The following is a 230,686-nucleotide window of genomic DNA, read 5'->3' on the forward strand; positions in this document are numbered from 1 at the left end:
GTCGCCGAGAACGACCGCGCCGGGCGCTCCGCCCCGGGCACGCAGCACCGCGAGATCCGACAGTGGATCGATGCCGACGACGTCGATCCGCGATTCCACTCCGTCGGCGAAGACCACCTCGCCATGGCCTGCCGAGCCGACGACGTGCGCGTTGGTCAAGAGGAAACCGTCGTCGGTGAACACCACCGCCGACCCGGACCCCCGCCGCGTCCGCACGCTCGCCACATGCGGTGTCACCGATGCCGCGACCGCGATCACGGTCCGCGAATAGGCGTCCATCGCAGCATCTTCCGCATGCTCGGCCGAGGACCGAATCGACTCGTCGTCCACGACGGCCCCCATCCTGCTGCCGGACTCATAACCTGTCCTCACCAGGATGCGCCTTTCGCAGCCGATTGCGCACCCTGTTCGCCCCCGGCGCAATCGGCGAAGGCCGGCAGGTCAACGCGCTGATCCGTGCAACACGCGGCGAAATCCCCGCCTGGACCGCGGCACGGGGATGCTCGGGCCGAGGTGCGGTCAGCGGCGGGCGATATGGCGTGGCCCCCACGAGAACCGAGCGGTGTCATGATGCCCGTCCACACCGCCGACCACCCGGAACTCGAAACCCGGGAACTGCTGCTGCACGCCCCCCGATAGCGGCGGCCAGGTCCAGCCCAGTGACATCGGCAAGTGGATCGGTATAGGACCCGTCCTCGGTCCATGCAGCGGCGACCGCCGCGGCGCGCTCCTGGTCGTCGGTCGCATTCCGCGCCGTGAAGTACCGGCCTACCGCGACATCATACTGCGACATGCTGAATCCTTCTCTGCCATAACGGTTTTGGTCGATCCGCTCGATCGTTCGAACCGGGATGCCTCCACCGTGCCCGTTCCGATCGGCGAGTCGATTACGCCAGTGGTAATGATTCATCGTGCGCTCGACCGGATGCGGCACATGACGGCGACACCACCACCGAGCACGACCTTGTCGATTCGATGGCGGTGTCGCGCAGGTGATCTCAGTGTTCGGCTATCAGCTCCGGGTCCGGGTCATGATCGTCGGACTCCGCCATCACCGCTTCGCCGCGGGCGACCATGCCCGCCTCGTCGGAGAGTTTCAGGTGCGGGATGAACAGCGCGAGCAGCACGGCGAGCAACGCGCCAGGAATCAGGTACCAGAAGCCGGGCACGAGCGCATCGACGTACGCGCCGACGATCGCGTCGTGCAGGTTCCCCGGCAAGTGCTTGACCACCGACGGGACCAGCGCGCTCGGATCGAGTCTCGCCGCCGCCGCCTCGGGCCCGTGCGCTACGAACACCTCGGTGAGGCCGTCGGTCAGCCGACTGGTGAAGATGGAGCCGAAGATCGCGACACCGAGCGCTGCGCCCATTTCCCGGAAGTAGTTGTTGGCACTGGTTGCGGTGCCGATCTGATTGGGCGCCACGGCATTCTGTACGACGAGCACGATGATCTGCATCAGCAAGCCGAGGCCCGCGCCCATCACGAACAGCATCGCCGAAACAACCCACATCGCGGTATTCCCGTCCAAGCGGGTCAACCACACCATGTCCAGGGTGATAAGCGCCGCACCCAGCGGCGGGTAGACCCGGTATCGGCCGGTCTTGGTGACCGCGGCCATCGATGTCATCAGCGTGAGCATCAGCCCGACCATCATCGGTATCAACAGCAGCCCGGAGACCGAGGCGGAGGCGCCGGTGGCCATCTGCAGGTAGGTCGGAATGAAGGCGAGCGCCGCGAACATCACGAGACCGACCAGGAACCCGATCACCGAGGTCAGCATGAAGGTCCGATTGCGGAAAAGCCATAGCGGCAGCATCGGCTCCTCGGCCCGGGCCTCCACCATCACGAACGCAGCGACTACGACCACGAACGCCGCCATCATCGTCACGATCACCGTCGAACCCCAGGCATACTGCTTGCCACCCCAATCAGTGATCAGGATCAGCAGTGTGGTCGCCGACGACATCAACACGACGCCGAGGTAGTCGGGCCGACTTTCGGGTCGGTGGGTGGGGATGCTCAGGTAGCGGAATGCGATGACCAGCGCCGCGATACCGATCGGTACGTTGATCCAGAAGCACCAGCGCCAGTCGAGATGATCGGCGAAGAAGCCGCCGAGCAGTGGGCCCGCGACCGAAGTGATGCCGAACACAGCGCCCATCGGAGCCATGTACTTGCCACGATCTTTGGCCGGCACGACATCCGCGACGATGGCCTGCGCCAGGATCATCAGGCCGCCACCACCGACACCCTGCAGCCCGCGGAAAACGATGAACTCCCAGAAGCCCGTCGAGGCGGCCGCACCGATCGACGCGGCGGTGAACACCGTGATGGCGAACAGGAAAAGCCAACGCCTGCCGAACATATCGCCGAATTTGCCGTAGATCGGCATCACGATCGTGGTGGCGAGTAGATATGAGGTGGCGGTCCAGGCCATGTGGGAGATGCCGCCCAGATCGCCGACGATGGTCGGCATCGCGGTGCCGACGATCATCTGATCGAGGCTGGCCAGGAACATCCCCGCGATCAGTGCGGAGAAGATCAGCCAGATCCGCTTCTGGGTCAGGACAATGGGGGTAGGCGGCGAATCAGCCGTGGTTGTCATCGACATGTCTCCTTTTCGAGCCAGCCGGCTTGTCGAAAAGCCGAGCGGCCATTGCACAGTGATCGCGTATTGCAGTCGCCAATGACCCGGTGGGGTCACCGGCCAAGGACATCACCGCCCTGGAGGTGATGGTTGTCACGAGTCCCGCTGTGAGCGCGGCGAATTCGGGTGTTGCCGCGGTGCCCATCCGCGCCGTCAGAAGTTCGCCGATGGCGGCCTCCAGCCGGACGCCGGAGGCGACGAAGGCCGCCAACACCCTCGGTTCGGTCTTGATGATCTCGGTCACCAACGAGATCCCTTCGCGCACTTCGCTTTCCGGCTCGAACCCCCAGGCGAACAGCCAGGTGAGATCCTCGACGAGGACGCCGGTCGGACCGCCTGCGATGAACTGCTCCCGCAGTTCCGGTGTACCGATCTCGCCGACCGGGCCGACCACCGCGTCCATCTTCGTCTCGTAGTAGTTGAAGAACGTGCGCGGGGAGACCCCGACCGCTTTCGCAATGTCCTCGACGGTCGTCGCGTCGAGCCCACGCTCGACCGCCGAACGCCGTGCCGCGAGGCTGAGGTCGAGGAGAGTCTTGCGCTTCTTCTGCGCGCGCAGACCCATCGGTGGCGCGTCGTCGCCCGCTCGAGACATGCCAGAGAATTTAGCACGATCTGCAATATTTCAGAAACTGCAATATTGCCCCACGCAGGAAACCGCCCGCGCCGTGCAGCGGCCATCGGCAGGTCCGAGCAGATACCGTGGCGTGAAAGGCAGTCCCGCGAGGATGTGGTGCGGTAATGAAACTGTTGCTCACCGGAGCGTTCGGCAATATCGGCTCGCATGTGCTCACCGAGCTGCTGCGGCGCAAACACGAGGTCCGTTGCGTGGCCGCACGTACACCCGCCGACGAGCGACGTGCGGCGCGATTCGCGTCTGTTGCCGATGTCCGCTGGGTGGACATCCGTGACGCGGCCGCGGTCGCCGACGCGGTCGCCGGCGTCGAGGTAGTGCTGCATTTCGCGGCGGTGATTCCACCGGCCAGCGACGACGATCCCGAGTACGCCAGGCAGGTCAATGTCGAGGGCACCGCGAACGTGATCGCCGCCTGCCGCGCACTGTCGAAGTCGCCCCGGCTGATCTTCGCGTCCACCTTCGACGTGCACGGTCGCACCCTGGACAAGCCGCCGCCGCGCCACGTCGAGGATCCACTGCGGGCCACCGATGCCTACAGCAGGCACAAGATCGAGGGCGAGGCGCTGGTGCGGCGCAGCGGACTGACATGGTTCATCCCGCGTTTCGCCGACGTGCCGATCATCGGCGCGCGCAAGGCAGAGTCGATCATGTTCGAGATCGGCCTCGACAACCGGATCGAGGTGCTCCACCCCGCGGACGCCGCGTTGGCCATGGCCAACGCATTGGAGACCGAACTGGTCTGGGGCACAACGATGTTCATCGGCGGCGGCGCCTCGTGCCAGGTCACCTACCGGCAGTTCGTCGCCGGTGTGCTCAACGCGATGGGGCTCCGGATGCTGCCGGAGTCGGCGTTCAGCGACAAGACCTACACCACGGACTGGCTCGACACCGAGGCGAGCCAGCGGATGCTCTGGTATCAGCGCTGCGACTTCGACGCCATTACCGCCGATATCGCCGCGACACTCGGCTGGAAGCGCCACTTGATGCCGCTGAGTCGCCCGTTCGCCGAACGGGCGATGCTCCGACTATCGCCGTACTACGCCGGGGCCTCGGACAGCTCGTGAGCGAGTCAACGGCTGGACTGTGCGGCCACGGCGGGTTTGCGCTGCAACCCCTTTCGATCGTAGAAGCGCGTGACCACCGCGCCCCCCAACAGCCCGATGGCCAAGCCGAGCACCGCCATCCCGGTGCCTCGGTACAACCCCGCCGCACCGTTGGCGTTGAAGTACAGAATCGACCGGACGCCGAGGAAGACCTGGTGCATCGGCTCGAAAGTAGCCAGCCAAGCGAAGTATTCCGGCGTGGCTTCAATGGGGACGGTGCCACCGGACGACGGCAGGCCCAGGACGATGAACAGGATGAGGTTGACCAGCAGGCCCGCGGTGCCGAAAGCGGCGAGCACCGACAGCGCGGTGACGCCGACGGCCATGATCGCGAGCACGCAGTAGAGGAACAGGGCCAGTGGGTGGTCCAGCGGCACATCCAGCAGTGTCGCGACGCCGAGAAAAAGCGCCGAGACGATGGGGGCGGTGATGGCCAGGATCGCCCACTTGAGCAGCAGGGTTCGGAACCGGGATATCGGGGCCGACGGATAGTGCACGTACCACGGCCCGTACTCGGTGGGCGCGAATCCCAGTGCAGAGTCGGTCATCGAGTGGATCGTCATTGCGCCGGTGAAGCCCGCGAGCAAAACCATCAGCGTGTAGAAGAACGCGGACAGACCTTGCCCGGTACCGTCGGGCAGCGGGCGATACGGCGCGACCACCACCTGGATCGGATGGGCGAGCATCAGTTGGCTGGCGCCCGCAAGCTCGGTCCCCGGCGTGCCGGGGCTCGGCTGCAACTTGGCGTGCACGGTATCTATGAGCTGCTTGCCGACCGTTTCGTCGACTCGGCTCAATGCTTCGTCGGCGATGCGCTGCATGACCGCGGTGGCGAAGCTGCCTGCGCGCGGGTTCGTGTGCACGGTGATCACGGGCTGCTCGACGGCTCCCGGTACGACACCGGCGGCGCCGAGAATTGCCAGCCGTTTGGTGAAATCGCTGGGTATGACAATGGCGCCGTATGCGTGCCCCTGCTTCAGCTGCCGCTGCGCTTCGGCGAATCCGACGACATGCAGGTCGATCTTGTCCGATGGCAGGTTCGCGACCAGGGCTTCGGTGATCTGGTTGCCCACGTTGGCGGACTTGTCACCGAGGACGTCGCCGTCGTCCTGATTGACGAGCGCGACCGGGAAATCATGCAGGTTCTTCGTGGGGTTGACCACATACGCGAGATACATCGTCGCCAACAGCGCCATGAGCAGCGTGACCACGGCGATCGGGGCGATCCAGCCCCGCAGCCGCAGGTGGCGGACCGGTCGATCGGCAATGTCGTCAGTCGTCATGGGCGAACCGTAATCCGTGCCGGCCGCCGGCGCCTGTCCACCCGGCAGTCCGCCACTCCGGTGCTGCACGACCAACAGCCTGTTGCCCTCGCAGTTGTTCAATCGTGAACGGAATATCCAAATTGTCTCGTCGACGGCGGGTATCCGCGTACGCTGCGAGGATGCTGACCGCTTCACAAGAGCGGCAGCGCAGACGCTGTCACAGCCTGGCAAGCACAATCGGCTCTCTTGGGTGTACACACTGATCAGCCCTGCTGGAGTCGCGGTCGGTACCGAACAGGTGCCGGCATCAGCGATACCGCTGCCGAGTGCGATGCACTCCCATCCCGGTGTCCTGCTACCCGGTCTGGTTTTTCCTCACCCGCAAGACAGGCGGTCGATTCGATGACCCCACTACACATTTCCCTGGTCACTGTCATGATGGCGTTCGCAGCCGTCATCGTGTGGCCCACGTCCCTGGTCCATCGACCGCTCAATTCCTCCCCTGTTTCGCCGCCACCTCGCCGACAAGCAAGTCCTCGACGTGACACCGAATCGCCGACTCCCGGGGCACGAGCGAATGCCCACACCGCCCCCGAAACCACCCTCACCGTCGACCAGGCGCACACGGTGATGCAGCAACACATGAATTGTCGGATTCGTAGCTGCGCCCGCAAAGCGGCCGCATTCTCCCTCCTCGTCGACGCCAATCACATCACGCCTGACCGCTCGTACTTCCGATCCCGATCGTGACGCCGAGCGGACGCCCGTCACCAGCGGTGAGCGGATAAAAATATTTCGAATACGCGACGACACCGCGCGCGAAATACACGCCGCTGCGTGCGCGGAAAGTAGCGTGTTGTCAGCGATCGAAATGTCCGCATGCATATCTGCCGTGGGAGTCCCTGGGAATGTCCATCCCGAACGCTTCAACTTCTTCCGAAGGGGTCGCCGTGCGCCACGCCTACGCCGCTCACGCTGTCCTCGGGATCGCGCTGATCCTGATCGCCACCTCGGCATGGTTCGGCGTGATCACGAGCTGAAGATTCAGCGCAATCATCCCTTGCGTGTGATGTAGACCAACGGAATCACCGCCGCCACCAGGGTTGTGACCGTGGTGGCCAGGAAGCCGTGCTGCCATTCCAGTTCCGGCATCCAGGTGAAATTCATACCGTAGAACGTCGCGATCGATGTCGGCGGCAGGAAGACGGCGGTAATGATCGTGAACACCTTGACGATCTGATTCTGCTTCACATCCAGCCAGGTCATCACGGACTGCTGTAGATATCGCACCTTGTCGTGCTCGAAACCCACGTGCTGCTTTACTCCGTCCATATCGGCGATCAGGATGGCGATCAACCCCTCGAGGTCGCCGCCGCGCGTGTCGGCCATCAGGTGACGGGCAGCGCGGGCCAGTTGCAGTTGGGTCTCCTGGACGCGGGAGACGATCTGCTCTGCCGCGTTCATCCGGGACATGGTGATGCGCATATCCGCGACACCGATCTCACGACCGCGGCGGTCGTAGCCGTTGGTGGCCATTTCGATGTCGTCGTTCATCGCTTCGAGTGCGTCACTCGCGTAGTGGATCACCCGCTCCGATTCCTCGTTCAGCGCCCATAACAGCGCGTACATCACGCCGTGCGGGGAGCGGTCAGCGCCGGATTGCGGCGCATCTTGGCGACGGCCGTGTCGAACAGGGTGAAGGGACCGTCCGGTTGTAACGTCACCAGGAAGTCACTGCCGAGCGCGAACATGATCGTGTCGCGTTCGATGATGTCACCACGCTTGTGATTGACGACGACCGGCAAGTAGATGAAATCGTCTGTCTCCCATACTCGATTCCTCGCCGTCGCGAAATCGACACCCAGCCGCACCCGCAGCACCGCCGCCGTGTCGGAGTCGGTGGCAGAGAGTGGAATCCAGTGCTGCTGCAGAACTTCGGTGTCGAATCGGTCGGTGAGCACGACCGCGGCGGTCACTGTCATCGACTACTGCCCGTAGGAGGAGTGTGCGGGTGTGACCGACGACGAGCCGACCGGCTGTTGCCCACGCACATAGTGCATCGTCAGCAGGGCCGCACCGATCAACAGATAGACGCCGATCGTGAACCAGATCGCCTGGCGTTCCAAATTCGGTGCGCAATGGGGCGATTCGATCTTGTCGAACAGGGTGGCCATGGTAGGGCTCCAATACTTGCCGTCGTCTTGATGTGCTGTGCGCAGCATCGAGCCACGCCCGGGTATCGGCCGACCACAGCGAGATTCGCGAGGCCGTACCGAACGCAAACGACCGGACGCTCGGTAGGTCCGAGGCACCAGTCTGTCGGGTCGAGAGGTTTGCTGGATGTGTGTCGCTGCCGACGACTATCGGCGGCGGACGACGCGCACAGGTCAACGACGACCGGGCACAACCCGTTTCGCGAGGGCAGCCCGACTGTAGACGTCGATACTGTCATCCGGCATCTGCCGCTCACCCCGCTTCGTGTGGTTGATCCCGGCGCACGAATTGCGCCACCATTCATTAGAAACCCGAACTTGCGCGTCCGTCGATCAGTTGCGCAAGTGTTCACCAACGCGACGGAATCCCCGGCCCCACCACACGCGTGGTGTACCGCTGGGTCTGATTTCGGTGTTCTCGGAGGATCAGTGGAACTTGCCTGTCAGCAGGCGATCTCGCTGACTTCGCTGTGCGGATGCAGTGTGCGGAATTTGCTGCCGTGGAAGACAAGTGGGTCTACTTCGCCGGGCGCGGCGAGGCGGTTGATGCGGAGCAGGACAACAGCATGGTCGCCCGCGGGCACCTGAACCTCGACCACGCCTTCGATCCACGCGGCGGCGCCGTCGACGAAGATCGCATCCGTGGCGCCACGGTAGAGGTCGACATTGTGGAAGCGATTGCCGCTGCGGGTGCTCAGCGCTCGGGCCGCGTCTTCCTGATGGGTGCCGAGCAGACTCAGACCGAGGTGGGTGGCGTTGCGCAGCTTCGGCCAGGTCGCCGAGCTGTTCTGCACGCAGAACGACACCAGGGGCGGGTCGAGCGAGACAGGGACGAACGTGCTCACGGCCAGGCCGTGCCGGACGCCATCGATCTCGGCGCATACCGCGACCACGCCGCTGGGAAAGCTGGCGAAGGCGTGGCGCAGGCCCGCGCCGTCGGCGGGAAACTCGAAGAGGTCATGCATGATTCGCGGTCCTTGTACCTAGTGCCTGCGCGACGGCACGCCACCGATCGGTGTATCGCTCGATCACACCGTCTTCCTGGAATGTGCGGTCCGAGAGGTAGAGGCCCGGCAGGGCCGCTGTCGCGCCGAGTTCGACCAGCACCGGCTTCAACAGTAGATCCGGCGCGAACGCGTGGACCGGGCCGGCGCCCAGCATGACCGGGACGGCGACGACATCGGCTAGTCCGGTGCCGCCGTCGAACTGTTCGAGGAACAGCTTCAGCAGGCCGGTGTAGGTGGCCTTGAAGGTGGGGCTGGCGAACACGACAAGCTCCGAGGCGGCGACGGCTTGCACCGCCGCGGCGACCGCGGGGTCGCCCCACGACAGCAGGCCCGCACCGAAGGAGACGAGGTCGATCACCCCGGGCTCGGCATCCGGGCGCAGCCCCTTCGCGACAAGGGTGGCCGCGGTCAGCGTTCGAGAGGCAAGCTTGGGGTTTCCGACAACGACCGTCACTGTCACTTTCGTATCCTTCTCTCGCTCTTGCGCTTTCGGCTGATGGTTGGGTCAGATGGCTCCATGCAGCGGTGGTGGCGTGTCGTGCAGCAATGCTCGGCCGATGTGCTGGCGGAGGGTGCGGCGCGCTTGCTTCTCGGTGTTGCGGGCACTGTTGTTCGCCGCTGTCTGCACCGGCTTGTTGCTGTGTTCGACATCCCAGCGGTGCGCTGCTCGACGTCGTCGGCGACCAGTTCCCCGCTGACATGGGGAACCCAGGAGACGAAACAGATCCGGTCGGCGATGTTGTCCGTGGTCATAGCTGATGCTCCAATGTTGTCGGAGAACCCCGTCGATCGGAGGCCGGGCACGGCCGTGCACCCGGCGCCCCTCTACTCCAGCACCGTTAGCCGGTCGGGCACGAGGGTTTGAATCTGCACGATCGGATCGGTGCCCGGCGGGAACGGTCCGGCGCAGGCGTGGCGGTGTTCGAGAAGGTCGACCTGCACGAGCAATTCGACACAGAAGTCACGATTCGTCCGGGTCGACCGTGACGGCCTGTGCCATTTTCACCAACGCACCATGCAGTGCTGTCGCCACCCCTCCTGCCCTTTCCCCGCGCAACACGACCTCGGTGAACCCCTCGATCAACGCCGTGCCTGGGTCGAGCAGCCCGTGACCGAAACTTCCTTTACCACGGAGACTCTCGGCGATCAGTGTCCGCTGCGCTTCTTGGTGGGCACGGAAATTGCCCGCGGTATCGAGTGCTCGACCGAATTCGCGAACGATCGTCACGTACACCGGCCGCTCGTCGTAGTCGTGCCGTTTGCCACGGGTCCGGGTTGCCGAGGCCACCGCCCCTGCCGCGCGAATCGGGTTCGAGACAGCGGCCCTGTCGAGGACAATCCAGTTCGCCGGGGCCCCGGGTTCCTCCCCATCGGAAACCTGCTCTCGCACCAGACGTGACGGCGAGCCGTCACGTATTTCGGCAATCTCGATGCCACGTAGGGGAATCGGATACTTCGCGAGCATGTCGTCGACAGCAATCGCAATTTCGCGAACGGTGGGTTCCGAGATGCCGGCCGTGTCGAACCCGATGATCTCCAAATCGTGTTTGGCCGCCATCTGGCGGGCGATTCGCATGGCTTCCTCATCGGTCCCGGCGCTGGTCGGTCGTCGCGATACCACGGAATCGTGGTGACGAGATCGCGCCCGCCAACGAAGTCGCGACGGGGGCACGACGGTCGCGCCAGTACTCGGCAGACGGGGAGCAGACACGTCTGTGGCACCAATAATCGGTAGCGGGAGCGCATGCTGGACCCCAGCATCCGGGCTCGGCACGCGCGGCACAGATGCGTCGGAACCACCCCTGGTCGGCACACCGAGCGCAGACACGGCACCGGCATCAGCACTCGGTCCGACAGACACAACACCGACACCCGGCACAGACACGTCTGTGGCACCAGCAATCGGTAGCGGGTGCTGGACCCCAGCATCCGGGCTCGGCACGCGCGGCACAGATGCGTCGGATCCACCCCTGGTCGGCACACCGAGCGCAGACACGGCATCAGCACTCGGTCCGACAGACACAACACCGACACCCGGCACAGACACGTCGGCAGCACCGCCTGGCACCGGAAGTGCAGACGAGGCGGTGCCGCTGACGCTCGGCGTGCGTGACGTGGACGGTCGTGAGGATGCGCTGGACGCGGGGCGGCAGGATGAGCTCGCGGGTGCGACTGGTGGCCTGTGTGACCACGGTGTGGGGCCTGGTTTGCGGGCGACGGCGGGGTTGCCCGCGGACGGACCAGCGACTTTCGAGACCACCACGCTCGTGTCACTGATGGGCGGCAGTCCTACCTCATGGGCACCCACATTCGGCGAGCCCCGGAGATGATCACGCCGGCCACTGTCCATGTGCGCTTCGGCGCTCGCAATGGCAGCCTTCAATTCGGTGACGGTTCGAGACGCCGACGAGATGAGGTGCTCCAGCGTCGACACCATCGCGCGAAGTTCGCCGGGGTCGATCGGCAACGACTGACTCACCGATGTCTCCTGCTGGTCGTTCCGGCGGTCAGGTCATGCCGAGTGGATGGGGCGCACCAGCCTTCCGATCTCACGTTGGCTCGTCAGCCGATTGTCGCCCAACCGAAGCCCGCTCAACTCCGTCGGGTACCTCCGATATTGGGAAGGCTCGACAATGTGAGGTCACTGACCGAACGAGTCGGCTCGAAGCACACCGTCTCGCGGGAACATCCTAGGATCCACCCATGTCGTTCACTGTTCCCGACCTCTCCGGCGACCGGTCCGAGCAGTACCGCCAGCTCGTCGAGCAGGCCGAAGCGCTGGTCACCGGTGAGCCCGACCGCATCGCCAATGCGGCCAACCTGTCGTCGCTGGTTTTTCACGCGCTACCCGATCTCAATTGGGTCGGGTTCTATTTCTATGACGGTCGGGAACTCGTAGTCGGGCCCTTCCAGGGCAAACCGGCATGCGTCCGAATAGCACTCGGCAAAGGCGTGTGCGGAACAGCCGCCGATACGCGGGAAACCCAACTCGTACCCGACGTGCATGCTTTTCCCGGCCATATCGCGTGCGACGGTGACACCCGATCGGAAATCGTCGTGCCACTCGTTCACAACGGCGAGCTCGTCGGAGTCTTCGATCTGGACAGCCCTCGTCCGGACCGCTTCGACGCGATCGATCAGCACGGACTCGAAGCCGTCGCACACGTCTTCCTGGCCGTCATCTAGACCGAGCGCACCGGCCCTGTACGGGATGCGCCGGTGCCAAATCGCGTGGGTAACCGCGGTCGATCAGTTGCGCAAGTATTCGCATCGTGCGACGCTACCCACACGGTGGAGGCGGAAGTGACCGAGCACGACGAATCTCCGGGTCCCATCCCGGCAGATCGATTACACGACGCGGCAGCAGTTTTCGGCATGCTCGCCGCTACCGCCCGCCTCCAGATCCTGTGGCTGCTCAGTCAGCACGAGCGCGATGTCGGAACCCTGGCCGCCGAAATCGGGCAATCCGTCCCCGCGGTGAGCCAGCACCTGGCAAAGCTCAAGCTGGCAGGTCTGGTTCACGCCCGAAAAGCAGGCCGCCACAACGTGTACGCCATCGCCCACCCGGACATCGCCGACATCGTCGGTCTCGCCTTCCGCCATCACCTCCGCGGCACTGCGAGGCCAGGAACGATCGAGCCTTGAGCAACCGCGACGACGGCAGTCCGCGGTGATTATTTGGGCTGCCGCAGGTTGTAAACGGTGGCGCTGCCTACCGACATCGGCGTAAAGGTAGCCCCGACCCATTCCGCGATGTCAGCGTGCCCGCTGCTCTGTGATCCGCCCCGACCCTGGCCCGATCCCGGCTGCCGGCCGGCTGTCGGTCCTGGGCCCGATGTTGTCTGCTGGTCGGAGACGGCGCTCTGGTCCCCCGTTTGCCCCGCACCGGGTGCGGAGCCGTGGCCTTGCGCTGGAGCTCGGTGGGCTGACGGCTGATCCGGTGCCGGTTGCTGCCCTGGCTCGCCGGTTCGGGAGTTCCGAGGCGGCATCGCGATGTAGTAGGTGACCTCGCCTTTCTGCACAAAATCCTGGAACTCGCCGAGCGTCGGTGTCGGGTCGTTCTTGAAACCACCGATGGCCATTACCGCAGTGTCGCTGGCCAATTCGAGCGCGGCCGCGGGCGAGGAGCGATCGATGGCGGCGGACCATCGTGTCGTGGTGGCTCGCAGCATCGCCGTCAATGCGGGGCTCGCCGTGTCCGTACCTGGGTAGCCGCCGGAACCCCGCCGTCCCGGCTCGGCAGGGCCGACGACGGGGCTGCCGCCGGTATGCGCCTGCCCCAGCGTTGCCGCCGCGTATGCCGAGGTGCCGCCGAGCCCCGCGAGGACACCGAGGACGATCAGCACGGTCGAGAAGCGGCGCAGCCCAGACCACGAGGTGGCGACCACGCCGACGGCGGTAACAATCGTGACGACGAGTATCGACCATCGCACAAACGGCAACCAATCCGAATTGCGCTGTAGCAGTATAAAACCCCAGCCACCACTGGCGACAATCAGCGCCGCGGAGCCGTACCGGCCGAGGCCGAGGCCGCGCAGCCGCCACATTTCGGCAACACCGAGCCCGAACAGTCCGGCGATCGCGGGCGCTATGGCGAGGGTGTAGTAGGCGTGCATGCCTCCGTTCATGTAGCTGAAGACGATGCCATCCACTACCAACCAAACGCCGAAGACAACCGCGCCAGCACGGACGAGATCGGTGCGCGGACGACGACCACGGGCTACCAACACCAATGCGCAGGCGAGCAGCGCCGCGGGGATGAGCCAGCTGATCTCGAATCCGATTTCACCGGTGAACAGTCGGGCGCCGCCCGCGTGGGAGCCGACGCCACCGAATCCGGAGCCCCCGCGTCCGGGATAGACCTCCTGTGGCTGGACACCAGCGGGCATACCCGCCCGCCCGGCGCCGTCGCGGCCCTGGATGCGCTGCAGCCCGTTGTAGCCGAACACCAGGTCCATGAAAGTGTCGTCCGTGGAACCGGCCATGTAGGGGCGAGAATACTTGGGCCACAGCATCGTCAAAACGACATACCACCCCGACGACGCAACGAGCGCGGCACCGGCACCGAGCAGGTGCAGTAGCCGCTTGCCGAGGGTGGACGGTGCGGCCACCAGATAGGCAATCCCCAACGCGGGCAACACCATCAGGCCCTCCAGCATCTTCGCGAGGAAAGCGAAGCCGAGCGTGACCCCTGCCAGGGCGAGCCACCCGGCGCCTGCCCGCGGCAAGGCCCGAATCGTGCAGTAGGCGCCCGCCGTCATCAGCAGCACCATGACGGCGTCCGGATTATTGAACCGAAACATCATGACGGCCACCGGCATCAACGCGAGCGCCCCTCCCGCGAGCAGTCCGGCCCCGCGCCCGCGTACCTCAGCAACCGCGCCGTAGAGCAGCGCTACCGCGGCTACCGCCATCAATCCCTGCGGCACCAACATGCTCGCACTGGAGAATCCGAACAGCTGCCCGGACAACCCCATCACCCACTGCGACACCGGCGGTTTGTCGACGGTGATGAAGTTGCCGCGGTCCAACGATCCGAACAGCAGCGCCTTCCAATTCTCGGCCCCGGCCTGCGCCGACGCGGCATAGAACCCATTTCCCATACCATTGACGGTGATGTTCCATAGGTAGGCGACGCCGGTCCCCACCAGTAGCGTCGCCAACCCGAGGCGTTCCCATACCCGATCGGACACCCCGAAGTGCTCGAGGTCCCCCGGCAACGATCTCAAGTCCGCGTTCTCCACCGAACTCGCACCATCGGCATTGATCGACCTCTCAGCGGCATTGGTCACAGCGGAATTCTCGGCGTCCCAGGATCACGTCCGCTGTGTACCGGCTGGCAGTTTCCTGTGAGTGTCACCGCCGCCACCTCAGCGAGCCTGCCGAATCGGCCACAAGGCGACGCCCGAAGTCCCGTTCGGAACTTCGGGTCGTCTCCTGCGCTGTCCGTCGCCCGCTAGATCGGCTGCACTACTTCGACTTTTCGTGCGGTGATCTGAATCCCCGGCTCGCCGGCGATGCGTTCGACCGTCGCACCGGCGACCGGCAGATCGACGACGAGCTGCCGTCCGTCCTCCAGATCCAGACCGTAACCAGCGATGTAGGTGCGGAAGAATGGCAGGCAGGCGCGCGCCATCGGACGCGGCAGTCGCCACCGATCGACAAACCCTTGGGCATCCTCGAAGGTGCAGCCACGGTCGGCCTCGATAATCAACAACAGACCGCCCGGACGCAGCACCCGGATCATTTCCGACAGGCCCTTGCGCTGATTCGGCCAATGCTTGATCGACCCGGAACTGAGCACGGCGTCGAAGCTGTTGTCCGCGAAGGGTAGATCCATCGCCGAACCCTGCCGGAACTGCACGCGGCCGCCGAGTGGCGCCCCGCGCTTCTGGGCGCGCCGGACCTGCTGCGGTGACAGATCGATGCCGCTGAGCTGCAAGTGTTTGCCCGCCGTGGCCAGGCCGACCGCAAGCTGTCCACCGCCGCAACCGACATCGAGAACCTGTGCCTTGTCCTTCAATTCGGCGGCGACGTCGTCGAACAATGTCGGGGTCATATCGCGGACTGCGTCGGAGATGAAGTTGTCGTAGAACCAGGAGTCGATCGGGTTGTAGCGCTTGGTCTTATCCAACAGAACAGTCATGGTTTTCTCCTAGACGCGGGTAGCGAACTTGATCTTCTTGGCAAGGGTGGGGAGTTCCTGCTGCGCGATGATCGCCTCCTGGACCCGCTCCCGGCTGGAGCGCACGATCTCCATCGCCTCCTTCACCGCGACATCGATATCCATCACGGTGGGGATGTCCAGCACCTTCATGATCGACTCCAACCGCTGCTCCGGGGTGCCACGCACGGTCACCACGGGCTGCCCGAGTTCACTGATCGCATGCAGCAGATTCTGATCGGAGAGGGCACGGTAGCGCTCGTCGACCGGGCGGTGGCCGTCCGGATCCATCGGCACCTCCACCGGGAGGTGGAAGAAGATGTCGTAGTTCTGCCTGGCGCGCTGCCTTGCCATGTCCCCGTAGGCATTCAGATAGCGGCGATAGAACGGTCGGCCGGGCAGGGTGATGGTGTTCTTCAGCACCTTGTGCCATCGCGCCGATCCAGGATTGGGACCGGTGATCAGCCGAGTGGTGCCATAGACCCACTCGTTGAGCACGGAGCCGTCGGCGATGAATCCGCCCTCGGCGTCCAGGATGGCCTCGGCCTGGATCCGCAGTTCCAGGCGGCGGAAGCCGAGCGCCATGAGTTCGGTCGTGCTCAGATCCTGGAACCGCATACCCGGATACAGTTCGGTGACCACCTCACGAGCCGACGAGGCGTCGACCCGGGGAATGCCGGTCAGCAGGGATAACGCGGTCGAGGTGGTGGTCTTCCCGGTGGAATAGGTTCCGGAGATCACAATGCGTCGATAATTGATTCCCGACATGGGATGCCTTTCTCGGAGAACAGGTTCCGCGGAACTACGCGGGAAGTCGATGGGCCAAGTCGTACCGGACCTCGCAACCGGCAAAATCCGCTTCCCAGGTGGATATTCGCCAATCGCCGCCACCGAAGGTGAGAATCATCGACCGCACCATCTGCGTCGATGCCGAGCCGGGTTCGTAAGGCGGTGGCGCAGTCGCGGCCCGGGCGGTCATCCTTCGCATCCACAGCGTTTCACTGTCCTTGCGGGCGATATTGTCCAGATCGTAGAGCAGGACCTGGGACAGCTGCGCGAGGATCACCGTCGCGTCGACCAACGTGACCGACGGCTGATAGGCATCGGCGACGCCGCACCCGGCTGCGGGCGAATCTTGCTCCACCAGTTCGAATTCGGCGTCGGCCCGGCTTTCCTGACTGGATATCACGACATTGCGTAGGTATTGACCGCGCTGATAGACCGCGCCGTTGAAGTATCCGTGTCCTTCCTCCCACACAGTGCGTGGCTCCATGGTGCGCAATCGGGGTGTGACCGGCAGCGCGACGGTCGCTTCCAACGCCATGGCGGCACCTAGCTCGCTGGTGACGGTGATCGAGGAGTCCCCGACCGCGGTGACGGTGGCGACGATCCGGAACTGGTCGAGCGATTCGGTCGCCGCCGTGCCGCTGCTGAATTGGATATAGGACAGCCACGACGACCGTATTTCGCCCGCTGTCAGGCCGCAGAACTCGCGCAGGATGACCTCGAGCAGTCGGTAGCCGAAGATCGAACAATCGATGCTGCTCAGATGCGGCTCCAGCACCCGGGAGCTCTTCTGCGACCAGTCGAGCGGATAGGTCACCCCGGCCGCGGCGGTGAGTCGTGGCCGGCCTGCCGGATCGTGATCCAGCGCGATATCGAAGATGTGGTGGGCAATTCGCTTGTAGCCCTCGCCGAAGAAGCGGCCCTCCCGGTGGCCCAATACGGCGTCGATGGTGTCGAATGCGATCAGTTCGGTGGACATGCCGCGTCCTTTCAGGCCGCGACCGGCTCGTCGCCGGGCGTCTCGAATTGGCTGACAATTTTGGTTCCGAGACCGCGCAGCGACAGGCCCCTGCTGATCTCGAGCGCGGAAATCTTGAGATCGAGCGCTTTTTCGGTACGGGCGCCGAACTCCATCGCCATCAACGAGTCCATCCCGAGGTCGGTGACCGGCTCGTCGATATTGATGGTGTCGGTCTCCACGCCGAGCACCACCGCGAGTTGATCGGCGAGCCGCTGCGCGACGAAATCGACTCGCTGCTCGACCGGCAAGGTGAGGATCTCGGCGCGCAGCGTGCCCCCCGATGCGCCACCGACGCCGACCTCGGCGAGCAGTTGGCGGAACCGATGGGTTTCGGCGGAAGGCCGCGCGCCGCGTGACCACACCTCCCAATCGATGTCGGCCACCACGGCCTGCGCGGTGTCGAGAGATAGACATTCACGCAGCAGAGTGGTCGCCCTGTCCATATCGATGGGAAGGAAGCCGAGCATCTTGACGTAATCGACCAAGGCCTCGGTGGTGTCGGCCATACCGCCGCCACTCATGAAACCCCAGTTCACCGACAGTGCGGCCGCGCCTCGGCCGCGCCGGTTGGCCGCAAGCGCGTCGAGCGCGGCATTGGCTGCGGCGTAACCGATCTGTGGAGTAATACAGCCCAGTGCGCTGATCGAGGAGTACAGCACGAACATGTCGAGCTCGACCCCGACCGCATCGGTGGCCCGATCGAGATTCTCGGCGCCGCGCACCTTGGCGAACAGGTCGTCGACGGACTCGCGCGTGATCTGCGGAATGGGCAGATTGTTGACCACCCCGGCGGCGTGGAAAATGCCGCGCAACGGTCCGGCCGCGCCGTCGATCCTGGCGATGAGACCGACTGTGGCGTCGTAGTCGGAAATGTCGAGGCGCTCCTCGACCACTTCGACTCCTGCCTCGGTGAATTCGGCGATCTGGGCGCGAGCCTGCGGGCTGGCCGCACCGCTGCGGCTCGCGAGCACCAGCCTGCGTGCCCCCTGTTGAACCAGCCAGCGGGCCGTGGCGAGACCGAAGCCGCCGAAACCTCCCGTCACGAGATAGCTTGCGGCAGGGTCGATCCGTGGATATTCCAGCTTCGGCCGCACCAGCGGTTGATCCTGGCGGAAGTCCACTACGACCCTGCCGACCTGATCGGCCCTTGCTACCGACTCGAACGCGGCGACGATTTCCGACAGCGGATAGGCGGTGTAGGGCAGGTATTGGTAGGTGCCCTCGCGCAGGGCCTGCTGGGTGATACGCATCGGCCTGCGCAGAATCTCCGGATCGTGCGCCAGCGCCCGATCCATGTCGACAGCGATGAACGTGAGGTTGCGGTCGAACGGCCCGAGATCGATAACGCCGCCGGTGTAGATATCGGCTTTGCCGATATCGATGATTCGACCGAATTCCGCTGCGACACGGAAGTTCTGCTGCAGGATCTCACCCGGCGCGGAGCTATAGACCACGTCCACACCACGCCCGCCGGTCAGTCGCGCGATGTCGTCGACGAAATCGACCGACCGCGAGTTCAGCACCTCGTGCGCACCCACCGACCGCACGTGCTCACGTCGTTCCGGCGTACCCGCGGTCGCGATCACCCGCGCGCCGATATTCAACGCGACCTGTACCGCGGCCATGCCCATGCCGCCGGCAGCGCCATGGATCAGCACGGTCTCACCCGGCTGCAGTTCGGCCAGCGTGCGCAGACCGAATTCCGCTGTCAGGAAGGGCAATCCAGAACCGCAGGTCAGCGGGTCGTAATACTCGCCGGGCGCGAGTGGATGCGGCAACGTCGCGCCTGCGTCGGCGGGCATCGTGACGTACTTGCGCAGGATATCGCGCGCACACACCATCATTCGGTCGCCCACGGCGATATCGGTGACGTCCGGTCCGATCCGTTCGACCAGACCGGAGCCCTCCATACCCACTGTCATTCCGAAATAGGTGTCGCCGAGCTCCTTTTCGGTGAGAACGCCGATGATTTTCATGGCGTCCTTGTAATTCAGTCCGACGGCGTCCATTCGGATCTCGATCTCGCCGGGTCCGGGCGCGGTCCGGTCGGTTTCGCGCAGCGCCAGATCCGACATCAGTCGCGACCTGGGGATCTCCACCTCGAAGGATTGGTCGGGCTTCGACAGTGGTCCGGTCTGCTCGCGCTGCTCCAGGTAGGACGCGAGATTCCGCTCGAGCCGCACGGCCCAGTACGCGTCACCGCGCACCGCGATCTCATCGACGATGTCCTCCACCAGAATCAGATTCGCGACAGGCGGCCCAGCGGTTGCGGCCAGGTCGATCAATCGCCACCTGGCGACCGGCTGCTCGTTGAGCAGGGCCCGGCGCGCGCCGATCAACGCGCCGTGGCGAATTCGGGCCGAGGCGTCCCCAGGCGTGCGCAGGGCCTGCTCGGTGACCAGGACACCGCGAATCTGCACCGCCTCGTCACCGATGCGCAGATCCTCTACGGCGTTCGCGATGCGGGCCAGCCAGTAGATATTCTGAGCGGCCGCGAATTCGGTGTCGAAGACGACGACCACCCGGATCCGTGGTCCGGCCGATGCTCCTTCGGTGCGCAGCGCGAGTCGCAGCCGTTCGTCGGCGCCGTCGTCGGCGGGGTCGGTGATCACCACGGTCCGATCGGACCGATCCCCGAGCAGCGCGACCGCGCGATCGGCGGCGTCGGGTCCGACACAGACGGTAACGACGACCTCATCGAATTCGGGTTGTTCGACCGGCAGCTGCGGTTCGATGGTCTCCCAGATCGACTGGTAGAAAACCTGTTCCAGTTGATGTGGAATATCGACCGCCGCGCTGACCGGACGGAACTCGACGCCGGTCATCCGCATCGCGACCTCGCCGTGCTCGCCGACGATCGCGATATCGGCGCGCAGCGGAACGCTGCCCCGCCTGGTCACCACCACCCTGGCGCTCTCGGGCAGCTCGTGGAGCCACCGCACGCCCGCGATCGAGGCAGGCACGATGGCGACATCGGAATCCGCTGCCGAACCGGCGGCCAGTGCAGCAACGCACTGCAATGCCGCATCGACGATGACCGGGTGGGCGAGATGTCGGTGGGCGACCTCGACGGGCGCCAGTGACGCGACGACAGCGTCTCGACCGACGACGGCCGACACAATGCGCTGGAAAGCGGGCCCGTAGTCGAGCCCGCGAGAAGCCAAGGCACGGTATAGATCCGGACCTGCGATGACCATAGCGTCCCCCGGTGCGGCGATGTTCTCGAACGCGGGCTCGAAGTCGGCCTCGATCAGTCGGCCGTGGGCGTTCAATGTCCAGTTCGCGGTGTCGGCCGAACGCGAGCGGATCATGAAGCGGCGCGTCGATTCCTCCACGGTCACGCGCAGCACCGGCACATCGTGCTCGTCGATCACCAGCGGCGCGACGAATTCCACCGACTCCAGTCCCGCGCTCGTGCGGCCGGTGCGCGCTATCACGGCACTCAGCGCGGCATCGAGATAGGCGGCGCCCGGCAACACGACGTAGCCGTCCACGACATGGTCGGCCAGCCAGGGCAGACGCGAAACCGAAAGCTGCACTTCCCATTCCGACGACACCGCCGAGGTAGGGTCGCCGAGCAGCGCACGACTGTCCGGTGTGCCGAGCCGGTCGAGCAACGTAACCGGCTCGTCGTGCCAGATGCGCTTGCGCTGCCACGGGTAGACGGGCAGATCGACGTGCCCAACCACCGAGGCGGGCCTGCCGGGGATCGACGAACTGTCCAGCGAGCCCGCGACATACAGGTCGGCCACCGCGCGCAGCACATGCTGGCGGTCGCGCCGGTCCCGCGCCAGCGTGGTCACCGAGGCGCCGACCACGCCGCGCTGGATCAGCAGCTCTCGGATGTTGCCGCTGAGCACCGGGTGCGGTCCGACCTCGAGAAACACCCGATGCCCAGCGTCGACCAACGCACCGATGGCGTCGGCGAACCGGACGGGCTCACGGACATTGCGGCACCAGTAATCGCCTGTCCAGGTGTCGCCCGTGATCTCGTCCGCCGTCACGGTGGAATAGGTGGTGACCTTCGCGTCCCGCGGAGCGAGCGAGGCCAATTCGGCACGCAACTCGTCGAGGATCGGGTCCATCAGGTGGCTGTGATAGGGCACCTCGACCCGCAAGGTGCGCGCGAAGACGCCGGTGGAGGCCAGCATGTCGCGCAGCATCTCCAGGTCCTGGCTGTCGCCGGCGAGGGTGATCGAACCGGGACTGTTGACCGCGGCGATCGAGATGCCCTCGGTGCGCGCGAGTAGCTCGCGCGCGTCGGCCTCGGACATGCCGACGGCGAGCATGCCACCGGTACCCGCCGTCGCGGCCTGCAAACGGGATCGGTGATAGCTGACGGTCACCGCGTCGCGCAGCGACAGCGCGCCGGAGATGTACGCAGCGGCGACTTCACCGACGCTGTGACCGACTACCACCGACGGATAGATGCCGTAGTCTGCGAGTTCGGCGGCCAGCGCCGCCTGCAACAGAAAGTTGGCGGGCTGGGCGTATGCGGTCTGCATTATGCGCGAATCGATCTCGGCGGCGAGCATCTCGTCGAGGATCGACCAGCCCGCGACCGCCACGAACTCACGGTCGATCTCGCGCGCCACCCTCGCGAAAGTGCATTCGGTGGTGAGCAATTCACGGCCCATTCCCCACCACTGCGGACCCATGCCGCTGAATACGAAGACCGGCTCGACCTCACCGTCACCGACGATCCGGCTCGGTGCGCGACCCTCGCCCGCGGCAAAAGCGACCAACTGGGCGCGCAGATCCTCGGCGTTCTCGTAGGCGAACCCGACGCGCAGTGGGTGGTGGGCGCGGCGGGTCCATGCCGCCGCCGTCACCGTCTCGATAGGCTGCTCGGCCAGCGCCGAAGCCATCTCGCCCGCGAGCGTCCGCACGGCGGCCTCGCCACGTCCGGAGACCGGCAGTACGCGCAGTACCGGACGCTCGTCCTCAGGTGCGGCCGTCGGCCGCGGCGCTTCACCCAGCACAACGTGTGCATTGGTGCCGCCGTACCCGAATCCGTTGACCGCGACGATGCCCTGTCCGGGTGCCGCGCGCAATGGCTCGGCAGCCAGTGGCACGCGCAGCCGTAGCTCGTCGAAGGGGATGTCCGGATTCGGCGTATCGAGCGAGCATTGTGGCGCCACGGTGCGATGGTGCAGTGTCAGTGCCGCCTTGATGAGGCTCGCGACACCGGCCGCCGCCTCGGTATGCCCGAAGTTGTTCTTCACCGAGCCGACCGGCACCGGTTCGCTGCGGCCGTCCACCGCGCCGTATACCGCTCCCAGCGCCGACAATTCGATCGGGTCGCCCACAGCGGTGCCGGTGCCGTGCGCTTCCAGATAGCTCACCTCGTGCCCCGCGATGCCGGCGTCCTGACGGACCTGCCGCGCAAGTTGTTCCTGGGCAATCGGATTCGGCACCGGGACAGCGATCGTGCGACCGTCCTGATTGACCCCACTCGCGCGGATGACCGCGTAGATGCGGTCATTGTCACGCTGGGCCGCCTCCAGTGACTTCAGCAGCACCGCGCCCGCGCCCTCCGCACGGCCGTACCCGTCGGCGGCCGCATCGAAGGTCTTGCAACGGCCGTCGACGGCGAGGAAGCGACCCTTGCACATGGAGATGAAGGTCTCTGGCTGCAGCATGGTGTTGGCGCCGCCGGCCAATGCCATCTCACATTCGCCGTTCGTGATCGCCTGGACCGCCAAGTGCGTGGCGACCAGCGACGAGGAGCACGCCGTGTCGACGGTCAGGCTGGGTCCGTGCAGGTCGAGCAGATAGGAGATGCGGTTCGACAGCAACGTGTGCGAGGCGCTCATCGCTGTGTGATTCGTGATGGCCTCCCGCACCAGCGGCCCACTGCGGCCGAGCACGTTGTCGAGAATGAATCCGCCGATGTAGACACCGACGGAGTGGCCGGACACCCGCCCGGCCATCCCCGCGTCGTCGAGCGCCTCCCAGGTCACCTCGAGCAACAGCCGCTGCTGCGGGTCCAGGATGGCAGCCTCCCGATGGGCGATGCCGAAGAAATCGGCATCGAAATCCCAGAGTGGTTGGCTGAGGAAGCCACCGCGCCTGGTGTACATACGGCCCGGTGCGTCCGGATCCGGGTCGTAGTACTTCTCGATGCTCCAGCGATCCACCGGAATATCGACGATGCCGTCACCCTTTGCGAGGAGAAAATTCCAGTAGCTCTCCGGGTCGAATACGCCGCCGGGAAATCGGCAGCCGATACCCACAATTGCAATGTCGACCATTATCACTCCTGGTCTACGGAAATTAAATATGCCGAGCCCACCCGCAGCATAAATATCGATCGAGCCTCTTCGCTCGCGATACCCATGATATTCACGGGGTGGATCAGACGTCAATCTTGTTGCACTAGAACCGTTTCAGCCTGCGCAAGATCGATACGAGCGGTGCATTCGACAACATTCCGCTTCTCATTTTTGGATGAATTGCACTCAGGTTCATGAGCACGGCATAACGCAGGCCGTTGTCGCGCCATTCGGCAAGCTGATCGATCACTTCGTCCGGTGTCCCGGTCAGACAGAATTCACGCACCAGCGACCGCGGGATTTTTTCGATGTATTCGAGCACGGTCGGTTCGTCCAAGGTCTGCGGAATGAGGTCCTGCAGACCGGCGAAATCCGCGCCCATCGGATGGGTGGCGCCGTGCCTTGTCCACATCTCGCCAGGGGCACACAGCGTGAGCGCCCGCGCCCCGACACTGTCGGTCAGCTCGTCGACATCGGACTGTCGCGCGCCGGTGAGCACGCTGAACACCGCGGCGGCGTCGACCGCCATCGGATCGCGGCCTGCGTCGGATGCCGCGCTGCGGACCTGCTCGAGCCGCTGCCGGTAGTCCTGCGGCTGTTGCGCGAAGCCAGGGAACCACACGTCGGCGTATCGTCCTGCGGCGCGCAACATTCGGGGGCCGCCCGCGGCCACCCAGATCTCGGGCCGGGTGCCCCGATACGGCGGAATATCGAAGACAGCGTTGCGCAACGGGAAGTGCGCCGACTCCCGAGTGACCAAGCCGCCGTGTGAGTCCCATAGCGCCCGGATGGTCGCCAGCGCTTCCTCGAAGCGCGCGACCGGCGCTTTCCAGTCCACACCGTAGGGCTCGTTGTTGTCGCGGATGCCGGTGCCGATGCCGAGAATCGCCCGGCCCCTGCTCAATTGGTGCAGCGTCGCCGCGGCTTGCGCGGTCACCGCCGGATTGCGCCTACCCGCATCGGTGACACCGACCCCGAGGCGCATCCGCGCCAGCCGGTTCTGCGCGGCGAGATACCCGAGCGCGGTCCATGGTTCATAGATCCCGTCCGCGTGCGGTGCGAGCCTGGTGATGCCGACATGCCTCGGGTTCCAGATCGAGGCGGGCAGAATAGAGGGCAGATGGTCGGTCACCCAGAGCGAGTCCGCGCCACCTGCCATCGCCAAAGAGCGGCTGCCGCGGAACTGCAAGTCGGGCGAAAACCGGGTGTAGACACCCGAATCCATGACGCCGGTGCGAAATTTCGCCATGTCGTGTCCTGTTCGATCATTTGGCTACTGGCTCGAGATCGACGCTGGTCTCGGAGATGTGGATATGTTCGTGCAGAGTCGCGAGGCGCCGCGGCGCCCACCAGTTGGCGGCGCCCATCAGCCGCATCAGCGCGGGTGCGAGGACGCCGCGGATCATGGTGGCGTCCGACAGCACCGCCAGCGTCAATCCGAGGCCGAACAATTGGATGAACGACACGCGCGAGGTCACCATCCCCGCGAAGGCGATGGCCATCAGGCACGCGGCGGCGGTGAAGATGCGCGCGGTCCGCGCCACGCCCATCGCCACGGCATGGGCGTTGTCGCCGAACAACAGCCACTCCTCACGGATGCGCGAAAGCAGGAACACCTCGTAGTCCATCGACACACCGAAAGCAATGCAGAACATCAGAATCGGCATGGTCGGCACGAGATAGCCGGTTGGAGCGAACCCGAAAAGTCCGGCCAGATGCCCGTCCTGGAAGATCCACACCATCGCACCGAAGGTCGCCGACAGCGACAGCGTATTGAGCACCAGAGCTTTGACCGGCAGCACAACGCTGCCGGTGAAGAGGAACAGCACCACGAACGTGGACAGCGCGATCAGCGCAATCGCCAGCGGGACCTTCGCACCGAGAGCATGCAGCGAATCGACGTTCTCCGCCGCGGCACCGCCGAAGCGGGCCGGACCGGGAGCGGCCACCACACGAATCCGGTCCAACTGGTCGGTGCCCGCAGGCGAATAGGGATCGAGCCGAGTACCGATTCGGAGATAGGTGCCCGCGTCATCGGCCATATCGGGCAGCGCGGAAGCCAGGCGGGTGCCGCCGATGTAGGTACCGGCGGCCGAGACCACCGAGGTGACACCGTCGACACGCGAGAGCTGAGCAGCGTAGGTGCCGAGCGATTCGCTCGGACCGTGGTAGTCGGGCAGCGCCACGAGCACACCCGCCATGGCATTTTCCCGGAAGTCGGTGCGCAGCGCATCGCCGACCTCATGGCTGGACGCCCCGGCGATCACTCGGTCGTCGGCAGACCCGAACCGGATCGACAGGAACGGCGCACCGAGCACCAGTAGCACGGCGATCACGGCCGCCGCGGCCACCACGGGATGACGCATCACCACGGTCACCGCGCGATACCAGCGACTCGCGGCCGGATCGACGGCAACCGGCAGCGGGCGACGCAACAGGCGACGCAACAGGCGACGCAACGGGATTCGCAGATCGAACAGATTCACCCGTGGTCCGAGCACTGCCAGCGCCGCGGGCACGAGCAGCAACGTGGTGAGCACAGCCGCCGCGAGCACAGCCAACCCCGCGTAGGCCAGCGAACGCAGGAAATACAGCGGGAACACCAGCAACGTGGACAGCGACAACGCCACCACGAGGCCGGAGAACAACACGGTGCGGCCCGCCGTCTGTGCGGTACGCAGCACCGCCGCCGTGGTGGCGCGGCCGCTGGCGAGTTCCTCACGGAATCTGCTGACCATGAACAGGCTCGAATCGATCGCGACGGCAAAACCCAGTGCGCTCATCATGTTCAACGCGAAGATCGACACATCGCCGATCTCGGAGAGCAGCCGCAGAATCGGCAGCGTCGCGAAGATAGTGAAGACACCGACAGCGAGCGGAATTATCGACGCGATCACGCTGCCGAACACCAGCATCAGCGCCAACCCGGTCAGCGGCACGGCAATTGCCTCGGTGACCAGGAGATCCCTAATGATCTGGTGGCTCATCTGGTCGAGTGCGACCGCCTGGCCGCCCGCTCGGACCGTGACGCCGTCGGTGTCACCTGCGAGCTGTTCGGCGATCCTGCCCGCCCGCTTCGGCGCGTCGGTGTCGTCGCCGGTGACGTGGGCCAGTATGAGGCCGCTGCGGTCATCGGTGCTGCGCAACGCCTGCCTCAGGTCGGCGGGCAGGTCCCAGTACGACTGCACGGCGTCGATGTCAGCGCGTCCGCGCAGGTCCTTCGACAGTCGTTCGCCGACCGACCGGGCGGCGGGGCTATCGATGCCCTCTGGTGCGCTGACCAAGAACACGAGATTCGGCGCGGCACCCGGAAAACTGCGATTCAGCAGTGCCGCGACTTGCGTCGACTCGGTGTCCGGCGGCATGAAGCCACCCGATTTCAAGTGCGCAGGCGCCGTCCAGCCGAGCGCGACACAGACAATTCCGATCAGCAAGGCCCCAGAGAGAATCGAACGCGGCCGACGTGACGCAAACCGTGCGACACCAACAAGCATGACGATTACCTCGTGAGATCTCGGGCGTTCGGGCGAATTGCGCTCGGGTGATTATTCGGTGGTAGCGGATGCGGAATCGATGTGGCTGGCCAGCGCACGCCATTCTTTGGCGTTCTTGCTGGCGAGCTCGGTGATGACCGGCACGGTGTGCGGTGGCACGGCGGCGATCAGGGTGGTCCAGACGTCGCGCTGGATCGAGTGGGTGTGCAGCCAGCGCAGCAGATCTCGGCCCTGTTGGTTCAGCCGCATGGCGGGATCGCGGGTGAGCTGTTGCAGCAGCAGCGAAGCGTCATCGGGTTGTTCGGAACTACCGACGCCGACCGGACAGTCCATCTCGCGCAGTCGCTTTCGGATAGCGTGGGCGGTACTGATCGACACCTCCGCGGCCGCGGCCAGTGCCCGCAACGGCATATCGGGCGAGCCGGCGAGCAACTCGGCCACCCGCCGCCTGCGCTGCGTCCGATCCAGTGACCTGCGGCGTCCGTCTGCGCCGACACGAACGTTCGACTGCGGAATTTCCGCACTCGAACGCTTTCGAATGGCGGCGACCGTCTTCCCCGACAGACCGGTACTGGCCGCGATCGCCCGGTCCGACAGCTCCGGCATCGAATCAATGATGCGCTCGGCCGCTGCCTTTCGATCCGCGAGCGTCAGCGGCAACCCGTGCGTCGTGTTCAGCTCGACGCCGCGAAGGAAGGCCTCGGCCTGATTGCCGTCGAAGAATTCGACCTCGATGTTGTCCTGCTGGCGCAATCGCGCCGCCCGCAGCCGGTGCATTCCGTCGATGACCCGCATTGTGCTGCGGTGCACCAGGATTGGTGGCAGTTCGGCCTCACTCTCGGCGAGGCGGGCGATATGCTTGCGGTCCTCGCCATTGGAACGGGGCGAGTCCGCAGGCAACAACTGATCGATCGAAACCAGATAGCGCGCGCTGGTCGAGATTGGAACTACATCACCGGCGGTAAAACTTCGCTCAGCGGACATTCGAAACCCCCAGGGGTGTCACCCAGAAACGGCACGGTCATCGATGACCCGACGGTCTCGAAACCGTCCAGGCTCCGACCGATCGGTCACAGCGTATGTGCGCGGGGTGTTCGATACTAGGCTTTCCAAGAAGAGTGGGGAGAGTGCGAAACTATGACAGTCATTGCCGACCCCGGTCGTACGGCACTGCTGATCGCGGGCACTGTGGTAGCGGAACGTGAGGGGCTACAACGCCTTTCGATCAATGCGGTGGTCGCGGAAGCCGGGATGGCGAAAGGCACCTTCTACCGCCACTTCGTTAATCGCCGCAGTTATGTCATCGCACTACACCGCCGATTCTTCGACTCTCTCTCGCAGAAGGTATTGGCCGCCCTGGTCGGCATCCCACCGGGGCTCGAGCGGGTCGGTCTGAGCCTCGACGCATTTCTCGACGCCTGCCTCGATGCGCGTGGCACCGAGGCGTTCATGGTGCAGGCACGCACCGATCCGGATCTGCGCGAGGAGATCCGCAGACGCCACGAAATCTTCGTCGCGGTGGGGCAACCGGATATGGTCGCGGTGGGCTGGCCGGACCCGAACGCCGCCTCTCAGCTGAAGGTGGCCATGGTCGCCGAGATCTGCATCGCCGAACTCGATGTCCGCCGTCCCCGCCGCGACCTGCGCCGCGCCGCGGTCCAGATGCTCACCGCGAACCTGCAGTCCGTCGGATAGTCCTCCTCCCGCGGGCGCGGCGGGGAGAATGCGCTCAGCGTTCTTCGTACCGAATGTCGTAGGCGGCGGCGATCGGATTGATCTTCGCCGGGTCGAGTTCGCCATCGGTCAGCACTGCGGGCCCAGCCTCGAAAAGGTCCTCGAGGTAGTGCTCCCAGCCGCCCGGCGAGGAGATCTGCAGGACCCGCGGCGGCGGCGTCGAGACACAACGCAGCGCATGCGGAATGCCGCGGGGCAACAACGTGAAGCTGCCTTTGCTCGCAATGTAGGTCCGGTCGTCGTAGTCGATGCCGAGTTCGCCTTCGAGGACGTAGATGCCTTCGTCGGCCGCGTGATGGATGTGGCGCGGAATGTCCCTGGCGACAATCACTTCGAGCAGGGAGAAGCGGCCGTCGGTGTCGGCGGTCATCGCCTTCACGGCGAAGGCCGGCGGCATCGGCACGCGTCCCGGTCGCACCTGGGTGGGTTCGAGAAAGATGAAACGGTCTTCTGACATGGAAAGCTGTCCTCCACTGTGAGACACTGGAATCGGAATCCTATTCCGTTTCAATTAAGACCGAGGAGTGCAGACGTTGTCAACCCCATCGACGTCCGGACGAAAAGACGCACAGCGCAACCGGTTACGCCTACTGGAGACCGCCAGGGCGTTGTTCGCCGAGCGCGGCGACGACGTACAGATGCCGGAGTTGGCGCGGGCAGCAGGGGTGGGGGTCGGCACCGTTTACCGACATTTCCCCACTCGGCAGGCCCTCGTCGAAGCCGCCGCCGAGCATCGTTTCGACGAGCTGGCCGAATACGCGCGCACCGAATGTCGCAGGCAGCCCGAGCTCGGCCGCGGGCTCGAGCTGTATCTGACCAAGGTCGGGGAGGTACTGGCAGGCGATCGCGGACTCTCGGCCGCCATCGAAACCGCCCGCGGGACACCGGAGACCGAACCGCGCGGCACCGCCCTGACCGAACTCGAGGCAGCCATACAGGTATTGATCGCCGACGGCCGGGCAGCGGGAACGCTGCGCACCGACGCCACGGTCGCCGATGTCTACATGCTGGTTGGCGCGTTGTCCGCGACCATCCGCACCGGCAGTGGCGACTGGCTCCGATTCATCGACCTCGCCATGAACGGCTTGCGTGTGTCGTGAATCATCGACCGTGACAACGAAAACCGCCCCGGTGTCCGGACGAACACCGGGGCGGTCGGTAGGCGCGGCTACTGCTGCGGGTTGCTACCCGGCTGCTGCCACGAACGACCATGGGGATCGTCGGGCCGGTATTGCTGCGGTGGCTGCGGCTGTTCCGGCGGGAACGCTTCGTGCACGGGAATCACCGGTTGATGCGGAGAAGGTTCATAAGAGCGTCTCGGTGTAGACGTAGCGCCTTCGACCGGGGTGCGGGCATCGGCCTCCGCAGCGCGGACGGCGCGTTCGATGGCCGGATCGCGTGCCGTGTCGAACCACCCCGCGACGTCGGAATCGTCCTCGGGCTTGCTCGCCACGTCATCGACAGGCGCGGGCTCGTACCGGAAGACGCCGTCCTCGCCTTTCGTGGCGAAGTTCTGCGCGAATCCTTCGAGTGCCTTTCCGAAATCACTCGGTACCAGCCACACCTTGTTCGCATCGCCGCGCGCGACCAGCGGCAGCGTCTGCATGTATTGGTAGGCAAGCAGTTCCGGTGTCGGCTTACCTGATTTGATAGCGGCAAAGACCTTTTCGATGGCCTTCGCCTGACCCTGCGCCTGCAGATAGGAGGCCGCACGTTCACCCTGGGCACGCAGAATACGGCTCTGCCGTTCGCCCTCGGCCGCCAGGATCGCCGACTGCTTGGCGCCCTCGGCGGAGAGAATCGCGGCCTGCTTGGTGCCCTCGGCCGTCTTGATCTGCGACTCCCGCGTGCCCTCCGCGGTGAGGATCATCGCGCGCTTCTCCCGGTCGGCCTTCATCTGCTTTTCCATCGACTCCTGGATCGACGGCGGCGGATCGATGCTCTTGAGCTCCACCCGCGCGACGCGCAGGCCCCAGCGCCCGGTCGCCTCGTCCAGCACACCGCGCAACTGCCCATTGATCTGGTCACGCGAGGTCAACGTCTGTTCCAGCGTCATACCACCGACCACATTGCGCAGCGTCGTCACGGTCAACTGCTCGACCGCCGCGATGTAGTTGCTGATCTCGTACACCGCCGCCTGTGGGCTGGTCACCTGGAAGTACACAACGGTGTCGATGTGCAGCGTCAGATTGTCTTCGGTGATCACCGGCTGCGGCGGGAACGACACGACCCGCTCGCGCAGGTCCACCTTCGCCCTGATCCGATCGGCGAAGGGCACCAGGAACGTCAGCTGGCCGGACACGGTCCGCGAGTACCGTCCGAGCCGCTCGATGACGGCCGCCTCGGCCTGCGGCACCAGCGCGATCGACTTGAAGACGACCACCACGACCAGCAGCACCAGAACGGCGGCAACGATCAGTACAGCCATTACGGCCCCTTCCAGACGACGGCAGTCGCGCCGTCGATCTTCATGACGAACACCTTGGTCCCTTCCGGATATTCTTCGGTCGGATCGAACGGCCGAGCGGTCCACACCTCACCGCCCAGTTTCACTTGCCCGCTGTGCTCGGTCACCGCGTCGAGCACCAGTGCCGACTTGCCGGGCAGCGCGTCCACATTGGTCGGCGTCAGCGGCGGCTTTCCGTAGTGCCGCAACAGAACCGGCCGCACCCCCAACATCAGAACGATCGAAACCACCGCGAAGACGATCGCGTCCACAACCACCGATGTGTCTGCGGCGAAGCTGATTCCGGCGGTCAGAAGCGCGCCGCTGCCCAACATCAGCAGAGTGAGGTCTCCGGTGAGCATCTCCGCCGCCGCGAGCAGAATCCCCGCGACCAGCCAAACAATTGCGGCCACAAAACCACTGTAGTGGTCCGGACCCCATCTGGGCCGGACAGACACAAGATCAGCCCTCCACCACCGGCCGGGCCGGGCACGGTAGCTTCGGGCGGGTGAGTTCGCGTGACATGTATGGCAACGACATCTTCGGCGGGCACTCGCGCAAGCAGCACCGGGCAGTGCCGCAGGTGACGGCGGAGCGAGACCTCGTCGTCGAAGACGCGGCCACCGGATTCTGCGGCGCCGTGGTCGGATTCGATCGCAGCTACGACGGCGAATTCGTCAAGCTGGAAGACGGACGCGGAGCGGTGCGGCTGTTCGCGCTGCGCGAGGCCGCGTTCCTGATCGACGGCCGACCGGTCACTCTGGTCCGGCCTGCCGCTGCCGCTGCGAAAAAGACCACCCGCTCGGCGTCGGGTTCCACACGGGTCGAAGGGCTACGCGCCCGCGTCGCCCGAACCAGCCGGATCTGGGTGGAGGGCGTGCACGACGCGGCCCTCGTCGAACGAGTCTGGGGCCACGACCTGCGCGTCGAGGGCGTGGTCGTGGAACATCTGGAGGGTCTGGACAACCTGGCCGAGCGACTCGTCGACTTCGACCCGGCCCCCGGCCGCAGAGTCGGCGTACTGGTCGACCACCTGGTCACCGGCTCGAAGGAAACCCAATTGACCACCGGCCTCGGCCCGCATGTCCTGGTCACCGGACACCCGTTCATCGATGTCTGGCAGGCGGTGCGCCCCGCCACCGTCGGAATCGAGGCGTGGCCGGAGGTGCCACGCGGCGAAGACTGGAAAACCGGCGTCTGCCGCCGCCTCGGCTGGGGTACTCCTCGAGAGGGCTGGCGGCGCGTCTACCACGCCGTCGAATCCTTCCGCGACCTCGAAGCCCCGCTCATCGGCGCGGTGGAGCGGCTCATTGATTTCGTCACCGAGCCCGAGTAGTAACCCGCTCGTCCGAAATATCCGGATTTACCGAACCTCACATGCTGGGCAGCCGATACGACCGGGACGTCGAACGAAGCCCGTCGCCGCATTCTGCAAGACTCGACGGGTGACCAACCATCGTGATGTGGACGCAACCCGGCTCGCTACCGACTCGCTCGCGCAAGGCGATCCGACCGGATGGTTCGAGCAGCTGTACGCCGCCGCGGAGTTGGGGTCGGCGATCGTGCCGTGGGATGCCGATGAACCGAATCCGCTGCTGGTCGACTGGGCCGAACGCCACGAGCCTGCCGGTGTCGGCGGGCGGGCGCTGGTGGTCGGCAGCGGGCTGGGCAGGGATGCGGAACATGTTGTGCGGCTGGGCTTCCGCACCACCGCCTTCGATATTTCCGAAACCGCGATTCGGACGACCCGCGAGCGCTTCCCGAACTCGCCGGTGGATTACGTCGTCGCTGATCTGCTCGATCCGCCCGCCGAGTGGAGCGGTGCGTTCGACCTCGTGGTGGAGTCCATCACCGTGCAGTCGATGCCACTGTCGGTCCGGGCCGAGGCGATCGCCCAGGTCGCGGACATGGTGGCGCCGGGTGGTGAACTGCTGGTGATCTCCGGCATCCGAGTGGAGGGCGAGCATGTGGACGGTCCGCCATGGCCGCTGACTCGGGCGGAAATCGAATCGTTCGCGGTAGACGGGCTGGAACCCATACGTATCGAGCAGGTATCCCTGCCGACCAGGCCGGAGGCATACCGGTGGCGCGCGGTGTTCCGGAGGGCCTGACACCAACGAGTTAACCATGCGCATTTCGAATCAGTCGGGCCATCCATGCACGCAGCTCACCGGGGCACCAGGGATGGATGCCCCCGGGTAGCGATCACCCTTTATGCTCGATGATTATGTGCTCTCCTAGTGCCACGCTGACGGTGTGGGCCGGCTCATGGCTGGCCGGCTGCAGCGCGCCCGACGACATACTGGAGGCCTTGTACGCCTGGGCGCCGCAGCACACCATCGCCGCAGGCGACCCGGAGACCGGCGGCCGCAACGACCTGCCATGGTCCTCGCGGGGCAACCTGCCCGGCACCGGAGTCATGGCCTTGCTCAAGGTGATTCGCGAAACCATGGCGCAGCCGGGTGCACAGCTGCGGCTGGTGCTTCCGGTGCCGGGGGACGTGCGTGGCCTGCCCGCGGGCACCGTGTTCGCCGCCGACGCGGTCGACACCGGTGAGGGCTTGCTCATCGGCGTCCCAGGAACCGATGGCACCGGTCTGATCCCACAGTGGGCCGACGACGACACCTTGCAATGGACCGTCTACAGCACCCCTATCCCGCCCGCACCCGGCCCCGACATGTCGCTGGGCGAGGCCGAATACGCAATGCGCGAAGCCGTCCGCGACGCTGCCGACGCGCTGATGCAGCTGCACACCACCTCCGTCAACGCCGCCGACTCCGACCCACGCGAACTCATCGAGGCCGAGCTCGCCGACTACTCCAAACACGACTACCCCGAGTCGATTCCGTTACGCGCCAGGCGAATCCTGAACAGCGCCGACCACGTAGCGGCCATCCTCACCGTGGCACAACGGGAACCGGCATCCTCCCCCACGTCGGCAACGGCCATCGGCGCGCAAGAAGACCTGCTGCGCCCACTCTGGGACGCCATCCGCGCCGCCCGCCTCGTCGCCGTGCACGCAGCGGCCCGCGCCACGTCCTGAGTCACGCGAACCCATCGGTCTGATTGCTCACCAGGTGGCGGCCTCTTCTGGTTGAATGGGGGCCGATCAACCCGGCTCTCCCACGCAGGGTGGTGCGCAATGCTCCTCACACAGCGCAGTTCCGCGGTCCTGGCCGCCGCGCTGATCGGTCTCGGTCTCCCCGCGGCGGTTCCCGCCTCGGCGATCGTGGGTGGCAGCCCCGCAACGGCGACGGCGTACCCATGGCTCGCCGCGATCGGCAGCCCACTCTTCCTTACCCGTGCGTCGGGACAGTTCTGCGCCGGTGCGCTCATCGCGCCGGATCAGGTGGTCACCGCAGCACATTGCGTCCAGCCGGCCCAGCTGATCCCACCGGCACTCACCGTCACCTTCGGCCGCACCGACCTGCGCTCGAATGACGGAGTCACCGTGCGAGTCCGAGACATTCGCATCGACCCCGACTTCCACGACACCGACTTCGACGGCGAAACCGTCCACCACAACAACGTCGCAATCCTCACCCTGGACCGTCCACAACCGGGACCGTTCGTAGAAATTGCTACCCAGCGAGCCGATTTCGGCACAATCCTCGGGTGGGGCGCGACCGCGGAGGGCAATTACTCCAATACCGTCCTGCGCGCCGCCGTCGTCCCTCTGGTCTCCGACAGTGCCTGTACCGCCGCATACGGCTCGGCCTTCGATCCACGCGACATGCTCTGTGCGGGTTCTACCGACGCAGACACCGGCCAACTCGATAGTGGTGGACCATTGCTCGTCGATGGCAGGCTTGCGGGGCTCACCTCATGGGGCAAAGGCAGCGCGCGCCCCGGCTTCCCGGGTGTCTACGCACTCCCACAGCTGGATCGATGATTGTCGGCAAACTTGATGCGCCCTGACCCTGCGGTCAGTAGGAGGGCGGCTGCTGCGGCGGGTATTGCTGGGGCTGTTGAGGATACGGCTGCTGCCCGTACGGTTGCGGATAGCCCGGTGCCGGCGCTTGCTGCGGATAGGGCTGCCCCGGCGTCTGCGGCGAGTAGGGCTGGCCCGCCTGCTGTTGGGGATACGGCTGGCCCGGCGTCTGCGGCGAGTACGGCTGCTGCGGATAGGGCTGGCCGGGGGTCTGCTGCGGATAGGGCTGCGGCGCGTACTGCTGTTGCGGGTATTGCTGCGGCGGGTACGGCGGTGGGCTCTGCGGCAACTGGTTCTGGTTCCTGCTGTTCGACGACGAGCGGACGACAATGACGATCGCGACGACGATGATGATCAAGCAGATGATGCCGACGACATAGGCCGAAGCACTCACGCCGCCGCCACTGCTGCTGCCACCACGACGCCGAGCGTCGTAGGCGTCCAACGCCGTCACCCATGTGGTGCTATCGGACCACACGTGCGTATCGAGCATGCCTGCGGTGGTCAGCAGGTCGACAGAGACCATCGGGTTCCCCCTTCGAGCGGCTCCGGTCCTCTACTGAAGCCGAAAGGGATGCTATCGCAACCTCGTTGAACCTCCCGAGGCTGGGCAGTCGAGGTGCACCACTGGGCAGCCGACCCCGATCCGCTGTCCGAGGGCCCGATTCACCGAACGGCCGGGGCGCTGCGCCGGGCAGGCGCGCAGCAGCCGACGGCACACGGATCCCCATTCCGGGTGCACCCGTATCCCGGCACCTCGCCGAGCCGGGGCGCCGCCGCATCCGTCAGGTGTTCGCCGATCAACTCGACGACCAACCGGGCGAATCGTGGATCGGTGCCCGCCGTCGCCGCCCTGGCGAATGCCATATCCAGCTCGGCGGCCTTCGCCTTCGCTTCGTTGTCCAGATCCCAGATCACCTCGAGGTGGTCGGAGACGAAGCCGACCGGGCAGACCACCACGGCGTCGACGGACTTGCTGGACAGGGCTTCGAGGTGATCGATGATGTCGGGATCGAGCCACGGGACCTGCGGCGGGCCCGAACGTGACTGCCACACCAGGTCGAAATCGGTGAATCCGGTTGCGGCTGCGCACAAACGTGCGGCCTCGGCGACCTGGCGACTATAGAGTCTGCCACCATCCGCGGGCGGGCCCGCAGTGGCATCGGCAGAGATCGGGATCGAGTGCGCGGTGAACACCAGGCGCGCCCGACCCCGCCGGTCGAGCGGAAGTTCGGCCACCGCGGCACGAATCGCGTCGGCGAAGGACTCGATCAGCAGGGGATGATCGAAATACTGGCGCAGCTTCACCAGTTCCGGCGCACCGGCGCCGAAAGCCGCGCGTGCCCTGGTGATGTCCTCGTGGTATTGCAGGCAACCGGAGTAGCCGCCCCACGCCGAGGTCGGGAACACCAGCGCGGAACGCACGCCGTCCGCGGCCATCCGCGCGACGGTGTCCTCGACCATGGGATGCCAGTTCCGGTTGCCGAAGTACACCGGGAGATCAATTCCGGCTGCGGCCAGTTCGGCTTCGACCGCGGCAATGATGTCGAGATTGAGCGCGTTGATCGGCGAGACGCCGCCGAAGTGCAGATAGTGCTTCGCGACCTCCTCGAGGCGTTCGCGTGGCACTCCCCTACCCCGCGTGACGTTCTCCAGAAACGGCATCACATCTTCCGGGCGTTCGGGACCCCCGAAGGAAAGCAGCAGCAGCGCGTCAAAACCCATGCTCAACACATCCTCATGCCGGCGCCTGCCGGAGTCCGGTTGCCAGTGTCTGCGCCCGTGCGACGGTTCCGACGCCGGGCCGACCGAAACACCGGTACCCGGACGACGGGGCCATCCCGAGCCCGGATACCGGGAGGTTCAGCCGCCCGGACGTCCGGGGCATCACGCGTTCGCGGGCTCGGATTCGGCCACCGGCGCGTCTTCGCCGAGCATGCTGGCCGGGATGGACCAGTTGTGGCTGGCGCCGCCGTCGACATAGACGATGGAGGCCGTGGTGCCCGGCAACCAGTCCGAGAGCAGCGCGCACACCGACTTGGCGACGGGGGTCGGGTCGTTGACGTCCCAGCCGAGCGGGGCGTTCTCGTCCCACACAGTGTTGAGCGCCTCGAGTTTCTTGGCCTCACCCGTCGCGGCACCCGCGATGGCCTTGGCGGCCAAGGTCTTGACCGGGCCCGCCGCCACCAGGTTGGAGCGGATGCCGCGGTGGCCGACCTCGCGGGCGACATAGCGGTTCACCGACTCCAGGGTCGCCTTGGCGACGCCCATCCAGTTGTAGAACGGCACCGCCTGGCGGGGGTCGAAGTCCATGCCGACGATGGAGGCGCCGTCGTTGAGCACGGGCAGCAGCGCCTTGGCGAGGCCCGCGTACGAGTAGGCCGAAACCTCCAGTGCCACGGCAACATCCGACCACGGCGCGTCAAGGAACTCGCCGCCGATGCCGAGGCAGGAGCGTGGTGCGAATCCGATGGAGTGCACGACGCCGTCGATGCCCTGCGGCGCGACCTCACGCACCCGGTCCGCCAGCGTGGCCAGGTGCTCGACGTTCTGCACGTCCAGCTCGATGGCCGGCGGCACCGGCTGCGGCAGCCGCTGCGCAACCCGGTCGATCAGCCGCAGCCGGTCGAACCCGGTGATGAGCACCTTCGCGCCCGCCTCCTGAGCCACCTTGGCGACGTGCCAAGCGATGGAAGCGTCGGTGATGATGCCGGTGACCAGGATTGTCTTGCCTTCGAGCAGTCCGCCCATGAGTTCTCGGTTCTCCTGAAAGTCGTGTGTAGGTTGCTTGCGGCCACCGACGGTGTCGGCGCCAGCCGGATTGCCGTCAGCTCAGTGGCCCATGCCCATGCCGCCGTCGACCGGGATGACCGCGCCGGACACGTAGCGCGAGTCTTCGGAGGCGAGGAAGCTGATCACGGCCGCGACCTCTTCGGGCTGGCCGAGCCGCTGCAGCGGAATGAACTTCTTCGCGGTGTCGCGCAGATCGTCGGGCAGCTCCGCCGTCATGTCCGTTTCGATGAATCCGGGCGCGACCACGTTGGCGGTGATCGAGCGCGAACCGAGCTCACGGGTGATGGAGCGCGCGAGGCCGATCACGCCCGCCTTCGAGGAGGCGTAGTTGATCTGGCCCGGGCCGCCGCCGAGGCCGACAACGGAACCGAGGAAGATCATCCGACCCCAGCGCGCCCGCAGCATGGCCCGATTGGCCCGCTTGGCGCAACGGAACGCACCGGTCAGGTTGGCATCGATGACCCGGGTGAACTGGTCCTCGGTCATCCGCATCAGCAGCGTGTCGTCGGTGATGCCCGCGTTGGCCACCAGCACCTCGACCGGTCCCTGATGCTGCTCCACCTCGGTGAAGGCCGCGTCGACCGATTCGCTGTCCGTCACATCGCATTTCACACCGAACAGTCCGTCCGGCACCCCCGACCCACGATGCGTGACGGCGACCTTGTGGCCGTCGGCGACCAGACGCTGAGCGACCGCGAGGCCGATGCCGCGGTTGCCGCCTGTCACCAGTACCGACCGGGATGTGATGTTCGACATGGATGCAAACCTACCTGGTCGGCCCCACCGATCACGACCGGCCCGCCTATATCGGCATAGCGCATTGGTCACATCGACAGGCACTCAATGAATGCCAACCCGGTTTCGAGCTCGACGAATCGGTCCGCAACATTCGGCCGCCGCGTTGAGGCTGTGGGAAACTCGCTGCCGGACAGTCGGGCGATTTCGCTCATCGCATCGTCGTCGAGCGGGATCGGGACCGCTTCGCGAGTCCCTTCCGCTCACGGGATTTCGACCTTCCCACTCGGTGCGATACGAAATCGTCGATACCAGAATTCGGTTACCGGCCTTCATGCCATTCCGAGCATCGGAATAGATTGGTGTACCCGATTAATGTCGGTCCAGCTACGAGCCGGACCGACCAAATCTGGACAATTACGGTCGCGCCCGAATCAGCTTCCGGTCGTCGCCCGAATCAGCATTCAGGGCACCAGGTCACCGAAAACGCGTCGAATCCCAGATCGGCAACTTGTTCACCAGGACTGACATATCGATATGTGGCATGCCCGCCACAGCCGGAACTCGCGTTGAACAGCAACTGTACGCGCGTGTTGTTGATGACAGAGCGAGTGCTCGGATCCCCAGCGGGACCGCAGTAATTGTGAAAGTTCGTGGTATTGAGCGTGACATTCTTTTGCGCTCCAGAGTAACCGGCGCCGGAGTACTGGCACAGATTATCCGCCGGACAGCCCGCCGCCGACGCCTCCGGAACCGGCGCCGTGACGACAGCAAAACAAGCGAATGCGATCGCAGAAATAATTGCCGATATGCGCATGATTTTCTCCCCGTATGGGGCGACACTCCCTAGCCGCCCGTCACGGGTACCGTACCACTGATCCTCGCACCTCGTCGGTCATTCCGCTTCGCTGAAACAGCAAATGCGCCACCACAATTCATGGAGCTCGACTACGGCAGACGCTGCCGATAGAGCAGGCCGGAGATGACACCGGCGGCGGTCAGCAAAAGCCCGAGCAGCAACCACGGGCGGCTCGCGTCGCCTCTGGTCAGCTCGAAACCGATCTGCTGCTCGAGGGTGTCATACACCTTGCTCAGCTCCTGAAGAGTTGAGGCAGTGTAGAACTCGCCGCCGGACAACCGCGCGAGCTCGCGCATCGCGTCGTCGTCGACCGCGACCCGCACCTGCTCACGAGTTCCATCGTCATGTGGAATCTCGACGACGCCCCACTTCGTCCCGTACGAGATCGTCGAGATCGGGATGTTCTTGTTCTTGGCGAGTCGAGCAGCGACGAATTCGTGTCGCGGATTATCGACATCCTCGAAGGCTGGGACGGTCTGCTTGCCGTCGGACATCAGCACGATACGGGCCGGCGGCGGATCCTGCCCTCCGCCGAGTACCGATGCCAGCGTGTCGATCGCCTGGAGCGCGGTAATGATGCCTTCACCGGTGGCGGTACGTTCGGCTAGCTTGGCATTGTCGATGGCCGCTTTGACCGACTCGTGGTTGGTCGTCGGCGACACCATCACCGAAGCTGTTCCCGCAAAGGTGACAAACCCGATATTCAGCCCGACCGGCAGTCCGTCGACAAACTCCTTACCAGCCTTCTTCGCGACCTGGATCCGGCTCGGTGGCACATCGGTCGCCTCCATCGACAGCGACACATCCATCACCAACATCACGGTGGCGCGGTTGCGGGCAACCTTCTTGACCGCTGTCGGCCCCGCCGCCGCGATCGTCAGGAACACCATGCCGACCAGCATGAGCGCGATGGGCACATGTCGAGCCAGGCTCGGCCGCGCCGGTGCGACCTTCTCCAGCAGTTCCATGTTGGTGAATCGCAGCATGTGCTTGTGCTTGCTGCGCTGCACGAGGATGTAGCCGAGCGCGATCAGCCCGATAACGGCAAGGAAGCCCAGCCAGACGATCGCGGTGAAATGCGAAATGCTCACTGGCGCGCCATCTTTCCGGTCGGTGCGCCGAAGGCATGGCGCCGGGTCGATACGAATCGGACCACGTCGGCGATCCAATCCCGATCGGTCTGCAGCGTCATGACCGGTGCGCCCGCACTGCGCAGCGCCTGCTCGACGCGCTCGCGATGTTGTTGCGCGGCCGCCGCGAAATCGGCGCGCAGTGTCGGCGTCACGCTGAATTCACGGGTACGTCCCGTCTCCGGGTCGTGCAGCACCACATCGCCCATATCGGGCAGCGACAGATCACGCGGGTCGAGCACCTCCACCGCGAGCAGATCGTGGCGCGCGGAGATCGCGCGCAGCGAACGCTGCCAGTCGATCTCGCCGAGGAAGTCGCTGATGACAATCGCCAGTCCGCGTTTCCGCTGCGGACGGCGCAGGGATTCGATGCCTGCACGCAGGTCACCGCGCACGCCGTCCGGTGCGTGCGGCGTCGTCGCGATGCTGCGCAGCAGCGACTGCGCGTGTACGCGACCGCTACGCGCCGGAATGCGGATCAGCTGCTCACCTGTGGCGACGACCGCACCGATCCGGTTGCCGCCGCCACTGGTCAAGTGGGTGATCGCGGCAGCAGCGGCGATCGCTAGATCGCGCTTCTGGCAGTAGGCGGTGCCGAAATCCAGACTGGCCGAGAGATCGACGACCATCCAGGTTTCCAGTTCCCGATCGGCGATCGACATCCGCACATGCGGATGGGTGGTGCGGGCGGTAACCGACCAATCCATTTGCCGCACATCGTCGCCCGGCTGATAGGTGCGTGCCTCGCCGGGCTCCGAGCCGGGGCCGGGAATCAGACCTTGGTAGTCACCGTGCAGCACGCCGTCGAGTCGGCGACGCACGGTGAGCTCGAGCGTCTTCAGCGCCGCCGACAACTTCGGATCGGTCAGCTCTCCTGCTCGGAACGAAGGCGGTGCGTGTGAGGACATCGTCACTTGTGGAACCGGGTCAGATGCTCGGGTCACTTGGGCTGGTTATTGCCGGCGGCCTGCGGAACCTGCACGACGGGCGGCTGAGGGGCCGCCTGCGGCTGCGGCATCGGAGGCTGCGGCATCGGCGGCTGCTGCGGCGGCGGCGCGGCGTGTGGACCCATAGCGGGCGGTGCGGCCGGCGCAGGCGCCGGTTGTGTACTCGGTCCCATCGCCTGTGGCGCGACCTGCGGCAAGCCGATCGTCTGCAGCACGCGCTTGATCACATCGTCCGGGCTGATCTCGTCGGCGAGCGCGTCGTAGGACAGCACCAGGCGGTGGCGCAGCACGTCCGGGATGACCTCGACGACGTCCTGCGGCACCACGTAGTCGCGGCCGCGAATCAGGGCGACAGCGCGGGCCGCGGCGATGATGCCGAGGCTGGCACGCGGCGAGGCGCCGTAGGAGATCCAGCTCGCCACATCCTGCATGCCGAAGTCGGCGGGTGTGCGGGTCGCCGCGATCACCCGGACCACATAGTCGACCAACGCGTGGTGCACGAAGGTGTTGGCGGCCAGCTTCTGCAGCCGGATCACATCGTCCGGTTGGAGAATCTGCTTGGCCTCCGGCGGGGTGACACCCATCCGGTAGATGATCTCGCGCTCTTCCTCGACCGACGGGTAGTCGACGACGACCTTGAACAGGAAACGGTCGCGCTGTGCCTCCGGCAGCGGGTACACGCCTTCGCTCTCGATCGGGTTCTGCGTCGCCATGACGAGGAACGGATCGGGCATCGGATAGGTCTTGCCACCGATCGACACGTGCCGCTCGGCCATCACCTCGAGCAGTGCCGACTGCACCTTGGCCGGTGCACGGTTGATTTCGTCGGCCAGCAGGAAGTTCGCGACCACCGGGCCGAGCTCGGTGTCGAACTGCTCGCGGCCCTGCCGATAGATCCGGGTCCCGATGAGGTCGGTGGGCACCAGGTCCGGAGTGAACTGCACCCGGGAGAACGAGCCGCCGACGACCTTGGCAAAGGTCTCCACCGCAAGCGTCTTCGCGATACCGGGTACACCCTCGAGCAGGACGTGGCCCCGCGCGAGCACGCCGACAAGCAACCGCTCCACCAGTCGATCCTGGCCCACGATAACCCGCTTGACCTCGTAGATCGCTTTTTCCAGGGTCTGGACGTCACGCTCCAGGGTGCTGGGTACGGGAGCAGGCGCCTCTTTCGCCAAGCTTGCCCCGCTCACACCGTCCGTCGAAGTCACCAACATCCCCGCTTTCGCTTTGGTCCTGTGCGTGCTGCCACAACTATTCCAGGTAATGGCCGCAAGCGCCGCAACCGGCTCCGACAGTACGGGAATCCGCGGGATTCGCCAGCCCGGTTACGCCGCAACGCCACAACCCTCAGGAGACGATACGCACCGCGTACGGCATGATGCCGCCCTCGCGGACCGCGGACACGCGGACGACCTCACCGGATTGCGGCGCTTCCACCATTTTTCCGTTGCCCAGATACAGCGCGACGTGCTGGCTACCGTTGGGGCCCCAGAACAACATGTCGCCGCGGGCACGCTCCCCGACGGGAACCCGGATGCCCGCGTTGTATTGATAGCCGCTGTAGTGCGGCAGCGAAACACCGATTCCGGCGAAGGCATAGATCATCAGTCCCGAGCAGTCGAATCCGACCTTGTTGTAGTCGCCGTGACTGTCGGCGACGCCGCCGTCGCGAATCCCGAGGGTCGGCCCGTCTTCGTCGCCGCCACCCCACGCATAGATGACGCCCAGCTGGGACATGGCCCGGTCGACGACGATTTCGACGGCGTCGGAACCGCCGACCGCCGGCATGCTCGGGCCCATACGCGGGGTACTCGATCGCGGCGGCGGCGAGTCCTCCAGCTGGGCGTGTGGACGCTTGCCCTCCCCCGCTCGAGCCGCGCGCTCCCTGGCGGCAGCGTCCTCGGCGGCGCGGGCCGCGGCGGCGGCCGCGGCGGCGCGGATCGCGGCCTCCTCGGCCCTACGCTGCTCGTCCCAGGCCAGGAATGCTTCGCGTTGCCCTTGCAGCCCAGCCACATTCGTGCGCGCGGAATCCAGCCGTCCCTGGGCCGCGGTGCGCTCGCGGATGATGTTGTCGCGTCGCACGGTCTGCTGATCCAGTTCGGACTTCGCGGCGGCGACGGCGTTCGCGGCGTCGGTCTTCCTCTGTTCGGCTACCGCGGCGGCGGCATCCGCCTCGGACTTCGCCCGGCGCGCACTCGAATTCTTGTTGGCCTGATCGATCTGGGCACGCCGAAGGCCGTCGAGGACCTGCCGCTGGTTCTTGGACACCAGGCTCAGCACCTGGGCGCGATCGAGGGCCAGGTCGGGGGTGGCGGAGGCGAGATAGGTGACCATCGAACCGGTGCCGGGGCGGGTGTATGCCTGGGTGGCGAACTGATCGAAATTGCGCCGCGCCACGTCGACTTTGGTTGCGGCATCGGCAAGTTCGTGCTGGGTCGCTACGACCACCGCGGCAGCGGTATCGGCAGCCGCGCGCGCGTTCTGCAGGTCGACGAGAGCTTTGTTGACCTCTTCGCGTTTGCGTGCAACAGCGTCATCGAGCTGCTGCAGCTGCTGGTCGGCCGCGGCGACCTGGTTGATCAGTCCACCGACCTCGGTCAGTCTGGCGTCGACTTGGGCGCCGGCATCGGCGATCTGGCCGTCGCTGGGGTTCGGCGGAGCGGGCGGCACCGCGGTGACGGGTCCCGCCGTCACCACCACGACGACCGAGACCAGCAACCCCACAGCGACCCACAGCGGGCGCCGAGAGCCGGCTTCGCCGTTGTTGCGCATCGCACCTCCCAAGGACCCGACGTCGGCTTCGCCTCACGAGCATCAGCCGCACCATCGAGCTCAGTAGTCGGCGAATAGCTCTCTCAACACTTCTTCCCCATCACTGATCATTCGAACCGTACGACACATCCTTCACCAAGGAAACGCCAGCAACAGAATCACAACCGCGTAATTTTCCTGTTGCCCAAAATTAGCCGGATGCGCGCAGAGCTTCGCCCGGCCAAAACAAACCGACCGTCAGGAAATATGAAGGAACGGCGCTCGCTAGTGCGCAGAGTCGCGATCGCCGTCTCGACCGGAATCCCCCACCGACACCGCGTCCGCCGACGCTCGCCGAGACTTGATCCAATACAGCCCGCCGACGACGATCGCGGTGCCTGCCAGCAGCACGCTGGTGATCGCGGTCCAGGAGACCATCTCCGGCCGCTCCAACTGATCCACGAAGAGCCGGGCCGCCTGCGCCGAATGCGCCTGCTGACTCTTCGAGAAATCCTCGGCCCTTTCCAGCTTGACCCGACTGATGGATTCGCTGTACGTGCCGACCCAGTCGTCGCTGAGCACCACGACAGTTCCGTGCTCGGTCTTGCCGACCACAGTGGCCAGGTCACGTAGATTGGAGTCGTGGCCTGGATTGCCGGGGATCACCACGATGCTGAGCTCGATTCCATGGGACCGAGCGTCGGCGACGACAGCCTCCAACGCCTTCTGATCCTTGCCCTTCGGGGTGGCCACATGGTTGTCGGCGACGTCGTTCATGATGGCGTCCACGGCTTTGTCATCGATCCCGGGCGGCAGTTCGGCGGCCATGGGTGTGAAAACCGAGGTGTGCGAGACGGTCATCTTCCATCCGGTCTGTCGAGCCGCACGCGAGGCGACGGGCATCCAACACTGCGGGGTGAGCACTGCTCGGAGCCGGTACATGCCCACCGGCCACCCCTGCAACTCGAAAGCACAGTACGCGACGGAGTGTCGGGCCTCCCGCACATGGCATGCCCAACGGCCCCCGCGCGTTTCACAGGACAAGCGTACTGTTAGGCTCGAAGGCGCGAGGAGCCAGCGCCTTCCAGCGCTGGAGCCCTCCGAAGACGTACGCAGGCGACTGTTCGCAGGTCGCCCGAAACAACCAGCCACTGGCACAGCCCCGCCGGTGGCCACCCTCACAGACGAGTGGAGCTGACGTGACGACAAGTATCGATACTTTCGGCGCCAAGGGCACCCTCGAGGTCGGAAGCAACTCCTACGAGATCTTCCGCCTCTCCGCCGTGCCCGGCACCGAAAAACTCCCCTACGCACTCAAGGTCCTCGCGGAGAACCTGCTCCGCACCGAGGACGGCGCCAACATCACCGCCGATCACATTCGCGCCATCGCGAACTGGGATCCGTCCGCCGATCCGAGTATCGAAATCCAGTTCACCCCGGCCCGCGTGATCATGCAGGACTTCACCGGCGTGCCCTGCATCGTCGACCTCGCCACCATGCGTGAGGCCGTTGCCACCCTCGGCGGCGACCCGAACAAGGTCAACCCGCTGGCACCCGCCGAGATGGTCATCGACCACTCGGTCATCATCGACGTGTTCGGCCGCGCGGACGCCTTCGAGCGCAATGTCGACATCGAATACTCCCGTAACGGCGAGCGCTACCAGTTCCTGCGCTGGGGCCAGGGCGCGTTCGACGACTTCAAGGTCGTCCCCCCCGGCACCGGCATCGTGCATCAGGTCAACATCGAGCACCTGGCCCGCACTGTCATGGTCCGCAACGGCCAGGCCTACCCCGACACCTGTGTCGGCACCGACTCGCACACCACGATGGTCAACGGCCTCGGCGTATTGGGCTGGGGCGTCGGCGGCATCGAGGCCGAGGCTGCCATGCTGGGCCAGCCCGTCTCCATGCTGATCCCGCGGGTGGTCGGCTTCAAGCTGACCGGTGAGATCAAGCCGGGCGTCACCGCCACCGATGTGGTGCTCACCGTCACCGACATGCTGCGCAAGCACGGCGTCGTCGGCAAGTTCGTCGAGTTCTACGGCAAGGGTGTTGCCGAGGTCCCGCTGGCCAACCGCGCCACCCTCGGCAACATGAGCCCCGAATTCGGTTCCACCGCAGCGATCTTCCCGATCGACAGCGTGACCATCGACTACCTGCGCCTGACCGGCCGCAGCGACGAGCAGCTCGCGCTCGTCGAGGCGTACGCCAAGGAGCAGGGCATGTGGCACGACGCCGAACACGAGCCCGCGTACTCGGAGTACCTGGAGCTCGACCTGGGCGATGTGGTGCCGTCCATCGCGGGCCCGAAGCGGCCGCAGGACCGAATCCTGCTGTCGGAGTCCAAGACTGCGTTCCGTAAGGACATCCACAACTACACCAACGACGCGGAAAGTGGCCCGGCCGCGGTCACCCCGCACACGCACCTGGACGAGGCCATCGAGGAGTCCTTCCCGGCCAGCGATCCCGCGGTGCTGTCCTTCGCCGACGACGATGCCGAGTTCGTGCCGTCCGCCGCGAACGGTGCGCTCGGCCGCCCGAGCAGGCCGGTCAAGGTCTCCTCGGAGGAGTACGGCGACTTCGTGCTCGATCACGGTGCCGTGGTGGTCGCCTCGATCACCTCCTGCACCAACACCTCCAACCCGTCGGTCATGCTCGGCGCCGCGCTGCTCGCGCGCAACGCCGTCGAGAAGGGCCTCACCTCCAAGCCGTGGGTGAAGACCTCCATGGCCCCGGGTTCACAGGTCGTCAACGACTACTACAACAAGGCCGGACTGTGGCCCTACCTGGAGAAGCTCGGCTTCTTCCTGGTCGGCTACGGCTGCGCCACCTGCATCGGCAACACCGGCCCGCTGCCGGACGCGGTGTCGAAGGCGATCAACGACAACGACCTGTCGGTCACCGCGGTGCTGTCGGGCAACCGCAACTTCGAAGGCCGCATCTCCCCCGACGTCAAGATGAACTACCTGGCCTCCCCGCCACTGGTCATCGCGTATGCGCTCGCGGGCACCATGGACTTCGACTTCGAGACCGACGCCCTCGGCCAGGACACCAACGGCAACGACGTCTTCCTGAAGGACATCTGGCCTTCGCCGAAGGAGATCGAGGAGACCATCGGCTCCGCGATCAGCCAGGACATGTTCATCAAGTCCTACGCCGACGTGTTCAAGGGCGACGAGCGCTGGCGCAGCCTGCCCACCCCGGAGGGCAAGACCTTCGAGTGGGATGCCAAGTCCACCTACGTGCGCAAGCCTCCGTACTTCGAGGGCATGCCGCAGACCCCGAACCCGGTCACCGACATCAACGGCGCGCGGGTGCTCGCCTACCTGGGAGATTCGGTCACCACCGACCACATCTCCCCGGCAGGCAACATCAAGCCGGGCACTCCGGCCGCGCAGTACCTGGAGGCCAACGGCGTCGAGCGCAAGGACTACAACTCCTACGGCTCGCGTCGCGGTAACCACGAGGTGATGATCCGCGGCACCTTCGCCAACATCCGGCTGCGCAACCAGCTCCTCGACGACGTCTCGGGTGGCTACACCCGCGACTTCACCCAGGACGGCGGCCCGCAGGCCTTCATCTACGACGCCTCGCAGAACTATCAGGCCGCGGGCATCCCGCTGGTTGTGCTCGGCGGCAAGGAGTACGGCTCGGGTTCCTCGCGGGACTGGGCCGCCAAGGGCACCAGCCTGCTGGGTGTCAAGGCCGTCATCACCGAGTCCTTCGAGCGCATCCACCGCTCGAACCTCATCGGCATGGGCGTCATCCCGCTGCAGTTCCCGGCAGGTGAATCGGCCGCGTCGCTCAAGCTGAACGGTACCGAGACCTTCGACATCGAGGGCATCACCCAGCTGAACGAGGGTGCCACTCCGAAGACCTTGAAGGTCACAGCCACCAAAGAAAGCGGCGAAAAGGTGACCTTCGACGCCGTGGTCCGGATCGACACCCCCGGTGAAGCCGATTACTACCGCAACGGCGGCATCCTGCAGTACGTGCTGCGCAACATGATCAAGGGATAACACCCGAACGATCACGGTGACTGTGCGTGAAAGTTCCTGCCCCGCTTGTGAAAGGCTAGGCTCGAGCTTTCACGCACAGTTCGTTGGCGGCATCGGCACCGAGCTTGCCGAGCGCCCGGAAGACTCCAGCGCCCGGAAGACTCTAGCCACGAAACGGAGACTGTGTGCCCAAGGTCAGTGACGATCACCTCGCCGCCCGGCGCAACCAGATCCTCGACGGCGCACGCAGCTGCTTCGCCGAATACGGTTACGACGGTGCCACGGTGCGCCGCCTCGAAGAGGCCACCGGCCTCTCGCGTGGCGCGATCTTCCATCACTTCCGCGACAAGGACGCCCTTTTCCTCGCGCTCGCGCAGGAGGACGCCGTGCGGATGGCTGATGTGGCGGCCCACCAGGGTCTGGTGCAGGTGATGCGGGACATGCTTGCCGACCCGAAGCAATTCAATTGGCTCGGAACACGTTTGGAGATCGCGCGCCGGTTGCGCACCGACGCCGAATTCCGGGCGAACTGGGAGCAACGCTCGGAAGAGCTGACCGCCGCCACCCTGGCCCGCCTGGAACGTCGCAAGGCGGAGGGCAGGCTGCGCGACGACGTCCCCACCGATGTCCTGCTCGGCTACCTGGACCTGGTCCTCGACGGCCTCATCGCCCGGATAGCCTCCGGCCACACCAACGAAAACCTTTCGGCGGTACTGGATCTCGTCGAAGCCTCGGTTCGTCGCAGGGAGTGACATCCCGAGCGGATGTCCCAGATCATCGATCAGCCGGGCGGTGGCCGGGCTACCAGCCACAATCACGACTTCAGGCGCCACCGACCGGGATTATGATCGGTAGGTCGGGGCTTCATTTCGCCTCCAGAGGTGGTGGACGCCATGAGCGGTTGCGATACGACGCGGGACGTGGCCGATTGCAAGCAATCGGCGAACATCGGCACGTGCCGTGGACCCGCTGCGGCCGACGAGAGAGTGCACGGTGTCCGATGACGATATCGGGGGGACGCAGCGCGACCTGAGGATCGGCATCGTCGCGGAATTGGCCGAGGCCGGCTTCGACGATGCCGGCGAGATCGGCCGCGGCGGCTTCGGGGTCGTGTATAGGTGCATCGAGCAGGCACTCGACCGCACGGTGGCGGTCAAGGTGCTGTCGACCGAGGTAGATGAGGACGGGCGGGCTCGCTTCCTTCGCGAACAACGGGCCCTCGGTCGGTTCTCCGGGCATCCGAACATCGTGCAGGTGTTGCGTGCCGACATCACCGCGACCGGTACCCCGTTCATCGTGATGCCATTTCATCGCCGTGGGTCCCTGGATGCCCGTATTCGGAACGACGGGCCGATCCGCTGGCAGGAGGTGCTCTCGATCGGTGTGAAGGTGGCGGGAGCGCTGGCCTCTGCCCATGCCTGTGGGGTGGTGCATCGCGACGTCAATCCGGCCAATGTCCTGGTGAACGACTACGGTGAGCCGCAGCTCGCGGACTTCGGAATCGCCCGCATCGGCGATCTGTTCGAGACCGCCACCGGGCTGGTTGCGGGCACGCCGGCCTACACCGCTCCCGAAATCCTGAAGGGCGCACCGCCCTCGGTGGCCGCGGACGTCTACGGCCTCGGAGCGACACTGTTCTGCCTGCTCACCGGTCACGCTGCCTTCGCGAGGCGAACCGGCGAGTCGATCGTTGCGCAGTTCGTGCGGATCACCTCCGATCCGGTGCCGGACCTACGGGCACAGGGCGTTCCGCCGCTGCTGCATGCCGCCATCGACAGCGCGATGGCGGCCGAGCCGGCCGACCGGCCTGCCTCCGCACAGGACTTCGGCGAGCAACTGCGCAACATCCAGTTCGCCTGTGGTCTTCCGGTCGACACGCAGGCTGTCCCGATCGGCGTCGACACCGCGCCCAGCGTGACGGCGCAAGCGGTGCCGCGCACACCGCCGACGCCACCGACCGCAGCGGCGACGCCGACGACGAGGTATCGGCCGCGTACGTCACCACATCAGCTTGTCGAACGCCCCGCGCTGCTGGAGCTGCTGCGGGCGGGCCAATCACGGCGGCTGGTGCTGATCCACGCTCCCCCGGGTTTCGGCAAGAGCACGCTGGCGACGCAATGGGCCGACGTCCTCGAGGCGGACGGGTCGAGCGTCGCGTGGCTCACGGTGGACACCGACGACGACAATGTCGTGTGGTTCCTGTCCCACCTCGTGGAGGCCGTGCGACTCGTGCGTCCCACGTTGGCCGCCGAGTTGGCCCAAATTCTCGAAGAACGCGCCAGCGATGCCACCAGGCACGTGATGACGATGCTCATCAATCAGATCCACGCCGGCGGTGAAACGGTCGCCGTGGTGATCGAGGATTGGCATCTGGTCACCAGCCCCGCGTCGATCGCGGCAATGGAGTTTCTGCTGGACCACGGCTGCCATCACCTGCGCATGATCGTCACCAGCCGCAATAGGACCGGACTCCCGCTCGGGCGGATGCGGGTGCAGGACGAACTTGTCGAGATCGACGAAAGTCAGCTCCGATTCGACGCTGCGGACACCGCGCGGCTACTCGCCGGTGTCGAGGGCGTCGAACTGGACGCCGACGACGTCGACAACCTGTGTCGATCGACCGAAGGGTGGGCTGCTGCACTGCAGTTGGCTGCGTTGTCACTGCGCGGAAAGGACCGGCCGGGTAGTCCTCTGGACGGGATTTCAGGTCAGCACTACGCCATCGGCGAATATCTGATGGAGAATGTAGTGGCGGATCTCGACCCCCCGGTCCTCGATTTCCTGATGCGGACCGCCGTCACCGCGACCATGTGCGGGGACCTCGCCGAGGCGCTCGCCGAGGTGACTTCGGGGCAACAGATGCTCGAAGATCTGTACAAGCAGGATCTGTTCCTGCGTAGCGTCGACGATGGGCTGCGCTGGTTCCGGTATCACGGGCTGTTCGCAGATTACCTGCGCCGCAGGCTGATTCGACAACATCCCGGCCTGCTCGAACAACTGCACGCGACCGCGTCGATCTGGTTCGCCGAGCACGACATGCTCACCGAAGCAGTCGATCACGCGCTCGCCGCGGGCAGACCGGAGCGCGCGATGCACCTGATCGCCGATCATGCCGACGAGTTGATCGAGAACGCCAGGATGGCCACGTTCCTCGGCCTCGTCGCGAAGTTGCCCACCGAACTCTGTCTCGGCAACCCCCGGCTGCAACTGTCGATCGCCTGGGCGACTATCGCACTGCAACGCACCGCCGCGACCCGCACCGCGCTGGAGCAGGTCGATGCCGCGACCGCCGCGCTGCCCGCCGACGATGAGCTCGGCGCCGATCTGCACGCCGAGGCCGCCGTGGCCCGCGCAGCCGAGTTGCTGGTGATCGACAGATGCACCGACCTGCCGGACTACGTCTCCGCGCGCCTGCAGGCTCCCGTCCGACCCTTCTTCGCCAACGCCCTCGCCACCACCGCGGCGGCAATTGCTGCGTGCCACTTCGACTTCGACGCCGCCACTCGATGGCACGCCTGGGACGAGCCCTATCGCACGCGCAGCACGGGCCCGTTCAATGCCGTCTACAGTCACTGCATCGTCGGACTCGCGGCCTTCGATCATCTCGACATCGCCGACGCCGAGACGAGCTTCCGCAAGGCGGTGTGCCTCGCGCTCGAGACCGGCACCCAATCCCACGCCACCCGCCAGTCGACCGCACTGTTGGGAGACCTGCTGTACGAGACCGGGCAGTTCGTAGAGGCCGAGGAACTTCTCACGCCTTGGCCCGGGATGGAAGGCGGCACCGTCGAGGTTCTGCTCGCCATCTACGGCACCGGAGCGCGTCTGGCGGCATTGCGCGGCGATCTCGACAGCGCGCGAGCTCGACTCGACGAAGGGCAGCACCTCGCCGAAATCCGGGGCCTGCCCCGGGTGGCAGCCCGGATCCTCAACGAACGGGTGCGCCACCGCCTGCCGATTACACCGACCGATCGTGAAACACTCGAGCACCTCCCGACCTATCGTCGACAACCGGACGCGATCCTGGCCATGACCTCGGAGCTCGCGCAGGACTCGGCCGTCCACCTGCTGCTCGCCGAGAATTCCTCGGACTCGATTCTGGCCGCCACCGCAAGAGCCGAGCGATTAGTGCAGGTAATCCAGCGCCAGACACGGCCACGGGCGCTACTGCACGCGCAACTGCGCTATGCCTGCTGCCTGTCGGCGGCCGGGAAGTCCGACCAGGCAGCGACGCTGCTGGCGCCGCTGCTGCGCCGCTGCGCCGAACTCGGCTTGGTTCGTACCGTTGTCGACAGCGGACCCGCCATAGCGCCGGTGCTGGAAACACTGGCCAAGACCACCGATGAAAAGATCCGGCCGCCGAACTCGTTCCTGCGACAGGTTTCGGCCGCCATCGATCAGTCGCTCCGGGCGTGAGCGCAGGCCCGCATCTCGGCGCATGCCGACGGTGCGGCTATGAACCGATGGTCGGCGTCGATTGCGCCGGATCGGTCAGTGACCCGTACAGCGCTTTCAAGGTGCGGATCGTGGCCTCGACATCGGCTCGGGGCAGGTCGCCGAACCCTTGTTGCTCGGACTGCACGATCAATGCCTTCGCGTCGGCGAGCAGTTGCTTGCCGAGGTCTGTGAGGGTGAGCGTGTGCTGCCTGCGCGACTGCGCCGAGACTTCGACCTGGATCAAACCGCGTTGTCTTGCGATATCGATCTGCCTGCTGACCGCGCTTTTCGCGATGCCGAGGCGTTCGGCGATGAGTTGTTGGGACGGCACCTCGTGGCCGAGGTCGAACAGTCGCAACAGCGTGAACTGCCGCAGGCTGATGCCGAGCTCGCGGCGGAACATCGCATCGCCGCGCTTGTCTATCAAGGCGACGACCTGATGAACGTAGTAGCCGAACTCGCTGTATAGATCCGACGGACGCGACATCTCAGCATCGTACCCACTGAGTTCATATCAGAACTGTTCACATTAGAACAATCTGAGTTACGCTGACCCGCGGACACCCCTCGGAAGGACAAAAATGATTCACGAAGTGACACGCGGCCAGGCGCGCAACGGCAAGGTCTCACTCGCCTACGAGATGTTCGGACCGAGCTCCGGCGAGCCGCTCCTGCTGATCATGGGCGTGGGGGCGCAAATGCTGCTCTGGCACGAAGACTTCTGTCTCGAATTGGTGCGACGCGGATTCCAGGTCGTGCGGATGGACAATCGCGACGCCGGACTCTCGACGCACCTCACCCACCACGGTGAGCCGAGGCTGTTCGACCTGATCGTGCGCCCGAAGGCCGCAGCCCGATATTCGCTCAGCGACATGGCCGACGACGCGATCGCGGTACTCGACGATCTCGGCTGGCCCTCGGCCAACGTGGTCGGCGGATCGCTCGGCGGCATGATCGCGCAGACGATGGCGATCGAGCATCCACAGCGGCTGCGTTCGCTGACCTCGATCATGTCGTCACCGTCGGCACGCATCGGACGCGCAACAATCAGGACGAGCATGAAAGTTGCTGCGTTACTGAAGCATCCGGTGACCACCGCGCAGGAAGCCGGAGAGTAACTCGTCGAGACGTACAAGATCATCGGCACACCGGCCGACAACTATCCGCTCGATGACAAGTGGCTCGAACAGATCGGCGCGTTGAGCTTCCAGCGAGCTCACGACCCCGCAGGCAAGCTCCGGCAGCAGGCGGCCATGCTTGCGGCCCCGGATCGAAGAAAGGCGCTGGCCGCGCTCCAGCTGCCGACACTGGTCATGCACGGCACTGTCGATCCGATGATTCGCCCCGCCGGCGCACGGGCGACCGCCGAAGCCGTCCCCGGGGCGAAACTCGTCATGATGCCGGGCGTCGGGCACGGCGCGTTCCCCCGAGAGGTCTGGCCGATCATGATCGACAATATCTGCGCGATCGCCGAGTAACCGGTCGCGGCAGCGTGCACCGAACCGGTCGCACCAGTGTGCGCCGGTCGGCGAACCTCGTTTCGGTAGGTATTGATTCAGTAGGTCCCATTGAGGTAATCGGCGGCGTGGGTGGTCCAGAGGACGTCGGTGCCCGGCATGTTGTGGCCCGAATACAGGACATGCTGACCGTCCGGCCACGGGGTCAGATATCCGATAACCCCGTTCACGGCCGTGGCATACCGGTCGAGGTTGGCGATCGGGTCGTTCATCAGGAAGCGCAGCAGTTCGGCGAAGATCAGCGGCGCCACGTTGCCGATGCGGGCTCCCTCGACGAACGAGAACGGCGATATCCCGACATCGATCACCCGCAGCGGCGAGTCCTGCGGCGACGAGGTGATGATGTCGCCGGGATTGGCGTATTCACGGACGTCGAGGGCGGGCCAGGCGCCGCGCTGGCCGTGCAGCCCGTAGGTCGTTGCGGGGCACAGATTTCCGACCGACTGACCGCGCTTGCGCAGCGGGTTCGCGATATTTACCGCGAAGGCGATCTCGAGGGGCGAGCCATCGGCGTTGGTGTACTTGCCCGAACGCACTCCTTCCAGAATCTTGCTCGCGCAGATGCCGCCGAGCGAATAACTCAGCAGCCCACAGACATTCGGTGAATCCTGGATGGCCCGCACGCCCGCCGCGACGCCGCGACGGATCGAGGTCTTCAGTGACGGACCCCAGAGCTCCGGCGTCGGTCCGATCGAGGCGGGCCAGTCCGGTTCGAAGCAGGTGAAGCGGTCGGTGTCGAGCAGCTTGGTGACGTCGTGGAGCATCCCCGTCGGCGTCCCGTTGGCATTCCGTGGCTCGCCCGTGCCACGGAGGGTGACGATATCGATCATCATGCTCTCCCTTGTGCACCGCACTTCGGCGCGATAACTCCAAGGATGACCTACCGATCGCCCGCACACGCGAGTAACGGGCCACCTTGTTTCCCGCAGGTCACGCGCCGCGTTCGAGGCTGCCGAGCAGGGTCCGAGCGATGCGGTCGAGTTCACGGCGGTCGGTGGCCGACAGCACAGACAGGATGCGAGTTTCGTTCTCGGTGTGTGCGGTGACCACGGTGTCGATGAGCTCGCGGCCCGAATCGGTGAGTGCGACGCGGACAGCACGACGATCCTCGGCGTCGGCGATGCGCCGGACGAACCCGGCCGACTCGAGACGATCGAGCCGTCCGGTCATCCCGGCGCGTGACAGCATCAGTGTGTCGGCGAGCACTGACGGATTGAGCTCGAAGGGCTCCCCCGAACGGCGTAGTGCGGCAAGCACATCGAACTCACCCCGCTGCAGTCCGTGCGCGGTGAAGACCGCTTCGATCGCTCGTTGCGCGACCACGAGCAGCCGCCCGAGACGACCGATCACGGCCATCGCGTCGAGCTCGAGGTCCGGTCGTTCCCTGCGCCACTGCTCGACGATCGTGTCGACGGGATCTTGCTTCATATCGGCCATAGACAAGATTCTATTCGTTGCGATATAGTTCGGTAGCGAATTATCAAGCACCGAACGAGTTGGAGGACATCATGAACGACACCACCACCCGCAGCTTCGCCATCCGCCGGCCGCAGGACGCCGAGGTCCTGCGCACGGACTCGGTCACCATGCGACTGCTCATCGACTCGAGCGAAGCGGGCGGCGCGGTAAGCCACCTGGAGGTCAGCATGGATCGGGGCGCCGACGGTGCGGCCCCGCACTACCACACCAAGTCCGACGAGCTCTTCTATGTCGCCGACGGCGAACTGCAAGTGCTGGCAGGCGACGAGATCGTCACCGTCGGCGCCGGCGGATCGATCGTTGTACCCAAGCTCATGCCGCACGCTTTCGGCGCTACCCCGGACAGCTCGGCACGAATTCTGATCGCTCTGATGCCCGCCGTCGAGCGCTTCGGATACTTCCGACTGCTCGACCGGCTCGTCAAAGGCGAGGCGACCTTCGAGGAACTCGCCGCGTCACAGGAAGAATTCGACAACCATTTCATCGATGCGCCGGCCTGGTGGGCCGAGCGCAACGCCAACCGGCAGTGATTTCGCAAGTCACCGAATGTGGACCACAACCGACAGGGCGATACCCGGATCACGCGAATGTGGCGAAGGCATCAGTCCGCACGGGAACAATCCGCACCGAAGCCTCGGTTTCTCTGCACATGACTTTCTCCGTTCCTGCTGTAGTGCGCGGCTATGAGCTCGATACACAAGGCCATCTGAATCAGGCCGTATATCTGCAATACGCCGAGCACGCCCGCTGGGAACTGCTGCGCGCCGCCGGAGTAGGCCAGGACAAGCTCCTGGCCACCGGCGTGGGGCCGGTCGTGCTGGAGACCACCATCAAGTACCGACGCGAACTGCGCGGCGGCGACGAGGTGAGCATCACCTGCGAATTCGATTGGCAGCAGGGCAAAACCTTCCGCATCCACCAGGAGATCCGCAAGCTCGATGGAACGGTCGCCGCTGAGGTTTCGGTGATCAGTGGCATCCTGGACCTCACCGCGCGCAAGCTCGTCGAGACTCCGGGCGAGCGTTTCCGCACCCTCGCCGAACGACCGGATCTGCTCGGCCTCTGAATGCGCTCACCGTCCAGCCCCGCCGGACGGGTCGAACCGAAACTGCACGTTCGCCTGCACAGCCGCCAACACTCGGCAATACCAGTAGGCATACCTAGGTATTCCGATAGCCTGCCGATTGCTGACCATTGTTCTCCGTCGCACCGAAAATCTTTCGGCTCAAGCGCATCCCACGCCGTATCCGGTTTGCCAGCTGCCGCGAAATCTTTCGATCCGAACCGATCGACGGCCTCTGCACGTTATGCTTCAGTTCACGCTCGGGGGCCCTGGCAAATCGCGAGCAGATCGGAGAACCCACTATGACCGACGCCATCCACCTTCCCGGTACCGCACCGACGGGAGATCGCGTTCCCGCGTTGCAGGGCCTACTGGTGGCCGAGTCGGAACGCGCTATCACCGTCCGGGTCAACGAAGGCACCTGGACGTTCCGCAGGGACGATGTACTGCGGGTGCTCCCCGATCAGCACGCCGCGAGTTCCGACGGTCGCCCGGTACTGGTCGACATCCGTCCCGGCGCCACCGCCGACTTCACCCGACGCCTGCGCGTCGACCTCGTCGATCGTCCGATGACCATCGCAGCCGAGCCGTCACTCGCACTGGGAGATGAACTGCTGCAACAACTCACAGCGTCGTGGGCCGATTCGCTCGAGCTCGTCGACTGCCCGGGCGCCGGCAGCGCGACCTTCACCTATTGCCAGACCAAATCGTTCGACAGTAGCGACGACGGCATCAACTGCGACAGTCTCGACTGAACGGGACCCCGCATGGCGGCGCGCCTTACAGGTTCGGTCCTGATCGTCACCGAATCCGATGATTTGCACAGCACCGCCATGGCGGCGACGTTGCGAGAACACCACGGGCTCAGCCCGATTCAACTCGACCTGCGCGACTTTCCGCGCGAATCCGGAAGTTTCCGGCTCGACCGGTTCGGCACTGCGCGATCACTGTCGCATCTGATCGGGATCGACGACGTGCGTTCGGTGTGGTGGCGACGACCACACCCGACGCGGGTTCCGGTCGGCGTGCGTGCCTCCGATGATGCCTACCGCCAAGCCGAGTGCGACGGGTTTATCCAGGGACTGTTGTGGTCGATCCCGGCGAACTGGGTCAACGACCCCGGCGCCGACCGCACCGCTACCCGCAAGATCGTGCAGCTGGAGACCGCGCAGCGAGCGGGATTCGTCATCCCGGAGACCCTCATCACCAACGATCCGGACGAGGCGCGCAGTTTTGTCGAATCCCGTTCCGGCGCTGTCGTTTACAAGCGCACCGGAACCGGGCGCGCAGAATTCGCCGAGACCAGAATCATCACCAGGGCAGACTTCGGCAAGCTCGCAAGCATCCGCTCGGCGCCCACCACATTCCAGGATTACGTCCAAGCCAAGTGCGATCTGCGTGTCGTCTGGGTCGACGGTGTCGAATGGACGGTCCGGATCGACTCACAAGCCGGTGTCGGCCGGGTGGACTCACGGTTGGATACCACCGTGGACTTCACCCGCGCCAATCTGCCCGCATCGGTCAGTAAGTCACTGGCCACCCTGATGGGCGCGCTCGGCCTCAGCTTCGGCGTCCTGGACCTGCGCCTCGGTGTCGACGGCGAGTACTACTTCCTCGAGGTCAACCCGCAGGGCCAGTTCGCCTACCTGGAGATCAAGACGGGGCTGCCGATCTTCCGCAGCCTCGGCAATCTCCTGGTGCACGGTGACGGCGCAGTGCCGGGGTACTGAGCACAGAGCGGTTCGAGACCGCTACGAGCTCTTCCGGCGGTTCGCGCCACCGCGGCTGCGGAGTTGCACATGCGACTCCACCAGCACGTTGTGGATGAAACCGTACGAACGTCCGGTAGACCGGGCCAGCGAACGAATACTTGCGCCCGCCTCGTATTGCTTCTTCAACTGGGTTTGTAGCCGATCGCGTGACTTACCGGTGACGCGTGTGCCCTTACTCAATGGGGCTTTGACATGTGTGGGCCTGTCGCTCATGGCTTCCTCCGAGTCGCCGAGCCGCGTCTATTCAGGCTATGCACTCAGCGGGCCGTGATCAACAGATCCTTGTGATGAAAATCACGCGAGCTGAATCAGTTCCAGATAATCCTGGGACCAATGGTCCTCGGTGCCGTCCGGAAGCAAGATCACACGCTCTGGATTCAGCGCCTCGGCGGCGCCGGGATCGTGCGTGACAAGCACGACAGCGCCCGCGTAGCTGCGCAACGCGTCCAGCACCTGCTCCCGTGAGACGGGATCGAGGTTGTTGGTCGGCTCGTCGAGCAGCAGTACATTCGCCGCCGAAGACACCAGCCCGGCGAGCGCGAGGCGCGTCTTCTCACCACCGGACAGCGTTCCCGCGGGCTGTTCCAGCTGGGGGCCGGTGAACATGAACGCACCCAACAGGCTGCGCAGCTCCTGCTCCCCCGCGTCCGGTGACGCGTGCCGGATGTTCTCCCACACTGATGCATTGTCGTCGAGCGTGTCGTGTTCCTGGGCAAAGTAGCCGATCTTCAGACCACGGCCCTCTTCGAGTCCACCCGAATCAGGGGTCTCCACGCCCGCGAGCAGGCGCAACAGCGTGGTCTTACCCGCACCGTTGAGCCCGAGCACCACAACCCGACTGCCCTTGTCGATCGCGAACTCCACACCGGTGAAGATTTCCAGCGATCCGTACACCTTGGTCAGGTTCTTCACCATCAGCGGTGTCTTGCCACAGGGCGCCGGCTCGGGGAACTTGATCCGTGCCACCTTGTCGGCGACCCGGATGTCATCGAGCTCCGCCATCAGCCGATCGGCACGCTTGGCCATGTTCTGCGCCGCGGTGGCCTTCGTGGCCTTTGCGCCGAGTTTCGCGGCCTGCACGCGTAGCGCGCTCGCCTTCTTCTCGGCATTCGCACGTTCTCGGCGCCTGCGCTGTTCGTCGGTGGCGCGGGCGTCGAGATACTTCTTCCAGCCCATGTTGTAGATGTCGGCCTCGCCGCGGACCGCGTCCAGGAACCACACCTTGTTGACCACGTCGCCGAGCAACTCGACATCGTGGCTGATCACGATCAATCCGCCATCGTGGTTCTGCAAAAAGCCACGCAACCAGGTGATGGAGTCGGCGTCGAGATGGTTGGTCGGCTCGTCGAGCAGCAGGATCGTATCGGAGCGACCGCCGCTGCCGTCGGAGGCGGCAAAAAGGATGCGCGCCAACTCGATGCGGCGGCGCTGGCCACCGGACAGGGTGCGCAGCGGCTGGCCGAGCACGCGGTCGGGCAGGCCGAGGCTGTTGCAGATGCGCGCGGCCTCACTCTCGGCGACGTAACCGCCGAGCGATGAGAAACGCTCCTCCAGCCGTCCGTACTTGCGCACGGCTTTGTCGCGCTCGGCCTCGTCGACCACTTCGGCCATCAGAGCCTGCTGTTTTTCCATGTCGCGCAGCAATGCGTCGAGTCCGCGGGCAGAAAGGACGCGATCGCGGGCGAGCACGTCGAGGTTGCCCTCGCGCGGGTCCTGCGGCAGGTAGCCGATATCGGTGGATCGCACGATTTTTCCGGCGTAGGGTTCCCCCTCACCTGCCAGAATGCGCAGCGTGGTGGTCTTGCCTGCGCCATTGCGCCCGACCAGTCCGATCCGGTCGCCGGCCTGCACCCGCAGTGCCGGCCCCGGGGCCGACAGCAAGGTGCGGACTCCGGCCCGGACCTCCAGGTCCGTCGCGGTGATCACAGGCTTCTCCTCACGGATACGTGGTACTGGTCGGTAGCTGCTCGATTGTGCGACGAGATCAGCGCAAGAACCACCGATTTTACCTGCCCCGGGAGACCCCCCTTGCACCCAGCAAGCCTGATGTGACCGTGGTAACGCTCTGGGACCTTCCGACGCTGGTCGTCCCCGTCGGCCTGCCCCTCTTTCCTCCGGCGCTGATATCGAAATATTCGACGGGCGGCGGCTGGACGTTATGGAAGCGCGCAGGCGTTTCGGCAGGTGCCCAACCGCTGGCCCCGTGATCCGCCGCGGTAGGTGGCCGCCGCGCCTGCCGTCGACGGTAGGACGTATGTGTTTGTCTGCCGCAGTGATGAATGGGAACTCTGTTCCCATAGATGAGGACGTGACCCATGGCCAGAAAGATCACAATCGCTAATGGAACAGTGGCGTCTAAGGAGCGAGTCGATGAAGCCTGAGACATTGGGAGGCCGTGGTGACCAGCAGTGAGCTGCCACAGCTGATCACGGACCTGAGCGCCGCTACCGACGACATGCCGACTACCGACCAGCCTGCTGCGCCGGGACAGACCCCGCCGGAACGACAGTCGGACGGCGTAGCGAAAATAGCTCTGGCACTGGCGAATCTGGGTCGAAATCTGTCCGGGACCCCGGCACCGCCGAATCCGTCCGGGGCCACGGCACCGCCGAGTTCCGCCCCATCGTGGCATGGGTTACCGTCCCTGCACCCCACCCCCGCCGTCCGCACCGGCGCGGCACCGACGGCGCCTGCCGCCACCACGACCACGCCCGCGGTGCCCGTGCAACCCTCGGTCACTCAGCCACCCCCAGCTGCCACCACCCCCGCCGCTGCGGCACCAGCATCGACGGGGCTCGATCCAGAGATGCTCGCGCAGCTCGCGCCGACCGTGGGCTCGGCAGCGCTGTCCGCACTGCCGATGCTGGCCTCCGCGCTCGCAGGGCTGTCCAAAAACGATTCCGGATCCGCCACCGCCGCGGCTCCCGCAGTCGACACCACCGATGCCGGCCTGACCCCCGAAGCTCGAGAAGCGCTCGCGGCGTTGGAGAAGCTGGCCGTCCTGTACGGCGAGGAAGACGGTGCCCCCGCCACGAACACAGGCAACCTGGCGACCCAGCCCGGCGCAGTCGACGGCTCAGGTGCCACCGCGGCAGCTCTCCAAGCGCGGTCCATGTTCCAGCAGAACGCGGCGACCGCGTTCAACACCCTCGACAACGGACTCGCGAATCACCTGTTGGGCCTAGCCGGATCCAATAAAGTCGACAGGACAGCGATACTTCGGATAATTCGCGAGGTCAATGTGAAATTGGCCGAGCTCGGTCCGAACGCCTACACCAAGGCCGGGCAGCAGCAAGTGCACCAAATACTCACCGCCGCACTGCACAAAGCCCAGACGATCGTCGGCAGCGGACAAGCGAACGCCTCCGAAACCGCCGCGGCGGTCAACCAGCTCACCAACCAGTACCTCAATGGAATAGTCGGTCAGCAGACAGCAATCGGCGGCACCGGGCCGCGGGGCGACGGACGTGCCCGGCTACCGCTGGACCCCGGAAACTACCGCGTCAGTTCCAGCTTCGGCCCCCGCCACGGCGACCACCACGGCGGTATCGATCTTGCGGCCGCTGCGGGCACCCCGATCTACGCCGCTACCGGTGGCACCGTGATTCAAGCAGGCAACTCTGGCAGCGGTTACGGATATCATGTGCGGGTTCGGTCCGCGGACGGCACCGAAACGATTTACGCCCACCAAACCGCAGGCAGCATTCGGGTACGAGTAGGCGATCAGATCCCCGCAGGCACAGTAATCGGCGCGGTCGGATCGACCGGCAATTCCACCGGCAACCACCTGCACTACGAGGTTCGCCAGAACGGCCGGGCGGTGGATCCCCGCGGCTATCTGGCCGCCAACGGGGTACAAGTATGAGTGCGGTGCTGTACCGACCACGACCATCGGCCGATATCGGTCCTGAACCTGGCGGTCAGCGGCGGGGCCGAGTTCACGCCTGCTCCGGCGGATCCGGGAAGCACGTATCTCGCGTACGCCGGCCACTCCAGCGTCGAATCGTTTGCCGACACCGGCGCATATGCCGATTTCGTGGCATGCCATCCGGAAGGCGCGTCGTCGTCGGCCGAGGGCGCGTCGGAGCCGATTGCCAACAGCCGCTCGCGACCGGCTCAGGCCGGGGCGACCTCCCACGCGAACCCGTCCGGGTCGGTGCATGGCGCTGTGTTACCACCGATGACGACCCGGTGCGACCCGGTGCCCTCCGGAGAGACGCCGGCATCCTTGGCGGCGGCCCGGCGCCCGTAAAGCGCCAGCTTGACCGAACCCGGTGGGGTGTCGAACTCGACGTACTTGCTGCCGAAGCTCTTTGCTACGGCCAGGCCGCGGTCGACGTAGAACTGCTTGACCGCCTTGACGTCCTCGACCCCGAGGAGCACCACGAAATCGTCGATCTCCCGGGTGGCCGGGCCGATGTTCTTCTTCGACGACGTCGCGACTTTCCAGATCGCCCCGTCCGGGGCCTGGACGACGCCTCCGTAGCCCCAGAAGCTCTTCTTTGCCGGCTTCAGCGTCGTCGCGCCTGCGTCGAGCGCGGTGCCGATGAGGCTGTCGACGCTGCTCGGCTGAGACACCACGAGCGACAGGATGAAGCCTCGAAAGCCGGTCGTCGGCGCCTCCGAGGCGCGGACACGCACCTTGTCGCCGAGACCGAACGCGGCGGCGTAGAAGGCTGCGGCGGCCGCGGGGTCGGGCACCTCGAGGATGACGGACTCGATAGCGGTTTGGTGAGTGGTGATATCCATGGCAGTCACGCTATTGCTGCTCAGTGACCGATGCTTCTCGATTCCTGATCGGTTTGATCATCGGTTTCGCCCTGTACGACAACATCCCCGCCATCGCGCCCGCCGCGTGGAGCCGGATAGGTGCCGGCAGGCATGTCGACCAACTCGGTGCACCGGGTGCCGGATGGTGCCTGATGTCGGAAGGTGGAGCCGACGGCGCCATCGCAGACCCGGCCGACGTGCTGGTTGCGTCCGCGGATGTAATCGCCGATCCACACGCCCAGCCCGAAACGCACTCCACAGCCGAAAATTGCGGTCGTTCCCCGGGTGCTCCGACGGCCGATCCGATACCACGCTCGCGAAGTATCGCGCCGGCCGATCATCACACGAATCATGCTGGAATGTAAGGTATTTCGCGCGTCCTGCCATAGCCGCTACCCAGCCTGACCGGTCGAGGTTTCAGCATGAGTGTGCAGAGCTCGACAACCGACCATTTGATCCAGTTCGATGCGAAGAGCTGCCGACCGCTGACGAACCCGTCACATCCGTCCGTTGCCACGCGCGCACGTGCATATCGCCCAGCATCGACACCGCCGCCGTCGGCAACCCAGTCAGGCCGTGCCGTCCCACGCCCCCGCTCGCGCCGACCCGACCAGCGATTTCGACCCGCTGGTTCGGCTATCGCGCGGCCTGTTTGCAGGCTGGACACAGACCGTGCAGAGTCAGTCCAGCGTTGGCGGCGAGTTCGAACCGACTGCCGCGACTGGCGTGATCCAGCGCGGTTGCCAGTCGTTCGGCGGGGACTTCGATCACCGCCGCGCACCGCGTGCAGACCGCATGGTGGTGGGGCCGCACGGTCAGTCCGTAGCTTGCCGCTCTTTCCCCGACGGTGAGCACGTGCAGGGCGCCGATCTCGACCATCCGCGCTAGCGTGCGGTACACCGTGGTCAGGTCGACGAGTTCCCTTCGCTCGGCAAGTCGTGCGACGATCTCCTGAGCATTGAGATGTCCTCCGGAGGGATCGCTGGTCAGCACCGACATCACCGCCAAACGCGGTGCGGTGCACCGTAACCCATGACTACGCAGGATCGATCGCGCATGCTCGACCGCTGTGTCGCTCGACGTACCCGAGGTGGACATCGGCTCTGTGTCGTTATCGACGTCGGTATCGCCCACGAGCGGCGTGGCAGTCGTCACCGAATGGTCGACCTCGTTCATGGTGTACCTCGTTCGCCACAGAACCGCATTCCTCTCACAACGCTACTATCTGCGTATGAATGCAGATGATCGGGTAATGCGGTTGCCCGATCATCAAGCTTGCCGGTCGTCGAGGTGTTCAGGATGCTCGCCGACTCGACGTCCGTTCAGATTCTGTGGGCTTCGGTCGATGCCGAACAATCGCTGAACGATCTCGCCGACCAAGTCGGTGAGCCGACACCGTCGCTGTGTCGAAGGCCGACCACACTACGGGTACGCGACCCGTGCGCACCCACCACGAGGGACTCAGGGTTTGCCGGTCCGAATCGTCCAGGTGCGTCGACTGGTACCCGACACGATCTCCATGCCGAACATGCCGGTCCGGCATTCCCGCACATCACCGCGGCGTGCTGGTAAGCATGCATTGCCGTAGAACCCACTCGATACCTCGATACAGACAAGGAACCGGGATATGACCGACGAACACTCCCACGTCGAGCCCCATGCCCACGCACACAGTCACGGCACACTGACACATACCCACGCCCATAACGCACATGAGCACAACCACCTCGAACACGAGCACACCCATACCCACGACGGAGTCGAGCACTCGCATCGCCACGTGCATCAAACCGATATGCCCGACGATCACTCACACACCCACGACTGAGGCGCAGGGCGGTCATCGGGGCTGCTGGAGCGGCAATCGGGAGTGCGCGTGGATGAGATTGGCTTCGAGCAGTAGTTCCCTGTCGGCGAGGGCGACGGCCGGTGTGGCCTCGGCAAGGATCGTGTGGTCCTCGCCGAAAACGACGCATCGATCGGCGAGTCGATCCAAGCTGTCGAGGTCATGGGTGGCGAGCACGATCGTTTTGCCCGCTTCGGCGAGGTCCCCGATCAGCTCGGTCAGCCACTCGCTGGTGCGTGGATCGAGCGCGGCGGTCGGCTCGTCGAACAGCAACACCTCCGGGTTCATGACCAGGACGGTGCCGATCGCGACACGTTTCTTCTGTCCTCCCGAGAGTTGGAACGGCGCACGGTCGGCGGTATCGGCGATGCCGAGCAGGTCGAGGACGTCCTCGACCCGGGCCGCGGCAGCACTGCGGTCCAGACCGAGCTGCAGTGGACCGAAGGCGAGCTCGTCGCGCACCGTCGGCGAGAAGACTTGCGCGTCACTGTTCTGGAACACGAAACCTATCCGCGACCGGAAGCCCATGTTCATCTGCTCGTCTTCCAGGGCGTCTTCGGTGACGGGTTCGCCGAACGCGGTGTAGGTCCCGCTCTCGGGAAAAACCAAGCCGTCCAATATCTTCAGCAGCGTGGACTTGCCGCAGCCGTTCGCACCGATCAGCGCGACCTTCTCCCCCGCCGCGACCGTCAGTGATACGCCGGAGAGAGCCTCGAACTTCCCGAGGTAGCGATATCGCACGTCTGTGCACTCCAGGACGAGCTCTCCTCCTGAGGGCACGTGACAGGATCGGGATTCCTCATCGGGTGATGACATGCTCACCCACCAACAGGGCCGCGCCGGACACCGCGACAGCGATGGCGTAAAGCAGGTCGATCCGCGACGGCCGCGGTTGGGCAAGAACTTTCGCATTACCGCGATAGCCGCGCGCCACCATCGCCTGGTGTACCTCTTCCGACATCGCCATCGACTTACCGATCATCGCGCCGGCGGTGGCGAAGACGAATCGACGCGCATGCTTGTCGTGCTTCTCGGCGCCGACCATGCGCGCTTTGCGCGCCTGATACATATCGGTGACCGTGGCGAGCAGTAGGAACAAGTAGCGATAGGCCATCCCGATGATCAGGATGAACATGCGCGGGACACCGAGAGTGCGCAGTGACGCGAGCAATCGTGTCCATGGCGTGGTCAGCGTCAGCAGCACGACCATACTGATCGAGGACGCTACGCGAGCCACGACCAGCAGCGCCGACATCAGACCTTGCCGGGTGACCCCTTCCGCTCGGCCGTGCCAATGCCACAGCGTCACGATCACCTCGCCGTCGATGACCACGCTCAGCGTCGCGGGGATCAGGACGATCCCGGTAAAGATCGGGACGAACAACCAGACCCGTTTGACAAATAATCCGACTGGCAGCGCACTGCACGCGGCCAGGACCAGCGTCGCGGCATACAACACCATCAGCGCAGCAACGGTGTGCAGGAACGCCCCGACCTGCAGCAACCCGAACACTGTGACGATCTTGACCCGAGCATCGATTCGCTGCAGTAGACCGTGCCGGGCGGAGGTGTCGTCGCTGAACATCACTTGCCGCAATAGATCGGCACCGCCGGTCAGCGTCTTCTCGACGTAGGACCCCTTGCGGCGCTTGCCGATACACCCGCACGGGCACAACGCGACATCGCGAGTGAACAACCAATCCGGGGCGGATGCCGGACGCGGATCGGTGGACGCGGTCGTGGTCATGAGCCGGTGTCGACCGAGCCGCGCGCGGGTTCGGTCCGACTGTCGGTCGAACCCCATAAGCCGAGCGCGCGCAGACCGAAAGCGATGAGGTAGACGGCCGCCCCGACGACGGCGATCCCGACCACGGCCGACACCAGGTAGCCGATGTCGGGGTGGGAACCATTCGAGAATCCGTAGTCGCCGAGCACTGTGCGGTTCCAGAAACCGGCGTATTTCGCGAGCCCCGTCGGGACCGTGTCGAGCCCGAGTTCGCCGAGATCCAGGTCCTCCGGCGAATCTTCGCCGAAGGCGCCTCCCGGCGCCAGCAGACCCAGTGGCGTCAACAGCACCAGCACCGCCATCACCGACAGCGCTACGGCGACCGGACGCAGTTTCGGTTTCGCCGCCGCGTTGTCTGCCGCGTCGACGGGCACTCCCGGATTACCGACTTGCAGCAGCGGGATATTGGCCCGCTGCAGATAGGCGACCACGCCACCGGCCAGCGCGGCCTCGGCGAACCCCGCGATCAGCAGATGGGCAAACAGCATCGCAGGCAGCGTTTGCGAGAGGTGGTACGGCGAATACAGCGGCGCGCCCGAGGCATCGTGGAACAGATCGGGCTGTATGCCGAGTTCGATGCCGACACAGATCGCGGCGGCGGTGAGGCCGGCGTAGCCGCCGATCGCGGCAGCGGCGACCCGCCGCCACGAGGTCAGCGTGCTCCCCCTGGCGAGCAGCCGATAGATCCCATAGGCGACGAACGGCAACACGACACCCATGTTGAACATGTTGACGCCGAAGGCAAGTACGCCGCCATCGCCGAACAACAGCGCTTGAAAGACCAATGCGACGGCCACGGCTATCAGCGCGGCCCACGGTCCCAACAGCACCGCGATCAGCGCACCGCCTACCGCGTGCGCGGTGGTGCCGTCCGGTATCGGAATGTTGAACATCATCGCCAGGAACGACACCGCCGACAGCATCGCCAGCGTGGGGACCTGCCTGGTCTTGACGACGTCCTCCACCCGCCGTGCTGCCACCGCGGCCATCGGAACAGCCACCACATAACCCACCGCGCAGGTCGCCGGCGATAGATACCCGTCAGGAATGTGCATCGAAACTCCTCGGGGAACCTATCTGCAAGTAACTGGCATCAACGGTAACCCTCGGACACAGCACAGACCAGCACATCGCACGAATCGTCGCCGAGCGGAGATACCTGACGTGAGCAGACCCGCTATCGACGGGTACGCCCTCGACCGAAACCCTCGGCTTCCGCTCCAGGACTATCGTTATCGGACAGCAGAATTCGATCCGCTATCCGGTCGCCAAAACTTGAATCCCGCTCCGGTCCCGAGTATGGGGTTTTGTACAGAAACGCCCGCCGCTTGGCTTCGAACCCGAGACTGTCGGAGAACAGGTTTCGCGCCATCTCGCCGAGTTCCTCGAACTCGTAGGCATCCAACGGCTTGTCGGCCAGATCGCGGGCCAGCCGCCCACGTGTGCGCTCCAATGTCGACAACCACCGCTGAGGCCGGACATACTCGCCGGCCAGTGCAGTGAGCCAGTCGTCGAACCCGATGTCGGGGCCGACGTGATCGACGAACCCGATATCGAGAGCCTCGAGGGCGTCGATCGGTTCGGCGGCCTCGAGTAACCGGTGCGCGGTGTCGGCGCCGACACGGCGCGGCAGGGTGTAGGAATGCAGCTCGGAGCCGCCCAAACCCATGGTGCGGTAATGCGCGTCGATGACCGAGTGGCCGGTAGCGACCACAACATCGGCAGACAGCGGCAGCATTGCTCCACCCGCCCCCGCCGACGTCATCGCCACCAGCGACAGCTGGGGGCAGAACAAGATTTCGCGGCACAGCGCGTTGATCGCGCGGATGGTCCGCCACGCCTGTTGCGCTGGTTCATGCGAGATCTCGATCTCGCCCAAATGTAGGCCGTTGCTGAACACCGCATGGTCGCGCCCGCGGACCACCAGTACCTTGGTGCCTTGGCGCGCCGCGGCCCGAATCGCGAAAGTCAGCCGACGACAGAGGCTTTCGGTCATACCGCCGTTGTATGAATCGAATTCCACCGCGCCGATTTCACCGACCGGGCCCAAGCGCCGATAGGTGATGTCGGCGAACTGGCCGGCATCGTCGACTGCAGCGGCAGTCGTGGTCGGGATCGCGCCGAGGGCGATCCCGGCCCGTGCGAGCGTGGCGGTGGACGGAGCCTTGCACGACCAGCGATCACCGAGGTCGATGCTCAGATGGCCGATCCAGATGCTGGCGCCCCCACCGCAGGCCACTTCGACCGCATGATGGCGACGACCGAGTAGGGTCCCCGGCGCCGCGTCGAGCCCGCTGCGTCCGGGGTGGGCGTCGTAGAGACGCACAGGGCGCTGCGCCAGTGTCGACACCACGCCCGGCGCGCCGTCGGCAGCGCGGATGTGGCGCAGAATCTGCTCGGGATCGGACGCCCAATCGAAGGCCCGGTCGCTCTGGCGCATCAACCGGCGCGCCCGCACATGCGGTATCGCGCGATGAGCTCTTTCCTGATCGAGTGGACGAAAATTCGGGTCAGCGGCCTTGTCGGCTACCTCTAAAATGCATTCGACGGCCGCACTCGTCACCTGCCCGTTGTAGATGAGCGACTTGCGGAGTCGCGGTAGTGCGAAAGTCCTTGTCGCCCAGATAGGTCCGCTGTCGAATGTACCCACCGCGGAGAGTGCCGTTACACCCCACAACGGCTCGTCCTCGCTGATAGCCCAGTCGAGGCTGCTACCTCCGCGATCACCCACTGGGCCCGGGTGAATAACGACGGTGGGTAATCGCGTATATACCGACTCCGGAATACGGATAGTTAAGAATGGACAGATCACCAGGTCGGATTCGCATGTTCCGACGGCTTCTTCGATATCGCTGCTGGTGGTCACCACGGCTGTGCGCGCCATACGTCCGGAGCGGCGCAACGCCAGTCCGGCGCGCCTGGTCAGGCCGTTGTCGGCACTGCTCACAAGGAGAATACGCTGCTGCACTCTCGACCCTCTCGCTACGCCCGCGACCGAACCAGCGGTGCCCAAATTCGAATCGAAACCACTTGTGCGAACTATCGAGTTCACTGCCCTCGGCGGGCAACGCACTTCCCCGATTCGTGTGCACACCCATATTGTGCATACCAATTGCGAGAAACCAGGCCATTGACGACCAACCAGTCGGACCGGCCGCCGTGAATACCGATGAACCTTTTCTCCGACAAAGGAGAAATATTCGGCGGCAACCCATCTCGCCGCAGCCGATGACGAGATTCGTCGAATCGGTCGAGGCGTTGAGCGCGACCACCGGACAACTCCATCCGCTGGCGCCATGCGACAGTCACCAGCGCCCGAGAACGGGAAGTCACACGGGTAACGTATGACGCTATGAGCGCGCAGCCAGCGCGAGATCGCTCAGACCCTGCGACTGAGGTAACCTGCCGTCACATGAGTACCGATCTGTTGGGCAAGAGTGCACTGGTCACCGGAGCCAGCCGAGGTATCGGCAAGGCGGTGGCTGCCGAATTGCTGAGTCGCGGCGCAAACGTGCTGATCACCGCGCGCAAACCGGAGCCGTTGGACGAGGCGGCCCTCGACCTGAGAGCGCTCGGCCATCAGGGTGCGGTGGTGGCGCTCGCGGGCAACTCCGGCGATGCGGAGAGCCGGGCAGCCGCGGTCGGACGGGCGGTCTCCGAGTTCGGCTCGCTGGACATCCTGATCAACAACACCGGCATCAATCCGGTGTACGGCTCGCTGATGGAGGCCGATCTCGACGCCGTACGCAAGATCTTCGACGTCAATGTCGTCGCCGCACTCGGCTACATCCAGGAGGCCTACAAGGCCTGGATGCGCGACAACGGCGGCGCGGTCGTCAATGTCGCCAGTGTCGCGGGCATCCGGTCCTCGGGCGTGATCGCCGCCTACGGCGCTTCCAAGGCGGCCTTGATTCACCTCACCGACGAACTGGCCTGGCAACTCGGGCCGAAGATCCGGGTGAACGCCGTCGCCCCCGGCGTCATCAAGACGAAGTTCGCCGACGCCCTCTACTCGGCGGACGAGGAAGCGGCCGCATCGGTGTATCCGCTCAAGCGTCTCGGCGCGCCGGAGGATGTAGCGAAACTGATCGGCTTCCTGGTCTCCGACGAGGCTGCCTGGATCACTGGTGAGACGGTCCGCGTCGACGGCGGCTTGCTCTCCACCGGTGGCATCTGACTCGTCCCGCTCGACGCGATGGCCGTTCGGTGCCGACCGAACGGCCATCGGCCATTCGGGTCAGACGCGTGCGGGCCTGCGGTGCTCGTCCTGACTGCGCACCGGTGGTGCGGAAGGGCCGTCATAGAAACCGAAACGAGCGTGCAACTGCTCCAGCGGACCCGGCGCCCACCAGTTCCAGTCGCCGAGCACCTTCATCACCGCGGGCAACAGGAATCCGCGCACCAGAGTCGCGTCGACGAGCACGGCCAATGGCAGACCGATGCCGAAGGCCTTCATGAAGGTGATGTCGGAGGCAAGGAAGCCCAGGAACACCAGTGAGATCAACACGGCCGCCGCCGTCACGATGCGGCCGATGCGTTCCAACCCGAACGCCACCGCCGACTCGTTCTTGCCGGTGCGCTCATATTCTTCGAGAATTCGGGACAGCAGGAACACCTGGTAGTCCATCGCCAGCCCGAAGGCGACGCCGAACAGCATGACCGGCACTGTCGGCGGTAGATCGCCGGTCACGGTGAAGCCGAGCAACCCGGACAGGTGGCCGTCCTGGAAGATCCAGACCAGTGCGCCGAAGGTCGCGGTGAGGCTGAGCACGCTCAGCACGATGGCGACCAGAGGCAGCACCACGCTGCCGGTCAGCAGGAACAGCACGATCAGCATCACGATCACCACGAAGCCGAGCGCGGTCGGCAGCACCGAGATCACCGAATCGATGGCGTCGGCATTGGCCGCGGCGATGCCGCCGACCAGCACCCGCGATGGCGCCGGTACCGCGCGCACGTCGCCGGCCACCCGCTCCAGTGTGTCCGGGTCGGTCGTATCAGGAAGCACCGCGAGATATGCGGCGTCGGTGGCGCCGAAGCGCTTGTGCTGCTCGGTCGGCTGTGCAAGGAAGCCGCCGTGGGAGTAACTACCGGTGACAGTGTCCACCCGCTGCACGTTCTCGACCTCCGAGAGCGTCCTGGCGTAGGCGTCGAGTCCCTGTGCGCTGTCGGGCAGTACGGCGAACAAGCTATTGGCGTCGGTCGCGGTGAACTCGCGCTGGATGATCTCGGTGACCTGTCGATTGTTCATCGATTCCGGCAGGGCCCGCTCGTCCGGGAAACCGAGCTTCACCCCGAGAAACGGCGTGCCGAGCAGTAACAGGAGCGCGGCGACCACCAGGCCGATGGGCACGGGACGACGCATCACGATAGTTGCGAGGCGATGCCAGAAACCCTCACCGGGCGCGGGTCGCGGCGCACGCAGGAACCAGCCCAGCCGGCCGCTATCGATGCGGGTGCCGATCAACAACAGGATCATCGGCAGCAGGGTCAGTGACACCGTTGCCGCGATCACCGCGACCGCGAGGCCCGCGTACCCCATCGAACGCACCGCGAGCAGCGGGAAGAACAGCAGCCCGGACAGTGCGACACCCACCGTGACGGCGGAGAAGGCAACTGTCCGACCTGCCGAACGCATGGTCGCGCGCACCGCCGCGGCCGGCTGCGCACCGATGGCGAGTTCGTCGCGGAAGCGGTTGATGATCAGCAGGCTGTAGTCGATCGCCAAGCCGAGCCCGAGCAGCGTAGCGACATTGGTCGCGGTCGCCGCCAGATCAGTGCACAGGGTGATCAACCACAGCGCGCCCATGGTGATCATGACGGTGACGAGGGCGACGACCAACGGCAGACTGGCCGCAACCAGGCCGCCGAACACGAACAACAGCGCGAGCAGAGTGACCGGGAAGGCAATGGATTCGCCGAGCACCGCGTCGCGCTCGCTCTGTTGCACCGTCTCGTGCAACAGCATCGCATAGCCACCGACCCGAACATCGAGAACGCCGTGCCGACCGCCGTATTTGTCGGCGAGACCGCCGACTTTTCTGTCGACGTCCGCTTCGTCGCCGAGAATGCTGGCGACGATCAACCCTGTGGCACCATCGGTGCCGACAAGCGCGGGCGGCCTGCCGTCGGTCCAATACGACACGACACTCGAGACATCGGACTCGTTCTTCAGCCGCTGTGCCAGCTCGGCTGCGGCGGTGGCCGATTCCGGGTCGTCGACGGACTCTCGGGTCTGGACGAGCAGCACGAAGTTCGGCGCCGCCTGACCGAATTCTTTGCGCACGATCTCGGTGGCGCGTGCAGATTCGGCGTCGGGGTCGGAGTATCCGCCGCCTTGGACCCGGTCGAACAGCGTCGAGCTGAGCATGCCCATCGCCAGCGCGAACACCGCGAATACGGCCAGGACCTGCCGGCTACGCCGCCTGGTCAGTTCGAACACTGCCTTACCCCTAACTCCTTATGCCGCAGCGCGTCCTGTGACGCGACAACTGCTCGCCCGGCTTCCCACCTGGTTTTCCCGCATCGGGCCACAGCCCAGGGTGAACCAGCGCGCCGATCACCGTTGACCACCGCGACACCGGGCATCGGAAGCGGCGTCGGCGCCCGGAGATCGTAACAACCGGACCGGCAAAACCGGTGAGCGAGAACACAATTCCCGCAACGGCCGAGCAAAGCATGCGAGCATCGCCTCGATATCCGCGAAAAGCAGCGACCACCTGGGCATTTCGATCGAACGAGCGGGTTTGGACACCAGGCATGCCCACCACAGGCCGGACAGGGATATGAAATGGATCACCGTCCGGTCGACGAATCATCACCACAGGCCTTCGGCGTCACACGCCCCCCACTAAGCTCGGCCCCGACGAAAGGACGCGCACGACCGATGCCCGCATTCGAATCCACCCCATACCGGCGAGTAGACCGCACGACAGGCGTGGCATGACGGCAGACATCATCGTGTGTGGCCTCGGCCCCGCAGGTCGCGCTTTGGTGCATCGCAGTCTCGCCCATGGCCTTTCGGTCACCGCGATCGATCCGTTTCCGGACCGGCTCTGGTCGGCGACCTATGCCGCCTGGGAAGACGAGCTGCCCCTGTGGCTGGACCCGGCAGCGGTCGGCGCGACGGTCGATGAGCCGACCGCGTGGGGCACACTCGGCCACCGCATAGCACGACGCTATGCGGTTCTCGATACCTCTCGACTACAGGACTCCCTCGAGCTGGCCGGCGCGGATGTGATCGCCGACCGGGTAGTCGGCCTCGGACGTCACTCGGTGTCGTTGGCCTCGGGGACGCAGCTGAAGGGCGCGCGCATCATCGACGCCCGCGGCATCGCCCGCTCTGCTGTCTTGGCCGAACAGACGGCATACGGGGTGATCGTCGCGGACGACCGCGTCGACCCGCTGTTCATGGATTGGCGCCCGGACAATGGCGCGCACCCGGAGGCGCCGCCGTCCTTCCTGTACGCGGTGCCGCTCGGTGGCGGTGCGATGCTGCTCGAAGAGACTTGCCTCGCCGGGCGGCCCGCACTCGACGGCGCGGTATTGCGCGACCGCCTCGAGCACCGATTACGTTCCCGCGGCATCGAACTCACCGGCCACGAACCGGTGGAGCGAGTGCGTTTCCCGGTCGAGGGCGGTCGGCTGGGACCGCGAAGGTTCGGTGCCGCAGGCGGTTTCATCCATCCCGCCACCGGCTACAGCGTCGCGGCCGCACTCACCGCAGCCGATGCAGTAGCGGCAGGAGACTCGCCGTGGCCCGCCGCGGCACGGGCGGTGCACCTGCTGCGGGGGGCCGGCCTGCGGGCTCTGCTCGCCCTGTCGCCCGACGAAATTCCGGTCTTCTTCGATGTCTTCTTCTCACTGCCACCCGAGTTGCAGCGGGCGTATTTGTCCGGCCGAACCGATCTCGGCGGCACGCTCGGGGCCATGCGGACGCTGTTCGCCGGATTACCCCCCCGATTGCGGCACCGAATCGCCGCTGCGACACTGCGGATTCCGGTTCGCTCGCGTATTCGAATTCATTCCGCCATCATGGGAGCATGAGGGCGATCTGGAAGGGCTCGATCGCATTCGGGCTGGTAAACGTCCCGGTCAAGGTCTACACCGCCACCGAGGACCACGACATACGGTTTCATCAGGTGCACGCCAAGGACGGCGGGCGAATCAAATATGACCGGGTGTGCACGGTCTGCGGAAAGTCCGTGCAATACGCCGATATCGATAAAGCCTACGAATCGCCAGAGGGCGACAAGATCATTCTCACCGACGAGGACTTCGCAAAACTCCCCGCGGCCGAAAAACATGAGATCCCCGTCCTACAATTCGTTCCGTCGGAGCAGATCGACCCGATCTTGTTCGACAAGAGCTACTACCTCGAACCCGACTCGAATACGCCGAAGGCGTATGTACTGCTCGCGGCAACGCTGGAGCGCATCGACCGCACCGCGCTCGTGCACTTCACGCTGCGGCAGAAGACCAGGCTTGCGGCGTTGCGGGTGCGCGAAGGGATGCTGGTGCTGCAGACGCTGCTGTGGCCCGATGAGGTGCGAGCGGCCGAATTCGAGTCGCTCGACGGCGTCGCCGAGCCCAAACCACAAGAGATCAAGATGGCCGAGACGCTCGTCGAGACCATGTCCGACGATTTCGATCCCGGTCAGTACACCGACGAGTATCAGCTCGAACTCCAGCGGGTGCTCGACGATGCCGTCGCCAGCGGCACCGGCAAGGTGGCCGGCAGGCCCGAGTCGGCCCCCGCGGTGATGGATGCCGAGGTGGTGGACCTGGTCGCCGCATTGCAGCGCAGCCTGGAAGCCAGCGGTCGCCGCGCCACGTCCGGCCGCGGCAGCAGCGAGACCGCCGGCAAGAAGGCCGCCCCTGCGAAGAAGGCGGCAGCCAAGAAGGCCGCCGACAAACCGACGAAGAAGCCCGTGAAGAAGGCAGCCGCCCGCAAGGGAGCATGAGTCGCGCGATCAGGCAGGGATGTCGCTCCGAGGCGCTGTTCGCGCGCGGCGCGCTGCGCGCATCGTCACCGACGTGGAGAACCCCAACGCCGCGTCGTCGGCCCTGATGACCCGCAGCGGCTTCACCCCCGCCGCGGCGGTCACTCCGTTCGTCCGGCCCGATCCACCGTGCCCGTGCCCGTGCCCTGCCCGGACCCGGGGACGCGCTGCCAGCAGTGGCACCGGGTACCCAGCCCGCCTCCTCCGTCGCGGCCGCCTCGCGGGTGAAGGTCGGGGCGCTCGCTGAACGCACCCCGACCCGGTCTGCTCAGAACATCCCGTGCGGAATCTCGGCGACGTCCGGCACCGGCTGCACGACGTCCCAGTGCTCGACAATGTGTCCGTCGACCAGCCGCCAGACGTCGATTACGGCGAGGCCGCGCTCGTCACCGGGAGGAATCATGTGGTAGTGCACCACCGCGAAGTCGGCATCGGTGACCACGCGTTTGATCTCCAACCGCCCGGCGGCGACCGGAGAGTTCGCGATGAAGGCGATGAAGGCGTCGCGACCGGAGGGGTTACCAGGACTGTGTTCGATGAAATTTTCGTGCAGCAGGTCGCGCAGGACCTCGATGTTGCCCTTCGCGAACTCGGCAAGGCCGTGCAGCACGAGTTGTTTGTTGTCGGCGGCCAGGGTGTTCTGTGTCATGGCGGTAACCGTCGCAGCGGCACCGTGCACGTGTCGATTACCAGGGATGTAATGGCGGCCGGTCCGGTCGCGCAGCGATACTTGCCGCATGGATGAGGATCGCCGGGTCGGTGCGCTGCTGCGAGAATGGCGCACTCGACGCAAGCTGAGTCAGCTCGAGCTGTCGATCCGGTCCGGGATCTCCGCCCGGCATATCAGTTTCGTCGAAACCGGACGGACGATCCCCAGCTCAGCAATGATCGAGCGATTCGCCGAGCATTTGAATATTCCACTGCGCGAACGCAATAGACTGCTGATTGCGGCCGGGCACGCGCCCACCTATCGACAGCGCCCGCTGGATGATCCGGACCTTGCCGAGGCCGAGGCCGCGGTACAGCGCGTGATGGACGCGCAGGAGCCCTACCCGGCACTGGCTCTCGATCGGCGCTGGAATCTCCTGTTCGCCAATACGGCCGCCGAGATCTTCTTCCACGATGTGCATGGGGCACTACTGGAGCCACCGATCAATATGATGCGACTCGGTGTGCACCCCGATGGATTCGCACCTCGGGTGCGCAATCTCGCTCAGGTTCGTGGCTTCCTGCTGCCGCGTCTCGCGCGCCAGGCCGCACATACCGGTGATCCCGAACTCGCGGCGTTGCACGAGGAATTGAGCCACTACGCCACCGGCCACGACCTGGTGCGCATCGACCCGGCCGAGGTCGCGCTGACCATCCAGCTGCGCCATCGCGGCATGGATCTCTCGCTGTTCAGCACCATCACGACGTTCGGCGCGGCCTTCGACGTCACGCTGGAGGAGATCACGGTCGAGTCCTTCTTTCCCGCAGATGCCGCGACCGCGGACTATCTGCATGCGCTCGCCCGCACGACCTCGGATCGTGCTGGCGCGCTGTCGGATTCGTCGGACTCCCACCGCTGATCAGATCGTCTCGGCCGCGCGAGCCCTACCTTCCTCGAAGAACGTGAGCAGGTCCGCCTCGGCGTTGACTTCCTCGCGCGGGAGCAGCGCACCGAACGGCGCGTTCCAGAATGCGCCACTGCGCGGTGTCCACGGCCCGACGTAGGCGTAGGGACCGGGATGGGCGTCGTCGCCGGGCGACACGCCATAGTTGACCTCGTTCAGGGTGCTGGAAAGATCGAAATGCTCCGGCCACAGCACCGCGGTGGCATCGGGAGCCAAGCAGCGCAGCGCAGCATTGCCGAGGGCGAACCAGTCGGCGATCATCGCTGCCGCCGCCGCGTCGACCATGATCGGGTCATCGGGGTCGACGCCGGTGGTGTCTTTGTACACACCCTGGGGCGCCTCCGGGTGAAAACCGGCTTTCGCGGCGACCTCGCGATATGTGCTCACCAGCGGGATACGACCCGCGGTGGTGACCAGCTCGGTGCCCACCACCGACACCGGCCAGCGCACACCGCCGAAACCGCCGAGCACCGACCGCAAACGAATGGTTCCGAACATCCGATATTGCGGGCCTGCGATCAGCAACTCCCCCGCGGCATGCAACGCCAGCCGGGTCTCCCGGTACTTTGCCTCGTCCACCCAACGAATCATTGCCGCTCAACAGATCGCCCGCAGGCGTTTCGGCACCGAAATCGTCCGAGCGCCGACCACACACCTGTTCAGCGGTGCGCCAACCGACCGAATACGGCACTTGCCCAGGCGAACCCGATCACGGCGAGACCGATACACCAGAACACGGCGACCGTGGCATCGTGCCCGGTGTCGGCGGAGTCGAGCAGCCCACGCACCGCGTCCACGACGGGTGTGGCCGGCTGATACTCGGCGAACCCGCGCAGCCATCCGGGCATGGTGGAGGTCTGCACGAAAGCGCTGCTGATGTACGGGATGAACATGATCGCGTAGGTGAGCCCACCGGCGGCCTCGGGGTTCTTCGCGACCAGTCCCAGCCCAACCGCGATCCAGGAGATCGCCAGGACGAACAGCGTGATCAGCGCGAACGCCGACAACCAGCCGACGACGCCGGTGTGAGGGCGATACCCCAGCACGAGCGCAACAGCGACCGCGATCGCGATGGCAGCCAGATTGCGCACGACGCCCTCGGCGACGTGCCCGGCCAGCACGGCCTGTTTGAACATCGGCAGGGTGCGGAACCGATCGATGCTGCCCCTGGTCATATCGGTCGACACGCTGGTGGCGGTGATCGACGAACCGAAACCCGTGCACAGCAACATGATTCCTGGCACCACATAGTCGAGGTAGGGTCCGCCGACATCGATCGCCCCACCGAAAACGTAGGTGAACAACATCATGACCAGGACCGGCATGAGCAGCGAGATGATCAGGGTATCGCGGCTGCGCAGGGTATGCCGCACGCAGCGCCGGAACATGACGGCGGTGTCGGTGGCAACGTGCGATATCACCGGGCGGTGGCCTCGATGATGTCGGCGGTGCGGGCGCTGGCGCCGTCTGCGCTCAGGGTCTCAGCGAATTCCATTGCGCGAGTTCTGCATTCTTTGTCGAGGAGGGTAGCAACGCCGTGCTCGAGGCGAGCCGTGGTGAGCTTCGTGAACTTCATGTGCGCACCGACGCCGAGTCGCTCGACCTGCCCGCCCCACATGGGCTGCTCGAACGACACCGAGCACACCAGCGTCGGCAGTCCGGCGCGCAAGCTTTCGAACAGCGTACCGATACCGCCGTGATGCACGGCAGCGGCGCAATGCGGAAAGACGATGTCGTGCGCGAACGATCCGACGACCTTCACATTCGGGTCGGCTTGCGCGGCAGCGACATCCAGATCGCTCCAGCCCGCGCTCACCAACGCACGCACGCCGAGCCGAGCCGACACCTCGGTGGCCATGCCCAACACGGCCGCGGTGTCCCGGATCGGCATGCTGCCGAAGCCGAAGAACACCGGCGGGTCCCCATCCTCGATCCAGGACAGAATGCCTGCATGGTCACCATCGAGGTCGCCGACCGCCGCACGGGCGGCGTCGTCGAGGGTCAGGAAACCAGTGAACGGCCTGCGCGCGTCCCATTGTTCGGGCAGCCCGGGGACGAGCGCTCGATCGTAGATCTGTACTTCCGGAACGCGCCTGCGCGCCAAGACCCCAGCGGTGCTCGCCATCGACTTCGGCAGGCCCAGTGTCGCTCGCAGATCGTTGAGGTAGCGCATGAACACCACGCGGCGCAGATTCTCCGCGAACACCCAGGTCGCGCGGTTCAGCGGCGCGGGGGGCCGCCACCGCGGTGGTAGCGCGCCAGGAAATGGATAGGCGCCATTGGCACGGCAGGGGAAGTAGTGCAGGCTGACAAGCGGCACGTCCATCGCTTCGGCGACCGAACTCGCCCGGTCCTCGGTGACGGTACTCGCGACGATCAGGTCGGCGCCCGCGCACACGTCGATGACCTCACGGTTCATCTGCTCGGCGTAGCCCGCCATCTGTCGAGCAACCAGTTGCATCAGGCGCAGGGTGTTGCCCGCTGCCAGCGCCTGCTGCCCCGCGTCGGAGCTGTAGAGCTGCTGCACATCCGGCCCGCACGAGCGCGCGGCGAGTCCCGTGCCGGTGACGAAATCGACCAGGTTGGGCGGCGCGCCGAGCAGCACGTCGTGTCCGCGCCGCTGCAACTCGAGTCCCAGTGCCACGACCGGCTGAACGTCACCTCGGGTTCCGGTCAGTGGAATCGCTATTCTCACGGCGCTACTTTCGGTGCTGTTGTGGTCCCGTCGGCACGGTGCTCTTATCGAGGTTCGCCGGGTAGTCGACAGAATTGTGGGCTCTCGGCGAACCTCGCGCGTCGGTACAGTGCCCATTGTGCACATCGCTATGTTCATGGATTACCACCCGGCCACGCTCGGTGGTGTCCAGACTGCGGTCGGCTCGCTGTGTCGCGGGCTGGAGCGTGCGGGCCACCATGTGACCCTCTTCGTCGCACCGCTGCCGGGCAAAACCGCCGATTCCCCGCCGAACGTGGTCGAGCTCGAAGCGGTCGCCGGGCTCGAGGTGAACGGCTTCCCGGTGGTGCTGCCGACCAAGCGCAATGCCGAGTTGATCGACGCCGCTTTCGCCGCACACGGCCCGATCGAGGTCGTACACACGCACACCACCTACGGTGTCGCCATCTCCGGGATGAAAGCGGCACAGCGACATCGGCTTCCGCTGGTGCACACCGCCCAGAGCCGGGACGACGCGTTCATCGAACACACCTCGCCCGCGCCTTACGCGGCAGCATTGGCGATGCGCGCGCTACACGGCCGGTTCGTACCCCACAGCCACCATATGCCGCACCGGTCCGAGAGCCGCGCCGCACGCCACGCCTGGTGGACGATCGTCGGCCAGGCCCAGGTTGCCGACACGGTGATCGCGCCGACGCAGCATTTCGCCGACCTGATGGTCGCGCACGGGCTGACCCGCCCGATTCAGGTGGTGTCCAACGGCGTCGACGATCTCCTGCTGGAAAACCACAGCAGTCCGGTTTCCGGACAGCCGGCCGACGGGCCACTGCGGCTGGTGTGGAGTGGCCGACTTTCCACCGAGAAGCGCCTGCTCGACGCGATCGACGCGGTACGGCGCATCGACAACTGCACCCTCGATATCTTTGGCGATGGGGATTTGCGCGACGCTGCGGCCACAGCGATCGCCGAGCACCGCCTCGATCATCGAATCCGATTGCACGGCAGGGTCACTCAGGCAGAATCCCTCGACGCCATGGCCGGTGGCGATGCGCTGCTGTTCCCCTCCTACGGCTTCGACACGCAGGGCATGGTCCTGCTCGAGGCCGTAGCGGTGGGACTTCCGATCATCTACTGCGATCCCGATCTCGACGAGTCGGTGCCCAGCGGTGGCGGTGTCCGCACGGCGGATGCTTCGGCCGCGGGGATCGCCGCGATTATTGCCGAGCTGGCCGCCGATCGCGATGCGCTCGCCGAAATGCGGGCCGTGCTCGGCAAATACAGCGACTCGGTGCGGCAATCACAGCACACCGGCGCGGTGCTGAACATCTATCGACAGGCCGGCGAGATGTCCGCGCTCAGCCGCGGACTGGTGATGCCACAAGCTCTTTCGGAGGTGCCGACCGCGCCGGGGCGCCTGCCGCTGGTAGGACACAGTCTGCGGGCGTTGCGCGACGCCCCCGCGTTTGTGACGTCACTGTCCGACCTCGGGCCGGTCGTGCGGATATTCTTCGGCAAGCAAACCGGATACCTCCTCACCACCCCGGATCTGGTTCGCGAGGCAGGCATCGGCGACGCCGAACTCAATCGTGAAGACCTGCGCGAGGCGATCGAGGATATCGCGGGGGGATCGGTCAACGTCCTGCGCGGCGACGAACACAAGCTGCGACGCAGGATGATCGCACCCGCATTGCGTCAGAGCCGTCTCGCCGAGTACACGAGGTCGGCGGCCGATATCGCCGAAAGCTGGTCGGCGGGACTGCCATCGGGCGAGCGCGTGAATCTGATGGACGAGGCGCACGGCCTGATTCTCGACACGGTCTCCTCGACGCTGTTCACCGCGGAGTTCAGCGACGAAGCAAGACGCGAGATTCGGGACAATGTGCCATGGCTGCTCGGCCAGGTCATCCTGCGAACGGCATTACCGGCGCAGGTGCGCCGGCTGCGGGTAGTCGCGAACTGGCGGTGGCGCATGAAGGCGCGCCACCTGCGTAGCGCCATCGGGGAGGTGGTGTCGGAATATCGCCGCCGCGACGAGGATTTCAACGACGTGGTGTCCGCGCTCATTCGGCACACCGACAGTGAGACCGGAGCAACGCTGTCCGACGAGCACATCATCGATGAAGCGATCCTGATGCTGGCAGGTGGCGTCGGTTCGATGGCCTCGCTGACCGGATGGCTGTGGCACGAGGTGATGCGCCGGCCCCACATCGCCGAACAGCTCTATGCCGAACTCGACGCCGTCGTCGGAACCGGCCCCGTTCGACCGGAGCATCTCGCCACGCTCCCCTATCTGAAACAGGTTGTGGCGGAAACACTTCGCTTCTGGGGTCCGTGGATCAGCGCGGGCACTGCCGACGGAGACGTCACCATCGGTGGTCTCACCATCCCGGACGGCGCGGCAATCATGTTCAGCCCCTATATGGTTCAGCACGACAAGCGCTATTACGCCAACCCGGAGGCCTTCGACCCGGCGCGTTGGTCACCGGAGCGCGCCGACGGCATCGACAAGAAGGCCAACCTATCCTTCGGCGTCGGCCGCCGCCGCTGTCTCGGCGACCACTTCGCCTTGCTCGAGATCACCCTGGCCTCGGCAGCGCTGCTCGTTCGCTGGCGGCCGGCGCCCGATCCGAAGTACGTCGTGCGGGCCTCCAACCGAGACTTCGTCTTGTCACCCTCGGCGCTGCCGGTCACGCTGACCCCGAGATAGCAGTCGGGAACCTCTGTCGCAACACCCACGCCGACTGCTCGGCGCAGCCCTGCGGGTCCCGGGCGTCCGAGTCGCCTCCAGCAAGAACGCCGTCACGGACCTCCGCCACCGAACAAACGTGTCACTCATACTCGCGCACGGCAGCTTCGCTGTCAGCGCAGCTGCGCGGAGATGGCTTGCCCGGTACGCGATCCGGCATCCCCAAGTATGGAGGTGGGTCGGGTGAACCGATGGGTAAGTTACCAAAGACCGGTCGACACCCGACCAGCCAACCGGATACGCATCAGATGACTTCGAACGGCGGTGAATCGCTTGGTCCCCAACCTTTCCGCGTACATGTGCTCGATAAGAAATCATCTGGATATCTTGGTAAAAACATCGGGCGAAACAGTGACACGGGTCAAACTGGGAATCGCGGACGACCTGCGAGACAGTATCGGAACCGGTATTGTCGCAACGGATTCAGAGGAAGCGCTACTCTTGGCCCGAGCGTTGAATGTGACGGAGACTATACCATCGCCGTACGAGTTCGTCGCTCTCGAGCGGCAGCGTTACACCGACGCTCTGATGCACAGGGGCGAGATACTCGTGAAAAAGGCCGATAAACTCGTTCCAGCTCGGCCCGCGACCGAAGGAGAAATCGTGAAGTGCATCCTCCAGAGCGGCCACAAAGAAACGGACTATATCGCCAAGGCCAACGATATGGTAGTCACTCAACCGCGAGGTGAATTTACCGTCCACGATCCGAAGAGCTTCACCGCAGGGTTCGAGGCGACCGACCAACCAGGGATGTACCGGCCAATTGGCGTGTCTCGAGTTATCAAGAACGATACCGGATACCCCATAGCGACCATGGCGCCGTGGGGAAGAATCCAAACCGGCGACACAAATTGCAGTATTGCGGAGCGAATCCATGATGGGGATGAACCACACCTCGACCGGTACTTGCTCGGGAACGAGGAACGAATCACGAACTACAACAGACCAACGTCAGAATTACGGGCACGATTGGAACAAAACGAATCTTGACAAGATCGCGACCTGTTCGCGGGCTCGGGCCACGGAGGTGGTGCGGGAGCGAACACCGAGTCCGGCATAGATGCGGACCCGAGGGGATGCGACGGTGGTTTCGCTGAGAAGAGCTAATTTGACGATCTCCGGTTGGAGCCGCCGTCGGCGACCCGCAGGGTGGATGTCGCAGTGCCGTTGAGCCGTGAACTGTTGTGGCCGCGCTCCGTCTGAGATCGAGGACGATCTCGGCGCATCACGTGGCCCCGTGATGTCGTGCAGCAGCCAGCAGCGAGTACTGCACGGCCAGCGCCGTTCCCCGCTGGTCCGCGGGGATCCCCTGCCCCACACCACAGTTGCCGGACTCCGTTAAGGTTCGCTCAGTCACTTCCACAACGTTCTGGAGTCCCGAGTGAGCGATGACCTTGCGATCGAGCTGCGCGACGATCATGTGGCAGTGGTGGAATTCTCGCGGCCACCGTACAACTACTTCGACACCGCGCTGATCAGATCCCTGGCAGATGCGTACGCGGCGCTGGACACAGACTCCGACTGCCGGGCAATTGTTCTGTGCTCCACCGGAAAACACTTCTGCGCCGGAGCCGACTTCGCTGGACCGGGGATCGGCGATCCGCGCGAGCTGTATGCGGAGGCCGCGCGGCTGTTCGAGGTCGGCACCCCGACGGTGGCGACCGTGCACGGCGCGGCGATCGGAGGTGGGCTCGGGCTGGCGCTGTCGGCCGACTTCCGGGTCGCCACTCGTGAGACGCGATTCATCGCCAATTTCGCCAGACTCGGCATCCACCACGGGTTCGGGCTCACCGTCACACTGCCCGCGGTCATCGGCGCACAGAAGTCTCTCGACCTACTGACCACCGGTCGGGCCGTCGACGGGGCCGAAGCCGAATCCATCGGCCTGTGCGATCGACTGACCACCGCGAGCACACTGCGCGACGAGGCCATCGCACTGGCCGCCCAGCTCGCGGCCAACGCGCCGCTGGCGGTGCGCTCGATCCGCACCACATTGCGCGGCGATCTAGCCGAAAAGATCCGCGCTGCAACCGATCACGAGGCCGCACAGCAGGCGGAGCTGATGCACAGCGCCGACTTCGCGGAAGGTGTCCGTGCGGTCAGCGAGCGCCGGGCGCCGAAGTTCACCGCCTCCTGAAGACTGCCTTTGGTCACCAGGCGCCGCCGACCGACAGTGAATTCGCACCGAGGGTCGCTGCCGAGGCGTTGTCGAGTGCCCATGGAAGTCAGCTGTGCTGGTTCTGCAATTGCCTTACCAATCCCAAACGTTCGGCGAATTCGGACATCTTGTCCAGCTGTTGGCCGGGAACGCCCGGTGGGAGTCCGACGACGATTCGGGTCACGCCGCGCGCGGCCGAAGCATCGATCTGTTCGGCGGTCAGGTCGACGGTCCCCCAACGGGTGTATTCGAGCGCCGCGGGATCGCGGCCTGCCTCCACAGCTGACGCCTTGGCCAGATCCCACTGAATGTCACGTTCGGGCTCGGGCAGCATCCCGCCGGCGAAATAGCCGTCACCGCACCGACCGGTCCGACGCGCCGCCGCTCGACTGCTGCCACCGATATGGATCGGAAGCTCGCTCCCCCCTATGGGTTTCGGGAAGCTGCACAGATTGTCGAAGTCGAAGAACTCGCCGTGATAGCCGACACCCTCCGGCCCGCCCGACCACAACAGGCGCATAACGTCGATCGCTTCGTCGGCGCGTCTGCCGCGGGTGGCGAAGTCCACCCCCGTCGCTTGCGCCTCGCCCGGCAGGAATCCGAGCCCGACGGTGAGCAGCCGCATTCGCCCGCCGGACAGCACATCGATCGTCGTGAGCCGCTTGGCCAGCACCACCGGGTGCCGATACGGCAGCAGCAATACACCCGTGCCCAGCAGAATCCGTCGGGTCGACGCGGCGACGAAGCTCAGGCTGTCGAGCGGGTCGAAATACGGCAGCGTCGGCGGCAGCTCGTTCCCGCCGTATGTGGCACCGGGGTACAGCGCGATGTGATCCGGCAGATACAGGCCCTCGAAACCACAGTTCTCGGCATGCACAGCAAACGCGGTGAGCCTGTCGGGGTCGATGCCGTTGAACGGCGTGCTGTAGCTGATCGCGAACTTCATGGGCGGTCCTCGGATGTTCGATTCGGACGAAGCGCGGCCCTTGCGTGCAGCCGGCGACCGCAACGCTAAACGTTGCCGCCGAGGTCAACGCAAACCTCGGACCAGCAAGCCAGAGACTTGTCGCTAGCACCGAACGGGTTATTTTCGCCTCCGTGTGCGAGCCCCACACCGGAGCGATATGCCGTTGTGCGGCTTTACGCGATCGTGACCCGAATGACCGAACACGGCATCCATCCGGCGACAAGCTGGATGGATCCCCCTCGGCCAGGAAAGGACATACATGATGGAGTTCCATGTTCCCGTCATCGACATCTCGTCCTACGTCGAGCGGGCAAGCGACGCCGAGCGGGCCGCGGTCGCCCGCCAGGTGGATACGGCCGCCGGCACGGTCGGGTGCATGCAGATTCGCGGGCACCGCATCGCCCGGTCGGTCCTCGACGATTTCGCCGCCGCGCTGGACGACTTCTTCGCCCTCGATCCGGCGGCCAAACAGCAGTACCGGACCGCCGTCGAGTTCAACCGCGGTTACACGCCGCCGAAAAGCGAGAACCTGAGCTCGAGTCTCGGGGTGAGGTCGGCGACACGGATGAACGATTACTTCGAAGCGTTCAATGTCGGCACCACCACGGCCGACTACCCGGGCCTGGACTTGCCCGCGGCGGCAGGCTATGCCGATAACGTCTGGCCCGCAGAGTTGTCCACATTTCGGCAGCCGGTCCGGGCGTACTTCGCCGAGGCCGCGCGCGTCGCGCGTACCCTCACCACCATTTTCGCCGACGCCCTCGACCTGCCCGCCGGATATTTCGACCGGTTCACCGATCACTCGCTGGAGGTGCTGCGGATGAACAACTACGCCCTCCCTCCGGGCACGGTCGACCTCGACGGCGAGCTCCAGGGCATGGGCGCGCACACCGATTACGGCATCGTCACCGTGCTGTGGGCCGACCGGGTTCCGGGCCTGCAGGTACTCGGTACGGACGGACGCTGGCACAATGTACAGCCTGCCGAGGACGCACTGCTGGTCAACCTCGGCGACTTGATGGCGCGCTGGACCAACGAACGCTGGCTGTCTACGCTGCACCGGGTCATGCCACCGATCGTCGACGGCACCATCGAACGCCGCCGCAGCGCCGCGTTCTTCCACGACGGCAATTTCGACGCGGTGATCGAGACGCTACCTTCGTGCATCGGTGCGGGCAGCAAATACGCGCCGATCACGGTTTCCGAGCATGTGCAGGCGAAGCTGGCCGGTTCGCGTGCGCTGCAACCGAATACGAACGCACAGCGCGAGGCTGCCCGAGTGCTGTCCGCGATGGACAGCTGAGACCTACCTGCGGAATTTCGCTTCGAGTTCTGTCAATGTGGCCTGCAGGTCCGCGGGATCGTTTGTCTTGAACACCCCCTCGTAGCCGGTCTCGGCGCGCACGGCCGCCTCCACCTCGGGGTCGTGGTACAACTTCGCGAGGGCTACCAGTTTCGGGTTGTCCTTGTCCGCCGCGCGGGCGGCGAAGATATTGATGTACTGCTTCAGCTCCGGCCGCTCGGGGTCGTCGGCGAAAATCACTTCTTTGGTGGTCAGACCGGCGGGGCGCGCGAAGGTGTCATCGACGAATGCCGCGTCTGCGCTATCGAGCGAGGGCGCGGTCAGCGTGGGGTCGATGGCGGTCAGGCGCACCGTGGACGCTGCGGTGTCGACGTCCTCGATCGTGGAGTCCCAGCTCGCGCCGCCCCGCAGCACGATCAAGCCCGCTGCCGACAGCGTCAGCAGCGGCCGCACCTGGTTGGCTGGATTATTGCTGAGCGTGATCTGACCCCCTTTCGGAATATCGTTGACCGACTTGTACTTCCGCGAGTAGAGGGTGAGCGGGAAGATCTCGGTGGCACCGATCGGCACCAGAGTGTCGTTGTTGCGGACATTGTAGTTGGCCAGATACCGCACGTGCTGGAACTTGTTGAGGTCCACCCGCTTCTGCGACAACGCGGGGTTCGGCTGGTTGTAGTCGGTGAAGTTGACGTACTCGACCGTAATGCCCTGTTCGGCGGCCTTCTTCTGGTAGACCGCCCAGTGCGGCAGCGCGATGTCGTTCACACCGACACGGACCACATCCGGACTGCGCTCGTCACCGCATGCGACCGCCCCGGCGGCAAGAGCGAACAGAATCGGGATCACCGCAACACGGCGCAGTACTCGCATTGTTCGCAAATTAGACGCCCGTCCAAGAGTTCGCGAGAGTTTTGCTCAACACAATTCAAACCGTTGCCGCACTTCCGGACACACCGCTTGGATTACCGGGTTCAGAAAGCGCTCGATCGGGCACGGGTCCGACGGGCGGATGTTGCGACAAGCATTCGGGAGCACGAGTGAAATTCCATCGGGTACTGGCGATCCCGGTCCTGGTTGCCACCGCGGCCTTCACCCTTACGGCGTGCGGCTCCGACGACCGAGCCTCCTCCGACACGGTAGTGCGCATCGGCACCACCGACAAGGACAAGGCCTGGGACGTCTTCGAGCAGAAGGCGAAGGAGCAGGGCATCGCCCTGAAGATCACCAACTTCTCGGACTACAAGCAGCCGAATCTCGCGCTGTCGCAGAAGCAGATCGATGTGAATCTGTTTCAGCACCTGCAGTTCCTCGGCGCATACAACGTCGCGAACAATGCGGATCTGACCCCGATCGGCTCCACCTATATCGTGCCGCTCGGCCTGTACTCCAAGAGGCACAAGACCGTCGCCGAACTGCCACAGGGCGCCGAAATCGCGATCCCGAACGACCCGACCAATCAGGCCCGGGCACTGTTCGTGCTGCAGGCCGCGGGTCTGTTGAAGCTGTCGTCGGACACCAGGGCGCCCTCGCCCGCCGATATCGACAAGGGCGCGTCCAAGGTCAAGGTGACCCCGGTCGACGCGGCGCAGACGGCGCTGTCGCTGGCCTCGGTCGACGGATCGATCATCAACAACACCTTTCTCGACCGCTCCGGCATCGACCCCAATTCGGCACTGTACAAGGATGATCCGAAGAATCCGTCCGCGGAGCCGTACATCAATGCGCTGGTGACAAGGGCCGAGGACAAGAACAACCCGAGGTACCAGAAACTCGTCGAGCTCTGGCACTCCCCCGAGGTCCAGCAGGCCCATTCCGAGGTGACCAAGGGCACGGCGGTCGAGGTGCGGCGCAACGGTCCCGAGCTGGAGCAGATCCTGCAGCGGGTGCAGCAGACCATCCGCGACGGCAAGTGAGCGAGCATCAGGTCCCCGCAGTCGAATTCCGTTCGGTCACCAAGGCTTTCGGTAAAGGCGCAGATCGGCATATCGCGCTCGACAGCATCGATCTACGGATCGGCAAGGGTGAGATCTTCGGCGTGATCGGCTATTCCGGGGCGGGCAAGAGCACGCTGGTACGACTGATCAACGCACTGGAGAAGCCGACGAGCGGCACCATCGAGGTCTCCGGCACTCCCATCACGGGGGTGCGGGAGGCCGATGTGCGGCGGATCCGCCGGGACATCGGCATGGTGTTCCAGCAGTTCAACCTGTTCCGATCGCGCACAGCTGCAGGGAATATCGAGTATCCGTTGAAGGTGGCCCGCTGGCCTCGGGTCGAGCGCAAGGCGCGCGTCGCTGAACTGCTCGAGTTCGCCGGCCTGTCCGAGAAGGCACGCAGCTACCCCGATCAGCTCTCCGGTGGACAGAAGCAGCGCGTCGGCATCGCGCGCGCCCTCGCCACCTCGCCGTCGTTGCTGCTCGCGGACGAATCGACCTCGGCGCTGGACCCGGAGACCACCCGGGAGGTGCTGCGGCTACTGAAGAAGATCAATCACGAGCTCGGCGTCACCATCGTGGTGATCACCCACGAGATGGATGTCATCCGCGCGGTGGCCGATCGTGTCGCAGTGCTCGCCGAGGGTCGAATCGTGGAGCTGGCCAGCACTTTCGACGTCTTCGCCGACCCGAAGGCGACGCCGACTCGATCGTTCGTGGACACCGTGCTGCACAACCGGCCCAGCGACGAGGAGCTCCGCAGACTCGGCGAACTGCACGGCGGCAGGCTGGTCACCGTCGACATCGACGACAAGCGCGGGATCGGCGCGGCACTGGCCACGGCGACCAACGCACAGGTCCGGTTCGAGGTGGTCTACGGCGGGGTGAGCACGTTGCAGGACAAGACATTCGGCAGCGTCACGCTGGCTTTGCACGGGCCCGACGATGCGGTCGACAAGGTGGTCGACGAGCTCGATCGCCGATCGGTCTGAAAGGAGCAAGCATGCATACCGATTGGGACAAACTGCGGCCGGTGCTACAGGAAGCGATCGGCACCACCGTCTATCTGGTACTGCTCACCTTCGTGATCGGCGGACTGATCGGGCTGGTCCTCGGGACCGCGCTGTACACCACCCGCAAGGGCGGACTGCTCGCGAACGCCCCGATCTACTTCCTGCTCAACGTGCTCGTTAACGTGGTGCGGCCGATTCCGTTCATCATTCTGCTCGCGGCCCTCGGGCCGGTGACCCTGGAAGTGGTCGGCACCACCATCGGCACCGAGGCTGCCGCCTTCGTCATGATCGTGGCCGCATCGTTCGGCATCGCGCGCATCGTGGAGCAGAACCTGGTCACCGTCGATCCCGGCGTCATCGAGGCGGCACGGGCCGTCGGCGCCGGACCGCTGCGGATCATTCTGACGCTGCTCATCCCGGAGGCACTCGGCCCGCTGGTGCTCGGCTACACCTTCGTGATCGTCGCGATCGTCGATATGTCGGCCATGGCGGGCACCGTCGGTGGCGGCGGACTCGGCGACTTCGCGCTGGTCTACGGCTATCAGCGGTTCGACTGGCAGGTCACGCTGGTTGCGACACTGATCATCATCGCGGGTGTTCAGGGAATCCAGTTCTTCGGCAATTTCCTGGCCAGGAAAGTATTGCGGCGCTGAAACATCGAGGCGCGCGGCGAGCTGTCGAGGCAGTCCACCGCGCGCCTCGGTGGAGGTCGGTTCGCGTCGGCGGTCAGCGCGCGTTGGCCGTGCACTCCGATGTGAGGATCTGCGCGCGGCTCGGCGCCGCACTGCCCAGTGCCGCACTACCTGGTGCGGCACTACCCGTCGCCGCACTTCCGAGTGCCGTTAGCAACGGTGACGGGTCGGGGCCGAGAGCAACGAGCGCACCCTGCTCGGCCTCTATCCGCGAGTTTCCCCATGCCCATTTGTAGCTGCCGTCGCGCACCGCGATCGCGCCGCAACCGTTGACGAAGCGCACGACGACCCTGCAGTCGCGCCTGCCGCATTCCAACATCGCCCGCTGATCGGACTTCTCGTAACTCGAATAGTTGGCTCCGGCGCCGACGACCGCGCTGCCCGAGCCGAACGAGATCGCCAGCGACCCGTAGAGGTCGCCCGCCGCGCCTGCGGTCGCTGATCCGAGAGCGACGAACGCGGTCGCGGATGACACGACCACGCCAAGGGCCGTCCTGCCCGACACAAACATGATGACTTCTCCTGTACACCGACGTAACTATCAACCAGATCATCATCCGGCCGTCATCGATTTTCCAAGCCTGGGACTATCGCGACATCATTCGGCTCCGCAGCGGGGCCACCGCTCGCCAGTCAGCGGGCCAGTCACCAGCGCGACGACGAACATGAGCGTCAGATGCAGTGGCGCGGAAACCTCTTCGTATATCGGGGCGTCATCGATGATGTGTGTAGTCACCGCTCCGGTCAATACCAGCACCAACATCGCGGCGCCGAGGAAGCGGGTCTGTCTGCGCGGAATCACCAGTAGCACTGCGGCAATCAGCTCCAACACGCCGAGACGTAGCGCATGTTCGGGTCGAAGCCCCAGCCAGCGAATTTCTCCGAATACGCCGGGCCGAATAAGGTCGGCCCCGGCCAGAATTTCGTCGCGAAGCCGACAAAGAACTCGAACCCGAGAAACCAGTAGGCGGCCGAACGCAGCAAGGCCGATGATGGGTGTCGCGACATGTCTTCCTCCAGCAAGTGCGCCGCCACCGGCGGCGGCGACGGGTGGATCCCGTCCTCGCTATGACCGTGTGCGGCGGAGGGATGCGACATGCCCTGTCAGAACCAGCGGGACAGCAGCGTGGCAAGACCGTCCTCCGCGACCGATGGACAGACTTCGTCGGCAACCACCCGGACCACCTCCGGCGCCTGGCCCATGGCGACGCCGTGCGCAGCCCACGCCAGCATCTCGAGATCGTTGGTGCCGTCGCCGACGGCGAGCGTGTCAGCTGCCGACACACCCACACGGACCCGAAGCGCTTCCAGCGCAGAACCTTTGGTGACACCGATCGGGCTGATATCCATCCACGCCCCGTCCACCTCGTACACGCAGTGCGCGCCCGGCACCTGCACACCCGCCAGCGCGGCCGCCAGATCGATACGCGTGCGGTCGGGCCAGTGCACTGTCAGCCTGGTACTCGGGGTGGCCACCAATTCGTCGACGTCCACCACGCGCACGGCCCCACCGAAATCCGGCAGTCCGGGAATATGCAGGGTGGTGCGCTCCCCGACCCCGACCTCCTCTACGGTGAACACCGCGCCGGGCAATACTTCCCGGAGCACAGAGACCGGCTCTACCAGATCGAACACGGCTTGGTCGAGCACCGCCCCGGTCGCCGCATCGATCGACACCGCGCCGTTCGAGCAGATCGCGGTGCCGGCCGACAGCCCGAGCTCGGCCAAGAAGGGCAGCGTGGCGATCGTCGAACGCCCCGTTGACAACACCACGTGGGCGTCGGAGCGCAACACCGCGCCGATGGCCGCCCGCACCGCGGGGGTCATCGTGGTGTGCGCGAGGATCGGACTCACGCCATATCCAGAACACAGCGTGCCATCGATATCCAAGGCCACCAGGCGAGGCCGCCAATCCGGCGCAGGCACCAGATCGGATGGTGCCGACGCTCCCATCGCGCTCCCCTTCCAGCCGCACCGTCGACCCGCGGCCTCAGCTCGGCACGGGGAGGTCGGACGCATTCGATCGTACGGGCGCCGCGCCTGCGGAACACTCGAATAGCCCGGGAACGGCGCTACCCGGCACCCGGCGTGGTCGTGGTCCGAATACAGAACGGCTGGCAGGGACCCGACGTGGACGGCACCGTGGTCGTCGGTCCGTCCTCGAAATCATCGGTGCTCACCAACACCATCACCAGCACGGCGAAAAACAGCACGGCGGCAAGAAGAATCACGACCCACCCCCAGCGTGGCTGACGGTCCCGCGAGAACTCGTGGATCTCCAACCAGAACATCGCCCGCTTCTTCCGACTCCTGCCCCATCATCGCAGGTCCACGATGCGACTTCACGCAAGTGGCACATGAATTCGGCAAACGCGAGCATGCTCCATGCACCGGACAATCCGCCCCGGAATGCACAAAACGCCCCGACCACCGGCCGGGGCGTTCGGGCGGGTAAACGGGTCAGACGGTAAAGCCGAGGGCGCGCAGCTGTTCGCGGCCGTCTTCGGTGATCTTGTCGGGGCCCCACGGGGGCATCCATACCCAGTTGATCTTGAGGTCCTCGACGAGACCGCTGCGGACCAATGCGTTGCGGGACTGGTCCTCGATGACGTCGGTCAGCGGGCAGGCCGCCGAGGTGAGGGTCATGTCCAGGATCGCGACTTCGTCCTGCACGGCCAGGCCGTAGACCAGGCCGAGGTCGACCACATTGATGCCGAGTTCGGGGTCGACGACATCGCGCATCGCTTCCTCGAGATCCTCGAGGCGTTTGATGTCCTCCGCAGACAACTCGACCTGTTCAGCCTGTTCGGCGGATTCGGTTACCGGTGTCTCGCTCATGCCGTTTCCCCATTCGTTGGCAATCCATTGCCCATCACACGCTTGGCTTCCTCGGCGGAGGTAATCCGGACCACCGCGTCCTTGAACGCCATCCAACCGAGCAAAGCGCATTTCACCCGAGCCGGATACTTCGCGACGCCCGCGAAGGCGATACCGTCGCCGATCATGTCCTCGTCGCCCTCGACCGTGCCGCGGCTGGCGACCATCTCGTTGAACGAGTCGACCACCTTCAGCGCCTGCTGCAACGGCAGGCCGATGACCTGATCGGTCAGCACCGAGGTCGACGCCTGCGAAATCGAACAGCCCTGACCGTCGTAGGAGACATCGGCGACGTCACCGTTGTCGTCGAGCTGGACGCGCAAGGTCACCTCGTCACCGCAGGTCGGGTTCACGTGGTGCACCTCGGCGCCGAACGGTTCCCGCAGCCCGCGGTGATGCGGGTGTTTGTAATGGTCCAGGATCACTTCCTGGTACATCTGCTCCATGCGCATGTCTTATCCAACCCCGAAGAAGCTCTGAGCCTTCCGCACTGCGGCTACCAGTGTGTCGACCTCGTCGAGGGTGTTGTACACCGCAAAGGAAGCGCGCGCCGTCGCAGGCACACCGAGGCGGCGCATCAACGGCCACGCGCAGTGGTGCCCCACCCGGATGGCGACACCTTCGTCGTCCAGGATCTGGCCGACATCGTGCGCGTGGATGCCGTCGACCACGAACGACACCGCGCCACCGCGGTCGACGTTCTCGGTCGGTCCGACGATCCGCACGCCGTCGATGGCGCCGAGTCCGGCCAGCGCCGCGTCGACGAGCGTGTGCTCGTGTGCGGCAACGGCTTCCATGCCGATCGCCTCGAGATACCGCACCGCGGCACCGAGCCCGACCACCTGCGAGGTCATCGGCACACCCGCCTCGAACCGCTGCGGCGGCGGGGCGAAGGTGCTCGCCTCCATGGTGACGGTCTCGATCATCGAGCCACCGGTGATGAACGGCGGGGTCTCCTCCAGCAGCGCGCGACGTCCGAAGAGCACACCGACACCGGAAGGTCCGAGCATCTTGTGACCGGAGAACGCGGCGAAATCGATGCCGAGCTCGCGGAAGTCCACCGGCATATGCGGCACGGACTGGCAGGCATCCAACACCGTGAGAGCGCCGACTTCTTTTGCCCTGCGCACCAATTCGGCCACCGGCGCGATCGAGCCGGTGACATTCGACTGATGGGTGAACGCGACAACCTTCGTGGCGGGCGACAATTCGAGCGAATCGAGATCGATCCGGCCGTCATCGGTGATGCCGTACCACTTCAGCGTCGCACCCGTGCGACGCGCGAGCTCCTGCCACGGAACGAGATTCGCGTGGTGCTCGAGCTCGGTGATGACGATCTCGTCGCCGGGGCCGACGTGGTACGGGAACCGGCTGTCGGCGAAGGAGTACGTCACCAGGTTCAGTGATTCGGTCGCATTCTTGGTGAAGACGATCTCACCGGCGTGCACACCGACGAACCTGGCGATATCGGCCCTGGCATCCTCGTAGGCGTCGGTCGCCTCCTCGGCCAGCTGGTGCGCGCCGCGGTGCACCGCCGAATTGTGCTGGACCAGGAATTCGCGTTCCGCGTCCAGGACCGCGACGGGCCGCTGCGAGGTCGCGCCGGAGTCCAGGTACACCAACGGCTTCCCGTCCCGAACCGTACGGCTCAGGATCGGGAAATCGGCCCGGATGCGGGCCACGTCGAGCGCGGGGACCGTGGCGGTCATATCAGGCTCCTGCGGTAGCAGACTGGGTGAAGCGGACGTAGCCGTTCGCGTCGAGTTCATCGGCCAGTTCCGAACCGCCCTCGGCGACGATGCGGCCACCGACGAAGACGTGCACGAACTCCGGCTTGATGTAGCGCAGGATCCGGGTGTAGTGCGTGATCAGCAGCACGCCGCCGTTCTCGCGCTCCTTGTAGCGGTTGACGCCCTCGGACACGATGCGCAGCGCGTCGACGTCCAGTCCGGAGTCGGTCTCGTCGAGGATGGCGATCTTCGGCTTGAGCAGGCCGAGCTGCAGGATCTCGTGACGCTTCTTCTCGCCACCGGAGAAGCCCTCGTTCACATTGCGCTCCGCGAAGGCGGCGTCGATCTCGAGCTCGCTCATCGATTCCTTGACTTCCTTCACCCAGTGCCGCAGCTTGGGCGCCTCACCGCGGACGGCGGTGACAGCGGTGCGCAGGAAGTTGGACGTGGACACACCTGGCACCTCGACCGGGTACTGCATGGCAAGGAACAGGCCCGCACGCGCACGCTCGTCGACGGACATCGCGAGGACGTCTTCGCCGTCGAGGGTGATCGAGCCGGCGGTCACCGTGTACTTGGGGTGGCCGGCGATCGCGTACGACAGCGTCGACTTGCCGGAACCGTTGGGGCCCATGATGGCGTGCGTCTCACCGGAATTGATGGTGAGGTTCACGCCCTTCAGGATCTTGATGGGCTCGCCGGACTCGTCCGGGTTGGCAACCTCGACGTGCAGGTCCTTGATTTCCAGGGTGGTCATCGAATTCGAGTTCCTTTGTGGGGGTATATGGCTCGGGATCAGGCGCCGACAGCGGCGAGCTCGGCCTCGATGGCCGACTCCAGCCGCTCCCGGATCTCGGGTACCGCGATCTTCTGGATGATTTCCTGGAAGAAGCCGCGCACCACAAGGCGTCGCGCCACATCCTCCGGAATGCCTCGGGAGCGCAGGTAGAACAGCTGCTCGTCGTCGAAACGACCGGTGGCACTCGCGTGACCCGCGCCGACGATCTCGCCGGTCTCGATCTCCAGGTTCGGCACCGAGTCGGCGCGCGCGCCGTCGGTGAGCACCAGGTTGCGGTTGACCTCGAAGGTGTCGGTGCCTTCGGCGGCCGCGCGAATCAGCACGTCGCCGACCCACACGGTGCGGGCGTCACCCTTGGGCGAATGCGGGTCTCCCTGCAACGCACCCTTGTACAGCACGTTCGACTTGCATTTCGGCTGCGAATGATCGACGAGCAAGCGCTGCTCGAAATGCTGGCCCGCGTCGGCGAAGTACAGGCCGAGCAGTTCGGCGTCGCCACCGGGGCCCGCGTAGCGGACGGTTCCGGTGAGACGAACCAGGTCGCCGCCGAGGGTGACCGCGATGTGGCGCAACGTGGCATCACGGCCGAGCAGCGCGTGATGCGCGGTCGCATTCACGGCGTCGTCGGCCCAGTCCTGGACGGCGACGACGGTCAGCTTTGCGCTGTCACCGAGCACGAACTCCACGTTCTCGGCGTAAGTTCCGCTGCCACGCTGGTCGATGACCACAGTGGCGGTGGCGAAGTTGGCCAGCCGGATCTGCAGGTGACCGTAGGCGGTCTTGTCCTCGCCCGGACCGGTGACCGTGACGATCACCGGTTCGGCGACCTCGGTCTCCGCACCGACCGACACGATGGTCGCCGACTCGAAGCCCGAGTACGCTTGGGCGGCAACGCGATCGGTCGGGGTACCGGCCACACCGAGGCGAGAGTCCGTGCGCGCCACGGTCTCCACGTTCACACCGGCGACCGGGGTGACCTCAACCATCGCCGCACCGTCGCGCACCGCGGTGCCGTCGTGCAGGCCACGCAGACGACGCAACGGGGTGAACCGCCACGCCTCGTCCTTGCCGGAGGGCACCTCGAACGCGTCGACATCGAACGAAGCAAAGACTTCGCCCTTGTTGACCGCGGCGCCGGCACCAGGGTTCTGAATCGGCTTCGAAGGATTCTCGCCCTCGACAGCGCCCTTCACACCCAACGACATCAGCCCACGGCCCCTTCCATCTGCAGCTCGATGAGCCGGTTCAATTCCAGTGCGTATTCCATCGGCAGTTCCTTGGCGATGGGCTCGACGAACCCGCGCACCACCATCGCCATGGCCTCGTCCTCGGTCATGCCGCGGCTCATCAGGTAGAACAGCTGGTCCTCCGACACCTTGGAGACGGTGGCCTCATGGCCCATCGTCACGTCGTCCTCGCGGATGTCGACGTAGGGGTAGGTGTCGGAGCGGCTGATCGTATCGACGAGCAGCGCATCACATTTCACGGTCGACTTGGAGCCGTGGGCGCCCTTGTTCACCTGAACGAGGCCGCGGTAGGAGGCCCGGCCGCCACCGCGCGCCACCGACTTGCTGATGATGTTCGAGGAGGTGTGCGGCGCCAGGTGCAGCATCTTCGCACCGGTGTCCTGGTGCTGGCCCTCGCCCGCGAAGGCCACCGAGAGCACCTCGCCACGGGCGTACTCACCGGTCATCCAGACCGCCGGGTACTTCATGGTGACCTTGGAGCCGATGTTGCCGTCGACCCACTCCATGGTCGCGCCCGCCTCCGCCTTTGCCCGCTTGGTGACCAGGTTGTAGACGTTGTTCGACCAGTTCTGGATCGTGGTGTAGCGGCAGCGGCCGCCCTTCTTCACGATGATCTCGACGACCGCGGAGTGCAGCGAGTCCGACTTGTAGATCGGCGCGGTGCAGCCCTCGACGTAGTGCACGTAGGCGTCTTCGTCGACGATGATCAGGGTGCGCTCGAACTGGCCCATGTTCTCGGTGTTGATCCGGAAGTAGGCCTGCAACGGGATGTCGACGTGCACGCCCGGCGGCACGTAGATGAACGAGCCACCCGACCACACAGCGGAGTTCAGTGCGGAGAACTTGTTGTCGCCGGCCGGGATCACGGTGCCGAAATACTTCTGGAACAGCTCCGGCTGCTCCTTCAGTGCGGTGTCGGTGTCGAGAAAGATGACACCCTGCTTTTCCAGGTCCTCACGGATGGAGTGGTAGACGACCTCGGACTCGTACTGCGCCGCGACACCGGAGACCAAGCGCTGCTTCTCCGCCTCGGGGATGCCGAGCTTGTCGTAGGTGTTCTTGATGTCCTCGGGCAGATCTTCCCAGGTCTCGGCCTGCTTCTCGCTGGAACGCACGAAGTACTTGATGTTGTCGAAGTCGATGCCGTCGAGGTTGGAGCCCCAGTTCGGCATGGGCTTGCGATCGAAGATGCGCAGCGACTTGAGGCGATAGTCCAGCATCCAGTCCGGCTCGCTCTTCTTCGCCGAGATGTCGCGGACAACCGCCTCGGAGAGGCCGCGTTGCGCGCTGGCACCCGCCACATCCGAATCGGCCCAGCCGTAACCGTATTTGCCCAGTGAAGCGATGGTTTCTTCCTGAGTGAGCGGTTGCACCTGGTCGGTGGTTGTCGTCATTCGGCACTCCTTCCGGAGTCGTTCGTACGTCCCGCTGCGGGCTGTGCAGCGGTTGATGGAGAAGCTGACTTCATATCGGTAATAGGGGGAACGAACAGCGGCACGTGGGTGGTGCACGCACAATCGCCGTTGGCGATCGTCGCAAGTCGTTGCACGTGGGTTCCGAGCAGGTCCCGGAAAGCCTCGAGTTCGGCCTCGCACAGCTGCGGGAATTCCTCCGCCACGTGAGAGACCGGGCAGTGGTGCTGGCAGATCTGCACGCCCGCGCCCACTTTGCGGGTGGTCGCGGCGAAACCGGCGTCGGTGAACGCCTCGGCGATCTCGTCCGCCTTCGCGGTGGTCGTCTCCGGCGTGTGCTCACCGACGGGCTCGATGCCCGCCACGATGGTGCGAGCCCGCTTACGTGCGAACTCGGCGATGGCCTGATCGCCGCCGATCTCGCCGAGCTGCCGAATAGCCGCGCCGGCCAAGTCGTCGTAGGCATGCCCCAACCGGCCGCGGCCCACGGAGGTGAGCTGGTACTGCTTGGCGGGCCGACCGCGACCCTTTTGCTGCCAGGGTGCCGATCGGCTGGCCCTGGCCTGGCCGGAGTCGATGAGCGCATCGAGATGACGACGGACTCCGGCCGGGGTCAAACCCAGCTTGGTCCCGATGGCGGTCGCGGTGATCGGCCCGTCTTCCAGCAGCAGCTGCACGATCGCTGCGCGCGTGTGCCCCTCACCGCTCGGGACGAGGGTCGCGGGCCCGGCCGACGACGCGGCGCCGGCGCGGCGACCGGAGTCCTCGTCATGCGGCAAACCCACGGTTTTCACAACACCAGTGTGGCGGAATTCCTTCCCGGAATCTAATAAGGGTGCCCTGACCCAGAGGTCTCATGACCTGCCGATGAACCCCTTCGAGCCCGACAATCACGCGATTCTTCGACCGCCAGGAGTTCGCTACGAGATTTAGCGGTCACAACTGTGATCGATCGCACTGCGTCATGCTGCCGAACATCGATGCAATGAACTGTGAAAACAAGGATTCGACAGAGTTGAGAATCACCGGTCTCCGATTGTTCGCCAACGTCGGTGCGATCACTCGGCTGACGGTCATCGCGAGACTGGACACAGCATCCGGCGCAGGCTTCCCAGCGGTGGCTGGCACGAGCGCGCCCGAGGCGGCACCGGCCGACCGTGACATCACCGGCGACAGCGTCGAGTGCCGCGCGCGCTTCGCGGCATGGGTGGAGCACCACGAGACCTACCCCGGGAGTTCCGAGAACATGCCGCCAATTCTGCGCCACCGGCGCTGGTCAGCGGCTCGAGATAGTCGGCTGCCGTCCGCCACGGTGAGGGCACCAGTATTCCTCTAGGCTTCGTCTCGTGGCGGTACTCGACAGCGCGCGGCGCAGCACAAAGGCATTCGTACGCCGGGTACTCGGGCTCGACGCGCCTGCCGCCGATCATTCTGTCGCGGTTCTGCATCGGGACGAATCAGAGGTCCCGGAACTCGACCGCCGGGAGATGGCGCAGCTCGATCGGATCCGCCTGCTCGGCGCGACCGGGACGGTGCTGATGGTGATCAGCGCGCTCGGCGTCGGAGCCCAGCCGGTGCTGCAGAATCCCACCTCGGGCATCCGCATCATCGCGATCTTCGGGCGCGCGCACACCGGGTCGCTGGCGGTGTGCATGGTCGGCACCACGATGGTCGTGCTCGCGTGGCTGCTGCTCGGCCGTTTCGCAGTCGGCGGTCTGGGTGGCTCGCCCCGGCACCGGCTGACTCGCTCGCAACTCGATCGCACGCTGCTGCTGTGGATCCTGCCGCTGTGTATCGCGCCCCCGCTGTTCAGTAACGACGTGTATTCCTATCTGGCACAGAGCGAGATCGCCGCACGCGGCATCGACCCCTATGAGATGGGGCCGGCCCAGGCGCTCGGAAACGACAATGTGCTGACCAGGAATGTCCCGAACATCTGGCGCGAGACGCCGGCACCGTACGGCCCGCTGTTTCTGTGGATGGGACGCGGCATCGCCGCGCTGACCGGCGACAACATCATCATGGGCGTGTGGATGCACCGAATCCTCGCCCTGGTCGGAGTCGCGCTGATCGTCTGGGCGCTACCCCGACTGTCGGCGCGCTGCGGGGTGGCGCCGGTGAGCGCGCTGTGGCTCGGCGCGGCCAACCCGCTGGTGCTGTTCCATCTCGTCGGCGGCGTGCACAACGACGCGCTGATGCTCGGGCTGATGCTCGCGGGCTTGGAGCTCTGCCTGCGCGCGATCGATATCGAACCGTTCGACGGACGGGCCTACGCGCTGCTGATCAGCGGGGCGGTGGTCATCACCTTGTCCTCGTCGATCAAGATCACCTCGATTGTCACCATGGGATTCGTCTGGGTCGCGCTGGCCCGCAAATGGGGCGGCGGTATGCGCTCGCTCGTCATCTCGGCCGCGGTACTCGGCGCAATCGCCCTCAGCACCACAGCTGTGATCAGTTCACTCAGTGGCCTCGGGTTCGGCTGGATCCATACGCTCAATACCGCGAGCGCGGTGCGCAGCTGGATGTCGCTGCCCACCGCGGTCGGGATCGTCACCGGATTCGGCGGCGTGCTGCTCGGCCTCGGCGACCACACCACCGCGATGCTGAGTATCACCCGGCCCATCGCGGCAGTAGTCGCGGCGTTTGTGACGGTGCGCATGCTGGTCGCCACCGGAACCGGCCGACTGCATCCAGTCGGGGCGCTCGGAGTATCGCTCGGCGCCATCGTGCTGCTGTTCCCGGTGGTGCAGCCCTGGTATCTGCTGTGGGCGATCGTGCCGTTGGCGGCATGGGCAACCCGGCCGATATTCCGCGTGCCCGCCATCCTGTTCTCGGCGATCGTCAGCGTGCTGCAGATGCCGCGCGGCGGAGAGTTCGAGGTCTTCCAGATCGTCGGCTCGGCGATCGTCACCGTGATCGTGTGCCTGCTGTTCATCGTGATCACCCGCAATGCGCTGCCGTGGCGTGGCCAGTCGGGGGTGTCGGCTCCGTCACAGCAGCCGACGTCCTACGGTGTTTCATCGTGACCGCAGCCTCCGGACCCGCCGTGCGCATCGACGGCGTCGTCAAGCGTTACGGCGAGACCACCGCGGTCGACGGAATCAGCTTCGATGTCGAGCGGGCGCAGGTGCTCGCGCTGCTGGGTCCGAACGGCGCGGGCAAGACCACCACTGTCGAAATGTGCGAGGGTTTCGTGACGCCCGACGCCGGGTCGGTGCGGGTGCTCGGCCTGGATCCGATCGGCGACTCCGATCGTCTTCGGCCACGCATCGGCGTAATGCTGCAGGGCGGCGGCGCCTACCCGGGCGCGCGGGCGGGCGAAATGCTCGACCTGGTCGCGGCCTACTCCGCCGATCCGATCGACCCCGGTTGGCTGCTGAAAACCCTCGGCCTGCAAGACAACCGGCGCACCCCGTACCGCCGCCTCTCCGGCGGGCAGCAACAACGACTGGCGCTGGCGTGCGCGTTGGTCGGCAAGCCCGAGATCGTATTCCTCGACGAACCAACCGCAGGCCTGGACGCTCAGGCCAGGCTGATCGTGTGGGAGCTGATCGATGCGCTACGCCGCGACGGGGTCACCGTCCTGCTCACCACTCACCTCATGGACGAGGCCGAACAGCTCGCCGACCAGCTGGTGATCATCGACCACGGCAGCATCGTCGCCGCAGGCACGCCCACCGAGGTGACTGCGCACGGCGCCGCCGGACAGCTACGCTTCTCCGCCCCGCCGAAACTCGATCTCGAATTGTTGAAAATGGCACTACCGGAAGGCTTCTCGCCGCGCGAGACGACGCCGGGCTGCTACCTGGTCGAGGGCGAGATCGATCCGCAGGTGCTCGCGACGGTGACCGCGTGGTGTGCCAGGGTCAATGTGCTCGCCACCGACATCCGGATCGACCAGCGCCGCCTCGAAGACGTCTTCCTGGAACTCACCGGACGGGACCTACGCGGATGAACCAGCCCGATCTCGTCGACAACCGATTCGCACCAGGCACCTTCACCCCCGACCCGCGCCCCAACGGCTGGGTCTCCATGATGCGTGCGCAGACCAGACTCGAGCTGATCCTGTTGCTGCGCAATGGCGAACAACTGCTGCTCACCATGTTCATCCCGATCACGCTGCTGGTCGGGCTGTCGCTGCTGCCTTTCGGCGACCTCGGCGACGACCGGGTGAACAAGCTGGTGCCCGCGGTCATGATGGTGGCCGTGATGTCCACCGCATTCACCGGGCAGGCCATCGCGGTCGGCTTCGATCGCCGCTACGGCGCGCTCAAGCGGCTCGGCGCGACCGCGCTGCCCCGCTGGGGCATTGTCGGCGGCAAGTGCGCTGCGGTGCTGATCGTGGTGGTATTGCAGGCCATCCTGCTCGGCGTCATCGGCCTCGCGCTCGGTTGGCGGCCCGATCTCGCCGGACTCGCGCTGGGCGCGCTGGTGATCGCACTGGGCACCGCGACGTTCGCGGCGATGGGGTTGCTGCTCGGCGGCACCCTCAAGGCGGAAATCGTGCTCGCGCTCGCCAATATCCTGTGGTTCGTGATGCTCGGTGTCGCTAGCATCGTTTTCGCCTCCGACGATCTGCCGACCGCGGTGAACGTGCTGGCCAGGCTGGTCCCCTCGGGTGCGCTCGCGGTCACTCTCGAAGACGCGATGCGCAGCAGTGTCGACTGGTTCGGCATCGCGGTCCTCGCCGTGTGGGGCGCGGTGTCCGGGCTCCTGGCAACCCGTTTCTTCCGCTTCGACTGACTACACAACGACACCGCGTAGTAGACCGGGTGAATTGTCCCGACCCGCGCCCGCTACCATCGTTCGCGTGCTGTATCGCGCATTTCTGCGACTCGTCGACAAGCTTCCGCTCCCCTCACTGAGGGTGCAGCGTTGGATCGCGGCCGCTGTCATCCTGTCGCAAGCAGGCATTGCAGTCACCGGCGCGATCGTGCGCGTCACCGCCTCCGGTCTCGGCTGCCCGACCTGGCCGCAATGCTTTCCCGGCAGCTTCACCCCGATCGGCGTCTCCGAGGTCCCGGTCCTGCATCAGACCGTCGAGTTCAGCAACCGCCTGCTGTCGTTCGCGGTAACCCTGTGTGCCGCACTCATCGTGCTGGCCGTCACGCGCGCCCGCCGCCGCCGCGAGGTGATCGTCTACGCGTGGTTGATGCCGGGCGGCACCGTCCTGCAGGCGATCATCGGCGGCATGACCGTCCGCACCGGCCTGCTGTGGTGGACCGTCTCTGTGCATCTGCTCGTGTCGATGCTCATGGTCTGGGTTTCGGTGGTGATGTTCGCGAAAGTCAGTGAACCCGACGACGGTATCGAGGCGATTCAGGCCCCCGCTCCACTGCGCTGGCTCGCCGCACTCAGCGGCGTCGCCCTCGCCGCCGTGCTCATCGCGGGAACCCTGGTCACCGGCGCCGGTCCGCACGCGGGCGACAAGAGCATCGAGCGCCAGGTCGAACGCCTCCAGATCGAGATCGTCACCCTGGTGCACCTGCACTCGCAACTGCTGGTCGGCTATCTGGCGCTGCTCATCGGCATGGCGTTCGGCCTGTTCGCGGTCGGTATCACCCCCGCCGTCCGCAAGCGCCTGTTCGTCCTGCTCGGCCTGGTCTGCGCCCAGTCACTGGTCGGTGTCGTCCAGTACTTCACCGACGTCCCCGCCGCCCTGGTCGCCATACACGTGGGTGGCGCCGCCGCATGCACCGCCGCCACCGCCGCCCTCTGGGCGTCGCTGCGCACCCGCGAACGCGTCTCGGCGACACTGCCCGACTCTGCGATTCGGTCCACCTAGGCCAGGTCCGCTGAGGGACACCGCGGCGACGAAGTCGTCCCGGGAACAGATTGCCCCGTCACCGTTTTTCGAGGGTCAGAAATAGGTTTCGCGGCGCCACGGTGGTCGCGGCGAGGATTCCGACAATGCAGCCGGGCACGGCGCGCAGGCGCCATCGTCTGGCGATCGTCGCGATCGCCGACGTTGTCTCGACCACTGCGAATACGTCGCCGATGCCTTTGCGCGGCCCGCTGCCGAAGTACACGATCACCCCACACGGGATGGCGTCCACTCGGTCCGGCAACCAACGTTCCGGGTCGAGCTTGTCGCACAGCTCTTCCCGGTTTCCTCGTCGCGCGCGTCGAGTAGCAGCGTCAGTACATCGTTGCCGGGATTTCACTGCGGCGATAGTCGGCGATAACTTTGTCGATCATCGGATGCAGCCGGGCCAGACGCGCGGCATACTGTCGGTTTCGGGCCAGTGGCAGCTTGTTCGACACCGGGGCGGTAACCACAGGACATGGCACGTGCTCGGCGGATCCGTGGGTCAACGGGTTCCGCGGCCCGCACGGGGAGATTTTCGGATTGACATGGCGTCCAACCGAACACGGCGACGCGGTGGTCTCGACCGCGCCGCAACAGCGGATAGGGCGACCAGCCGTAGGAAGTCCGGCGGTACTGTGCTGCACCCGCCGTTCGCATCCTCGCTGATCCATCAGTATTTCGATGTCTCGCATCAATGATCCTATTGGTGCTCCGATGAACCGATGCCTACCGTTGTGCTGGTGACGAGCTGACGACCCGGACACGAAATGTCAGCACGTCGACCAATCCACGATCAGGAGGCAAATGATGTCGAAGATCCTTTTCGTCATGACCGGCGTCGACTACTGGACCCTTGCCGACGGCACCGAACACCCGACCGGCTACTGGGCCGAAGAAGTGGTCGCGCCATACACAGCGTTCAAGGCCGCGGGTCACGAGATCGTGGTTGCCACCCCGGGCGGTGTGGCACCGACGGTCGACAAGGGCAGCCTGGCGCCCGAGGTGAACGGTGGGCAGGAGGGTGCGGCCGCGATTGCGGCAGTGCTGGACGCGGCGACCGAGCTGCGGCAGCCGATCCGGCTGGCGGAGGTGGACCTCGCCGACTACGACGCCGTTTATTACCCCGGTGGACACGGCCCGATGGAAGACCTGGCCGTGAACGCCGAATCGGGCGCGCTGCTCAACGCGGCACTGGACGCGGGCAAGCCGCTCGGCGTTGTCTGCCACGCTCCGGCCGCCCTGCTCGCCACCGTCACCGACGGCAAGTCACCGTTCGCGGGCTACCGGGTCACCGGTTTCACCAATGCCGAAGAGACCCAGGCCGGCTTCGCCGACAAAGCCAAGTGGCTGCTGCAGGATCGGCTCGTCAACTTGGGTGTCGACTTCCGCGAGGGCGAACCGTGGGCTCCGCACATCGAGGTCGATCGCACCCTCTACACCGGGCAGAACCCCGCATCGTCGGCACCGCTGGCGGCGGAGTTGGTCAGAGCACTGGGCTGAGCACGGTGGCCGCCGACCGGACCGACGAGGTACTCGACGCCACCGCGCGCTGCCTTGCGCGCTACGGCGCGCGACGCACCACGATGGACGACATTGCCGGTGAGATGGGCGTATCGCGGTCGGCGCTCTATCAATACGTGCATAACAAAGAGGACGCGGTCCGCCGCCTGAGTACTCGCCTACACGACCGAGCATTACGGCGGGCACGGCAGGCCGCGGCCGAACCCGCTCCCATCGCCGAACGGGTGCACGAAATCCTCACGGCCAAGCTGGATCTCGCCACCGAGCCGTTTGCCGACTCCCCACACGTCGCCGAATTGCTCGATGAGCACACACGACTGAGCGGCGACATCTGTCGTGGCTTCACCACCGAGGTGCTGGCGTTGCTCAGGGCAGTATTCGCGGAATCGGCCACGCCGAGCCCCGACGACGCGGCGCAGATCTGCTTGGCCGTACTCGTCGGACTGATCGCCGCGGACCGCACCGAACTGTTGCGCCCGGCCGTCGACGCTGCAGTTTCCGGGCTCGGTGTGCCGGCCGATGTCGAGCTCACCGTGACCTGCCCGGTCCGATCACGGGTGCGTGCCCGCTGAGCCGGTGCTGCTGTGCGCTGGGGACGATTCACTATCCAGCCCTTGCTTTCCGTGGCGATGCCGCCCTCGCGGTCGCGGACGAGGCGGGCCCGCGGCAGGCACCGCGCGGGCATATCCGGGGCGGTCGAGGTGTTGCTTGCGGTGGTGAAACGCGCCATCCGCGCCGCCCACATCACGACGTGCGCGCGACATTCGATGAATCAACGACTTGATCAGGGAGTTACGGTATGACCGCACAGACAACGTCTCGCCCGGCCGACGCCTCGGGCACCTTCGCGCTCGGCGGCGACCTGTCCATCAATCGCCTCGGATACGGCGCCATGCAGATCACCGGTCCCGGCGTCTGGGGCGACCCCGGCGACCCGGCCGAAGCCGTTCGCGTCCTGCGTCGCGCGGTCGAGCTGGGCGTCAACTTCATCGACACCGCGGACTCCTATGGACCGTTCGTCAGCGAGAGCCTCATCCGGCTGGCCTTGCATCCCTACGCCGACGATCTGGTGATCGCCACCAAGGGCGGCCTGACGCGCTCGGGTCCCGGCGACTGGCGGCCGGTCGGCAGGCCCGAATACCTGCGCCAGCAACTGCATTTGAGCTTGCGCCACCTCGGGCTCGAACAGATCGATCTCTACCAGCTGCACCGTATCGATCCGGCCGTCCCGCTCGCCGATCAGCTCGGTGCGCTCGTCGAACTCCAGCAGGAAGGCAAGATCCGCCACATCGGTGTTTCGGAAGTGACCGTCGAACAGCTGAAGCAAGCTCGGGAGATCGCCGACATCGTCTCGGTGCAGAACCTCTACAACCTGGCCAATCGCCAGGCCGAAGACGTGCTGGACTACGCGACGGCCGAGAACATCGCCTTCATTCCCTGGTTCCCCATCGCCACCGGCGAGCTCGCCCGCCCCGGCGGTCCGCTCGACACCTTCGCCGAGAAGCACGGCGCGAGCCCGTCTCAGCTGGCGCTGGCCTGGTTGCTGCGCCGCTCCCCTGTCGTGCTGCCGATCCCCGGCACCTCCAGCGTCGGGCATGTCGAGGAGAACACCTCGGCCGCGACGATCACGCTCTCCGATGCGGAGTTCGCGGCACTGACCGACGCGGTCTGACCGACGTTCGCAGGGGGGCGGTACCGACCCGACACCGTCCCTGCGAACGGCCGCCCGGCTCCTGCGCGCAGTGCGGTCTGCGGTCTACTACGTGGATCAAATCCGCAGCCACCGGGAGCACGCATGGAAATCGGGTTCAGCACGTTCCTGACCGACGAGGGCATCAGCCCGGCCGAGTTCGGCACGGGCGTCGAAGGACGTGGTTTCGCCGCACTGTTCCTGGCCGAGCACACCCACATTCCGGTCGCGCGGCATACGCCCTTCGGCTCCGGCGAACTGCCGCGCGCCTACTTCCGTTCGCTCGACCCCTTCGTCGCACTGTCGGCCATCGCGACAGTCACCGAGCAGGTGCGGATCGGGACTGCGATTGCTCTCGTTACCCAACGTGATCCGATCATCCTGGCCAAAGAGGCGGCCACCCTAGACCGGATCAGTGGCGGTCGATTCGAGCTCGGCGTCGGCGCCGGGTGGAATCTCGAGGAGATGTGCAACCACGGCACCCGTCCGGGATCACGGACCCGGTTGCTACGCGAGCGAGTCCTGGCCATCAAGGAACTGTGGACGCGGGAGCAGGCGGAATTCCATGGCGAATTCGTCGATTTCGATCCGGTATTCCAGTGGCCCAAACCATTACAGCGTCCGCATCCGCCCGTCTTCATCGGCGGCATGGGCCCCACCGTGCTCCAACGCGTGGTCGACTACGCCGACGGCTGGATGCCGTTCGTGTCCTCGGTCGGTGCCATCGATAAGCTCGCGCACCGCATCTGCGAGCTCGACAGTCTCGCCACGCACCTGGGTCGCGCACCGAGACTGGTTTCCGTGGTCGTGACCACCGCTGTGTCCGCGCACGACGCCGCGCTCGTGGTCGATCGACTCGCCGAACTCGATGTGCACCGCGTGATTTTCAACCTCGACGCGCTGCCTACCGGGGAAACTCACGCGCTGCTGGACACTTACGCTGCTGCTTGCGCGGATCATTTGCATCCTGCCGAGTAACACCCCGGCGGCGCCCCGCATTGGCGCTGCCTGCCGGCGTCGTTGTCGGCGAGCGGTTCCGGCAAAGAGGGATTTCGTCTCGACGTCCGCCCCTCTCGGGTATCGGAATCCGGGAGGAGCAGACATGCCGACGCAGCGGCAAGGGTTATTTCTTTCTGGCGCGGTAGGCCGCGACGGCGTTTCGGTTTCCGCACGCGGTGCTGCAGTAGCGGCGAGATCTGTTGCGGGACAGGTCGAGAACGAGGCCCGCACACGCGCTGTCGGCACAGAGCGACAGCCGGCTCAGCTCGTCGGAGCGAATCAGATCGATCATCGCCATCGCGGTCTCGACGGCGATCCGAACGGGCAGCGGAGCCTGCGCGGGCACCGCGTGAATGTGATAGTCGATATCACCGTGCCGGACGAGTTGCGGTACCGCCCGATGCTTCGCCAAAGTCTCGTTCACCAGCTGGACTGCCGTATTGCGGTCACTGGTGAGCATTCGGCGCATCGGCGCTCGTAGTGCGCGCACCGCCCCCAGCTCCGCAGCGTCGCCGGCGTGAACGCCGGTATAGACATGTTTGACGAAAAACTCATCGAGCTGGGCGATCTCGGTCAAGGTGTCCGGCTCCTGCGCCGAGTTCACCAACTCCACCGCGGCAAGCAGCGCCGCTTCGGTGTCATGAGCAAATGTCATGTTGACATATTACCAACTCGATTCTAGCGTCATTACTCATGACGACGATGACTCATGACATTGCCGCACAGCGGCGGCTGCGCTCCGGACTGATCTGCGCGGTGCTTTCGGCATCGTCGTTCGGACTTTCCGGACCACTGGCACGCGGCTTGATGGACGCGGGCTGGAGTTCGGCGTCTGTGGTGGTGGTCCGGGTGCTCGTGGCTGCTGTCGTGCTCATGCCCATCGCCGCGGTGCAACTGCACGGCAACTGGCAGCTGTTGCGCCGCAACACCGCCCTGATCACCGCCTATGGACTGCTCGCCGTCGCGGGCACCCAATTGGCGTATTTCAACGCGGTCGCACACATGGAAGTCGGGGTAGCGCTGCTCATCGAATACACCGCTCCGATCGCCGTGGTGAGCTGGCTGTGGTTTCGTCATCGCCAACGCCCCGGTGCGGCGACGGTCGCGGGCGCCGCGCTCGGAACCGCCGGTCTCGTCCTGGTCATCGATCTGCGCTCCGGCCTCACCACCGACTGGGTCGGCATCGCGTGGGCCCTCGCCGCCATGATCGGGGCAGCCGCCTACTTCATTCTCTCCGCCCACGGCGACGGCACGCTGCCGGGCACCGTCCTCGCCGCGGGCGGACTCCTCATCGGCGGACTCGGCCTGCTGGCGGCCGGCGCGATCGGCATCGTCGCGCTCCATGCGACCACGAATCCCCTTGTCTTCCAAGACTTCACCACCCCGTGGTGGCCCCCGGTCCTGGCCCTCGGCATGGTGACCGCCGCTCTCGCCTATGTCTCCGGCATCGCCGCCACCCGTCTCCTCGGCTCCCGGCTGGCGTCCTTCGTCGCTCTTTTCGAAGTCTTGGCCGCCCTCACCTTCGCCTGGGTCCTCCTCGGCGAGGCCCCCCGCCCGATCCAACTTCTCGGCGGCGCACTCATCCTCACCGGCGTCGTGGTCGTCCGTAGTGGCGAGCCCACCGGCGCCTCGGACTCCTGACGACCAGCGCGCGGCCTCCACGCCCGCCGCGGGTCGGCGTGGGGCGGCACGTTGCCGAACCAGCGCCAGGTACACCGCGCACCGAGGTACATGTTGGCTGGATACGCTGGCGGCCGGCCAGTCAGCGGCGCGGGATGGGTCGGCGCGATCATTGTCCATAAGACAAGCGAAGACTCGCGAAGAGCGGTTGATCGAGCCGACGCAGTAAGTGTCCGGCCGTGCTCTGGTCCGGCGCTACGCCCGACGTGCAGAGGGTGAACCGGAGCAGGGTCGAGCCGTTCCTGGTGAGCTCGAAGTGCACCTGGTCGGCGGGTCTGCTCGGCCACAGCGATGACCACACGACACTGCAGGGTCGCTGCGCCTCGAGCACACTGGGCTCGACTTCGTCGGGCAGCAGATCGAGCCGCGGCCGAGTAGCCGGCCGACATGGTTGCGGGAGCGAGTCCCGGACAACGTGCGCAGGGGCGGGCAGCGTGCGCGCCCGCGTGCCTATCGTGATCGCCACAGCAGCGTAGGGGTCGGCCGTCATGAGCAGTGCGGACGAGCCCGTCCGCCCGCCGCCTGCGAAACGCCGAATCGAAGAACCCAATCGCGGGCGTCACGGAGCCCTACCGTGGTCGCCGCCGACTACGCGTGGACCTCGCTCGGCCCCGATGCCGCCCTCCTCTCGGATGGCGAGTACTGGGCTATCCCCATACGGCCCACCACTTTCCATCGTGGGCCGCAACACAGTCATCGATCAGTAAGCGATGAACAAGATCTCATCGCGCGAGTACTCGTGGCCCGGATGGTTCGCGGCCAGGTGAGCCTTCGTCTTCTCGACGAGATCGTCCTCGTCGTTTCCGACGATCACTTCTCCACAGGGGCAGTTCAGGTTTCGCTTCATCAGCTGTCCTTCCTTCTCGATCGAGAGTCTAGGCGTGCGGTCCCAGCGCGACGTTGCGCAACCCCGCTGACCGTGGCCCACTGCCCACTACATTGGGCGGCGGTCCGCCCGTAAACGATCAGTCGAGGGTGGCACTGCGTATGCCGCGGCCTCGGCGGTGAGCGCCTGGCGGTATTCGGCATCCTCGAACGTCGAACAGAACGCCAGTCGGTCATCGGCCCGGGTAGGCACCGGTGCCGGTAGCGAGCGCGTACACCTCGAGGCGGGCGTCGAACTTCCACTCCAATTTGTGATCCCATGGATATCGGAAACACCCGACCCACCGCACTACCGATCGAGGAGCGACCTCTTTCGGTCACACTGGGATCCGTGAAGCGCGCCCTCGCATTCGCCGTCGTAGTGGTTGCCACCGGGCTGGCCGTCGATTATGGGCGCGCCGATGGTCACTCCGGAGTCGCAGTGGCGCTCGCGGTAGCCGCGGTGGTACTACTGCTCGATCAGTTCGCCCGCATGGGCAGCCGCTGACCAACGCACCCGAGGTGGCAGAACAGTGCGTACCGGCGGGGGTGAGTGCCGCCGGAATTCCGACACAGTAGATCGGCGAACTCTGGCGTCGGATTTACCCCGTCGGACGTCGATTGGCGGAGCGCGCCCGGGCCTGCTCAGACGCGTGGACCGGGATCCCCCCGTCAGTGGGCCTGGTGGATCCAGTCCCGGTAGTGCGTTGGTGCCAGCTGCGCGTCCGGTCCTGCGGTGAGCACATCACCGGTGACCGCTGCGAACATGCCGGCTGTGTCATCGGTGACGACGGTCCGGCTGTCGTGCTGTGCCGCCAGGGTGATCCTGCCGAGCTCGTCGAGGGGGAAGACATCGGGGCCCGCGACGTTCCGAATCCCTCGCAGTGGGATGCCGGTGGAGACCTCGACGACCGCGGCGACCACGTCAGCGGCGGCCATCGGCTGGATGCGAGTGGCGGGCAGGCGGACGGTGTCGCTGTCGGAGGTCCAGGACAAGACCGCGTCCATGAACTCGAAGAACTGGGTGGCGCGCACGATGGAGTACGGCGTCGGCCCGTGCCGGAGCAAGTCCTCCTGCAGAGTCTTGGCCCGGTAGTAGTCGAGCTGAGGCACCTGGTCCACGCCGACGATCGAGAGGACGACCTGGTGCCGAACACCGGCACTCTCTCCTGCGGCGAGCAGGTTGTTCATGGAGGTACGGAAGAAGTCCAGGGACGCCTCGTCGAAGGTCGGTGAGTTCGCCAGGTTGATGACGACGTCAGCGCCGTCCAACGCCTTGTCCAGGCCATTCCCCGAGATCAGATCGACACCGGTGGACGGTGCCGCGGGGAAGGCCTCGTGTCCGGCCGCGGTCAGCTTCTGCACCACCTGGGAGCCGATCCGTCCGGTGCCGCCGATGACTATGAGCTTCATGGTTCTCACCTTTCGCGGCGTGCCACCTGGGCAGGCCGGAGGTTCATCGAGGTCGATTGCACTGATGTCCGAAGTCGTCTGCACTGCGGCGGCCCGAAGTCGATCCGGCCGTTCCCGCAGTCGCCGGTACACGTGGTCGACTACCTTGCCGCACTCACAGCATCCCATCAGCAAACAGGTGGCGGAGTGTGTCTGTCAGAAGTCGATGAATTCGAGCCCTGCGACGTCATGTCTGGGCGCGACCGGCCGGCGAACCCGAGGCAGCCCTAGCATGCCCGCACGTTGCCGAGAAAAGGACCGAGCCGCAGGTCGGCGTGTGGATGCCTGATGCCGAACGGGGCTCCCGGTACGACTGAGGGTTCCAGACCTTCTCGCCGCCGAGAGTCCCTGTGCCGACGTCGCCTACCCGGCAACGGGTGCCATCGAAATGTTCCAGAAATCGGCGTAGCGGCCGCCGCGGCGCAGTAGCTCCTCGTGGTTGCCTTCCTCCACGATCCGGCCACCGTCCAGGAAGGCGACGCGATCGGCGCGTCGCACAGTGTGCAGTCGGTGCGCCACCATGACCACTGTCCGGCCCGCCATCAGGCGCTCGATACCCGCGTGGACGGCCGCCTCGCTGACCGGGTCCAGCGCCGAGGTCACCTCGTCCAGCAGCACGATCGGCGCATTCTTCAGCAGTGCTCGCGCGATCGAAACACGTTGGCGCTCACCACCGGACAGCAGTGCGCCGCCCTCGCCGACATGCGTCGCCCAACCGCCGGGCAGTCGCTCGATCACTTCGTCCAACCGCGCCGCGGCGGCCGCCGCTCGCACCTCGGCGTCGCTTGCGTCGGGACGGCCGAGACGCACGTTCTCCTCGATCGTGCCGTCGAAGAGATAGACATTTTGGAAGACGATGGCGAACTGCGACATCAGCACCTCGGTGCTGATCGCGCGCACGTCCGCACCCCCCACCCGCACCACACCCGTGTCCACGTCGTGGAACCGCGCGAGCAGCTGCAGCAATGTGCTCTTACCCGCACCCGACGGTCCGACAACGGCAAGCCGCTGCCCCGCTGACACCGACAACGACAGGTCATCGATCACCGTACGAGCGCCGTGCCGGAAGGTAGCGGACTCGAACTCGAGGCCATGGTGCACCGGCAGGATCGGTTCGCGGGTTGCTGGGAGCGGCTCGGTCCGCAACACGGTGTCGAGCCGAGCCAGCTCGGAACGCGCGGCGCGCAGTTTGCCACCCATATCCGCCAGCGACAGCACCGGGTCGGCGCAGCGTGCGGCGAGCACCAGAATCGTCAAAACCTCTGCCGCACCGATATTCCCACCGAGCGCGAGGTAGGCTCCCAGGCCCAGCAGCGCGGTGAGCATTGCCTGCACCGTGAGCGTCAGACCCACCACACCCGGCAGTGCCGACAGAGTCGAACGACGGGACGCACGGTGGAGTCCGGACAGCGCGTCGTCGAGCGATCGGAAGCGTTCGACGACGCGCCCACCCGCCCGCAATACCGGCTGCGCCTGGACGTATTCGATGACTCGCCCCACGGCCTCGTCACCGCGTTCGATGCGCTCGGCATCGGCGGCGGCCATCGCCCGGCCGGTCCAGATCTGGACCGCCGCCACCACCGGTGCGGCGACCAAGGCGGCCGACCCCATCCGCCCATCGAAGGCGAACATCACGACAACGATCGTCAGCGGCGTCACCGCGGCGGAGATGAACGGTGCCAGCAGATGCGCGATCACGCTCATCGCCTGCAGGATTCCCCGGCTCGCCAGCACCGACACCTCGCCGACGCGACCGGGGGTGAACCAACCGATCGGCAATCGGGCCACATGATCACCGAAGCGGTGATAGACACCTCGCAACATCGCCCCCGCGGCGCGGAAACCGGCCAGATCACTGCCGTAGCGCAATGCCGCGTACACCGCGACCGCGCCGCCGAATGCGATCAGCCAGGGCCAGGCATCCGCGGGGGCATTCCCGAACAGGGCCCGCAGCACCGGAACCACCAGGGCGTAGGACATACCTTCGGCCACGGCGGTGATCGTCATCAACGTCATGGTGCGACGGATCGGCCGGGCGTACTCGTGTCCCAGCACGTGCAGCAGCATTCGTATCATCGGAGCTCATCTCCTCGCAGCACAGAGGCTTCGGTCTCATCGGTGATCGCGGATCGGTGCGATCGCCAGAACTCGGCGAACTTTCCGTTCCGCGCCAGCAGTTCGGCGGGCCTGCCACGCTCGACGATCGACCCGTTCTCCAGCACCACGACGGTGTCAGCGTCCGCGACCGTCGTCAGACGATGGGCAATGACCAGAATCGTCCGCTCGCCCGCCAACGTCGAAAGAGTCTGGCGCACCGCCTGTTCGGTCTGTGGGTCGGCGAAGGCGGTCGCCTCGTCGAGGACCAGCAGCGGCCGGTCACCCAGCAGCGCCCGGGCGAGCGAAATCCGTTGTGCCTCACCACCCGACAGTTCGACATCGGCACCGATCACCGACTCGTATCCGCGTGGCAGCTCGAGAATTCGTTCATGGATGTGTGCCAGGCGAGCGGCGCGAACCACATCATCGAGGTCGGCATGGGGCACCGCCAGCGCGATATTGTCCGCAACCGATGCGCGTAGCAGCCGAACGTCTTGGAATACGAAGGAAACCTTCCGGTAGAGCTCACTGCTGCCGAGCTCGCGCAGATCGACTCCGCCCAGGGTGACCGAACCGCTGGACGGGTCGAAGAACCGCGGAAGCAGGGACACCAGTGTGGATTTGCCACTTCCCGACGACCCGACGATCGCGGTGACCGTGCCGGGTTCGAGCACCAGGTCGATCCCGCGCAGCACCTCACGATCGGCTTCGTAGCCGAAGCGGACGGCACGCATTTCCACCCGATGCCCCTGTGGTGCGACCGGGCGGGCGGGCTCCGGCAGCGACGGCTCGGCGAGCACGTCCCGGATCCGGCCTGCCGCGCGCCGAGCGGCCTGCAGATCGTCGAAACCGTGGCCAAGAGCCGCGATCGGAGCGGTCAGTCCCAGTCCCAACAGCAGGAAGGGCAGCAGGTCGGCCGGTGCCAGCGAGCCGTTCGTGATCGCGACCGTGCCGCCGATCAACACGACGAGCAATACGAACGGCGGCGACAGCACCAGCGCGAGCCCTGCGGCAATCGGGGCGAGACCGAACACCCACCGGAGAAAGGAGTCGGTGAAATCGTTGGTGGCCGTGTGGAATTTCCGGTGCGCGCGTTCGCCGCCACCGAATGCCTTGACCACCGCGATGCCCTGCACGAACTCGATGGCCGCATTCGAAATCTGCCCCATGGCCGCGTCGAGATCCAGCTGCTCGCGCCGGCGCTTCGACGTCATCATCAGCGGGATCAACACCACCGACAGCGCCACCGGGATCATCGTGATCAGCGTGAGCCGCCAGTCGATGGTGAACAGGTAGATCAGCGATACCAGCGGCACCACGAATGCGGAGACGAGCTCGCCGGGGGCGTGGGCGATGAGCGGATGCACAGCACCCACGTCCTCCCCCACCACCTTCGCCAATTCGCCGGTGCGGCGATCGGAGAGCCAGCCGATCGGCACGCGGCCCAGCCGCGCGGCCAGTTTCCGGCGAAACGACAGTTCCACCCGGGCGTCGAGAAGATGCCCGATTCCCGACGATGCGGCCGTGAACAGCAGTCGGACGAACAAACCGACCGCACCCGCGATCACGACGATCTCGATGTGGCCGTGATCGATCGGGCCGGGCGACAACAGAGTTCGCCCCAATTCGACGATAGCCAGCAACGGGGCCAAACCCGCGACAGCGCCGATGACCTGGAGGATCATCACGGCGGCGAAAGTCCCCAGGTACGGGCGCAGCAACCCCGCAACGCTCTGTCCTGCCGCGGAATCGGCCCCCGATAGTGGTGTGGACTGCTCGCTCGCCTCGGCGAGGTCAGTGGTGGTCATAGCTCTCCCTCTGCGTGAAACTCGGCGCGGTTTCTACTGCGCCGGTATGCCCGAACGCTCCGGCAGATGGCTGCGCAGGTGGGCGAGGATTTCGGCGCGTGCGGGCCGGGCCGCGGGCACCACCCCCGGCAGGCACAGGAAGGCGTGCACCGCTTCCGGGTAGCGGGTCAGCGTCACCTCGACACCCGCCTGTCGCAAGCGTTCGGCGTAGGCCGGAGCCTGATCTTCCAGTGGGTCCAGACCCGCGGCTTGGATCAGGGCCGGGGCGAGTCCCGCGAGGTTGTTGCTGTCCAACGGCGAAATCGAACGGGAGTCGAACGATTCCGGAAGCGCGATGCGCTGCACAGCACGGCAATTGGCCGGTGTCGCTGTCGGGGCGTTGGCGTTCTCGGTGAACGAGGGGTACTCGAAGGCGCGCGCGGTCCAGTCGAACTGTGGATTGATCAGCACCTGGCTGCGCACCGACAGTCCGAGTTCATTCGCCCTGATCGCACAGAGAGCCGCGAGTGTGGCGCCCGCGCTCGAACCAAGCAGTGCGATCCGGGTGGGATCGGCTTCCCACACCGGGGCCAGCTCCACGAGGTGGAGTACGGCATCGTAGGCGTCCTCGATCTGTGCGGGCACACGGTGCTCGGGCGCCAGCCGATAGTCGACCGAGGCCACCACCGCCGGAGTGTTGGCCGCCAGGTGACTGAGGAGCCAATCGTCCTGGTCCGGTGCGCCGACGATGAACCCACCGCCGTGGAACGCGACGATCAGCGGCAGCGCCGAGCCGCTGCGCTCGGGCTGGTACACGCGGACATCGAGCCGACGACCGGGCAGATCGAGGGTGCGTGTAGTGATTCGCGCGCCACGATCGGGCTTGCCGGTCACCAGCCCGACGACGGCGGACCGGCGCTTGCGGTACTGCGCTGCACGCAATTCGATGACCTGATCCGGAGTGATCGAATCCCAGTCCGGTTCGGTGGTGAGCGCGGCCAGAATCCGAACTCGCAGTGGAATTTTGCCTCGCATGATGTGCCCTCCGGCTCCTCGTGGTGCTCGTCGGCCGCTGTCTTCGGGCGGCGTAGCGCTACCCTGGCAGCTGTGACCGTGGGTGCGCTTTCGGAAATATGCGGTCCGGCACAATCGCCGGTGGTGTGGATGCGGACGGGTCACACCGGTTACATCGGGCCGGAGCTCGGCGTCGATCCGCATTCGCCCTCCGTCGCGGTGCTCAGCGTCGGACTGGACGGGCCGTTCGTCCTGGAGACCGCAGCACACGGGGACGTAAACACCGGCAGCTCGTTCGCCCCCGCCCGCGCGATACACCGCGTCGTCGCCCCCGAGGCGTGGATCCTGCTGCTGTTCGTCGACACCGCTGGTACGCCCGCCACCAGCATCGCGGAGGAGATGACGGCGACCGTCGGCCCGTACGGGCTCGGCCACCGACGGGAACGGGAGCTCATCGAGCTCTGCCGTGCCGATACCGTGGATCCGGACCGAATCTTCGCTCAGGCCATAGCCGATCACGCACCGGCCGCCGACCCTCGGATCGAACAAGTCGCGGCGGCGATCCGCCAGGACCCGAATCGCCCCTTCCGGGCCCAGACGATCGCGGCGAATCTGGGCCTGTCCACCACCCATTTCCTACGCTTGTTCACCCAGCAGTCCGGTACCACGTTCCGCGGGTATCAGCGATGGACCCGCGTCATGCACGCGCTCCGGGACGTCGCGGCAGGCCGCGATCTCACGCGCTCCGCCACCGACGCCGGTTTCGCCACCCCGTCCCACTTCAGCGAAACCTTCCACCACATGTTCGGAATGTCCGCCACGGGAGTACTACGCTCCGGTATCCGCTTCGATCTCGGAACCCTGCCTTCGCCTTGATATTTCGATAACCGCGCCGTCTCCTTAGGGCGCGGTTATCGAGGCGAGCTCGACATTCTGCCGGAACACCTCTGTTTCGATGAGTTTTCGATGAGCCCACCGGCGTGCCGCCGAGCCCACTCACCGGGGACTTCCCGTCAGCCGACTCCGTCGATCACCCACAACAGCCCGTGACGCGACGCGCTTGCAGTCCCCAGCGATCTGACCTTTTCGGAATATTCCTTGACAAGAATATTCTCTCTAGCGAATATTTTGCGGCATGGACCGCATCGCATCAGCACTCGGAGACGGCGCGCGGTGGCGCATTGTCGAACTCCTCGCCGATCGACCCCGGTCTGTCGGCGAACTGGTCGAGCTGACCAGCTTACGCCAGCCGCAGACCACCAAGCACCTGCAGACCCTCGCCCGTGCTGGCCTCGTCACGGTCTTCCCGCTCGGGCAACGGCGCGTCTACGCGCTCGAGCCCGCGCCGCTGAACGCCCTCGAGCGCCGACTGCGAGAACTGATCGAGACCACCGAGGCGCACGAGGACGAGCGAAACGTCATCGCGCGCTATCGCGCCGCGATCGAAGCGGAATCCGTTGTCGCGGAACGAGAACGGTGGGCGGACGGGCGCGCCTACTCGTTCGAGCGTGTGCTGGCCGCGCCCCAGGACGCCATCTGGCGGCATTGGGTCGACTCGGACCTGCTCGCGTCTTGGTGGGCTCCGTCGCCGATGACGGTCACCGACTGCGCCCTCGAGCCGAAGCAGGGTGGTCGCGCCGTCCTCGAGTACCGCGATGCCGAGGGGCGGCGGTACCGCTCGGAGGGACGGGTCCATGCCGCGGAGGCACCAGGGCATCTCGTGTTCGACCTTTCGGTGCTGGACGCGGCGGGGGAGGTCTCGTTCACCGGCCACTACGACCTGACTCTCGCCGCGGACCCGGTCGGCACTCGACTGCGGCTCGGTATGCGCATCAGCGAAACGACCGTCGAGGCCGTCTCCTATATCGCCGGAATCGAAACCGGCTGGGGCCAGGTGCTCGACAACCTCGCCGACACCGTCGGCACGTCTGAGCACACCACCAAGACAGCGCACATCGAGGAAAAGGAAGCACAGCCATGACCAACTCGCCCGGACGTACGGTAACCGCGAATCTCGCCCTCACCCTCGACGGGCGTTACAACGGCCCCGACGGACCTGACGATCTGAACGCGATCCTCCCCTACGTCACCACCGAGGTCGCGCGAAACCACCTCACCCGCATCTGGGAGGGCGCGACGACGGCGCTGCTCGGCAGGCGCAACGCGGAAGGGTTCCTGGGGTACTGGGCGACGGTCGCCGCGGACGATAACGCCGATCCGCGCGATCGCGGATACGCGAAGTGGCTGGTCGACACGGAAAAGGTGGTCCTTTCGACCACCTTGACCGAAGCGCCCTGGGAACGCGCCCGCGTGATGAACGCCCCCGCTGCGGAAGTGGTCGCCGAACTGAAGACCGCCGGCGCGGGCGACATTCTCGTCAACAGCAGCGTGAGCGTCATCAAGGCGCTGCTCTCCGCCGACCTGCTCGACCGGCTGTACCTCATGATCTGCCCCGAGATCGCCGGGGGTGGACAGCGGCTGTTCGACGACGGCCTGCCGAGTTCACAGTAGAAGCTCACGCACCAGGAGATCGGCGAACTGGGCGAGATCGCCATGGTCTACGACCGCGCACGTCGATAGTCGCGGTGTGCGGCCCTCCAGCACAGCGACTGCGTCCGCACGGCCACCGACTTTCTCGGGCTGTGCAGGCGCAACACCGTTGCGACGCAACGGCATGGTCGGCGCCGCCGCGGTGACAGCCGACATGATGCGGCCACTCCTGGAGACGAACGTCCTCGGTAGCATGCGGAGCAACGCGGTGGAGCCCGGCGATACCGCGACAGATCTGAACGGGCGCCTGGGCACGCAGACCGTTCAGCAGGGCGCCGAGATCATCGTTGGTATGGCTGAGCTGACACTCGATGGACCCACCGGCGGCTACTTCGACACCACCGGCGCCCTGCCGTGCTAATCACCGGAACCGGCGATTGACAGCAAATGCCGTACCTGACAACGTATCGAAGGGCATCGAGGTCCTGATTCGACTGACCTCGGTATCGTCGAATCGGAGCGTGCTCGATGGGGTTTCTCGAACCCGACCTACCCGCGGTCGATATGGCGGAGTGGAGCAAAGGCACTCGGAGTGCGCGCATCCGGCCCATGACCAGGCATTGGGCCGAGGTGGGTTTCGGGACGCCGGTCGCGCTGCATTTGTTCTATGTCGGCAAGGTCGGTCTCTATATTCTCGGTGGCTGGCTGATCATGCTGTCCACCACAGGCATAGACGGATTCACCGATGTCGGCGATTGGTGGTCGGAGCCGATCGTGTTCCAGAAGGCTGTGCTCTATACGCTGCTGTTCGAGGTGGTCGGACTCGGTTGCGGGTTCGGTCCGCTGAACAACAGGTACTTCCCGCCGCTGGGCTCGATATTGTATTGGTTGCGGCCGAGGACAATTCGGTTGCCGCCGTGGCCCGGTCGTGTTCCGCTGACCAGTGGCACCACCCGCACCCCAGTAGATATCGCACTGTATGCGGGGGTGCTGATGGCAACGTCGGTCGCGGTGCTGTCCGACGGCACCGGGCCGGTAGCGGCGCTGGACACGACGGTGGGGTTGCTCCCGGTCTGGCAGATCGCAGTAATCCTCGGCCTGCTCGCGGCAATCGGGTTGCGCGACAAAGTGATCTTTCTTGCGGCGCGCGGCGAGATCTATGCCACCCTGGCCGTCACCTTCCTATTTTCCGGCGCCGACACGATCATCGCGGCGAAGGTCGTTTTCGTGGTGATCTGGATGGGCGCGGCGACCTCGAAGCTGAATAAGCATTTCCCGTTCGTGGTGTCGACGATGATGTCCAACAGCCCGGTGCTTCGACGAAAGTCCCTCAAGCGCATGTTCTTCGAGAACTTCCCCGACGACCTGCGGCCGGGTCGGTTGGCGCGCATCTTCGCGCACGGCGGCACGGCCGTCGAGATGGCTATTCCCTTGGTGTTGTTCTGCTCGCACGGTGGCCTGCTGACAACGCTGGCCGCGGCCGTGATGGTGGGATTCCACCTGGTGATTCTGACCGCCGTTCCCATGGGGGTGCCATTGGAATGGAATGTCTTCATGATCTTCGGTGTGCTGGTGTTGTTCGTCGCGCACGCCGATCTCGGGCTCGGCAGTCTGGACAACCCAGCGCCGGTGGCGCTGCTGTCCATCGTGATCGCGGGCATTGTGATCACCGGGAACCTGTTCCCGCGCATGATCTCGTTCCTGCCCGGCATGCGGTACTACGCAGGCAACTGGGATACGACAATGTGGTGCGTCAAACCCTCGGCCGCGGTAAAGATCGGCCGCGGCATCGTGGCGATCGCCAGCATGCCGCAGGCTCAGTTGGAGCGGTTCTACGGGAAGGACCGGGCCCAGATCCCGATGTTCATGGGATATGCCTTCCGCGCCATGAACACTCACGGCCGCGCGCTGTTCACCCTGGTTCATCGAGCCATGCCCGCCGGCCGCGAGGACGAGTACACACTCACCGACGGTGAGCGCATCTGCAGCACCGCGCTCGGCTGGAACTTCGGCGATGGACACCTGCACAACGCGCAACTCATCGCCGCGATGCAACAGCGTTGCCACTTCGACCCCGGCGAAGTTCGCGTCGTGCTGCTCGACGCCCAGCCGATCCACAAGCAGACTCAGGAATACCGTCTCGTCGACGCCGCGACCGGCGAATTCGAGCGCGGCGTTGTGCATGTCGCGGACATGGTGACCCGCCAGCCGTGGGCCGACGATGTGCCCGTGCATGTGCACCGCGGTAACGAGACCGACCGCACCTGAGGGCGGCCACGATCACGACAGCGTGATACTTCGGGACAGAGCAGTCTGCTTCAGGATCGACGTTCCCGAGAGCTTCGCGCGCAAAAGCTCACCAGCGCAGGAGAACTCTGCCGCGGCCTGGATCGCCCGCCCTACCCGCCCCCACCGAGGCAAAGGCGCAGGCAAACGGAATCCGTGCTCGCCATAGCAGGACGCACCCGCGCAGGAAGGGTGATGGCCCGACGCTGAACCGACGGGATATTCTCCGGCACAATCGATCAGCCCGATCGTCGATAGCGGCGCCGTCGACCGCGGTTTACTGTCGGACCATGGCAACCCCCGACTTCATCCACACCATCCGGGCCGACGCGGGCAAGCAGCTGCTGTGGTTACCCGGCGTCAGCGCTGTCGTCTTCGATGACGAGGGCAGGGTGCTATTGGGACGGCGAGCCGACACCGGCACATGGGCGGTCATTGCGGGGATGCCGGAACCGGGCGAGCAGCCCGCGGCGTGTGCGGTTCGAGAAGTGTACGAGGAGACCGCCGTTCGCTGTGTCGCCGAGCGCATCGTGATCGTCCGCGCGATGCCGCCGCATACCTACCCGAATGGTGACATCTGTCAATTCATGGACATCACGATCCGGTGCCGCGCCGTCGGCGGCACGGCACGGGTCAACGACGACGAGTCGCTCGAGGTCGCCTGGTTCGACGTGTCCGCAGTGCCGGAACTGCCCGAACACGATCTGCTGCGCATCGAGCAGGCACTGTCCGGTGGGCCGGTGTGGTTCGAGCAGGCACCTGAACTCGATCGTTGATCAGTGCGCGGCGGCCCCTTGCAGGACGAGATCGACTGCGCCGCTGAGGTAATCCGGCGACATGGGCTGGTCACGGAGCAGAATTCGGAACCAGATCGCGCCGGCCAGCAGGTCCATGATCGTCGCCGGATCCGCCGTCGGGGTTAGTTCGCCACGGGCGATCGCACGCTGGAACATCGGCTGTTCGTGGGTGAGGCGCTCGGCAAAGAACGTGCTCGCCACCGCCGCCAGCTCCGGCCTGCGAGGGGCCGCGGCGAGAACGGTGGCGACGATCGGTGCGGTCTGTTCTCCGGTCAGCAGTTGGGTGATCTCCCGGGCCAGCGCGAGGAGGTCCCCGCGCAGGCTGCCGGTGTCCGGCATCGCGAAGGCGAGCAGGTCGGAGTGGACCAACGCGGCGGCCAGCACCGCGTCCTTGGACGGCCACCACCGGTAGATGGTGGTCTTGTTGACGCCGGAGCGACTTGCGATGGATTCGATGGTCAGACCGTCATAGCCCTGTTCTGCCAGTAGCTCGAGGGTCGCGACGAAAATCGCCGACGCTTGCCGTGGCCCTCTTCGGGCGCGTTCTTCGCTCACCCCGTCAGACTACAACGCAACGTTGCGTTGTATTAGGTGGCGGTATACCGTCAAATGCAACGCAACGTTGCGTTGTTGATTGGAGTGTGGAATGAGCCTTCCCTTGGTATTCGTGCACGGCATACGGCTGAGCGGTATGTCATGGTCGGTAGTGCGCGAGCAGCTCGGCGAGCACCCATCGGCAGCCGTCGACCTGCCTGGACACGGTGCGCGGCGCGGCGAACAGTTCACGCTGGCCGCCGCCGTCGACGCAGTCGCCGAAGCGGTGGACAACGTCGGCGGCCACGCCGTGGTGGTCGGGCATTCGCTCGGCGGATACATCAGCGTCGCCGCGGCCGCCCGGCATCCAGAGCGCGTGGCCGGGCTGGTGGTCGCCGGAGCGAGCTGCGTGCCGAGCCGCGGCCTCACGACTCCGTTCACGCTGATGCATCGCGTACTCTCGCGGCAACCGGACGGCGGCGAACGGGCCAGCGGTCGCATCTTCGACTCGATGCTCCCACCGCGAGTGGCCGACGCGATCAAACACGGTGGGATAGCCACCGAAGTCATCCCCGACGTGGTCCGCGAGAGCCGGCACTTCGATCCGCTCACCCATCTCGCCGAGTACCCCGGCCCCCTCTGGCTGATCAACGGCAGTCGCGACCACTTCCGCATCCACGAACGGCGATTCCTGGCCGCGAGCACCGACAGCCGACTCCTCATCACGCCCCGGGCCGGTCACTACCTCCCCTTGGCCCAGCCGACCGAGTTCGCGCGATACGTCCTCGACATCTCCCACGCGGTGGCCGGACAACACCAGCAGTAGGTGCAGGCCGGCGGAAACCCCGAGGTGCGCGCCGATGCAGGCGAAGGAGCCGGCGGCTTCGTACGCTGGTTCCGGGTTGATCAGGACGTACCGCTTCGACGGAGAAGGGGCTACACATGATTCACGCCACCGCGGACCGACGTTTCCGCGCGGACAGGTCTCGGCGATCACGGGCCCGTCTCGCGGTCCCCGTACTGTGCGCCGTGCTGCTCGGCGCGCTCGGCGGAGTTCCTGCCTCCGCCGAGGCACGAGAAGTGAAGGAGTGCACCGACACCGGGTTCGTCCAAGAGATGCTGGACGGACTCGATAAAGAACGATCGCACCACGGAGTCCCCGCGCTGAAGGTCAGCCAGGAGCTGGCGAACTACGCGAAGACGCGCGCCATGTTCCACGCACAGAACGGCTCGTTGTCCCACAAAGAACTGGATACGAGGTATGGCGAAAGCGTATTCCTGGCCAGCAGCGACGACTCCAGGCCGACTCCCGCCGGCGATGCCGTCACGCATTGGAAGAATGAGCAAGAGCGCTACGAATACGACGCTGACGGCCCGGCGCCGGGGACCGAGAATTTCACACAGATGGTGTGGAAGGCCAGTACCGCAGTCGGTGTCGGCCGCGCCTGCGTGCTGGCACCAGAATCCGAGGATCCGGGCTGGACCTACATCGTGGCGATTTATCGGTTACGCGGCAATATCCCCGGTGCATACCATGACAACGTATTGCGGGGAACCGACTAGCGAGGCAAGTAGTCATGAACGAATCGCGTAAGTCATGTCGATCGGATCGACTACCACCGCGAACCGATCACCGACCTCCCAGGCTGGGTCCCGAGTATTGCGCTCGCAGTCGGCGTCGAAGGTGTCGAAGCCCGGCCCACTGATCCGTACGGTCAGTTCAGCAACTTCATCCGCTTCACCGCTGATGTGCATCCCGTCGACGGCGATGATCTCGGCCGTCCCGACGACTCCGGCCGCTTCGAACCGTTTGGCCGAACGCCGCCAATCGACGACGCTGACCGCGAGCCCGAGCCCGAGCGGCACGGTGAAGATGCCGGGGCACAAACCATCGGCCCAGGAATCTCCGGTCACGGCGAAGAGCGGCCCGGTGCGCATCAGTCCCACGGCGGCGCAGTATCCGAATGCCCCGCACACCGGCCCAATGGGTTCGACCTGCCTCGGTTCGATCTTCTCGGGCTTCTCGCCTCTGCGCCGCCGCACCTTCGCACCCTGCCACAGTGAGTGCCGGGCAGTGGAACTTTCGCGGCCGGAATTCGGCAGCTTGCGACACTACGCCGGCCATCGGCGAACCGTCTACCTCTAGGTCGAACTGTCGCGAAATGATCTGAAACGCGAGGGGAGATACACCCTATGGCGTCCGGCGATCCATCCGCGCTCTGCCCGATCGGCTCATTCCACCGCGGCCTTGGCCCGCGGCCAGATGCGGGCCAGGTCGATCAGGTGCGCGAGCTCGGCGTCGAAATCGTGGGCGACCACGGGCAATAGCGATGGGGCGCCGGTACCGGCGGGCGGTAGGCCAGCCCTTCTGGCCTGCACCGCCCGTACCAGCCGATGGGCGTAATCGGCAATCCCCCGGTCGGATTCGGACGCTCGCACAGTATTACGTTGCGTTTCATCGGCTTCGGCCGGGAGGTAAGCGCCCAGGTGGAGCATCGCGTCGCGGATCTCCACAGTCATCCGCAGCAGACGGGTGACCGGATCCGAACCGTGTCGCGCGTCGACGGGCATGACGATCTCCGGAACCGCCGCGGTGAGATCACGCCACAGCGGCAATAGCTGACGGCAGGTTCTGGTGGCGCGATCCATACCTGCTCGCAGCACCAGCTCCGCGACCAGCGGTATCGCGTGCAGTGTCGCATTGATCGCGACCCACACGGTGAACGCAGCGTGGACCAGTGACAGTTGTGGTCCGTCGGGCCATTCAGTGGCCAACTGGGACAGCGATAGTGCATGCGCACCGCAGATAACGACGTTGCTGCCGATCAAACCGATACACACGATTCGCGCCGCGCGCGGGGTATCGACATGGCGGAGTGCGCCGAGGCAGATGCGATTGATCACGAACGTGTTGTAGGTGACGGCGAAGGCACAGCCGATGACCAGTCCGACCCCCGTGAGGTGCAGGTCGACCGATTGTCCTGCATATCTCGCCGATGCCGCGACCAAGACTATCGAGGCTGTCGCGGCCAGGGCGAGGAGAGCGGCGTTGCGCTGGTAGCGCCACACGGCGTCCGGCTCGGAGTCGGCCTCGGCGAGCCGACCGACGCTGTACAGGTATGTGGTGTTCATGAGAATACAAACCAGGGCAAGCTGATTCGCCGGGTCATCGATGGTCGGCGTCGATGCGCACCGGAATATCAGCAGGGTCGCGATGCTCCACAGGCCCATGTGGTTTACGAGCCGATCGACAACAGCTTGGCCGCCGAACCATAACCGAGCCGACAGCAGAACCGTGACGTAGCCGATCACTGCCCAGGCCACGACTCCCGGTATCGGTGACGACATCGATGCATCCTCTTGGTCCGGCGGAACTCGTCCCCGTCGGAGGATACTGCCGCCTCGGCCGCAGTACCGCGCGGACACCGTGCCAAATGTCAGTAAAGCCGTGCACCTCCGATGGACCCTGTCGACCTATCCGCCGTAGAATTTCTTGGCACGCTCCTGGATTTCTTCGATCGACAGGTCCTCTTTGTGGGTGCAGACAATCCAGACGTGGCCGAACGGGTCGACCAGTGTCCCGCTGCGGTCACCGTAGAACAGATCACTCACTGCGCTGAATTCTCGGGCACCCAGCTCCAGCGCCCGAGCGAAGTGCTTGTCGACGTCCTCGACGTACAGCCGCAGACCAACTGATGCCCGGGACTGCGCTGGGCTCGCCAGCGGATGCCCCTCGGAGGGCTCGGTGAGAACCAGCGAAGAATCGCCGATCCTCAGCTCCGCGTGATCAATGCGACCGCTCGGTGATTCCCCCCGGTAAAGCTCGACGGCATCAAAAGCCTTCTTGTAGAACTCGATTGCCGACCGCGCATCGCCGACTGCCAAGTACACGGTGATGCCGTGTTGCCCGTGGGGAATCGGATCAACCGCCATGGGGACTCCTTCTTCGGTTCCGGTTGTTCGGGTGGAGCTCACGCTTGCGGTGATCTTGCCAGAACCCCTCCGCACCAATCATTTCCAACCTCCAGGCTTCGCCGGCGGTTCGTCCACACCCAAGTGTTGGCTCAGCGGAGATGTCCTGGGCACCCTGGATGACGGGGGCGGGGGCTCGCAGTGATGATGCGCGGAGCGGGGCGGCGTATGCCGCCACCCGACCCACGGAACCGATCTCGCTCCACGAGCGGCGCGCGCCGAGCGTCTGCGCTGCGGTTCGTCGTTACTGGTGCACGATGAATTGCCCGAGCCCGCTTAGTCATGCCCAGTCCACACGTAGTCCGCCGAGAATATCGGGCAGGGCAGTGCTTATCTGAGGCGGCGACCATCGTCGGCGGGTGGCCTGCCGGGGCGGTGGCGGTATCGGCTCGGCGGATACTCGGGCCGCCTGGCGGGTTGACATCTAGGTGCTCGGCGCGCACCAGGTACGAGATGCGTTCCAGGGCGTACGCCGCCCTGGCTGACACGACTAGCCTCTGTTTTGAAAGTGGTTGTGGTGGGTGCCGTCAGCGGGTTCGCCAGGTGTTGTGGGTGAATAGCGTTGTCTGTGTGGGCGTGTCGGTGCCGATGTGAGGCGAGGTCTCCGGTAGATGGGTATGCGACCAAGCATTACCTGACAACCGGAGACCTCGTGACCAGGGTAGCGGTGACGAGGCGGGCGGATCGGACCGACGCGCAGTGGGCGCGGTTGGAGCCGTTGCTGCCTCGTGGGCGGAGGACGGGGCGTCCGCCGAAGTGGACGAAACGGCAGCTCATCGATGGGATTCGGTGGCGTGCCCGGGTGGGGTCGCCGTGGCGGGACGTGCCGGAGTGTTACGGGCCGTGGCAGACGGTGTACGGACTGTTCCGCCGCTGGCAGCGCGCTGGAGTGTGGGCGGTGATCTGGAAAATGCTGCAGGTGTGCGCCGACGCCTCCGGCCGCATCGTCTGGACCGTGAGCGTCGATTCCACGATCGCTCGTGCGCATCGGCACGCTGCCGGTGCCCGTCGCGACAGCGGCAGGCAGAGTGAGCCACCGGGCGGGGTCGAGGACGAGCCCGCCGATCACGCGCTCGGACGGTCTCGTGGCGGGTGGACGACCAAGACTCATCTGGCGTGTGAGCAGGGCCGTAAGGTGCTGCCGCGCCTGGGTTTGGGGCAACCGCGGACCCGGCCCGAGGAGGTGCTGGCCGACAAGGCCTACAGCTCCCGCGCCAACCGCGCCTACCTGCGCCGGCGTGGAATCACTGCGACGATCCCGATCAAAGCCGACCAGGCCGCCAACCGCAGGAACAAGGGCTCCGCCGGCGGTCGGCGGTCGACCCGCAACGCTACAAGCAGCGTCACGCCGTCGAATGCGGCATCGGTCAGCTGAAGGAAAACCGTACGATGGCAACCAGATACGACAAACTCACCGTCCGCTACTTGGCCATCGTCCAGATCACTGCCATCAACCAATGGCTCCGACACGGGTGAGGGCGGGCATTCGATCGCTCACCGTTCATAACACGGGTAGAGCCGACACCGTCAGAAACTGTTCCATTCGTCGCGTGGGATGGACCCCTCGCTTGTGTCGCAGCAGCGTTCGGCCCAGTCCTGCGCCACGAACACCGGTCGGGTGAGCACGGTGTCGCCTGCTCGCTGCGCCCGGATCACCAATCCGAGCAATTCCGAGCCGGGGTCTGCCTGCTGCGAATAGCACGGCGGGGCGCCCTGCGTGGTGGCGTAGTCGAGGAACTGGTCTTCTAGCCGGGACGGCACCTGCGCCACCAGCCGTATCCCCGCCAAGGTCACCTGCGGACCAGAAAGGGCATGCACGACAACACATGCCAAGCCGACCGTGTCGTCGAAATAGGTAGTGACGGCCGGCTTGAACGGCTTCATCCCGGCAAGTTCGAACTCGATCCGGGACTCTCCACCGAAATAGCCCCTCGAGACATGACTCGTGAGGATTCCGTCCACGGCTTCTCTGACCTGCGCAGGGGCCATACCGAACTGCAATGGCCCAACGTTCACGAACGGAGTGAAGGTCCACTGCGGGCGCCGCGCCTCGTCCAGGACATCCCACACACCCGTCATCACCACGACCCTACATCCGGTCGAAACGCCGACACAGATGAGGGCGGGCACTGCCTGCCCTCACCCACTTTCAAAACAGAGGCTAGTTCGAGGGGCTGTCGATGGTCGGTCCCGCGGCGAACACGGCTGTCGTCGCCGGCCGTTCGGCGGTCGCCGTGGCCGGCTCGATGGCGTCCGAGTACGGCCCGACGCGAATCCTGCCGATTCGTAGGTGCCGCTGCTCAGGCCGGCCGCGATCGAGCCACGAACCGCCGCAGGGCAACTCGTCCGAGACGCCGCACGCCGCAACCGGTCGGCCGGAGTGGAGCTACACCTTCAGAGATCCAACGGAGGAGAAGGCGGGAACACAACCGGCAACGTTGTCAATGCTCGGTGGAATGGGCCAGGGCGCCACACGAGCTCCTCTTTGGGAACCGCTAATTTCAGTTCCGGGAGGATGTCCAAAAGTTGATCGATGACGTCTTGCGCGAGCAGAAGCCCGTACGGCCGGGCGTGAGCGGGGCAGGCGTGCGGACCGGTGCTGAACGCCAGATTCCATCCGTTGTCCAGGAATTCGCCTGTGTTCATCTCTGGATCCGTATTGCAGGCGGCCATACTGATGATGACCGGCTGATTCGCAGGCAGCCACACCCCCTCGATCAGAATCGGCTGGCGAGGATAAGTAATGCAGTAGTTCGCCATTGGCGGGTCGGTTGCCAGCCGCTCTTCGAGAGCGGTCTTGGTCGACAAGGGAACGTTGTTGTCATCGCTGGTAAAGCGGGTATCGGTCAGCATCAACAGCAGGGTGTTGGCGACGAGGTTCAGTGGCGGTTCGACACCGGCCGCGAACAGCAGGACCAGCTGATGCACCATCTCCTCGTCGGACAGCCCGGCCGGATGCTGGACCAGTCTCGTTGTGACGTCGTCAGCCGGGTGCACACGCTTCAGAGTGGTGAGGTCGAGCAATGCTTGACCCATAATCGCGTTCACCGTTTCGGTATCCACACCGTCGAACATCGCAGCACTGGCCTGTGCGACCCGCTCACCGATTTCCGGTGGACAGCCGAGTACCTGGCAGAAGACCGAGAAGACCAGCGGGAGGACGTACTGGTTCAATACATCGGCGCTCCCGTCCCTGCAGAACGTGTTGACGATCGGGATGGCGGACCTCGCCACGATGGATCGCAGGGAGTTCAGGTCCATTCCGGCCAAGGCATCGTTCAGGGCATTGCGGTAGCGAGCGTGCTCCGCACCGCTGGTACGTATTGCGTTGGGGCGGTATTCGATCATCGGCATGATCGGGATATCGGCAGGTACGGACCGCTGCCAGGTACTCGGATCGGCTGGAAAACGGTCGGAGTCGTTGAGAATGCCCACGGCAGTGCGATATTTGATAACCAGGGTTGCAGGTATTCCTGGCCACATCTCGACCGGCACCAGCGGTCCGTAGTCACTACGCATCTGGCGGTAGGCCCCGTGGGGATCGGCCGCAAATTCTGCACTGTAGATCGGGATTCGAGGACCTATGAACTCGATCGACGACATCGAGTCGGCGGAAGCACCCTGATGCGTGTGCTGCGGATACACGTAGTCTCCTTGATTTAGGCTGCCGCAGCATAGTACCCAAGGCGAGGGCCGAGCGAAGTCTGCCGGGTCGCTATGTTGTTCCCTGTCAACAGGATTCCGCCACCGGGGGTGGTTTCGGCCTCACATCGCCAGGTCTTGTGTACCGCCTGCCGGCCGGCGTTGCCGCGGCAGGATGTTGCCGAGCTGGTGCGGTGTGGCTACTTCGATCAGAAGAGTAGCCTCGACGTGGTCTGTGGTCGGTTCCCCCGTACAAGATCCCGCCGTCATCGACGAGCGAATCGACGTGCGTCCGACCGCAAATCCGAAGCCTCGGAACATGGCTGCGCGAATACCCCCGTGTCGAAATCGTCGGGTGCGACGTGGAGGGGAACGTTGTCGCCACCTTGTGGCAGATCAACAATCAGATCGCCATCGCCTTTTGCACACTTACCTGTGGACTCCTACGATCCAGCGCCCGCCACGGCAGCCCTGGCCGGCAAGCTCCGCGACGGCGCCCTGGGTAGGACACCCCCGCCGGGGCGCCCTACCCATACCTACCTTGCAGGATCAGTGACCGCGCGGGTCGTGGCAGCGAGAATCCCACGCCGCGGGCAGATCCCCGGAAAGTACCGGTGCGCCGAGGATCTCGTCATCGAGGCCGAACGCATCCAGCAGTGCGGGCAGGTGGTCGGCGAGGTTGTCGATGGCTTGCGGGAGCAGCCCACCGCGGAGCTGCTGCTTCACGGCCTTGACGGCAGCGATGTCGAGCAGACCGTGGGTGAGATACCACGCAGACTCTTTGTTGATCTGTTCCAGAGCGAAAACGTCACGCAGGGCGGCGATCTCGGGATGGTGTTCGGCGTGTTCGTCGAGCAGCCGCAGGGCCTGCTCGGCGCAGTAGGCCTCGGCGAGCTCGAGCGCGTCCGGAATGACCTCCAGCCGAGCGTTCAGTGCTGGGTTGCCAAGGTGCGGTCGGGCCTCTTGCGCGATCGTCAGCGTGCGGGCGTGGAGCAAGCGCGCGCGGTCGCCGGGGTCGGCGGGATCGTGGAGAGCGGGTTCGGGTGGCGGCGTGCCGACGAGCTGTTTGGCCAGTACGCGACCGGCGACGGACCCGAGAACGAAAGTGTCACCCTCGCCGGTGATAGCGGCATGACAGACTCCCAGATAGTTGGCGACCCGGTTGGCGCTGAACATCCCTTGCGCAGCCATTTTGGTGCGACAGTCGGTGACCGTCTCCAACGCGTGCTCCTGGATGAAATACTTGGCCAACATCACCGACACGACGGTGTCGCGAGCGGTGAGATCGGCACCCGCGAGGAAGGTCTTGACCGCGTTGCCGTAAATGGTCCGAGCGACAGTGCCGGCCAGGTCGGTGAGCAGGGTGTCGCGCACGTGCGGGATATCGACCATGAAGGTGCTGTCGACAGGCGTCAACGGCACTACCCGCTTGGCGGCGTAGCGCAGAGCGATGTAGAGCGAGGCGCGGGCCGAAGCGTTCAAGCAGGACGAAAGCGCCAAGCGCCCGACGGTCAGTTGGCTGATCGCCGAGGCGAACGCCCGCTTCCGGCTGTCCTCGTCGTGCCAGGTGAGCACACCCTCATCATCGATGGTGGCCAGGTCGTTGCTCAGCCAGGCAGCGCGCTCGACCCGGAGATTATCGAAGCTGATGACCGAGTTGTCCATAATGACCAGCGGCTGATGGTCGAGTTGGGTGATCGTCACGCCGGGGGCCGGGTCGCCGTTGGCGTCGCGTAGTCGCGCCGCGAACAGGTGCACGCCCTGATCGACGCCCGCCGCGTCGATGAACCGTGCGCCGATGACGCAGACCCGAGCAACCGGGATACCTACGGACGGCATAAATTTCCGCGCCAGCGGGTCCGGGGTGTTGAGCACGAACCCCGCACCATCCCAGGTCGCGGTGGTCTGCATGAATCCGATGTTGGAGCCACACCCGTACTCGGTCAGCAGCATGACGCCGACGCTGGTGGCGTCATCCAGGTCCTGTAGATACTGCTCGGCGGAGTCGGAGTCGGTCAGGGTGGCCAGGCTGCCCGATGCCAGGTTGTAGTGGCCGGAGATCAGCGGGATCAGGTCGGTCGCCAGCACCGCGGACCAGTCGAACACCGCGAACAGCTTGGGCAGATCGGTCGCGACGGCGCGTGTACTGCCGATCTCCTTGACCAGATTCCGCAGCTGGTCATACGCGTTCTCCCGCCGCTGCTCCTGGCTCTGCTTGTCTGTGACGGCGAAGTCCGGGTTGGTCAGAATCTGCTGCAGCTGCTGGTGGAACTCTAAGTCGCCGTGCCGAAGAAGCTCTGCCAGCGATGTGCGTTCCTCATACCCGTGCGTAACCATAACCGCTCCTACTCATTTCCGATCCCAGCGGTTACTCATCCACCGTTGGGCATACCTGAGGCTATCGCTGCCGAACTTCGACGCACCGGAGCCGGCAGTTACCGCACGTTCGCGCGGATACGGCCGAGGACCGAGACATGGGAGCCGGACGATCACCTGTCAAAAGCTCAATGCACCACACACCTTCACGTGAGGTTCCGTTCCACCACCTGGCGACCAAGTTTCGCGTTCCGCACCGCGCCGCTGAGTCAACGCGCGGCCCGAGCGAAATTTGCACGTCTCCGAGTGTATCGATTGTTCGCGAGTTCTCAACTGGGAGAATGCATTTCGGCGTTTGCCGGAACCATGGACAAGGATCGTCGAAGTACCCGCATCGGAGTCACGCGGCGCAAACGGCCGTCACCCGAAAGCGTTGGGCGCCAAGGGGTATAGCCACAGACAGCACAGAATCTGGTGCAGGGGGGAAATATTCAGCGATCCAGGGAGGCCACAACGAAGGAGGTGGGCCTTGCCGAGGGTGCGGGCAGCATTCGTCGGTCTCGCCTGTTCATCACCACCCTCTCCCAGCAAACCCAGAGTACTGCCACGCATCGGGCCGAATGATGGGTTCAGGCCGAATCCGTGCGGCAGGCAACCACTTCGGCGTTCGCACGGACACGTCCTTCACACGCGATTCAAAGGTGGGGATGGAGGGAAGATCACCGGCAGCGCCTCTAATGCGCGGTGGAAACCCCCCGGGCGCCACTGCAACTGCCCGGCAGGCACCGCCAACCGGATTTCGGGCAGCGCATCGAGCAACTGGTCGAGCGCTTCCTGGACGATGACCATCGCCAGCGACTTGGCCGGGCATGCACGGGAACCAGCGCCCCACGCCAGATGCGAACGGTTCCCGGTGCGATCACCAGCCACCGCCGCAGGATCGTTGTTGCATGCCGCCAGACTGATCACGATCGGTTGATGCGCAGGCAACAGCACATCGCCGAGAAGTTGTGGACGCTGCGGAAAACTGAAGCAGGAGTTCGCCAGCGGCGGATCGGCGAACAACACCTCATCGATCGCGTCCCGAGTGGACAGCACTCCGGTCAGGAGCTCGCTCTGGAACTCGTCATCGATCACCATCAACAGCAACGTATTCGAGATCGGACTCGCAGAAACTGTCGAAGGTTCCACATCGGTTCGGTCCCTGCCATGTACAACATGGCTATCTGCTGCACGATCTCCGCATCGTCGCTCTCAGCAGAGTTTCCCACCGGCCGACCTGCTCGGCCAGTACGCGGTCCCGCTCACCGTGCGGGTGCTCAACGATGTGATGGGGTTCTCGCCGGAGGCGGGGGAGAAGCGTTCGCGGCGCTGGTGACGCTGCGCGACGCGGCCGACGCTGCAGCGGCCGAGGCGGGCAATCGGCGGTTCACCTCGGCGATGCTGGAGGCGATTTCGGCCAAGCGGGACTCCGCTGCCGCCGATGTGATCTCGTTTCTCCTGAACCGCTGCCGTTCGTTTCCGATGTGCCTGCCGGGTTGGTCGGACCGGCTGCGGCAGGAGGCGATGGTTGCGCGAACGCCGTTCCGGCGTCGCCGCGGTAGGAATACGACGTCGACCTCCGCCCCGCACCGCAGACGATCTCGCGACCCTACGCGTCGTAGCCGACTCGATCAGCAGCTCACGCGACGACCCAGGCCGCCACCGCTGCTCCGGCATCGCCACCGCGACCGGCGCACGCAGGTCGCCCGGTTGCCGAACCACCACACCCCGGAGCAGCCAGGAACCTGCGCCCCGGCCCGCCCACCGTCGACGACGTTCATCGCACGGTCAACCACCTCATCGAGGCCACCGGTTCGGACCTGCAACCGAGGGTGCGCATTTCAGCCCCGCTTCCGGGCGGAGGAAACGTCGTTGTCTCGATGGTCGCCGAAGTACGGATCTCCTCCGCGCTCCTGGCGCCACCTTCGCAACTGGACCCAGAAGGGCCCGAGACGGGTCGACCACACCCACCTGGCCTGTCCGGACACCGAACTCACGGGCACCCCTTCGCCGAGCCCGAGTATTCGAGGGGACGAACCTCAGGATTCGTTGCGCGCCTTGGGAAAGCGGGTCTGGCGAGCCACCCAGCCTGCCATCTTCGCCCAGTGACCCTTGCGGGGCGTCACGATGGAGGTAAGTTCGCGATTCCATTCGTCGGCTTCGGTGAGGCCGTCGACGGTGGCGATCAGGTTCTTGGCGGTGTCGAGGTCGGGGACGACCTGGTCGCCGAGGATACCGTCGGAGCCGACGAGGGTGACCCGGACGCCGAGGCGGCCGATCGGCTGGAGGACGGCCGTTGCGGAGCCGCCGTGCTCGGCGACGAATCCCTTGACGGAGTCCACTAGGGAGCCCGACAGCTGCACTGGGACGGGGGCGGCAGGAGCACTCATGGGCGTTAGTTTACTGACCGGTACGTTCAGGTCCAGAGGCGATGGGTGTAGAACGGATCTCATGCGCGCGATTCAGGTTTCCGAGCACGGCGGGCCCGAGGTCCTGGAGTTCGTCGAGGTTCCGGATCCGCAGATCGGTCCGGATCAGCTGCTGGTCGATACCGAGGCCATCGGGATCAACTTCATCGACACTTATCTCCGGACCGGGCTATACCCGCAGGCAGTGCCCTATATCCCAGGGGCCGAGGGCACCGGGATCGTGGCCGAGGTCGGCGCTGATGTGACCGAATTCGCCGTCGGCGACCGGGTCGCCTGGGCGGCGGCGCCGGGTAGCTACGCCCAGCGGGTCGCGGTGAACGCTGCGATCGCGGTGGCGGTACCCGACGGGGTGGCTCCGCCGGTCGCCGCGTCGGCCCTGCTGCAGGGTATGACCGCGCACTACCTGATCGAATCTATCTATAAGCCCGAACCCGGCGAGACGGTGCTGGTACACGCCGGCGCGGGTGGTGTCGGCCTGATACTCACTCAGCTGGCAGCCAACCGTGGAGTGCGAGTCATCACCACGGTGTCGTCGGATGCGAAGGAAAAGCTGTCGAGGGAGGCCGGCGCGGTGGAGGTGCTGCGCTACAGCGACGATCTCGCCGAGCAGGTGCGGGCACTCACCGGCGGTGCCGGTGTCGCCGCCGCGTACGACGGGGTGGGCGCTGCGACCTTCGAGGTCAGTCTGGCCTCGTTGCGAATTCGCGGCACGCTCGCGTTGTTCGGCGCCGCCAGTGGACCGGTGCCGCCATTCGATCTACAACGCCTCAATCCCGCGGGCTCCTTGTTCGTCACCCGCCCGACGCTGGTCCACTACACCCGCGATCGCGCCGAATTGCTGTGGCGCGCAGACGATATTCTGTCCGCGATCGCCGACGGCTCGCTGCATGTCAGAATCGGCGGGACCTACCCACTCGCCGAGGCCGCGCAGGCGCACCGCGATCTCGAAGGCCGCAAGACCACCGGCTCTATCGTGCTGCTGCCGTAGGCGAATGCGCGTTACGTGAGCCGTCGCCGCACCACCCCATAGTCACGAGTCTCTACGCACTCCGGCTAAACCGGTCGAAGCGGCGGGCCGGCGAGACCACAGAGCGCCAGGCTCGCGAGCCGAATCATGGTCGTCTGGAACGCTTCGCTCTCCGGCACGAACGCGCCTTCGGTTACGGATATCACCACACTGGCACGACCGTCCGGGCTGCTGAGCATCTCGGACAAATAGCCTGGCATACGGCCTTCGTGCCCTAGACCGGCACAGTCCGAAGAGAAGTCCCATTCGAACAGTCCGAGTCCATACCCCACGCCCGGACTCAGCCGGTGGATGTCCCGCATCTCCTCCATCCGGGCACGCGACAACAGCCGTCCGCCCGCCAGTGCCGTCACAAATTTCGTGAGATCGTCTGTTGTGGAGATGATTTCGCCGGATGCGCCAACCCAGGAGGGGTTGAGCCGGGTGATGTCGAAGAGCTTGCTTTCACCATCTTCGGTATAACGCACGTAGCCGTGCGCGTGCGGCCCGAGAATCTCCATCCCCTGACCCGGCAGCTCGGTGCGCCACAGTCCGAGGGGCAACACGATTCGGAGATTGACCTGCCAGGCGTAGGGCGTCCCGGTGAGCTTCTCGATCAGCAGACCCGCGAGCACGTAGTTGGTGTTGGAATACGACCATCCCGTCCCTGGATCGAACTTCAGCGGTTCGGCGGCTACAAATCGCACTATTTCGTCGGGGAGGTAGGTGCGGTACATGTCGTCGACCAGAAGGGGGTCGGCAGCATCCGCCGGGTCCGAGCTGCGGGTGTGACTACGCAGACCGCTGGTGTGCTGCAAGATCATTCGCACAGTGATCCGGCGATCCAAGTCGAATTGCGGCACGTACCGTGCGATCGGGTCGTCCAGCCCGAGCTTTCCCTCATCGACGAGTTGCAACAGCACCGTCGCGATGAACGTCTTGGTAATGCTGCCCACCCGGAATCGCCCATCCACCGGAACACCTTCCGGGCGGCCGATTTCCGCAACACCGGCGCTCCCGGCCCAGTCACCTGACCGATCGCGCACGCGGAGTTGGACCCCGGCCGCTCCGGCCGCGACGACGTCGTTCATCGCCTGCTGCAGAGCGGCTCGATCTGCTCCGCCGGATTCGGCAACGGCATTCGTGCCCGCCGATCCGGTCAGTGCCACGATCGCCGCGACCGCGACGACCCCCGCACGAATCCTCATGCATCCCCCTCGACGACATCGGTACCACTCACCCTGCCATCCCCACTACCGTAGCGACAAGTGACTTTTCGGCTGTACCAGACCATCCGGCCGTCGCCGCCCGGCCGCGCCTCCGCTATCTGCCGGAGTCATCCGCTATCTGCCGGAGTCGTCGGACAGATGCTGCACGAGAATCGTCTCAGCAATTGCGCCCGCGCAACCCGAGATTCGAATCGATCCAGCAATAGCAGGCCGATCGCAGCGGCGCCACAGCGGAACGCGGCGTCGGCCACGAACAGCATTCACCGCACCGGCCCTACAGCGGCCGATTCTGGTACGCCGCCCATCACAATCAGTAGTCGCGCCCGGTGAGTCCGCGGTAGATGAACTTGGTCAATCCCTCGATGGCCTGCTCGTCGGTCAGCGTGACGGTGCCGTCCTCGACCGCCTGCAACAGCGCCTGCGTCACCAGGAACATCATCGCCAGACTGGCGTCGGTCGTGCTCGGCAGCCGTAAACCCTTGTCGGCGAACCCATCCACGTGGTCGGCGACATCCGCACGCTGTTCGACGCCGAACCGGCCGATCATCCGCGCGAAGTCCTCGCTGACGATCGCCGCCTGGCTCATCGCGCGCAACACGGGCTCGTGCTCGCGAGCGAATTTCCAGTACCCGGCGACGTGGTAGCGCACGCCGTCCGGGTCGCTGAAGTCCGGGTTGTGGTCCGGCCCCTCGGCCCGCACATCCCCGGCGTCGGCCATGTCCTTCAGCAGCGACTGCAGAAGTTCTTCTTTGCTCGCGAAGTGGTTGTAGAACGACCCGGCCGCGCGACCAGCCGCCGCGGTGATGTCGGAGATCTTCGCGTTCAGATAGCCGCGTTCGGCGAAAACCCGCAGCGCAGCGGCCTTCAGCGCCTGCTCGGTTTCCGCGGACTTCTCTCGGCGACTTGTCGACACCGACATCACCTCCTTGACAGCGAAAGGTACCAACTCCGATACTGAACCAACATTCAGTGAATAGCAATTCAGTTCAGGAGAGACATCGTGCAGACCCAGGTACTCATCGCAGGGGCCGGACCCACCGGCCTGACGCTCGCCCTCGAACTGGCCCGCCGCAATATCACCGTGCGCATCGTGGAGCAGACAAGCGAATTCTTCGCGGGCTCCCGAGGGGACGGCATCCAGCCGCGCACCCTGGAGGTGTTCGACGATCTCGGCGTGCTGGACGCGGTGCTGGCCGCAGGCACCCCCACACCGGTCATGCGCGCCTACTTCGGCGGCGAGTTCGTCGGCGAGCGACGGATGAGTGAACCGACCGAGCCGACACCCTCGATCCCCTACCCGAATCTCTGGGTGCTCGGACAATCCAGGACCGAGGGCATCCTGCGGGATCGGTTGGCGGAGTTCGGTGTTCATGTCGAGCTGAGTACCACGCTGGTGTCGTTCGATCAGGACGACGCGGGAGTCACCGTCACGCTCGCACACGACGGCGCCCACGAAACCGTTCGCGCCGGCTATCTGGTCGGGGCCGATGGCGGTCGGAGCACCGTACGCAAAACACTCGACATCCCCTTCGCAGGCACCACGGACGATTCGATTCGAATGCTGCTGGGCGATGTGCGCGCGGATGTGCTCGACCACGAGTACGGCTACTGGTTCGCCGACGCGGAGCGGCCGATGGAGGGAATCGCCATGTCCCCCTTGCCCGGCGGACGGCATTTCCAGTGCGCCACACCGCTCGGCGTTGATGTCGAACCCACCCTCGCGGTCCTGCAAGGGTTTGTCGACCGCTACTCCGGACGCACCGATATCGTCCTGAGCGATCTCACTTGGGCCACTGTGTGGCGGCCGAATATCCGCCTGGCGCAGCGCTTCCGCGAGGGCCGGGTGTTCGTGGCGGGCGACGCCGCGCACGTGCATCCGCCAACCGGCGGACAGGGCTTGAACACCGGCATCCAGGATGCTTACAACCTCGGATGGAAGCTCGCCGCGGCGGTAAACGGCGACCAATCACTACTGGACAGCTACGAATCCGAGCGCCGGACGGTGGCCGCACGGGTGCTCGGCATCAGCAGTGAACTGCTCGACAAACTGGTCGACGGTGACGAAGACGCCATGCACCGTGGCGAGGAAACGCGACAGCTGGATATCAGCTACCGTGATCCGGCCGATCACGGTCCGCTCGTCGCGGGTGATCGCGCGCCCGACGCGCCGCTGAAGGACGCGAACGGGCTGCCGATCCGACTGTTCGACCTTTTCCGCGGACCGCACTCGACGCTGCTGTGTTTCGGAAAAGCCGCAGCGCATTCGAATGAGCCCGGTGTGCACACCTACACGGTGGTGCGTCCGGAAGACGGGGTACCTGCCGGGGCTGCCCCGGAGGCAGATTATGCGGCCGGTGAGACGCCGCCGCGCTACGTCGTGGACGTCGAAGGGCACGCATTCGCGGCGTACCGCGCCGGCGAGGGCACGACGGTGCTGGTCCGACCCGATGGATATCTCGGCCGGCGCAGCTGAACCCGTGAACTCGGCGTATCGGTGTGGACTCGGTGTATCGGCACTAGCCGAAGAAGCTACCGATGGTGTCCCAGCCGAGCACCGAGTCCACCGCAAGACCGCAGAACACGACGGCCAAATAGTTGTTCGACTGCAGGAACAGTCGCAGCGGCTTCACCGACTCGCCCCGGCGAACACCGGAGTACAGCTGGTGAGCCATCAGCAGGAACCACGCCCCGGCCACCAGCGCGACAGCGGTGTAGATCACGCCGGTCGCGGGTGCGAGGGCAAGGGTCGTGAGCACGGTGAGCCAGGTGTAGATGACGATCTGCTTGGTCACCACCTGCTCGGTCGCGACCACCGGCAGCATCGGCACACCGGCCGCGCGATAGTCCTCCTTGTAGCGCATGGCCAGCGCCCAGGTGTGCGGCGGCGTCCAGAAGAAGATCACGCCGAACAGGGCGATCGCGGGCCAGCCGATGTTGCCGGTGACGGCGGACCAGCCGACCAGGGCGGGCATGCAGCCCGCCGCGCCGCCCCACACCACATTCTGTGAGGTACGGCGCTTGAGACCGAGGGTGTAGACGAAAACGTAGAACAGGATGGTCGCGACGACCAGCACACCGCTGAGCAGATTCGCCTGCCACCACAACCAGGCGAACGATCCGAGGCCGAGTACCACACCGAACACGAAGGCGTGCGAGGTGGGCACCGCCGCCCTGGCCAGCGGCCGCTTGGCGGTCCGCTTCATCACCTTGTCGATGTCGGCGTCGGCGACGCAGTTCAACGTGTTCGCGCTTGCCGCGCCCATCCAGCCACCGAACAGCGTCGCGAGGATGAGACGGATGTCGATGGCGCCCCGGTCGGCGAGCAGCATCGTCGGGATAGTCGCGACGAGCAGCAATTCGATGACGCGCGGCTTGGTCAGCGCAATGTAGGCCAGCGGTTTCCGCACCGTCCGCGACAACAGACCAGCACCCGTGAACCGGTCGGCCAGCGCCGTCGCGGAGGAGCCGTGCGCACCATTGCCACCCGGCTGTTGCCCAATCCGCACTATCTCTCCTCGCACGCTGTGCATCGCATCCGGCAATGGAACCAGCAGCGCACGACCTGCACGGCGCGGCTACTACTACAGAGGATGGTAGACCCACGTCGGTGGTGTTCTCGCCATCGCCCCCTCGCGCGGCCGCGCGCAAGGACGGGCGCGACCGGTCGGTACCCGACCCCGAAACGACTCGTTCGACGGTGCGAAACGGCGCCCGCCGCGACCGGAACGCCCGACTCCGGCCCCGGTAAGCCGGGTTCCCGCCCAGCCGGTCACCGGGCACATCTAGGGTGGTTGGGGTACACCGGTGCGTGCGCATTCGCCGCTGCCGCGCGTCAACGCCGCCAGTAACCACCACAGTCGACGAAACGAATGTCAGGAGAACCTCGGTCGTGTCAGTCACAGACGACATCCGCGCCCTCACTCAGCCGAACTACCCGGACGACTGGACGGATCTGGACACCAAGGCCGTCGACACAGTACGGGTGCTCGCCGCGGACGCGGTGCAAAACGCCGGAAACGGTCACCCGGGCACCGCGATGAGCCTCGCGCCGTTGGCGTACACCCTCTACCAGCGCACGATGCGCCTGGACCCGACTGATCCGAGCTGGGTCGGCCGGGACCGCTTCGTGCTGTCCTGCGGACACTCCAGCGTCACTCAGTACATCCAGCTCTACCTGGCCGGCTACGGTCTGGAACTGGACGATCTGAAGCACCTGCGCAAGTGGGGCTCGCTCACCCCTGGCCACCCCGAATTCCGCCACACCGACGGTGTCGAGATCACCACCGGCCCGCTGGGCCAGGGTCTGGCCTCCGCTGTCGGCATGGCGATGGCCGCGCGCCGCGAGCGCGGCCTGTTCGATCCGGATGCCGCGCCGGGCGCGAGCCCGTTCGACCACTTCATCTACGTGATCGCCTCCGACGGCGACTTCGAGGAGGGTGTCACCTCCGAAGCGTCGTCGCTCGCGGGTACCCAGCAGCTCGGCAACCTCGTGGTGATCTACGACGACAACAAGATCTCCATCGAGGACGACACCACGATCGCGTTCACCGAGGACGTCGCACTGCGCTACGAGGCGTACGGCTGGCACGTCCAGACCGTCGAGGGCGGCGAGGACGTCGTGGCGATCGAGGCCGCGCTCGAGGCCGCCAAGGCGGAGACCGGCAAACCGTCGATCATCGTGCTGCGCACCATCATCGGCTACCCGGCCCCCACCAAGATGAACACCGGCGCCGCGCACGGTGCCGCACTCGGCGCCGACGAGGTGGCCGCCACCAAGAAGATTCTCGGCTTCGACCCGGAGCAGAACTTCGAGGTCGCTCCCGAGGTCATCGCGCACACCCGCGCGGTCGTCGCGCGCGGTAAGGAGGCCCACCAGGCCTGGCAGCAGCAGTTCGATGCGTGGGCGCAGGCCAACCCCGAGAACAAGGCGTTGTTCGACCGGCTCGCCGAGCGCAGGCTGCCGGCAGGGTGGACCGCCAATCTGCCGACCTACGAGGCCGACCCGAAGGGCATGGCCACCCGCAAGGCGTCCGGCAAGGTGCTCGCCGCGCTGGCCCCGGTGCTGCCCGAACTGTGGGGCGGTTCGGCCGACCTCGCCGAGTCCAACAACACCACCATGCCCGACACCCCGAGCTTCGGCCCCGAGTCGATCTCGACCGGGATGTGGAAGGCCAACCCGTACGGCCGCACGCTGCACTTCGGCGTTCGCGAGCACGCGATGGGCTCGATCCTCAACGGCATCGCGCTGCACGGCCCCACCCGTCCGTACGGCGGCACCTTCCTGGTGTTCAGCGACTACATGCGCCCCGCAGTGCGGCTGGCCGCGCTGATGCGGGTGCCGGTCACCTACGTGTGGACCCACGACTCCATCGGTCTCGGCGAGGACGGCCCGACGCACCAGCCGATCGAGCACCTCGCCGCGCTGCGGGCCATCCCCGGCCTGAACGTGGTCCGCCCCGGCGATGCCAACGAGACCACCTACGCCTGGCGCACCATCCTCGAGCGCGACAGCAGCGAGCACACCTCGCACTTCTCGGTGTCCGAGCTGCCGCACCAGGACGGTCCGTCCGCGCTGGCGCTGACCCGCCAGGACCTCCCGATCCAGGAGGGCACCAGCTACGAGGGCGTCCGCAAGGGCGGCTACATCCTCGCCGAGGCGTCCACCGGGACCCCACAGGTGATCCTGATCGCCACCGGTTCGGAGCTTCAGCTCGCGGTCGAAGCCCGCACTACGCTGGAGGCGCAGGGCATCGGAACCCGCGTGGTCTCCATGCCGTGTGTGGAGTGGTTCGACGCGCAGGACAAGGCCTACCGGGACGAGGTGCTCCCGCCTGCGGTCACCGCTCGGGTTGCCGTCGAGGCCGGTATCGCGATGCCGTGGTATCGGTTCACCGGTGACGCGGGTGAGATCGTGTCGATCGAGCACTTCGGCGCCTCGGCCGATCACAAGACCCTCTTCCGCGAGTTCGGCTTTACCACCGACAATGTCGTTGCCGCCGCGCAGCGCACGCTCGAGAACGTGAAGGGATAAGCGCTCATGGCACAGAACGAAAACACCGCAGCTCTTTCTGCCGCCGGCGTCTCGGTGTGGCTCGACGATCTGTCCAGGGACCGGATCCAGTCCGGCAATCTTGCCGAACTGATCGCCACCCGCAATGTCGTCGGCGTCACCACCAACCCGACGATCTTCCAGGGTGCGCTCAGCCAGGGCCACTCCTACGACGGCCAGCTCGAGGAGCTGGCCGCGCGAGGAGCGGACGCGGATGCCGCGATCCGCACCATCACCACCGATGACGTTCGCGCCGCCTGCGACGTGTTCGCCGATGTGTTCGCCGCATCCGGCGGTGTCGATGGACGGGTCTCCATCGAGGTCGATCCCCGGCTGGCGTTCGACGCGGAGAAGACGACGGCCCAGGCCGTCGAGCTGTGGAAGATCGTCGACCGGCCGAACCTGTTCATCAAGATTCCGGCTACCGAAGCGGGCCTGCCCGCCATCTCCGCGGTGATCGCCGAAGGCATCAGCGTGAACGTGACGCTGATCTTCTCCGTCCAGCGCTACCGCGCGGTGATGGGCTCCTATCTCGATGGCCTCGGCAAGGCCAAGGTCGCTGGCCACGACCCGGCCAAGATCCATTCGGTCGCTTCGTTCTTCGTGTCCCGGGTGGACACCGAGATCGATAAACGCCTCGAAGCGATCGGCACTCCGGAGGCACTGGAGCTGCGCGGCGAGGCAGGCATCGCCAACGCCCGCCTCGCCTATGCCGAATACCAGGACGTCTTCGACGGCGGCGCGCACACCTCGACCTACGCACACCTGGCCGCGTCGGCAGGCGCGAATCGGCAACGGCCACTGTGGGCCTCGACCGGGGTGAAGAACCCGGAGTACTCCGACACCATGTACGTCACCGAGCTGGTGGGACCGAACACGGTGAACACGTTGCCGGAGAAGACCCTCGAAGCGGTCGCCGACCACGGCGAGATCCGCGGCAACACCCTCAGCGGGACCGCCGCGGCGGCCCAAGCGGTCTTCGACAAGCTCGTCGCGGTCGGCATCGACCTCGACGACGTTTTCGCGGTCCTGGAGCGTGAAGGCGTCGACAAGTTCGAAAAGTCTTGGGCGGAGCTACTTTCCGCCACCGCAGGGGAGTTGAAGGCCGCTGTGGCTGATTCGGCCGGCACCGGAAGCAACTGATCGAGATGGCCGGCACAGCGGCAGGAAAAACGGCGTCGGCGGTCTGGAAGAACCCGCTTCGCGATGAACGGGACAAGCGTGTCCCTCGTATCGCGGGACCGTGCAGCATGGTCATCTTCGGTGTCACCGGTGACCTGTCCCGCAAGAAACTGATGCCGGCCATCTACGACCTCGCGAACCGGGGGCTGCTGCCCCCGGGTTTCGCACTGGTCGGCTTCGCGCGACGCGACTATGCGGACGAGGATTTCGCCCAGGTCGTCCTAGCAGCGGTGAAGGCGCACGCGCGCACGCCCTTCCGCCAGGAGGTCTGGGACCACCTGGCCGAGGGAATCCGGTTCGTGCAAGGCACCTTCGACGACGACACAGCCTTCGCCACACTCGCCGACACCCTCGCGAAGCTGGACAAGGATCGTGGCACCGGCGGCAATCACGCCTTCTACCTCTCGATTCCGCCGAACATGTTCCCGGTCGTGCTGGATCAGCTCTCCGAACACGGGCTGGCCAAGCCGTCCATCACCGACGCCAACGGACGCAAGCCATGGCGTCGCGTGGTGATCGAGAAGCCCTTCGGGCACGATCTGGAGAGCGCTCAGGAACTCAACGCACTGGTGAACGGAGTCTTCCCGGAAGAGACGGTGTTCCGGATCGACCACTACCTCGGCAAGGAGACGGTGCAGAACATCCTGGCACTGCGCTTCGCCAACCAGCTCTACGATCCGATCTGGAACGCCAACTACGTCGACCACGTCCAGATCACCATGGCCGAGGACATCGGATTGGGCGGCCGCGCAGGCTATTACGACGGCATCGGCGCCGCGCGCGATGTGATCCAGAACCATCTGCTCCAACTGCTCGCGCTCACCGCGATGGAGGAGCCGATCAGCTTCCAGCCCGACCAGCTGCAGACCGAGAAGATCAAGGTGCTCTCGGCCACGAAGCTGGTCGAACCGCTCGACGAGACGACGGCACGCGGACAGTACGCCGAAGGCTGGCAGGGCGGTGAACATGTCGTCGGCCTGCTCGACGAGGAGGGATTCGACCCGCAGTCACGCACCGAGACCTACGCCGCGATCACCCTGGAGGTCGACACTCGACGCTGGGCGGGTGTGCCGTTCTATCTGCGCACCGGAAAACGCTTGGGCCGCAGGGTCACCGAGATCGCGGTGGTGTTCAAGCGTGCGCCGCACCTGCCGTTCGACCAGACGATGACCGAGGAGCTCGGCCAGAACGCCCTGGTCATCCGGGTACAGCCGGACGAGGGCATCACCACCCGATTCGGTTCGAAGGTGCCGGGTTCGGGTATGGAAGTGCGCGACGTCAATATGGATTTCAGCTACGGCGAGGCGTTCACCGAATCCTCCCCAGAGGCCTACGAACGCCTGATCCTCGATGTGCTGCTCGGGGTCCCGTCCTTGTTCCCGGTGAACGCGGAGGTCGAATTGTCCTGGCGCATTCTGGATCCGGTGCTCGAGCACTGGGCCACCGAGGGTAAGCCGGAACCGTACGAGGCGGGCACCTGGGGTCCGTCGTCGGCCGACGAGATACTCGCCCGCACCGGGCGCGAATGGCGGCGGCCATGATCGTCGACATGCCGGAGACCACGACCTCCGAAGTCACCAAACGCCTGGTGAGCCTGCGGGAAAGCAACGGCGTGATCACCATGGGCCGAGTGCTGACCCTGGTGGTGTGCACGCTGGACAGCTCGGAAGCCGAAGACGCCATCGACGCCGCCAACGACGCCAGCCGCGAACACCCCTGCCGGGTGGTCGTTTTGGCCCGGGGCGATCGCGAAGCCGAGACCCGCCTCGACGCCCAGATCCGGGTGGGCGGTGACGCGGGCGCTGCCGAGGTGATCGTGCTGCGGCTGCAAGGCGAGCTGATCAATCACGAGAGCAGCGTCGTCATCCCTTTCCTGCTCCCGGACACCCCTGTGGTCGCCTGGTGGCCGCGCGGCGCGCCGGAATTCCCGTCCAAGGATTCGGTGGGGCGCTTGGCGACCCGTCGCATCACCGATGCCACCTTCGCGCCCGACCCGCAGGAGACGATCAAAAGGCGGCGCGGTTCCTACGCCACCGGCGATACCGACCTGGCGTGGAGCCGGATCACCTACTGGCGTGCGTTGCTCGCGGCCACCATGGACGAACCGCCTTACGAGCCGGTCGAATCGGTGACCGTGTCCGGGCTGCGCGAAGAGCCCGCGCTGGACATGCTCGCCGGCTGGCTGGCCGCACGTTTGGGCTGCCCGGTACGTCGCCGCACGGGTGAGCTGCGGGTGGAGGTGCATCGGCCGTCGGTGTCGATCGCAATCGCCCGGCCGCAGACCGGCCGCACCGCGACGCTCATCCGTACCGGCGACCCGGTGCAGCGAATCGCTCTGGCCCGCAGGGAAACTCGCGACTGTCTCGCGGAGGAACTGCGTCGGCTCGATGCCGACGAGATCTATGCCGAGGCGCTCGCCGGAATCGAGAAGGTGACCTATGAGTGAACGTATCTCGGCCGAAGCTCCTACCGACACCGTCGAAGTCCATTCCGACACCGACGCACTGGTGACCGCAGCGGCGACCAGGTTCGTCGACGTCGTGACGGCCGCCCAGGCTGCGCGTGGTTCGGCGTCGGTGGTGCTGACCGGCGGCGGCACCGGCATCGCACTGCTGGAACTGGTGCGCAAATCACCCGGTGCCATCGACTGGTCGAAGCTCGATGTGTTCTGGGGCGACGAACGCTTCGTCCCCGGAGGCGACCAGGAACGTAACGACCTGCAGGCCCGCCAGGCCCTGCTCGACCACGTGCCGGTCGATCCGGCCCGGGTCCATCCGGTCGCCACCTCCGACGGCGAATACCCGGACCCGGTCGAGGCCGCCGCCGAGTACTCCGCCGCGGTGCACGCCCATCTGACCGAACACGGCGCCTTCGACCTGCATCTGCTCGGCATGGGCGGCGAGGGCCACGTCAACTCCCTCTTCCCCGACACCGACGCGGTCCGTGAACCGCACGAACTCGTTGTCGCCGTGACGAATTCACCGAAACCGCCGCCGGTCCGGGTCACCCTCACGCTGCCCGCGGTCCGCCACACTCGGCACGTGGTGCTGGTCGTCGGCGGCGCGGCCAAGGCGGAAGCGGTCGCAGCGGCATTGGCGGGCGCCGATCCAGTGGATATTCCCTCCGCCGGCGCCAAGGGCCTCGAATCGACCACCTGGCTGCTCGACGCGGATGCGGCAGCGGCGTTGCAGTAGTCCGCGTGCTCGCACCGTCGCATAAAGGTTGTCCACGAACTTCTCCATAGTGTTCTGTCCGTTCCCGGAAAAATTCCGGCGAATCAGTCGACCGAGTGGCTCCGAGTCCGGGATGATCGTTCGATGACCGAGCAGGGAGTCGACCTCGACGAGCGGTTTCGTACCGAGATCGCGGCACTGACATCGAGTCCGAGCCGCCCGGCCGCAGAACCTCTCGACCCGGGTGGCCGGATTTCTGGTGCGCGATGCCTGGAGCTGTTCGAATCGCAGGCGACGAGTAGGCAGCTCGATCTCGCGGCGCGCAGGCTCGGCGGCGTGCGACGCGGTTACTACAGCATCGGATCGTCTGGACATGAGGGCAATGCGGCCGTCGCGGCGGCGCTGCGCGCGACCGATCCCGCATTGCTGCACTATCGGTCCGGCGCGTTCTTCGTGCACCGCGTACGGCAGGTGCCGGGGCTCGACCCGATCCGTGACGTGCTGCTCGGCGTCGTCGCTGCGGCCGCCGATCCGATATCGGGTGGCAGGCACAAGGTGTTCGGCAGCAAAGCGGCCTGCGTGATTCCGCAGACCTCGACAATCGCGTCCCAGCTACCGCGCGCGGTCGGGCTCGGGTTCGCGCTCGATCGTGCGGCCCGGCTCGGGGTCACCAACGAATGGCCGCCGGATGCTGTCGTGCTGTGCAGTTTCGGTGACGCGTCGGCCAACCACTCCACCGCGACGGGCGCGATCAATGCCGCGATTCACACTGCCCACCAAGGGATTCCGATGCCGGTCCTGTTCGTCTGTGAAGACAATGGGATCGGCATCAGCGTGCCGACCCCGCCGGACTGGATCGAACACGCCTACGGCCTGCGTCCCGGCCTCGAGTACTTCTGCGCGGACGGCTGGGATGCGCTCGATGCGCTGACCACCGCGCAGTCCGCCGCCGACTGGGTGCGCGAAAACCGCAAGCCCGCCTTCCTGCGTCTGCACACAGTGCGGCTGCTGGGCCACGCCGGATCCGATGTCGAATCCGCCTACCGCCGCCCCGCGGACATGGCCACCGATCTGCTGCGCGATCCTGTCATCGAAACCGCCCGACTGCTCGTGACGGTCGGTGTGGCGACGCCCGAGGAGATCATCGACCGCTACGACGATGTCCGCACCCGCGTCGAGGCGATGGCCGATTCGGTGTGGCACGAACCCAAACTGAGCTCGGCGGCCGCGGTCATGGCGCCGCTCGCACCAGCGCACCCGGATGCGGTTCGAGCCGATGCGCTTCGCGAGGAAGCGATCAACCCTTCGCCCCCGGCCGCCCGGCCGGCCCAGGTGCCCGGCCAGGAATCGGATCGAGCTGCGGTGGTCGGCGATTCGATGACGCTCGCGCAAGCCGTCAATCACACCCTCGGTGCGCTGCTGGCGCGCGATAACGATGTGCTGGTCTTCGGTGAGGATGTCGGCAGGAAGGGTGGCGTGTACGGCGTCACCAAAGGGTTGCAGAAGGCTTTCGGCGCGCGGCGGGTTTTCGACACGTTGCTCGACGAGCAGAGTGTGCTCGGCACCGCGCTCGGCACGGCGCTGGCCGGCTTCCTCCCGATACCGGAGATCCAGTATCTGGCATACCTGCACAACGCGGCCGATCAGCTGCGCGGCGAGGCCGCCACGTTGCAGTTCTTCTCCCGTGGGCAGTACCGGAACCCGATGGTGATCCGGATAGCCGGCTACGCCTACCAGAAGGGTTTCGGCGGGCACTTCCACAACGACAACTCGATCGCCGCGCTGCGTGACATCCCCGGCGTCATCCTGGCATCCCCGTCCCGCGCGGACGATGCCGCGGCGATGCTGCGTACGTGTGTCGCGGCCGGGCGGGTCGACGGCCGGGTATCGGTGTTCCTGGAACCCATCGCGCTGTACCACACGCGTGACCTGCACGAGCCCGGCGACGGTGCCTGGCTCGCGCCGCCCTCGGCCGATCATGTCACGATCGGCCGTGCTCGCGTCTATGGCGAAGGCACCGACCTCACTATCGTCAGCTTCGCCAACGGCATACCGATGAGTCTGCGTGTTGCCCGACGACTTGCCGAAAGCGGAGTCTCCGCCCGGGTTCTCGACCTGCGGTGGCTGGCGCCGCTACCGCTCGAAGACCTCCTCCACCATGCCCGCGCCACCGGCCGTGTTCTCGTGGCCGATGAAACCCGCCATTCGGGAGGCATCTCCGAGGCGGTCTGCGCCGCCCTCGTAGATGCCGGTTTCGACGGTCGCATCGCCCGCGTCACCAGCGAGGACAGCTTCATCCCCCTCGGCCCTGCCGCCGAGACCGTGCTGCTGGACGAGAACCGCATCGAAGCCGCCACCGGAAAACTCCTTGCCGAGCCATAACACCATCTCGCTAGGCTGAATCGTGTGCCACTAGTCGAGGTCACCTATGCCGCCCACGTCCCCGAGTCCGTTCTGCACGACCTCGGAAAGCATCTGCCCCACATCGTGTCGGTGGCCGTGGAATGCCCGGAAGAACCCTACGACGGCGACCTGCGGCCAGGCGATATCGAAATCCGCTTCCGCCAACTCGGCCCCTTCGACCAGAGCGGCCTCGACGCCGTCATCGAGGTCCGCTCCAAATGGTTCCAGAGCCGAGCCGACAACCGCCAGGACCGCTGCGACCTGCTGCACGATCTGGTCTCACAAGCCACCGCCCTCGAAGACTTCGGCGTCTACCTCACCCTCCCCGTCGCCGCCTGGACCCAAACCGACGACTGACCGGGGGCCCGTCGGCCTACTTGCCGGAACCCACCCTGCACGCCCCCACAGGCGGTGTGGACCCCGACGGCGGCGCAGCGCACGCACTCGCCCGACGCAACTCCGCCAGGAAGGGTCCTCGCCGACTCGCCACACGATTGGCGATCGGGCGATTCGGATTCGGTTGGTGCGGACTGGAAATACAGTGGATAGAACGGTAACCGGCAGTGGAAGGGCACGGCGATGACCACGATGTCCATGCTCGGCGAGGTACGACCCGAGCACGATCGCGAGACCGACGGCGATTTGGTGTTGCTGCACTACTTGCGGTCTTTTCGTAGGCCGGTGTTGGAGGTGTGGTCGGCATGCACGCAGCGGCGGCAGTTGGGATGCTGGTTCGGGACGGTGTCGGGAGCGGGCGAAGAGCTGACGATCGAACCGATCGACGGGTCCGGGATCGGACCGATCACGGTGCGGGTGGACGAGTGCCGGGCACCACACGAATTGTTCGCGCAGATCGACGGCTGTGCACTGGAGCTGCGCATGACCCAGGTCGGTGTGGTGACCAATGTCGAACTCGTTCGCAGGCACGTGCGTCCCGCCAACGCGAGCACGATCGGCCCACGCTGGCAGTACCTGCTGGACCGCCTCACCGCCTATCTGGACCGCCAGCCACTTCCCCAATGGCCCGAATATCCGGAACTGGCCTGCGAATACACGTAGGCGAAAGCTCCCGAGAGCCGAGTACGGCTCGGCCGCGGGTTGCTCACATGCGCGCGGCCACCGGGCCGCAGAGCATCTCTGATGTGGCCTCGCCCGGGCGGCTCCGCCGCGAACGACCTGTCCGATCGAATTCACTCGCCAGGACCGGTCATCGCGGTGCGCTCGGACTCGGACCGCCGATCGCTGTCCGGATCGTCAGTCGGGAACCGGTACCGGTGCGAGCTCGCGCAGATGAGCGGTAATCAAGTCGTTGACCTCCCTCGTCCGCTCCAACTGCACCAGGTGGCCCGCGCCTTCGATCTTGGTGACGTCGCGCAGGTTCGGGACGTGTTCCCGCAGCGTGGCCAACGGGTCGCGGCCGCTGAAGCCCTCCATATCGGGGTCGCGGTCGCCGTAGAGGAAGTAGGTCGGTGGGGTCACCGCGGCGTCGGCGTACTCGGCGGTGAGTTCCCAGTTACGGTCGAGCGCGCGGTACCAGTTCAGGCCGCCGGTGAAGCCGGTGCGCTCGAAATCCTGTGCCAGGACATCTAATTCGTCATCCGACAGCCAGCGCCATGGCAGCGGCGGGGCCTCGGGCAGCACATCGAGATAGCCGGTACCTTCCGCCGGGAAGCGCCAAGTGTCCAGGTAGTGGTAGTCGGCACTGAGAGAGTAGTAGACACGGGTCAGGAAACCCCGCGGGTCGGCACCGAGTTCGGCGTCGGCGACGCCGGGCTTCTGAAAGTAGTCCAGATGCAGGAAGTGTCGCTGGGCGGCTTTGGCCCACAGTTGCGACGGCGGACGTGGCGGACGCGGCGCGAACGGGTTGTTCAGCACGATGATGCCGCGCACCCGCTCCGGCGCGCGCAATGCCAGCTCCCAGACCAGCGCGGCGCCGAAATCCAATCCGACGAACACAGCTTGTTCGGCGTCGATATCGTCGAGCAGGCCGAGGAGATCGCCGATCACCTCACGATTGGTATGCGCCGCCACCTCGGTGGGCGCTTCGGTGCGACCGTAGCCACGCAGATCGGGTGCGATGGCCAGGTAGCCTGCCGCGGCAACCGCCGCTAGCTGGCGATTCCAGATGAACCACGTGTGCGGGAAGCCGTGGCAGAAGATCACCGGATGTCCCTCGCCCTGTTCGGCGACGTGCATTCGAATGCCATTGGTTGCCACGAACCGATGGGCCAACTCCACTGCAGCCTCCAAAACATAGAACGCGTTCTCGTTTCAAGGTAATGTCCCGAGATCGTGAACGGAATACCTCACCCACTCGGCGGTCGTGTAGCCGTCGTCACCGGCGCCAGCCGCGGAATCGGCAAAGGCGTCGCGCTGGAACTGGGCGCGGCAGGCGCGACGGTGTATGTCACCGGACGCTCGGCCGCGGCTGGACGGCTGCCGGGGACGGTGCACGAGACGGCTGCGGAGATCGATGCCCTCGGCGGCCACGGGATACCGTTCGTGTGCGACCACCGCGACGACGATGCGGTCCAGCGCCTGTTCGCCCGCGTGCGCGATGAGCGAGGCAGGCTGGATGTGCTGGTGAACAATGTCTACAACTCCCCCGCCGCTGCCCGTTGGCTCGGCAAACCGTTCTGGGAGGTGCCCCCGACCGCATGGGACGAGACGTTCGACGTCGGCGTCCGATCCCACTACACGGCAAGCGCATTCGCCGCGCCACTGCTGATCGAATCGGCGGGTTTGATTGCCAATATCTCCTCGCCGGGTGCAGAACGCTATATGCACAATGCCGTGTACGGCGTGGCGAAGACCGCACTGGATCGACTCACCGCCGATATGGCCCACGACCTCACCGACACCGGCGTCACCGTGGTCTCCCTGTGGCCCGGAATCGTGAATACCGAACTCCTGCAGCTGGTCCCGGTAAACGACCAAGGCAGGCGCCTTGTCACCCTCCCGGGCGAGGGCACCTTCGACCTCGACGCGGCCGAATCCCCCCACTTCCCCGGCCGGGCGGTCGTCGCCCTCGCCACCGACCCCGACCGCCGCGCCAGGACCGGCCGAGCCTGGCGGATTACCGATTTGGCCGAGCAGTACGGCTTCACCGACGTCGACGGCCGGATCCCGCGCAGCGACTGATTCCGTGATGAACACACCTCACCTGGGCATCAATCCCTCGAAGCTCACCGCGAGAGCGCGGCCGCGCTGCGCACTGTCCCAGCTGTAATGCTCTGCAGCAGCACACCATCCGTACAGCAAAGCGAGCAGATCGGATAGCTCGAGGTCCGCGCGCACCACGCCATCGGCGCGGGCGGCGACCAACAGCTCCGACAGTGCTCGACGCATCTCCGCGGCGGCTTCAGCGTGCCCGTCCGCTGATTTGACGTCCACTCCGGCCGCAAGCAGTGCGTTCCCGAAGCCCTTCTTCGCACCTGCTGCCCATGCCGGTGGCTGGGGCGCACTGCGGCGAGCAGGTCGCTGCCCGAAATGATCTCGGCCGTTGATCTCTCTAGCGAGCCGCGTGGCCATTTCGAACCACGCGATATGCGAGAGGACGTTCGGAGCGCCGGGCAAGCCGTCGCCGCAGTGATGGGCATGCATCAGGAGACTTGAATAATCGCCGGGGTGCCCGGGGTTGCGCCGACCCGAGCGCGACCGAATACAGTCGCCGACCTGTATCGATGACTCTGCCACCACTCTATTCGCGATCACAGTAGACACAGCCTGTAGTTAGTCATCCGACTGAGCCTGGACATGTCGACGCGACTCGGCTAATCTCTCCCGCAGAAGGAAATAAGTCAGCTAACTAACTCACATGGAGTAACGATGTTCGTAGTAACAGGCGCGACCGGAAACGTCGGCGGCGAGCTGGTCCGGATCCTCACGGCTGCCGGCGAGGATGTAGTCGCCGTGTCCCGCCGACCCGGGCCACTGCCAGACGGCGTGTCGCACCGGCCGGCCGACCTCGGTGACCCGGACGGGCTGCGGGCTGCGTTCGACGGAGCCAAGGCGTTGTTCCTGCTCGTCGCCGGCGACGACCCAGAAGCGATCCTCGGCATTGCCAAGGAGAAGGGGGTACGGCAGGTCGTGCTGATGTCATCCCAGGGCGTCGGCACACGACCGGCGGCATACGGGCACGCGGCGATGTTCGAAGCTGCGGTGCGCGACTGCGGGCTGGACTGGACGATCCTGCGCTCCGGCGGCCTCGACTCCAACGCGTTCGCGTGGGCCGAGTCCATCCGCACCGACCGCACCGCCGCCGCACCGTTCGGCAGCGTTGGGCTGCCGACCGTCGACCCGGCCGACGTCGCCGCGGTCGCCGCAGTGACGCTGCGCAAGGACGGATTCGCCGGACGGACATACGAGCTGACCGGCCCGGAGCTGGTCACCCCGCGTGACCGGGCCGCCGCCATCGGCGCCGCGCTCGGCACCCCGGTGCGCTACATCGAACAGACCCGCGACGAGGCGCGTGCCCAGATGCTCACGTTCATGCCCGAACCGGTCGCCGACGGCACCCTCGCCATCCTCGGCGACCCGCTGCCTGCCGAACAGCGCATCAGCCCCGACGTGGCGCACATCCTCGGTCGTGCCCCGCACACCTTCGCCGACTGGGCCACCCGCACCGCCGCCGCCTTCCGGTGAAACCCATGGTCCAGGCGTTCCTCACCGAGCCGCGGATCGCGACCCTCACCACTATCCGCTCGAACGGCACGCCGCACGTCGCACCGGTCCGGTTCACCTGGGACGAGACGACGAGCACGGCCCGCGTCCTGACGGTCGCTACGTCCCGCAAGGCACGGAACGTGGCGACCGGCGGGCGCGTCGCCCTCTGCCAGCCGGATGGCATCCGCTGGGTGACGCTCGAAGGCACCGCCACCCTGTCCGCCGACCCGGACCGGGTGGCCACCGCCGCCCGCCGGTACCACCGACGCTACCGCTGCGCCCCGCCCGACCCCGCCGGTCGCGTCGTCATCGAAATCGCGGTCGACCGCATCCTCACCCTCAACCTCTGAAGGACATCCCATGCCCGATACCCGCGTACTCGACTCGACCATGCACCACCGCGAGACCGGCACCGGCGTGCCGATCGTGTTCCTGCACGGCAACCCGACCTCGTCATACCTGTGGCGCAACGTCCTGCCCGCCGTCGGCCCCGGCCGGTTGCTCGCACCGGACCTGATCGGCATGGGGGATTCGGGCAAGCCGCCGATCGACCACACGTTCGCAGACCACGCCCGGTACCTGGATGCTTGGTTCGACGCGCTCGGACTCGGCGAGGTCGTGCTCGTCGGACACGACTGGGGCGGCGCGCTCGCGTTCGACTGGGCGGCCCGCCATCCCGACCGGGTACGCGCGGTCGCGTTCACCGAGACCATCGTCAAGCCGATGAGCTGGGACGAGTTCCCCGAGGCCGGTCGGGACCTGTGGCGGGCCATCCGGACCGACGGCGTCGGCGAGTCCATGTTCCTGGACGACTCGTTCGTCGGGGACGGCCTGCGTGCGATCTCGGACCGACTCGGCCCCGCCGACCTGGAGGTCTACCGGCGGCCGTACCCGACGCGGGAGAGTCGGCTTCCTCTGCTGCGCTGGGCACGCTCGATGCCGCTGGACGGGACACCGAGCGACGTCGTCGCGCGCGCCGAAGCGTACGACGAGTGGCTGGCGTCCAGCCCGGACGTACCGAAGCTCATGGTGACCTTCACGCCGGCGTACGGCACGATGACCGAACCCGCCGTCATCGACTGGTGCGCGAACACGATCTCCGCCCTCGACATCCAGCGGTACGACGAGGTCGCTGGCCACCACACGCCCGAGGACCAGCCGCACCTGCTCGCCGCCGCCATCTCCAACTGGCTGGACCGCAACAGCCTCCGCTGACCCGACACGCAGCCCCGGTGAAGGCCGCCGGCAGCCTCGTACGAGCCACCGCCGCAACCCGATTCCGGCATCCTCCGGGACGAGCCGGGCGGCTGGTTCGCCGAGGTGCCAGTAGCCCATCCGCGGCCGCGTTCCTCCTCCGGAAGGTCGTCGTCCCGCGGAATCAGCCACACCTGAAGTGGTGTAGCCGAAACCCGCGAGGCGTTCGGACAATCCGAAACCCAGTTAGTCGACGGCGACATCGGTACCGGTCGGGCAGGTCGTTGACGATGTGGCGGTAGAGGAAGCTCTACGCCGGAGCGCCGTGACAGAACAGGATCGTTGGTCCGGTCCCCTGCGGTGTTTCCACATCGTCAGGCTGGATTCGATCGGCAGATCCCTTGGGCCATCACCGTCGGCGCGGACAGAATTCGCCGATTCGACAGCGCAGTCGCCGGCGTCGATGTTCGGCGCCGACCGGGTCCTTCGGCGCAGCACAAATCGCCGCAGCTCACTCGAATCGTGAGCTGCGGCGTTGGGCCCGAAGGACCGTCAGGCGAATTTGATCTCCAGGCCGATGCCGAGGATGGCGATGAGCCAAACCATGCCGGTGAAGATGGTGACGCGGTCGAGGTTCTTCTCGACGACAGTGGATCCTGACAGGCTGGACTGGACACCGCCGCCGAACAGGCTGGACAGACCTCCACCCTTGGCGCGGTGCAGCAGCACCAGCAGCACCAGCAGCACGCTGGTGACGATCAGGAGGATATCCAGGAACATCCGCATGTCGGACAGTCTATGGGGTCGTCCCTGCCGGACCTAATGCGGCTCCACCGCGACCAGATGGGTGACCGTGTCGTCGCCGTTGGTGAACGCCGTCACGGCCTGTTCCCGCAGTTGATCTCGGGCGGTGAGCCGCACCTGATGCTGATGCATATGTTCGGCCCAGGACCGCACCACGAAAGCCTCGACATAACGGTCGAGCACACCGACGTCGCGATACAACCGCCACTCCATCGCGCCGGTGCGCTGCCGCGAACGCCCGACGAAGGCCATCGCGGCCAGGAACTCTTCGACGTTCTCCGCGGGCACGTCGTAGTTGCGCAGCACCAGCACCGGGCCGTCGGCCGGATCGGGCTCGACCACGAGCTGCGGTTCCGGCCAGAATGCCGACGGCCGCAGGTCCAACTCCTCGGCGTTGTGCCGGATCGGCAGCCAGACCGTGCTCACCGCGCAACAGGCGAGCAACGCGGCGGAAATGAGCATGGTCGACACCGTGCCGACCGCACCGGCGACCAGTCCCCACACCAGCGACCCGATCGCCTGACCGCCCATGAACACGAGCATGTACACCGACAACCCCCGCGCCCGTACCCACGCGGGCAAGAGCAGCTGCATGGTCGAGTTCAGTGTGGACATCGCCAGCAGCCAGGCCAGACCGGCGCCGACCAGGAGGAGGAGCACCACCGGCACCGAGTGCAGCAGCACTGTCCCTACCGTCGCGACGCCGAACAGCACCGCCGCCACAGCCAGTCGCCGCGTCGGGGTCAGCATCGAGCGCAATCGCGACAGCGTAAGTGCGCCGAGCACCGCACCGATGCCGAGGGCACCGAGCATCAGGCCGTAGCCGGCGGAAGACAGCCCGAATTCGTCGCGGGCGATGACCGGCAGCAAGGCCCACAACGCGCTCGCCGGTGCGATGAAGAAAATCGCGCGCAACAGCACGCGACGAATCGCGGGAGCTGCCCGAATGAAGCGGGTGCCCGCCTGCAGGGCCGCGAGGGGACGCTCGGTCGGCAGAGTCTGGTCGGTCCGCGGCCGCCGCCACAGCGCAAGCACCGTGACGATCCCACCGAAAGAAAGCGCATTGAGCACGAACACCAGGGTTGGCCCGGAGACGGAGACCAGCACACCGGCCACCGCGGGGCCGACTGCTCGCCCGATATTGATATTCATGCTGCCCAGCGCCGCGACGGAGATAATCTGTTCGCGCGGAACCAGTTCCGGCTGAATTGCCTGCCAGGCGGGTGCGGTGAGCGCCTGCCCACAACCCAGCAAGAACAGCAGTGTCAGCAGCACCGCAGGGGTGGTCTGCCCGGTCGCCGTCGATACCGCGAGCAACGCGGCGAGCAAGGCCATCACCGACTGCGCACCGAGCAACAGCCTGCGCCGATCGACCAGATCGGCGATCACCCCCGACGGGATGGCCAACAACATCACCGGCAGCGTGATCGCGGTCTGTACGAAGGAGACCAGCGTCGCGGCATTCGGCTCGTCGACCAGAATCCACTGCGCACCGACGGTCTGCATCCAGGTGCCCAGGTTGGACACCAGCTGCGCGATCCACAGTGCCCGATAGACCGGCGATCGCAACGGTGCCCAGGTGGATAGCGGGGTCGTTGCGTCGGCGGCGGTCACGGGGCTGAGCTTAGCGTCGCGTGCGGTCATGTTCCGGCTGAGGACGGAGCACTGGGTCGACGCAGCTCGCCGACTACTGCCCGTTGGACAGGGATTCGGCGTATGTCCTCAGCATGTCCTCGACCAGCTCCAGCGGCGACGTGTCGAGGTCAGGGCGCGCGTGCACCTTTCTGACGATCGCCCAGCCCGAAAACAGGTGCAGGACAAGGAAGAACAGGGATTCGCGCAGCCACGGCAGGAAGCGGCGCAGCACTCCGGATTGTTCGACGCCCCGCGATGACCTCCCCGGTAGTAGCTCGCCACCGGCGGCTCGATCCTGGTGCGCAGCTCGACGTCGGAACGAGCCGCGCGGTAGATCTCCCGCAACGCATGGTCGAGGTTCGACGATTGCGCCTCGCACAGGAACCGCAGCGCGAGGTCGAGTGAATCAACCTGTGCGTCAGGATGTTCCATTACCTCCCGGAAGGCGGCAAGCTGGCGGGCGAAGACCTCCTCCGAGGCACGATCAGGTCGAGCCCGCTATCGAAATGCCGGAACATCGCCCCGGCGGAAAGCGCTGCGCGCCCACAGATCTCCTGCACGGTGGCGCGCTGATAGCCCTCCTCACCGATCGCGGCGATGGGGCCCGGCACGGTCGGCCGCCGACAGCATCCGTCAATGGGCGGTCCGGAACGTGAATCCCGGTTTCGGCACCGCACCGTCGGTACGATCGCAACATGTCGGCTAACTTCGTGCGCCTCGGTCCGATCGTCCTGCTCACGTTATGGGCGGCTGCCTGCACGAACGACTCGGAGAACGCCGCCGGGCCCGGACCGACCCCAATGGGCCACACCTACGTCTCCACCGACATCGAGGGCACGCCGATACCGGGCGGCGGGCCGCTGACACTGACGTTCGCCGACGACCGTATCTCCGCCGCCGCCGGCTGCAACACCTTCAGCGGCGCGGTTGCCCTCGACGATCACAAGCTGAAGGTACCGGCGCTGGCAGGCACGCTGATGGCCTGCCCAGGTGACCGCGCGGGCACCGACGAATGGCTCACGACCCTGGTGAGCTCAACGCCGAGCTGGCAGCTCGACGACGCGAAACTCACCCTGCACGGCACCACCTCGACGGTGCACATGCTCGACAAGAAGCTCGCCCATCCCGACAAACCACTGACCGGCACCACCTGGATCGTCACCGAGACCACTACCCCCGACGCGAGGACCCGTTCCCAAACCATCGATGAGGTGAAACCGACCCTCACCATCGCCGGCGACGGCGCCGTGACGGGTAGCGGCGGCTGTAATCGTCTGACCGGCCGAGCCACCATCGCGGGCTCCGATGTCACCTTCCAGGTCGCCGCCACCAGGATGCTGTGCCCACCCGAGGTGATGGAAGTCGAGAACGCCGTCCTAGCGGCCCTCGACGGCAGAACCACCGCCACCATCGACGCGGACACCCTCACCCTGCGCAATGACCGCGGCAACGGCCTGATTTTGCGCGCCGGGTGAGCTGACGCGCCGAATCGCGCACCGGAACCGAAGTGTTCCCTGCCGAAGAACGAAGAGCCGGACATCGTGTCGATGTCCGGCTCTTCATTACGAGAAACGCTTACGGAAGTGGACCGCCCGCGGCGATCGCCGACAGGGTGGCAAACTCGTCACCCTTGAGCGAAGCGCCACCGACCAGCGCGCCGTCGATATCCGTCTGTGAGACGAGCTCGCCGACATTCTTGGCGTTCACCGAACCGCCGTAGAGCACCCGCACACCCGCGGCGACCTCCGGGTCGGCCAGCTGGGCCAGCTCGGCACGGATCGCGCCGCACACCTCCTGCGCGTCGGCAGGCGTGGCGACCTTGCCGGTCCCGATGGCCCAGACCGGTTCGTAGGCGATGACAACCTTCGAAATCTGTTCGGCCGATAGACCTTTCAGGGATCCTCGCAACTGCTCGAGGTTGTACTCGACGTGCGTGCCCGCCTCACGGATGTTCAGGCCCTCACCGATGCAGACGATCGGTGTGATCCCGTACTTCAGCGCCTGCTTCGCCTTGGCGAGCACGGTGGCGTCGTCCTCCAGGTGGTACTGCCGACGCTCCGAGTGCCCGACAACCACGTAGGTGCACCCCAGCTTGGCCAGCATGGATCCGCTGATCTCGCCGGTGTACGCGCCTTCGTCGCGGGTGGACACGTCCTGCGCACCGTAGGTGAGCAGCAGCTTGTCACCCTCCACCAGGGTCTGCACGCTGCGCAGATCGGTGAACGGCGGGACCACGGTGACGTCGACTTTGGCGAAGTACTTCTCCGGCAACGCGAATGCGATCTTCTGCACCAGAGCGATGGCCTCGAGGTGATTGAGGTTCATCTTCCAGTTGCCCGCGATGAGCGGCTTGCGTGCCATGGTCAGTCCTCCAGAACCGCGATGCCCGGAAGTTCCTTACCCTCCAGGTATTCCAGCGACGCGCCGCCGCCGGTGGAGATATGCGAGAAACCGTCCTCGGGCAAACCGAGCGCCCGCACCGCCGCAGCCGAATCACCGCCGCCGACAACAGTGAACGCACCCTTGCCGGTTGCGGTCACGATCGACTCGGCGACACCCCGGGTGCCTGCCTCGAACTTCTCGAACTCGAACACACCCATCGGGCCGTTCCAGAAGACGGTGCGCGCCTCGGTCAGCAGCGCCGCGAACCTGCTCACCGATTCGGGGCCGATGTCCAGACCCAGCCAACCCTCCGGAATTTCGTGGGCCGCAACGATCTTCGAGTCTGCATCGGCAGCGAACTTGTTCGCGACGACGATGTCACGCGGCAGGTGGATCACGTCGGCGTAGCGCTCGAGCAGACCCTTGCAGGTATCGATCATCTCCTCCTGCAGCAGCGAGGCACCCACCGGGAGCCCCTGTGCGGCAAGGAAGGTGAAGCACATACCGCCACCGATGACCAGCGTGTCGACTTTCGGCGCAAGCGCTTCGATGACCGCGAGCTTGTCGGAGACCTTCGAGCCGCCGAGCACAACTGCGTACGGACGTTCGGCGTTCTCGGTCAGCTTCGCGAGCACCTCGACCTCGGCGGCGACCAGCGTGCCCGCGTAATGCGGAAGCTGCTTCGCGACGTCGTAGACCGAGGCCTGCTTGCGATGCACGACACCGAAACCGTCGGAGACGAACGCACCATCGTCACCTACCAGCTCGACCAGCGCCGCGGCGAGCTTGGCCCGCTCGGCGTCGTCCTTGCTGGTCTCCCGCGGATCGAAGCGCACGTTCTCCAGCAGCAGCACATCACCGTCGGTGAGGCCCTCCGAGCGCGACAGTGCGTCGTAGCCGACGACGTCACCGGCGAGCTGGACATTGCGGCCGAGTAGCTCCGCCAGCTGCACCGCGACAGGAGCCAGCGAGAACTTCGGATCCGGCTTGCCCTCGGGGCGGCCGAGGTGCGCTGTGACGACCACCTTGGCACCGGCCTCGACCAGCGCCTTGATGGTGGGCACCGAGGCGATGATGCGGCCTGGATCGGTGATCTGACCGTTGTCGTCGAGGGGGACGTTCAGATCGGAGCGCACGAGCACGCCCCGACCCTCGACACCCTCGCTCAGGAGATCCTGGAGTGTCTTGACTGCCATCGTCTCAGAGCGACTTGCCGACGAGACCGATGAGGTCGGCGAGGCGGTTGGAGTAGCCCCACTCATTGTCGTACCAGCCGACGACCTTCACCTGATCGTCGATGACCTTGGTCAGCGGCGCGTCGTAGATGCAGGAGTGCGGGTCGGTGACGATGTCGCTGGACACGATCGGGTCCACGTTGTACTTCAGGAAGCCCTTCAGCGCACCTTCGGCGGCCGCCTGGTACGCGGCGTTGATCTCGTCGATGGAGGCCGACTTCGTCAGCTTCACGGTGAGGTCGGTGACCGAACCCGTCGGGACCGGGACACGCAGCGCGTAGCCGTCGAGCTTGCCGTTGAGCTCCGGGAGCACCAGGCCGATGGCCTTGGCCGCGCCGGTGCCGGTGGGCACGATGTTCAGCGCGGCGGCACGGGCGCGACGCAGGTCGCTGTGCGGGCCGTCCTGCAGGTTCTGGTCCTGCGTGTAGGCGTGGATGGTGGTCATCAGACCCCGCTCGATGCCGAAGCTGTCGTTCAGCACCTTCGCCAGCGGGCCGAGGCAGTTGGTGGTGCACGAGGCGTTGGAGATGATGTTCTGGCTGCCGTCGTACTTGTCATCGTTGACGCCCATGACGACAGTCAGGTCCTCACCCTTGGCGGGCGCGGAGATGATGACCTTCTTGGCGCCCGCGGCGATGTGGCCCTTGGCCTTGGTCGCGTCGGTGAAGATGCCGGTCGACTCGACGACGACGTCGACGCCCAGGTCACCCCAGGGCAGGGCGGCAGGGCCCTCCTTGATGGCCAGTGCCTTGATCCGCTGCTCGCCGACCACGATGGTGTCGTCGCCGTCCAGCGAGACGTCCTGCGGCAGACGGCCGAGGATCGAGTCGTACTTGAGCAGGGTCGCGAGGGTCGCGTTGTCGGTGAGGTCGTTGACCGCCACGATCTCGATGTCGGTGGTGCCGAGCGCCTTCTGCGCTTCCACCGCCCGGAAGAAGTTACGTCCGATACGACCGAAGCCGTTGATGCCTACCCGGACAGTCACGTTATCGCTCCTCAGCTTTCAAGCGGATTCATTCCGATGCCATAACCACCCTAATGCCCGGGCTGTGTGGGATTTGCAGCGCCTACGGCACTGCGTGTTCGCGGCCCCCTCGGTCTCGCGTCCGAGCAGCCGAGACTCGCGCCTCGGCGCGTGCACTTCGGCCACCCGGACGCGAGACGGGCCGCGAACGGTCGCCCGTAAGGCTCGCTCCGCGGCAGTCGGCTCGGCTCGAACCGACACCCGCGTTCAGATACTGCGAACCCGCCGCAGACCCCGGTCCGCGGCGGGTTCGAAACCGAACTGTCCGGTCGAAACAGCTCAGGCGTCGTCGAGTAGCTCTGCGGTGACGGCCGATTCGGTGTCGGGCACGCCCAAATCCTTGGCACGCCGATCGGCCATCGACAGCAGGCGCCGAATCCGGCCCGCCACAGCATCTTTCGTCATCGGCGGGTCGGCCAGCTGGCCGAGCTCCTCCAGCGACGCCTGACGATGCTGAACGCGCAGCTTGCCCGCGGCCGCGAGATGGTCGGGCACTTCGTCGCCGAGGATGTCCAACGCGCGTTCCACCCTGGCCGCCGCGGCAACCGCGGCGCGAGCCGAGCGGCGCAGGTTCGCGTCGTCGAAGTTCGCCAGCCGGTTCGCGGTGGCACGCACCTCGCGGCGCATCCTGCGCTCCTCCCAGGTGAGCCTGGTGTCCTGCGCCCCCATCCTGGTCAGCAGCGCGCCGATCGCCTCGCCGTCGCGGACGACAACCCGATCGGTGCCACGCACCTCGCGTGCCTTCGCCGTGATGCCGAGGCGCCGTGCGGCGCCGACCAATGCCAGTGCCGCCTCCGGGCCGGGGCAGCTCACCTCCAGCGCCGAGGAACGACCCGGCTCGGTGAGCGAGCCATGCGCGAGAAACGCTCCGCGCCAAGCCGCTTCGGCATCGCCGATGCTGCCGCCGACCACCTGGGCAGGCAGGCCGCGCACCGGACGCCCACGCACGTCGAGCAGCCCGGTCTGCCTGGCCAGCGCCTCACCCTCCTTGGACACGCGCACCACATAACGCGAGGTCTTGCGAAGACCGCCCGCACCGAGCACGTGCACATCGGAACCGTAGCCGTATAGCTCGAAGATCTCCCTGCGCAACCTGCGCGCAATGGAACCCATGTCCACCTCGGCCTCGACGATCACCCGCCCGCCGACGATGTGCAGGCCGCCCGCAAACCGCAGCAGCGCCGACAGTTCCGCCTTGCGGGAACTCACCTGTGAGACCGTGAGCCTGCTCAGCTCGTCCTTCACTTCGGCTGTCATCGCCACGAGACGCGCTCCTTTCCACCCAACCCGGAACGCACATCCTGACCCATGTGACGTCCCTCGACTCGAAGCCCTGCCATGTGTGGCCGAGGTTGCCGGATCAGCTGATCCAGTGCGGCGGCAAGCTTTCCGGGGTGATGCCGGTCCGTTCCCGCTTCGGCGACATCGGAGAAGGTTACTCGCGCCCGCAATTGTTCGGCAGCCCTGGCCACATGTTCTCTTTCGCGACCTTCCGGCACGGACCCGGAATCGACCAGTACCTCGTCGACCACGAATTCCGGTGCGTGCTGGGACAATACATGTAGGTGCCGTTCGGTGGAGAACCCCGCCGTCTCGCCCGGCTCGGCGGCGAGATTGAGCACAAGCACCTTTCTGGCTCTGGTGTACACCAGCGCGTCGCGCAGTTCGGGCACGAGCACGTGCGGAATCACACTGGTGAACCACGATCCGGGGCCGAGCACAACGACATCCGCGTGCTCGATGGCCGAGGTCGCCTCCTGGCTCGCGGGCGGATCCGACGGTATCAGCCGCACCCGCCGCACCTTACCCGGAGTCGTCGCTATGGCAACCTGTCCGCGAATACAGCGGCTGACTCGCGGATCTGCTTCCAGCCCAGAGACATCCGCTTCGATATCGAGCGCGATGGGCGACATCGGCAGCACTCTGCCGGTGACCCGCAACATCTTCGCGACCTCGTCGAGCGCGGCCACCGGATCACCGAGCACCTCGGTGAGACCGGCCAGTATCAGGTTTCCGACCGAATGCCCGGCCAGTGCGCCGGTGCCGCCGAACCGATGCTGGATGGTCCGGGTCAAGACGTCGTCGCTGTCGGCAGCTAGTGCGGCAAGCGCCATCCGCAGGTCGCCCGGCGGCGGCACACCCAGTTCCGCACGCAGTCGGCCAGAGGAGCCACCGTCGTCGGCGACGGTCACCACCGCGCAGATCTTCGTGGTCAGCCGCCGCACGGCCGTCAGCGTCGCATACAGGCCGTGCCCGCCACCCAGAGCAACGATGGCGGGATTGGATTCCCACCCGGTCATTCGCGCCCCAGATCCCGATGCACGATCCGCACGACATCCGCGGCTTCGCCGGTCCCCGCGCTTATCAACTCGCCCAGCGCTTCCGCAATTGCCACGCTGCGGTGCTTACCTCCGGTGCAGCCCACTGCCACCGTCATGTATCGCTTCCCCTCTTGGCGGTAACCATTCGTCGTCAGGTCGACCAGGTGGTGGCAGGTGCGCAGATAGTCGCCCGCGCCCGGGCGCGACAGCACATACTCGCTGACCACGGTCTCCTGTCCCGAATGTTCCCGAAGTTCCGGTATCCAATGTGGATTAGGTAGAAAACGCACATCCAACACCATGTCCGCGTCCAGCGGAACCCCGTACTTGAACCCGAAGGATTGCACGGTCACCTGCAGCGCGGCCGGCGCGCCGCCGCCATAGGCCTCCTCCAGCTTGCGATGCAGTTGGTGGACCGACAGCTCGGTGGTGTCGATGACGAGGTCAGCGGCAGTTTTCACGGTAGAGAGGCGGACTCGTTCCGCGGCGATGCCTGCCGAAAGGGTGCCATCGGTGCTTTCGCTCTGCAACGGGTGACGTCTGCGGGCGAAGCCGAAGCGCCGGATCAACACGTCGTCGGATGCCTCGAGGAACAGCACCCGTGTCCGTACGCCGCGGGCCCGCAGTTGCTCGGTGACGACGGAGAGATCACCGGTGAAGAATCGACTTCGCACGTCCATGACCAGGGCCAGTCTGCGGATCGGCGGATCGGCGGAGGCACCGAGCTCGACCATGCGCCCGATCAGCTCGGGCGGCAGGTTGTCCGCGACGTACCAGCCGAGATCCTCGAGCACCCGGGCCGCGGTGCCGCGTCCCGCACCGGAAAGGCCCGTCACGATAACGGCCTCGACCTCCCGCAACCCCCCCTCGACCGGCGTGAGGTCAGCATCCACCGAGCCGGCCCGCCCAGCGGTCGGCCGCGGACTGCCCGCACTGTTGTTCGATTCGACGCGTGTCATGTCCTACCGGATCTGTTTCAGGTGCCTGTCGATCATCCCGCACCGCTTCGGGTATCGGGCGCAGACACACAACGTAGGCGGCACGGAACTTCCGGCGGTTCCGAGGGCGCTGTTCCTTACTACTCCTCTCGAAGCGCTGCGAGCACCGCTTTGGCTGTCGCCACGCCGATGCCGGGCACTTCCGTGATCTCCTCGACTGTTGCCTCCTTCAACTTGGCCACCGAACCGAAGTGGGTGACCAACGCGGTCCGCCGCGCCGCGCCGAGGCCACGCACCGAGTCGAGAGCGGAGGCGGTCATCCGCCGCGAACGCTTGCTGCGGTGGAAGGTGATCGCGAATCGGTGCGCCTCGTCGCGAACTCGCTGCAACAGATACAGCGACTCACTGTTGCGCGGCATGATCACCGGGTCGCTCTCCCCCGGCACCCACACCTCCTCCAGCCGCTTGGCAAGGCCGATCACCGCGACATCGGTGATGCCGAGTTCGTCGAGCACCTCGGCCGCGGCGGCGACTTGGGGTGCACCGCCGTCGACGACATAGAGGTTCGGCGGGTAGGCGAACTTCTTCGGGCGGCCGGTGCGTGGATCGATGCCTGGAAGCGAGGGGAGATCGGCGTCGTCGTATGCGTCGACGATCGTCGCTTCCCGATCGACGACCGCGTCGGACCCGACTAGCTCCGGTTCGGCGCTGCCCGCGACGACGCCCGGCGGGCCGTCCAGTTCGCTGCGCTCGGCGGCGTCGCGGTCTCTGCGCAGCCGGAGGAACCTGCGACGGGTCACCTCGGCAATGCTGCCGACGTCGTCCGAGCGACCATCGCCCGCAGCCTCCTTGATCGCATAGTGGCGGTACTCGGACTTGCGCGGCAGGCCGTCCTCGAACACCACCAGGGAGGCCACCACATCGGTGCCCTGCACGTGGCTGATATCCACACATTCGATGCGCAACGGCGCGCTGTCGAGATCGAGTGCGTCCTGAATGTCTTGCAGCGCTTGCGATCTCGACGTCAGATCGCCTGCGCGCTTGAGCTTGTGCTGAGCCAGCGCCTCCATGGCGTTGCGCTGCACCGTCTCGGCGAGCGCCTTCTTGTCCCCGCGCTGCGGCACCCGCAGCTGCACCGCCGATCCGCGCAGCCTGCTCAACCATTCCTGGACCTGCTCGGCGTCGGCAGGCAATTGCGGAACGAGCACCTCCCGCGGCACCACGTGCGTGGGCTGCTCGTCCTCGCCCTGTTCGACCTGCGCCACCTGCTCGCCGTAGAACTGGGTGAGGAACTGTTCCACCAGGGCCGCCATTTCGCCACCGGCTTCCGGTACATCGATGGCGTCGCCGGATTTGTCGACCACCCAACCACGCTGGCCGCGGACCCGGCCGTCGCGGACGTGGAAGATCTGCACCGCCGCCTCCAATTCGTCGGTGGCGAAGGCGATCACGTCGGCGTCGGTGCCGGTGCCGAGCACGACGGCCTGCTTCTCGAGTGCCCTCCGCAGCGCCTGGACGTCGTCACGCAGCCGGGCGGCGGTCTCGAAATCGAGCTCTTCGGCAGCGTCGAGCATGCGGCGTTCCAATTGGCGCACCATGCGGTCGGTGCGCCCGGCCAGGAAGTCGCAGAAGTCGTCGACGATGTCGCGGTGCTCCTCGGCGCTCACCCTGCCGATGCACGGCGCCGCGCACTTATCGATGTAGCCCAGCAGGCAGGGGCGGCCGATCTGGTTGTGCCGCTTGAAGACTCCATTGGAGCAGGTCCGCGCAGGGAACACACGTAGCAGCAGGTCGAGGGTCTCACGGATCGCCCAGGCGTGCGCGTAGGGGCCGAAGTACCGCACACCCTTACGGCGCGCGCCGCGATACACGAACAGCCGCGGGTACTCCTCGTCGAGGGTGACCGCCAACACCGGATACGACTTGTCGTCGCGGTAGCGGACGTTGAAGCGCGGATCGAATTCCTTGATCCAGTTGTATTCCAGCTGCAGCGCTTCGACCTCGGTGGAGACGACCGTCCATTCCACGCTCGCGGCGGTGGTGACCATCTGCCGCGTCCGCGGGTGCAGCGAAGCGACATCGGCGAAGTACGAGTTCAGCCTACTGCGCAGGCTCTTGGCCTTGCCGACATAGATGACCCGCCCGTAGGAGTCCCGGAACTTGTACACACCGGGTTCGACGGGAATCGTGCCGGGCGCGGGCCGGTACGTCGCTGGATCTGCCACCCATCAAGCCTATCGAGCGGGTCCGACAGGCCGATCGGGGCCGACGCTCGGCCGGCACCGCAGCAACGTGCAGGACAAGCGCGGTCGATCAGGCTGTCTTGCGGAAGAACCATCCTGCCGATGCGGGGCGCAACAGCAGCCCGACGATCACGGCTGCGCCCGCGATGACCGCGAGGACCGGCAGGACGCCCACCTGAGACGGCAGCCCGGAAATGGTGGTGAAGAGTCCGATGAAGATCTGCACGCTCGCCAGGATCACCGCGGTCACCCAGACCCAGAGTTCCCTGAGCCCGAAGATCAAGACGTTGGCGGCGAGCACCCAGCTGGCAAAGAACTCGGCCGAACTAGCACTTGCGGATTCGACATTATCGAGCAGGCCGAGCACGAAATGCCCGAGAGTAAAGGCCACCAGGAACCCAGCCCCCAGCCGCACCCTGCGCACCGCCTCGGGCATGTTCGATGTGACGACGGCGAATCGGAAGAAATGACGGACCGTGGTGCTGGCATCGACCATTCGGCGGACCTTGGACAAGTCCCCGACTGCCGGAACGATTTTCGGCTCGTCCACGACAGCAACATTCGAAACCACGATCACTCCTCATCGAGCTTTGCGCCACGTCCTCACAGACGCGCAAATCGGACGCTATCGGAATGATCGGCCTGCTTACAATCGAGTAAGTACGCTTATGACGAGGGCCACAACCACGTTCGTTCTTCGGCTCGATGTGACTCACGCGACATGTCCCCACGCCAGAGCCGGTGACCTTCCGCGTCGAATAACGACACGAACCCCGAACTCAGCGCGCGGGAAGCGAGGCGCCAACGACAAACCAGGCTTGCGCCACGGGCCGCCGAAGCAACCAGGCAACAGCACAGCAAACGCTCGCAGAGTAGAGCACCGCAGCAATCCAGAGCGCGGGCGGAATGACATCGCTGCGCGCCCATACGCAGACCACAACCTGCAGAAATGCCAACACGATGGCAGTGAACCCCGCCCGCCGCCATCGACCGGCGAACCCGCACGCGACAAGCCCCAATATCGCACCGAAGACGAATTGAATCGAGGCCGCCCGCGCCGCGTCGGCACCGATGGTCGATCCCATGATCGCCGGATAGGCGATTCCGAATACCGCCATGCCCCATGCGGCTTCACGCGCCTCGCGAACCTGCGGGGGCATGCCGCCCAGCATTCGGGCCGCCAACGCGATGGCGCGATTCTCCGCAGCAGGGTCCGCGTACACAGCGCTCCCCCATTTCAACGAGGAAACCAGCGGACCCCCGACGGGCCCGCAGATCGCACCGTAATTCGACACGGTGGCCCAGACGATGCAATCTCCTACCACTGTGACACAGGACACAATCGAACGTTCGCGCTATCGCATGTCGACTCGGCGCTCGCGATTCGATCGGCCGATCAGCCGAGTTCGTACTGCTCCAGGACTCGCAGCAACGCATCTGGACGTTCCACCGTCGGCAAGGGGTCGACGCGGGCGAAACCGCAACCGAGGGCGGTCGCGCCGCCGTCGGCCTCCGCGCTGTCACCGACCATCAGCGCCGACTCGGCGGGCACGCCGAGTTCCTCGAGCGCGGCTCGGAAGATACGCGAATCCGGTTTGACGGAACCGACCTCGAAGGACAACACGAAGGTGTCGACCAACCGGTCCCAGCCTCGTGCCGCGAAGGTCGGACGCACATCGAACGCGATATTGCTGACCACACCGACCGGAATACGCTGCGCCGCGAGCATTTTCAGAACGTCCTCGGTGTCGGGATACGGCGTCCACGCCATCGGATCGACGAGCCTGCCGTACAACCGCTCCGCTTGCCGCACCGTCGGCACCCCGAACTGGCGCAGTACCTCGAGGTAGGCCTTTCGGTGTTGCATCGGATCCAGATCCCTTTGCTCCCAAGCGATCTGGCCTTCGACGTCGAACCGCACGGACTGACCGACAGGCGCCGTCATGCGCCGTAGGATCTCGGCCGTTTCGTGCGCATCGAACGGCTGCCCGTCTTCTCCGAGGAGATCATCGGCCCAGGATTCGTCATCCTCCAGCCGAAACAGCGTCCCGGAAAAGTCGAAGAGCACCGCCGCTACCGTCACCGAGCCAGCCTACCGGCCCGGACCGGCCGCTTATGACCTTCCCAGTGGCGGGGAAAACCGCACTGCGGGCGGCAGCGGAGCGATAAGGTTCCGTGAATGCGCGTGCGACACATCTGGACCGGGGCCGGCGCGGCCCTGGTCCTCACAGTGGGACTGGTGACAGGTTGTTCGTCCGACAGCGACAAGGCCGCGGCATGTGCCAGTGTGCCGAACGGGACTCCGGTGACAGCCGCACTCACCACGGCGGGTGCCACCACCACACAAAACATCAGCACCAACCCTGAGAGCGCGTCGGCTTATCGCAGCAATATGACTGCGGTCCGGACGAGCTCGTACGCCGTGGCCACGGCGAATCCGCTCGCCACCGAGGCGGCCTGCAAGGTACTGAACGATGGGGGCACTGCGGCCGACGCACTGATCACCGCACAAACAGTGCTCGGCTTGGTCGAGCCGCAATCGTCCGGAATCGGCGGCGGCTCGTTCATGCTCTACTACGACGCGGCGGCCAAGACCGTCGACGCCTACGACGGGCGCGAGGTCGCCCCGGCCGCCGCCACCGAGAACTACCTGCGCTGGATCAGCGATACCGACCGGACCGAACCCAAGCCGAACACCCGCGCGAGCGGTCGCGCCATCGGCGTCCCCGGTGTGCTGCGCATGCTGGAGCTCGCACATCAGGAACACGGTAAGACCGGTTGGCGTGAGCTGTTCGATCCCGCGGTGTCGTTGGCCGATCAAGGCTTCTCGATCAGCCCGCGGCTGGCCGGGCAGATCGCTGATTCCGCCAAAGATCTCGCTCTCGACGAGGCCTCGAAGGCCTACTTCCTCAACCCTGACGGCTCCGCCAAACCCGCGGGCACCAACCTGGCCAACCCGGCGATGGCGAAGGCGTTGGGCGCCATCGCCTCCGAGGGTGCGCAGGCGTTCTACACCGGCGCCATCGCCCGCGACATCGTCGACGCGGCCGCTTCGACGGCGGGCGGCCGCACTCCCGGTCTGATCACCGCGAACGACCTGGCCGGATACCAACCCAAGAAGCGGACCGCGTTGTGCACCGGTTACCGCACCCACGAGATCTGTGGCATGCCCGCCCCGTCCTCCGGCGGCATCGCCGTCGCCGCCACGCTCGGCATCTTGGAGAACTTCGACCTGGCCGCGCTGCGACCGGACACTGTCGATCACAACGGTGGGAAGCCGAAGGCAGAGGCGGTGCACCTCGTCTCCGAGGCGGAGCGGCTCGCCTACGCCGACCGCAACAAGTACGTGGCCGACACGGATTTCATTCCACTGCCTGGCAATTCACCGCAGACACTGCTGAACAGGGACTACCTGAAGCAGCGTTCCGCGCTGATCAACCCCGGCCGCAGCATGGGCACCGCGCAACCGGGCGACTTCGGCCCGGTCCCGGTCGGCGTCGGCCCGCAGCCCCCCGAGCACGGCACCAGCCACATCTCGGTCGTCGACAAGTACGGCAATGCCGCCTCGATGACGACGACGGTAGAGTCCGCGTTCGGCTCGTTCCATCTGGTCGACGGATTCGTTCTCAATAACCAACTCACCGATTTCTCGGCCGATCCGCTCGGCACCGACGGAGCACCGGTAGCCAACCGCGTGCAGCCGAACAAGCGCCCACGTAGTTCGATGAGCCCCACCTTGGTCTTCGATCGCGGGGCCGACGGCGCCCGGGGCGAACTCACCCAGGTCATCGGCTCCCCCGGCGGTTCGGTGATCATCCAGTTCGTGCTGAAGTCCCTTATCGGCGTGCTGGATTGGGGTCTCGACCCACAGCAGGCGGTCTCCGGCGTCGACTTCGGCGCGGCCAACACTCCGACGACCAATGTCGGCGGCGAACACCCTGCCATCAACGCCACCGACAACGGCGATCACGACCCACTGGTGCTCCGCCTCCGTGAACTCGGCCACCAGGTCTCGGTCGCTCCCCAGATCAGCGGCCTGAGCGCCCTGCAGCGCGACGGGACGAGCGGCTGGATCGGTGGCGCCGACCCTCGCCGCGAAGGCGCTGTCCTCGGCGACACGCACTGACCGCCTGGTGTCCGAGCCGGGATGTCCTCCCGGCTCGGACACCAGCCTTCGGTGACATCACAGTCCACCGACCTCAGCCCAGCCAACCCCGCCCGCACCCAAGAATCGGCCACGGCACCCACCTTCCCCTTCTTCCTGCCGCGGACGACTGACACACCAGGGCGGGGCGCTCACGCGATGCGCCGCACATGATGAGCCACGCACCATTACGGCCGACCGGCAGGACGGCGAGTTGTGGTGGTGGGCAGCGCTATTCGGCGGTGGTGTACTTCGAACCGAGCTCGCGGAGCCGATCCAGGGCACGGGCCGCATGCTCTTTGTCATTGGAGCGGATGGCGAGCAACGGGACATAGTCGTCGTCGATCAGTTCGAGGCGGGCCCAGGACTTACGGTCCTGGAAGGAGACACCTCGGATGTGCTCCCAGGGGAACACGGTGTCGCCGAGGATGTTTCGGACCGCGACGCCGCGCGCACCGGCGCGGAGCCTGGGCCTGGTCAGCAGCAGCACCGCGGCAGCCGCAAGCAGGCCGATGCCCATCATCGCCAGCTGGTCGGCCGGGCGAAAGTTGACGCCGGTCGAGCCGGTGCGTAACCAGATACCGCCCGCGATGAAGACCGCGGCGAGCACCGTCGCGACGATCCACGCGGTGCGGACCGCGCGACGCGGGCGCACTTCGAGCTCCCACTCCGGGGTGTCGCCCTGTCCCGCAGCCGAGTCGGCGGGCGCGCTCGCCCCGGCGCCGGGCTTCCTTCGCCAGATCCGGACGACGGGCATCGGTCTACGCGGACCGACGCAGGGTACGCAGGGTCAGCGCGGCGTCGAGCGCTGCCGCGGCGGCCTGTTCACCCTTGTTCTCGGCAGATCCGGGCAGCCCGGCCCTGTCCAGGGCCTGTTCCTCGTTGTTGGTGGTCAGCACGCCGTTGGCGACAGGCTTGCCCGCATCCAGCGAGACCCGGGTCAGACCGGCGGTCACCGCATCACAGACGTATTCGAAATGCGGTGTACCACCGCGGATCACCACACCGAGCGCGACCACCGCATCATGCGTGCGGGCCAACTCCTGTGCAACCACCGGCAGCTCCATCGCACCCGCGCACCGCACCACCGTTACCTGCGAGACACCGGCTTCCTTCGCCACCCGTTCCGCGTTCGCGACCAGCGTGTCGCAGATCTGCGTGTGCCAACGCGACGCGACGATGCCGAGCTTGAGCTTCTTGGCATCCTCCAGCGCGAATGTCGGTACGCCGGTACCGCTCATCGAAGTCCGTCCTTCCGGATCTCGTCGACTGTGTGTATCACTGCGCGGTCTCGCCGAGGTCGAGCTCGTCGAGGCCGATCAGGTCGTGGCCCATCCGGTCCCGCTTGGTCCGCAAGTACCGCAGGTTTTCCGCGTTGGCGCGCAATGGCATCGGGACCCGGTCGGTGATCTTCAGCCCGTAACCGTCCAAGCCGACGCGCTTGGCCGGATTGTTGGTGAGCAGCCGCATCGAGCGAATGCCGAGGTCGACCAGGATCTGCGCGCCGGTGCCGTAATCGCGCGCATCCGCGGGCAATCCGAGCTCCAGGTTCGCATCGACGGTGTCGTGGCCGGAGTCCTGCAGTTGGTAGGCCTGCAGTTTGTGCATCAGACCGATGCCGCGGCCCTCGTGGCCACGCATGTACAGCACCACACCGCGGCCCTCCTGGGCCACCATCTCCAGCGCGGCATCTAGCTGCGGACCGCAATCGCAGCGCAACGAACCGAACACGTCGCCGGTGAGGCATTCCGAATGCACCCGCACCAGCACGTCCTCGCCGTCGGAGATGTCGCCACGCACCAGCGCGACATGCTCCACCTCGTCGTAGATGCTCTGGTAGCCGACGGCCTTGAATTCGCCGTGCGCCGTGGGGATCCGCGCCTCAGCGACCCGCACCACATGCTTCTCGTGCTTGCGTCGCCAGGCGATCATGTCGGCGATCGAGATCAGCGCCAGGTTGTGCTCGTCAGCGAAGACGCGCAACTCCTCGGTGCGGGCCATGTGGCCCTCGTCCTTCTGGCTGACGATCTCGCAGATCACACCCGCAGGACGTAGGCCTGCCATCCGGGACAGATCCACCGCGGCCTCGGTGTGGCCGGGGCGACGCAGCACGCCGCCGTCCTTGGCGCGCAGCGGCACCACGTGGCCGGGCCTGGTGAAATCGTCGGCCTTCGTTTCCGCCGCGGCGAGCAGACGCATGGTGGTCGCACGGTCCGCGCCGGAGATGCCGGTGGTGATGCCTTCGCGGGCGTCGACCGACACGGTGTAGGCGGTGCCGTGCTTGTCCTGATTCAGCGCGTACATCGGCGGCAGGCCGAGCCGATCGCAGTCGTCACCGGTCAGCGGCACGCAGATATAACCAGAGGTGTAGCGAATCATGAAGGCCACCAACTCGGGGGTCGCCTTCTCCGCCGCGAAGATGAGGTCGCCCTCGTTCTCGCGGTCCTCGTCGTCCACGACGACGACCGCCTTACCGGCGGCGATATCGGCGACTGCGCGCTCGATGGTGTCGAACCTGGTCACGTCTGCTGTGCTCCATCTCGAAAAGGGTGCGTCCCTAACACTACGGCGTCCGCCGTATGTCTCCGGCGGCGCATATGCGACCGACCGGTTCAGCCCCGTTGCTGGAGCCGCTCGACGTACTTGGCGATCACGTCCACTTCCAGATTGACCGTGGTGCCCACCGTCGCGGCGCCGAGATTGGTCATCGTGAGAGTGGTCGGGATGAGCGAAACCTCGAACCAGTCACAATTGCCGTCGGCGGCCGGTTCCTCCGAAAGGCCGAGGCCGGAGACCGTCAGTGAGATTCCGTCGACGGTGATCGACCCCTTCGCCACGACATAACGGGCGATCGCGTCGGGCAGCGAGATCCGCACGACCTCCCAGTTCTCCGAGGGTGTACGGGAGAGCACGGTGCCGGTGCCGTCGACATGCCCCTGCACGAGGTGTCCGCCGAGCCTGCTGTCGAGCGCGGCCGCGCGTTCCAGGTTGACCCGGGCACCGGTGCCGAGGCCGCCGATGCTGGAGCGGTTCAACGTCTCCTGCATCACGTCGACGGTGAACGAGTCGCCATCGATCACCTCGACCACGGTCAGGCACACCCCGTTCACGGCAATCGAATCTCCGTGTCCGGCATCGGAGGTCACCAGCTTGCCCCTGATCGTCAGCCGAGCGGCGTCGGCCAACTGCTCGGTGGCGACGATCTCGCCGAGCTCCTCGACGATGCCTGTGAACATGCCTTGACTCCCTGTCGCGTCGTTTCTACCGGTTGCCGAAACGGCTCGGGCCGGGCTGCTATTCCCGCCGGCCGGTGCCGGACCAGCCTAACGACGGGTGTCGGCGGGCGACCAGCACGGTTCCATCCAGTGGCCGGGAAACCCTGACCCCACGGCCGACACCGGAACCAGACCGCTGGGCTGGTCGGATCGCGCCGAACTTGACGCCAATTATTGTTCGCTGCCGAATCATGACCGAGCATGAGGAAATATCGCCGTTTACCTGTCGGCGATCAATATCAATTCATATTTTCGAAACCGGGCGGATGAATTTCGCTCGCGACTCGTAATGTGGGATTCCGCTGAGTACCCAGCCGAAACACGATTACACCGAATGCTTGCGTGGGAGAAAAATTGGATGCAATATTGTTATGTAGCTGATTCCTGACGTTCAACTTGAGCAGTTCAGTGCGGAGCGGTTCGACCCGAGGTCCGTTGCGGCCCCAGGGAGTTCGATCCAGGGAAGTCCACCACTCGAGGAAGACAGAAACAGCGCCGTGGGTCAAATAGACAGCACGATGGGTCAAATCAGGTTCGACACACTTGGGGGTGTTGCGTGACCACTCTTCTGGATTCGACGCTGGAAGTTCGCTGTGGGCAGTATCGGCGCGAATTTCATATGCCTGCATCAATCGACCCGACGTCGCGCCGCATATTACTGCATATCGGCACGCACTACGGAGCCATCACCATGCCCGCGGAGCTCGGCGAACAAGTCCAGCACAAGCTCACCCAGGCCCAGATCGCCGCACCGGTCGTCCATCATCCGCGCGCGCGGCGGTGGACCTTCATCACCGGCCCCGCCCGGCTCGACACACTCAGCACCGCCGTGTCCGCCGAACTGTTCCGGCTGTATGCCACCGTCGCCTGCACCGGAAGCCAGGTCGTGCTGCCATCACCGGACGACGAACGCACCGGCTACCGAACCTGGATACAGCCACCGGAGAACGCGACAACACTGCCGCCATTGAGCGCGGTCGTCGAAGCGACCCGCATCCTCGGTGCTACGAAAGTTCACTCGTCATAACGAGATTCGGGACCCCAGGGACCCGAATGTCGAGTTACTGGACGCGCAGCGCGGCTGCACGCCGCCGCAACGCGGCGACGGTGGCACCGGGATCGGCCGTGTTGTAGACGGCGGATCCGGCGACGAAGCAGTCGATTCCGGCCTCCGCCGCCGCCTCGATCGTGTCGTTGTTGATGCCACCGTCGATCTCCACGATCAGCCGCAGCTCACCCGCGTCGACGAGCCTGCGCACGATGCGCGCCTTCTCCAGCACGTGCGCGATGAAGGACTGCCCGCCGAAACCGGGTTCCACGCTCATCACGAGCAGAGTGTCGAACTCACGCAGGATCTCCAGGTACGGCTCGATCGGCGTGTTCGGCTTCACCGAGAGTCCGGCCTTCGCCCCCGCCGCTCGGATGTCACGGGCGACCGCAATCGGATCGTCGGTCGCCTCGGCGTGGAAAGTGACGTTGTGTGCACCCGCCTCCGCGTACGGCGGCGCCCAGCGGCCCGGGTCATCGATCATCAGGTGGCAATCCAGCGGAATGTCGGTCGCCTTCAACAGGCTCTCGACCACCGGCAGCCCGAGCGTCAGGTTCGGCACGAAGTGCGCGTCCATCACATCGACGTGCAACCAGTCAGCGCCCTCCACAGCTTTGACCTCGTCGGCGAGGTGCGCGAAGTCCGCGGACAGGATGGACGGGGCGATCATCGGGGCGGCCGGGCGCGAAAACGTCGAAGAGGACACAACGCGGCAGTCTAACGGTACTGAGGGTTGCCCCGGCCAGGAGTGGGTAGCCTGCATAGGGTGATCAACATTTCGGCGGAACAGGGGCTTTACAGCACCCCGGTGGAGATTCGCGTAGCTGCGTCGGTGACACAGCTACCCATTGTGCGTGGGCTCGCCGAAACCCTCGTCCTGCTCAGCGATTTCACCCTGGACGAGGTGGCCGACATCAGGCTCGCGGTGGACGAGGTGTGCTCGACGCTCATCGCGGTCGCGGCGCCGGACACCAGCCTGCACTGCCGGTTCACCGTGGGTGAGACGGAGTTGCTGGTGCGGGTCAGCGGTGTGGCGGGCAGCGAGGGGCTGCCCGATCAGCGCAGCTTCGGGTGGCATGTACTACGCACGCTCACTGATGTGGTGGAGGCAACACAGGATTCGTACGATGCGGCCGTCTCCGGATATCCGACGACGGTGGAGTTCCGTCGGGTCCGGGGGAAGGCGTAGTGGCGGACGAAAACGCTGTGTCGGACAAACGCGCTGAGCCGGATGAGAGCGCTGTGTCGGACGACAACGTGGTGCCGGACGAAACTGTGGTGTCGGAGGCGGACGCAAGAGCGGAGGATGAGGTCGAACCGGCTCAGGTGGAGGATTCCGCCGAGGTGGCCGAAACGCTCGAAGAGGCCGGGTCCAGCGGAGGATACGACGACGTCGCCGCCCTCTTCGAGCAACTCTCCGCGAGCACGCCGGGTACTGCGAGACACACCGCGCTGCGCGCTGAATTGATCGGCCGCTGCATCCCGCTCGCCGACCACATCGCCAGAAAATTCAGCGGGCGCGGTGAGCCGTTCGACGATCTCACCCAGGTCGCCAGGGTCGGTTTGGTACACGCGGTCGACCGATTCGATATCTCGCGCGGCTCGAACTTCCTGTCATTTGCCGTGCCGACCATCATGGGCGAGGTCCGGCGCTATTTCCGTGACAACACCTGGGCGATGCGCGTGCCGCGCCGTGTCAAGGAGACGCATCTGCGCATCGGCGCGGCCATCGATTCGCTGTCCCAGTCGTTGGGCCGCTCCCCCACCGCGAAAGAGATCGCGGCCGAACTCGACGTGGATCCCGATGAGGTGACCCAGGCGGTCATCGCGGGCAACGCCTACCAGCCGAGCTCCATCGACGCCGCCTCACTCGGTCGCGACACCGATGCCTCGCTGCTGGACACCCTCGGCGAGGAGGAATCCCAGTTCGATCGGGTGGAGGAATACGTCGCCATCCGGCCGCTGCTCGCCGGTCTGCCGGAACGCGAGCGACGCATCCTCACCATGCGGTTCTTCGAGTCGATGACCCAGACGCAGATCGCCCAGCGCATGGGCATTTCGCAGATGCACGTCTCGCGCATCCTGGCGAAAACGCTTGCCCGGCTCCGCGAGCAGTCCACACGGGACTGAAGAGAGGTCACGCTCAACGTTTGGTTCGGCGAACCGATCGTCATTTTGTTGATTCCATGGAACTGCGAGTGGTTGTTGTAGCGCTGGCGGTTTCCTGTGCGGTTGTGCGTGATGAGGGCGCTGTCGAGTATGGCCGGTTTCCGATGCGTCGCGGAGGGAGCTGCTCGTTGTATCGACATTCTTCGAATTGTCAGTGAACGAGCCTATACTGCGGGCATGGCGAAGACTTCAGCCGCACCGGACCCCCGCCTGGTACAGACCCTGCGGGCACTGGCGAACCCCATGCGGCTGCAGTTGCTGCAGTGGCTGCGCGAACCGGAGCGCAACTTCAACCTGGATGGGGCGATCGCGGATCCGCACGAGGTGGGCGTATGCGTGACCCACATCCAGGCCAAGGTGGGGCTGGCCCAGTCGACAGTGTCCGCGTACATGGCCGAGTTGGAGCGCGCCGACCTGGTGCGCTCGACTCGAGTCGGCAAGTGGACCCACTATCGGCGCGACGAAGAACGCATCGCCGAGCTGGTCGCCGAGCTCGGCCGGAGTCTCTGAGGCGCAGGTGAGCCGGGTAGGTGACCATCACCGCTTGACTTCATATCGGAATTACGCGATTCTACGATACATCGAGAATCTTCGATAGAACGATGTATCACGCCCGAGGAGTCAGCTGATGAACACGATCGACGGCCGGGATCTCGGCACGTTCGGGATCTACACCTGGGATTTCGAGCACCGATCGGCGGCACAGATCCGCGCCGATATCCAGGAACTGGAAGACCTGGGGTGGCGGAGTTTCTGGTTCCCCGAAGTCGGCGGCCGCGAGGCATTCACGCACGCCGGCCTGCTACTCGCCGCCACCCGGCGAATCCACATCGTCAACGGGATCGCCACCATCGGGCAGCGCACGGCCCGTGCCACCCACGGCGCCACGCAGCTGCTCGCCGACGCCTACCCCGGCCGGCATGTGCTCGGGCTCGGCGTCAGCGCCGGGATACCGGGGGTAAAGCCGCTCGCGGCCATCACCAGTTACCTCGATGAGCTGGATGCGCTCGCAGCCGACACCCCGCAACCGCGGAACACCCGCGTGCTGGCCGCCTACGGTCCCAAGATGCTCGAGCAAGCCCGCGACCGTGCGGCCGGCGCCCACACCTACAAGGTCACCGTCGAGCACACGGCACAGGCACGAGAAATACTGGGGCCGAAAGCGTTTCTCGGTGTCGAACATGCGGTGCTGTTCGAGTCCGACCCCGAGGCCGCACGCGCGATCGCCCGCACACACCTGCATGTGTACCTGAACACCCCCTTCAATGTGGCGAAGTTCCGCCGCCTGGGCTATTCCGAGGATGACGTCACTGGAGGCGGCAGCGACCGCCTGGTCGACGACCTGGTGTTCTGGGGAGAACCCGACACCATCGTCGAGAAGCTGCGCGCACACGTCGACGCCGGGGCCGATCACGTTGCCGCCCAAGTGATCGGCATCGAGCCGGGCCACACTGCCATGCCGCAGTGGCGGCTGCTCGCCGAAGCAATACTGCCCGAGGGCATCGCCACCTGAATCGCCGGGCGTCGAACCGCCGCGATCGCCGAACACAGCCACCGTCGCGCGATGTGCTGCCCGGTCAGCCTCGCGGCGGTCCGGCCTTGGGTCGAAGCATCCGGCGGCAGCGACGAACGGCCCAGCATGCCGGCTTCCGGGGCTCGAGTAATCCCCGGCGAGGATTTGGTCGAGGGTATTGGAAACTCCGCAGGTAACGACGACTTCCACAGCAGGAATTCGCTTTCCGCACTTCGATCCGCACACCCGAACTCGATGCGCCCCGGCCGTCGGGCCGTGACCCGGCTGCTCGTGACTCCGTAGGCGACTACTCCACCGGTTTGCGCAGCGCCGCGAGGAACATCGCATCGGTGCCGTGGCGGTGCGGCCACAGTTGCACGCCGGGGCCGTCGCCGAGACCGGTGACGCCGGGGAACAGGTCGCGGGCGTCCAATTGGGTTGCTCCGGTGCGGCGCACGGCGTCGGCGACGATAGCGACAGTCTCCTGCAGGTGCGGGGAGCAGGTGGAGTAGACCACCACGCCGCCTGGGCGCACGAGTTCCCATGCGGCGGCCAGCAATTCGCGTTGCAGCACGACCAGCTCGGCCACATCGGACGGAGTGCGGCGCCAGCGGGCTTCCGGCCTGCGCCGGAGCGCGCCGAGACCGGTGCACGGCGCATCGACCAGGACGCGGTCGTATCCGGGGGTCAGTCCGCTGCTGCGGCCGTCAGCGACGTGCACGTCGACGGGTAGGTTGTGCACGGCCTTGCGGACGAGTTCGGCGCGGTGCTGCGCGGGCTCGATCGCATCGACGCGGTGGCCGTCGATGGCAGCAAGCGCACCGAGCAGTGCCGCCTTGCCTCCCGGGCCTGCGCAGAGGTCGAGCCAGCGGCCGTTGTCGGGGCCGTCCAGCGGTGCGCGAGTGAGTGCGAGTGCTACCAGCTGGCTGCCCTCGTCCTGTACTGCCGCCATGCCCTCACGCACCGGCTCCAGTTTTCCGGGATCGCCGCCTTCGAGGTACACCGCATAGGGCGACCATCGGCCCTCCTCACCACCGGTCACCAGCGCCAACTCCTCTGCGGTGATCTCGCCCGGGCGTGCGACCAGGTGCACTATCGGGCGAGCGTCATCGGCGGCCAGGACCTCTCGCAGCTCGCCCGCCTGCGCGCCGAGGGCGTCGGCGAACGCCTGCGCGATCCACGTCGGATGCGCGAACTCGAACGCCAACCGACCGATCGGATCCCGCGGTGCGAGCACCTCGACCCACTCGTCGACGGACTTCTCACCTGCCCTGCGCAGCACCGCGTTGACAAATCCCGCCTTGCCCGCACCGAATTCGGCACGCGCCAGCGCCACCGAGGTGTCCACCGCCGCATGGGCCCCGATCCTGGTGCGCAGCAGCTGATACACACCGAGCCGCAACACATCCAGTAGCGGCCCGTCGATCTCGCCGATCGGCCGTCCCGCACCATCGGCGATCACCGCATCCAACAGTCCCCGCGATCGGCAGGTGCCGTAGGCGAGCTCGGTGGCCAGCGCAGCATCCCGACCGGAGATCTTGCGCTCCCGAAGCAGTGCGGGCAGGACAAGGTTCGCATAGGCGTCGCGTTCCCGAACCGCGCGCAGCACGTCGAGCGCTACGAGCCGTACCGCGTCTACCGAACCCGCCCAGGCGCGCTCGTCCCGTCCGGTCCGCGAAGTATTCGAGCCCTTCTGCCGTGCAGCACCTTTCGAGTCCTTTTGCCGTGCAGCACCTTTCGACGCTGGGCGCCCGGACCGGTCGGCACCGCCTCGCACCCGATCACCCGACGGCGTCGCCCCTGTTTTGTGAGGCCGCTCACCCGATCGCCGAACCGGGTCACCCTGCCCGCGCGGCCCATCCTTGCCCGGCCCCGGTGGGCTCCACGATCCACGTCCCGTACCACCCGCATCCCGCCCCTGTGCCGAGTTGCTACGCCCGCCCTGAGTGCCCTGCGCGGCCCCGCGGCGGACCCCAGCATTGCGGGACCCCCGATCGGACTGCCCCGTCGCCGCACCTTGGCTCTGGCCGCGTTGCCCTCGACGTGCCTCGCCGGGACGGCTCTGATCGCCGTCTGCGGCCTCGCTGCGTTGGCCGGTTGCTTTCCCCGCACCGGACTTGCTGCCTTGACCGCCGCGCTGCCCCCGCGGCGTGGCTCCGGTGTCGCGGGCTCCCGAGGAACCGCTGCGGCCCGCGTCTTTCGACGGCGGCGGGTCCTGTCGGTCGCCACCACGATTCTGGTGTGTCGAGTCTCCGCCGCGGGCCGAGTCGTCGTGCAAGGCCGAATCCTTTCGTTGTGCACCGTTTTTCACCGGTGCCGATCCGACCCGACGTGCGTCGGACTGTCCTTTCCACTGGTGATCGTCGGTGCTCATTCGACCACCGCGCCCGGCTGCAGGCGCGCGCCGCGGGCCCAGTCGAGCGCTGCCATCATTCGTTTGCCTTGCGGTTGGACCTGATTCAGGCGGACCGCGGTGGTGGCGGTGCCCACGAAAACGCCGGACTTGCGAACTTCGATCGTTCGCGGCGGCAGCACTTCCTCGACCATTTCGACCGGTCCGAGTTTCACGCGGGCGCCACCGATCTCGGTGAACGCGCCGGGGGCCGGGGTGACCGCGCGGATACGCCTGCTGATGGCGAGCGCGGGCATGTCCCACCGGATGCGCCCGGCCTCGACGGCCACCTTGGGGGCATAGGAGACACCGTCGGTCGGCTGCGAAACGGCCTGCAGCGTCCGGTCTTCCACACCGTCGAGGGTGGTCTCCAGCAGGTGAGCGCCGCTGACCGCGAGCCGTTCGAGCAGCGCTCCCGCTGTGTCGGTCACCGCGATCTTCTCGGTGACGACGCCGAAGATCGGTCCGGTGTCCAAGCCCGCCTCGATCTGGAAGGTGGATGCGCCGGTGATCTCGTCACCGGCGTCGATCGCCGCCTGCACCGGCGCCGCGCCGCGCCAGGCGGGCAGCAGCGAAAAGTGCAGGTTGATCCAGCCGAAGCGCGGAATGTCGAGCACCTGCTGCGGCAACAGCGCACCGTAGGCGACCACGGGACAACAGTCGGGTTCGAGCGCGGTGAGCTGCTCGATGAATTCGGGCTCGGCCGGGCGGCGCGGGGTCAGCACCGGGATGCCGTGCTCGTCGGCCAACCGGCCGACCGGCGACCTGGTCACCTTGCGCCCACGTCCGGCGACCGCGTCGGGGCGGGTCAGCACGGCGACCACCTCATGACGCGGCGAATCAATGAATCGCTGCAGCGACAGCACCGCCGGTTCGGGTGTGCCAGCAAAGACGATGCGCATCAGCGACCACGCCCGAGCGGACCGGCCGGACTGGTCCCGAGCGCGCGCGAACTGCGCACCGTGATACCCGCTGTGAACCAATCGGATTCGCGGATGGTGCGCATCGCCTCCTTGCGCGCAGCTGGATCCAGTCGATCCAGGAACAGCACACCGTCCAAGTGGTCGGTCTCGTGCTGCACGCATCGGGCAAGCAATCCCTCGGCCGCGAACTCGATCGGCACGCCGTCCACATCGAACCCGGACGCACGCACCCGCAGCGCCCGCCGCGTGTCATAGCGCACACCGGGAATCGACAGGCACCCTTCCGGCCCGACCTGCTCTTCCTCGCCGTCCACCACGTATGTCGGGTTCACCAGATGGCCCGCGGCATCGCCGGTGTCGTAGACGAACACCCGCAGGCCGACACCGATCTGCGGCGCCGCCATCCCGACCCCGCCATCGTCGTGCATGGTGTCGGTGAGGTCGGCGACGAGCTGGCGCAACTCACGATCGAACTCGGTGACCTCCGCCGCACGTGCACGCAGGATGGGGTCGCCGAAGAGGCGAACGGGCTGAATGGTCACGGCGGACTCCCGGAAACGAATGAACACGGTCGTCTCATTCTAGTGAGACGACCCGATTCTCCTGACCTCCCCGACACAACGACCGAAAGCTGGTAGAACTCGAGTGCGGTCCGGGCGGGGTGCCAACCCCTCCGCCCGGCCGCCTGAACCGACCTGGTCAGCGACAGAGAGTCACCGCTACTTCTGCAGCTCACCTGCCGAATCACGACACGTCGCAGCATTTCACGATACAAAGTGCTCCTCCGAGGTCGTGTTTCAACCGGTTCCTGACATGCCTGTGGCTCCGACAGAACCTGGTATCGGCACGCAGGCGCGAGCTAGCGTACGAGTCCGGGACGCGGGCTGCCCGCGATCGGCACTCCGGTCCGTCTGGCCTGGGCCAGCGACGCGGACGAGTCGGCGCTACACGCGGCGGTCTGCGGAATGGCGGGCGACGCCTCGGTCGTCGGGGGGTCCGCTGGCGGTCGATAGCCGACGAGTGTGGCATTACCCCACACGTACGGGTCTGCCTGCGCGCTGCCGAATGGCGACCAGGCCAGACGGATCTGACCGGTCTTGTCGTCGGTGTCGGAGTCGTAGACGAGGATGTTCATCGCGAACTCGGTGGAATCAACCGCTGCGGGAAGCCCGGTGAGCGGGATCTTCACCTCGATCGAGTACCCCCGGTACGGCTCGGTGACCATCGCGGCCACCTGCATCCCCGGCATCGCATCGCCCGCCTCGCCCTGATGATTGTCGGCGTCGCGCTCGGCAGCTGGGCCACCTCGGCCTGCTGTGTACGGCAGAATGCCGGTCTTGAAGGTGGTCGAGGTGTCGTCGGAGTCCCCGCGTGGGTCGAGGGCGATCTCGATCGAGTCGGTGCGCCAATGCCGCTTGATGTCGTCGGCCGGAAGTTCGGCGCCCTTTCGGTCGTCGGTGACGTTGACCAGCACGTACAGGTCGTCGTCGTGCCTAGCCAGCTTCGCTGTCGCCGCGCATCCGCCGCCACCCTCCCAGACGGCGAGCGGCAGTTCCGGCCCGGGATACTCCCCGGGTCCCTCGACGCCATTGAGGATAGGGGCGGCCGCAACGGCCGGGATCGTGGTGCTCGGATTCGGTGGATAGTTCGGTTGGACCCGATTGGCCAACCACGGCAACCCGACGCGGTCCGCCCAGTCACGGAACTCGGCGTACAGCGGCTTCAATCCAGTTTGTCGGTGCACGGCCGCCTGGACGAACCGACCGTCCGCGGCCAGCACCGTGAACCAATCGGAACCGAGCTGCCCCGGGTCCGACGACACTTGCGCAGGCATCGCAGCGAAACCTTGTGTCAGATAAAGCCGCGTCGCGTCGCGCTCGACCTGCGCCCAGGTCGTGTTGTGTTCGCGTGAGCGAGCGCCGGACCACACGCCGATGACCGGCAAACCGGTGTCGGGATCGGTGCGTCGTTGTTCGGGTGCGTCCGGCCCGAGCAAAGAGTCGAACCCGTAGTTCTGGGCAAGAAGCCTGCTGGGATGCCACGGCGTCAGCCCTTCATCGGTGATCTGCTCGGGATACGCCAGTGGATCCCCCGCCAGTCGGAACGCCTCGATACCGAGACGTGCCGAGAGTTGGTGGCCACCATGCTGGTTGAACGGCCGGGGGTCCATCACCACGATCGTGTGCGGCGTGGTCAGCCGCACCAGCCGCACCAGCCGCGCCATGGTGTCCTGCTCGCCCCAAATGCGTGCGGTCAGCGGCGCGGAGAGGGTGTACCAGAAGTCCGGCTTGTCGAGGTAGTAGATGTTCTCGACCCCAGCGAAGGCGGTCGCCTTGCGTTCCTCCATCTCCCGGATCAGACCCAACTCCGGGCCTTCTTCCAGTCCGACGGCATTGCCGCCACCCTCACCGCGCGTGACGGTGACGACGCCGGTGCTCCAGCCCAAGTCTTCGTGCCACTGTCCGAAGGTAGACAGGTTGCTCGATTCATCGTCCGGATGCGCACCAACGAACAACACGTCGGTATGAGCCGGATCCCGCGCCGCATTCACCGGGTTCCGTTGACCCCCCCGCCCGACGCTGTCCGACGAAGCGTCCCCTACCAGCCAGGTTGCGGCCAGGGCCGAGGCAAGGACAGCACGCCGACTCAGCCTGCCCCCGAGGCCGCTCACTCCCCCCTTCGCCATCCATCCTCCAGTCGTCCCATATACCTTGTCGCACGTCGGTTGCCGTCGAATCACAATGTGAAGTTCACAATTCGACTCAGTTCGAACTTTAGATCTCCGGGGCTGAACGACCCCGATGAGGCAAGCAGCCGACAGCGTCTCGAAGTTCAATGTTGACCCAGTTGAACATATTTGAACTAGCGCACGGACCATCGGCCGGAGTCCGGAAAGCCTACGCGAGCAGAAACAACGAAGGCCCGGTCCTGCTGGACCGGGCCTTCCCAGTGGACAAGTACAGGCCGATTTCGTCGTCGACGATATTCCTGGCAGTGATCTGCCAGGGAATGGGCTTCGGCAGCCGCACCGCTGGAGAACCGACCGCTCCTCTGCCTCGAGTTGACCCCCGTCCCGCTGCCATCGACTGCCAAACCTGGTCGCGGCAATGGCGGCGGCGAAACGAGAGCACCAACGTGCCGGATGAATTCACCCCAGACCGCCCCACGCTGTCCGGCCGAGCACTGGCCGCAGCGAGAAAGTGGCCAGCCGCCACCACCTCGACCCCCATCGACGATCGGGTATCGAAACATCAACCGCGGGAACAGGGTTAGTCGACGCTGGAACCAACAAACATGCTCTGCGCCGATCCGCTGCGCTGGCGCGATCTCGACGCCGTGGCCCGCTCGTCGGCGCCGGTGGCGGAGTGGGCCACGGTGCTGGAATCCCCTCTCGTGCTCGCGATTCGACGCTTCGACCTCGATGCACCGGCAACGCTCCTGCGCGGCTGCGCCGAACTTGGACTGGCCCGGCGTCCTGTCCCTGCGCGAGCGATCGGATTCTCGATCGCCCAGCAGCAGGCCGACGGTGGTTTCGGTTTCGCGACCGAGAGTGCGGACGGATCCGAAGCGGATCTTCGGATCGCCCTTACTCGGCACTGCGAGCTGCTGCTTCAGCGGATCTGTGAACCACACGATTCGAGGATGCGGAAGAACCCCGTCTCGAGATCACCGTCGCCCGCGATGCCGGCCAGCGTGCCCTCGTAGCGGGTCTTGCCCGCGACCAGCACCGCGACGCGGTCGCATACCTGCGCGATCTCCGAAAGCTGATGGCTGGAGATGAAGACAGTCGTCCCGTTGGCGGCCAGTGCCCGGATGATGCCCCGCATCTCCCGGATACCGACTGGATCGAGTCCATTGGTCGGCTCGTCGAGCAGTAAGAGCTTCGGCCGCGCCAGCAGCGCGATGGCGATGCCGAGCCGCCACCGCATGCCGAGCGAGAATGCCTGTACCTTGCGGTCTCGGACCTCCGTCAGCTGCACAACGGCGAGGGTGTCGTCGATCCACGCTTCAGGCACGCCGCGCAGTCGCGCGTGAATTCGCAGATGGGTCATCGCATCCAGCTTCGGCCACAGTCCCGGCGTCTCGATCAGCGCGCCGACGTCGACGAGCTGAGCCTGGTCGTATGGTTGGCCGAACAGGCGGATCTCGCCGTCGGGCGGCCGTTGCAGGCCGAGCACGGTCTTCATCACCGTGGACTTGCCCGCACCATTTGGGCCCAGCAGCCCGTAGACCTCTCCCGAGCGCACCGACAGATCGACGCCGTCGAGGGCGCGGTGATTTCGGTAGTGCTTATGTAGCCCGGACACTTCCAACGCAAACACTTCAGATCTCCTTGCGTTTGATGTGGACCGCGCCGAGCGCGAGGACCAGCGCCGCCAGCCCGATCGACATCGCGATGGCCGGCAGGATGACGCCGTGATCGCGCACCGGGCTGTCTGCGGGCAGTGGAACACCGTTGGGGCCGATCTCGGCCAACGGAAGGATGACACGCATCGGCCAGGCGAACGGCACTGCCATCCACCAACTCTTGTCCGCGATGAGCATGCCGCTCATCATTCCGACGACGCCGATCGCGATGGTCGGGCCGAGACCCCACGCCATCGATACGACCAGAGCCACTGCGGCACAACCTAATCCGGCCAGCCACGGCAGGAAGGACGCGGCAACGATGGTGGCGACGCTGGTGCCGAGCCGTCCGCTCAGCGCGGCACCAGCGCACAGCAGCAGCGCGAGCAGCGCGGTCGAAACCGCGGACAACACGGCCAGCGCGATGTACTTGCCGAGCAGGAAGCGGGTCCGTGGCACCGCGTAGGAGAACAGCAGCCGCCAGGCATCCTGGTCCGCTCGAACGGAGAGCGCGGCATACAGAGCGGCCGTCATCGGGATCAGGACACCCCAACCTTCGAGGACAACATCCCGAAACACAGTCCAGGCATGGCCTGACTTTCCCTCCGGCGAGGCCAACGACATCGGGTAGAGCGGGGCGGTGAGGACGATGGGCACCAGAATCGCGAACCAGCCGATAAAGCCGCGACGAATCCTGGACAGTTCGGTGGCGGTGACGCCCCACAAGCTGGGCTGGTCCGGCCTGGGGCGAGCGTCAGGCCCCTGGCATGCTGCGGTCGTGGCCATATTTCTCCTCCGGCTGTCGGTCGTCAACGAGTTCGTAGCCGTTTGACACGGCACGGTTCACTGCGTGGCGCGTGCGTGTCGGCGGCCAGTGCGGCCGCGGCAAACTGGGGTGTCTGCTCATTCGCCGGCATCGTGCCCAGGATAGGAACAGGGTACGAAAGTCCGACGTGACCGCACTGCGCTCTGTTGGCTCGATCCGTCATCACCGGGGAACACCGGTCAGATGGGCAAGGTCGGACAGCGTGGCTAGGTGGTCCGCGGTCGCAGACCTCCTCAGCTGGGATCGGCCTTCCACGCCCACCGTGTCGTACAGATTGCGGATGCGCCGATACATGGATCGTTCCGACATGTAGTTGAGACGCGCGATCTCGGCAACGGTCATCGCGCTTCGCAGCATCCCCAGTAGCCGAACATCGGACTCGCTCAGCACCTTTCGTGACGTGTCGGTACTGCGCGGAGACGGTTCCTCGGGCGAGGACAATTCACCGAACTTCGGAGAGCGGGCCCGCTTGTCGGACGGCGCCTGGGTAACCGCTCCCAGCATTGCCTGCCGAGAAGTTCTCGAGGCCGGCCGCGTGTGCTCGTACATTTGCGCACAGACTATTTCGGCCTGTCTCTCACCCGGTATCGCGACGTTGATCACAAAGTCGGCCCCGGATCGGATCGCGAAGTAGGTGGAATGACCTGTCACGTCATTGGTTACCGCGACAATCAGCCCGACGGCATGCCGGGACCGGATAGAGCGCAGGCTCTCAGCCTGGTACTCAGCGTTGACAGGAAGCATGATCGGGGCACCCGAAACGTCAGGGCGCGAGACCAGTTCGTCATAGTCAGCGAACTCGATCCGAAACAAGCGAGCGAATATCGTCGTCCACATCCCGTTGGCGGTGTCCAGGTACTCATGGAGACTCTGATGTGCGAAGACTGTGAGTGAGGTGTCCTCCCCAGCACCCGGACTCAGTTGCGTTGACACCCTCGAAGAAGTCACCACGCCGCTCGACCCATCATCTGGTGGTCGATGCTTGTCTGCTGCCGGCAACACAGTGCCGCCGCCTGTGGCATCGCGCTCATCGGATGGGTGCCTGAGACTCTCTCGAAATGATCAGCAACGCGTGGTTCCAGGCCGACAGCGGGCGGTGTCATGCGCGCTATGGAGGGCCGGCAGATTCGTCGGCTGATTCCTGTGTCGGTCGTGTAACCGGCAGGCGCAAGACCGGACGGGCTGGGGCCCCCCTTGCCTATGTCGATCATGGTCAACTCCCCGTCCTTCCGCCGCGACCGCTCGCCGAGAGCGATCGAGCCCCGGCATCCTGCTACATGTAGTGACGCAACAACCTCACGATCGGTTCCGTAGTACTGCAATAGATTCAGAGCGGTATAACCGTCGGGGTGGCCAAGCCATGCACGAGAGCTTGACCATGAAGCTCCGGGAAATCGACGGCGAGCAGGACCAGCTCATCACGACTTGGCCGCCGACGGAACCTTGCCGCAGGACAAGATCAAAGAACGACTGCGCGGCATCCAGGACACCCGGAGAAGCGTCGAAGCTCAGTTGAGCGGTGTGAGCGCGGCACTGCCCCTATCGTTTGTTCCGAAGCTTGCAGATCGACCAGGCCAGGATCGGCGAGGAATCTCGATTCATCCCGAACTGCCCAACGTGGGCTTGCGGGTCGACGCACGCTTCGATCACGCCAGGGTGCTGTCATACTGACTGCGCAGACATTTCGCCCCGACCCTCGCGTTTCGTTGTTGCCGCATGGACCGACTGAGCCTTGTGATGCCGACTGATCGCCGTCGAATCGACGCCGACGTCCAAACCTGTCTTTCCGACCACGTGCTGTGGGTGCCCCCGAACCGATTGGGCACAGTTGGGAGGTTGCCGTGACCAGTGATCCGCAGCAGGCCAAACGCCCGGTGAGCCCCTGGCTGGCCGGACCATACGGACACCCGTTCCATCCGATCCTGGTGACTGTGCCGATCGGCGCCTGGGTGGCGAGCATCGTGTTCGACATTGCTTCCCATGTCGTCGAAGATCCGCAGTTCCTCGCCAAGGGCGCCCAATGGCTGATCGCGATCGGAGTGCTCGGGGCACTGGCCGCAGCATCGATCGGACTTCTCGATCTGCTCACCATCCCCACCCACACGCCGGCATTCCGGACCGGTCTGCTGCACATGTGTGTCAATCTCGCCGTGACCGTCGCCTTCGCGCTCGATTTCCTCTGGCGCCGGGCCGAGACAGGACCAGAAGGCGCCGTCGCACTAGGCCCGCTGCTGTTGTCGGTGGCGAGCCTCGCGGCACTCGCCGTGTCCGGCTACCTCGGCGGAAAGCTCGCCTACCACTACGGCGTCCGGGTCGCCGCAGAGACCGACCAGGCCGCCGGATTTCTCTGAGTCCACTCCCTTCAATCAACCGTCAGGAGCATGTCATGGGTATCGCGGCTCTGATCACCTGGTTGCTCACGGCCGTCGGTGGCTTCGTGCTGCTCGGCACCTGGATCGCCAAGGGAGGTGCACGCCAGCCCACTACCACCCACCTGCCGCCACCGGTCGTGTTCGGCCACTTCCTGCTCGCGGTGGCCGGACTGGTTGTGTGGATCGTCTACCTCGTCATCGACAAGACCGCGCTCGCCTGGATTGCGTTCGCCCTGCTGGTCCCGGTAGCCCTGCTCGGATTCGCCATGCTGGTGCGCTGGCTGCCTGTCTACCGGGCGCGTTCAGCCGCGGATGCACCGGCACCAGCACCAGCCGAACAACACTTCCCGATCGCGGTCGTCGCCGGGCACGGCGTATTCGCCGTGACAACTGTGATCCTGACACTGCTGACCGCACTCGGCGTCGGCGAAAGTTGACCCTCGAACACAACCCCTCTCGCCGATATATCCGGACAGCGACTGAACCCATCCGGTGATTTCGCGGATGGAACCGGGTGCGGCAGCGGAGCACGGATGGCTGTACTCCCGTGGGTTCGGCTGAGATATGTTGTGCGGCAACAATACCTACGGGTCCGTAGTTTGGCTACGATGGAAGGGTGCGGATCGCAGTCGGGCTTTCTACCGCACCCGAGGCGCGGCAGGCGGGTGCGGAGGCTGCGGCGCACGCACTCGATCAGCTCGCGGGCGAGACGCTGTCGCTTGCCGTGCTGCTCACGTCCCGGGCATACACCGACGAGGCTTCGGCCGTGCTCGCCGGTGTCCACCAGTCAGTCCGGGTGCCCGCGCTGGTCGGATGCGTGGCGCAGAGTGTGGTGGCGGGCCGCCGCGAGATGGAGAACGAGCCCTCGGTGGCACTGTGGCTGGCATCCGGCTTACCCGCCGCCGCTGAGACGTTCCAGCTGGAGTGCATCCGCACAACGACCGGCGGGCTGCTCGCCGGCCACCGCTTCGACCAGGCCGTAGGCGACTTCCATTTGCTGTTGTCGGACCCGTACTCGTTCCCGATCGATGTACTACTCGAACATCTGAACGCCGATCTGCCCGGCACCGTCGTGATGGGTGGGCTGGTGAGCGGTATGCAGGGCCCAGCAGGCAGCAGGCTGTTTCGAGACCGCGAGGTGGTGGCCTCCGGCGCGGTTGGTGTTCGACTTCCCGGGCTGCGCGGGGTGCCGATCGTTTCGCAGGGATGTCGGCCGATCGGGTACCCGTATATCGTCACCGGCGCGCGTGGCGCTCTGATCACCGAACTCGGCGGTCGGCCGCCGAGCGAACGGTTGCGGGAGATCGTCACGGTGCTGCCACCCGATCAGCTAGAGCTGCTGACGCACGGCCTGCAGATCGGAATCGTGGTCGACGAGCATCTCGCAGCGCCAGGGCAGGGCGATTTCCTGATCCGGGGCATCCTCGGCGCCGACCCGTCGAGCGGCGCGATCGAGGTCGGCGAGGTGGTCGAGGTCGGCACGACCGTACAGTTCCAGGTCCGCGATGCGGTCGGGGCGGACAAAGATCTGCGTGCGGCCCTCGTGCAGGCCAGTTCGGATCTGCCCGGGCGTCCGGCCGGTGCGTTGCTGTTCACGTGTAACGGACGCGGCAGGCGAATGTTCGGGGTCGCCGATCATGACGCCGCAACGATCGATGACCTCCTCGGCGGCATTCCACTTGCGGGTTTCTCGGCCGCCGGCGAGATCGGCCCCATCGCGGGCCGCAACGCGCTGCACGGATTCACGGCCTCGATAGCGCTGTTCGTCGAATGAGCGTCGACATCGGGTCCGCGCCGAGCTGAACCACTTCCTACGCCCGACGACTGCTTGTTGCGTAGGCCGTTCAGCCTGCACCAGACACGAGGCGATCTCCTTCGGGCACTCGGGTGGCAGCGCCGTCGTTACCGTGGAAGCACACGGTTTGCCCGAGCAGTGGACGTGGTCAGCCACCGAGTCGCCAGCCGCGCCCAACCCTCATCAGGCCGGGTGCTGAACTTTACTTTCCTTTTAGAGGAACAACTTCCTTTTTATTTGCTACCCAGGGTAGCCTCCCAGTTGCAGCTGCTGCCGCTATCGAAGCACTCTTCTGGCATTGGAGTTCGTGTGCTGGAAATTCATCACTTCAGCTATGGACTGGTTACGCCGGTCCTCGCCTACGTCATGTCGGTCGTCGGTTCATTGCTGGGCCTACGATGCGTAGCCCGGTCCCGGATCGGCGCCGGACACCCAGGCTGGCTTGTCGCCGCGGCGGTCGCGCTCGGCGGCACCGGGATCTGGGTCATGCATTTCATCGCGATGCTCGGCTTCTCGATCAACGGAGCGTCGATCCGGTACAACGTGCCGATCACATTGCTCAGCGCGATCATCGCGATGGTGGTGGTGTGGATCGGACTGTCGATCGTGAACCGGCGACCCAACCGGGCGTCCGCACTGATGGGCGGCGGCACGGTTACCGGCCTAGGTGTGGGGACAATGCACTACTCGGGCATGTACGCGATGAATTCCGACGCAATCATCGACTACGACATGCGCATAGTCGCGCTATCGATCGCCATCGCGGTGGTCGCGGCGACCGCGGCACTGTGGTTCACCCTGCATGTGCGCGGATGGTTCGCCACTGGCGGCGCCGCCCTGATCATGGGGGTCGCGGTGTGCGGTATGCACTACACCGGCATGGCCGCCATGCGCGCACACCATGGGATGCACATGCCCCCGCCCTCTGGTGCCGGAGCATTGCAGCTGCTGACCCCACTGATCACCATCGTCAGCATCGTGGCAATGGGACTTCTCCTCCACCTCGGTGTCACCAACGTGGGCGAATTCGGCGAGCAGGCGGACGATACGGCGCCTCATGAATACTGGCCGACCCGCTGAGCCCGCGCCCAGCCCCCCGGCAGGCCCGTGAGCTGTCTGCCGACCACGTGGCCCGGCGCCCCACCCTGCCCGGCGGGGCGCCGTTCGCGCTGCGATCAGGAGTTTCCGGCGATGATCACTTCGGGTATGCCGGTGCCGAGGGCCACGGTTGCGCAGGTCGGCGCGGCAGCGTGTGCCGGATCCAGCACGGTGAGCAGCAGTTGCTGTACGAACGGGTCGTAGACCATATGGAAGTGACCGGTCAGGTCGGCGGCACACAGGTCCTGTAGTGCGATATTGCGCGCGCCAGGACCGTGCAGAGCGATGTTCTCGAAGGGTTGGATCATCTCGTCGACCCGGCTGCCGATGGTCGTGTACTGAACCCCGGGGACCGTGTCACCACCGGCATTGAGTTCGACCATGAGCGGCGAGCCCTGCGCCTGTTCCACCGCCGCCAGCGACGTCACCAGCTGAAATGCCTGCAGCGCGCCGGGAATCGCCTGCGCGACCGGCGCCAATCCGTACATCACCCCGCCGTAGCTCGGGGACGCGATGCCGACCCACTGGCCGACCCTCGGCGCGCCGCCGAGCTTGTTGACATAGAGACGAGTCACGTTGGCGCCCTGGGAGAACCCGACGAGATCGACCTGCGTCGCTCCGGTGGCGGCAAGCACATCCTCGATAAACGCGCCGATCTGGTGCGCGCCCAACCACAGATCCTCGGTCCCGTAGCTTTCCGCACCCGGCTTGCCGCCGTAGTTGAGCGCGAAGACGCAGAAGCCTGCCGCGGTGAGCTGCGGCGCGATGGCCGACCAGTCGGAGTATGCGGTGGAATCGGTGCCGTGCGCGAGCACCACCGGCCGCGGGTGGGCGGCGGTCGGAGCACAGCCGAAATCGTTGGTACCTGCGGGAACCGCGTTCGGATGGGTCTTCAGATACGTCGCGGCGGCCAGGTGATCCCGTTGCGGCGGACCGGGTTCGGTGGGCACGTCCGCAGGCCGATAGCCCGCGGGTTCAGCCTTCGCGGCCGTAGATGCCACGCCGGAGCCGACGATGACAGCTCCGGCCAGCGCGCCGACCAGCACGACACGACACAATTGTGAACAACCCCAACCCCACAATCCACCTGCCTGTTCCATCTCACAATGATCCACCCGAAAGGGGGTGAAATGCGCGCTGGGAAGGGGTGTTTCACGCTTCTGTTAGGCAGTGAAGGCTATGACTTCTCAGGGCTTTCATCTTCGGCGAGGATGCGGTATAAGGCCTTACGCGCCTCGGTGAGCACCGCGGCCGCCTTGGTCGCCTGCGCGGGAGTGCCCGCCGCCGCGACCTGCCCGACCGCACCCATCAACTGACCGACAAGCCCACGCAGATCGATGGCCTGCGCGCCGACGTCTTCCTTGATGTCTGCCCATGGGTCGCCGAGTTCATCACGATTCGCCGCGACGTACTCGGTGCCGATTTCGGTGAGTTTCGCGGTCTTGCGACCCGCCACCTTCTCGATGAGCACCAGACCCTCGTCTTCCAACTGTGCAAGCGCGGGGTAGATGGACCCCGGACTCGGCCGCCAGACGTCGTCGCTACGCTCCCTGATTTGCTGGATGAGTTCGTATCCGTGCATCGGCCGCTCAGTGAGCAGCAGCAGCACAGCCGCGCGCACGTCGCCGCGACGACCTCGGCCACCCCGGCCGCGCCCACGTCCGAAGTGCGGTCCGAAACCGGGCCCGAAGCCAGGGCCGAACTCGGGTCCGAAGCCGTGCCGTCCGCCGTGACGATGCTGATGTCGCTCAGGTCCGCACCCCTCTGCCCCTGGCCGGTTCCATCGGCCACGCCGTCCGAAGTCTCGTTGTTCCCTGCTTTCCATGATTGCCTCCTCAGGCTTTCGCGTTCGATTCATAATATCGACGATATATCGACAATGCATCGCCGACAAGAGTGAAGGCAGGCACAAACCAACCGGACGGATAGAGAAGAGACCGCACGCCCATTCGATGCGCGCCCCTCGGGCAGGCGGCGGAACCGCGCCGCACCCAACGCCCGGCCCCATGATGGCCCGCCGGAACACGGCGTTGCGAGGTCGATTCATAACAACGTTATCCACAGTAGATTAACGCAGCTATGGACGGCAGTCGGCGCGAAGCAGATCCGGACCCACGTCAAAAAATCATCGAAGCGAGCCTGCGACTGCTCGAAGAAGGCGGCACCGAGGCGCTACAGGCGCGCCGTATCGGCGCCGAAATCGGCGCCTCCACGATGGCCGTGTACACCCATTTCGGCGGTATGCACCGGCTGCTGGAAGCGATCGTCGCAGAAGCACTCGCCCGCTTCGGCGCGGCACTGGCGGCCGCGCCCGCCAGCGACGACCCGGTGGCGGACCTCTTCCGCATCGGCCACGCCTATCGGCAGTACGCACTGGCAAGTCCGCAGCGCTATCGATTGATGTTCCGGCTGGCCACGACCCCCAAACCGGGCCCGAAGCCGACAACCTCGGCCGGTCGGCCCCCCCGGCCGGTCGGCGACACCGGTTTCGACGGATTGATCCGAACGGTCGAGCGAATCATCGCCGCCGAGCGGATTCGCATCGGTCCCGCGACCGAGATAGCCCACCGGGTCTGGGGGTTGACCCACGGCATGGTGATGCTCGAACTTGCCGGCTACCTCGGGCCCGACGGACCGACCGTCGCCCACGCTCTCGAGGCGACGATGCTCGACCTGCTCGTCGGCATGGGCGACGATCGCGATCGCGCGACCCGGTCATGGGCGCGAGCCGCCGCCGACATCGAGCAGGCGGGCGCCGACGACGACTGACGCCGCCACACCCGAATCATCCAGGTGCACCTGTGGACCGGTCCACGATCACGATTGCAGTCCATCGATCCAGCGCTCGAGGCGAAGCCCCTCGGCGCGCATGAGCTCGGGGTCGTGGAAGGTGTTGGTGAGCAGCGATATTCCCTGATACGACGCAACCAGGGCCACCGCCAATTCGCCCGCATCACTGCGCCCCATCGCCGCGAATTGTCGCTCGACCCAGTCGATCAGCACACGCATATTCGCCGCCGACTCCCGGTCGAGGCCGTCGACCCGCTTACCGAGCTCAGTGGCCAATGTTCCCGTGGGACAACCGAACCGAGCAGCCACCTCGCGCTGTTCGACCCAGCCCCGCACCAGCGCCTGTAACCGATCGCGCGGCTGCTCGCATTCTTCCAGCACAACGATCAGATCCTGAAGCGACCGCGCGTGCGCGCCGAGCGCCGCCTGGACCAGCTGATCCTTCGTCTTGAAGTAGTAGTACACATTGCCGACCGGCACCTCCGCGGCAGCGGCGATGTCGGCGATCGTCGTCTTCTCGACGCCCTGTCGATAGAACACCTCCGCCGCCGCCGCAGCCAGCCGCTCCCGCTTACCTGTCATGCGCTCACCTTCCATTGGTTAGTTATTCAACTGACTATAGACAGACTTCAGATTGTCGGCTACGTTCATGTCAGCGCATAAGTCAGTCAACTAACTCAGGAGTGGCAGTGATCGTTGTGACCGGAGCAACCGGCAATGTTGGACGTACCCTCGTGCAGACCCTCGCCGCGGCGGGCGAACAGGTGATCGCCGTGTCCCGCGGGATCACGCCACCGGCACTGCCCGACGGCGTGCGCCACCAGCGCGCCGATGTGACCGAGCCCGAAACCCTCGCCCCCGCGTTCGCAGGTGCGAAGGCACTCTTTCTGCACGACACCGGCACCAGCGCCCACCTGATGGATCCGCGAGCCATTCTCGAACTCGCGAAATCCGCCGGGATCCGGCGCGTTGTGCAGCTGTCCTCGCAAGGCGTCGTCACCCGACCGGAGTCGGCTTCCCATGGACAGTTGGGACAATCGATCGAGCACGCCGTGCGGGAGTCAGGGCTGGAGTGGACGATCCTGCGGCCCAGCGCCTTCGCCTCCAATGCGTACGCCTGGGTCGAGTCGGCCCGCAACCAGCGCACGGTCGCGGCACCATTCGGCGAAGTCGGCCTGCCGGTCATCGATCCGGCCGACATCGCCGAGGTCGCCGCGGCAGCTTTGCGGGAAGACGGCCACGCCGAGCAGATCTATACGTTGACCGGCCCAGCCCTCAGCACACCGCGCCAGCGGGCCGAAGACCTCGGTGCCGCGCTCGGCGAGCCGATCCTTTTCATCGAGCAGACGCGCGAGCAGGCGCGGGCACAAATGATGCAGTTCATGCCAGAGCCGGTCGTCGAGACCACGCTGGCCATCATCGGCGCCCCCACTCCGGCGGAGCAGCAGGTATCCCCCGACGTCGAAAAGGTGCTCGGGCGCACACCGCACAGCTTCGCGGACTGGGTTCGGCGAAACGCAGTCGCGTTCAAGTAGTCCGGCCTGTTGACAGCGTTCGAGGGCGAATGCTGTCAACTCGGTCGTTGGACGGTGCGAACAAGCTGCTCACCCTTGCGATCCCGGACATCGATGCCGAGGGCAATCAGCTTCTCGTCGAGTTCCTCGATCGTGAGTGGCTTCTTGTCGGCGACCGCGCGGCGCCGAAACGAGCCAGCCGCAACCGGTTTCGGTCGACCACGACCAGGTCGGCGCCTTCGCGGAAGACGGCGTCGACCTGGGCACGCGACATGTACTGTTCCCGCTCATCCTTGGACAACTCGATATGGTCGTCGGCGACGATGAGCGCAAGACTCTCCTTGCGCGCGGCATCGAACAGGGTAAGCCCTGCCAGCAAACCGACGACTGCGGCGAGGGGCACCAGCCAAACCGGCGAGATCGTCATCGCCAGCTCGAGCCGGCCGGGCACCGAGGGCAGCGTCTCGACCGCCCAGCCACCGACCGGCGGCACGGCGAAGCCTATGCCTTTGCCGAGCGCGAGCCCACCGAAGGCGAAGAGCCACAACCACACTGCGGAAAACACAGCTCGGTGGGCGCGGGTTTACTCGTCATCGGGCAAATTCGCCAGCCACCGACGGCCCGAAGCCGACTCGCGCCTGGTCGGCCTCGGTCAGCCGATGTCGACCGGGTCTATTTGGACGCGAAGAGGTGCGTCGGATCGATGGGTGCTGCGAACCGCCTGGGCTGCGGTCAGGGCCCGAGACAGCGCAGCGCCTGCGGTGCGATCGACGCGCAGGAGCATGCGTTCGACTTCGGCGGGGCTGTCACCGGCAAAGGGTTTACGGGCGCCGGGTGGGAGGGGGACGGGGCCGAGAACATCGACACCGTCGGGAAGGTTTGCGGCAGCGAGCAATTCGGCGACCGCATCGGCGGATCCGTCGATGGCAGCCATGCGGACCGCGGGCGGGAACCCGACCTCGAGGCGACCGGCCACCTCGGCGTGCGCATGGCCGACCGGATCCCAGCGCAACAGCGCTTGCACGGTGGGAATCGACGGATCGGCCATCACGATGACCTGACCGTGCGCGCGAACCAAGGTGGCGGCGGACATCCACCGCCGCAGTGTGTCCTCGGCGGCGCGCAGGTCCGCCCGGCTCAGCAGCGCCCAGCCGTCCAGCAGCAACGCGACGCCATAGCCGCCGGGCAGCACCGGTTCGGCGCCAACCGTCGCGACCACGACCTGCGGGCCCGGTTCGACGGTGTCCAGCATCGCGCCGCCGCTGGAACCGCGGATCGGCACACCGGGAAAGGCACGACCGAGCTCTTCCGCGGTGCGTACAGCCCCGATGACGACCGCACGCAAGGCCCGCGACCCACAGCTCGCGCAGCGGAAGGCCGCCTCGACTATGCCGCACCAGCGGCAGCTCGGACTATGTGCGACGTTGTCGTGCTGCGAGCGAACCTCCGGCAGCGCAAGTGGCCCGTTGCAGTGCCGGCAGCGCGCGGGCGTCCGGCATTTCGCACAGGCCAGCGACGGCACATAGCCGCGCCGTGGCACCTGCACCAATACCGCCGCACCTTCTTTCAACGCCGACCGCGCGGCCGCGAACCCCACTCCGGGGATGCGGACCGCCCGCGCAATCGGATCGCGCTCCAATGCCATGTCGGTGTCCCCCGGTGCGCTGATCCTCGGCGAGAATTTCCGCACCACCCCACGGTCCGCGACCAGATCGTGCGCCCACCCCGAATCGACAACGGCCTGGATCTCCGCCGTCCTCGCGAACCCCGCTGCGATGAAGGCCGCACCCGTCTCGTGCGCGCGCAGCATCGCGACTTCGCGCGCATGCGGATACGGCGCTCGCTGCTCGGCATAGGTGTCGTCACCGTCGTCCCAGATCGCGATCAGTCCCAGCTGTGTCGCCGGTGCGAACACCGCACTCCGTGTGCCGACCACTACCCGCGCTGTCCCGCGCAACGCCGCAAGCCACCGCCGATACCGGGCCGCGGGTCCCAACCCGGCTGCCAATCCGACCGCCGAATCCCCCACCAGCCGAACACATTCCGCCAGAACCCGATCCAGATCTCGCTGATCGGGCACCATCAGGATCGCGCTGTGCCCCCGCCCGACAACTACCGCAGCCAACTCTGCCAACCGCCGCGCCCAATCCTCCCCCGGCAACGCCTGCCACGCCGCCCGCGGCCCCCTCCCCTGCCCCAGCGCATCCACGAACGCGGTCCCATGGATGTACCGCTCCCACGGCGTCGGATCGACAGTGGACACCACGGCCGCAGCGGGCGACGTTTTCCCGACGCGATCGCCGTGACGACCGGATCCCGGCGCATGATCGACACCCGAATCCACGTCGGCGACAGCCGGATCCGTGGACAGCACCCGCGCAGATGAAACAGATTCGGCGGCAACAGGTTTCGTGGACACAGTGGTGCGAGCCGACGCCGCGCTCAACGGGGAGCCCGCGGCCGTCGTAGCTCCACCACTATCATCCCCCGAAACCGGGTGGGCACCAGCGGCCGCGACTGAGTCCGTCTTCGGAGGGGGCTCGGCGGCTGCGGCGCCCTCCCGCCGAGCGGCGGCATCGGCGCCCCGGGCACGCTCCGACTGTTCATCGCCGGACGCGAACGAATCTTCTTGCGCCACTACTGGTTCGGCCGGCGTCTTCGACCCACCGGTTTCGGTGCGGGCGTGGCGAGGCGGGATAGCCAGGCGCAACACGTCGGCTCGGGTGCCTGCGTAACGGGCGGCGACGGCGGAGGCGAGCTTCAGGATTTCGGGAGTGAGAACTCGCTCAGGGGAGACGACGCGTTCGAGTTCGACGAGCTTGCCGGGATGGTCGCTGCGGGCGAGGCGGGCCAGGAGGTAGCCGTCGACCAGGCGGCCCGCGAAACGGACGCGGACTCGGACGCCGGGTTGGGCGACGGCGTCCAGCTCCGGCCGGACGAGATAATCGAAGTCGCGGTCCAGATGGGCGGGCGACAGCAGCGGGAGCACCCGCGCGATGGGTGCTCCCGCTGCTGTCGAATCGTGTGCCGCCCGTGCCCCCGTGGACACAGCGTCCGTGGGAGTGGCGGAGGGGTCCGCCGTGGGCTGGTTCACGCGGGCCGGATCGGCTTACAGACCGATTGCCGCGCGCAGCTTGTCGGCGCGATCGGTGTGCTCCCATGGCAGGTCGATGTCGGTGCGGCCGAAGTGGCCATACGCGGCGGTCGGTGCGTAGATCGGGCGCAGCAGGTCGAGGTCGCGAATGATTGCACCGGGACGCAGGTCGAAGACCTCGGTGATCGCACTCGAGATGCGAGTCGGGTCGACCTTCTCGGTGCCGAAGGTCTCCACGAACAGACCGACCGGAGCGGCCTTGCCGATGGCGTAGGCGACCTGAACCTCGACGCGGTCGGCCAGTCCGGCCGCAACGACGTTCTTGGCGACCCAGCGCATGGCGTACGCGGCCGAGCGGTCGACCTTCGACGGATCCTTGCCGGAGAACGCGCCGCCGCCGTGGCGGGCCATGCCGCCATAGGTGTCGACGATGATCTTGCGGCCGGTCAGGCCGGCGTCACCCATCGGGCCGCCCAGCACGAACTTGCCGGTGGGGTTGACCAGCAGCCGGATATTCGAGGTGTCCAGGCTCGGCAGGTCCAGATCGGCGACCACCGCATCGACGACCTTCTCGCGGATATCGGGTGCGAGAAGGTTGTCCAGATCGATATCCGCGGCATGCTGGGTCGAGATGACGACCGTGTCGAGGCGAACCGGCCGGTCACCCTCGTATTCGATGGTGACCTGGGTCTTGCCGTCCGGGCGCAGGTAGGGCAGCACGCCGGACTTGCGAACCTCGGTGAGCCTGCGCGAGAGCCGGTGGGCCAGCGCGATCGGCAGCGGCATGAGCTCGGGGGTATCGGTGTTCGCGTAGCCGAACATCAGACCCTGATCGCCCGCGCCCTGACGCTCGATCTCGTCGTCGGAACCCACGGTGCGCGCCTCGTGCGAGGTGTCCACGCCCTGCGCGATATCCGGCGACTGCGCGCCGATGGCGATATTGACGCCACAGGAATTTCCGTCGAAACCCTTTGCAGACGAGTCGTATCCGATTTCCAGGACCTTCTCGCGGACAATGCGCGGAATATCCGCGTATGCCGACGTGGTGACCTCACCCGCGACGTGGACCTGACCGGTCGTCACGAGAGTTTCCACCGCGACCCGGCTGCGCGGGTCTTCCGCGAGCAACGCATCGAGAATGGAATCGCTGATGGCATCACAGATCTTGTCCGGATGACCCTCGGTCACGGACTCACTGGTGAATAGCCGGCTGCCGGACGTGCGCACAGTTCTTCCCTCTCCCTCAACGGGTTACTCGTGTCGGTTTGCGACAGTAACGTGCTGCCGCCACCGCGCAACCCTTCATCTCAGACTATTCCAAACCACCAACGCAATGGCCCGCAGTCAAAAGCTGTCTCAGACTATTCGGCGACCGACGCACATTGCCGGATCTTCATCCCGACATTGCGTCGCACGCCCGAACATCTGTACCGACCGACCAGCTGATGGTGGTGATTACCTCGGCACCGCCATACTCACGGCGCCACGACAAGACTCGAACGAATCGTTCGCACCGACGCGACAGCGCACGACGGCTCAGCGCAACAATGGGCCGAGTGCGTCGAGCACCCTGCTGGCCAGCAACGCCTTGGACCCGTGGTCGAGCGCCTGTTCGGTGCCGTCGGCACCGAGTAGCCAGCCGTCATTGGTGTCGACCTCGAATGCCTTACCCTCGCCGACCGCATTCACTACCAGCAGATCGCAACCTTTGCGGGCCAGCTTGGCCCGAGCGTGGGTGAGCACATCGCCCTGTTCGTCACCGGTCTCGGCGGCGAAGCCGACGATCGCGGTACCGGGCAACTGGCCGTCGCGGCGCGACTGCACCAAACCGGCGAGAATGTCGTCGGTCTTGGTCAGCGCGATCACATCCGGCTCGCCCGCACCCTTCTTGATCTTGGCCGCGGCCACGTTGGTCGGCCGGAAATCGGCTACCGCCGCTGCCATGATCACTGCGTCGGCGCCGACCGCGTGCTTGTCCACCGCGGTCTTGAGCTGCTCGGCCGTCGTTACATGGACCAGGTCGACGGCGGCCGGGGCGGCCATCTCGATCGTGTTGCCCGCGATCAGCGTGACATGGGCGCCGCGCTGAGCAGCGACCCGTGCCAGCGCATAGCCTTGCTTCCCGGAGCTGCGGTTGCCGAGGAAACGCACCGGGTCCAGCGGTTCTCTGGTGCCACCGGCGGTGATCACCACACGGCGGCCCTCCAGATCACGCGGGATCGCGTCGGCGCGCTCGAGCAGCAACGTGGCGAGTCCGAAGATCTCCTCGGGCTCGGGCAACCGTCCGGGTCCGGTGTCGGTGCCGGTGAGGCGACCCGACGCCGGTTCCATGACGATCGCACCGTGGGCGCGCAGCGTCGCGACATTGGCGATGGTGGCCGGATGCTCCCACATCTCGGTGTGCATCGCGGGCGCGAATACCACCGGACATCGGGCCGTCAGCAGCGTGGCGGTCAACAGATCATCGGCGCGGCCACTCGCGGCTCGCGCCATCAGATCGGCGGTCGCCGGGGCGATGACGACGAGGTCCGCCTCCTGGCCGAGCCGCACATGCGGAACCTCGGGCACGTCCGCGAACACGCCGGTGTGCACCGGGTTCCCGGACAGTGCCTCGAAGGTGGCCTTGCCGACGAACTGCAACGCCGACTCGGTGGGGATCACCCGAACCTGATGGCCGGTCTCGGTGAACCGGCGCACGATCGAGCAGGCTTTGTAGGCGGCGATCCCTCCGCCGACGCCGACGACGATCCGTGTGGTCACTACGCCTCCGGCCTAGATGTGGTCACTGCGTCCGCTCGAACTACTCGCCTTCGGCGTGCTCGAGCAGATCGGAGTGGATTTCGCGCATCGCGACCGACAGCGGCTTCTCCTGCAGACCCGGCTCGACCAGCGGACCGACGTACTCGAGGATGCCGTCGCCGAGCTGGTTGTAGTAGTCGTTGATCTGACGGGCCCGCTTGGCTGCGTAGATGACCAGGGCGTACTTGGACGAGGTGCGCTCCAGCAACTCGTCGATCGGCGGGTTGGTCAGGCCGATCGGAGTGTCGTATGCCGGGGCGGGCTTGAGGTCCGTACTGCTCACTAGGGGCGCTCCTGCGGGGGTGGGGGTCACGAACTCGAATTTGTGCTAACAAACAACGATACCAACTGCTCACACGCGCTGGTCACCTCGTCGTTCACTATGACGATGTCGAACTCGTCACAGGCCGCCAATTCGGTCCTGGCGGTTTCCAGCCTGCGCTCGATGACTTCGGGCGATTCGGTGCCGCGCGACCGCAGCCTGGTGACCAATTCGTCCCAACTGGGCGGGGCGAGGAACACCAACAGCGCCTCGGGCATGGCCTTGCGCACCGACCGTGCGCCCTCGAGATCGACCTCGACGAGCACGGGAAGTCCGGCGGCCATTGCCTCGCGCACCGGACCAGCCGGGGTGCCGGAACGTTGTAATCCTCCGTGGATGTCCGCCCACTCGAGCAGTTCGCCCGCCTCGATCATGGCGTCGAACTCGTCTCGGGTGACGAACCGATAGTCCCGGCCGTCGACCTCCCCGGGCCTTGGGGCCCGGGTCGTTGCCGACACACTGAAGACCAAGTGGGGCAGCCGCTCACGGACGCAGCGCACCACAGTCGACTTGCCCACGGCCGAGGGGCCGACCAGTACAACCAGTCGACCCTTCCGCGTGTGTCCGATCACCTTCGTTGTCAGGCGAAGTCGAATCGGGCGAGCAGCGCCTTGCGCTGCCGGTCACCCAGTCCGCGCAAACGCCGGGTGGGGGCGATCTCCAGCTCGCTCATGATCTCTGCCGCTTTGACCTTGCCCACCTTGGGCAGGGCTTCCAGCAGCGCCGACACCTTCATCTTGCCGAGAATCTCATCGGATTCGGCATCGGTGAGGACCTGCTTCAGGTCGGTGCCACCACGCTTCAGGCGCTCCTTGAGCTCCGCCCGAGCGCGGCGAGCGGCCGCCGCCTTCTCCAAAGCAGCGGCGCGCTGCTCGTCAGTCAGCTGGGGAAGGGCCACGGTTCCTCCGTCTCATCGTTCATTGCATCAACTCCTGCCGGTAACCCGGCAGTCTCAGCGACCGTACCCACGACGTCCGCCGATTGCGAACCCACCCCCCAGGTCAGCGCATGATTCGCCGGTGTCGTAGGGGCAGACCCGACCGGATCGGCGCGCCCCTTTGTCCGCTGCGCCGATCCTACCGCCGAACCCCCGAAATGCCCCGTACACAGGGCTTTTTCAGCAGCAAACAGGGTTAGCGGGGCGATTGCGGTGGCACGGCACACGACCCCAGCAACTGGGCAACCGCCCGACCAGGAACTTTCTCGGAATTTTCCGCGTGTCGCGTTGCCTTTCGCGTGTCGGGGACGCGGAACGCCAAAGAACGACGGCCATAACCTCGCCTGTCAATGGCCGAATCGATCCCAGAGCCGCCCGATCACCGCCGCCATACCCCGGGAGTCGTTTCGCCTGGATACCGCCGCAGACGGGCGGCCAGCCGCCCACACGGGCCCGCTGCGGCGGCGGTGGCATCGAATCGCGACGGCAGAGCGGGGATATTCGAGGATGATGCGCACGCACGGTGGTTCGCGTGTCCGGTGGACACGGCGGTTCACCGTGTCCGGTGGCGGCAGGAGCTCGACGGAAATCGCATTGATGCGCTTTTCGCCCCGCTGTGAGGTGAGGAACAGCTCGGTGCAGATCGCCGCGGTGCGGTGCCCCATCGCCATGTGGGTGAGCACATCATGTGCGCGTTCGATGAGCCGGGCCGCCGGCGATTCGACTCGACCGTGCATGCGAGTCGAGATTCCGTGCCCATCGGAGGCGAGCAGCCTGCGATGCCTGCGAGTTCGCTGCGTTCGATTACATTGCCGTCTCCATGTCGTCGACACCATGGGCACCGCGTCGCCGGAACCGTAGAACCGACCACCCGGTCTCGCCGACCCGACCACCGGGCGGGGTCCGGTTTTCGCAGGACACGGCGGAAATCCGCGTGGTTGTGCCGCCCTGCTGGGCCCAGGCGTCGCACATCATGCAGAAGAAGCCGAATCGAATCGCGGCGGTATCCAGTGCGCTAACCGTGGCAAAGATGTCGCCATCATCGCAGGTCGTAGCGTTTCCGCGGGAAACTCCGTGGCCGCTGCGTAGCGGAGATCGCGGCCCACATCCGCGACGGATGCCGGATTGCGGGTGTCGGACGCCGACGGCGCGGAGGTGTGCCGGCAAACGGAATCGACCGCCCCCACCGCGGGCACCTCGGGGCGGACCATCACTTCCGAATCGGTAGCGTCACAAAGACATTCGCCACAATCGCGGTGCCGCACCCGGCGGACGAGGGTCTATCACGGCACGACGGATAGATCGCCGAAAGGTTGCCCGACTTTGTTTCCGGCGGCGGACAGTCACCGCCACCGCGCCGAACCGAAGCCCGAAATTCCCGGATGACGGTGCCGGCGGCGGCGTGACCATGTCCTCGACTTGTGCCCCTCGCCGTCAGAATTCCCTATCGATCGATGCGCCATCGAGCCGCCGTGGTCCTGGATGGCTCGACCACGGCGGTCGATCGACGCGATAACGCTGCCCGGCCGATTGTGCGGCACGTGGCCGCCATCAGCGCTGCGGACAGGCCATGCGGATCCGATCAGGCCTGCAGGAAGGCGAACTCTTCCTGCAGCTGCGTGACCTTCGCGCACAGCGCCGAGACGGACGGACCTGCGGCGAGCACTTCACGCGAGGCGGTCGGCACGACCGCGCCGAAACCGCCGTCGGACACCAGGGCACGAATGGAATCCGCTCCCCCGCCCTGCGCCCCGACCCCCGGCATGAGGATCGGCCCGTTGAGCTTGCTCAGGTCCGGAGCCTCGTTGAGGGTGGCGCCGACAACGACTCCGACAGAACCGAATTCGGCTCCCGCGTTGCGTTCGGCCGCCGCATCGACCAGGGTCTGGGCGATGGTGCGGCCGTCCGCCGCGGTGATGCGCTGTAGTTGCGCGCCCTCGGGATTCGAGGTGGCGGCGAGCACGAAGACACCGCGGTGGTTGTGCTCGGCCAAGCCCAAGGCCGGGTCGAGCGAACCGAATCCGAGATAGGGCGACACTGTCACCGCGTCCGAGCCCAGCGGGCCGTTGCCGAGCCAGGCGCGGGCATAGGCGTCCATGGTGGAGCCGATGTCGCCACGTTTGGCATCGGCCAGCACCAATGTTCCGGAAGCGCGCAGCACGCTGATCGTGCGCTCCAGCACCGCGATGCCACCGGACCCGTAGGCCTCGAAGAACGCCACCTGCGGTTTGACCAGCGCAACCCGACCGTCGAAGGCCTCCACGCAGGTCTCGGCGAATGCTTCGAGCCCGTCGATATCGTCGGTCAGGCCCCACGCCTCGAGCAGTTGCGGATGCGGGTCGATGCCGACGCACAGCGGCCCGAAATGCCGCATCGCGTGCCGCAGTCGGGTGCCGAATGACTTCACCGCATCGCCTCCTTCCTCGATCGCGCGATCCTCAGCCACGAAGCGCCGAATGCAGTTCCTGCAGGGAGCGCACTCCGATGCCACCGTTGATGGTCGCCTCGATGCCCTGCACGGCCGCGGCCGCACCCTGCACCGTGGTGATGCACGGAATGTTCACACCAACCGCGGCGGTGCGAATTTCGTAACCGTCCACGCGCGGCCCCGAGTTTCCATAGGGAGTGTTGAACACCATGTCGACCTCACCGTCGCGGATCTGCTCCACGATCGACGCGATCGGCACCTCGCCACCGGCTTCCGGGTCCGAGTGCTTGCGCACCTGTTCGCACGGAATTCCATTGCGGCGCAGCATTTCCGCCGTGCCCTCGGTGGCCAGGATGCGGAAGCCGAGGTCGTGCAAGCGCTTCACCGGGAACACCATGGCCCGCTTGTCGCGGTTGGCGATCGAGACGAAGACGGTGCCCTCGGTCGGCAGCGAGCCGTAGGCGGCGGCCTGACTCTTGGCGAACGCGGTGCCGAAGTCGGCGTCGATGCCCATGACCTCGCCGGTGGACTTCATCTCCGGGGAGAGCAGCGAGTCCACGCCGGTGCCGTCGGCCTTACGGAACCGGTGGAACGGCAGCACCGCTTCCTTCACCGCGACCGGCGCGTCCAGCGGGACGTGCCCGCCGTCGCCCTCGGCGGGCAACATGCCTTCCTTGCGGAGTTCGGCGATAGTGGCGCCCATGGTGATCCGGGCCGCTGCCTTGGCCAGTGGCACCGCCGTGGCCTTGGACACGAACGGAACCGTGCGGCTGGCACGAGGATTGGCCTCCAGCACGTAGAGCACATCGTCCTTGAGCGCGTACTGCACGTTGAGCAGGCCCTTGACGCCGATGCCCTTGGCCAGCGCGATGGTGGACCTACGCACGGCCTCGATATCGCTGCGGCCCAAGGTGATCGGCGGCAGTGCACAGGCGGAGTCGCCGGAGTGGATGCCCGCCTCTTCGATGTGCTCCATGACGCCGCCGAGGTAGACCTCCTCGCCGTCGCACAGTGCGTCGACGTCGATCTCGATCGCGTCTTCCAGGAACCGGTCGACCAGCACCGGATGCTCGGGGCTGAGCTCGGTGGCGCGGGAGATGTAGCCCTCGAGGGACTGCTCGTCGTAGACGATCTCCATCCCGCGCCCGCCGAGCACGTAGGACGGGCGGACCAGCACCGGGTAGCCGATGCTCGCGGCGATCTTCTTGGCCTGCGCGAAGGTGGTCGCGGTGCCGTACTTCGGCGCGGGCAGGCCCGCGGCGACCAGCACGTCACCGAACTCGCCACGGTCCTCGGCCAGGTCGATGGCCGCGGCGCTGGTGCCGACCACCGGGACGCCCGCGTCGGTGAGCCGCTGTGCGAGTCCGAGCGGGGTCTGCCCACCCAACTGCACGATAACGCCCGCGACGGTGCCGGATTCGGACTCCGCGTGGAAGACCTCGAGCACATCCTCGAAGGTCAGGGGCTCGAAGTAGAGCCTGTCGGCGGTGTCGTAGTCGGTGGAGACGGTCTCCGGGTTGCAGTTGACCATCACCGTTTCGTACCCGGCCTGCGACAGCGTCTGCGCCGCATGGACACACGAGTAGTCGAACTCGATGCCCTGGCCGATCCGGTTCGGACCCGAGCCGAGGATGATCACCTTGTCGCGTTCGCGCTGCGGCGCGACCTCGGACTCGGCTGCGGGGTCCAGCTCGTAGGTCGAGTAGTGATACGGGGTCTTGGCCTCGAATTCGGCGGCGCAGGTGTCGACGGTCTTGAAGACCGGCCGGACACCGAGCCGGTGCCGCAGGGTGCGCACGCCGGTCTCGCCCGCGAGTTCGGCACGCAGCGCGGAGATCTGGCGGTCGGAAAGGCCGTGGTGCTTCGCTCGACGCAGCAGCGTTTCGTCGAGGACCGGTGCGTCGATGATTTCCTGACGCAATTCGACGAGTCCGGCAACCTCCGCGACGAACCACGGGTCGATGCCGGAGGCCTTCGCGACCTCCTCGATGCTCGCGCCCAGGCGCAGCGCGCGCTCCACCTGGTAGATGCGACCCTCGGTCGGAGTTCGCAGATCTTCGAGGATGGACTCGGCGGCCGCGGCGACGGCCTGCGGGTCGCCGCCATCGGAGGGTGCCCACTCACCATCTGCTGCTGTCCAGAACCCTGCGGCCTTGGTCTCCAGCGAGCGAAGCACCTTGCCGAGCGCCTCGGAGAAGTTGCGGCCCAACGACATCGCCTCGCCCACCGACTTCATCGTGGTGGTCAGTGTCGCGTCGGCGCCAGGGAACTTCTCGAACGCGAACCGTGGCGCTTTGACGACCACGTAGTCCAGCGTCGGCTCGAAGCAGGCCGGAGTTTCCTTGGTGATGTCGTTGACGATCTCGTCCAAGGTGTAGCCGATCGCCAGCTTGGCGGCGATCTTGGCGATGGGGAAGCCCGTCGCCTTGGAAGCGAGCGCCGAAGAACGCGAGACACGCGGGTTCATCTCGATGACGATGAGGCGGCCGTCGGCGGGGTTCACCGCGAACTGGATATTGCAGCCGCCGGTATCGACGCCGACCTCGCGCAGGATGTCGATGCCGAGGTCGCGCAGCTTCTGGTATTCGCGGTCGGTGAGGGTCATGGCCGGTGCGACGGTGACCGAGTCACCGGTGTGCACGCCCATCGGGTCCACGTTCTCGATCGAGCAGACCACCACGACGTTGTCGCGGCTGTCGCGCATGAGCTCGAGCTCGAACTCCTTCCAGCCGAGAATGGACTCCTCGATAAGCACGTTCGCGGTGGGCGAGGCGGCCAGCCCGCCGCCCGCAATGCGGTCGAGATCCTCGTCGTTGTAGGCCATGCCGGAGCCGAGGCCGCCCATCGTGAAGGAGGGGCGAACGACCACGGGAAAACCGAGCTCGACGACGGTGGCACGCACCTCGTCCATGGTGTGGCACACCGCGGAGCGGGCGCTCTCGCCGCCGACCTTGGCGACGATGTCCTTGAACTTCTGCCGGTCCTCACCACGCTGGATGGCGTCGAAGTCGGCGCCGATCAGCTCGACGTTGTACTTCTGCAGCACACCACGTTCGTGCAGGGCGACCGCGGTGTTCAGCGCGGTCTGCCCACCGAGGGTGGCGAGAATGGCGTCGGGACGCTCCTTTTCGATGACCTTCTCGACGAACTCCGGCGTGATCGGCTCCACGTAGGTGGAATCGGCGAACTCCGGGTCGGTCATGATGGTCGCCGGGTTGGAGTTCACCAGCGATACCCGCAGGCCTTCGGCCCGCAGCACCCGGCACGCCTGGGTGCCGGAATAGTCGAATTCACATGCCTGGCCGATAACGATCGGGCCAGAGCCGATCACCAGGATGTGCTCGAGATCCTTGCGGCGAGGCATCAGGCTCCTTCCATGAGACCGGCGAAACGGTCGAAGAGATAAGCGGCGTCGTGAGGTCCGGCGGCGGCCTCCGGGTGGTACTGCACGGAGAACGCGCGGCCGTCGACCAGGCGGACGCCTTCGACGGTGCCGTCATTCGCGCAGACGTGACTGACCTCGGCGCGGCCGAAAGGCGTATCGAACTGCTCCCCGGCCTCACCCTCCAGTGCGAAACCGTGGTTCTGCGCGGTGATGGAAATGCGACCGGTTTCCCGCTCGACGACCGGGATGTTGATGCCGCGGTGGCCGAACTTCATCTTGTAGGTCTTGCGACCGAACGCGCGGCCGAGAATCTGGTTGCCGAAGCAGATGCCGAACAGCGGCAGACCTTTTTCCAGCACGCCCTGGGTGATTGCGACCGCACCGTCCTGAGTGGCCGGGTCACCTGGACCGTTGGACAGGAACACCCCGTTCGGGTTCAACGCCAGAATCTGGTCCAGCGAGGTGGTCGAGGGCACCACATGCACCCGCATCCCGCGCTCGGCGAACATCCGCGGGGTGTTGGTCTTGATGCCGAGATCGACCGCGACGACCGTGAAGCGGGGATCACCGACCGGTTCGATGGTGTAGAGCGCATCGGTGCTGACCTCGCGAGCCAGATCCGCGCCCAGCATCGAAGGCTGGCCGTTCACCCTGGCGAGCAACTCGTCGGTGTCTGCCAGTGCGGCGCCCGAGAAGATGCCGGCCTTCATCGAACCGCGGGTACGCAGGTGGCGCACCAGTGCACGGGTGTCGATTCCCGCGATGCCGACCACATCCTGGCGACCGAGCTGGTCCTGCAGCGTCCCGGTGGAGCGCCAATTCGACGCGACACGCGAGGCGTCACGGATCGCGTAGCCCGCGACCCAGATCTTCGAGGATTCATCGTCCTCGTCGTTCCAGCCGGTGTTGCCGATCTGCGGGGCCGTGGCCACCACGATCTGCCGGTGGTAGCTGGGGTCGGTGAGGGTCTCCTGATATCCGGTCATCGCGGTGCAGAACACCGCCTCACCGAGCGTCTCCCCCACAGCGCCGTAGGCCGAGCCGCGGAACACCCGCCCGTCTTCCAACACCAGAGCCGCGGCTTCCGCTGTCGTTCCGGTCGCCCGACCACCGCCCCCCGTCGAATCGCTGCGCGATCCTGCATTCATTCGTCTTCTCCCGTCGTCGCTCTGGTCGGATCCGCTCGCCAAGCCGGGTACACCGTCTTGTCGTCGCCCCGGAAACCGGTGTCTACCTCGGTCCCCGTGGGCAGTTTCCAGCGAATGACCAGCACACCATCTTCCGTCATGACCTTGCCCGCGTGCCCGCGTTCGGTGCGCACCGCTGTGATGGATTCCTGTGGAATCCAGATCACCGTCGCCCCCTCGCGCTCGAGCAGAATCCCGCGTTCGAACCTCGTGAGTTCCGCTGTGGCCCGGAAGCCCAAGTCGCCCACCGCAATTCGATCCTGCCAGCTGGGCGCGATAGTGCTGCCGAGATACATGCCGGTGGTCGGCTCCAGCAGTTGCGCGCCGCAGTCGGCGGGCACCTCCGGTAGCTCACCGATGCTCGCCGCTTGGCGTGCTGCCCGGTTCTGCCAGCCTCGGTACATCAGCCAGAGGCACAGCGCGAAGAGCGCCAGCAGTCCGACCACCCACAGCGTTCTTTCCACTACGGACCTCCTGTGTCCTGCGGGACACCCGCACCCGGTCGGCTTCGACGAGCGGCTGCGCAATGTTCGCTCATCTACGCCTCCGCACCATTGCCCACCGCCTTGCCCTCGCGGGCGGTTACCACGCCCCGGAGCAACGTCGTCGTCACTCGGGCCGGGAACGTCATCGCCTCGAACGGTGTGTTGTTCGAGATGCTGGCGAGCTCGGTAGCTCGCACCGTCCAGGTCGCGTCCGGGTCAACCAGCGTGAGGTTCGCCGGTTCGCCGACCTCGATAGGCCTGCCATGGTCGTCGAGTCCGACGATTTCGGCGGGCCGCTCGCTCATCACCCGCGCGACGCCGCGCCAATCGAGCAGCCCCGGTTCGACCATGGTCTGCACAATGATCGACAACGCAGTCTCCAAGCCGAGCATGCCGGGACGCGCGGCCGCGAACTCGCAGCACTTGTCCTGTTCGGCGTGCGGAGCGTGGTCGGTGGCGACACAGTCGAGGATGCCCTCGGCCAGCGCCCGGCGCAGTGCCGCCACGTCAGAGGCTTCGCGCAGCGGCGGGTTCACCTTGTTGACCGCGTCGTAGGTTTCCAGCCGTGAATCGTCGAGCAGCAGATGGTGCGGCGTGACCTCGGCGGTGATCGAAATACCTTGCGCCTTGGCCCATTTGACCAGTTCGACGGTGCCCGCGGTGGAGGCGTGGCAGATGTGCACGCGCGCACCGGCATCACGGGCGAGCAGCGCGTCGCGGGCGACGATCGACTCTTCGGCGGCGCGCGGCCAGCCGGCAAGGCCGAGCCTGGCCGCGGTCGGCCCCTCGTGCGCGACCGCACCCTGGGTGAGGCGTGGCTCCTCGGCATGCTGCGCGATCAGGACACCGAGGGAGTTCGAGTATTCGAGCGCGCGACGCATCAGCAGCGGGTCGTACACGCAGTGACCGTCGTCGGAGAACATGCGCACCGCGCCGACGCCTGCGGCCATGGTGCCCATTTCCGCGAGCTGCTTGCCTGCCAGCCCGACCGTGACCGCACCTACCGGGAACACATCGACCAGCCCGACCTCTTGGCCGCGCCGCCACACGTGGTCGGTGACGACCACCGAGTCGGCGACCGGATTGGTGTTGGCCATCGCGAACACCGCGGTGTAACCGCCGAGCGCCGCGGCGGCGGAACCGGACTCGATGGTCTCGGTGTCCTCGCGCCCCGGTTCACGAAGGTGGGTGTGCAGGTCGACGAAGCCGGGCAGCAGGATCTGGCCCGGCGCCGCGATCACCTCGGTGTCGGCACCGGTGTCGAGGTCGGCGCCGATCGCGGCGATGACACCGTCGCGAACGAGCACATCGACCGGCTCGCCCTCGCCGTACGGTCGAACACCCTGCAGCAGTAACTCGCTCACGCCACCGCCTCCTGCGTGCCGACCAGCAGTCGGAACAGCACCGCCATCCGCATATGCACTCCGTTCGTCACCTGTTGCAAGATCGCGGACTTCGGTGAGTCCGCAACGGGCGAGGCGATTTCCATGCCGCGCAGCATCGGGCCAGGATGCAGGACCACCGCATGCTCCTCCAGCAGCGCCATCCGGCGCTCCGAAAGCCCGTAGTTCACCGCGTATTCGCGGGCCGAGGGGAAAAAGCCGCCGTTCATACGCTCCGCCTGCACCCGCAGCATCAATACCGCATCGGCGCCGGGCAATTCAGCGTCCAGGCTGTGCGAGATCCGCGCGGGCCAACTTTCCGCACCGACCGGCAGCAACGTGCGCGGAGCGACAAGCACGACTTCGGCGCCGAGGGTGGCCAACAGGAAGACATTCGAGCGGGCGACCCTGCTGTGCAGGATGTCGCCGACGATCACCACACGCTTGCCCTCGATGTCACCGAGACGCTGCCGTAGCGTCAACGCGTCGAGCAGTGCCTGAGTCGGGTGCTGGTGGGTGCCGTCGCCCGCGTTGATGATCGCCGGACCCGAGCCGCGGCCCGACTGCACCGCCCAGGCATCCATCCAGCGTGCGATCTGGTGCGCGGCACCGGAAGCCGGATGCCGCACGATGAGGGCGTCGGCGCCCGCCGCATGCAGTGTCAGCGCGGTGTCGCGCAGCGACTCGCCCTTGGAGACCGAGGAGCTGCTCGCGCTGACGTTGATCACATCGGCGCTCATCCACTTGCCCGCCACCTCGAACGACACCCGGGTCCGGGTGGAGTTCTCGTAGAACACCGTCATCACGGTGCGACCACGCAGCGTCGGCAACTTGTGCACCTCACGCCCGAGCAGCGCCTGCTCGAAACGTTCGGCCTCGTCCAGCAACTCCGTCGCGGTGACGCGATCCAAGTCCGTCACCGTCAGCAGATGCCTCACGCCGTCACCTCGCAGACGCTCGGCTCCGCCGTGGCTCGCTTGCTCACGCTTCCGCCTCCTGATGCAGATACACGCCGTCGCGGCCGTCGTGTTCGGTGAAAAGTACGGAAATGTCCTCGCTGCGCGAGGTGGGCACGTTCTTGCCGACGAAGTCGGCGCGGATCGGCAGCTCGCGATGGCCGCGGTCGATGAGCACCGCCAGTTGCACGCTGCGCGGCCTGCCGAGGTCACGCAGTCCGTCGAGTGCGGAGCGCACGGTGCGGCCGGAGAACAGCACGTCGTCGACGAGAACCACCAGCGCGTCCTCGATGCCGCCCTCGGGCACGGAGGTGCGTTCCAGTGGCCGGTGCGGGCGACTGCGTAGATCGTCGCGATAGAGGGTGATGTCGAGTGAGCCCAGCGCCGGGCGTACACCGGAGAATTCCTCGATCTTCTCGGTGAGCCGGGCCGCGAGCGTGGTGCCGCGAGTGGGGATTCCGATCAACACGACGCGCGGTGCGTCGGGATCGCCCGAATCCAGTGCGGTCTTCTCGATGATTTGATGCGCGATGCGCGCGACGGTCCGGCCGACATCCGACGGCGACAACAGTACGCGTCCCGCCTCCACCCATTCGGGTGTGTGTCGCTGCGATGCCTCGCCAGCGCCGGACTTGGCGGCCCGATCTTCGGGCACGGCCATGCCGACCTCCTTCCCCGCCTCACCGGACGGTCCGTTAAAGGATGTCTTACGGCAAGCAGCCTAGCAGCGCCCCGAGCACAGCTTTCACCAGGCATATCGGGCTGTGAGCCGGGCCACGAAGCCACTGTGAGCCGGGCCACGAAGCAACCGGACATGAACGTCCGACATCGCGACATTCCAGGAACCATCTAGCACATACGTTCGATTCAACGTAGATTCGAACCCATGTCGACACCATTCCAGGGTTCGCTGCTCGATGGGTTCGATGACGTGCGTCTCGAGGCGCTGGAGCGAATGCGACGAACACCGCTGCGCAGCGGCGCGTGGGTGGATGTGCTGCCCAACTGGCTCCGCGGTGCGGACACGTTGTTCGAGCGCCTTGTCGGCGCGGTGCCGTGGCAGGTCGAGCGGCGGCCGATGTACGACCGGGTCGTAGATGTGCCACGGATGCTGTACTTCTACGACGAAGGCCAACCGCTACCGGATCCCATCCTCGACGACGCGCGCGATGCGTTGAGCACGCACTACCGGCGCGAACTCGGAGAGCCTTTCCGTACCGCAGGACTCTGCTACTACCGCGACGGCCGCGACAGCGTCGCCTGGCACGGCGACACCTCCGGCCGCGGCGCCACCCACGACACGATGGTCGCGATCGTCTCGATCGGCGCACCACGCGCATTGCTCCTGCGGCCGCGCGGTGGCGGCGCGAGCCTGCGGTACACCGTGGGCCATGGCGATCTGCTCGTCATGGGCGGCTCCTGCCAACGCACCTGGGAGCATGCGATACCGAAGACCCGCAAGCCGGCCGGACCGCGGATCAGCATTCAGTTCCGCCCTCGCAACGTGCGCTGACCCGACATCGGACGATGGTGGCGGCCGAGCAATTTCGATGAGATGTCGCAATGAGCGGCAATGGCGTCGAGGGCGACGGTCATGGGCGGGACACACCATCCGTCTGCCGTTCGCACACCGCGGATTGCAGGAATCTCGGCGTCGCAATCAATCTGGGCGCGTTGCCGTTCCGCATGCCGCCGAGGTGTGATCCAGGCGACAACCTCGGCTGTTGACCTCAACCATGATTCAGATACGAAGCTGATTCTCATGGATACAGCAACGTTTCAGCCGCCAGTCGTCGAGGACACCACCGTCGACCACACCGCGGATATCGCAGCGATCGAGCAGATCATCGCCGACACCCAGGCTGCCTACAACACCAATGACGCCGAGTTGATGACTTCGCATTTCACCGCCAATGCGGTTGCCGGGAACGCCGTCGGCATGCTGATCGCAGGCACCGAGGCGCTGCTGGACGCGAATCGCCGAGGGCTGGCCGGGTTCCTGAAGGACGAGTATGTGCGCTACGACGTCACCGACATCGTGTTCCTGCGTCCGGATGTCGCTATCGCACACAAGGTCGCGCGCGCGACGACCGCGCAGGGTGAGCTCATCGACACCGACCCCGCGATGGTCGCGCTGTACGTGCTGGTGAAGCAGGAAAACCGCTGGTGGACCGCGGCAAGGCAGAACACCCTGGTGCCGCAGGCGGGCTAGCGCAGGACCGGTGCGGATGCGAGCGTCGGTCGCGCTCGGTGGCGGGCCGACGGTGAGCCGGATCGGTTACCGCACCATGCGGTTGGCCGCGCCGCCCGAGCCGCGCCACGAACCGGGTGCCGGTCATCCTCGGGCGGGCACCGGTCGATCGGGGTGCGGCGGCCGAGGTGCGCGCCGAGCGGTGGAGGGTGTCGATCTGATCGATACCGCCGATTCCTATGAGCTCGGCGAACGAAGCGTGCCGACACCACCGGACTCGGCCACCCCGTGCCGCACGCCCGTGATCGACCAGCTCATCGCCCGCCGTGACTTCGACCCGCGGGGGAAGACACCCAGCGGATGCTGTACGACACCCGCGCGCCCACCGCGCTGCACGCGCGTGCGAGCCAACGGCTCATACTGCACAGCACCGGAACGGATTTCATCGTTTCGGCGCTGTCTGCGGATGTGCCCGGGGTCAATCGACCACCGAGGGCTCATCGATCGCCGGGAAGCGGCGGCGGCGAACTGTCGCGGCATGCGCCCAGATGGCGCTGTCCACATCGCCCGCTTCCCCACCCCCTCGCGCGAGCACCTCGGCGCGCGCTTGACTTGCGATCTTCACCTTCCGGCGATACTGACGGAAGATCTGGACCTCACCGTTGTAATCGGCTTCGTCCAGGTAGGTGTAATCCATCCCATCCTGGGCGTAGGTACCCAGTGTCGCGAGATCGGTTGCCCAACTGCGCAATTGATCGGGTGCTCCGAACAGGGTGATGAGCCCGCCGATACGGTCGACCCAGGCCGATCCGGCCCGCCGGTCATCGTGACGCCAGATCCGCTCGCCGGGGCCTTGTGATCTCCATTCCAGCAGTTCGTCCACTGCCTGCCGCAGGCCGAAGGTCTGCCAGCGCACGGTGCCTTCGGAGCGCTGCCGAAACGGCAGCTGCCTACGCAGTGCGACGGCGGCGGCGCGCGTGAATACGGTCAGATCCGAGGGCACCACGACGATCGGATCCGCGGGCGCGGCGTCGAACGGGTTCGGGTCCAGGTGTTCGGGATCGATCACCACCACGGTGCCAGGCCGCCGCTGGTATGCGAGACCCCACAGCAGTCGAGCGAGGACCCGCGAACCGCGCCAGTCCGACAGCACGTGCCAGGTGTCGTGAAAACGATTGGTGGAGAAGCGGAAATCACTGCCAGGGCGCAGACTGATCACCGTGTAGACCCGGCTGTCGAGCACCATGGCGCGCCGGTGCAGTTTCAACATTTCATCGGTGGCCGAAGCTCGTCGCGGCCGTTTGTCGTGCGCGGCCACGGTCACCTCCAGCTCCTGCCTCGCGTGCCTACCAGGACACCACGAGCCACCGACGCCGGCAACGAATTTTCCAGCGAACATGCTCCCGCAAGGCAGGCCAGAGTGGTATAGAGCACAGCGCCGACGAGGTCCGCGCCGATAGATTGACCCTATGAGCAATCCTGGGGCGGGGGTTTTGGCCGTTATGCCGCTGCATACGATCAGCGAGGTTTACAGCGAATCCGGACTGCGCGAGCGACTACTGCTGGAGATCGCGGAACTACCCGGGGCCGAGCGGCTCACCGCCGCCCTCGACCTGGCCGACGAACTGCACCGCGACGATCGCTACGGCCGGGACCCGTACCTCAATCATCTACTGCGCGTGGCGATTCGGATCATCAGCCACTATGAGGTACGCGACCCCGATCTGGTGGCCGCGGGCCTGCTGCACGACGCAGTCGAGGATCATGCGACCGAGCTCGCCGGCGACCGCCCCGGCCCGGCGACCACCGCCGCGCTCACCGAATTGTCCGAGCGATTCGGTGCCAGGGTGGCCGATATCGTTGCCGCCGTAACGAATCCAGAGCCTGATCCGTCGATCGATCGGCACGTCCAGTACCGCGCGCACGTCGCGGCCGAGCTCGATCGCGCGCCGTGGGCTCGGGTGGTGAAGCTGTCCGACTTCACCGATAACGGCGTGGGCATCCTGTACGCCGACGGCCCCCATTTGCAGAAGCTCGCCACCAAATACCGCCCGCTGACCGACGTCTACCGCGACTTGGTCACCCGCGCGGACACTCCGCTCGCCCCGCACGTCAAGCGCCATATTCTCGACCAACTCGACCGCGCCGACGAACGCTTCGATGCCATCCTCGCGCACGACTGACCCGAGATCCGCCCCGGCGAGCAGACACGGTTCGGAGTCGAACCGCAACTACCGAATTCGCCCTCGACACCCGTCGCGCCGATGTTCACGGTGTTCGAAGCACCCCCTCGACCAGTTCCCGAACCGCACCCAGCAGTCGATCCGTCTCACCTGCGCGGGCCATCTGCGGCACCAGTGCGCCGCCCAGTGACCCGAACAGCAGCCTGCCGACCACCTCTGCGTCCAGATCCGGGCGCGCCTCGCGCAGTAGTGCGGTGATGTGCGCATCCCAGAAGTTGTGGATTTCGGCGGCTTGCGGATGAGGCGGGCCCTGGATGTAGGCGACCGTGACCTCGATGTTGTCGGTCATCAATCGCACGAACGCGTCGAAGAAGGCCACCAATCTGACCTCGGCGGGAGCACCGGGCCCCAGCGGTGGCGGACCGGTGCGGACAGCGTCCATCAGCGCGAAGGTGCTCTCGGCGATCATCTCGTGCAGTAAGCCGGCTCGGTTGCCGAAGCGATGGAAGATCGTGCCTTTGCCCACGCCCGCGGCCGCCGCGACCCGATCCATGGTCAGGGCATCGGCGCCGTGTTCGGCGAGCAGCGCTGCGGTTGCTTCGAGGATCGCCCGCCGGTTACGCGCCGCATCCGCTCGCTCTTTGGGACGTTCGTCGGCCATTCCACCACCCTTCATTGACAAGTTGACCAGCGGTCCATATCGTTGCGAAATATCTGGACCGACAGTCAAGTTATGGAGTTTTCGATGAAGGCAATCGTAATGACGGGCATCGGCGGACCCGAAGTACTGGTAGCCCGAGAGGTTCCCGCGCCGCAGCCGGGCCCCGGCGAACTGGTGATCCGTGCCGAGGCGATTCCTGTCCTGTTCCCCGAGACCATGCTGCGCTCCGGGCAGTTCCCGATGGCCGTCCCGACGCCGCTGGTGTTCGGGTTCCAGGCGGCAGGCTTGGTGGTCGAGGCCGGGCCCGGCGTCGATGTCGCGCTGATCGGACAGCGAGTCGCCGTAGAGACCATGGGCTTCGGGGCATACGCCGAACTGGTGTGCGCGCCCGCCGGTTCCGCGGTCCGAATTCCAGACGGCGTTTCGGCGGTCGCGGCGGCATCGGTGCTGATGAGCGGATCGGTGGCGCTCCCGCTGTTGGAGACCGCGGCCCTCACCGGCGCCGAGACCGTGCTGATCGAGGCGGCGGCGACGGGCATCGGGAGTGCACTCACGCAACTCGCCAAGGAATACGGCGCTGCGCGCATCATCGCGACCGCGGGCGGTCCCGAAAAGGCCTCCAGGGCAAGGAAACTCGGCGCGGACGAGGTGATCGATCACAATGACCCGCAATGGCCGACCCGGCTACGCGAAATACTCGGCGACGCCACCGTCGACGTCGTCTTCGATTCGATCGGTGGCGCGACCGCCGTCGAGCTACTCGCCGCCATGACACCGTCGCGTGGACGAATGCTCAGCTACGGCTGGCTGTCCGGCGCGCCGGCAGAGGTCGGCGTCGCCGACCTGCTCGCCAGCGGCCTGACCCTCATCGGCTGCGCGGGCCCGGCGTGGCTGGCCCGGGTCGCCGAGGCCCGCACCGCGACGCTGGAGCGGGCGGCCGCCGGGAATCTCGACGCCTTGGTGGAGGCCATCCTTCCGCTGAGCGAAGCGAGCCGGGCCCACCAGCTCGTCGACGATCGCGCGCCGATCGGCAAGATCATCCTGCGCCCCGATTCGATCGAGCCGTGAGCCCGCGATCGGCCGCCGCCCGGCGGCGGCCGACCACGAAACTCCGCTGGCAGCACATATCGACGCTCGCAACGCTCGGCGAATATCGTGGGTGTGGTGCAGACATCTGTGGCGCCGCATGTGATCGCGACCAATGAGCTGACTGCGCGATGGTGCGCCACCGCAGGCACCGCCGACTTCGTTGTGTCCGGCGCAGGCGTGTGGCCGCTGTTGGCACTGCTCGCCGCCGCCGCGGAGGGCACAGCGCGGTCCGAACTGGAAACGGCAATCGGGGTGTCCGCCGATGTCGCGACTACCGCGGCGAGGGAACTGCTGCGCGCACTGGCCGATGCCGAGGATGTGTCCGCCGCGCTCGGGCTCTGGGTTCGTGATGACCTACCGCTGCACGAGAATTGGACGCGTCGGCTGCCCGCGGGCACAATCGACCGACTCGGCGAGCAGGAAGTCCTCGACGAATGGGCTCGGCGGTACACCGGTGGACTCATCGAGAAGTTCCCGCTGCGTATCGAGCGCGACACCGTTCTCATCCTCGCCACAGCCCTCGCGGCGAAGACCACCTGGGAAGCGCCGTTCACCGCCGCCGAGCTGGCTCCCGAAACCGGGCCGTGGCAAGGGCGGCGCGGGCCCGGCCTCCACCGCGTCACCAGCCGCCTCAGCGATGCCGCGATCCTCGAAGGATCACCACCGGTCACCCGGGTAATCGTGACCGGGACCGCCGATGTGGACGTGCACCTGCTGCTCGGTCCGGCAACCCCCGGCGACGTTATTGCGACCGGTCTCGGCGCGGTGACCGGTGCGGTGCCGATCCGCACCGATCTCCCCGCGGGGACCACCGGCCCCGGCCTCGCGGTCCGCACTCACACCGGGCGGTCCCTGCGGGATCTGCTCGAAGTTCGCCTGCCGCCCTTCGAGCTCCGATCGACACACGATCTCTGCGCACAGTCGGAGTTGTTCGGTCTGACAGCGGCGACCGACAGCACGCACGGCCACTTCCCCGATATCTCCCCCGACCCGCTGTATGTAACCCAGGGCGCACAGGAAGTGCTCGCGCGTTTCACGCGAACCGGTTTCGAGGCCGCGGCGGTCACGGCATTCACCATGGCACGGGCAGCGGCTCTACTACCAGAACGTCTCGTCACCACCATCTCCGTCGCCTTCGACCGCCCCTTCGGCTTCCTCGCGGTGCACCGCCCGACCGGGCTCGCCGTCGTCGCAGGCTGGGTTGCCGATCGGCCGACCGAGCCGATCGACTGACCGCCCCTCCCACAACCTGCCGAAGCGCCTCGGTGGGTGATCGGACTGGGCGAAAGCGGGGATACCGGGTGATCCGGCGGCACGCCGATCGTGATCAGCTCGCGGCCGACTCGAAAGCCGGCTATCGCGTAGGTGTTTCGGGGATGGGGCGTCTTGTTGGGCGGCGTGACGCACTTCGCCGACCAGGGCGCATCGAGGTCGGGTCAGACCGTCTCTCGACGCAACACGAAGAAATATGGTTCGGTCATGCCGCGCAGATCCATCACGCCGAGCAGGGTCCGCTCGTCGACCCGCCGGAAGTGGTCGATGATCGGCAGGTGGTCGTAGATCATGCCCGCGCTCAGCACATCGCGATACTCGATATCGCGCAAACGTGCGGCGGGCGTGCGGGTTCGCAGCACCGAGCCGATCACCCGCAACGACTTGCGCACCATCCGTACGCCCGCGAGCGGCACCCGCCCTGCGAGGCCGAGCGGGACCCGACGGGGATCGACCGGGAACACGGTTCCAGTCTCGTCTGCGAACAGCAGCGGGTGGACGGCGTCGGCGGTGTCGAACTGCTTGCCGTACCAGCCCGAGGCGACGAGCACACCGGCGAATGGATGCCGGGTGTCCAGCTCCTCGCCACGCCAACGTCCGATCGTGATCTCCGCGGTCGATACGGCAGGGAGCCGGTCGAAGAGCTCCCAGGCCCGCTGTGGCGTGCACCCGCCGGCCTGCAGCGCCGCTAACTCGATGGTCTCCGGCGCTGCGCCCTTCGTTTCGGCCATTTCGGTCTCCTCGCCTGCGGCAACATTGCAAGAAGGAGGCTATCAATCTCTCAGGTCGTTCAGTATTTCGCCATCAGGTAGGAGCCCGCGATAATCATGGCGCACGCGGCAATTCGTTGGGCATTGATGCGACGGCGCGGGAACCCCATCACGCCGAAGTGGTCCATCGCGGTCGCGAGAAACATCTGGCCGCCGATGATCAAAGCGTTGAAGGTGCCGATTCCGACGCTGGAGGCGACGGTGATCATTGCGAAGATCGCCGCACCGCCGGTCAGACCACCGAACGGCGCCCACTTGGGCATGGCCGCGAGATCGGCTCGGGTCGGCAACTGCCGATTCGACGAAACCAGCAGCGCGACAACAAGAATGATGCCGACGCCGGTGAGGGCCACCGCGTAGGAAACCACCCCGCACAGCCACACGTTCTTCAGCGCCAACTTCAGGGTGTTCTGACAGCCCGCTTCGACCGACCGCAATGCGCCGCCGATCAGCAGGAACACGAAGACCAGGGCAAATGCCGAGCGCGATAGCGGGGAGCGGGTTTCGACCTCGAGTTCGGTGGTGGTAGTCATCGGACAATCCCTTCGACAGGCGCGGTGGTGAGCGGGGTGGTCTCTTGTTTCGCCGAGTCGCTGGCCATCAGATAGACCGCCGCCGTGATCAATACCGCGCCGACCACACGGGGGGCGGTCAACTCCCTGGTGGCGAACCCCATGAGCCCCAAGTCGTCCATCACCAGCGCGACCAGCATTTCGCTCACGATGACGACCGCGTTGAACGTTGCCACGCCGACATATTTGGCGACGGTGATCATGCCGACCACCGCGACACCGCCGATCAGGCCGCCGAACGGCGCCCACCACGGCATGTTTCGCACGTCGTCGAGGGTCGGCCACGCCGAAGGTGCGACCACCCTCGACACCGCCAGGAAAATCAAGAATCCGGCCAGCGCAACGGCATACGAGAACACCGCGCACAACCACACGTTCTGCACATAGATCTTCTGCGTGTTCTGACACCCGACCTCGATGGACCGCAGCCCACCGGACACCAGGATGAACAGAAATACGAGCCCAAGGCTAATGGCAACCATGACGAGACACGTCCTTTGGTTCGGGAGGAGCAAACGCCATCACGAACCCAGCGATGACCGGCTCGACCGGCCTCCACTGGAGGACCGTATGTCCGTTTGCTATCGACACCACCAATCGTGACCCACATAACGTACCGTTGGTTAGTGGCACCGTCAATAGCGGGCCGTGGTTTTCGGAGTGCCCGTTCGTGCGCCACACCATTCCGAAAGACCTTGCAGGAGAACAGTGCTCGAGATGATCGAGCACCGCGGGCGGCGCCGCACCCGACAGAGCCTGGTGCTGGGCCCAGTCGTCCCAGCACTGAACAGCGGCCGCCATAGCCCCTACTGAGATGATGGCGAGCGTGCCCGAGCAGCTGCTTTCCTCCGCGCGGACCTCTCCATCGACCACGGCGCTGCCGCGATGGCGGCCCGGCGCGCTGGACTGGATCCGGATCGGACTGTTGCTCGCCGGACTGCTGTGCGTGCTGACCGGACTACTGCCGCGGGACGAGGCCGTCGACAATATGCGCCGGATCGGTCCACTGCTGTTGTTCCTCGGCAGCGTGATCGTGCTCGCCGAACTCACCAGGCAGGCCAAGGTTTTCGATGTCATCGCACATCGCATCGCCATTCTGGGTCGCGGCTACTATCCGGCACTGTTCGGGCTGTGCGTGCTGTTCGCATCCGCGACCACGATCCTGCTGAACCTGGACACCACCGCGGTGCTGCTCACACCGGTCGTGCTCGCACTCGCGGGGCCCACCCGGATCCCGCCGCTGCCGCTGGCGATGACCACACTGTGGCTGGCCAATACCGCAAGCCTGCTGCTGCCGGTCTCCAATCTCACCAATCTGCTGGCCGCGGATCGGATTGCTCTGCACGCCAACGACTTCGCCGCGCGCATGTGGGCACCGCAGCTGGTGTCGATCGTCGCGACGATGATCTGCCTGTGGGCGTGGTACTGGCGGCGCGGCCGACGCGATGCCGACCGTTATCTGCCACCGGAACCGGTCCGCCCGGAGGATGCGAGGCAGCGTGCGCTGCTGTACACGACGGCGGCCGCGTGCCTGCTGTTCGTCCTGGCCATCCCATTCGTCGGCGATCGCATCGGCATCGCCGCCACGCTCGCAGCGGCCATAGCGGTGGCAGCCTTCGCGATCTTCGATCGTTCAGTACTGCGGCTGTCGCTGATCCCTTGGCAGCTACTGGTTTTCGTGGTCGGGTTGTTCCTCGTGGTGCCCACGCTGAGCAAGTTCGGACTGTCCGAGGTGATGCACTGGCTGATCGGCACCGACCCGGACACACTCGGCGCCTACCGCGCCGCAGGAGCGGGCGCCGCGCTGTCCAATGTGGCCAACAACCTGCCCGCCTATACCGCGGGCGAGAACGTCATACCGGACGCGAACCGAAACCAGCTGCTGGCCTTGCTCATCGGCACGAATATCGCCCCACTCGTCACCCCATGGGGATCCCTCGCCACGCTGCTGTGCCTCGAATTCTGCCGCACCCACGAAGTCCGCGTCCCCATGCCGCGCTTCATCCTCACCGGCCTCGCCTTGGCGCTCACCGCGACAACAGCCGCGGTAGCAGCCCTGCTGCTCACCGACTGACCCCACCGCCGGCGCGCTCGCCGCATAGTCGCGGCACATCACGCGAAATCTCTCCACCATGCGCCATTCGCACCGCACGACGAAGGAGAACCGGGTACGCGCGGCTTGTACGGTACCGGGCATCGAGGTGGTCCAGGGGGCTCGGGTGCCGGGGGAATCGAGGGGGCGGTGATGGTGGCGACGATGGACAGCCGGACAGAGATGATGCGGCGGGCACGCGCGTAGGGCTCGCGTCGGAGAACAGGAGCGCGTCCTGGCCCCCCACCCGGGCGATCGAATCGAGTCCGAAGGCCAGACCCCAGCGGCCAAGCGGCAATGTTCGGCGGCGCGCCCGCACTGCGCACACTGAATTCGTGCTTTGCGGCGCGTGCGGTACCGATCATGCAAGCGGCTTCCTCGTCGAACCCGACCGCGCAAACCTGGAATCGCTGGCCGTCCTGGTCGCCAAGGGACAATCGACCGCCCACATCGGCGCCCTGGTCCCGTGGGAACAGGCCGCCGACGCGCACCGCCTGATCGCGCAGGGCACAACCATCGGGAAGATCGTCCTGACCGTGGCGGACGCTTGATTCGGGTGTCCTGCACCACATCACTTGACCTCGAGCGCAGTTGAGCAATGAAGATCTGGACCGTGCGCGAGCGCCGGGCGTCGACCAGTCACAGGTGAATTCCGTCGACCGCACACCCGAGTCCGCGAACCCGTCACAGCCGACAGTTCGCGGTTCGCTCCCGCTGGGCCCGTACACCCACCAGCGGGAGCGCAGGGTGCGCACCGACAAACCTCCGGCGCGGGGCCGGACCACCGAACGACAACAGCCGCTCACCCGGCAGGTGAGCGGCTGTTGTGGAGGTTCAGGTCAGGCGGAGACGGCGATCTCCCACTCGTAGACCGTGAGTTCCGACGACCCGGTGGTGTGGACCGGGTCGGTGAAGGCGATCTCGCGGGCGGCATCGAGGTTGTCGGCGTGGATGACGTAGGCACCGCCGGTGCCGTCGGTGAAGCGGCCGCTCTCGACCAGGTGGCCGCGTTCGAGCAGATCGGCGAGGAACTCGCGGTGCGGCTCGATGACGGCGGGGTCGAAATTCGGCCTGCGCATCGCCATGACCAGGTACTTGCTCACCATCTCAAGCCTCGGGCTCCTGGCGCGGAGCCAGCGTCGCCGCGGCGGCGGCACGCACCTGCGGCGCGACGAGCACGACCTGGCCGAGGACACCGTTCACGAACGACGGGGAGTCGTCGGTGGACAGCTCCTTGGCCAGCTCCACCGCCTCATCGACCGCAACCACCGGCGGGACATCGTTGGCGTGGAACAGCTCCCACACCGCGATCCGCAGGATGGCCCGGTCCACCGCAGGCAGCCGAGACAGCTCCCAGTCCTTCAGGTAGGACTCGATGGTGCCGTCCACCCGGTCGAGATCGTCGGCGACGCCTTCGACCAGGGTCTTGGTGTACGCGTGCACCGGCGCGACGGCCTGATCCTGAGTGGACAGTTCGACGCGCTCGGAGACCAGGTCAGCCGCGTCGACGTCGCGGGCCTCCGCCTCGAACAGCAGGTCGACCGCGCGGCGGCGGGCCTTGTGCCTGGCGCCGAGCTTCTTGTACGTGGGCTTCTGTTCGGCCACTGTCACATCATCCCCGTTTTTGCCCGATCACGGCAGCTGCGGGCCCCGGCGTGGTCACGCTCAGCGAGCGCGACCACTGCCGTAGCCCGATGGCGGCGGTAGGTGATCAGGAGTTCACCCGGCCGAGGTAGTTGCCGTCGCGCGAGTCGATGCGCAACTTGTCACCGGTGTTGATGAACAGCGGGACCTGCACCTCGGCGCCGGTCTCCAGGGTCGCGGGCTTGGTGCCGCCGGTGGAGCGGTCGCCCTGCAGGCCGATGTCGGTGTGCTGCACCTCGAGCTCGACTGTGACCGGAAGCTCTACGTAGAGCGGGGCGCCCTCGTGCGTCGCGACCTGCACGGTCATGTTCTCCAGCAAGAAGCGCGCGCTGGGGCCGATGGTCGACTCGGTGATCGAGATCTGGTCGAAGGTGTCGCCGTCCATGAAGACGTAATCCGAACCATCGTGGTAGAGGTAGGTCATATCGCGACGGTCGACGGTGGCGGTCTCCACCTTGACCCCCGCGTTGAAGGTCTTGTCGACAACCTTGCCGGACAGCACGTTCTTCAGCTTGGTCCGCACGAACGCGGGACCCTTGCCCGGCTTGACGTGCTGGAATTCGATGATCTGCTGGAGCTGACCGTCGATCTTCAGCACAAGGCCGTTCTTGAAGTCGCTGGTGTCCGCCACTGTCCTCGGATCTCCTCGTTCGTAATATCCACGTCTCGGGCAACCGGCGTCAGTCGACGACGGTCAGGTCTTTGCTGGTGTTGGTGAGCAGTTCCGGGCCCCCCTCGCGCACCACGAGCGTGTCCTCGATACGGACGCCGCCGCGGCCGGGGAAGTACACACCTGGTTCGACGGTCACCGCCACGCCAGAGAGAAGTGTACCGGTTCCGGTTTTGGCGA

The 230,686-nt window shown here is 65.9% G+C and carries 223 protein-coding genes (2 of these 223 cut by a window edge); 87 read left to right on the top strand and 136 right to left on the bottom strand.

The features are described from left to right. From AB0M74_RS03325 to AB0M74_RS03340, 4 genes are all read right to left on the bottom strand, one after another. A protein-coding gene (locus AB0M74_RS03325) for a trypsin-like peptidase domain-containing protein (protein WP_364901930.1) crosses the window boundary here: on the bottom strand, positions 1-279 show its start. The gene continues 624 nt to the left of window position 1, outside the view; only the first 279 of its 903 coding nucleotides appear in the window; it begins with the start codon at positions 277-279; its stop codon lies off the left edge, out of view. Positions 280-565: 286 nt separating this feature from the next. Beyond that, on the bottom strand, positions 566-793 hold the full coding sequence (locus AB0M74_RS03330) for a hypothetical protein (protein ID WP_364901123.1): 228 nt from the start codon (positions 791-793) through the stop codon (positions 566-568). A gap of 205 nt (positions 794-998) precedes the next feature. After that, a complete protein-coding gene (locus AB0M74_RS03335; protein ID WP_364901125.1) occupies positions 999-2,606 on the bottom strand; it encodes an MDR family MFS transporter in 1,608 nt (535 codons plus the stop codon). Then, entirely contained in the window at positions 2,590-3,243 is a 654-nt protein-coding gene (locus AB0M74_RS03340; RefSeq protein WP_364901127.1) for a TetR/AcrR family transcriptional regulator, read from the bottom strand. Before AB0M74_RS03340 ends, AB0M74_RS03335 begins: the two co-directional genes overlap by 17 nt. Positions 3,244-3,389: 146 nt before the next feature. Here AB0M74_RS03340 and AB0M74_RS03345 point away from each other — a divergent pair, with 146 nt between their 5' ends. Beyond that, positions 3,390-4,349: an NAD(P)-dependent oxidoreductase gene (locus AB0M74_RS03345; RefSeq protein WP_364901129.1), complete on the top strand. Its 960-nt coding sequence runs from the start codon at positions 3,390-3,392 to the stop codon at positions 4,347-4,349. Positions 4,350-4,354: 5 nt separating this feature from the next. Here the strand turns inward: AB0M74_RS03345 and AB0M74_RS03350 are convergent, their stop codons facing one another. Then, positions 4,355-5,671 (bottom strand): DUF3533 domain-containing protein, encoded by a 1,317-nt coding sequence (locus AB0M74_RS03350; RefSeq protein WP_364901131.1) that lies wholly within the window; start codon positions 5,669-5,671, stop codon positions 4,355-4,357. 890 nt (positions 5,672-6,561) lie between these two features. Here AB0M74_RS03350 and AB0M74_RS03355 point away from each other — a divergent pair. Beyond that, the gene (locus AB0M74_RS03355) at positions 6,562-6,693 is read left to right on the top strand and encodes a hypothetical protein (RefSeq protein WP_364901133.1); all 132 of its coding nucleotides are present in this window, start codon (positions 6,562-6,564) and stop codon (positions 6,691-6,693) included. Positions 6,694-6,706: 13 nt separating this feature from the next. Here the strand turns inward: AB0M74_RS03355 and AB0M74_RS03360 are convergent, their stop codons facing one another. The 6 genes from AB0M74_RS03360 to AB0M74_RS03385 all read right to left on the bottom strand — a co-directional run bounded on the left by AB0M74_RS03360 (position 6,707) and on the right by AB0M74_RS03385 (position 10,449). Continuing rightward, positions 6,707-7,282: a CorA family divalent cation transporter gene (locus tag AB0M74_RS03360; protein ID WP_364901932.1), complete on the bottom strand. Its 576-nt coding sequence runs from the start codon at positions 7,280-7,282 to the stop codon at positions 6,707-6,709. Then, complete coding sequence (locus AB0M74_RS03365; protein WP_364901135.1) at positions 7,282-7,635, bottom strand: hypothetical protein; 354 nt, start codon at positions 7,633-7,635, stop codon at positions 7,282-7,284. The genes AB0M74_RS03360 and AB0M74_RS03365 overlap by 1 nt, the downstream gene beginning before the upstream one ends. Positions 7,636-7,638: 3 nt before the next feature. After that, complete coding sequence (locus tag AB0M74_RS03370; protein WP_364901137.1) at positions 7,639-7,827, bottom strand: hypothetical protein; 189 nt, start codon at positions 7,825-7,827, stop codon at positions 7,639-7,641. Between the two features lie 482 nt (positions 7,828-8,309). Continuing rightward, positions 8,310-8,831 carry a flavin reductase family protein gene (locus AB0M74_RS03375; protein WP_364901139.1) on the bottom strand — a complete coding sequence of 174 codons (522 nt, stop codon included), beginning with the start codon at positions 8,829-8,831 and terminating at the stop codon, positions 8,310-8,312. Further along, entirely contained in the window at positions 8,824-9,333 is a 510-nt protein-coding gene (locus AB0M74_RS03380; RefSeq protein WP_364901141.1) for an NAD(P)H-dependent oxidoreductase, read from the bottom strand. The genes AB0M74_RS03375 and AB0M74_RS03380 overlap by 8 nt, the downstream gene beginning before the upstream one ends. Positions 9,334-9,834: 501 nt before the next feature. Next, complete coding sequence (locus AB0M74_RS03385) at positions 9,835-10,449, bottom strand: hypothetical protein (protein WP_364901143.1); 615 nt, start codon at positions 10,447-10,449, stop codon at positions 9,835-9,837. A gap of 1,127 nt (positions 10,450-11,576) precedes the next feature. Between AB0M74_RS03385 and AB0M74_RS03390 the strand changes: the two genes are divergently transcribed. Both AB0M74_RS03390 and AB0M74_RS03395 read left to right on the top strand, forming a co-directional pair. Continuing rightward, positions 11,577-12,059, top strand: a complete 483-nt coding sequence (locus tag AB0M74_RS03390; RefSeq protein ID WP_364901145.1) for a GAF domain-containing protein — start codon at positions 11,577-11,579, stop codon at positions 12,057-12,059. 117 nt (positions 12,060-12,176) lie between these two features. Continuing rightward, entirely contained in the window at positions 12,177-12,518 is a 342-nt protein-coding gene (locus tag AB0M74_RS03395; protein ID WP_364901146.1) for a metalloregulator ArsR/SmtB family transcription factor, read from the top strand. Positions 12,519-12,547: 29 nt separating this feature from the next. Here AB0M74_RS03395 and AB0M74_RS03400 read toward each other — a convergent pair whose 3' ends face one another. The 8 genes from AB0M74_RS03400 to AB0M74_RS03435 all read right to left on the bottom strand — a co-directional run bounded on the left by AB0M74_RS03400 (position 12,548) and on the right by AB0M74_RS03435 (position 28,097). Further along, positions 12,548-14,665 (bottom strand): glycosyltransferase family 39 protein, encoded by a 2,118-nt coding sequence (locus tag AB0M74_RS03400; protein WP_364901148.1) that lies wholly within the window; start codon positions 14,663-14,665, stop codon positions 12,548-12,550. Between the two features lie 164 nt (positions 14,666-14,829). Beyond that, on the bottom strand, positions 14,830-15,519 hold the full coding sequence (locus AB0M74_RS03405; RefSeq protein WP_364901150.1) for a class I SAM-dependent methyltransferase: 690 nt from the start codon (positions 15,517-15,519) through the stop codon (positions 14,830-14,832). 9 nt (positions 15,520-15,528) lie between these two features. Beyond that, a complete protein-coding gene (locus tag AB0M74_RS03410) occupies positions 15,529-16,305 on the bottom strand; it encodes an ATP-binding protein (RefSeq protein WP_364901152.1) in 777 nt (258 codons plus the stop codon). Positions 16,306-16,339: 34 nt separating this feature from the next. Further along, complete coding sequence (locus tag AB0M74_RS03415; RefSeq protein WP_364901154.1) at positions 16,340-17,302, bottom strand: AvrD family protein; 963 nt, start codon at positions 17,300-17,302, stop codon at positions 16,340-16,342. An 11-nt stretch (positions 17,303-17,313) separates the two neighbouring features. Next, the gene (locus AB0M74_RS03420; protein ID WP_364901156.1) at positions 17,314-23,598 is read right to left on the bottom strand and encodes an SDR family NAD(P)-dependent oxidoreductase; all 6,285 of its coding nucleotides are present in this window, start codon (positions 23,596-23,598) and stop codon (positions 17,314-17,316) included. A gap of 124 nt (positions 23,599-23,722) precedes the next feature. Next, a complete protein-coding gene (locus tag AB0M74_RS03425) occupies positions 23,723-24,868 on the bottom strand; it encodes an LLM class flavin-dependent oxidoreductase (protein WP_364901158.1) in 1,146 nt (381 codons plus the stop codon). A gap of 16 nt (positions 24,869-24,884) precedes the next feature. Continuing rightward, positions 24,885-27,053, bottom strand: a complete 2,169-nt coding sequence (locus AB0M74_RS03430) for an MMPL family transporter (RefSeq protein ID WP_364901160.1) — start codon at positions 27,051-27,053, stop codon at positions 24,885-24,887. Between the two features lie 111 nt (positions 27,054-27,164). After that, a complete protein-coding gene (locus AB0M74_RS03435; protein ID WP_364901162.1) occupies positions 27,165-28,097 on the bottom strand; it encodes a ParB N-terminal domain-containing protein in 933 nt (310 codons plus the stop codon). 153 nt (positions 28,098-28,250) lie between these two features. Between AB0M74_RS03435 and AB0M74_RS03440 the strand changes: the two genes are divergently transcribed. After that, the gene (locus AB0M74_RS03440; protein WP_364901164.1) at positions 28,251-28,808 is read left to right on the top strand and encodes a TetR/AcrR family transcriptional regulator; all 558 of its coding nucleotides are present in this window, start codon (positions 28,251-28,253) and stop codon (positions 28,806-28,808) included. Between the two features lie 34 nt (positions 28,809-28,842). Here the strand turns inward: AB0M74_RS03440 and AB0M74_RS03445 are convergent, their stop codons facing one another. Then, positions 28,843-29,304: a cupin domain-containing protein gene (locus tag AB0M74_RS03445; protein ID WP_364901166.1), complete on the bottom strand. Its 462-nt coding sequence runs from the start codon at positions 29,302-29,304 to the stop codon at positions 28,843-28,845. Between the two features lie 76 nt (positions 29,305-29,380). Here AB0M74_RS03445 and AB0M74_RS03450 point away from each other — a divergent pair, with 76 nt between their 5' ends. Next, complete coding sequence (locus AB0M74_RS03450; RefSeq protein ID WP_364901168.1) at positions 29,381-29,947, top strand: helix-turn-helix domain-containing protein; 567 nt, start codon at positions 29,381-29,383, stop codon at positions 29,945-29,947. 68 nt (positions 29,948-30,015) lie between these two features. Here AB0M74_RS03450 and AB0M74_RS03455 read toward each other — a convergent pair whose 3' ends face one another. Further along, complete coding sequence (locus AB0M74_RS03455; protein WP_364901170.1) at positions 30,016-31,275, bottom strand: SPFH domain-containing protein; 1,260 nt, start codon at positions 31,273-31,275, stop codon at positions 30,016-30,018. Beyond that, positions 31,275-31,706, bottom strand: coding sequence for an NfeD family protein (locus AB0M74_RS03460; protein ID WP_364901172.1), 432 nt, complete (start codon positions 31,704-31,706; stop codon positions 31,275-31,277). Before AB0M74_RS03460 ends, AB0M74_RS03455 begins: the two co-directional genes overlap by 1 nt. A 95-nt stretch (positions 31,707-31,801) precedes the next feature. Between AB0M74_RS03460 and AB0M74_RS03465 the strand changes: the two genes are divergently transcribed. The 4 genes from AB0M74_RS03465 to AB0M74_RS03480 all read left to right on the top strand — a co-directional run bounded on the left by AB0M74_RS03465 (position 31,802) and on the right by AB0M74_RS03480 (position 35,185). Beyond that, complete coding sequence (locus tag AB0M74_RS03465) at positions 31,802-32,629, top strand: DUF3097 domain-containing protein (protein ID WP_364901174.1); 828 nt, start codon at positions 31,802-31,804, stop codon at positions 32,627-32,629. 109 nt (positions 32,630-32,738) lie between these two features. Further along, positions 32,739-33,404 (top strand): class I SAM-dependent methyltransferase, encoded by a 666-nt coding sequence (locus tag AB0M74_RS03470; RefSeq protein ID WP_364901176.1) that lies wholly within the window; start codon positions 32,739-32,741, stop codon positions 33,402-33,404. Between the two features lie 116 nt (positions 33,405-33,520). Further along, entirely contained in the window at positions 33,521-34,336 is an 816-nt protein-coding gene (locus tag AB0M74_RS03475; protein WP_364901178.1) for a hypothetical protein, read from the top strand. A gap of 99 nt (positions 34,337-34,435) precedes the next feature. Further along, positions 34,436-35,185, top strand: coding sequence for a serine protease (locus AB0M74_RS03480; RefSeq protein ID WP_364901180.1), 750 nt, complete (start codon positions 34,436-34,438; stop codon positions 35,183-35,185). Positions 35,186-35,219: 34 nt separating this feature from the next. Here the strand turns inward: AB0M74_RS03480 and AB0M74_RS03485 are convergent, their stop codons facing one another. From AB0M74_RS03485 to AB0M74_RS03530, 10 genes are all read right to left on the bottom strand, one after another. Further along, positions 35,220-35,750: a hypothetical protein gene (locus AB0M74_RS03485; protein ID WP_364901182.1), complete on the bottom strand. Its 531-nt coding sequence runs from the start codon at positions 35,748-35,750 to the stop codon at positions 35,220-35,222. A gap of 140 nt (positions 35,751-35,890) precedes the next feature. Then, a complete protein-coding gene (locus tag AB0M74_RS03490; RefSeq protein ID WP_364901184.1) occupies positions 35,891-36,949 on the bottom strand; it encodes a ferrochelatase in 1,059 nt (352 codons plus the stop codon). Between the two features lie 162 nt (positions 36,950-37,111). Further along, on the bottom strand, positions 37,112-37,975 hold the full coding sequence (gene inhA / locus AB0M74_RS03495; RefSeq protein ID WP_364901186.1) for an NADH-dependent enoyl-ACP reductase InhA: 864 nt from the start codon (positions 37,973-37,975) through the stop codon (positions 37,112-37,114). Between the two features lie 81 nt (positions 37,976-38,056). Further along, the gene (gene fabG1 / locus AB0M74_RS03500) at positions 38,057-38,773 is read right to left on the bottom strand and encodes a 3-oxoacyl-ACP reductase FabG1 (protein ID WP_364901188.1); all 717 of its coding nucleotides are present in this window, start codon (positions 38,771-38,773) and stop codon (positions 38,057-38,059) included. 436 nt (positions 38,774-39,209) lie between these two features. Continuing rightward, positions 39,210-39,569, bottom strand: a complete 360-nt coding sequence (locus AB0M74_RS03505) for a peptidase inhibitor family I36 protein (protein WP_364901190.1) — start codon at positions 39,567-39,569, stop codon at positions 39,210-39,212. 131 nt (positions 39,570-39,700) lie between these two features. Continuing rightward, entirely contained in the window at positions 39,701-40,702 is a 1,002-nt protein-coding gene (locus tag AB0M74_RS03510) for a VWA domain-containing protein (RefSeq protein WP_364901192.1), read from the bottom strand. Next, a complete protein-coding gene (locus tag AB0M74_RS03515; RefSeq protein WP_364901194.1) occupies positions 40,699-41,649 on the bottom strand; it encodes a DUF58 domain-containing protein in 951 nt (316 codons plus the stop codon). The genes AB0M74_RS03510 and AB0M74_RS03515 overlap by 4 nt, the downstream gene beginning before the upstream one ends. Before the next feature lie 32 nt (positions 41,650-41,681). Further along, positions 41,682-42,905, bottom strand: a complete 1,224-nt coding sequence (locus AB0M74_RS03520; RefSeq protein WP_364901196.1) for a MoxR family ATPase — start codon at positions 42,903-42,905, stop codon at positions 41,682-41,684. A 133-nt stretch (positions 42,906-43,038) separates the two neighbouring features. After that, positions 43,039-44,463 (bottom strand): NlpC/P60 family protein, encoded by a 1,425-nt coding sequence (locus AB0M74_RS03525; protein WP_364901198.1) that lies wholly within the window; start codon positions 44,461-44,463, stop codon positions 43,039-43,041. A gap of 264 nt (positions 44,464-44,727) precedes the next feature. Beyond that, positions 44,728-45,303 carry a DUF6676 family protein gene (locus AB0M74_RS03530; protein ID WP_364901200.1) on the bottom strand — a complete coding sequence of 192 codons (576 nt, stop codon included), beginning with the start codon at positions 45,301-45,303 and terminating at the stop codon, positions 44,728-44,730. A gap of 338 nt (positions 45,304-45,641) precedes the next feature. On the opposite strand from AB0M74_RS03530, the gene AB0M74_RS03535 reads away from it, so the two are divergent. From AB0M74_RS03535 to AB0M74_RS03545, 3 genes are all read left to right on the top strand, one after another. Beyond that, complete coding sequence (locus AB0M74_RS03535; protein WP_364901202.1) at positions 45,642-48,461, top strand: aconitate hydratase; 2,820 nt, start codon at positions 45,642-45,644, stop codon at positions 48,459-48,461. 164 nt (positions 48,462-48,625) lie between these two features. Then, entirely contained in the window at positions 48,626-49,192 is a 567-nt protein-coding gene (locus AB0M74_RS03540) for a helix-turn-helix domain-containing protein (protein ID WP_328402734.1), read from the top strand. 241 nt (positions 49,193-49,433) lie between these two features. After that, positions 49,434-52,856, top strand: coding sequence for a protein kinase (locus AB0M74_RS03545; protein ID WP_364901204.1), 3,423 nt, complete (start codon positions 49,434-49,436; stop codon positions 52,854-52,856). A 37-nt stretch (positions 52,857-52,893) separates the two neighbouring features. Here AB0M74_RS03545 and AB0M74_RS03550 read toward each other — a convergent pair whose 3' ends face one another. Continuing rightward, positions 52,894-53,364, bottom strand: coding sequence for a MarR family winged helix-turn-helix transcriptional regulator (locus AB0M74_RS03550; protein ID WP_364901205.1), 471 nt, complete (start codon positions 53,362-53,364; stop codon positions 52,894-52,896). A 106-nt stretch (positions 53,365-53,470) separates the two neighbouring features. Between AB0M74_RS03550 and AB0M74_RS03555 the strand changes: the two genes are divergently transcribed. Both AB0M74_RS03555 and AB0M74_RS03560 read left to right on the top strand, forming a co-directional pair. Further along, a complete protein-coding gene (locus tag AB0M74_RS03555) occupies positions 53,471-53,995 on the top strand; it encodes an alpha/beta fold hydrolase (protein ID WP_364901207.1) in 525 nt (174 codons plus the stop codon). 81 nt (positions 53,996-54,076) lie between these two features. Then, positions 54,077-54,355, top strand: a complete 279-nt coding sequence (locus AB0M74_RS03560) for an alpha/beta hydrolase (protein ID WP_364901209.1) — start codon at positions 54,077-54,079, stop codon at positions 54,353-54,355. A 77-nt stretch (positions 54,356-54,432) separates the two neighbouring features. Here AB0M74_RS03560 and AB0M74_RS03565 read toward each other — a convergent pair whose 3' ends face one another. Further along, a complete protein-coding gene (locus tag AB0M74_RS03565) occupies positions 54,433-55,227 on the bottom strand; it encodes a hypothetical protein (protein WP_364901211.1) in 795 nt (264 codons plus the stop codon). 97 nt (positions 55,228-55,324) lie between these two features. Continuing rightward, positions 55,325-55,831: a MarR family transcriptional regulator gene (locus tag AB0M74_RS03570; RefSeq protein ID WP_364901213.1), complete on the bottom strand. Its 507-nt coding sequence runs from the start codon at positions 55,829-55,831 to the stop codon at positions 55,325-55,327. Between the two features lie 149 nt (positions 55,832-55,980). Here AB0M74_RS03570 and AB0M74_RS03575 point away from each other — a divergent pair, with 149 nt between their 5' ends. The 4 genes from AB0M74_RS03575 (at position 55,981) to AB0M74_RS03590 (ending at position 58,666) form a co-directional block, all read left to right on the top strand. Then, positions 55,981-56,403, top strand: coding sequence for a cupin domain-containing protein (locus AB0M74_RS03575; RefSeq protein WP_364901934.1), 423 nt, complete (start codon positions 55,981-55,983; stop codon positions 56,401-56,403). Positions 56,404-56,522: 119 nt separating this feature from the next. Continuing rightward, entirely contained in the window at positions 56,523-56,939 is a 417-nt protein-coding gene (locus tag AB0M74_RS03580; protein WP_364901215.1) for an acyl-CoA thioesterase, read from the top strand. Between the two features lie 299 nt (positions 56,940-57,238). Then, the gene (locus AB0M74_RS03585) at positions 57,239-57,691 is read left to right on the top strand and encodes a hypothetical protein (RefSeq protein ID WP_364901217.1); all 453 of its coding nucleotides are present in this window, start codon (positions 57,239-57,241) and stop codon (positions 57,689-57,691) included. A 12-nt stretch (positions 57,692-57,703) separates the two neighbouring features. Then, entirely contained in the window at positions 57,704-58,666 is a 963-nt protein-coding gene (locus AB0M74_RS03590; protein WP_364901219.1) for a hypothetical protein, read from the top strand. A 21-nt stretch (positions 58,667-58,687) separates the two neighbouring features. Here AB0M74_RS03590 and AB0M74_RS03595 read toward each other — a convergent pair whose 3' ends face one another. Together AB0M74_RS03595 and AB0M74_RS03600 are read right to left on the bottom strand one after the other, a co-directional pair. Continuing rightward, positions 58,688-58,921 (bottom strand): helix-turn-helix domain-containing protein, encoded by a 234-nt coding sequence (locus AB0M74_RS03595; RefSeq protein ID WP_364901220.1) that lies wholly within the window; start codon positions 58,919-58,921, stop codon positions 58,688-58,690. 81 nt (positions 58,922-59,002) lie between these two features. Beyond that, the gene (locus tag AB0M74_RS03600; RefSeq protein ID WP_364901222.1) at positions 59,003-60,634 is read right to left on the bottom strand and encodes an ABC-F family ATP-binding cassette domain-containing protein; all 1,632 of its coding nucleotides are present in this window, start codon (positions 60,632-60,634) and stop codon (positions 59,003-59,005) included. Positions 60,635-61,106: 472 nt separating this feature from the next. Here AB0M74_RS03600 and AB0M74_RS03605 point away from each other — a divergent pair, with 472 nt between their 5' ends. Further along, complete coding sequence (locus tag AB0M74_RS03605; RefSeq protein WP_364901224.1) at positions 61,107-62,573, top strand: peptidoglycan DD-metalloendopeptidase family protein; 1,467 nt, start codon at positions 61,107-61,109, stop codon at positions 62,571-62,573. Between the two features lie 251 nt (positions 62,574-62,824). Here AB0M74_RS03605 and AB0M74_RS03610 read toward each other — a convergent pair whose 3' ends face one another. Further along, the gene (locus AB0M74_RS03610) at positions 62,825-63,457 is read right to left on the bottom strand and encodes a glyoxalase (protein WP_364901226.1); all 633 of its coding nucleotides are present in this window, start codon (positions 63,455-63,457) and stop codon (positions 62,825-62,827) included. 657 nt (positions 63,458-64,114) lie between these two features. Further along, positions 64,115-64,654 carry a Fur family transcriptional regulator gene (locus AB0M74_RS03615; protein WP_364901228.1) on the bottom strand — a complete coding sequence of 180 codons (540 nt, stop codon included), beginning with the start codon at positions 64,652-64,654 and terminating at the stop codon, positions 64,115-64,117. 451 nt (positions 64,655-65,105) lie between these two features. Here AB0M74_RS03615 and AB0M74_RS03620 point away from each other — a divergent pair, with 451 nt between their 5' ends. After that, positions 65,106-65,306 carry a zinc transporter Slc39a7 gene (locus AB0M74_RS03620; RefSeq protein WP_364901229.1) on the top strand — a complete coding sequence of 67 codons (201 nt, stop codon included), beginning with the start codon at positions 65,106-65,108 and terminating at the stop codon, positions 65,304-65,306. A gap of 12 nt (positions 65,307-65,318) precedes the next feature. Here the strand turns inward: AB0M74_RS03620 and AB0M74_RS03625 are convergent, their stop codons facing one another. The 4 genes from AB0M74_RS03625 to AB0M74_RS03640 form a co-directional block, all read right to left on the bottom strand. Continuing rightward, a complete protein-coding gene (locus tag AB0M74_RS03625) occupies positions 65,319-66,065 on the bottom strand; it encodes an ABC transporter ATP-binding protein (protein WP_364901231.1) in 747 nt (248 codons plus the stop codon). Between the two features lie 58 nt (positions 66,066-66,123). After that, a complete protein-coding gene (gene cbiQ / locus AB0M74_RS03630) occupies positions 66,124-67,071 on the bottom strand; it encodes a cobalt ECF transporter T component CbiQ (protein WP_364901233.1) in 948 nt (315 codons plus the stop codon). Then, positions 67,068-68,165 (bottom strand): cobalt transporter CbiM, encoded by a 1,098-nt coding sequence (gene cbiM, locus AB0M74_RS03635; RefSeq protein ID WP_364901234.1) that lies wholly within the window; start codon positions 68,163-68,165, stop codon positions 67,068-67,070. The genes cbiQ and cbiM overlap by 4 nt, the downstream gene beginning before the upstream one ends. Before the next feature lie 122 nt (positions 68,166-68,287). Beyond that, positions 68,288-70,057 carry an enoyl-CoA hydratase-related protein gene (locus AB0M74_RS03640; RefSeq protein WP_364901236.1) on the bottom strand — a complete coding sequence of 590 codons (1,770 nt, stop codon included), beginning with the start codon at positions 70,055-70,057 and terminating at the stop codon, positions 68,288-68,290. 465 nt (positions 70,058-70,522) lie between these two features. Between AB0M74_RS03640 and AB0M74_RS03645 the strand changes: the two genes are divergently transcribed. Further along, on the top strand, positions 70,523-71,287 hold the full coding sequence (locus AB0M74_RS03645) for an SDR family oxidoreductase (RefSeq protein WP_364901238.1): 765 nt from the start codon (positions 70,523-70,525) through the stop codon (positions 71,285-71,287). A 60-nt stretch (positions 71,288-71,347) separates the two neighbouring features. On the opposite strand, the gene AB0M74_RS03650 is transcribed toward AB0M74_RS03645, so the two are convergent. Continuing rightward, positions 71,348-73,552, bottom strand: a complete 2,205-nt coding sequence (locus AB0M74_RS03650; protein WP_364901240.1) for an MMPL family transporter — start codon at positions 73,550-73,552, stop codon at positions 71,348-71,350. Between the two features lie 500 nt (positions 73,553-74,052). Between AB0M74_RS03650 and AB0M74_RS03655 the strand changes: the two genes are divergently transcribed. Both AB0M74_RS03655 and AB0M74_RS03660 read left to right on the top strand, forming a co-directional pair. Continuing rightward, positions 74,053-75,156: a lycopene cyclase family protein gene (locus AB0M74_RS03655; protein WP_364901242.1), complete on the top strand. Its 1,104-nt coding sequence runs from the start codon at positions 74,053-74,055 to the stop codon at positions 75,154-75,156. Beyond that, a complete protein-coding gene (locus AB0M74_RS03660) occupies positions 75,153-76,073 on the top strand; it encodes a Ku protein (protein WP_364901244.1) in 921 nt (306 codons plus the stop codon). Before AB0M74_RS03655 ends, AB0M74_RS03660 begins: the two co-directional genes overlap by 4 nt. Positions 76,074-76,380: 307 nt before the next feature. Here AB0M74_RS03660 and AB0M74_RS03665 read toward each other — a convergent pair whose 3' ends face one another. Next, complete coding sequence (locus tag AB0M74_RS03665; protein WP_364901246.1) at positions 76,381-76,761, bottom strand: nuclear transport factor 2 family protein; 381 nt, start codon at positions 76,759-76,761, stop codon at positions 76,381-76,383. Between the two features lie 88 nt (positions 76,762-76,849). Between AB0M74_RS03665 and AB0M74_RS03670 the strand changes: the two genes are divergently transcribed. Then, positions 76,850-77,680, top strand: a complete 831-nt coding sequence (locus AB0M74_RS03670) for a helix-turn-helix transcriptional regulator (RefSeq protein ID WP_364901248.1) — start codon at positions 76,850-76,852, stop codon at positions 77,678-77,680. Here AB0M74_RS03670 and AB0M74_RS03675 read toward each other — a convergent pair whose 3' ends face one another. From AB0M74_RS03675 to AB0M74_RS03685, 3 genes are all read right to left on the bottom strand, one after another. Beyond that, positions 77,681-78,304: a hypothetical protein gene (locus tag AB0M74_RS03675; RefSeq protein ID WP_364901250.1), complete on the bottom strand. Its 624-nt coding sequence runs from the start codon at positions 78,302-78,304 to the stop codon at positions 77,681-77,683. Positions 78,305-78,384: 80 nt separating this feature from the next. Next, positions 78,385-79,146: an ABC transporter permease gene (locus AB0M74_RS03680; RefSeq protein ID WP_364901252.1), complete on the bottom strand. Its 762-nt coding sequence runs from the start codon at positions 79,144-79,146 to the stop codon at positions 78,385-78,387. Then, the gene (locus tag AB0M74_RS03685) at positions 79,143-80,420 is read right to left on the bottom strand and encodes a glycosyltransferase (protein WP_364901254.1); all 1,278 of its coding nucleotides are present in this window, start codon (positions 80,418-80,420) and stop codon (positions 79,143-79,145) included. The genes AB0M74_RS03680 and AB0M74_RS03685 overlap by 4 nt, the downstream gene beginning before the upstream one ends. A gap of 118 nt (positions 80,421-80,538) precedes the next feature. Between AB0M74_RS03685 and AB0M74_RS03690 the strand changes: the two genes are divergently transcribed. The 3 genes from AB0M74_RS03690 to AB0M74_RS03700 all read left to right on the top strand — a co-directional run bounded on the left by AB0M74_RS03690 (position 80,539) and on the right by AB0M74_RS03700 (position 85,282). Continuing rightward, positions 80,539-83,106: a cytochrome P450 gene (locus tag AB0M74_RS03690; RefSeq protein WP_364901256.1), complete on the top strand. Its 2,568-nt coding sequence runs from the start codon at positions 80,539-80,541 to the stop codon at positions 83,104-83,106. Between the two features lie 312 nt (positions 83,107-83,418). Further along, positions 83,419-84,135, top strand: a complete 717-nt coding sequence (locus AB0M74_RS03695; protein ID WP_364901258.1) for a hypothetical protein — start codon at positions 83,419-83,421, stop codon at positions 84,133-84,135. A 391-nt stretch (positions 84,136-84,526) separates the two neighbouring features. Next, positions 84,527-85,282, top strand: coding sequence for an enoyl-CoA hydratase/isomerase family protein (locus AB0M74_RS03700; RefSeq protein ID WP_364901260.1), 756 nt, complete (start codon positions 84,527-84,529; stop codon positions 85,280-85,282). 88 nt (positions 85,283-85,370) lie between these two features. Here AB0M74_RS03700 and AB0M74_RS03705 read toward each other — a convergent pair whose 3' ends face one another. Continuing rightward, the gene (locus AB0M74_RS03705) at positions 85,371-86,249 is read right to left on the bottom strand and encodes an LLM class F420-dependent oxidoreductase (protein ID WP_364901262.1); all 879 of its coding nucleotides are present in this window, start codon (positions 86,247-86,249) and stop codon (positions 85,371-85,373) included. A gap of 283 nt (positions 86,250-86,532) precedes the next feature. Between AB0M74_RS03705 and AB0M74_RS03710 the strand changes: the two genes are divergently transcribed. Continuing rightward, entirely contained in the window at positions 86,533-87,573 is a 1,041-nt protein-coding gene (locus tag AB0M74_RS03710; protein WP_364901936.1) for a 2-oxoglutarate and iron-dependent oxygenase domain-containing protein, read from the top strand. A 3-nt stretch (positions 87,574-87,576) separates the two neighbouring features. Here the strand turns inward: AB0M74_RS03710 and AB0M74_RS03715 are convergent, their stop codons facing one another. Then, positions 87,577-88,443, bottom strand: coding sequence for a MetQ/NlpA family ABC transporter substrate-binding protein (locus AB0M74_RS03715; RefSeq protein ID WP_364901264.1), 867 nt, complete (start codon positions 88,441-88,443; stop codon positions 87,577-87,579). 167 nt (positions 88,444-88,610) lie between these two features. On the opposite strand from AB0M74_RS03715, the gene AB0M74_RS03720 reads away from it, so the two are divergent. The 3 genes from AB0M74_RS03720 to AB0M74_RS03730 are packed head-to-tail and all read left to right on the top strand — an operon-like array spanning position 88,611 to position 91,173. Continuing rightward, entirely contained in the window at positions 88,611-89,486 is an 876-nt protein-coding gene (locus AB0M74_RS03720) for a MetQ/NlpA family ABC transporter substrate-binding protein (protein WP_364901266.1), read from the top strand. Then, on the top strand, positions 89,483-90,499 hold the full coding sequence (locus AB0M74_RS03725; protein ID WP_364901269.1) for a methionine ABC transporter ATP-binding protein: 1,017 nt from the start codon (positions 89,483-89,485) through the stop codon (positions 90,497-90,499). The genes AB0M74_RS03720 and AB0M74_RS03725 overlap by 4 nt, the downstream gene beginning before the upstream one ends. Before the next feature lie 11 nt (positions 90,500-90,510). Then, on the top strand, positions 90,511-91,173 hold the full coding sequence (locus AB0M74_RS03730) for a methionine ABC transporter permease (protein ID WP_364901272.1): 663 nt from the start codon (positions 90,511-90,513) through the stop codon (positions 91,171-91,173). Between the two features lie 73 nt (positions 91,174-91,246). Here the strand turns inward: AB0M74_RS03730 and AB0M74_RS03735 are convergent, their stop codons facing one another. From AB0M74_RS03735 to AB0M74_RS03790, 12 genes are all read right to left on the bottom strand, one after another. Continuing rightward, positions 91,247-91,687 (bottom strand): DUF4189 domain-containing protein, encoded by a 441-nt coding sequence (locus AB0M74_RS03735; protein ID WP_364901274.1) that lies wholly within the window; start codon positions 91,685-91,687, stop codon positions 91,247-91,249. Between the two features lie 123 nt (positions 91,688-91,810). Then, entirely contained in the window at positions 91,811-92,044 is a 234-nt protein-coding gene (locus AB0M74_RS03740; protein ID WP_364901276.1) for a DoxX family protein, read from the bottom strand. Next, positions 92,032-92,235 (bottom strand): hypothetical protein, encoded by a 204-nt coding sequence (locus tag AB0M74_RS03745; RefSeq protein ID WP_364901278.1) that lies wholly within the window; start codon positions 92,233-92,235, stop codon positions 92,032-92,034. The genes AB0M74_RS03740 and AB0M74_RS03745 overlap by 13 nt, the downstream gene beginning before the upstream one ends. A gap of 81 nt (positions 92,236-92,316) precedes the next feature. Further along, entirely contained in the window at positions 92,317-93,165 is an 849-nt protein-coding gene (locus AB0M74_RS03750) for an HAD family hydrolase (protein ID WP_364901280.1), read from the bottom strand. Between the two features lie 119 nt (positions 93,166-93,284). After that, positions 93,285-93,503: a hypothetical protein gene (locus AB0M74_RS03755; protein ID WP_364901281.1), complete on the bottom strand. Its 219-nt coding sequence runs from the start codon at positions 93,501-93,503 to the stop codon at positions 93,285-93,287. 169 nt (positions 93,504-93,672) lie between these two features. Then, a complete protein-coding gene (locus AB0M74_RS03760; RefSeq protein WP_328402857.1) occupies positions 93,673-94,050 on the bottom strand; it encodes a metal-sulfur cluster assembly factor in 378 nt (125 codons plus the stop codon). After that, entirely contained in the window at positions 94,047-94,541 is a 495-nt protein-coding gene (gene sufU / locus AB0M74_RS03765) for a Fe-S cluster assembly sulfur transfer protein SufU (protein WP_364901283.1), read from the bottom strand. The genes AB0M74_RS03760 and sufU overlap by 4 nt, the downstream gene beginning before the upstream one ends. A gap of 3 nt (positions 94,542-94,544) precedes the next feature. Then, positions 94,545-95,798 (bottom strand): cysteine desulfurase, encoded by a 1,254-nt coding sequence (locus tag AB0M74_RS03770; RefSeq protein WP_364901285.1) that lies wholly within the window; start codon positions 95,796-95,798, stop codon positions 94,545-94,547. A gap of 1 nt (position 95,799) precedes the next feature. Continuing rightward, positions 95,800-96,576 carry a Fe-S cluster assembly ATPase SufC gene (gene sufC, locus AB0M74_RS03775; protein WP_364901287.1) on the bottom strand — a complete coding sequence of 259 codons (777 nt, stop codon included), beginning with the start codon at positions 96,574-96,576 and terminating at the stop codon, positions 95,800-95,802. 38 nt (positions 96,577-96,614) lie between these two features. Then, a complete protein-coding gene (gene sufD, locus AB0M74_RS03780) occupies positions 96,615-97,823 on the bottom strand; it encodes a Fe-S cluster assembly protein SufD (protein WP_364901289.1) in 1,209 nt (402 codons plus the stop codon). Next, on the bottom strand, positions 97,823-99,259 hold the full coding sequence (sufB, locus tag AB0M74_RS03785; RefSeq protein ID WP_364901291.1) for a Fe-S cluster assembly protein SufB: 1,437 nt from the start codon (positions 99,257-99,259) through the stop codon (positions 97,823-97,825). The genes sufD and sufB overlap by 1 nt, the downstream gene beginning before the upstream one ends. Further along, positions 99,256-100,071, bottom strand: coding sequence for a metalloregulator ArsR/SmtB family transcription factor (locus AB0M74_RS03790; protein WP_364901293.1), 816 nt, complete (start codon positions 100,069-100,071; stop codon positions 99,256-99,258). The genes sufB and AB0M74_RS03790 overlap by 4 nt, the downstream gene beginning before the upstream one ends. A gap of 170 nt (positions 100,072-100,241) precedes the next feature. On the opposite strand from AB0M74_RS03790, the gene AB0M74_RS03795 reads away from it, so the two are divergent. The 5 genes from AB0M74_RS03795 (at position 100,242) to AB0M74_RS03815 (ending at position 105,062) form a co-directional block, all read left to right on the top strand. Further along, positions 100,242-100,613 carry a hypothetical protein gene (locus AB0M74_RS03795; RefSeq protein WP_364901295.1) on the top strand — a complete coding sequence of 124 codons (372 nt, stop codon included), beginning with the start codon at positions 100,242-100,244 and terminating at the stop codon, positions 100,611-100,613. Positions 100,614-100,623: 10 nt separating this feature from the next. Continuing rightward, positions 100,624-102,303: a polyprenol phosphomannose-dependent alpha 1,6 mannosyltransferase MptB gene (gene mptB, locus AB0M74_RS03800; RefSeq protein ID WP_364901297.1), complete on the top strand. Its 1,680-nt coding sequence runs from the start codon at positions 100,624-100,626 to the stop codon at positions 102,301-102,303. Continuing rightward, positions 102,300-103,232: an ABC transporter ATP-binding protein gene (locus AB0M74_RS03805; protein WP_364901298.1), complete on the top strand. Its 933-nt coding sequence runs from the start codon at positions 102,300-102,302 to the stop codon at positions 103,230-103,232. Before mptB ends, AB0M74_RS03805 begins: the two co-directional genes overlap by 4 nt. Continuing rightward, positions 103,229-104,020, top strand: a complete 792-nt coding sequence (locus tag AB0M74_RS03810; RefSeq protein WP_364901300.1) for an ABC transporter permease — start codon at positions 103,229-103,231, stop codon at positions 104,018-104,020. Before AB0M74_RS03805 ends, AB0M74_RS03810 begins: the two co-directional genes overlap by 4 nt. Positions 104,021-104,087: 67 nt before the next feature. Then, on the top strand, positions 104,088-105,062 hold the full coding sequence (locus AB0M74_RS03815; RefSeq protein ID WP_364901301.1) for a heme A synthase: 975 nt from the start codon (positions 104,088-104,090) through the stop codon (positions 105,060-105,062). 58 nt (positions 105,063-105,120) lie between these two features. Here AB0M74_RS03815 and AB0M74_RS03820 read toward each other — a convergent pair whose 3' ends face one another. Then, entirely contained in the window at positions 105,121-105,345 is a 225-nt protein-coding gene (locus tag AB0M74_RS03820) for a hypothetical protein (protein ID WP_364901303.1), read from the bottom strand. 548 nt (positions 105,346-105,893) lie between these two features. On the opposite strand from AB0M74_RS03820, the gene AB0M74_RS03825 reads away from it, so the two are divergent. The 4 genes from AB0M74_RS03825 (at position 105,894) to AB0M74_RS03840 (ending at position 109,275) form a co-directional block, all read left to right on the top strand. After that, positions 105,894-106,586, top strand: coding sequence for a type 1 glutamine amidotransferase domain-containing protein (locus AB0M74_RS03825; RefSeq protein WP_364901938.1), 693 nt, complete (start codon positions 105,894-105,896; stop codon positions 106,584-106,586). A 5-nt stretch (positions 106,587-106,591) separates the two neighbouring features. After that, positions 106,592-107,179: a helix-turn-helix domain-containing protein gene (locus AB0M74_RS03830; RefSeq protein ID WP_364901305.1), complete on the top strand. Its 588-nt coding sequence runs from the start codon at positions 106,592-106,594 to the stop codon at positions 107,177-107,179. A gap of 227 nt (positions 107,180-107,406) precedes the next feature. Further along, positions 107,407-108,279 (top strand): aldo/keto reductase, encoded by an 873-nt coding sequence (locus AB0M74_RS03835; RefSeq protein WP_364901307.1) that lies wholly within the window; start codon positions 107,407-107,409, stop codon positions 108,277-108,279. Positions 108,280-108,402: 123 nt separating this feature from the next. Then, positions 108,403-109,275, top strand: a complete 873-nt coding sequence (locus tag AB0M74_RS03840; RefSeq protein ID WP_364901309.1) for an LLM class F420-dependent oxidoreductase — start codon at positions 108,403-108,405, stop codon at positions 109,273-109,275. Between the two features lie 145 nt (positions 109,276-109,420). Here the strand turns inward: AB0M74_RS03840 and AB0M74_RS03845 are convergent, their stop codons facing one another. Next, positions 109,421-109,951 (bottom strand): CGNR zinc finger domain-containing protein, encoded by a 531-nt coding sequence (locus tag AB0M74_RS03845; protein WP_364901311.1) that lies wholly within the window; start codon positions 109,949-109,951, stop codon positions 109,421-109,423. Positions 109,952-109,989: 38 nt separating this feature from the next. Here AB0M74_RS03845 and AB0M74_RS03850 point away from each other — a divergent pair, with 38 nt between their 5' ends. Next, positions 109,990-110,937: a DMT family transporter gene (locus AB0M74_RS03850; RefSeq protein ID WP_364901313.1), complete on the top strand. Its 948-nt coding sequence runs from the start codon at positions 109,990-109,992 to the stop codon at positions 110,935-110,937. 739 nt (positions 110,938-111,676) lie between these two features. Here the strand turns inward: AB0M74_RS03850 and AB0M74_RS03855 are convergent. Beyond that, positions 111,677-111,823, bottom strand: a complete 147-nt coding sequence (locus AB0M74_RS03855; protein WP_364901315.1) for a DUF1059 domain-containing protein — start codon at positions 111,821-111,823, stop codon at positions 111,677-111,679. A gap of 369 nt (positions 111,824-112,192) precedes the next feature. Here AB0M74_RS03855 and AB0M74_RS03860 point away from each other — a divergent pair, with 369 nt between their 5' ends. After that, positions 112,193-112,348 (top strand): hypothetical protein, encoded by a 156-nt coding sequence (locus tag AB0M74_RS03860; protein WP_364901317.1) that lies wholly within the window; start codon positions 112,193-112,195, stop codon positions 112,346-112,348. 164 nt (positions 112,349-112,512) lie between these two features. On the opposite strand, the gene AB0M74_RS03865 is transcribed toward AB0M74_RS03860, so the two are convergent. The 4 genes from AB0M74_RS03865 to AB0M74_RS03880 all read right to left on the bottom strand — a co-directional run bounded on the left by AB0M74_RS03865 (position 112,513) and on the right by AB0M74_RS03880 (position 118,211). Then, entirely contained in the window at positions 112,513-113,253 is a 741-nt protein-coding gene (locus tag AB0M74_RS03865) for an NAD(P)H-binding protein (RefSeq protein WP_364901319.1), read from the bottom strand. A 402-nt stretch (positions 113,254-113,655) separates the two neighbouring features. Continuing rightward, complete coding sequence (locus AB0M74_RS03870) at positions 113,656-115,368, bottom strand: ABC transporter ATP-binding protein (RefSeq protein WP_364901321.1); 1,713 nt, start codon at positions 115,366-115,368, stop codon at positions 113,656-113,658. Further along, the gene (locus tag AB0M74_RS03875; RefSeq protein ID WP_364901323.1) at positions 115,365-117,197 is read right to left on the bottom strand and encodes an ABC transporter ATP-binding protein; all 1,833 of its coding nucleotides are present in this window, start codon (positions 117,195-117,197) and stop codon (positions 115,365-115,367) included. Before AB0M74_RS03875 ends, AB0M74_RS03870 begins: the two co-directional genes overlap by 4 nt. Positions 117,198-117,230: 33 nt before the next feature. Then, on the bottom strand, positions 117,231-118,211 hold the full coding sequence (locus AB0M74_RS03880; RefSeq protein WP_364901325.1) for an alpha/beta hydrolase: 981 nt from the start codon (positions 118,209-118,211) through the stop codon (positions 117,231-117,233). A 72-nt stretch (positions 118,212-118,283) separates the two neighbouring features. Here AB0M74_RS03880 and AB0M74_RS03885 point away from each other — a divergent pair, with 72 nt between their 5' ends. The 3 genes from AB0M74_RS03885 (at position 118,284) to AB0M74_RS03895 (ending at position 120,701) form a co-directional block, all read left to right on the top strand. Further along, entirely contained in the window at positions 118,284-119,066 is a 783-nt protein-coding gene (locus tag AB0M74_RS03885) for an AraC family transcriptional regulator (protein WP_364901327.1), read from the top strand. Between the two features lie 259 nt (positions 119,067-119,325). Beyond that, entirely contained in the window at positions 119,326-120,171 is an 846-nt protein-coding gene (locus AB0M74_RS03890; protein ID WP_364901329.1) for a metalloregulator ArsR/SmtB family transcription factor, read from the top strand. Continuing rightward, the gene (locus AB0M74_RS03895) at positions 120,168-120,701 is read left to right on the top strand and encodes a dihydrofolate reductase family protein (RefSeq protein ID WP_364901331.1); all 534 of its coding nucleotides are present in this window, start codon (positions 120,168-120,170) and stop codon (positions 120,699-120,701) included. The genes AB0M74_RS03890 and AB0M74_RS03895 overlap by 4 nt, the downstream gene beginning before the upstream one ends. Here the strand turns inward: AB0M74_RS03895 and AB0M74_RS03900 are convergent. Continuing rightward, positions 120,693-120,896: a hypothetical protein gene (locus tag AB0M74_RS03900; protein ID WP_364901333.1), complete on the bottom strand. Its 204-nt coding sequence runs from the start codon at positions 120,894-120,896 to the stop codon at positions 120,693-120,695. The two genes, AB0M74_RS03895 and AB0M74_RS03900, sit on opposite strands and share 9 nt — an antisense overlap. Here AB0M74_RS03900 and AB0M74_RS03905 point away from each other — a divergent pair. The 3 genes from AB0M74_RS03905 (at position 120,895) to AB0M74_RS03915 (ending at position 123,742) form a co-directional block, all read left to right on the top strand. Next, complete coding sequence (locus tag AB0M74_RS03905; RefSeq protein ID WP_364901335.1) at positions 120,895-121,101, top strand: hypothetical protein; 207 nt, start codon at positions 120,895-120,897, stop codon at positions 121,099-121,101. The genes AB0M74_RS03900 and AB0M74_RS03905 overlap by 2 nt on opposite strands. Positions 121,102-121,208: 107 nt before the next feature. Continuing rightward, the gene (locus AB0M74_RS03910; protein WP_364901337.1) at positions 121,209-122,948 is read left to right on the top strand and encodes a DUF3556 domain-containing protein; all 1,740 of its coding nucleotides are present in this window, start codon (positions 121,209-121,211) and stop codon (positions 122,946-122,948) included. Positions 122,949-123,256: 308 nt separating this feature from the next. Next, positions 123,257-123,742 (top strand): NUDIX domain-containing protein, encoded by a 486-nt coding sequence (locus AB0M74_RS03915; protein ID WP_364901339.1) that lies wholly within the window; start codon positions 123,257-123,259, stop codon positions 123,740-123,742. Here AB0M74_RS03915 and AB0M74_RS03920 read toward each other — a convergent pair whose 3' ends face one another. Next, entirely contained in the window at positions 123,743-124,318 is a 576-nt protein-coding gene (locus AB0M74_RS03920; RefSeq protein ID WP_364901341.1) for a TetR/AcrR family transcriptional regulator, read from the bottom strand. A gap of 91 nt (positions 124,319-124,409) precedes the next feature. Between AB0M74_RS03920 and AB0M74_RS03925 the strand changes: the two genes are divergently transcribed. Next, positions 124,410-125,123, top strand: a complete 714-nt coding sequence (locus AB0M74_RS03925; protein WP_364901343.1) for an alpha/beta hydrolase — start codon at positions 124,410-124,412, stop codon at positions 125,121-125,123. Between the two features lie 116 nt (positions 125,124-125,239). After that, positions 125,240-125,860, top strand: coding sequence for a CAP domain-containing protein (locus AB0M74_RS03930; RefSeq protein WP_364901344.1), 621 nt, complete (start codon positions 125,240-125,242; stop codon positions 125,858-125,860). A gap of 12 nt (positions 125,861-125,872) precedes the next feature. On the opposite strand, the gene AB0M74_RS03935 is transcribed toward AB0M74_RS03930, so the two are convergent. From AB0M74_RS03935 to AB0M74_RS03945, 3 genes are all read right to left on the bottom strand, one after another. Beyond that, entirely contained in the window at positions 125,873-126,340 is a 468-nt protein-coding gene (locus AB0M74_RS03935; RefSeq protein ID WP_364901346.1) for a hypothetical protein, read from the bottom strand. Positions 126,341-126,529: 189 nt separating this feature from the next. Further along, the gene (locus AB0M74_RS03940; protein WP_364901348.1) at positions 126,530-127,645 is read right to left on the bottom strand and encodes an MAB_1171c family putative transporter; all 1,116 of its coding nucleotides are present in this window, start codon (positions 127,643-127,645) and stop codon (positions 126,530-126,532) included. Between the two features lie 126 nt (positions 127,646-127,771). Beyond that, complete coding sequence (locus AB0M74_RS03945; protein ID WP_364901350.1) at positions 127,772-128,230, bottom strand: VOC family protein; 459 nt, start codon at positions 128,228-128,230, stop codon at positions 127,772-127,774. Positions 128,231-128,903: 673 nt separating this feature from the next. Here AB0M74_RS03945 and AB0M74_RS03950 point away from each other — a divergent pair. Beyond that, positions 128,904-129,745 (top strand): IS5 family transposase gene (locus tag AB0M74_RS03950; RefSeq protein WP_364901939.1). Its coding sequence is split into 2 segments (ribosomal slippage): positions 128,904-129,584 and positions 129,587-129,745, totalling 840 coding nucleotides; the frame shifts between segments, so codons are not numbered across the junction. Between the two features lie 51 nt (positions 129,746-129,796). Here AB0M74_RS03950 and AB0M74_RS03955 read toward each other — a convergent pair. The 5 genes from AB0M74_RS03955 to AB0M74_RS03975 form a co-directional block, all read right to left on the bottom strand. Then, complete coding sequence (locus AB0M74_RS03955; RefSeq protein WP_364901352.1) at positions 129,797-130,348, bottom strand: hypothetical protein; 552 nt, start codon at positions 130,346-130,348, stop codon at positions 129,797-129,799. Between the two features lie 315 nt (positions 130,349-130,663). Then, positions 130,664-131,914, bottom strand: coding sequence for a cytochrome P450 (locus tag AB0M74_RS03960; protein WP_364901354.1), 1,251 nt, complete (start codon positions 131,912-131,914; stop codon positions 130,664-130,666). Between the two features lie 546 nt (positions 131,915-132,460). Then, entirely contained in the window at positions 132,461-134,248 is a 1,788-nt protein-coding gene (locus AB0M74_RS03965) for a hypothetical protein (protein WP_364901356.1), read from the bottom strand. 663 nt (positions 134,249-134,911) lie between these two features. Next, on the bottom strand, positions 134,912-135,367 hold the full coding sequence (locus tag AB0M74_RS03970) for a hypothetical protein (protein ID WP_364901358.1): 456 nt from the start codon (positions 135,365-135,367) through the stop codon (positions 134,912-134,914). Between the two features lie 941 nt (positions 135,368-136,308). Continuing rightward, positions 136,309-136,659 carry a hypothetical protein gene (locus AB0M74_RS03975; RefSeq protein WP_364901360.1) on the bottom strand — a complete coding sequence of 117 codons (351 nt, stop codon included), beginning with the start codon at positions 136,657-136,659 and terminating at the stop codon, positions 136,309-136,311. Positions 136,660-136,720: 61 nt separating this feature from the next. Here AB0M74_RS03975 and AB0M74_RS03980 point away from each other — a divergent pair, with 61 nt between their 5' ends. Next, positions 136,721-137,686: a quinone oxidoreductase gene (locus AB0M74_RS03980; RefSeq protein ID WP_364901362.1), complete on the top strand. Its 966-nt coding sequence runs from the start codon at positions 136,721-136,723 to the stop codon at positions 137,684-137,686. Positions 137,687-137,751: 65 nt separating this feature from the next. On the opposite strand, the gene AB0M74_RS03985 is transcribed toward AB0M74_RS03980, so the two are convergent. Further along, positions 137,752-138,912 (bottom strand): serine hydrolase domain-containing protein, encoded by a 1,161-nt coding sequence (locus tag AB0M74_RS03985; protein ID WP_364901364.1) that lies wholly within the window; start codon positions 138,910-138,912, stop codon positions 137,752-137,754. A 331-nt stretch (positions 138,913-139,243) separates the two neighbouring features. Next, entirely contained in the window at positions 139,244-139,846 is a 603-nt protein-coding gene (locus AB0M74_RS03990; protein ID WP_364901366.1) for a TetR/AcrR family transcriptional regulator, read from the bottom strand. A gap of 87 nt (positions 139,847-139,933) precedes the next feature. Between AB0M74_RS03990 and AB0M74_RS03995 the strand changes: the two genes are divergently transcribed. Then, a complete protein-coding gene (locus AB0M74_RS03995) occupies positions 139,934-141,406 on the top strand; it encodes an FAD-dependent monooxygenase (RefSeq protein WP_364901368.1) in 1,473 nt (490 codons plus the stop codon). Positions 141,407-141,449: 43 nt separating this feature from the next. Here the strand turns inward: AB0M74_RS03995 and AB0M74_RS04000 are convergent, their stop codons facing one another. Further along, positions 141,450-142,439, bottom strand: a complete 990-nt coding sequence (locus AB0M74_RS04000; RefSeq protein ID WP_364901370.1) for a heme o synthase — start codon at positions 142,437-142,439, stop codon at positions 141,450-141,452. Positions 142,440-142,822: 383 nt separating this feature from the next. Here AB0M74_RS04000 and tkt point away from each other — a divergent pair, with 383 nt between their 5' ends. The 8 genes from tkt to AB0M74_RS04040 all read left to right on the top strand — a co-directional run bounded on the left by tkt (position 142,823) and on the right by AB0M74_RS04040 (position 152,799). Next, positions 142,823-144,964: a transketolase gene (gene tkt, locus AB0M74_RS04005; protein WP_364901371.1), complete on the top strand. Its 2,142-nt coding sequence runs from the start codon at positions 142,823-142,825 to the stop codon at positions 144,962-144,964. Positions 144,965-144,970: 6 nt separating this feature from the next. Further along, a complete protein-coding gene (tal, locus tag AB0M74_RS04010) occupies positions 144,971-146,125 on the top strand; it encodes a transaldolase (protein ID WP_364901372.1) in 1,155 nt (384 codons plus the stop codon). A gap of 5 nt (positions 146,126-146,130) precedes the next feature. Then, positions 146,131-147,705 carry a glucose-6-phosphate dehydrogenase gene (gene zwf, locus AB0M74_RS04015; RefSeq protein ID WP_364901374.1) on the top strand — a complete coding sequence of 525 codons (1,575 nt, stop codon included), beginning with the start codon at positions 146,131-146,133 and terminating at the stop codon, positions 147,703-147,705. Then, positions 147,702-148,610, top strand: coding sequence for a glucose-6-phosphate dehydrogenase assembly protein OpcA (gene opcA, locus AB0M74_RS04020; RefSeq protein ID WP_364901376.1), 909 nt, complete (start codon positions 147,702-147,704; stop codon positions 148,608-148,610). The genes zwf and opcA overlap by 4 nt, the downstream gene beginning before the upstream one ends. Beyond that, on the top strand, positions 148,603-149,358 hold the full coding sequence (pgl, locus tag AB0M74_RS04025) for a 6-phosphogluconolactonase (protein WP_364901378.1): 756 nt from the start codon (positions 148,603-148,605) through the stop codon (positions 149,356-149,358). Before opcA ends, pgl begins: the two co-directional genes overlap by 8 nt. A 123-nt stretch (positions 149,359-149,481) precedes the next feature. Then, the gene (locus tag AB0M74_RS04030; protein ID WP_364901380.1) at positions 149,482-151,719 is read left to right on the top strand and encodes a thiamine pyrophosphate-dependent enzyme; all 2,238 of its coding nucleotides are present in this window, start codon (positions 149,482-149,484) and stop codon (positions 151,717-151,719) included. Positions 151,720-151,743: 24 nt separating this feature from the next. Further along, positions 151,744-152,097, top strand: a complete 354-nt coding sequence (locus tag AB0M74_RS04035; protein WP_364901382.1) for a hypothetical protein — start codon at positions 151,744-151,746, stop codon at positions 152,095-152,097. A 222-nt stretch (positions 152,098-152,319) separates the two neighbouring features. Next, entirely contained in the window at positions 152,320-152,799 is a 480-nt protein-coding gene (locus AB0M74_RS04040) for a hypothetical protein (protein ID WP_364901384.1), read from the top strand. Between the two features lie 195 nt (positions 152,800-152,994). Here AB0M74_RS04040 and AB0M74_RS04045 read toward each other — a convergent pair whose 3' ends face one another. Continuing rightward, positions 152,995-153,978 carry an alpha/beta hydrolase gene (locus tag AB0M74_RS04045; RefSeq protein WP_364901385.1) on the bottom strand — a complete coding sequence of 328 codons (984 nt, stop codon included), beginning with the start codon at positions 153,976-153,978 and terminating at the stop codon, positions 152,995-152,997. Positions 153,979-154,032: 54 nt separating this feature from the next. Between AB0M74_RS04045 and AB0M74_RS04050 the strand changes: the two genes are divergently transcribed. After that, the gene (locus AB0M74_RS04050; protein WP_364901387.1) at positions 154,033-154,881 is read left to right on the top strand and encodes an SDR family NAD(P)-dependent oxidoreductase; all 849 of its coding nucleotides are present in this window, start codon (positions 154,033-154,035) and stop codon (positions 154,879-154,881) included. A gap of 18 nt (positions 154,882-154,899) precedes the next feature. Here the strand turns inward: AB0M74_RS04050 and AB0M74_RS04055 are convergent, their stop codons facing one another. Then, entirely contained in the window at positions 154,900-155,343 is a 444-nt protein-coding gene (locus AB0M74_RS04055) for a hypothetical protein (protein ID WP_364901389.1), read from the bottom strand. Positions 155,344-155,568: 225 nt separating this feature from the next. On the opposite strand from AB0M74_RS04055, the gene AB0M74_RS04060 reads away from it, so the two are divergent. From AB0M74_RS04060 to AB0M74_RS04070, 3 genes are read left to right on the top strand one after another with little or no spacing between them, the layout of a single operon-like run. After that, positions 155,569-156,384 carry an NAD(P)H-binding protein gene (locus AB0M74_RS04060; protein ID WP_364901391.1) on the top strand — a complete coding sequence of 272 codons (816 nt, stop codon included), beginning with the start codon at positions 155,569-155,571 and terminating at the stop codon, positions 156,382-156,384. 5 nt (positions 156,385-156,389) lie between these two features. Further along, positions 156,390-156,755 (top strand): TIGR03618 family F420-dependent PPOX class oxidoreductase, encoded by a 366-nt coding sequence (locus tag AB0M74_RS04065; RefSeq protein ID WP_364901392.1) that lies wholly within the window; start codon positions 156,390-156,392, stop codon positions 156,753-156,755. Positions 156,756-156,765: 10 nt separating this feature from the next. Beyond that, positions 156,766-157,620 carry a haloalkane dehalogenase gene (locus tag AB0M74_RS04070; protein ID WP_364901394.1) on the top strand — a complete coding sequence of 285 codons (855 nt, stop codon included), beginning with the start codon at positions 156,766-156,768 and terminating at the stop codon, positions 157,618-157,620. A gap of 531 nt (positions 157,621-158,151) precedes the next feature. On the opposite strand, the gene secG is transcribed toward AB0M74_RS04070, so the two are convergent. From secG to AB0M74_RS04090, 4 genes are all read right to left on the bottom strand, one after another. After that, the gene (gene secG / locus AB0M74_RS04075; RefSeq protein ID WP_364901396.1) at positions 158,152-158,385 is read right to left on the bottom strand and encodes a preprotein translocase subunit SecG; all 234 of its coding nucleotides are present in this window, start codon (positions 158,383-158,385) and stop codon (positions 158,152-158,154) included. 33 nt (positions 158,386-158,418) lie between these two features. Beyond that, the gene (locus AB0M74_RS04080) at positions 158,419-160,017 is read right to left on the bottom strand and encodes an MFS transporter (protein ID WP_364901398.1); all 1,599 of its coding nucleotides are present in this window, start codon (positions 160,015-160,017) and stop codon (positions 158,419-158,421) included. A 73-nt stretch (positions 160,018-160,090) separates the two neighbouring features. Continuing rightward, the gene (locus AB0M74_RS04085) at positions 160,091-160,270 is read right to left on the bottom strand and encodes a hypothetical protein (protein WP_364901400.1); all 180 of its coding nucleotides are present in this window, start codon (positions 160,268-160,270) and stop codon (positions 160,091-160,093) included. A gap of 199 nt (positions 160,271-160,469) precedes the next feature. Then, positions 160,470-160,715 carry a helix-turn-helix domain-containing protein gene (locus AB0M74_RS04090; RefSeq protein WP_364901402.1) on the bottom strand — a complete coding sequence of 82 codons (246 nt, stop codon included), beginning with the start codon at positions 160,713-160,715 and terminating at the stop codon, positions 160,470-160,472. Positions 160,716-160,733: 18 nt separating this feature from the next. On the opposite strand from AB0M74_RS04090, the gene AB0M74_RS04095 reads away from it, so the two are divergent. After that, positions 160,734-161,513 carry an META domain-containing protein gene (locus AB0M74_RS04095; protein ID WP_364901404.1) on the top strand — a complete coding sequence of 260 codons (780 nt, stop codon included), beginning with the start codon at positions 160,734-160,736 and terminating at the stop codon, positions 161,511-161,513. Positions 161,514-161,613: 100 nt separating this feature from the next. Here the strand turns inward: AB0M74_RS04095 and tpiA are convergent, their stop codons facing one another. From tpiA to AB0M74_RS04145, 10 genes are all read right to left on the bottom strand, one after another. Beyond that, positions 161,614-162,399 (bottom strand): triose-phosphate isomerase, encoded by a 786-nt coding sequence (gene tpiA / locus AB0M74_RS04100; RefSeq protein ID WP_364901406.1) that lies wholly within the window; start codon positions 162,397-162,399, stop codon positions 161,614-161,616. A gap of 2 nt (positions 162,400-162,401) precedes the next feature. After that, on the bottom strand, positions 162,402-163,616 hold the full coding sequence (locus tag AB0M74_RS04105; protein WP_364901407.1) for a phosphoglycerate kinase: 1,215 nt from the start codon (positions 163,614-163,616) through the stop codon (positions 162,402-162,404). 4 nt (positions 163,617-163,620) lie between these two features. Beyond that, entirely contained in the window at positions 163,621-164,640 is a 1,020-nt protein-coding gene (gap, locus tag AB0M74_RS04110; protein ID WP_364901409.1) for a type I glyceraldehyde-3-phosphate dehydrogenase, read from the bottom strand. Positions 164,641-164,958: 318 nt separating this feature from the next. Beyond that, positions 164,959-165,942: a DNA-binding protein WhiA gene (gene whiA, locus AB0M74_RS04115; RefSeq protein WP_364901411.1), complete on the bottom strand. Its 984-nt coding sequence runs from the start codon at positions 165,940-165,942 to the stop codon at positions 164,959-164,961. Next, positions 165,933-166,979, bottom strand: coding sequence for a uridine diphosphate-N-acetylglucosamine-binding protein YvcK (gene yvcK, locus AB0M74_RS04120; protein WP_364901413.1), 1,047 nt, complete (start codon positions 166,977-166,979; stop codon positions 165,933-165,935). Before yvcK ends, whiA begins: the two co-directional genes overlap by 10 nt. Further along, a complete protein-coding gene (gene rapZ / locus AB0M74_RS04125) occupies positions 166,976-167,959 on the bottom strand; it encodes an RNase adapter RapZ (protein WP_364901415.1) in 984 nt (327 codons plus the stop codon). Before rapZ ends, yvcK begins: the two co-directional genes overlap by 4 nt. Before the next feature lie 119 nt (positions 167,960-168,078). Next, on the bottom strand, positions 168,079-170,163 hold the full coding sequence (gene uvrC / locus AB0M74_RS04130; RefSeq protein WP_364901417.1) for an excinuclease ABC subunit UvrC: 2,085 nt from the start codon (positions 170,161-170,163) through the stop codon (positions 168,079-168,081). A gap of 88 nt (positions 170,164-170,251) precedes the next feature. Further along, positions 170,252-170,752 (bottom strand): hypothetical protein, encoded by a 501-nt coding sequence (locus AB0M74_RS04135; protein WP_364901419.1) that lies wholly within the window; start codon positions 170,750-170,752, stop codon positions 170,252-170,254. Positions 170,753-170,960: 208 nt separating this feature from the next. Next, positions 170,961-171,353: a hypothetical protein gene (locus AB0M74_RS04140; protein WP_364901421.1), complete on the bottom strand. Its 393-nt coding sequence runs from the start codon at positions 171,351-171,353 to the stop codon at positions 170,961-170,963. Between the two features lie 224 nt (positions 171,354-171,577). After that, complete coding sequence (locus AB0M74_RS04145; protein ID WP_364901423.1) at positions 171,578-172,264, bottom strand: HAD-IA family hydrolase; 687 nt, start codon at positions 172,262-172,264, stop codon at positions 171,578-171,580. A gap of 96 nt (positions 172,265-172,360) precedes the next feature. On the opposite strand from AB0M74_RS04145, the gene AB0M74_RS04150 reads away from it, so the two are divergent. After that, positions 172,361-174,307, top strand: coding sequence for a gamma-glutamyltransferase family protein (locus tag AB0M74_RS04150; protein ID WP_364901425.1), 1,947 nt, complete (start codon positions 172,361-172,363; stop codon positions 174,305-174,307). A 250-nt stretch (positions 174,308-174,557) separates the two neighbouring features. Here the strand turns inward: AB0M74_RS04150 and AB0M74_RS04155 are convergent, their stop codons facing one another. The 4 genes from AB0M74_RS04155 to AB0M74_RS04170 all read right to left on the bottom strand — a co-directional run bounded on the left by AB0M74_RS04155 (position 174,558) and on the right by AB0M74_RS04170 (position 177,561). Next, entirely contained in the window at positions 174,558-175,082 is a 525-nt protein-coding gene (locus AB0M74_RS04155; RefSeq protein WP_364901427.1) for a PH domain-containing protein, read from the bottom strand. Between the two features lie 4 nt (positions 175,083-175,086). Further along, positions 175,087-175,566 carry a 6,7-dimethyl-8-ribityllumazine synthase gene (ribH, locus tag AB0M74_RS04160; RefSeq protein WP_364901429.1) on the bottom strand — a complete coding sequence of 160 codons (480 nt, stop codon included), beginning with the start codon at positions 175,564-175,566 and terminating at the stop codon, positions 175,087-175,089. 37 nt (positions 175,567-175,603) lie between these two features. Continuing rightward, a complete protein-coding gene (locus AB0M74_RS04165; RefSeq protein ID WP_328403020.1) occupies positions 175,604-176,848 on the bottom strand; it encodes a bifunctional 3,4-dihydroxy-2-butanone-4-phosphate synthase/GTP cyclohydrolase II in 1,245 nt (414 codons plus the stop codon). Between the two features lie 89 nt (positions 176,849-176,937). Continuing rightward, positions 176,938-177,561: a riboflavin synthase gene (locus AB0M74_RS04170; RefSeq protein ID WP_364901431.1), complete on the bottom strand. Its 624-nt coding sequence runs from the start codon at positions 177,559-177,561 to the stop codon at positions 176,938-176,940. A gap of 595 nt (positions 177,562-178,156) precedes the next feature. On the opposite strand from AB0M74_RS04170, the gene AB0M74_RS04175 reads away from it, so the two are divergent. Then, positions 178,157-178,627: a hypothetical protein gene (locus tag AB0M74_RS04175; protein WP_364901433.1), complete on the top strand. Its 471-nt coding sequence runs from the start codon at positions 178,157-178,159 to the stop codon at positions 178,625-178,627. Between the two features lie 34 nt (positions 178,628-178,661). Here the strand turns inward: AB0M74_RS04175 and rpe are convergent, their stop codons facing one another. Beyond that, positions 178,662-179,318 (bottom strand): ribulose-phosphate 3-epimerase, encoded by a 657-nt coding sequence (gene rpe / locus AB0M74_RS04180; protein WP_364901941.1) that lies wholly within the window; start codon positions 179,316-179,318, stop codon positions 178,662-178,664. A gap of 96 nt (positions 179,319-179,414) precedes the next feature. On the opposite strand from rpe, the gene AB0M74_RS04185 reads away from it, so the two are divergent. The 4 genes from AB0M74_RS04185 to AB0M74_RS04200 all read left to right on the top strand — a co-directional run bounded on the left by AB0M74_RS04185 (position 179,415) and on the right by AB0M74_RS04200 (position 182,330). Next, positions 179,415-179,837 (top strand): anti-sigma factor, encoded by a 423-nt coding sequence (locus tag AB0M74_RS04185; RefSeq protein WP_328403027.1) that lies wholly within the window; start codon positions 179,415-179,417, stop codon positions 179,835-179,837. A 137-nt stretch (positions 179,838-179,974) separates the two neighbouring features. Further along, positions 179,975-180,778: an RNA polymerase sigma factor SigF gene (locus tag AB0M74_RS04190; RefSeq protein ID WP_364901943.1), complete on the top strand. Its 804-nt coding sequence runs from the start codon at positions 179,975-179,977 to the stop codon at positions 180,776-180,778. A gap of 216 nt (positions 180,779-180,994) precedes the next feature. Next, on the top strand, positions 180,995-181,327 hold the full coding sequence (locus AB0M74_RS04195) for a metalloregulator ArsR/SmtB family transcription factor (protein ID WP_364901435.1): 333 nt from the start codon (positions 180,995-180,997) through the stop codon (positions 181,325-181,327). A 118-nt stretch (positions 181,328-181,445) separates the two neighbouring features. After that, positions 181,446-182,330: a TIGR03620 family F420-dependent LLM class oxidoreductase gene (locus AB0M74_RS04200; protein ID WP_364901437.1), complete on the top strand. Its 885-nt coding sequence runs from the start codon at positions 181,446-181,448 to the stop codon at positions 182,328-182,330. A 307-nt stretch (positions 182,331-182,637) separates the two neighbouring features. On the opposite strand, the gene AB0M74_RS04205 is transcribed toward AB0M74_RS04200, so the two are convergent. From AB0M74_RS04205 to AB0M74_RS04235, 7 genes are all read right to left on the bottom strand, one after another. Then, positions 182,638-184,107: a transcription antitermination factor NusB gene (locus tag AB0M74_RS04205; protein ID WP_364901439.1), complete on the bottom strand. Its 1,470-nt coding sequence runs from the start codon at positions 184,105-184,107 to the stop codon at positions 182,638-182,640. Between the two features lie 593 nt (positions 184,108-184,700). Then, positions 184,701-185,624 (bottom strand): methionyl-tRNA formyltransferase, encoded by a 924-nt coding sequence (gene fmt / locus AB0M74_RS04210; protein ID WP_364901441.1) that lies wholly within the window; start codon positions 185,622-185,624, stop codon positions 184,701-184,703. Further along, on the bottom strand, positions 185,624-186,187 hold the full coding sequence (gene def / locus AB0M74_RS04215) for a peptide deformylase (protein ID WP_364901443.1): 564 nt from the start codon (positions 186,185-186,187) through the stop codon (positions 185,624-185,626). Before def ends, fmt begins: the two co-directional genes overlap by 1 nt. 317 nt (positions 186,188-186,504) lie before the next feature. After that, on the bottom strand, positions 186,505-188,331 hold the full coding sequence (locus AB0M74_RS04220) for a sugar-binding protein (RefSeq protein WP_364901445.1): 1,827 nt from the start codon (positions 188,329-188,331) through the stop codon (positions 186,505-186,507). Between the two features lie 925 nt (positions 188,332-189,256). Continuing rightward, positions 189,257-189,967 carry an ATP-binding cassette domain-containing protein gene (locus AB0M74_RS04225; RefSeq protein WP_364901447.1) on the bottom strand — a complete coding sequence of 237 codons (711 nt, stop codon included), beginning with the start codon at positions 189,965-189,967 and terminating at the stop codon, positions 189,257-189,259. A 1-nt stretch (position 189,968) separates the two neighbouring features. Then, entirely contained in the window at positions 189,969-190,778 is an 810-nt protein-coding gene (locus tag AB0M74_RS04230) for an ABC transporter permease (protein WP_364901449.1), read from the bottom strand. A gap of 202 nt (positions 190,779-190,980) precedes the next feature. Beyond that, a complete protein-coding gene (locus tag AB0M74_RS04235; protein WP_364901451.1) occupies positions 190,981-191,322 on the bottom strand; it encodes a hypothetical protein in 342 nt (113 codons plus the stop codon). Positions 191,323-192,243: 921 nt separating this feature from the next. On the opposite strand from AB0M74_RS04235, the gene AB0M74_RS04240 reads away from it, so the two are divergent. From AB0M74_RS04240 to AB0M74_RS04260, 5 genes are all read left to right on the top strand, one after another. Further along, a complete protein-coding gene (locus tag AB0M74_RS04240) occupies positions 192,244-192,489 on the top strand; it encodes a hypothetical protein (RefSeq protein ID WP_364901453.1) in 246 nt (81 codons plus the stop codon). A gap of 170 nt (positions 192,490-192,659) precedes the next feature. Then, positions 192,660-193,169, top strand: coding sequence for a DUF2231 domain-containing protein (locus AB0M74_RS04245; RefSeq protein ID WP_364901455.1), 510 nt, complete (start codon positions 192,660-192,662; stop codon positions 193,167-193,169). 35 nt (positions 193,170-193,204) lie between these two features. Beyond that, the gene (locus AB0M74_RS04250) at positions 193,205-193,627 is read left to right on the top strand and encodes a hypothetical protein (RefSeq protein WP_364901457.1); all 423 of its coding nucleotides are present in this window, start codon (positions 193,205-193,207) and stop codon (positions 193,625-193,627) included. Positions 193,628-193,806: 179 nt separating this feature from the next. Continuing rightward, positions 193,807-194,964 (top strand): FIST N-terminal domain-containing protein, encoded by a 1,158-nt coding sequence (locus AB0M74_RS04255; RefSeq protein WP_364901459.1) that lies wholly within the window; start codon positions 193,807-193,809, stop codon positions 194,962-194,964. A gap of 330 nt (positions 194,965-195,294) precedes the next feature. Next, entirely contained in the window at positions 195,295-196,065 is a 771-nt protein-coding gene (locus AB0M74_RS04260) for an MHYT domain-containing protein (protein WP_364901461.1), read from the top strand. A gap of 95 nt (positions 196,066-196,160) precedes the next feature. On the opposite strand, the gene AB0M74_RS04265 is transcribed toward AB0M74_RS04260, so the two are convergent. Next, positions 196,161-197,183 carry an alpha/beta fold hydrolase gene (locus AB0M74_RS04265; RefSeq protein WP_364901463.1) on the bottom strand — a complete coding sequence of 341 codons (1,023 nt, stop codon included), beginning with the start codon at positions 197,181-197,183 and terminating at the stop codon, positions 196,161-196,163. A gap of 77 nt (positions 197,184-197,260) precedes the next feature. Then, positions 197,261-197,908 carry a PadR family transcriptional regulator gene (locus AB0M74_RS04270; RefSeq protein ID WP_364901465.1) on the bottom strand — a complete coding sequence of 216 codons (648 nt, stop codon included), beginning with the start codon at positions 197,906-197,908 and terminating at the stop codon, positions 197,261-197,263. Positions 197,909-198,162: 254 nt separating this feature from the next. Between AB0M74_RS04270 and AB0M74_RS04275 the strand changes: the two genes are divergently transcribed. Next, on the top strand, positions 198,163-198,852 hold the full coding sequence (locus AB0M74_RS04275; protein WP_364901467.1) for a TetR/AcrR family transcriptional regulator: 690 nt from the start codon (positions 198,163-198,165) through the stop codon (positions 198,850-198,852). 48 nt (positions 198,853-198,900) lie between these two features. Here AB0M74_RS04275 and AB0M74_RS04280 read toward each other — a convergent pair whose 3' ends face one another. Beyond that, positions 198,901-199,455 (bottom strand): TetR/AcrR family transcriptional regulator, encoded by a 555-nt coding sequence (locus AB0M74_RS04280; protein WP_364901468.1) that lies wholly within the window; start codon positions 199,453-199,455, stop codon positions 198,901-198,903. Positions 199,456-199,562: 107 nt separating this feature from the next. Here AB0M74_RS04280 and AB0M74_RS04285 point away from each other — a divergent pair, with 107 nt between their 5' ends. Further along, complete coding sequence (locus AB0M74_RS04285; RefSeq protein ID WP_364901470.1) at positions 199,563-200,408, top strand: NAD(P)H-binding protein; 846 nt, start codon at positions 199,563-199,565, stop codon at positions 200,406-200,408. 106 nt (positions 200,409-200,514) lie between these two features. On the opposite strand, the gene AB0M74_RS04290 is transcribed toward AB0M74_RS04285, so the two are convergent. The 14 genes from AB0M74_RS04290 to pyrR all read right to left on the bottom strand — a co-directional run bounded on the left by AB0M74_RS04290 (position 200,515) and on the right by pyrR (position 218,023). Further along, positions 200,515-200,952 (bottom strand): hypothetical protein, encoded by a 438-nt coding sequence (locus tag AB0M74_RS04290; RefSeq protein WP_364901472.1) that lies wholly within the window; start codon positions 200,950-200,952, stop codon positions 200,515-200,517. A gap of 87 nt (positions 200,953-201,039) precedes the next feature. Beyond that, positions 201,040-203,436, bottom strand: coding sequence for a primosomal protein N' (locus tag AB0M74_RS04295; protein WP_364901474.1), 2,397 nt, complete (start codon positions 203,434-203,436; stop codon positions 201,040-201,042). A 60-nt stretch (positions 203,437-203,496) separates the two neighbouring features. Further along, a complete protein-coding gene (gene metK, locus AB0M74_RS04300) occupies positions 203,497-204,708 on the bottom strand; it encodes a methionine adenosyltransferase (protein WP_364901476.1) in 1,212 nt (403 codons plus the stop codon). A 309-nt stretch (positions 204,709-205,017) separates the two neighbouring features. Then, positions 205,018-206,241: a bifunctional phosphopantothenoylcysteine decarboxylase/phosphopantothenate--cysteine ligase CoaBC gene (coaBC, locus tag AB0M74_RS04305; RefSeq protein ID WP_328403065.1), complete on the bottom strand. Its 1,224-nt coding sequence runs from the start codon at positions 206,239-206,241 to the stop codon at positions 205,018-205,020. A gap of 40 nt (positions 206,242-206,281) precedes the next feature. Continuing rightward, positions 206,282-206,563 carry a DNA-directed RNA polymerase subunit omega gene (gene rpoZ, locus AB0M74_RS04310; protein WP_364901479.1) on the bottom strand — a complete coding sequence of 94 codons (282 nt, stop codon included), beginning with the start codon at positions 206,561-206,563 and terminating at the stop codon, positions 206,282-206,284. A 26-nt stretch (positions 206,564-206,589) separates the two neighbouring features. Next, positions 206,590-207,174, bottom strand: coding sequence for a guanylate kinase (gene gmk / locus AB0M74_RS04315; RefSeq protein ID WP_364901481.1), 585 nt, complete (start codon positions 207,172-207,174; stop codon positions 206,590-206,592). An 8-nt stretch (positions 207,175-207,182) separates the two neighbouring features. Then, positions 207,183-207,500: an integration host factor, actinobacterial type gene (gene mihF / locus AB0M74_RS04320; protein ID WP_040692163.1), complete on the bottom strand. Its 318-nt coding sequence runs from the start codon at positions 207,498-207,500 to the stop codon at positions 207,183-207,185. Between the two features lie 1,621 nt (positions 207,501-209,121). Beyond that, complete coding sequence (pyrF, locus tag AB0M74_RS04325; RefSeq protein WP_364901483.1) at positions 209,122-209,946, bottom strand: orotidine-5'-phosphate decarboxylase; 825 nt, start codon at positions 209,944-209,946, stop codon at positions 209,122-209,124. A gap of 31 nt (positions 209,947-209,977) precedes the next feature. After that, complete coding sequence (gene carB / locus AB0M74_RS04330) at positions 209,978-213,331, bottom strand: carbamoyl-phosphate synthase large subunit (RefSeq protein ID WP_364901485.1); 3,354 nt, start codon at positions 213,329-213,331, stop codon at positions 209,978-209,980. Next, positions 213,331-214,422, bottom strand: coding sequence for a glutamine-hydrolyzing carbamoyl-phosphate synthase small subunit (gene carA, locus AB0M74_RS04335; protein ID WP_364901945.1), 1,092 nt, complete (start codon positions 214,420-214,422; stop codon positions 213,331-213,333). The genes carB and carA overlap by 1 nt, the downstream gene beginning before the upstream one ends. A gap of 74 nt (positions 214,423-214,496) precedes the next feature. Then, the gene (locus AB0M74_RS04340) at positions 214,497-215,003 is read right to left on the bottom strand and encodes a transporter (protein ID WP_364901487.1); all 507 of its coding nucleotides are present in this window, start codon (positions 215,001-215,003) and stop codon (positions 214,497-214,499) included. Positions 215,004-215,077: 74 nt separating this feature from the next. Beyond that, positions 215,078-216,388 carry a dihydroorotase gene (locus tag AB0M74_RS04345; protein ID WP_364901489.1) on the bottom strand — a complete coding sequence of 437 codons (1,311 nt, stop codon included), beginning with the start codon at positions 216,386-216,388 and terminating at the stop codon, positions 215,078-215,080. Beyond that, complete coding sequence (locus AB0M74_RS04350; RefSeq protein ID WP_364901491.1) at positions 216,385-217,344, bottom strand: aspartate carbamoyltransferase catalytic subunit; 960 nt, start codon at positions 217,342-217,344, stop codon at positions 216,385-216,387. Before AB0M74_RS04350 ends, AB0M74_RS04345 begins: the two co-directional genes overlap by 4 nt. Before the next feature lie 43 nt (positions 217,345-217,387). Continuing rightward, complete coding sequence (gene pyrR, locus AB0M74_RS04355; protein WP_364901493.1) at positions 217,388-218,023, bottom strand: bifunctional pyr operon transcriptional regulator/uracil phosphoribosyltransferase PyrR; 636 nt, start codon at positions 218,021-218,023, stop codon at positions 217,388-217,390. A gap of 294 nt (positions 218,024-218,317) precedes the next feature. Here pyrR and AB0M74_RS04360 point away from each other — a divergent pair, with 294 nt between their 5' ends. Both AB0M74_RS04360 and AB0M74_RS04365 read left to right on the top strand, forming a co-directional pair. Beyond that, positions 218,318-218,875 (top strand): alpha-ketoglutarate-dependent dioxygenase AlkB, encoded by a 558-nt coding sequence (locus AB0M74_RS04360; RefSeq protein ID WP_364901947.1) that lies wholly within the window; start codon positions 218,318-218,320, stop codon positions 218,873-218,875. A 249-nt stretch (positions 218,876-219,124) separates the two neighbouring features. Beyond that, complete coding sequence (locus tag AB0M74_RS04365; protein ID WP_364901495.1) at positions 219,125-219,574, top strand: SgcJ/EcaC family oxidoreductase; 450 nt, start codon at positions 219,125-219,127, stop codon at positions 219,572-219,574. A 457-nt stretch (positions 219,575-220,031) separates the two neighbouring features. Here AB0M74_RS04365 and AB0M74_RS04370 read toward each other — a convergent pair whose 3' ends face one another. Further along, positions 220,032-220,877, bottom strand: coding sequence for a hypothetical protein (locus AB0M74_RS04370; protein ID WP_364901497.1), 846 nt, complete (start codon positions 220,875-220,877; stop codon positions 220,032-220,034). A 145-nt stretch (positions 220,878-221,022) separates the two neighbouring features. Here AB0M74_RS04370 and AB0M74_RS04375 point away from each other — a divergent pair, with 145 nt between their 5' ends. Next, positions 221,023-221,736, top strand: coding sequence for an HD domain-containing protein (locus tag AB0M74_RS04375; RefSeq protein WP_364901499.1), 714 nt, complete (start codon positions 221,023-221,025; stop codon positions 221,734-221,736). Between the two features lie 85 nt (positions 221,737-221,821). Here AB0M74_RS04375 and AB0M74_RS04380 read toward each other — a convergent pair whose 3' ends face one another. Then, positions 221,822-222,397: a helix-turn-helix domain-containing protein gene (locus tag AB0M74_RS04380; protein WP_364901501.1), complete on the bottom strand. Its 576-nt coding sequence runs from the start codon at positions 222,395-222,397 to the stop codon at positions 221,822-221,824. A gap of 84 nt (positions 222,398-222,481) precedes the next feature. Between AB0M74_RS04380 and AB0M74_RS04385 the strand changes: the two genes are divergently transcribed. Then, positions 222,482-223,465 (top strand): zinc-binding dehydrogenase, encoded by a 984-nt coding sequence (locus AB0M74_RS04385; protein ID WP_364901503.1) that lies wholly within the window; start codon positions 222,482-222,484, stop codon positions 223,463-223,465. 96 nt (positions 223,466-223,561) lie between these two features. Then, positions 223,562-224,719, top strand: a complete 1,158-nt coding sequence (locus AB0M74_RS04390; RefSeq protein WP_364901505.1) for a serpin family protein — start codon at positions 223,562-223,564, stop codon at positions 224,717-224,719. A gap of 203 nt (positions 224,720-224,922) precedes the next feature. Here AB0M74_RS04390 and AB0M74_RS04395 read toward each other — a convergent pair whose 3' ends face one another. Genes AB0M74_RS04395 through AB0M74_RS04405 form a run of 3 tightly spaced genes read right to left on the bottom strand, consistent with a single transcriptional unit; the run spans position 224,923 to position 226,582 of the window. Further along, positions 224,923-225,489: a DUF4334 domain-containing protein gene (locus AB0M74_RS04395; RefSeq protein ID WP_364901507.1), complete on the bottom strand. Its 567-nt coding sequence runs from the start codon at positions 225,487-225,489 to the stop codon at positions 224,923-224,925. A gap of 59 nt (positions 225,490-225,548) precedes the next feature. After that, complete coding sequence (locus AB0M74_RS04400) at positions 225,549-226,061, bottom strand: DMT family transporter (RefSeq protein WP_364901509.1); 513 nt, start codon at positions 226,059-226,061, stop codon at positions 225,549-225,551. Further along, positions 226,058-226,582 (bottom strand): DMT family transporter, encoded by a 525-nt coding sequence (locus tag AB0M74_RS04405; protein WP_364901511.1) that lies wholly within the window; start codon positions 226,580-226,582, stop codon positions 226,058-226,060. Before AB0M74_RS04405 ends, AB0M74_RS04400 begins: the two co-directional genes overlap by 4 nt. 344 nt (positions 226,583-226,926) lie before the next feature. Between AB0M74_RS04405 and AB0M74_RS04410 the strand changes: the two genes are divergently transcribed. Together AB0M74_RS04410 and AB0M74_RS04415 are read left to right on the top strand one after the other, a co-directional pair. Beyond that, the gene (locus AB0M74_RS04410) at positions 226,927-228,174 is read left to right on the top strand and encodes an SLC13 family permease (protein ID WP_364901513.1); all 1,248 of its coding nucleotides are present in this window, start codon (positions 226,927-226,929) and stop codon (positions 228,172-228,174) included. A 353-nt stretch (positions 228,175-228,527) separates the two neighbouring features. Beyond that, positions 228,528-228,743 carry a zinc-binding dehydrogenase gene (locus AB0M74_RS04415; protein WP_364901515.1) on the top strand — a complete coding sequence of 72 codons (216 nt, stop codon included), beginning with the start codon at positions 228,528-228,530 and terminating at the stop codon, positions 228,741-228,743. A 288-nt stretch (positions 228,744-229,031) separates the two neighbouring features. On the opposite strand, the gene AB0M74_RS04420 is transcribed toward AB0M74_RS04415, so the two are convergent. The 4 genes from AB0M74_RS04420 to AB0M74_RS04435 all read right to left on the bottom strand — a co-directional run. After that, the gene (locus AB0M74_RS04420) at positions 229,032-229,298 is read right to left on the bottom strand and encodes a YciI family protein (protein ID WP_364901517.1); all 267 of its coding nucleotides are present in this window, start codon (positions 229,296-229,298) and stop codon (positions 229,032-229,034) included. Position 229,299: 1 nt separating this feature from the next. Continuing rightward, positions 229,300-229,797: a transcription antitermination factor NusB gene (gene nusB / locus AB0M74_RS04425; protein ID WP_364901519.1), complete on the bottom strand. Its 498-nt coding sequence runs from the start codon at positions 229,795-229,797 to the stop codon at positions 229,300-229,302. A 106-nt stretch (positions 229,798-229,903) separates the two neighbouring features. After that, the gene (gene efp / locus AB0M74_RS04430; protein ID WP_364901521.1) at positions 229,904-230,467 is read right to left on the bottom strand and encodes an elongation factor P; all 564 of its coding nucleotides are present in this window, start codon (positions 230,465-230,467) and stop codon (positions 229,904-229,906) included. Between the two features lie 49 nt (positions 230,468-230,516). Beyond that, positions 230,517-230,686 carry the 3' portion of a Xaa-Pro peptidase family protein gene (locus AB0M74_RS04435; protein WP_364901523.1) on the bottom strand. It continues 958 nt past the right edge of the window, so the window shows 170 of its 1,128 coding nt (coding positions 959-1,128); its start codon lies beyond the right edge, outside the window; its stop codon occupies positions 230,517-230,519.

It is taken from the genome of Nocardia sp. NPDC051463 (genome assembly GCF_040681975.1).
Classification (GTDB): Bacteria; Actinomycetota; Actinomycetes; order Mycobacteriales; family Mycobacteriaceae; genus Nocardia.

Bases quoted from the DNA above. Each gene is read 5' to 3' on its own strand.
- AB0M74_RS03330 (WP_364901123.1), bottom strand. From the start codon at position 793: ATGTCGCAGTATGATGTCGCGGTAGGCCGGTACTTCACGGCGCGGAAT.
- AB0M74_RS03335 (WP_364901125.1), bottom strand. From the start codon at position 2,606: ATGACAACCACGGCTGATTCGCCGCCTACCCCCATTGTCCTGACCCAG.
- AB0M74_RS03340 (WP_364901127.1), bottom strand. From the start codon at position 3,243: ATGTCTCGAGCGGGCGACGACGCGCCACCGATGGGTCTGCGCGCGCAG.
- AB0M74_RS03345 (WP_364901129.1), top strand. From the start codon at position 3,390: ATGAAACTGTTGCTCACCGGAGCGTTCGGCAATATCGGCTCGCATGTG.
- AB0M74_RS03350 (WP_364901131.1), bottom strand. From the start codon at position 5,671: ATGACGACTGACGACATTGCCGATCGACCGGTCCGCCACCTGCGGCTG.
- AB0M74_RS03355 (WP_364901133.1), top strand. From the start codon at position 6,562: ATGTCCATCCCGAACGCTTCAACTTCTTCCGAAGGGGTCGCCGTGCGC.
- AB0M74_RS03360 (WP_364901932.1), bottom strand. From the start codon at position 7,282: ATGTACGCGCTGTTATGGGCGCTGAACGAGGAATCGGAGCGGGTGATC.
- AB0M74_RS03365 (WP_364901135.1), bottom strand. From the start codon at position 7,635: ATGACAGTGACCGCCGCGGTCGTGCTCACCGACCGATTCGACACCGAA.
- AB0M74_RS03370 (WP_364901137.1), bottom strand. From the start codon at position 7,827: ATGGCCACCCTGTTCGACAAGATCGAATCGCCCCATTGCGCACCGAAT.
- AB0M74_RS03375 (WP_364901139.1), bottom strand. From the start codon at position 8,831: ATGCATGACCTCTTCGAGTTTCCCGCCGACGGCGCGGGCCTGCGCCAC.
- AB0M74_RS03385 (WP_364901143.1), bottom strand. From the start codon at position 10,449: ATGCGAATCGCCCGCCAGATGGCGGCCAAACACGATTTGGAGATCATC.
- AB0M74_RS03390 (WP_364901145.1), top strand. From the start codon at position 11,577: ATGTCGTTCACTGTTCCCGACCTCTCCGGCGACCGGTCCGAGCAGTAC.
- AB0M74_RS03405 (WP_364901150.1), bottom strand. From the start codon at position 15,519: ATGACTGTTCTGTTGGATAAGACCAAGCGCTACAACCCGATCGACTCC.
- AB0M74_RS03410 (WP_364901152.1), bottom strand. From the start codon at position 16,305: ATGTCGGGAATCAATTATCGACGCATTGTGATCTCCGGAACCTATTCC.
- AB0M74_RS03415 (WP_364901154.1), bottom strand. From the start codon at position 17,302: ATGTCCACCGAACTGATCGCATTCGACACCATCGACGCCGTATTGGGC.
- AB0M74_RS03420 (WP_364901156.1), bottom strand. From the start codon at position 23,598: ATGGTCGACATTGCAATTGTGGGTATCGGCTGCCGATTTCCCGGCGGC.
- AB0M74_RS03425 (WP_364901158.1), bottom strand. From the start codon at position 24,868: ATGGCGAAATTTCGCACCGGCGTCATGGATTCGGGTGTCTACACCCGG.
- AB0M74_RS03435 (WP_364901162.1), bottom strand. From the start codon at position 28,097: ATGTCCGCTGAGCGAAGTTTTACCGCCGGTGATGTAGTTCCAATCTCG.
- AB0M74_RS03440 (WP_364901164.1), top strand. From the start codon at position 28,251: ATGACAGTCATTGCCGACCCCGGTCGTACGGCACTGCTGATCGCGGGC.
- AB0M74_RS03445 (WP_364901166.1), bottom strand. From the start codon at position 29,304: ATGTCAGAAGACCGTTTCATCTTTCTCGAACCCACCCAGGTGCGACCG.
- AB0M74_RS03455 (WP_364901170.1), bottom strand. From the start codon at position 31,275: ATGGCTGTACTGATCGTTGCCGCCGTTCTGGTGCTGCTGGTCGTGGTG.
- AB0M74_RS03475 (WP_364901178.1), top strand. From the start codon at position 33,521: ATGTGCTCTCCTAGTGCCACGCTGACGGTGTGGGCCGGCTCATGGCTG.
- AB0M74_RS03480 (WP_364901180.1), top strand. From the start codon at position 34,436: ATGCTCCTCACACAGCGCAGTTCCGCGGTCCTGGCCGCCGCGCTGATC.
- AB0M74_RS03485 (WP_364901182.1), bottom strand. From the start codon at position 35,750: ATGGTCTCTGTCGACCTGCTGACCACCGCAGGCATGCTCGATACGCAC.
- AB0M74_RS03490 (WP_364901184.1), bottom strand. From the start codon at position 36,949: ATGGGTTTTGACGCGCTGCTGCTGCTTTCCTTCGGGGGTCCCGAACGC.
- inhA (WP_364901186.1), bottom strand. From the start codon at position 37,975: ATGGGCGGACTGCTCGAAGGCAAGACAATCCTGGTCACCGGCATCATC.
- fabG1 (WP_364901188.1), bottom strand. From the start codon at position 38,773: ATGTCGAACATCACATCCCGGTCGGTACTGGTGACAGGCGGCAACCGC.
- AB0M74_RS03505 (WP_364901190.1), bottom strand. From the start codon at position 39,569: ATGCGCATATCGGCAATTATTTCTGCGATCGCATTCGCTTGTTTTGCT.
- AB0M74_RS03515 (WP_364901194.1), bottom strand. From the start codon at position 41,649: ATGTCCTCACACGCACCGCCTTCGTTCCGAGCAGGAGAGCTGACCGAT.
- AB0M74_RS03520 (WP_364901196.1), bottom strand. From the start codon at position 42,905: ATGTTGGTGACTTCGACGGACGGTGTGAGCGGGGCAAGCTTGGCGAAA.
- AB0M74_RS03525 (WP_364901198.1), bottom strand. From the start codon at position 44,463: ATGCGCAACAACGGCGAAGCCGGCTCTCGGCGCCCGCTGTGGGTCGCT.
- AB0M74_RS03530 (WP_364901200.1), bottom strand. From the start codon at position 45,303: ATGACCGTCTCGCACACCTCGGTTTTCACACCCATGGCCGCCGAACTG.
- AB0M74_RS03550 (WP_364901205.1), bottom strand. From the start codon at position 53,364: ATGTCGCGTCCGTCGGATCTATACAGCGAGTTCGGCTACTACGTTCAT.
- AB0M74_RS03565 (WP_364901211.1), bottom strand. From the start codon at position 55,227: ATGATGATCGATATCGTCACCCTCCGTGGCACGGGCGAGCCACGGAAT.
- AB0M74_RS03570 (WP_364901213.1), bottom strand. From the start codon at position 55,831: ATGGCCGATATGAAGCAAGATCCCGTCGACACGATCGTCGAGCAGTGG.
- AB0M74_RS03575 (WP_364901934.1), top strand. From the start codon at position 55,981: ATGCGACTGCTCATCGACTCGAGCGAAGCGGGCGGCGCGGTAAGCCAC.
- AB0M74_RS03580 (WP_364901215.1), top strand. From the start codon at position 56,523: ATGACTTTCTCCGTTCCTGCTGTAGTGCGCGGCTATGAGCTCGATACA.
- AB0M74_RS03585 (WP_364901217.1), top strand. From the start codon at position 57,239: ATGACCGACGCCATCCACCTTCCCGGTACCGCACCGACGGGAGATCGC.
- AB0M74_RS03590 (WP_364901219.1), top strand. From the start codon at position 57,704: ATGGCGGCGCGCCTTACAGGTTCGGTCCTGATCGTCACCGAATCCGAT.
- AB0M74_RS03595 (WP_364901220.1), bottom strand. From the start codon at position 58,921: ATGAGCGACAGGCCCACACATGTCAAAGCCCCATTGAGTAAGGGCACA.
- AB0M74_RS03610 (WP_364901226.1), bottom strand. From the start codon at position 63,457: ATGGATATCACCACTCACCAAACCGCTATCGAGTCCGTCATCCTCGAG.
- AB0M74_RS03615 (WP_364901228.1), bottom strand. From the start codon at position 64,654: ATGAACGAGGTCGACCATTCGGTGACGACTGCCACGCCGCTCGTGGGC.
- AB0M74_RS03620 (WP_364901229.1), top strand. From the start codon at position 65,106: ATGACCGACGAACACTCCCACGTCGAGCCCCATGCCCACGCACACAGT.
- cbiQ (WP_364901233.1), bottom strand. From the start codon at position 67,071: ATGACCACGACCGCGTCCACCGATCCGCGTCCGGCATCCGCCCCGGAT.
- cbiM (WP_364901234.1), bottom strand. From the start codon at position 68,165: ATGCACATTCCTGACGGGTATCTATCGCCGGCGACCTGCGCGGTGGGT.
- AB0M74_RS03645 (WP_364901238.1), top strand. From the start codon at position 70,523: ATGAGTACCGATCTGTTGGGCAAGAGTGCACTGGTCACCGGAGCCAGC.
- AB0M74_RS03655 (WP_364901242.1), top strand. From the start codon at position 74,053: ATGACGGCAGACATCATCGTGTGTGGCCTCGGCCCCGCAGGTCGCGCT.
- AB0M74_RS03660 (WP_364901244.1), top strand. From the start codon at position 75,153: ATGAGGGCGATCTGGAAGGGCTCGATCGCATTCGGGCTGGTAAACGTC.
- AB0M74_RS03665 (WP_364901246.1), bottom strand. From the start codon at position 76,761: ATGACACAGAACACCCTGGCCGCCGACAACAAACAACTCGTGCTGCAC.
- AB0M74_RS03670 (WP_364901248.1), top strand. From the start codon at position 76,850: ATGGATGAGGATCGCCGGGTCGGTGCGCTGCTGCGAGAATGGCGCACT.
- AB0M74_RS03705 (WP_364901262.1), bottom strand. From the start codon at position 86,249: ATGAAGTTCGCGATCAGCTACAGCACGCCGTTCAACGGCATCGACCCC.
- AB0M74_RS03710 (WP_364901936.1), top strand. From the start codon at position 86,533: ATGGAGTTCCATGTTCCCGTCATCGACATCTCGTCCTACGTCGAGCGG.
- AB0M74_RS03715 (WP_364901264.1), bottom strand. From the start codon at position 88,443: ATGCGAGTACTGCGCCGTGTTGCGGTGATCCCGATTCTGTTCGCTCTT.
- AB0M74_RS03730 (WP_364901272.1), top strand. From the start codon at position 90,511: ATGCATACCGATTGGGACAAACTGCGGCCGGTGCTACAGGAAGCGATC.
- AB0M74_RS03750 (WP_364901280.1), bottom strand. From the start codon at position 93,165: ATGGGAGCGTCGGCACCATCCGATCTGGTGCCTGCGCCGGATTGGCGG.
- AB0M74_RS03755 (WP_364901281.1), bottom strand. From the start codon at position 93,503: ATGTTCTGGTTGGAGATCCACGAGTTCTCGCGGGACCGTCAGCCACGC.
- AB0M74_RS03760 (WP_328402857.1), bottom strand. From the start codon at position 94,050: ATGAGCGAGACACCGGTAACCGAATCCGCCGAACAGGCTGAACAGGTC.
- sufU (WP_364901283.1), bottom strand. From the start codon at position 94,541: ATGCGCATGGAGCAGATGTACCAGGAAGTGATCCTGGACCATTACAAA.
- AB0M74_RS03770 (WP_364901285.1), bottom strand. From the start codon at position 95,798: ATGACCGCCACGGTCCCCGCGCTCGACGTGGCCCGCATCCGGGCCGAT.
- sufC (WP_364901287.1), bottom strand. From the start codon at position 96,576: ATGACCACCCTGGAAATCAAGGACCTGCACGTCGAGGTTGCCAACCCG.
- sufD (WP_364901289.1), bottom strand. From the start codon at position 97,823: ATGTCGTTGGGTGTGAAGGGCGCTGTCGAGGGCGAGAATCCTTCGAAG.
- sufB (WP_364901291.1), bottom strand. From the start codon at position 99,259: ATGACGACAACCACCGACCAGGTGCAACCGCTCACTCAGGAAGAAACC.
- AB0M74_RS03795 (WP_364901295.1), top strand. From the start codon at position 100,242: ATGCTGCCGAACATCGATGCAATGAACTGTGAAAACAAGGATTCGACA.
- AB0M74_RS03810 (WP_364901300.1), top strand. From the start codon at position 103,229: ATGAACCAGCCCGATCTCGTCGACAACCGATTCGCACCAGGCACCTTC.
- AB0M74_RS03825 (WP_364901938.1), top strand. From the start codon at position 105,894: ATGTCGAAGATCCTTTTCGTCATGACCGGCGTCGACTACTGGACCCTT.
- AB0M74_RS03835 (WP_364901307.1), top strand. From the start codon at position 107,407: ATGACCGCACAGACAACGTCTCGCCCGGCCGACGCCTCGGGCACCTTC.
- AB0M74_RS03840 (WP_364901309.1), top strand. From the start codon at position 108,403: ATGGAAATCGGGTTCAGCACGTTCCTGACCGACGAGGGCATCAGCCCG.
- AB0M74_RS03845 (WP_364901311.1), bottom strand. From the start codon at position 109,951: ATGACATTTGCTCATGACACCGAAGCGGCGCTGCTTGCCGCGGTGGAG.
- AB0M74_RS03850 (WP_364901313.1), top strand. From the start codon at position 109,990: ATGACGACGATGACTCATGACATTGCCGCACAGCGGCGGCTGCGCTCC.
- AB0M74_RS03855 (WP_364901315.1), bottom strand. From the start codon at position 111,823: ATGAAGCGAAACCTGAACTGCCCCTGTGGAGAAGTGATCGTCGGAAAC.
- AB0M74_RS03865 (WP_364901319.1), bottom strand. From the start codon at position 113,253: ATGAAGCTCATAGTCATCGGCGGCACCGGACGGATCGGCTCCCAGGTG.
- AB0M74_RS03870 (WP_364901321.1), bottom strand. From the start codon at position 115,368: ATGATACGAATGCTGCTGCACGTGCTGGGACACGAGTACGCCCGGCCG.
- AB0M74_RS03875 (WP_364901323.1), bottom strand. From the start codon at position 117,197: ATGACCACCACTGACCTCGCCGAGGCGAGCGAGCAGTCCACACCACTA.
- AB0M74_RS03880 (WP_364901325.1), bottom strand. From the start codon at position 118,211: ATGCGAGGCAAAATTCCACTGCGAGTTCGGATTCTGGCCGCGCTCACC.
- AB0M74_RS03890 (WP_364901329.1), top strand. From the start codon at position 119,326: ATGGACCGCATCGCATCAGCACTCGGAGACGGCGCGCGGTGGCGCATT.
- AB0M74_RS03895 (WP_364901331.1), top strand. From the start codon at position 120,168: ATGACCAACTCGCCCGGACGTACGGTAACCGCGAATCTCGCCCTCACC.
- AB0M74_RS03905 (WP_364901335.1), top strand. From the start codon at position 120,895: ATGATGCGGCCACTCCTGGAGACGAACGTCCTCGGTAGCATGCGGAGC.
- AB0M74_RS03900 (WP_364901333.1), bottom strand. From the start codon at position 120,896: ATGTCGGCTGTCACCGCGGCGGCGCCGACCATGCCGTTGCGTCGCAAC.
- AB0M74_RS03910 (WP_364901337.1), top strand. From the start codon at position 121,209: ATGGGGTTTCTCGAACCCGACCTACCCGCGGTCGATATGGCGGAGTGG.
- AB0M74_RS03915 (WP_364901339.1), top strand. From the start codon at position 123,257: ATGGCAACCCCCGACTTCATCCACACCATCCGGGCCGACGCGGGCAAG.
- AB0M74_RS03925 (WP_364901343.1), top strand. From the start codon at position 124,410: ATGAGCCTTCCCTTGGTATTCGTGCACGGCATACGGCTGAGCGGTATG.
- AB0M74_RS03930 (WP_364901344.1), top strand. From the start codon at position 125,240: ATGATTCACGCCACCGCGGACCGACGTTTCCGCGCGGACAGGTCTCGG.
- AB0M74_RS03940 (WP_364901348.1), bottom strand. From the start codon at position 127,645: ATGTCGTCACCGATACCGGGAGTCGTGGCCTGGGCAGTGATCGGCTAC.
- AB0M74_RS03945 (WP_364901350.1), bottom strand. From the start codon at position 128,230: ATGGCGGTTGATCCGATTCCCCACGGGCAACACGGCATCACCGTGTAC.
- AB0M74_RS03955 (WP_364901352.1), bottom strand. From the start codon at position 130,348: ATGACGGGTGTGTGGGATGTCCTGGACGAGGCGCGGCGCCCGCAGTGG.
- AB0M74_RS03965 (WP_364901356.1), bottom strand. From the start codon at position 134,248: ATGGTTACGCACGGGTATGAGGAACGCACATCGCTGGCAGAGCTTCTT.
- AB0M74_RS03970 (WP_364901358.1), bottom strand. From the start codon at position 135,367: ATGGTGATCGATGACGAGTTCCAGAGCGAGCTCCTGACCGGAGTGCTG.
- AB0M74_RS03975 (WP_364901360.1), bottom strand. From the start codon at position 136,659: ATGAGTGCTCCTGCCGCCCCCGTCCCAGTGCAGCTGTCGGGCTCCCTA.
- AB0M74_RS03980 (WP_364901362.1), top strand. From the start codon at position 136,721: ATGCGCGCGATTCAGGTTTCCGAGCACGGCGGGCCCGAGGTCCTGGAG.
- AB0M74_RS03985 (WP_364901364.1), bottom strand. From the start codon at position 138,912: ATGAGGATTCGTGCGGGGGTCGTCGCGGTCGCGGCGATCGTGGCACTG.
- tal (WP_364901372.1), top strand. From the start codon at position 144,971: ATGGCACAGAACGAAAACACCGCAGCTCTTTCTGCCGCCGGCGTCTCG.
- zwf (WP_364901374.1), top strand. From the start codon at position 146,131: ATGGCCGGCACAGCGGCAGGAAAAACGGCGTCGGCGGTCTGGAAGAAC.
- opcA (WP_364901376.1), top strand. From the start codon at position 147,702: ATGATCGTCGACATGCCGGAGACCACGACCTCCGAAGTCACCAAACGC.
- pgl (WP_364901378.1), top strand. From the start codon at position 148,603: ATGAGTGAACGTATCTCGGCCGAAGCTCCTACCGACACCGTCGAAGTC.
- AB0M74_RS04030 (WP_364901380.1), top strand. From the start codon at position 149,482: ATGACCGAGCAGGGAGTCGACCTCGACGAGCGGTTTCGTACCGAGATC.
- AB0M74_RS04040 (WP_364901384.1), top strand. From the start codon at position 152,320: ATGACCACGATGTCCATGCTCGGCGAGGTACGACCCGAGCACGATCGC.
- AB0M74_RS04055 (WP_364901389.1), bottom strand. From the start codon at position 155,343: ATGCATGCCCATCACTGCGGCGACGGCTTGCCCGGCGCTCCGAACGTC.
- AB0M74_RS04060 (WP_364901391.1), top strand. From the start codon at position 155,569: ATGTTCGTAGTAACAGGCGCGACCGGAAACGTCGGCGGCGAGCTGGTC.
- AB0M74_RS04065 (WP_364901392.1), top strand. From the start codon at position 156,390: ATGGTCCAGGCGTTCCTCACCGAGCCGCGGATCGCGACCCTCACCACT.
- AB0M74_RS04070 (WP_364901394.1), top strand. From the start codon at position 156,766: ATGCCCGATACCCGCGTACTCGACTCGACCATGCACCACCGCGAGACC.
- secG (WP_364901396.1), bottom strand. From the start codon at position 158,385: ATGCGGATGTTCCTGGATATCCTCCTGATCGTCACCAGCGTGCTGCTG.
- AB0M74_RS04095 (WP_364901404.1), top strand. From the start codon at position 160,734: ATGTCGGCTAACTTCGTGCGCCTCGGTCCGATCGTCCTGCTCACGTTA.
- tpiA (WP_364901406.1), bottom strand. From the start codon at position 162,399: ATGGCACGCAAGCCGCTCATCGCGGGCAACTGGAAGATGAACCTCAAT.
- AB0M74_RS04105 (WP_364901407.1), bottom strand. From the start codon at position 163,616: ATGGCAGTCAAGACACTCCAGGATCTCCTGAGCGAGGGTGTCGAGGGT.
- yvcK (WP_364901413.1), bottom strand. From the start codon at position 166,979: ATGACCGGGTGGGAATCCAATCCCGCCATCGTTGCTCTGGGTGGCGGG.
- rapZ (WP_364901415.1), bottom strand. From the start codon at position 167,959: ATGACACGCGTCGAATCGAACAACAGTGCGGGCAGTCCGCGGCCGACC.
- AB0M74_RS04140 (WP_364901421.1), bottom strand. From the start codon at position 171,353: ATGCTGGGCGGCATGCCCCCGCAGGTTCGCGAGGCGCGTGAAGCCGCA.
- AB0M74_RS04150 (WP_364901425.1), top strand. From the start codon at position 172,361: ATGCGCGTGCGACACATCTGGACCGGGGCCGGCGCGGCCCTGGTCCTC.
- AB0M74_RS04155 (WP_364901427.1), bottom strand. From the start codon at position 175,082: ATGCCCGTCGTCCGGATCTGGCGAAGGAAGCCCGGCGCCGGGGCGAGC.
- ribH (WP_364901429.1), bottom strand. From the start codon at position 175,566: ATGAGCGGTACCGGCGTACCGACATTCGCGCTGGAGGATGCCAAGAAG.
- AB0M74_RS04170 (WP_364901431.1), bottom strand. From the start codon at position 177,561: ATGTTCACAGGCATCGTCGAGGAGCTCGGCGAGATCGTCGCCACCGAG.
- rpe (WP_364901941.1), bottom strand. From the start codon at position 179,318: ATGATCGCCCCGTCCATCCTGTCCGCGGACTTCGCGCACCTCGCCGAC.
- AB0M74_RS04195 (WP_364901435.1), top strand. From the start codon at position 180,995: ATGGCGAAGACTTCAGCCGCACCGGACCCCCGCCTGGTACAGACCCTG.
- AB0M74_RS04200 (WP_364901437.1), top strand. From the start codon at position 181,446: ATGAACACGATCGACGGCCGGGATCTCGGCACGTTCGGGATCTACACC.
- fmt (WP_364901441.1), bottom strand. From the start codon at position 185,624: ATGCGCATCGTCTTTGCTGGCACACCCGAACCGGCGGTGCTGTCGCTG.
- AB0M74_RS04220 (WP_364901445.1), bottom strand. From the start codon at position 188,331: ATGGCGAAGGGGGGAGTGAGCGGCCTCGGGGGCAGGCTGAGTCGGCGT.
- AB0M74_RS04230 (WP_364901449.1), bottom strand. From the start codon at position 190,778: ATGGCCACGACCGCAGCATGCCAGGGGCCTGACGCTCGCCCCAGGCCG.
- AB0M74_RS04235 (WP_364901451.1), bottom strand. From the start codon at position 191,322: ATGCTGGGAGCGGTTACCCAGGCGCCGTCCGACAAGCGGGCCCGCTCT.
- AB0M74_RS04250 (WP_364901457.1), top strand. From the start codon at position 193,205: ATGGGTATCGCGGCTCTGATCACCTGGTTGCTCACGGCCGTCGGTGGC.
- AB0M74_RS04265 (WP_364901463.1), bottom strand. From the start codon at position 197,183: ATGGAACAGGCAGGTGGATTGTGGGGTTGGGGTTGTTCACAATTGTGT.
- AB0M74_RS04270 (WP_364901465.1), bottom strand. From the start codon at position 197,908: ATGGAAAGCAGGGAACAACGAGACTTCGGACGGCGTGGCCGATGGAAC.
- AB0M74_RS04275 (WP_364901467.1), top strand. From the start codon at position 198,163: ATGGACGGCAGTCGGCGCGAAGCAGATCCGGACCCACGTCAAAAAATC.
- AB0M74_RS04280 (WP_364901468.1), bottom strand. From the start codon at position 199,455: ATGACAGGTAAGCGGGAGCGGCTGGCTGCGGCGGCGGCGGAGGTGTTC.
- carB (WP_364901485.1), bottom strand. From the start codon at position 213,331: ATGCCTCGCCGCAAGGATCTCGAGCACATCCTGGTGATCGGCTCTGGC.
- pyrR (WP_364901493.1), bottom strand. From the start codon at position 218,023: ATGGCCGTGCCCGAAGATCGGGCCGCCAAGTCCGGCGCTGGCGAGGCA.
- AB0M74_RS04360 (WP_364901947.1), top strand. From the start codon at position 218,318: ATGCGACGAACACCGCTGCGCAGCGGCGCGTGGGTGGATGTGCTGCCC.
- AB0M74_RS04365 (WP_364901495.1), top strand. From the start codon at position 219,125: ATGGATACAGCAACGTTTCAGCCGCCAGTCGTCGAGGACACCACCGTC.
- AB0M74_RS04375 (WP_364901499.1), top strand. From the start codon at position 221,023: ATGAGCAATCCTGGGGCGGGGGTTTTGGCCGTTATGCCGCTGCATACG.
- AB0M74_RS04380 (WP_364901501.1), bottom strand. From the start codon at position 222,397: ATGGCCGACGAACGTCCCAAAGAGCGAGCGGATGCGGCGCGTAACCGG.
- AB0M74_RS04385 (WP_364901503.1), top strand. From the start codon at position 222,482: ATGAAGGCAATCGTAATGACGGGCATCGGCGGACCCGAAGTACTGGTA.
- AB0M74_RS04395 (WP_364901507.1), bottom strand. From the start codon at position 225,489: ATGGCCGAAACGAAGGGCGCAGCGCCGGAGACCATCGAGTTAGCGGCG.
- AB0M74_RS04400 (WP_364901509.1), bottom strand. From the start codon at position 226,061: ATGACTACCACCACCGAACTCGAGGTCGAAACCCGCTCCCCGCTATCG.
- AB0M74_RS04405 (WP_364901511.1), bottom strand. From the start codon at position 226,582: ATGGTTGCCATTAGCCTTGGGCTCGTATTTCTGTTCATCCTGGTGTCC.
- AB0M74_RS04420 (WP_364901517.1), bottom strand. From the start codon at position 229,298: ATGGTGAGCAAGTACCTGGTCATGGCGATGCGCAGGCCGAATTTCGAC.